Annotated in this window: 209 protein-coding genes, 2 tRNA genes and 2 pseudogenes (2 of these 213 cut by a window edge); 119 read left to right on the top strand and 94 right to left on the bottom strand. The window is 59.5% G+C overall.

The annotated features are described in order from the left end of the window. Positions 1-913: the 3' portion of a glycosyltransferase family 2 protein gene (locus KHO07_RS23435; RefSeq protein ID WP_150732037.1), read on the top strand. It extends 29 nt beyond the left edge of the window; only the last 913 of its 942 coding nucleotides appear in the window; the start codon falls outside the window, past its left edge; the stop codon is at positions 911-913. 1 nt (position 914) lies between these two features. Further along, positions 915-2423, top strand: coding sequence for a glucosyltransferase domain-containing protein (locus KHO07_RS23430; RefSeq protein WP_212625666.1), 1509 nt, complete (start codon positions 915-917; stop codon positions 2421-2423). A gap of 39 nt (positions 2424-2462) precedes the next feature. On the opposite strand, the gene KHO07_RS23425 is transcribed toward KHO07_RS23430, so the two are convergent. Further along, a complete protein-coding gene (locus KHO07_RS23425) occupies positions 2463-4082 on the bottom strand; it encodes an FMN-binding glutamate synthase family protein (protein WP_075946673.1) in 1620 nt (539 codons plus the stop codon). A gap of 198 nt (positions 4083-4280) precedes the next feature. Next, positions 4281-4643 (bottom strand): annotated as a pseudogene (locus KHO07_RS23420) (hypothetical protein); the annotation flags it as partial. Here KHO07_RS23420 and KHO07_RS23415 point away from each other — a divergent pair. Then, positions 4635-4817: pseudogene (locus KHO07_RS23415) on the top strand (carbon-nitrogen hydrolase); the annotation flags it as partial. The pseudogenes KHO07_RS23420 and KHO07_RS23415 overlap by 9 nt on opposite strands. A 111-nt stretch (positions 4818-4928) precedes the next feature. Here KHO07_RS23415 and KHO07_RS23410 read toward each other — a convergent pair. Continuing rightward, a complete protein-coding gene (locus KHO07_RS23410) occupies positions 4929-5399 on the bottom strand; it encodes a hypothetical protein (RefSeq protein ID WP_150732040.1) in 471 nt (156 codons plus the stop codon). Positions 5400-5572: 173 nt separating this feature from the next. Here KHO07_RS23410 and KHO07_RS23405 point away from each other — a divergent pair, with 173 nt between their 5' ends. From KHO07_RS23405 to KHO07_RS23395, 3 genes are read left to right on the top strand one after another with little or no spacing between them, the layout of a single operon-like run. Continuing rightward, entirely contained in the window at positions 5573-6016 is a 444-nt protein-coding gene (locus KHO07_RS23405) for an NUDIX domain-containing protein (RefSeq protein ID WP_212625665.1), read from the top strand. Between the two features lie 23 nt (positions 6017-6039). Further along, entirely contained in the window at positions 6040-6678 is a 639-nt protein-coding gene (locus KHO07_RS23400) for a LysE family translocator (RefSeq protein ID WP_212625664.1), read from the top strand. Positions 6679-6680: 2 nt separating this feature from the next. Then, the gene (locus KHO07_RS23395; protein ID WP_150732043.1) at positions 6681-7178 is read left to right on the top strand and encodes a GNAT family N-acetyltransferase; all 498 of its coding nucleotides are present in this window, start codon (positions 6681-6683) and stop codon (positions 7176-7178) included. A gap of 109 nt (positions 7179-7287) precedes the next feature. On the opposite strand, the gene metR is transcribed toward KHO07_RS23395, so the two are convergent. Continuing rightward, positions 7288-8205 carry a transcriptional regulator MetR gene (gene metR / locus KHO07_RS23390; protein WP_056855241.1) on the bottom strand — a complete coding sequence of 306 codons (918 nt, stop codon included), beginning with the start codon at positions 8203-8205 and terminating at the stop codon, positions 7288-7290. Between the two features lie 110 nt (positions 8206-8315). Between metR and metE the strand changes: the two genes are divergently transcribed. After that, the gene (gene metE / locus KHO07_RS23385) at positions 8316-10628 is read left to right on the top strand and encodes a 5-methyltetrahydropteroyltriglutamate--homocysteine S-methyltransferase (protein ID WP_212625663.1); all 2313 of its coding nucleotides are present in this window, start codon (positions 8316-8318) and stop codon (positions 10626-10628) included. 109 nt (positions 10629-10737) lie between these two features. On the opposite strand, the gene KHO07_RS23380 is transcribed toward metE, so the two are convergent. Next, entirely contained in the window at positions 10738-15969 is a 5232-nt protein-coding gene (locus tag KHO07_RS23380) for a DUF6543 domain-containing protein (protein WP_212625662.1), read from the bottom strand. A 194-nt stretch (positions 15970-16163) separates the two neighbouring features. Between KHO07_RS23380 and KHO07_RS23375 the strand changes: the two genes are divergently transcribed. The 3 genes from KHO07_RS23375 to KHO07_RS23365 all read left to right on the top strand — a co-directional run bounded on the left by KHO07_RS23375 (position 16164) and on the right by KHO07_RS23365 (position 18911). Next, on the top strand, positions 16164-17195 hold the full coding sequence (locus tag KHO07_RS23375) for an alpha/beta hydrolase (RefSeq protein ID WP_212625661.1): 1032 nt from the start codon (positions 16164-16166) through the stop codon (positions 17193-17195). Between the two features lie 115 nt (positions 17196-17310). Then, the gene (locus tag KHO07_RS23370; protein WP_075946681.1) at positions 17311-18006 is read left to right on the top strand and encodes a hypothetical protein; all 696 of its coding nucleotides are present in this window, start codon (positions 17311-17313) and stop codon (positions 18004-18006) included. After that, a complete protein-coding gene (locus KHO07_RS23365) occupies positions 18003-18911 on the top strand; it encodes a hypothetical protein (protein ID WP_212625660.1) in 909 nt (302 codons plus the stop codon). The genes KHO07_RS23370 and KHO07_RS23365 overlap by 4 nt, the downstream gene beginning before the upstream one ends. 105 nt (positions 18912-19016) lie before the next feature. Here KHO07_RS23365 and KHO07_RS23360 read toward each other — a convergent pair whose 3' ends face one another. From KHO07_RS23360 to KHO07_RS23330, 7 genes are all read right to left on the bottom strand, one after another. Further along, positions 19017-20297 (bottom strand): sigma-54 dependent transcriptional regulator, encoded by a 1281-nt coding sequence (locus KHO07_RS23360; protein ID WP_244858322.1) that lies wholly within the window; start codon positions 20295-20297, stop codon positions 19017-19019. A 44-nt stretch (positions 20298-20341) separates the two neighbouring features. After that, positions 20342-22237 carry an ATP-binding protein gene (locus KHO07_RS23355; protein ID WP_212625659.1) on the bottom strand — a complete coding sequence of 632 codons (1896 nt, stop codon included), beginning with the start codon at positions 22235-22237 and terminating at the stop codon, positions 20342-20344. A gap of 158 nt (positions 22238-22395) precedes the next feature. Next, positions 22396-23130: an amino acid ABC transporter ATP-binding protein gene (locus KHO07_RS23350; RefSeq protein ID WP_007975082.1), complete on the bottom strand. Its 735-nt coding sequence runs from the start codon at positions 23128-23130 to the stop codon at positions 22396-22398. After that, positions 23127-23798, bottom strand: coding sequence for an ABC transporter permease subunit (locus KHO07_RS23345; protein WP_150732050.1), 672 nt, complete (start codon positions 23796-23798; stop codon positions 23127-23129). The genes KHO07_RS23350 and KHO07_RS23345 overlap by 4 nt, the downstream gene beginning before the upstream one ends. Further along, positions 23798-24544 (bottom strand): amino acid ABC transporter permease, encoded by a 747-nt coding sequence (locus KHO07_RS23340; protein ID WP_075946686.1) that lies wholly within the window; start codon positions 24542-24544, stop codon positions 23798-23800. Before KHO07_RS23340 ends, KHO07_RS23345 begins: the two co-directional genes overlap by 1 nt. 192 nt (positions 24545-24736) lie before the next feature. After that, positions 24737-25651 carry a glutamate/aspartate ABC transporter substrate-binding protein gene (locus KHO07_RS23335; RefSeq protein ID WP_150732051.1) on the bottom strand — a complete coding sequence of 305 codons (915 nt, stop codon included), beginning with the start codon at positions 25649-25651 and terminating at the stop codon, positions 24737-24739. Positions 25652-25927: 276 nt separating this feature from the next. Next, a complete protein-coding gene (locus KHO07_RS23330) occupies positions 25928-27553 on the bottom strand; it encodes a glucan biosynthesis protein D (protein ID WP_150732052.1) in 1626 nt (541 codons plus the stop codon). Between the two features lie 415 nt (positions 27554-27968). Between KHO07_RS23330 and KHO07_RS23325 the strand changes: the two genes are divergently transcribed. Beyond that, positions 27969-28154 (top strand): hypothetical protein, encoded by a 186-nt coding sequence (locus KHO07_RS23325; RefSeq protein ID WP_075946689.1) that lies wholly within the window; start codon positions 27969-27971, stop codon positions 28152-28154. Between the two features lie 48 nt (positions 28155-28202). Here KHO07_RS23325 and KHO07_RS23320 read toward each other — a convergent pair whose 3' ends face one another. From KHO07_RS23320 to KHO07_RS23285, 8 genes are all read right to left on the bottom strand, one after another. Continuing rightward, a complete protein-coding gene (locus tag KHO07_RS23320) occupies positions 28203-28403 on the bottom strand; it encodes a type II toxin-antitoxin system RelE/ParE family toxin (RefSeq protein ID WP_212625658.1) in 201 nt (66 codons plus the stop codon). A 225-nt stretch (positions 28404-28628) separates the two neighbouring features. Continuing rightward, positions 28629-30053, bottom strand: a complete 1425-nt coding sequence (locus KHO07_RS23315) for a gamma-aminobutyraldehyde dehydrogenase (RefSeq protein WP_150732054.1) — start codon at positions 30051-30053, stop codon at positions 28629-28631. Positions 30054-30221: 168 nt separating this feature from the next. Then, positions 30222-31031, bottom strand: a complete 810-nt coding sequence (locus tag KHO07_RS23310) for an ABC transporter permease (protein ID WP_075946692.1) — start codon at positions 31029-31031, stop codon at positions 30222-30224. Continuing rightward, the gene (locus KHO07_RS23305; protein ID WP_150732055.1) at positions 31021-31968 is read right to left on the bottom strand and encodes an ABC transporter permease; all 948 of its coding nucleotides are present in this window, start codon (positions 31966-31968) and stop codon (positions 31021-31023) included. The genes KHO07_RS23310 and KHO07_RS23305 overlap by 11 nt, the downstream gene beginning before the upstream one ends. Position 31969: 1 nt before the next feature. Next, the gene (locus KHO07_RS23300) at positions 31970-33007 is read right to left on the bottom strand and encodes an ABC transporter ATP-binding protein (RefSeq protein WP_212625657.1); all 1038 of its coding nucleotides are present in this window, start codon (positions 33005-33007) and stop codon (positions 31970-31972) included. Positions 33008-33231: 224 nt separating this feature from the next. Continuing rightward, a complete protein-coding gene (ydcS, locus tag KHO07_RS23295) occupies positions 33232-34383 on the bottom strand; it encodes a putative ABC transporter substrate-binding protein YdcS (RefSeq protein WP_150732057.1) in 1152 nt (383 codons plus the stop codon). Between the two features lie 223 nt (positions 34384-34606). Further along, positions 34607-36094: a gamma-aminobutyraldehyde dehydrogenase gene (locus tag KHO07_RS23290; RefSeq protein WP_212625656.1), complete on the bottom strand. Its 1488-nt coding sequence runs from the start codon at positions 36092-36094 to the stop codon at positions 34607-34609. A 101-nt stretch (positions 36095-36195) separates the two neighbouring features. Next, positions 36196-37110, bottom strand: a complete 915-nt coding sequence (locus KHO07_RS23285) for a LysR family transcriptional regulator (protein ID WP_056856294.1) — start codon at positions 37108-37110, stop codon at positions 36196-36198. Positions 37111-37284: 174 nt separating this feature from the next. Between KHO07_RS23285 and KHO07_RS23280 the strand changes: the two genes are divergently transcribed. The 8 genes from KHO07_RS23280 to KHO07_RS23245 all read left to right on the top strand — a co-directional run bounded on the left by KHO07_RS23280 (position 37285) and on the right by KHO07_RS23245 (position 46719). After that, positions 37285-38007 (top strand): tellurite resistance TerB family protein, encoded by a 723-nt coding sequence (locus tag KHO07_RS23280; protein WP_212625655.1) that lies wholly within the window; start codon positions 37285-37287, stop codon positions 38005-38007. Positions 38008-38276: 269 nt separating this feature from the next. Then, the gene (locus KHO07_RS23275; protein ID WP_212625654.1) at positions 38277-39899 is read left to right on the top strand and encodes a methyl-accepting chemotaxis protein; all 1623 of its coding nucleotides are present in this window, start codon (positions 38277-38279) and stop codon (positions 39897-39899) included. Beyond that, positions 39899-40435 carry a chemotaxis protein CheW gene (locus tag KHO07_RS23270; protein ID WP_212625653.1) on the top strand — a complete coding sequence of 179 codons (537 nt, stop codon included), beginning with the start codon at positions 39899-39901 and terminating at the stop codon, positions 40433-40435. The genes KHO07_RS23275 and KHO07_RS23270 overlap by 1 nt, the downstream gene beginning before the upstream one ends. Continuing rightward, entirely contained in the window at positions 40432-41703 is a 1272-nt protein-coding gene (locus KHO07_RS23265; protein ID WP_212625652.1) for a protein-glutamate O-methyltransferase CheR, read from the top strand. The genes KHO07_RS23270 and KHO07_RS23265 overlap by 4 nt, the downstream gene beginning before the upstream one ends. Continuing rightward, entirely contained in the window at positions 41700-42383 is a 684-nt protein-coding gene (locus KHO07_RS23260) for a chemotaxis protein CheW (protein WP_212625651.1), read from the top strand. The genes KHO07_RS23265 and KHO07_RS23260 overlap by 4 nt, the downstream gene beginning before the upstream one ends. Then, positions 42380-44662 (top strand): hybrid sensor histidine kinase/response regulator, encoded by a 2283-nt coding sequence (locus KHO07_RS23255; RefSeq protein WP_212625650.1) that lies wholly within the window; start codon positions 42380-42382, stop codon positions 44660-44662. The genes KHO07_RS23260 and KHO07_RS23255 overlap by 4 nt, the downstream gene beginning before the upstream one ends. Next, positions 44659-45669, top strand: a complete 1011-nt coding sequence (locus tag KHO07_RS23250; protein WP_150732064.1) for a chemotaxis response regulator protein-glutamate methylesterase — start codon at positions 44659-44661, stop codon at positions 45667-45669. Before KHO07_RS23255 ends, KHO07_RS23250 begins: the two co-directional genes overlap by 4 nt. A 48-nt stretch (positions 45670-45717) precedes the next feature. Then, complete coding sequence (locus tag KHO07_RS23245; RefSeq protein WP_150732065.1) at positions 45718-46719, top strand: PleD family two-component system response regulator; 1002 nt, start codon at positions 45718-45720, stop codon at positions 46717-46719. A 213-nt stretch (positions 46720-46932) separates the two neighbouring features. Here KHO07_RS23245 and KHO07_RS23240 read toward each other — a convergent pair whose 3' ends face one another. The 5 genes from KHO07_RS23240 to KHO07_RS23220 are packed head-to-tail and all read right to left on the bottom strand — an operon-like array spanning position 46933 to position 50307. Continuing rightward, positions 46933-47097 (bottom strand): rubredoxin, encoded by a 165-nt coding sequence (locus tag KHO07_RS23240; RefSeq protein WP_212625649.1) that lies wholly within the window; start codon positions 47095-47097, stop codon positions 46933-46935. 18 nt (positions 47098-47115) lie between these two features. Then, entirely contained in the window at positions 47116-47454 is a 339-nt protein-coding gene (locus tag KHO07_RS23235; protein WP_212627680.1) for a hypothetical protein, read from the bottom strand. 20 nt (positions 47455-47474) lie between these two features. Further along, positions 47475-48182, bottom strand: a complete 708-nt coding sequence (locus KHO07_RS23230) for a hypothetical protein (RefSeq protein WP_244858244.1) — start codon at positions 48180-48182, stop codon at positions 47475-47477. 20 nt (positions 48183-48202) lie between these two features. Beyond that, positions 48203-48937: a ferritin-like domain-containing protein gene (locus tag KHO07_RS23225; protein WP_212625648.1), complete on the bottom strand. Its 735-nt coding sequence runs from the start codon at positions 48935-48937 to the stop codon at positions 48203-48205. A gap of 23 nt (positions 48938-48960) precedes the next feature. After that, complete coding sequence (locus KHO07_RS23220; RefSeq protein ID WP_212625647.1) at positions 48961-50307, bottom strand: saccharopine dehydrogenase C-terminal domain-containing protein; 1347 nt, start codon at positions 50305-50307, stop codon at positions 48961-48963. 726 nt (positions 50308-51033) lie between these two features. Between KHO07_RS23220 and prfB the strand changes: the two genes are divergently transcribed. The 7 genes from prfB to KHO07_RS23185 all read left to right on the top strand — a co-directional run bounded on the left by prfB (position 51034) and on the right by KHO07_RS23185 (position 57856). After that, positions 51034-52129 (top strand): peptide chain release factor 2 gene (gene prfB / locus KHO07_RS23215; RefSeq protein ID WP_139315765.1). Its coding sequence is split into 2 segments (ribosomal slippage): positions 51034-51105 and positions 51107-52129, totalling 1095 coding nucleotides; the frame shifts between segments, so codons are not numbered across the junction. Between the two features lie 95 nt (positions 52130-52224). Next, entirely contained in the window at positions 52225-53727 is a 1503-nt protein-coding gene (lysS, locus tag KHO07_RS23210) for a lysine--tRNA ligase (protein WP_150732066.1), read from the top strand. Between the two features lie 112 nt (positions 53728-53839). After that, complete coding sequence (locus tag KHO07_RS23205) at positions 53840-54544, top strand: TetR family transcriptional regulator (protein ID WP_150732455.1); 705 nt, start codon at positions 53840-53842, stop codon at positions 54542-54544. 71 nt (positions 54545-54615) lie between these two features. Continuing rightward, positions 54616-55170 carry a hypothetical protein gene (locus KHO07_RS23200; RefSeq protein WP_212625646.1) on the top strand — a complete coding sequence of 185 codons (555 nt, stop codon included), beginning with the start codon at positions 54616-54618 and terminating at the stop codon, positions 55168-55170. Positions 55171-55204: 34 nt separating this feature from the next. Then, positions 55205-56482: a flavohemoglobin expression-modulating QEGLA motif protein gene (locus KHO07_RS23195; protein ID WP_150732068.1), complete on the top strand. Its 1278-nt coding sequence runs from the start codon at positions 55205-55207 to the stop codon at positions 56480-56482. Positions 56483-56615: 133 nt separating this feature from the next. Further along, the gene (locus tag KHO07_RS23190) at positions 56616-57530 is read left to right on the top strand and encodes an alpha/beta hydrolase (RefSeq protein ID WP_212625645.1); all 915 of its coding nucleotides are present in this window, start codon (positions 56616-56618) and stop codon (positions 57528-57530) included. Beyond that, entirely contained in the window at positions 57527-57856 is a 330-nt protein-coding gene (locus tag KHO07_RS23185; protein WP_150732070.1) for a hypothetical protein, read from the top strand. Before KHO07_RS23190 ends, KHO07_RS23185 begins: the two co-directional genes overlap by 4 nt. 63 nt (positions 57857-57919) lie before the next feature. Here the strand turns inward: KHO07_RS23185 and KHO07_RS23180 are convergent, their stop codons facing one another. From KHO07_RS23180 to KHO07_RS23165, 4 genes are all read right to left on the bottom strand, one after another. Further along, complete coding sequence (locus tag KHO07_RS23180; RefSeq protein ID WP_212625644.1) at positions 57920-59353, bottom strand: transposase; 1434 nt, start codon at positions 59351-59353, stop codon at positions 57920-57922. Positions 59354-59508: 155 nt separating this feature from the next. After that, positions 59509-60300, bottom strand: coding sequence for an OmpA family protein (locus tag KHO07_RS23175; RefSeq protein ID WP_212625643.1), 792 nt, complete (start codon positions 60298-60300; stop codon positions 59509-59511). 45 nt (positions 60301-60345) lie between these two features. Beyond that, on the bottom strand, positions 60346-60759 hold the full coding sequence (locus tag KHO07_RS23170; protein WP_212625642.1) for a DUF4398 domain-containing protein: 414 nt from the start codon (positions 60757-60759) through the stop codon (positions 60346-60348). A 373-nt stretch (positions 60760-61132) separates the two neighbouring features. Continuing rightward, the gene (locus KHO07_RS23165; protein ID WP_056856277.1) at positions 61133-61477 is read right to left on the bottom strand and encodes a hypothetical protein; all 345 of its coding nucleotides are present in this window, start codon (positions 61475-61477) and stop codon (positions 61133-61135) included. Between the two features lie 202 nt (positions 61478-61679). On the opposite strand from KHO07_RS23165, the gene ppc reads away from it, so the two are divergent. The 7 genes from ppc to KHO07_RS23130 all read left to right on the top strand — a co-directional run bounded on the left by ppc (position 61680) and on the right by KHO07_RS23130 (position 68939). Further along, positions 61680-64310 carry a phosphoenolpyruvate carboxylase gene (gene ppc, locus KHO07_RS23160; protein WP_212625641.1) on the top strand — a complete coding sequence of 877 codons (2631 nt, stop codon included), beginning with the start codon at positions 61680-61682 and terminating at the stop codon, positions 64308-64310. 288 nt (positions 64311-64598) lie between these two features. After that, positions 64599-65246, top strand: coding sequence for an adenylate kinase (gene adk / locus KHO07_RS23155; protein ID WP_212625640.1), 648 nt, complete (start codon positions 64599-64601; stop codon positions 65244-65246). 95 nt (positions 65247-65341) lie between these two features. Continuing rightward, positions 65342-66016: a tRNA (adenosine(37)-N6)-threonylcarbamoyltransferase complex dimerization subunit type 1 TsaB gene (tsaB, locus tag KHO07_RS23150; protein WP_075946716.1), complete on the top strand. Its 675-nt coding sequence runs from the start codon at positions 65342-65344 to the stop codon at positions 66014-66016. Positions 66017-66218: 202 nt separating this feature from the next. Next, positions 66219-66524, top strand: a complete 306-nt coding sequence (locus KHO07_RS23145; protein WP_150732074.1) for a hypothetical protein — start codon at positions 66219-66221, stop codon at positions 66522-66524. Then, positions 66524-67384, top strand: coding sequence for a DUF72 domain-containing protein (locus KHO07_RS23140; protein WP_212625639.1), 861 nt, complete (start codon positions 66524-66526; stop codon positions 67382-67384). The genes KHO07_RS23145 and KHO07_RS23140 overlap by 1 nt, the downstream gene beginning before the upstream one ends. A gap of 35 nt (positions 67385-67419) precedes the next feature. Beyond that, positions 67420-68241, top strand: coding sequence for an isocitrate lyase/phosphoenolpyruvate mutase family protein (locus KHO07_RS23135; RefSeq protein ID WP_212625638.1), 822 nt, complete (start codon positions 67420-67422; stop codon positions 68239-68241). A gap of 2 nt (positions 68242-68243) precedes the next feature. Beyond that, positions 68244-68939, top strand: a complete 696-nt coding sequence (locus KHO07_RS23130) for an extensin family protein (RefSeq protein ID WP_212625637.1) — start codon at positions 68244-68246, stop codon at positions 68937-68939. Between the two features lie 15 nt (positions 68940-68954). On the opposite strand, the gene KHO07_RS23125 is transcribed toward KHO07_RS23130, so the two are convergent. Further along, the gene (locus KHO07_RS23125) at positions 68955-69575 is read right to left on the bottom strand and encodes an energy transducer TonB (protein WP_150732078.1); all 621 of its coding nucleotides are present in this window, start codon (positions 69573-69575) and stop codon (positions 68955-68957) included. Between the two features lie 96 nt (positions 69576-69671). Here KHO07_RS23125 and KHO07_RS23120 point away from each other — a divergent pair, with 96 nt between their 5' ends. Then, complete coding sequence (locus KHO07_RS23120; protein ID WP_212627678.1) at positions 69672-70451, top strand: class I SAM-dependent methyltransferase; 780 nt, start codon at positions 69672-69674, stop codon at positions 70449-70451. A 137-nt stretch (positions 70452-70588) separates the two neighbouring features. On the opposite strand, the gene KHO07_RS23115 is transcribed toward KHO07_RS23120, so the two are convergent. Further along, entirely contained in the window at positions 70589-71227 is a 639-nt protein-coding gene (locus KHO07_RS23115; protein ID WP_150732080.1) for a TetR/AcrR family transcriptional regulator, read from the bottom strand. A gap of 93 nt (positions 71228-71320) precedes the next feature. Here KHO07_RS23115 and KHO07_RS23110 point away from each other — a divergent pair, with 93 nt between their 5' ends. The 3 genes from KHO07_RS23110 to KHO07_RS23100 all read left to right on the top strand — a co-directional run bounded on the left by KHO07_RS23110 (position 71321) and on the right by KHO07_RS23100 (position 76955). Further along, entirely contained in the window at positions 71321-72421 is a 1101-nt protein-coding gene (locus KHO07_RS23110; RefSeq protein WP_212625636.1) for an efflux RND transporter periplasmic adaptor subunit, read from the top strand. A 6-nt stretch (positions 72422-72427) separates the two neighbouring features. Next, the gene (locus KHO07_RS23105) at positions 72428-75493 is read left to right on the top strand and encodes an efflux RND transporter permease subunit (protein WP_212625635.1); all 3066 of its coding nucleotides are present in this window, start codon (positions 72428-72430) and stop codon (positions 75491-75493) included. 115 nt (positions 75494-75608) lie between these two features. Next, positions 75609-76955 (top strand): Fic family protein, encoded by a 1347-nt coding sequence (locus tag KHO07_RS23100; protein ID WP_212625634.1) that lies wholly within the window; start codon positions 75609-75611, stop codon positions 76953-76955. A gap of 43 nt (positions 76956-76998) precedes the next feature. Here the strand turns inward: KHO07_RS23100 and KHO07_RS23095 are convergent, their stop codons facing one another. The 3 genes from KHO07_RS23095 to plsB are packed head-to-tail and all read right to left on the bottom strand — an operon-like array spanning position 76999 to position 80664. Further along, positions 76999-77688: a DUF4197 domain-containing protein gene (locus KHO07_RS23095; protein WP_150732084.1), complete on the bottom strand. Its 690-nt coding sequence runs from the start codon at positions 77686-77688 to the stop codon at positions 76999-77001. Between the two features lie 24 nt (positions 77689-77712). Beyond that, positions 77713-78111: a YbaY family lipoprotein gene (locus tag KHO07_RS23090; RefSeq protein ID WP_212625633.1), complete on the bottom strand. Its 399-nt coding sequence runs from the start codon at positions 78109-78111 to the stop codon at positions 77713-77715. A gap of 51 nt (positions 78112-78162) precedes the next feature. Further along, positions 78163-80664, bottom strand: coding sequence for a glycerol-3-phosphate 1-O-acyltransferase PlsB (gene plsB / locus KHO07_RS23085; RefSeq protein WP_212625632.1), 2502 nt, complete (start codon positions 80662-80664; stop codon positions 78163-78165). A 164-nt stretch (positions 80665-80828) separates the two neighbouring features. On the opposite strand from plsB, the gene KHO07_RS23080 reads away from it, so the two are divergent. After that, complete coding sequence (locus KHO07_RS23080) at positions 80829-81038, top strand: cold-shock protein (protein WP_007964248.1); 210 nt, start codon at positions 80829-80831, stop codon at positions 81036-81038. A 106-nt stretch (positions 81039-81144) separates the two neighbouring features. Here KHO07_RS23080 and KHO07_RS23075 read toward each other — a convergent pair whose 3' ends face one another. From KHO07_RS23075 to KHO07_RS23060, 4 genes are all read right to left on the bottom strand, one after another. Then, positions 81145-81522: a hypothetical protein gene (locus KHO07_RS23075; RefSeq protein ID WP_020799880.1), complete on the bottom strand. Its 378-nt coding sequence runs from the start codon at positions 81520-81522 to the stop codon at positions 81145-81147. A gap of 76 nt (positions 81523-81598) precedes the next feature. Beyond that, positions 81599-82408, bottom strand: a complete 810-nt coding sequence (locus KHO07_RS23070; RefSeq protein ID WP_150732087.1) for a putative RNA methyltransferase — start codon at positions 82406-82408, stop codon at positions 81599-81601. Next, positions 82408-83559: a succinyl-diaminopimelate desuccinylase gene (gene dapE, locus KHO07_RS23065; RefSeq protein ID WP_212625631.1), complete on the bottom strand. Its 1152-nt coding sequence runs from the start codon at positions 83557-83559 to the stop codon at positions 82408-82410. Before dapE ends, KHO07_RS23070 begins: the two co-directional genes overlap by 1 nt. Before the next feature lie 158 nt (positions 83560-83717). Further along, a complete protein-coding gene (locus tag KHO07_RS23060; protein WP_212625630.1) occupies positions 83718-86309 on the bottom strand; it encodes a glycosyltransferase in 2592 nt (863 codons plus the stop codon). Between the two features lie 212 nt (positions 86310-86521). On the opposite strand from KHO07_RS23060, the gene tcdA reads away from it, so the two are divergent. Beyond that, positions 86522-87340, top strand: a complete 819-nt coding sequence (tcdA, locus tag KHO07_RS23055; RefSeq protein ID WP_212625629.1) for a tRNA cyclic N6-threonylcarbamoyladenosine(37) synthase TcdA — start codon at positions 86522-86524, stop codon at positions 87338-87340. Between the two features lie 121 nt (positions 87341-87461). On the opposite strand, the gene KHO07_RS23050 is transcribed toward tcdA, so the two are convergent. The 4 genes from KHO07_RS23050 to KHO07_RS23035 all read right to left on the bottom strand — a co-directional run bounded on the left by KHO07_RS23050 (position 87462) and on the right by KHO07_RS23035 (position 90580). Then, positions 87462-87875: a SufE family protein gene (locus tag KHO07_RS23050; RefSeq protein WP_212625628.1), complete on the bottom strand. Its 414-nt coding sequence runs from the start codon at positions 87873-87875 to the stop codon at positions 87462-87464. After that, on the bottom strand, positions 87872-89077 hold the full coding sequence (locus tag KHO07_RS23045) for a cysteine desulfurase (RefSeq protein ID WP_212625627.1): 1206 nt from the start codon (positions 89075-89077) through the stop codon (positions 87872-87874). The genes KHO07_RS23050 and KHO07_RS23045 overlap by 4 nt, the downstream gene beginning before the upstream one ends. 128 nt (positions 89078-89205) lie before the next feature. Then, positions 89206-90240, bottom strand: coding sequence for a 2,3,4,5-tetrahydropyridine-2,6-dicarboxylate N-succinyltransferase (gene dapD, locus KHO07_RS23040; protein ID WP_150732093.1), 1035 nt, complete (start codon positions 90238-90240; stop codon positions 89206-89208). A 31-nt stretch (positions 90241-90271) separates the two neighbouring features. Further along, the gene (locus KHO07_RS23035) at positions 90272-90580 is read right to left on the bottom strand and encodes an arsenate reductase (RefSeq protein ID WP_244858321.1); all 309 of its coding nucleotides are present in this window, start codon (positions 90578-90580) and stop codon (positions 90272-90274) included. A gap of 237 nt (positions 90581-90817) precedes the next feature. Between KHO07_RS23035 and KHO07_RS23030 the strand changes: the two genes are divergently transcribed. Further along, positions 90818-92449, top strand: a complete 1632-nt coding sequence (locus KHO07_RS23030; protein ID WP_150732094.1) for a Na+/H+ antiporter — start codon at positions 90818-90820, stop codon at positions 92447-92449. 33 nt (positions 92450-92482) lie between these two features. On the opposite strand, the gene KHO07_RS23025 is transcribed toward KHO07_RS23030, so the two are convergent. The 4 genes from KHO07_RS23025 to map all read right to left on the bottom strand — a co-directional run bounded on the left by KHO07_RS23025 (position 92483) and on the right by map (position 98352). Next, positions 92483-93223, bottom strand: a complete 741-nt coding sequence (locus tag KHO07_RS23025) for a M12 family metallopeptidase (protein ID WP_150732095.1) — start codon at positions 93221-93223, stop codon at positions 92483-92485. 219 nt (positions 93224-93442) lie between these two features. After that, positions 93443-94642 (bottom strand): succinyldiaminopimelate transaminase, encoded by a 1200-nt coding sequence (gene dapC, locus KHO07_RS23020; RefSeq protein ID WP_212625625.1) that lies wholly within the window; start codon positions 94640-94642, stop codon positions 93443-93445. Between the two features lie 183 nt (positions 94643-94825). Beyond that, positions 94826-97528, bottom strand: a complete 2703-nt coding sequence (locus tag KHO07_RS23015; protein WP_212625624.1) for a [protein-PII] uridylyltransferase — start codon at positions 97526-97528, stop codon at positions 94826-94828. Between the two features lie 41 nt (positions 97529-97569). Then, on the bottom strand, positions 97570-98352 hold the full coding sequence (map, locus tag KHO07_RS23010) for a type I methionyl aminopeptidase (protein WP_150732098.1): 783 nt from the start codon (positions 98350-98352) through the stop codon (positions 97570-97572). Between the two features lie 371 nt (positions 98353-98723). Between map and rpsB the strand changes: the two genes are divergently transcribed. The 23 genes from rpsB (at position 98724) to ispD (ending at position 124837) form a co-directional block, all read left to right on the top strand. Further along, the gene (gene rpsB / locus KHO07_RS23005; RefSeq protein ID WP_060541028.1) at positions 98724-99461 is read left to right on the top strand and encodes a 30S ribosomal protein S2; all 738 of its coding nucleotides are present in this window, start codon (positions 98724-98726) and stop codon (positions 99459-99461) included. Between the two features lie 192 nt (positions 99462-99653). Further along, on the top strand, positions 99654-100517 hold the full coding sequence (gene tsf, locus KHO07_RS23000) for a translation elongation factor Ts (RefSeq protein ID WP_150732099.1): 864 nt from the start codon (positions 99654-99656) through the stop codon (positions 100515-100517). 211 nt (positions 100518-100728) lie between these two features. Next, a complete protein-coding gene (pyrH, locus tag KHO07_RS22995) occupies positions 100729-101472 on the top strand; it encodes a UMP kinase (RefSeq protein WP_003198235.1) in 744 nt (247 codons plus the stop codon). After that, positions 101469-102026: a ribosome recycling factor gene (gene frr / locus KHO07_RS22990; RefSeq protein WP_075946742.1), complete on the top strand. Its 558-nt coding sequence runs from the start codon at positions 101469-101471 to the stop codon at positions 102024-102026. The genes pyrH and frr overlap by 4 nt, the downstream gene beginning before the upstream one ends. A gap of 13 nt (positions 102027-102039) precedes the next feature. Next, entirely contained in the window at positions 102040-102795 is a 756-nt protein-coding gene (gene uppS / locus KHO07_RS22985; RefSeq protein WP_075946743.1) for a polyprenyl diphosphate synthase, read from the top strand. After that, the gene (locus tag KHO07_RS22980) at positions 102795-103601 is read left to right on the top strand and encodes a phosphatidate cytidylyltransferase (RefSeq protein ID WP_212625623.1); all 807 of its coding nucleotides are present in this window, start codon (positions 102795-102797) and stop codon (positions 103599-103601) included. Before uppS ends, KHO07_RS22980 begins: the two co-directional genes overlap by 1 nt. Then, positions 103598-104788 carry a 1-deoxy-D-xylulose-5-phosphate reductoisomerase gene (ispC, locus tag KHO07_RS22975; protein WP_150732102.1) on the top strand — a complete coding sequence of 397 codons (1191 nt, stop codon included), beginning with the start codon at positions 103598-103600 and terminating at the stop codon, positions 104786-104788. Before KHO07_RS22980 ends, ispC begins: the two co-directional genes overlap by 4 nt. Before the next feature lie 54 nt (positions 104789-104842). Then, complete coding sequence (rseP, locus tag KHO07_RS22970) at positions 104843-106195, top strand: sigma E protease regulator RseP (protein ID WP_212625622.1); 1353 nt, start codon at positions 104843-104845, stop codon at positions 106193-106195. 74 nt (positions 106196-106269) lie between these two features. Continuing rightward, positions 106270-108645 (top strand): outer membrane protein assembly factor BamA, encoded by a 2376-nt coding sequence (bamA, locus tag KHO07_RS22965; RefSeq protein WP_150732104.1) that lies wholly within the window; start codon positions 106270-106272, stop codon positions 108643-108645. A gap of 45 nt (positions 108646-108690) precedes the next feature. Continuing rightward, positions 108691-109194 carry an OmpH family outer membrane protein gene (locus KHO07_RS22960; RefSeq protein WP_007990260.1) on the top strand — a complete coding sequence of 168 codons (504 nt, stop codon included), beginning with the start codon at positions 108691-108693 and terminating at the stop codon, positions 109192-109194. 3 nt (positions 109195-109197) lie between these two features. Beyond that, positions 109198-110253, top strand: a complete 1056-nt coding sequence (gene lpxD / locus KHO07_RS22955; protein ID WP_150732105.1) for a UDP-3-O-(3-hydroxymyristoyl)glucosamine N-acyltransferase — start codon at positions 109198-109200, stop codon at positions 110251-110253. A 108-nt stretch (positions 110254-110361) separates the two neighbouring features. Continuing rightward, a complete protein-coding gene (fabZ, locus tag KHO07_RS22950) occupies positions 110362-110802 on the top strand; it encodes a 3-hydroxyacyl-ACP dehydratase FabZ (protein WP_007907157.1) in 441 nt (146 codons plus the stop codon). Beyond that, a complete protein-coding gene (gene lpxA, locus KHO07_RS22945; protein WP_075946749.1) occupies positions 110799-111575 on the top strand; it encodes an acyl-ACP--UDP-N-acetylglucosamine O-acyltransferase in 777 nt (258 codons plus the stop codon). The genes fabZ and lpxA overlap by 4 nt, the downstream gene beginning before the upstream one ends. A 2-nt stretch (positions 111576-111577) precedes the next feature. Then, the gene (gene lpxB / locus KHO07_RS22940) at positions 111578-112708 is read left to right on the top strand and encodes a lipid-A-disaccharide synthase (RefSeq protein WP_212625621.1); all 1131 of its coding nucleotides are present in this window, start codon (positions 111578-111580) and stop codon (positions 112706-112708) included. 11 nt (positions 112709-112719) lie between these two features. After that, the gene (gene rnhB / locus KHO07_RS22935) at positions 112720-113346 is read left to right on the top strand and encodes a ribonuclease HII (protein WP_139315768.1); all 627 of its coding nucleotides are present in this window, start codon (positions 112720-112722) and stop codon (positions 113344-113346) included. A 76-nt stretch (positions 113347-113422) separates the two neighbouring features. Next, positions 113423-116944: a DNA polymerase III subunit alpha gene (gene dnaE, locus KHO07_RS22930; RefSeq protein WP_212625620.1), complete on the top strand. Its 3522-nt coding sequence runs from the start codon at positions 113423-113425 to the stop codon at positions 116942-116944. 138 nt (positions 116945-117082) lie between these two features. Continuing rightward, entirely contained in the window at positions 117083-118030 is a 948-nt protein-coding gene (locus KHO07_RS22925) for an acetyl-CoA carboxylase carboxyltransferase subunit alpha (RefSeq protein ID WP_150732108.1), read from the top strand. Between the two features lie 132 nt (positions 118031-118162). Then, on the top strand, positions 118163-119491 hold the full coding sequence (gene tilS / locus KHO07_RS22920) for a tRNA lysidine(34) synthetase TilS (RefSeq protein WP_212625619.1): 1329 nt from the start codon (positions 118163-118165) through the stop codon (positions 119489-119491). A 274-nt stretch (positions 119492-119765) separates the two neighbouring features. Further along, the gene (locus KHO07_RS22915) at positions 119766-121397 is read left to right on the top strand and encodes a CTP synthase (RefSeq protein ID WP_150732110.1); all 1632 of its coding nucleotides are present in this window, start codon (positions 119766-119768) and stop codon (positions 121395-121397) included. A 5-nt stretch (positions 121398-121402) separates the two neighbouring features. Beyond that, on the top strand, positions 121403-122248 hold the full coding sequence (gene kdsA / locus KHO07_RS22910; protein ID WP_008057333.1) for a 3-deoxy-8-phosphooctulonate synthase: 846 nt from the start codon (positions 121403-121405) through the stop codon (positions 122246-122248). 145 nt (positions 122249-122393) lie between these two features. Further along, entirely contained in the window at positions 122394-123683 is a 1290-nt protein-coding gene (gene eno / locus KHO07_RS22905; RefSeq protein ID WP_075946755.1) for a phosphopyruvate hydratase, read from the top strand. Between the two features lie 171 nt (positions 123684-123854). Next, positions 123855-124133: a cell division protein FtsB gene (gene ftsB / locus KHO07_RS22900; RefSeq protein ID WP_008057335.1), complete on the top strand. Its 279-nt coding sequence runs from the start codon at positions 123855-123857 to the stop codon at positions 124131-124133. Then, positions 124130-124837, top strand: coding sequence for a 2-C-methyl-D-erythritol 4-phosphate cytidylyltransferase (gene ispD, locus KHO07_RS22895; RefSeq protein ID WP_212625618.1), 708 nt, complete (start codon positions 124130-124132; stop codon positions 124835-124837). Before ftsB ends, ispD begins: the two co-directional genes overlap by 4 nt. On the opposite strand, the gene KHO07_RS22890 is transcribed toward ispD, so the two are convergent. Then, positions 124834-125730 carry a LysR substrate-binding domain-containing protein gene (locus KHO07_RS22890; RefSeq protein WP_212625617.1) on the bottom strand — a complete coding sequence of 299 codons (897 nt, stop codon included), beginning with the start codon at positions 125728-125730 and terminating at the stop codon, positions 124834-124836. The two genes, ispD and KHO07_RS22890, sit on opposite strands and share 4 nt — an antisense overlap. A 107-nt stretch (positions 125731-125837) precedes the next feature. On the opposite strand from KHO07_RS22890, the gene KHO07_RS22885 reads away from it, so the two are divergent. The 8 genes from KHO07_RS22885 to rpoS all read left to right on the top strand — a co-directional run bounded on the left by KHO07_RS22885 (position 125838) and on the right by rpoS (position 133060). Further along, positions 125838-126950, top strand: coding sequence for an S-(hydroxymethyl)glutathione dehydrogenase/class III alcohol dehydrogenase (locus KHO07_RS22885; protein ID WP_047526341.1), 1113 nt, complete (start codon positions 125838-125840; stop codon positions 126948-126950). Between the two features lie 90 nt (positions 126951-127040). Next, on the top strand, positions 127041-127895 hold the full coding sequence (fghA, locus tag KHO07_RS22880) for an S-formylglutathione hydrolase (RefSeq protein ID WP_191635184.1): 855 nt from the start codon (positions 127041-127043) through the stop codon (positions 127893-127895). Between the two features lie 41 nt (positions 127896-127936). Continuing rightward, positions 127937-128410 carry a 2-C-methyl-D-erythritol 2,4-cyclodiphosphate synthase gene (ispF, locus tag KHO07_RS22875; RefSeq protein WP_034149878.1) on the top strand — a complete coding sequence of 158 codons (474 nt, stop codon included), beginning with the start codon at positions 127937-127939 and terminating at the stop codon, positions 128408-128410. Further along, positions 128407-129465, top strand: coding sequence for a tRNA pseudouridine(13) synthase TruD (truD, locus tag KHO07_RS22870; protein ID WP_212625616.1), 1059 nt, complete (start codon positions 128407-128409; stop codon positions 129463-129465). The genes ispF and truD overlap by 4 nt, the downstream gene beginning before the upstream one ends. Then, a complete protein-coding gene (gene surE, locus KHO07_RS22865; protein WP_150732115.1) occupies positions 129453-130202 on the top strand; it encodes a 5'/3'-nucleotidase SurE in 750 nt (249 codons plus the stop codon). Before truD ends, surE begins: the two co-directional genes overlap by 13 nt. 41 nt (positions 130203-130243) lie before the next feature. Next, on the top strand, positions 130244-130879 hold the full coding sequence (locus KHO07_RS22860; protein WP_177336601.1) for a protein-L-isoaspartate(D-aspartate) O-methyltransferase: 636 nt from the start codon (positions 130244-130246) through the stop codon (positions 130877-130879). Positions 130880-131090: 211 nt separating this feature from the next. Then, positions 131091-131948 carry a peptidoglycan DD-metalloendopeptidase family protein gene (locus KHO07_RS22855; RefSeq protein WP_150732456.1) on the top strand — a complete coding sequence of 286 codons (858 nt, stop codon included), beginning with the start codon at positions 131091-131093 and terminating at the stop codon, positions 131946-131948. Between the two features lie 104 nt (positions 131949-132052). Continuing rightward, positions 132053-133060 carry an RNA polymerase sigma factor RpoS gene (rpoS, locus tag KHO07_RS22850; protein WP_056856224.1) on the top strand — a complete coding sequence of 336 codons (1008 nt, stop codon included), beginning with the start codon at positions 132053-132055 and terminating at the stop codon, positions 133058-133060. 484 nt (positions 133061-133544) lie between these two features. Here the strand turns inward: rpoS and fdxA are convergent, their stop codons facing one another. Next, positions 133545-133868 (bottom strand): ferredoxin FdxA, encoded by a 324-nt coding sequence (gene fdxA, locus KHO07_RS22845; RefSeq protein ID WP_150732116.1) that lies wholly within the window; start codon positions 133866-133868, stop codon positions 133545-133547. Between the two features lie 142 nt (positions 133869-134010). After that, positions 134011-136590: a DNA mismatch repair protein MutS gene (gene mutS / locus KHO07_RS22840; protein ID WP_212625615.1), complete on the bottom strand. Its 2580-nt coding sequence runs from the start codon at positions 136588-136590 to the stop codon at positions 134011-134013. A gap of 210 nt (positions 136591-136800) precedes the next feature. Between mutS and KHO07_RS22835 the strand changes: the two genes are divergently transcribed. The 22 genes from KHO07_RS22835 (at position 136801) to recX (ending at position 153320) form a co-directional block, all read left to right on the top strand. Beyond that, positions 136801-137535, top strand: a complete 735-nt coding sequence (locus tag KHO07_RS22835) for an XRE family transcriptional regulator (protein WP_150732457.1) — start codon at positions 136801-136803, stop codon at positions 137533-137535. Positions 137536-138067: 532 nt separating this feature from the next. After that, the gene (locus KHO07_RS22830; protein WP_150704261.1) at positions 138068-138415 is read left to right on the top strand and encodes a phage holin family protein; all 348 of its coding nucleotides are present in this window, start codon (positions 138068-138070) and stop codon (positions 138413-138415) included. A 31-nt stretch (positions 138416-138446) separates the two neighbouring features. Beyond that, a complete protein-coding gene (locus KHO07_RS22825; RefSeq protein ID WP_212625614.1) occupies positions 138447-138971 on the top strand; it encodes a hypothetical protein in 525 nt (174 codons plus the stop codon). A 3-nt stretch (positions 138972-138974) separates the two neighbouring features. Beyond that, positions 138975-139586, top strand: a complete 612-nt coding sequence (locus tag KHO07_RS22820; RefSeq protein WP_212625613.1) for a phage baseplate assembly protein V — start codon at positions 138975-138977, stop codon at positions 139584-139586. 11 nt (positions 139587-139597) lie between these two features. Beyond that, positions 139598-139930, top strand: a complete 333-nt coding sequence (locus KHO07_RS22815) for a phage baseplate protein (protein ID WP_212625612.1) — start codon at positions 139598-139600, stop codon at positions 139928-139930. Further along, positions 139927-140922: a baseplate J/gp47 family protein gene (locus KHO07_RS22810; protein WP_212625611.1), complete on the top strand. Its 996-nt coding sequence runs from the start codon at positions 139927-139929 to the stop codon at positions 140920-140922. Before KHO07_RS22815 ends, KHO07_RS22810 begins: the two co-directional genes overlap by 4 nt. Further along, positions 140919-141554, top strand: a complete 636-nt coding sequence (locus tag KHO07_RS22805) for a phage tail protein I (RefSeq protein WP_075946771.1) — start codon at positions 140919-140921, stop codon at positions 141552-141554. Before KHO07_RS22810 ends, KHO07_RS22805 begins: the two co-directional genes overlap by 4 nt. After that, positions 141555-143441, top strand: coding sequence for a phage tail protein (locus KHO07_RS22800; protein ID WP_212625610.1), 1887 nt, complete (start codon positions 141555-141557; stop codon positions 143439-143441). A gap of 2 nt (positions 143442-143443) precedes the next feature. Beyond that, on the top strand, positions 143444-143866 hold the full coding sequence (locus tag KHO07_RS22795; protein ID WP_212625609.1) for a phage tail assembly chaperone: 423 nt from the start codon (positions 143444-143446) through the stop codon (positions 143864-143866). Between the two features lie 99 nt (positions 143867-143965). Then, positions 143966-144175 carry a hypothetical protein gene (locus KHO07_RS22790; RefSeq protein WP_075946774.1) on the top strand — a complete coding sequence of 70 codons (210 nt, stop codon included), beginning with the start codon at positions 143966-143968 and terminating at the stop codon, positions 144173-144175. A 2-nt stretch (positions 144176-144177) separates the two neighbouring features. Then, positions 144178-145344, top strand: a complete 1167-nt coding sequence (locus KHO07_RS22785; protein ID WP_075946775.1) for a phage tail protein — start codon at positions 144178-144180, stop codon at positions 145342-145344. Further along, positions 145344-145850 carry a phage major tail tube protein gene (locus KHO07_RS22780; RefSeq protein WP_212625608.1) on the top strand — a complete coding sequence of 169 codons (507 nt, stop codon included), beginning with the start codon at positions 145344-145346 and terminating at the stop codon, positions 145848-145850. The genes KHO07_RS22785 and KHO07_RS22780 overlap by 1 nt, the downstream gene beginning before the upstream one ends. Positions 145851-146015: 165 nt before the next feature. Beyond that, positions 146016-146597: a phage tail assembly protein gene (locus tag KHO07_RS22775; protein ID WP_212625607.1), complete on the top strand. Its 582-nt coding sequence runs from the start codon at positions 146016-146018 to the stop codon at positions 146595-146597. 128 nt (positions 146598-146725) lie between these two features. Next, complete coding sequence (locus KHO07_RS22770) at positions 146726-148372, top strand: glycine zipper domain-containing protein (RefSeq protein WP_212625606.1); 1647 nt, start codon at positions 146726-146728, stop codon at positions 148370-148372. Continuing rightward, positions 148372-148755 (top strand): phage tail protein, encoded by a 384-nt coding sequence (locus KHO07_RS22765; protein ID WP_212625605.1) that lies wholly within the window; start codon positions 148372-148374, stop codon positions 148753-148755. Before KHO07_RS22770 ends, KHO07_RS22765 begins: the two co-directional genes overlap by 1 nt. After that, positions 148748-148960, top strand: a complete 213-nt coding sequence (locus KHO07_RS22760; RefSeq protein WP_075946780.1) for a tail protein X — start codon at positions 148748-148750, stop codon at positions 148958-148960. Before KHO07_RS22765 ends, KHO07_RS22760 begins: the two co-directional genes overlap by 8 nt. A 9-nt stretch (positions 148961-148969) precedes the next feature. Further along, positions 148970-149986 carry a contractile injection system protein, VgrG/Pvc8 family gene (locus tag KHO07_RS22755; protein ID WP_212625604.1) on the top strand — a complete coding sequence of 339 codons (1017 nt, stop codon included), beginning with the start codon at positions 148970-148972 and terminating at the stop codon, positions 149984-149986. Between the two features lie 53 nt (positions 149987-150039). Next, the gene (locus tag KHO07_RS22750) at positions 150040-150603 is read left to right on the top strand and encodes a glycoside hydrolase family 19 protein (RefSeq protein WP_075946782.1); all 564 of its coding nucleotides are present in this window, start codon (positions 150040-150042) and stop codon (positions 150601-150603) included. Continuing rightward, on the top strand, positions 150585-151121 hold the full coding sequence (locus tag KHO07_RS22745; protein ID WP_212625603.1) for a lysis system i-spanin subunit Rz: 537 nt from the start codon (positions 150585-150587) through the stop codon (positions 151119-151121). The genes KHO07_RS22750 and KHO07_RS22745 overlap by 19 nt, the downstream gene beginning before the upstream one ends. An 80-nt stretch (positions 151122-151201) precedes the next feature. Beyond that, the gene (locus KHO07_RS22740; protein WP_075946857.1) at positions 151202-151702 is read left to right on the top strand and encodes a CinA family protein; all 501 of its coding nucleotides are present in this window, start codon (positions 151202-151204) and stop codon (positions 151700-151702) included. 83 nt (positions 151703-151785) lie between these two features. After that, a complete protein-coding gene (gene recA / locus KHO07_RS22735; protein WP_053159537.1) occupies positions 151786-152844 on the top strand; it encodes a recombinase RecA in 1059 nt (352 codons plus the stop codon). 8 nt (positions 152845-152852) lie between these two features. After that, positions 152853-153320: a recombination regulator RecX gene (gene recX / locus KHO07_RS22730; RefSeq protein ID WP_130906364.1), complete on the top strand. Its 468-nt coding sequence runs from the start codon at positions 152853-152855 to the stop codon at positions 153318-153320. A 43-nt stretch (positions 153321-153363) separates the two neighbouring features. Here the strand turns inward: recX and KHO07_RS22725 are convergent, their stop codons facing one another. Beyond that, positions 153364-154482, bottom strand: coding sequence for a TIGR00730 family Rossman fold protein (locus KHO07_RS22725; RefSeq protein WP_150732119.1), 1119 nt, complete (start codon positions 154480-154482; stop codon positions 153364-153366). Positions 154483-154966: 484 nt separating this feature from the next. Between KHO07_RS22725 and KHO07_RS22720 the strand changes: the two genes are divergently transcribed. Further along, the gene (locus KHO07_RS22720; RefSeq protein ID WP_075946787.1) at positions 154967-155161 is read left to right on the top strand and encodes a hypothetical protein; all 195 of its coding nucleotides are present in this window, start codon (positions 154967-154969) and stop codon (positions 155159-155161) included. Here KHO07_RS22720 and KHO07_RS22715 read toward each other — a convergent pair whose 3' ends face one another. Next, a complete protein-coding gene (locus KHO07_RS22715; protein ID WP_212625602.1) occupies positions 155162-155584 on the bottom strand; it encodes a PA3611 family quorum-sensing-regulated virulence factor in 423 nt (140 codons plus the stop codon). 189 nt (positions 155585-155773) lie between these two features. On the opposite strand from KHO07_RS22715, the gene KHO07_RS22710 reads away from it, so the two are divergent. From KHO07_RS22710 to KHO07_RS22700, 3 genes are all read left to right on the top strand, one after another. Continuing rightward, positions 155774-156517: a tRNA-uridine aminocarboxypropyltransferase gene (locus KHO07_RS22710; RefSeq protein ID WP_150732120.1), complete on the top strand. Its 744-nt coding sequence runs from the start codon at positions 155774-155776 to the stop codon at positions 156515-156517. A gap of 219 nt (positions 156518-156736) precedes the next feature. Further along, on the top strand, positions 156737-157387 hold the full coding sequence (erdR, locus tag KHO07_RS22705) for a response regulator transcription factor ErdR (protein ID WP_150732121.1): 651 nt from the start codon (positions 156737-156739) through the stop codon (positions 157385-157387). Positions 157388-157462: 75 nt separating this feature from the next. Further along, on the top strand, positions 157463-157825 hold the full coding sequence (locus tag KHO07_RS22700) for a diacylglycerol kinase (protein WP_008060649.1): 363 nt from the start codon (positions 157463-157465) through the stop codon (positions 157823-157825). On the opposite strand, the gene KHO07_RS22695 is transcribed toward KHO07_RS22700, so the two are convergent. Beyond that, the gene (locus KHO07_RS22695) at positions 157822-158748 is read right to left on the bottom strand and encodes a LysR family transcriptional regulator (RefSeq protein ID WP_075946790.1); all 927 of its coding nucleotides are present in this window, start codon (positions 158746-158748) and stop codon (positions 157822-157824) included. The two genes, KHO07_RS22700 and KHO07_RS22695, sit on opposite strands and share 4 nt — an antisense overlap. A gap of 133 nt (positions 158749-158881) precedes the next feature. Between KHO07_RS22695 and fpr the strand changes: the two genes are divergently transcribed. Then, positions 158882-159661, top strand: coding sequence for a ferredoxin-NADP reductase (gene fpr / locus KHO07_RS22690; RefSeq protein ID WP_008054100.1), 780 nt, complete (start codon positions 158882-158884; stop codon positions 159659-159661). A gap of 91 nt (positions 159662-159752) precedes the next feature. Here the strand turns inward: fpr and tsaA are convergent, their stop codons facing one another. From tsaA to rimO, 6 genes are all read right to left on the bottom strand, one after another. Further along, positions 159753-160451, bottom strand: coding sequence for a tRNA (N6-threonylcarbamoyladenosine(37)-N6)-methyltransferase TrmO (gene tsaA, locus KHO07_RS22685; RefSeq protein WP_212625601.1), 699 nt, complete (start codon positions 160449-160451; stop codon positions 159753-159755). A gap of 91 nt (positions 160452-160542) precedes the next feature. Next, on the bottom strand, positions 160543-161313 hold the full coding sequence (locus KHO07_RS22680; protein ID WP_150732123.1) for an SDR family oxidoreductase: 771 nt from the start codon (positions 161311-161313) through the stop codon (positions 160543-160545). Positions 161314-161516: 203 nt separating this feature from the next. Further along, a complete protein-coding gene (locus tag KHO07_RS22675) occupies positions 161517-161987 on the bottom strand; it encodes a DUF1456 family protein (RefSeq protein WP_046816549.1) in 471 nt (156 codons plus the stop codon). A gap of 74 nt (positions 161988-162061) precedes the next feature. Beyond that, on the bottom strand, positions 162062-162772 hold the full coding sequence (locus tag KHO07_RS22670; protein WP_034146799.1) for an rRNA pseudouridine synthase: 711 nt from the start codon (positions 162770-162772) through the stop codon (positions 162062-162064). 189 nt (positions 162773-162961) lie between these two features. Beyond that, positions 162962-163435 carry a GNAT family N-acetyltransferase gene (locus KHO07_RS22665; protein WP_150732124.1) on the bottom strand — a complete coding sequence of 158 codons (474 nt, stop codon included), beginning with the start codon at positions 163433-163435 and terminating at the stop codon, positions 162962-162964. A gap of 123 nt (positions 163436-163558) precedes the next feature. Next, positions 163559-164896 (bottom strand): 30S ribosomal protein S12 methylthiotransferase RimO, encoded by a 1338-nt coding sequence (gene rimO / locus KHO07_RS22660; RefSeq protein WP_024011887.1) that lies wholly within the window; start codon positions 164894-164896, stop codon positions 163559-163561. A 289-nt stretch (positions 164897-165185) separates the two neighbouring features. Here rimO and KHO07_RS22655 point away from each other — a divergent pair, with 289 nt between their 5' ends. Further along, positions 165186-167087 (top strand): potassium transporter Kup, encoded by a 1902-nt coding sequence (locus tag KHO07_RS22655; protein ID WP_212625600.1) that lies wholly within the window; start codon positions 165186-165188, stop codon positions 167085-167087. 325 nt (positions 167088-167412) lie between these two features. Here KHO07_RS22655 and KHO07_RS22650 read toward each other — a convergent pair whose 3' ends face one another. The 4 genes from KHO07_RS22650 to KHO07_RS22635 all read right to left on the bottom strand — a co-directional run bounded on the left by KHO07_RS22650 (position 167413) and on the right by KHO07_RS22635 (position 172016). After that, entirely contained in the window at positions 167413-168711 is a 1299-nt protein-coding gene (locus KHO07_RS22650; protein WP_150732127.1) for an AcvB/VirJ family lysyl-phosphatidylglycerol hydrolase, read from the bottom strand. Further along, the gene (gene mprF / locus KHO07_RS22645; protein ID WP_150732128.1) at positions 168711-171353 is read right to left on the bottom strand and encodes a bifunctional lysylphosphatidylglycerol flippase/synthetase MprF; all 2643 of its coding nucleotides are present in this window, start codon (positions 171351-171353) and stop codon (positions 168711-168713) included. Before mprF ends, KHO07_RS22650 begins: the two co-directional genes overlap by 1 nt. A 278-nt stretch (positions 171354-171631) precedes the next feature. Beyond that, positions 171632-171708, bottom strand: a tRNA-Met gene (locus KHO07_RS22640). A gap of 231 nt (positions 171709-171939) precedes the next feature. Beyond that, positions 171940-172016 (bottom strand) — tRNA-Met (locus KHO07_RS22635). Between the two features lie 300 nt (positions 172017-172316). On the opposite strand from KHO07_RS22635, the gene dinB reads away from it, so the two are divergent. Continuing rightward, positions 172317-173378, top strand: a complete 1062-nt coding sequence (dinB, locus tag KHO07_RS22630) for a DNA polymerase IV (RefSeq protein WP_150732129.1) — start codon at positions 172317-172319, stop codon at positions 173376-173378. Between the two features lie 114 nt (positions 173379-173492). On the opposite strand, the gene KHO07_RS22625 is transcribed toward dinB, so the two are convergent. The 4 genes from KHO07_RS22625 to KHO07_RS22610 all read right to left on the bottom strand — a co-directional run bounded on the left by KHO07_RS22625 (position 173493) and on the right by KHO07_RS22610 (position 178280). Further along, positions 173493-174446, bottom strand: coding sequence for a hypothetical protein (locus tag KHO07_RS22625; RefSeq protein ID WP_150732130.1), 954 nt, complete (start codon positions 174444-174446; stop codon positions 173493-173495). A gap of 17 nt (positions 174447-174463) precedes the next feature. Continuing rightward, a complete protein-coding gene (locus KHO07_RS22620) occupies positions 174464-176179 on the bottom strand; it encodes a proline--tRNA ligase (RefSeq protein ID WP_150732131.1) in 1716 nt (571 codons plus the stop codon). A 143-nt stretch (positions 176180-176322) separates the two neighbouring features. Next, entirely contained in the window at positions 176323-177882 is a 1560-nt protein-coding gene (locus KHO07_RS22615; RefSeq protein ID WP_150732132.1) for an AmpG family muropeptide MFS transporter, read from the bottom strand. 44 nt (positions 177883-177926) lie between these two features. Continuing rightward, the gene (locus KHO07_RS22610; protein WP_150732133.1) at positions 177927-178280 is read right to left on the bottom strand and encodes an MGMT family protein; all 354 of its coding nucleotides are present in this window, start codon (positions 178278-178280) and stop codon (positions 177927-177929) included. A gap of 163 nt (positions 178281-178443) precedes the next feature. Between KHO07_RS22610 and KHO07_RS22605 the strand changes: the two genes are divergently transcribed. Further along, entirely contained in the window at positions 178444-179451 is a 1008-nt protein-coding gene (locus tag KHO07_RS22605) for a DUF481 domain-containing protein (protein WP_212625599.1), read from the top strand. A 152-nt stretch (positions 179452-179603) separates the two neighbouring features. On the opposite strand, the gene KHO07_RS22600 is transcribed toward KHO07_RS22605, so the two are convergent. After that, complete coding sequence (locus tag KHO07_RS22600) at positions 179604-179813, bottom strand: cold-shock protein (RefSeq protein WP_002554837.1); 210 nt, start codon at positions 179811-179813, stop codon at positions 179604-179606. Between the two features lie 354 nt (positions 179814-180167). On the opposite strand from KHO07_RS22600, the gene dcd reads away from it, so the two are divergent. Together dcd and KHO07_RS22590 are read left to right on the top strand one after the other, a co-directional pair. Next, on the top strand, positions 180168-180734 hold the full coding sequence (dcd, locus tag KHO07_RS22595) for a dCTP deaminase (RefSeq protein WP_007940589.1): 567 nt from the start codon (positions 180168-180170) through the stop codon (positions 180732-180734). 107 nt (positions 180735-180841) lie between these two features. Beyond that, entirely contained in the window at positions 180842-181051 is a 210-nt protein-coding gene (locus KHO07_RS22590) for a hypothetical protein (protein ID WP_150732135.1), read from the top strand. 103 nt (positions 181052-181154) lie between these two features. On the opposite strand, the gene pdeM is transcribed toward KHO07_RS22590, so the two are convergent. The 10 genes from pdeM to KHO07_RS22540 all read right to left on the bottom strand — a co-directional run bounded on the left by pdeM (position 181155) and on the right by KHO07_RS22540 (position 194388). Then, the gene (gene pdeM / locus KHO07_RS22585; RefSeq protein WP_212625598.1) at positions 181155-181814 is read right to left on the bottom strand and encodes a ligase-associated DNA damage response endonuclease PdeM; all 660 of its coding nucleotides are present in this window, start codon (positions 181812-181814) and stop codon (positions 181155-181157) included. After that, on the bottom strand, positions 181811-184300 hold the full coding sequence (locus KHO07_RS22580) for a ligase-associated DNA damage response DEXH box helicase (protein ID WP_212625597.1): 2490 nt from the start codon (positions 184298-184300) through the stop codon (positions 181811-181813). The genes pdeM and KHO07_RS22580 overlap by 4 nt, the downstream gene beginning before the upstream one ends. Positions 184301-184475: 175 nt before the next feature. Beyond that, complete coding sequence (locus KHO07_RS22575; RefSeq protein ID WP_056856146.1) at positions 184476-185240, bottom strand: ATP-binding cassette domain-containing protein; 765 nt, start codon at positions 185238-185240, stop codon at positions 184476-184478. A gap of 13 nt (positions 185241-185253) precedes the next feature. Then, positions 185254-186372: a succinylglutamate desuccinylase/aspartoacylase family protein gene (locus KHO07_RS22570; protein WP_212625596.1), complete on the bottom strand. Its 1119-nt coding sequence runs from the start codon at positions 186370-186372 to the stop codon at positions 185254-185256. Positions 186373-186383: 11 nt separating this feature from the next. Further along, a complete protein-coding gene (locus KHO07_RS22565) occupies positions 186384-187094 on the bottom strand; it encodes an ABC transporter permease (RefSeq protein ID WP_150732139.1) in 711 nt (236 codons plus the stop codon). Next, positions 187091-187819 (bottom strand): ABC transporter permease, encoded by a 729-nt coding sequence (locus KHO07_RS22560; protein ID WP_075946811.1) that lies wholly within the window; start codon positions 187817-187819, stop codon positions 187091-187093. Before KHO07_RS22560 ends, KHO07_RS22565 begins: the two co-directional genes overlap by 4 nt. Positions 187820-187875: 56 nt before the next feature. Further along, complete coding sequence (locus tag KHO07_RS22555) at positions 187876-188658, bottom strand: transporter substrate-binding domain-containing protein (RefSeq protein WP_075946812.1); 783 nt, start codon at positions 188656-188658, stop codon at positions 187876-187878. Between the two features lie 427 nt (positions 188659-189085). Continuing rightward, the gene (locus KHO07_RS22550) at positions 189086-190774 is read right to left on the bottom strand and encodes an ATP-dependent DNA ligase (protein WP_212625595.1); all 1689 of its coding nucleotides are present in this window, start codon (positions 190772-190774) and stop codon (positions 189086-189088) included. Continuing rightward, positions 190771-191805, bottom strand: a complete 1035-nt coding sequence (locus KHO07_RS22545; RefSeq protein ID WP_212625594.1) for a ligase-associated DNA damage response exonuclease — start codon at positions 191803-191805, stop codon at positions 190771-190773. Before KHO07_RS22545 ends, KHO07_RS22550 begins: the two co-directional genes overlap by 4 nt. A gap of 132 nt (positions 191806-191937) precedes the next feature. Next, the gene (locus tag KHO07_RS22540) at positions 191938-194388 is read right to left on the bottom strand and encodes a penicillin acylase family protein (protein WP_212625593.1); all 2451 of its coding nucleotides are present in this window, start codon (positions 194386-194388) and stop codon (positions 191938-191940) included. A 176-nt stretch (positions 194389-194564) separates the two neighbouring features. On the opposite strand from KHO07_RS22540, the gene KHO07_RS22535 reads away from it, so the two are divergent. Beyond that, positions 194565-195122 (top strand): cysteine hydrolase family protein, encoded by a 558-nt coding sequence (locus tag KHO07_RS22535; RefSeq protein ID WP_150732458.1) that lies wholly within the window; start codon positions 194565-194567, stop codon positions 195120-195122. Positions 195123-195225: 103 nt separating this feature from the next. On the opposite strand, the gene KHO07_RS22530 is transcribed toward KHO07_RS22535, so the two are convergent. From KHO07_RS22530 to KHO07_RS22515, 4 genes are all read right to left on the bottom strand, one after another. After that, complete coding sequence (locus KHO07_RS22530; protein ID WP_034146774.1) at positions 195226-195426, bottom strand: SEC-C metal-binding domain-containing protein; 201 nt, start codon at positions 195424-195426, stop codon at positions 195226-195228. Between the two features lie 5 nt (positions 195427-195431). Next, complete coding sequence (locus tag KHO07_RS22525) at positions 195432-195917, bottom strand: LEA type 2 family protein (RefSeq protein WP_150732144.1); 486 nt, start codon at positions 195915-195917, stop codon at positions 195432-195434. A gap of 116 nt (positions 195918-196033) precedes the next feature. Continuing rightward, positions 196034-196513, bottom strand: a complete 480-nt coding sequence (locus tag KHO07_RS22520) for a YchJ family protein (RefSeq protein WP_150732145.1) — start codon at positions 196511-196513, stop codon at positions 196034-196036. Between the two features lie 4 nt (positions 196514-196517). Further along, positions 196518-197015, bottom strand: coding sequence for a DUF6231 family protein (locus tag KHO07_RS22515; protein WP_150732146.1), 498 nt, complete (start codon positions 197013-197015; stop codon positions 196518-196520). Between the two features lie 190 nt (positions 197016-197205). Here KHO07_RS22515 and KHO07_RS22510 point away from each other — a divergent pair, with 190 nt between their 5' ends. The 4 genes from KHO07_RS22510 to KHO07_RS22495 all read left to right on the top strand — a co-directional run bounded on the left by KHO07_RS22510 (position 197206) and on the right by KHO07_RS22495 (position 199882). Further along, positions 197206-197901, top strand: a complete 696-nt coding sequence (locus KHO07_RS22510) for an OmpA family protein (protein ID WP_212625592.1) — start codon at positions 197206-197208, stop codon at positions 197899-197901. 90 nt (positions 197902-197991) lie between these two features. After that, positions 197992-198705, top strand: a complete 714-nt coding sequence (locus KHO07_RS22505) for an OmpA family protein (RefSeq protein ID WP_150704509.1) — start codon at positions 197992-197994, stop codon at positions 198703-198705. Between the two features lie 147 nt (positions 198706-198852). After that, positions 198853-199131, top strand: a complete 279-nt coding sequence (locus KHO07_RS22500; RefSeq protein ID WP_150732148.1) for a DUF1145 domain-containing protein — start codon at positions 198853-198855, stop codon at positions 199129-199131. After that, the gene (locus KHO07_RS22495; protein ID WP_212625591.1) at positions 199124-199882 is read left to right on the top strand and encodes a collagen-like protein; all 759 of its coding nucleotides are present in this window, start codon (positions 199124-199126) and stop codon (positions 199880-199882) included. The genes KHO07_RS22500 and KHO07_RS22495 overlap by 8 nt, the downstream gene beginning before the upstream one ends. Before the next feature lie 60 nt (positions 199883-199942). On the opposite strand, the gene KHO07_RS22490 is transcribed toward KHO07_RS22495, so the two are convergent. After that, positions 199943-200407, bottom strand: a complete 465-nt coding sequence (locus tag KHO07_RS22490) for a CopD family protein (RefSeq protein WP_212625590.1) — start codon at positions 200405-200407, stop codon at positions 199943-199945. Between the two features lie 99 nt (positions 200408-200506). Here KHO07_RS22490 and dinG point away from each other — a divergent pair, with 99 nt between their 5' ends. The 5 genes from dinG (at position 200507) to pdxH (ending at position 208394) form a co-directional block, all read left to right on the top strand. Next, positions 200507-202651: an ATP-dependent DNA helicase DinG gene (gene dinG, locus KHO07_RS22485; RefSeq protein WP_212625589.1), complete on the top strand. Its 2145-nt coding sequence runs from the start codon at positions 200507-200509 to the stop codon at positions 202649-202651. A 96-nt stretch (positions 202652-202747) separates the two neighbouring features. Beyond that, a complete protein-coding gene (locus KHO07_RS22480; protein ID WP_212625588.1) occupies positions 202748-205249 on the top strand; it encodes a beta-galactosidase in 2502 nt (833 codons plus the stop codon). Positions 205250-205369: 120 nt separating this feature from the next. Then, positions 205370-206515 carry a serine hydrolase domain-containing protein gene (locus KHO07_RS22475; protein ID WP_212625587.1) on the top strand — a complete coding sequence of 382 codons (1146 nt, stop codon included), beginning with the start codon at positions 205370-205372 and terminating at the stop codon, positions 206513-206515. Between the two features lie 115 nt (positions 206516-206630). Further along, positions 206631-207722 (top strand): OmpA family protein, encoded by a 1092-nt coding sequence (locus KHO07_RS22470; RefSeq protein ID WP_212625586.1) that lies wholly within the window; start codon positions 206631-206633, stop codon positions 207720-207722. Between the two features lie 24 nt (positions 207723-207746). Further along, positions 207747-208394 carry a pyridoxamine 5'-phosphate oxidase gene (pdxH, locus tag KHO07_RS22465; RefSeq protein ID WP_150732155.1) on the top strand — a complete coding sequence of 216 codons (648 nt, stop codon included), beginning with the start codon at positions 207747-207749 and terminating at the stop codon, positions 208392-208394. Positions 208395-208399: 5 nt separating this feature from the next. On the opposite strand, the gene KHO07_RS22460 is transcribed toward pdxH, so the two are convergent. Beyond that, the gene (locus KHO07_RS22460) at positions 208400-208636 is read right to left on the bottom strand and encodes a hypothetical protein (RefSeq protein WP_150732156.1); all 237 of its coding nucleotides are present in this window, start codon (positions 208634-208636) and stop codon (positions 208400-208402) included. A 165-nt stretch (positions 208637-208801) separates the two neighbouring features. Here KHO07_RS22460 and KHO07_RS22455 point away from each other — a divergent pair, with 165 nt between their 5' ends. Beyond that, positions 208802-209266 carry a glycine zipper 2TM domain-containing protein gene (locus tag KHO07_RS22455; RefSeq protein WP_075946830.1) on the top strand — a complete coding sequence of 155 codons (465 nt, stop codon included), beginning with the start codon at positions 208802-208804 and terminating at the stop codon, positions 209264-209266. Between the two features lie 94 nt (positions 209267-209360). Here KHO07_RS22455 and nhaA read toward each other — a convergent pair whose 3' ends face one another. Beyond that, positions 209361-210548, bottom strand: a complete 1188-nt coding sequence (nhaA, locus tag KHO07_RS22450; RefSeq protein ID WP_212625585.1) for a Na+/H+ antiporter NhaA — start codon at positions 210546-210548, stop codon at positions 209361-209363. Between the two features lie 250 nt (positions 210549-210798). Here nhaA and KHO07_RS22445 point away from each other — a divergent pair, with 250 nt between their 5' ends. Beyond that, entirely contained in the window at positions 210799-211893 is a 1095-nt protein-coding gene (locus KHO07_RS22445; RefSeq protein ID WP_212625584.1) for a PLP-dependent cysteine synthase family protein, read from the top strand. Positions 211894-212029: 136 nt separating this feature from the next. On the opposite strand, the gene KHO07_RS22440 is transcribed toward KHO07_RS22445, so the two are convergent. Further along, on the bottom strand, positions 212030-213643 hold the full coding sequence (locus KHO07_RS22440; protein ID WP_212625583.1) for an NAD(P)/FAD-dependent oxidoreductase: 1614 nt from the start codon (positions 213641-213643) through the stop codon (positions 212030-212032). Between the two features lie 95 nt (positions 213644-213738). Further along, positions 213739-214404: a hypothetical protein gene (locus KHO07_RS22435; RefSeq protein ID WP_150732160.1), complete on the bottom strand. Its 666-nt coding sequence runs from the start codon at positions 214402-214404 to the stop codon at positions 213739-213741. 176 nt (positions 214405-214580) lie between these two features. On the opposite strand from KHO07_RS22435, the gene KHO07_RS22430 reads away from it, so the two are divergent. Continuing rightward, positions 214581-214940: a hypothetical protein gene (locus KHO07_RS22430; RefSeq protein WP_212625582.1), complete on the top strand. Its 360-nt coding sequence runs from the start codon at positions 214581-214583 to the stop codon at positions 214938-214940. A gap of 45 nt (positions 214941-214985) precedes the next feature. Here KHO07_RS22430 and KHO07_RS22425 read toward each other — a convergent pair whose 3' ends face one another. Beyond that, positions 214986-215585, bottom strand: a complete 600-nt coding sequence (locus KHO07_RS22425) for a short chain dehydrogenase (RefSeq protein ID WP_150732162.1) — start codon at positions 215583-215585, stop codon at positions 214986-214988. Between the two features lie 106 nt (positions 215586-215691). Between KHO07_RS22425 and KHO07_RS22420 the strand changes: the two genes are divergently transcribed. After that, positions 215692-216600 (top strand): LysR family transcriptional regulator, encoded by a 909-nt coding sequence (locus KHO07_RS22420; RefSeq protein WP_212625581.1) that lies wholly within the window; start codon positions 215692-215694, stop codon positions 216598-216600. Positions 216601-216769: 169 nt separating this feature from the next. Here the strand turns inward: KHO07_RS22420 and KHO07_RS22415 are convergent, their stop codons facing one another. The 5 genes from KHO07_RS22415 to KHO07_RS22395 form a co-directional block, all read right to left on the bottom strand. Continuing rightward, entirely contained in the window at positions 216770-217471 is a 702-nt protein-coding gene (locus KHO07_RS22415; protein ID WP_075946837.1) for an ABC transporter ATP-binding protein, read from the bottom strand. Continuing rightward, the gene (livG, locus tag KHO07_RS22410) at positions 217472-218239 is read right to left on the bottom strand and encodes a high-affinity branched-chain amino acid ABC transporter ATP-binding protein LivG (RefSeq protein WP_150704524.1); all 768 of its coding nucleotides are present in this window, start codon (positions 218237-218239) and stop codon (positions 217472-217474) included. Beyond that, entirely contained in the window at positions 218236-219492 is a 1257-nt protein-coding gene (locus tag KHO07_RS22405; RefSeq protein WP_150732164.1) for a high-affinity branched-chain amino acid ABC transporter permease LivM, read from the bottom strand. The genes livG and KHO07_RS22405 overlap by 4 nt, the downstream gene beginning before the upstream one ends. Then, positions 219489-220412, bottom strand: coding sequence for a high-affinity branched-chain amino acid ABC transporter permease LivH (gene livH, locus KHO07_RS22400; RefSeq protein WP_060541117.1), 924 nt, complete (start codon positions 220410-220412; stop codon positions 219489-219491). The genes KHO07_RS22405 and livH overlap by 4 nt, the downstream gene beginning before the upstream one ends. Before the next feature lie 233 nt (positions 220413-220645). Beyond that, positions 220646-221773 (bottom strand): branched-chain amino acid ABC transporter substrate-binding protein, encoded by a 1128-nt coding sequence (locus tag KHO07_RS22395; protein ID WP_150732165.1) that lies wholly within the window; start codon positions 221771-221773, stop codon positions 220646-220648. A 350-nt stretch (positions 221774-222123) separates the two neighbouring features. Between KHO07_RS22395 and KHO07_RS22390 the strand changes: the two genes are divergently transcribed. Further along, complete coding sequence (locus tag KHO07_RS22390) at positions 222124-222429, top strand: DUF2288 domain-containing protein (RefSeq protein WP_212625580.1); 306 nt, start codon at positions 222124-222126, stop codon at positions 222427-222429. 293 nt (positions 222430-222722) lie between these two features. Here the strand turns inward: KHO07_RS22390 and KHO07_RS22385 are convergent, their stop codons facing one another. Next, positions 222723-224924, bottom strand: coding sequence for a hypothetical protein (locus KHO07_RS22385; protein ID WP_212625579.1), 2202 nt, complete (start codon positions 224922-224924; stop codon positions 222723-222725). Between the two features lie 198 nt (positions 224925-225122). Between KHO07_RS22385 and KHO07_RS22380 the strand changes: the two genes are divergently transcribed. Further along, on the top strand, positions 225123-226019 hold the full coding sequence (locus tag KHO07_RS22380) for an NAD(P)-dependent oxidoreductase (RefSeq protein WP_212625578.1): 897 nt from the start codon (positions 225123-225125) through the stop codon (positions 226017-226019). On the opposite strand, the gene KHO07_RS22375 is transcribed toward KHO07_RS22380, so the two are convergent. Next, positions 225976-227410, bottom strand: partial view of a bifunctional diguanylate cyclase/phosphodiesterase gene (locus KHO07_RS22375; protein WP_212625577.1) — the 3' portion only. Its footprint extends 782 nt past the window's final position; 1435 of the gene's 2217 nt are visible here — the last part of the coding sequence; its start codon lies beyond the right edge, outside the window; the stop codon is at positions 225976-225978. The two genes, KHO07_RS22380 and KHO07_RS22375, sit on opposite strands and share 44 nt — an antisense overlap.

The following is a 227410-nucleotide window of genomic DNA, read 5'->3' as shown; positions in this document are numbered from 1 at the left end:
CAATGAAGAGCAGGCGATCAACCTGTTTTATCAGGCCGTGCGCCGTGAGTTGAAACTGGGCGATATCGAAGTCGAAATCGTGTTCATCAACGATGGCAGTACCGACCGCACCGCTGAGCAGGCCGCGGCCTTGGCGCAGGCGGACGACCAGGTGTTGCTGATCAACTTTTCGCGCAACTTCGGCAAGGAGCCTGCACTGTTCGCCGGCCTGGAGTATGCCAGCGGCGATGCGGTGATCCCGATGGACGTCGACCTGCAGGACCCGATCAGCGTCATCCCGCAGTTGATCGAACAATGGCAGAAGGGCGCCGATGTGGTGCTGGCCAAGCGTCGCAGTCGATCCGCCGACGGTTACCTCAGACGCCACAGTGCGTCGATTTTCTACCATGTGCTCAACCGCATTGCGTACACGCGTATCGAAGAAAACGTCGGCGATTTTCGCCTGATGGATCGCAAGGTCGTGGATGTGATTCGCTCCCTGCCCGAGCATCAGCTCTTCATGAAAGGTGTGCTGTCGTGGGCCGGGTTCAACACCGTGGTGGTGGAATACGAACGGGCCGGACGGGTGGCGGGGAGTAGCAAGTTCAACGGCTGGAAACTGTGGAACCTGGCGCTGGAGGGCGTGACGTCGTTCAGCACCGTGCCGTTGCGGCTGTGGACTTACGTCGGTGGCGCCGTGTCGATCTTCGCCGTGCTGTACGCGGTGTACATGGTGCTGGACAAGGTTTTCTTCGGCAACAGCGTGCCCGGCTATCCGTCGTTGATGACCGCCATTCTGTTCCTCGGCGGCGTGCAGTTGATTGGCATCGGCATCCTCGGTGAATACGTCGGGCGGATTTATATTGAAGCCAAGCATCGGCCTCGATATGTCATCAAGGACATCGTTGGCGGCAAAGACCGGCACGAGCGCTGACATGGGTAGGCTGAGCGACTTTTTCATCAAGGAACTCGGGCGCCGCCAGGTCTGGCTGTTTTTTCTGATCGCGACGTTGCTGTACGTCTTGCCAGTGATCCTCGCGGACTATCCCTATATCGATGACAACTGGCGTTCGCTGTCGGGCGGCATGGCCTGGGCCGAGCAGGGGCGACTGTTCACCGAACTGTTCTACAACGCGCTGACTTTCACCGGCTCCGCGCCGAACATCTTCCCATTGCCGTTGTTGTTGGCCACTCTGGCCATGACCTCGGCGTTGACCAGCCTGACTTTCCACTATTTTCGCCAGCCGACCATCGCCTGTTGCCTGGTGCTGTTGCCGCTCTGGTACAACCCGTTTTTCCTGCAGAACCTGTCCTACCAATATGACGGCGCGCCGATGGTCTTGAGCGTGGTCGCGGTGATTTATGCGATCACCTGGCGTCACCCGCGCCGCAGTCTGCAATGGCTGGTGCCTGCCTTCCTGATCGCGCTGGCGCTGGGCTTGTATCAGGTGAGCCTGAATGTGTTTCTGGGCCTGTGCTGCCTTGAAGTGCTCAGGATCGCCCAAGACAAACAGGCGTGGTCGGCATGGTCGAGTGTGATCGGCTGGAAATGTGCGCAGGTCTTGCTTGGCTGGTTGATCTATTGCGTCAGCGCGTTCCCGTTCATGGGCCACGATCGAACGCTAATGTTGAATCTGTCGGCACAGCCCTGGCTGCAACTGCAAATTAACGTCGAACGTGTGTTGGAGAAGGTCATGCTGCTGTTTCATGGCGGCTTTGCGTGGGTGTTCGCCGGGCTGTTGTTATGCGCCATCGCCGGTGCGGTCCGTCTCGCAATGACCATCAGGCAGCGCGAAGACAGTGGGGCTGCGAAACTACTGGTCGGTCTCTTGTGCGTGTTGGTCGTGCCAGTGGTGGTACTGCTGGTGTCCGGTATTGCGCTGCTGTTTCGCGACTTCAACGAAGGCGCCAGAACCTTGATGGGGTTTGCCGTGTTGCTGGTGCTGCTGTTCTATTTGAGTCATCTGGCGCTGGTGTCGGTGCATGAGCGGTTGCCGCTGTTGCTGGTGGTGCCGCTGTTGGCGATGCTGTCGTTGTCGTTCGCCTATGGCCGGGTGCTGACGGTGCAGAAAACCTTCGCCGCCAGTGCGTTGTTCAGCCTTGAGCACGACATCGCGAGCCGGCAAGGACTGCGTGACGCCAAGCGCCTCTACATGTCGGTGACCTATTCAGACCATTGGCTGGTGGGGGCGGCGGGATCGTTCAAGCGCATGCCCGTGCTGCACTATCTGCTGAACATCGACTTTTACATGCTGGCTGAAAACCTGCCCAAGGTGGGCATTACCAACGTGGTCGCAGAGAAGGAACGGCGTAACGCCACGCGCGTGGGCTACCAGCATTTTCCGGCGCTGGTGGAGAACCAGTACTACCGGATTTATCTGATTGGAGATTACGGTTTTATCGTCTTCAAAGAGCCGGCCCCGATCAAAACGCTGCGTTGGTGAAGATCAAGAGATCGCAGCCTGCGATCTCTTGATCCTTGATCAGGCCGCCGCTACTTCATTGGGTTCAAAACTGTCCGCCCGCGCCATCTGCCACATCCGCGAATAGAACTCGCCATTCACTTCGCCGGTGAGCAACTCGCCGGGTTTGAGGAAGACATGCAGCTGCGAGAACAGCTTGATCTCGGTGGCCGACATGCGTCGTACCAGATGCTTGGCCGACAACTGCGACGGATGTTCGAGACCGGCGGCAGCGAGCATCTCGGCCAGGCCTTTGAGGGTGTTGCGGTGGAAGTTGTAGACGCGCTGAGCCTTGTCTGGCACCACCAGCGCGCGTTGGCGCAGGGTGTCCTGGGTGGCAACGCCGGTCGGGCATTTGTTGGTGTGGCAACTCTGCGACTGGATGCAGCCGATGGCGAACATGAAACCCCGCGCCGAGTTGGCCCAGTCGGCGCCAATGGCCAGCACGCTGGCGATGTCGAAGGCGCTGACGATCTTGCCGCTGGCGCCGAGTTTGATCTTGTCCCGCAGGTTCAGGCCGACCAGGGTGTTGTGCACGAACAGCAGGCCTTCGCGCATCGGCACGCCAATGTGGTCGGTGAACTCCACGGGCGCGGCGCCGGTGCCGCCTTCCTTGCCGTCGACGACGATGAAGTCCGGGAGAATGCCGGTTTCCAGCATCGCCTTGGCGATGCCCATGAACTCCCACGGATGACCGAGGCAGAACTTGAAACCCACCGGTTTGCCGCCGGACAGCTCACGCAATTGCTGGATGAAATGCATCAGTTCGATTGGCGTGGAAAACGCGCTGTGGCGTGACGGCGAAATGCAGTCTTCGCCCATCAGGATGCCGCGGGTGTCGGCGATTTCCCGGGTGACCTTGTGCTTGGGCAGGATGCCGCCATGACCGGGTTTGGCGCCCTGGCTCATCTTGATTTCGATCATCCGCACTTGCGGCGTTTGCGCCTGCGCAGCGAAGCGTTCCGGGTCGAAGCGGCCATCGCTGGTGCGACAACCGAAGTAGCCGCTGCCCAGTTCCCACGTCAGGTCGCCACCGTGTTCGCGGTGATAGGGGCTGATGCTGCCTTCGCCGGTGTCATGGGCGAAGTTGCCGAGTTTGGCACCCTGGTTCAACGCGCGGATGGCGTTGGCGCTGAGTGAGCCAAAACTCATGGCCGAGATGTTGAACACCGACGCGGAATACGGCTGGGTGCACTGCGGGCCACCGACCATTACGCGAAAACCGCTGGGGTCGCTCAACGGCGCCGGGCGCATGGAGTGGCCGATGAATTCGAAGCCCGACTGATACACGTCGATCAGGGTGCCGAACGGTTTGTCGGCGCTTTCATTCTTCGCCCGGGAGTAAACCAGCGAACGCTGGGCGCGGGAGAAGGGCAGGGCGTCGCTGTCGGATTCGAGCAGGTATTGGCGGATTTCCGGGCGAATGCCTTCGACCAGATAGCGGATGTTGCCGAGGATCGGGTAGTTGCGGCGCACCGCATGAGGGCTTTGCAGCAGGTCGAACAAGCCGAGCAGGCTGAGTACGCCGGTGATGGCGGTGATTGGCCAGAGCCAGTCGTGTTCGAGGAAGGGCAGGCTGGCGAGGGTGAAGATCACGCAGACGGCAAAGAAGGCGTAGCGGCTCAGGAGTGACAGGCTCATACGGTTTCCTTGGGTTCGGACTCGATGGTTCGGTGCAGACAGCTTTTGTGGCGCGGGAGCTTGCTCCCGCTCGGCTGAGCAGCAGCCGCAAAACCTGGTGACGGATTTTTTCTTACTGAACGCGGTGTTGGTCGGGGGACCGCTTCGCGGTCCAGCGGGAGCAAGCTCCCTCGCCACAGGTGTCCTGCAATGCACGGGTTATAAGGCATTTTGTGCCTGCAGAAAAATCGAAAACAGCTCCGACTGGGACTTGATCCCCAGCTTGCTGTATAGGTGTTTCTTGTAACAGGCACAACGTGCGGTCGCCTTCGAGCTGACAATTTAACTGGATTTCGTCGGCCACGACATTCACACGAAAGTATCGTTGATAGTACTCGGTGAGTTCGAAATGCTCCGGCGCCACCTCCGACAAACGATACAAACCGGTGCGCGATTGTTCGCGGCAGGCGATGTAGAACGGATCGAGCAGGTACAGGCGCGCAGGTAATCCTTGAACAACGGGTCGGGGCCGCCGTCTTCGCCTGGGCATTCGGCGAATACCTGCGGGTGCTGGTCGGCGCTCTGTTGTTGGAGGCTGGGCGCGAAGAAGGGCAGTTTGCGGTCGAACTGGACCTGAGCCAGTTGACGGCGGCGCGCCAGGATTATCGTTATCTGGATGACCATCGGCTGAAGCTGCCGAGGGAGAAGGTTGAGTATGCGGATGAATTGCGTGAGCTGCTGATTCCTGCGCGCTGATCCACCGATCGTTCCACTCTGCGTGGTAACGATCAAGATCAAAAGATCGCTGCCTGCTGCCGCTCCTACAATGGTCCGCGTTGAGCGAGGACAATCTCGCCTCTTATCGACTCAAGCCTCCACTGAGCTGTCAATCAACGGTTTCTTTCGCTCGTTTTTGTTTTTGTCGCGGGCCAGGGCGTTGATGCAGTAGTTGATGTGATAGAAGGTGAATAGCACCGAAAAGACGCGATTTATACGCGGTTCAAAACCGTGTTTGGTCATGGTGTAGATCCTGAGCGCCCTTCGTACTCGGAAGCACCAAACCACGGCAAGCAACCAAACCGTAACGGCCCACAAAAGACTCAATCCCGGAATTAGAAGGCTGATGAAGAGAGCAGCCACATAAACCCAGGTCACGGTAATCAGATATCCAATCAGAAAACCCTTACTCATTACCTTGATATGCGTCACTTCTTCGATTGCGGTGGAGGCCTTGTATAGCCAGATATACATGTAAGCCCCTGCCGTCACGATCGTCAGGAGGACGAGATAAAAAGTATTGGTATCGATTTTTTCTTTCAGTGTCGATATATCGGACATGCTTGACGTTCCATTGGCAGCGTTTTTGGCGATTGGGCACGCTATCAAACTCGAACGTGGGAAATTTCTGGGCTTGCTGGCGGAGCATTCCGTTTCTATCAGGATTCAATCCTTGGCGGTGCCATTGAGGCATGGGATCCTATGCACCCGTCAGCATGGACCCGTGCCAAACAATGAGTTTTTCCACCGAGGTAGCCCCTAACGATTCGACTCTTATCCACATCGCCGCCGCCCTGCTGATCGGTCCCGACGGCCGTACCCTGCTGGTGCGCAAGCGTGGCACCACGGCATTCATGCAACCGGGTGGCAAGATCGAGCCCCATGAGTTGCCGGTCCACGCCTTGGCACGAGAGCTGGAAGAAGAGTTGGGTCTGGACATTGACCCGGCACAGGCCGTTTACCTCGGTCATTTCTCGGCACCGGCCGCGAACGAGCCGGGCTTTGTCGTACACGCCGAGCTTTTTCAGCTGAGCATTGATTCGGACGTCACCCCGGCGGCGGAGATCGAAGAAGTGCTCTGGATCGATCCGGCCACCGATGGCGATGTCGTTCTGGCGCCATTGACACGGGACCTGATCCTGCCGTTTTATCGAGCATCGCTGACCGCGATTGCCTGATCATCACGCAAGGGACTTCGCCCATGATCCCGATTCAAGACCTGCTGATTTTTGCTGCCGCCGCGTTGCTGATGGTGCTGACGCCGGGGCCGAACATGATCTATCTGATCTCCCGTTCGATCTGCCAGGGGCGCAAGGCGGGTGTGACGTCCTTGCTCGGCGTGGTCGCGGGTTTCTTCGTGCATCTGTTTGCGGCGGCGGCCGGTTTGACCGCGGTGTTCCTGGCGGTGCCGATGGCTTATGAAGTGCTGAAATGGGCGGGCGCTTTGTACCTGTTGTGGCTGGCCTGGCAGGCGGTCAAACCCGGTGCGCGGTCGCCATTCGAAGCCCAGCAGTTGCCGCCGGACTCTGCGCGAAAACTGATCACCATGGGCTTTCTGACCAGCGCCTTGAACCCGAAAATCGCGGTGTTCTATCTCTCGGTCTTTCCGCAGTTCATCACTCCGGAACACGGTTCGGTGTTCACCCAAAGTATTGTGTTGGGCCTGACCCAGATCAGCGTCAGTTTCTGCGTCAACCTGATGATTGCGCTATTCGCGGCGGGCATCGCCTCGTGGTTCGTCAACAACCCGACCTGGCTGGCGATGCAGCGTTACTTCATGGGCTTCGTGCTGGGCGGTCTGGCACTGCGCTTGATGCTTGAGCAGCGCAGGACGGCGTGAACATGTGGATCGAACGACTGGACGCCAGTCACGCCCTGGCTTACCGGGAATTGATGCTGGAAGCCTATGACCGTCACCCGCAGGCGTTCACCTCCAGCGTGCGCGAACGGGCGGCCATGCCATTGCAATGGTGGGAGTCGCGCCTGACCAGCAAGCTCGATGTGGTTTTTGGCGCGTTCGAGGAGGGCAAGTTGGCCGGTATCGTCGGGCTGGCGTTCGAACCTCGGGAAAAGGCTCGACACAAGGCTACGCTGTTTGGCATGTATGTGTCCGCCAATGTGCGTCAGCGTGGGCTCGGTGTTCAATTGGTGGAGGCGGTTCTGGCGCAGGCGCGGGCGCATCAAGGGCTGCGGTTGATCAAGTTGACCGTCACCGCGGGCAATGATGCGGCGTTCAATCTGTACCGGCGCTGCGGCTTCATCCAGTTCGGTCTTGAGCCGATGGCGGTGCGTGTCGGTGAGGAATACTTCGACAAGATCCACATGTGGCGCGAACTCTAAATCCACCACAACCCCTGCAGGCGCCGGCTTGCCGGCGATAGCGGTGTATCAGACAACAACGATGTCGCCTGATACACCGCCATCGCCAGCAAGCCGGCTCCTACAGGATTCAACGAACGGCGCTGACCCCGTCCAGGGTCGAGAACGACGTGTCTTTCGCCGTCAGCAAGAAGTCACGCATGTACGGCGCATCCAGCATGTCCGCCCGAATGGCCGCATATAGCGTCGCGAACAGACCTTTCTCGCCCAGGCGCTTGGCCTTCACATAACCCCGTGAGCTGTATTCGTGCAGCGCCCAATGGGGCATGCCGCATACACCGCGTCCGCTCGCCACCAGTTGCATCATCATCACCGTCAGTTCCGACGTGCGGACCTGGGCCGGTTCGACGTCGGCGGGTTCAAGGAAGCGGGTGAAGATGTCGAGGCGATCCCTTTCCACCGGATAGGTAATCAAGGTTTCCGTCAGCAAATCTTCCGGGACGATGTAGGCCTTGCTCGCCAGTTTGTGCTGGTTGGCCACGGCGAGCATCGCTTCGTAAGTGAACAGCGGCACATAGGTAATGCCAACCAGATCCACCGGATCGGACGTCACCACCAGGTCCAGGTCGCCACGGGCCAAGGCTGGCAAGGGTGCGAAAGAGAAACCCGACGCCAGGTCCAGCTCGACCTCCGGCCAGGCATCGCGGAACTGGTCGATGGTCGGCATCAGCCACTGGAAGCAGCTGTGGCATTCGATGGCCATGTGCAAACGCCCGGCGGTGCCGCCGGCCAGTCGCGCAATGTCGCGCTCGGCGGCGCGCAGCAGCGGCAGGGTGGCGTCGGCCAGTTGCAGCAGGCGCAAACCGGCGCTGGTGAAGCGCACCGGTTTGGTCTTGCGCACGAACAGCGGCATGCCCATGCGCTCTTCCAGCTCCTTGAACTGGTGGGACAGCGCCGATTGGGTCAGGTGCAAGCGGTCGGCTGCATCCACCAGGCTGTCGGCTTCGCGCAAGGCGTGCAGGGTCTTGAGGTGACGGATTTCAAGCACCGTGGGGCTCCATGAGGAAAACTTGTGATCAACACGAAAAGGTTGAGTTTGTCTCATGTTGCCCTGGCTGTCGACAATAGCGCCATCTTTTACACAGGAGCACCTTCGACATGGCCGTGGCCCACACCCTTGGTTTCCCGCGCATCGGCGCCGACCGCGAACTGAAAAAAGCCCTCGAAGCCTACTGGAAGGGTGACATCGATCCGCGCGCACTCAACAGCGTCGGTCGCCAGTTGCGCGCTACCCACTGGCAGTTGCAGAAGGATGCCGGCATCGACCTGCTGCCGGTCGGCGACTTCGCCTGGTACGACCAGGTGCTGACCCACTCCCTGACCTTTGGGGTAATCCCCGAGCGTTTCGACAACACCAAGGATGAGCGCGGCCTGCCGACCCTCGACACGCTGTTCGCCATGGCCCGTGGCGCCACCGCAACCTGCTGCGGCGGTGAACACAGCCAGGCGCAATACGCGCAAGAATTGACCAAATGGTTCGACACCAACTACCACTACCTGGTCCCGGAATTCACGGCACATCAAACATTCAAGCTGAGCTGGGAACAGCTGTTCGACGAGGTCGACGAAGCCAAGGCGCTGGGCCATACCGTCAAACCGGTGATCATCGGCCCTTTGACTTACCTGTGGCTGGGCAAGGCGAAAGGCAACGACTTCGACAAGCTCGACCTGCTGGAACGCCTGTTGCCGATCTACGGCGAGATCCTCGGCCGTCTTGCTGCACAGGGCGTGGAGTGGGTGCAGATCGACGAACCGATCCTGACCCTCGACCTGCCGCAGGAATGGAAAAACGCCTTCGAGCGCGCTTACCACATCCTCCAATATTCACCGCTGAAGAAACTGCTGGCGACCTACTTCAGCGGCCTGCAAGACAACCTCGGCCTGGCCGTCGGCCTGCCGGTGCAAGGCCTGCACATCGATGCGGTGCGTGCGCCCGACCAGTTGCTGCACGTGCTCGATCGCCTGCCGATCTACAAGATTCTTTCGGTAGGGCTGGTTAACGGGCGCAACGTCTGGCGCTGTGAGCTGGAGCCAGTGCTGGCACAACTGCAATTTGCCCAGGAACGTTTTGGCGACAATCTGTGGGTCAGCAGTTCCTGTTCGCTGCTGCACAGCCCGGTGGATCTGGAGCGCGAAGACAAGCTCGACCCGGAACTGAAAAGCTGGCTGGCATTTGCCGTGCAAAAGTGTGGGGAAATCGCGGTACTGCGCGATGCCTTGAACGATCCGCAAGCGCCCAAGGTGCAAGCGGCCCTGGCCGAAAGTCGCGCCATTCAAGTCAGCCGCGCCGAGTCGCCACGCATCCACAAAACTGCAGTGCAGGCACGTATCGCGGCGATTGGCCCCCACCACAGCCAACGTCATTCGCCGTTTGCCAAGCGCATCGAGCAGCAGCGTGCCAGGCTGAAACTGCCGACATTCCCGACCACCACCATCGGCTCGTTTCCGCAGACCGGTTCGATTCGCCTGGCGCGTCAGGCGTACAAGCAAGGCAAGTTGTCGGCCAACGATTACACCGACGCCATGCACCACGAAATCCGCCATGCCGTGCAGATTCAGGAACGCTTGGGGCTGGACGTGCTGGTGCACGGCGAAGCCGAACGCAACGACATGGTCGAGTACTTCGCCGAGCAGCTGGACGGTTATGCCTTCACCCGTTTCGGCTGGGTACAGAGCTACGGTTCGCGCTGCGTGAAACCGGCGATCATCTATGGCGACCTGAGTCGCCCGAAAGCCATGACTGTCGACTGGATCAGCTATGCGCAGGGCCAGACCGACAAGGTCATGAAAGGCATGCTCACCGGTCCCGTGACCATGCTGATGTGGTCGTTCCCGCGTGAAGACGTGTCGCGCAAAGTCCAGGCGCAACAGCTGGCTTTGGCTCTGCGCGACGAAGTGCTGGATCTGGAAGCCGCCGGTATCAAGATCGTACAGATCGACGAAGCTGCATTCCGCGAAGGCCTGCCGCTGCGTCGGGCGCAATGGCAGGAATACCTGGATTGGGCGGTGGAGGCGTTCCGTTTGAGCGCCAGTGGTGTGCGGGACGAAACCCAGATCCACACCCACATGTGCTACAGCGAATTCAACGACGTGATCGAGGCTATCGCGGCGATGGATGCCGACGTCATCACCATCGAAACCTCGCGTTCGGACATGGAGCTGCTGGAAGCTTTCAAGGCGTTCGACTACCCGAACGACATCGGCCCGGGTGTCTACGACATCCACTCGCCACGGGTGCCGGACACGGCCGAGATGGTCAAGTTGATGGTAAAAGCCGTGCAGCGCATTCCGGCCGAGCGCTTGTGGGTCAACCCCGATTGCGGCCTGAAAACCCGCGCCTGGCCAGAGACCGAAGCGGCGTTGGTGAACATGGTGGCGGCGGCGCGGCAGTTGCGCAGTCAACTGGCCTGACCGCCGCTCCACCTGTAGGAGCCGGCTTGCTGGCGTTAGCGCGGGTACAGTCGACACAAATGTCGCCTGACAAAACGCCATCGCCAGCAAGCCGGCTCCTGCAAGGTGTTCAGAGCTCGGAAAAGTGTTTGGTACCCATGGGTTTGCCGATGTCGCCGCGCCAGATCGGCTGCACGTGGGCAGCACTTCCGGCCTGCGCTTGCTGCCACTGCAAACCGAGGTTGCGTTGTTCCGGCAGTTTCAGATGCGCTTTGACGAAGTCGTTGAACCCAGGCTTGGCCGAGGTGTAATGAAAGTGCGCATACCACAAGGTTCGCGCCGGCTCTCGGGTCAGATCGCGCACTTCATATTCCTGCAGAAAGTCCCGGCGTCCATCCGGGCGCTTGCCTATATCCCGCAGTCCGCCTTCCTTGCGAATGTCCACCGCCCGTTGTTCCAGTAGATAGTCCAGATATCCCTCGGTCGGGGTTTTGCTGTTCACGGTCTGGTCTATTCGTAGCGTGCGGCCGGCGCTGGACAGCTCATCGGCACGATTGCGCAATTGCAGCACCACCGGTTCCGAGGACGACAACCGTTCGATGGCCTGGGCACGCATCTTCAATTCCGTGGCTTCGCTGCCCATCATGTGTTCAAGGTCGACCGGCAGCATGTCCTGCCGAGCGTAGCCTTCGACCTTGCTTTTGTAGGCGTCCACCCTGCCGAGCCTGGTCTTGGCCTCCACCAGCAACGGGGTGATATCGGTGGCGAGCTCCGTTGATGCCGTACTCACGGGTTCGCTGAGGTGATATTTACCGCTGGCGGAGCGGGGTAACCAGGTTTCCGTGTGGCCATCGACCCCTTCGATGGTGAAGCGCTTTTGCCGGGTCACGGCATCTGTGCTGGCAACGCCGATGAGCCATTGGTTGTCCTCGGTCTCGAACAGATGTTTCCCGGCGTTTCCCGCTTTTACTGTGGTGGAGGGGCGTGTCTTGATGGCATGGCGAGCGAACTCTTCGATTTTTGCCAGGTCGTCGAGAAACGCGGTCACTTGCTCCAGATCCAGGTGCTGGGGATAACCCAGCGACCAGGCGCCGAGATTGCGGCGAAACTCGGTGTATGTCGCCAGGCAGTCTTCAAGCACTTTGTTGCGTTGGCTAAAAGTGGCGCGCACTTCAGGCAAGTGATGTTGCGTCAGCATGGCGCGTCCGACCTTCATCCGGGCCTGTTTCAACTGTACGTGAAAGTAGACCCAGGACTGGTCGTTGACGGCGCTGTAGTGAGTGATGATCTCCAGTTCATGCGCCGCTTTGAGGTAGTGGTGATTGGCATCGCTGAACTTCTCGTTAACGAGGGTCATGTCTTGGGTCATCTTGGCTTTTTGCGCGCGATTGGTGATTCGGCTATTCCATCGATTGGCGTCTGCGACGTACGTATGAAGCTGGTCAAAGTCCTTGATAAAAGCTTTTCGTATCTCTGTCCGTTGCGCCATCAGTTGCACGTGTGCCGCTGTATCGCTGTAGGGCGTAGCGTCCGATCGGGCAACCAGTTGACCGATACGGTCCATATGCTCTACCAGACGCTCCTTGACCAGGCCGATGCGCCGCACCGTGCGCTGGGCGATGATCCAGGCGCAGCGACTTTGAAAGTCTTCGATCTGCACGCGCTTTCGGCCATGGCTGAACAGCATCAATTCTTCAAGGTTCAGGTATTGGGCCTGTGCAAGGTCGATGTCGTTCACGCAGGCGATGTCTGCGTTGGCTCTAAGGGGCTGGCGCTGGTTGGGTTCGAGGTTGAAATAGTGCTCCAGGGTGGCGTTGGAGCTGCGGGTCTGGCTTTCGAGTCGTCGCAGGTAAGCCTCGGCCGTATTGGTCAAGGTCAATTGCCGGCGCAAGGCCCGATCCGTCCACCAGCGCGGCAGCATTCGCCGAATGGCGGCGGGCCACAGCGGGTCCAGGCCGTCGGCCATGTGCCCGAGCACTGCACCGCCGCCGACACCGCCACCGGCAGTGACCGTGCCGTATACCGCGTAGTGGGTGTTCCAGTGGCCGGCCTCGTCGAGGGCGACAGGTTGTCGGTAAGTTCGTGCGCGCGTTGTGCTTAACCGCCATTGCGGCGGATTCGGGGTCCATTCGATGCGGTAGAGGCGTCCCTGGCTGAGCATGAAGTCGCCGTCGGCGTGTCGATATACGTTGCGATAAATGCCTTCGGTGCCCGGTTGCAGGCCGGCGAGGGAAATCTCGTGTTCGTACTCATAGCCCTTGAAGCGTTCCAGAGTGCGCCGGGCCTGCCGTGGCGTCGAGGTCTGCAAACCGCCCGGGACTTTAGCCGCGCTTTTCAACTGGCGCAGGCGCGTAAGTGAGCGTGCACCGCCGGAAGTGGCGGCGACGGCGGGAAGAATGTCCATCGCCGCATCAATCAAGGACAGCAACACCGCTTCCACTTCGGCCAGGCCATGGCCGACCTCACCGCGCAGAAAAGCAGCGACCGCCAGGTTGGCACTGTTCCAGGCGTCATAGAGCGCAATGGCGCTGCCAACGAAGGGCACCATCCCCAGCGCCATTTTCAGGTAGTTGAACATCGCGCCGGATTGCAACGCGACACCCTCCAGGTACAACGCGTCGTTAGAGCGCGATGTCGTCCTGTGTGCCTCCAGCAATCGGCCCATATGCACATTGAGCAAGTGTGCGGCCAGGGAGGTGGTTGCAGGCCAGGCTGTGCCCGTGCCGATGATCGCGTCGAAATTTTTCAGCAACGCCTGATTGATCCGGCTGACGTGACGGGCGAAATCCCCGGACAAGGCACGTCCGGCCAGGTAGTTGATCATGTTTGTGTGCAGGCACAGGTTGTACAGCGCCTTGCGCGCGTCTTCCAGGTTGTCGTACTGGCGCAGAAACACCCCGTCGGGGCTGTCGGGAAGATAGAGCAGGGTCAAGCCGTTGATCTGCTCCTCGATGAACGTGACGCCGGCCAGGGTGGTCGGCCCCTGATGTTGTGTGTCCTCACCGCCCACGGTCAGGTGTGCGGGCAGTAGCACGATGCGTTTGCCGTTGGCGGTGTAAGCTTCGCGACTGTTGGCGTCGATGGCGATTTCCAGCACTTGCTGGCCGTCAGCTTTGATGTCTCGTTGCAACAGAGCGAACTCGCCTTGCAGTTTGAGCATCAGGCGCCAGGGTTCGCTCAGGCATTCCCGACGGTATGCGCGGCTGAACGCAGGTTCGCCCGGCGGGCCGAGGAACGTCTCGCGGATCAGCGTTTCATATTTCCCGGCCAGGTCCAGCTCGGTGACCCATTTGCGCAGCCAGGTTTCGCTGATGCCGGTTTTCAGGTTTTCGCGTTCTGTTTCATCGCCGCCGCTGACTTCGACCTCCATCAACGACAATCGCCACCACATCGCCTGGTCGATATTGCTTTGCGCCAGTTCGGCGAGCGACAGCTTGCTCCGCTGCGCGCTGGGGATCAGCGTATTACGCTGAGGGGTCCCCGGTGCAGCGCCCTCAATCAGCACTTTGCGCCAGGTCGTGGAGTCGGGGACATCCAGCAGCACCTCGACGTTTTGCGTGAGACTGAATTCCTGGCACAGGCGGGCGTCGATGACCTTTTGGCTGAATGCGCCACGGGGAGGAAGTTCGCGTTCAAGCAACGCGTGGGAGCGCTTCATCGCAGCGATATACGACGTGAACAACGCTTTAATCTGATCGCGATGAGTCTGCGGTAATGAGGCAAGCCAGGCCGGCAATTGACCTGCCAGGGCGCCGCTGTGGTTTTGCTCGACGATGTGCGCGTAAGCCCGTTCTCGGGCCGTGGCGATGGGCACGGTCAGACGGGCGAGGGCTTGTTCGCGCAGGCCGTCCAGTTTCGCCGCGCGTTGGCTGGCATGAGAGGGGACAGGGTTGTCAGTCATCAGCTGCGACACCTCTTGTATACAGGCGTAGAGCTGCATTTGCAGCGATTCTTCGAACGGGTTGCCACTCAGTGCCAAGAGTTGCAGTGCCTGCGTGGTGTCGTTGGCCGCGAGTTTGAACAATGACTGTTCCAGGGCCTGGCGAGAGGCGAACCGTTGCAGGCCGCCGAATTGCCCAGGCCAATAAAGCAACAGGCTGTGGGGCGAGGACTGCAGCAACGTCGATGGATGGGTAAACAGCAACACACCGGCCAGTTCCTGGCTTTGAGTCCGGGTGGTTTGCCCTTCGGTCTCGGTCGCCGACAGCATCACCCGGGCGACGACCACATCGGCCGGGCGGGGCTGGTCGGGAGCATCCAGCACGGACTTGAGCCATTGGTACTCATCACGGCTGATCTGCTTCAGGCTCAATTGCAGTTCGGCCTCCGCGCGCAGACCGGACAGGCGTGCCTGGTAGAGGGCGCGGTAATGCGGGTTCGACTGATGACGCAACTCCAGCATCTGCTGCGCCGTGTTGGTGTGCAGAAGTGCCGTCGCGGCGACGTTGCTGTCTTGCTCGGCGGCGGTGAGTGCGTCGAGTTGCTGTTGCAGTCGTTGCAGGCGCTGATCTTTGTGATCGCCTTGAAAGTCGTGGCCGAGCAGGTCCTCCAGTGCAGATTGTTGTTGCGTCAACGTGCTGAGCCGAATGCCCAGTGGAATGTCGGGGCTCAGTTGGCCGAAGAGCGCAGGACTTTCGAACGCGTCTGTTTCCGGCAGGTCGGGGGGCAAGGCAAAAACCATTTCGTTGCGCCGTCGATCCGCCGGAAGGCTGGACAATCGTGTCAGCAGGGATTCAGCACTCTGCTCCAGCTCAGGAGCGTCAAGCGCGACGAAACCGACGGTGATGGCGTCCGTCGCAAGCCGGGGTTGGCCGAGCAACTGCGGCTGCTGTTCGATGAGCCAGCGTTCCAGATCGTTACGGTTGTCAAAGCTCATCCAGGCGGGCGACGCAGACGGTACGTACAGCAACCGAGCGGCCGGTTGGTCCGCTTTCAGGGTAATGACCAGTGCGCCGGACAATTGTGTATACGCGCCACTGGCGCCTTTGAGTTGCACTTGTTCAACATCAACAGTTTGCTTGCGCGTTGCTGCGGGTACCGGATCGATGAGTGCCTGCAACGCTTGCATCTGTTCTACGTTGAGGCTGCCTTGGGCGAAGGCCAGCTGGCTAGACGCCTCGAAATGCTGTCGATACAGCCGAATGGCTTGTACCTTGCGCGAAACGTCAGTACCACGTGCGCGCGCCTGCCACCCATCCGCCGGGGATGACGACGGCGGGCTCTGTGCCATAAGGGCGAGCCACTGATCGTGGCAGTCATTCCAGCGCGCCGAGGCACTGAGCAAAAGGTTCAGATCCGCAGCGGGTTTCCAAACGTCGGCAAGGCCAAAGTCATCGGGGGTTGATGGACGTGAATCGAGCATGAGATGTATCTCCAATGGGCGGTCGAGCGGCCATTAGAGGTCAGCCGTCAAGAGGGCTGGCGGTACATAGTTATCGTGACGGGAGATGACCGCCCGGCACTCTTCATCAAACTGTCATGGAACTGTGGCAGCGCGCTTGAACAAACTTCATCAGACTCGCGCTCTACTGGGGTTCTGCGTTTCGGTGTTTCTTCATGCGTGTTTTCTTATCAAGCCTTGTATGTTTGGCCGCTATTGTGTTCGGCCTGCCGTCATTGGCGGCGTCTCGCTGCGATGTCAATGTTCCGACCGAACGGGTCGATCTGGATCAGGTGAGCCTGGCGTACCAGAGCATCGGTCGCGCGTCGGACCCGGCATTGCTGCTGGTGATGGGCCTGGGCGGGCAACTGATTCATTGGCCCGACGAGGTGGTGGTAGCGCTGTGTCAGCAGGGTTTTCGGGTGATCCGTTATGACAATCGCGATGTCGGCCTGTCGACCTGGCGGCAGGCGCCGCTTGAGGCCAACCTGACCTTCGAAGTGCTGCGCTACAAACTGGGTTTGCCGGTGTCGGCACCGTATTCGTTGACCGACATGGCGAGCGACGGCCTGGGCCTGATGGACGCGTTGCACATCGAGCAATTCCACGTGCTGGGCGCGAGCATGGGCGGGATGATCGCCCAGCATATGGCGGCCATGGCGCCGCAGCGGGTCGAGAGCCTGACCCTGATCATGACCACGTCCGGTGCCGAAGGTTTGCCGGCGCCAAGTGCGGCGCTGGTGCAATTGCTCTCGCGTCGCGGAGCGCTCAATCGCGAGGTCGCCCTGGAGCAGCAGGCCGACTTGCTGGCGGCGTTGGGCAGTCCGACAGTGACGGATGATCGCGAGGTCCTGCTGCATCAGGCGGCGCTGTCCTATGACCGGGCGTTCAATCCCGAAGGGGTGAAACGGCAGATCATGGCGATCCTCGCCGAGCCGAGTCGCGTGGCGCTGCTTAACCAATTGCGGGTCCCGGCGCTGGTGGTGCATGGCACCGCCGATCCGTTGTTGCCGGTGATGCATGGCGTGCACCTGGCGGCGCATTTGCGCGGCAGTCAGTTGAAGCTGATTCCAGGGCTGGCCCATCGTTTTCAGGAGGCGTTCAAGGCGCCGTTGCTGGCGGCGGTTCTGCCCTATTTGCGCGAACACCGCGAAGACACGTCCCATTGGGCGCAGATCGACCCGGTGGCCGACCACAACCTCCTTTAACGCACCGGCAGTCAGATGACAGGATCCTGTCGTCAAAAATATATCAATGTGCCACTATTGATTGCGCCGTCGCTGCCGATACAGGCAGCGACTTTCAATCATAGGGACTTGATCCATGCCATTCCACGCTCTACGCACCATCGCTGCACTCACATTGCTCGCCTGCCTGACCCTGACCGGCTGCGCCAACGTACAACCTCCCGTACCGCTCGACCAACAATTCTGGGATGCGAAGGAGCCGACCATCGGCGTCGCCATCAGCGAATTGCCGCCGCCGGTACTGGCCTTGACCGGTAATCAGGGGCTTCTCGATTACGCAATCAACGCGGGCGTCAACAGCAAGCTCAGCGACAACGTCAAAACCTGGCAAGTGCGCGATTTCGACACCCTGCCGGATGCCATCGTCGCCAAGTTGCAGGCCAAGGGTTACAAAGCCAAGCGCATCGACGACAAGATCGACCTGAAGGCCTACAAGGAAACCAAGTTCCGCGAAGGCTACACGATCAAAGACCTGACCCCGATGAAAGCCAAATACGGCGTCGATCGCCTGCTGCTGGTGTATGTCACGGCCACCGGTGCGACCCGCAGCTACTACAGCATCGTGCCCACCAGCGTGCCGATGGCGCAGGTCGGCGGGCAGGGCATGGTGGTTGATCTGGCCGACAACAAACTGCTGTGGTTCCAGCCATTTGCCGCGATCCAGGCCGCACAGGGCGAGTGGGACGAGCCGACCTACACCAACCTGTCCAACGCGTTCTACCAGGCTGTGGATAACAGCCGTCAGCAAATGATCACCCCGTTCGCCAAATGAAGCGCTCTATCGTAGCGGCCAGCGCGCTGGCCCTGCTGATGCTGGGTGGCTGCGCGCAGAAACCGGCTCCCGAGGCCGGTTTCAAGGATCAGGGCGCGTTGCCTTACGTTCAGGCACACGGGCTCAAGGTCGATGTGCAGGTGCCGCAAGCTTTCGTCGGGGCCAGCACCGTGATTGATAGCAAAGACGCGCTCAAGGCTGCGTCGTCGAGTCAGGCCTTGTTGCTCAACTCGGGCACCAGTGCCGGGTTGGCGGGCGTGTTGGTGGCCAGTCTGGTCAACACCCAGATGGGCAGCGGCACCTTGCAGCGTGATGCGGAAAAATCCGCCCTCAAGGACTCACGACCCATGGCGGATCTGCTCGCCGGCGTGCCCTTGCAGGAACGCTTGCAGCAACGCTATCAGCACGCCTCGCATGTGGCCGGGCTCAAGCAGGGCGAAGGTCAGGTCACGGCGCGTTTGTTGATCGAGCCGAAACTGATGCTGACCCCGGATCGCGGCAGCTTTGTGCTGGTCAATCAGGTCCAGGTCCAGGACATCGCCGGTTCGGCGCTGTACCGCATGCGCATCGAAGTGACCAGCCAGCCGATCCGTGGTTGCGGCAGCCAATGCATCGATGACGGCAGTCTCGAACTGGCAAAAGTCACTGCGGTGCTCGACGAGTGCATCGACGAATCCATGCGCGTTCTGGCCACGGACCTGATGCAACCGACTCCGCCACCGGCCGCGCAGGAAACCTTGCGTTATGTGATCGATGGTCAGCGTGTGGTCGAGCGTGGCTATCAATTGGCGAACAACGGTAATTACTGGCGTTATCGCAACCTCTATGGCGCGGTGAAGTCGGTGCCGGTGCCGTTTGAGGATGCGCTGACCCAGGCCCAGCTCGAGAACGTCTACGGACGCTAAACCTGCAGGCGCCGGCTTGCTGGCGATGGCGGTGTACCAGTCACATCAATGCTGACTGTGTAGTCGCTATCGCCAGCAAGCCGGCTCCTACAGGGTTTGCACTTCTCAGTGGCTCAACCCGTACTTCTTCACTTTGTCGAACAAGGTGGTCTTGGCCATGCCCAGTTCCTGGCTGGCCTGGGTCAGGTTGCCGCCGCTGCGCTGCAAGGCATCGCTCAACAGGTTGCGTTCGAACGCTTCTACCGCTTCGGCGAATGCCAGGCCTTGCGCACTCACGCCCGCGCCGGTTTTCTTGAACGCCGGCAGGCCGAGGGCAAAGCGCTCGGCGACGTTGCGCAGTTCGCGCACGTTGCCCGGCCAGTCGTGGCTCATCAGGTTCGAGACGGTCTGGTTATCCAGCTCCGGCGCGATCCGGTCAAAGCGCAGGGACGACTGCTGCAAGAAATATTCGAACAGTTGCAGGATGTCTTCGCGGCGTTCGCGCAACGGCGGCAGTTCCAGGGTCACCACGTTGAGGCGGTAATACAGGTCGCTGCGGAATTCGCCGGCCTTGCTCGATTCGACGAGGTCGGATTTAGTCGCCGCGATCACCCGGCAATCCACCGCCACGCTCTGGTTCGAGCCGAGGCGTTCAAGGGTGCGCTCCTGTAAAACCCGCAGCAGTTTGATCTGCAAGGGCAGGGGCATGCTTTCCACTTCGTCGAGGAACAGCGTGCCACCGTCGGCGTGTTCGATCTTGCCGATCCGCCGTTTGCCGGCGCCGGTGAAGGCGTTGGCCTCGTGGCCGAAAATTTCGCTTTCGAACAGATTCTCCGGCAGGCCGCCGCAGTTCAGCGCCACGAATTGCCTGGTGTGACGACGGCTGAAGTCATGCAGGCAGCGGGCGACCAGTTCCTTGCCAGTGCCGGTTTCGCCCTCGATCAGCACGTTGGCTGAAGTGTCGGCGACGTTGGCAATCAGTTCACGCAAGTTTTGCATCGCCGGCGAGCGACCGATGATCCGTCCTTCAAGGGAATCGCGTTCAGCCAGTTGCCGCCGCAACGACGACACTTCCCGCGCCAGGCTGCGTTGCTCCAGTGCGCGACGGGCCACATCCACCAGGCGTTCCGGGGAGAAGGGTTTCTCCATGAAGTCGTAGGCGCCTTTCTGCATCGCGCCGACGGCCATGGAGATGTCGCCGTGGCCGGTGATCAGCACCACCGGCAAACTGCGGTCACGCTCCTTGAGACGGCCCAGCAACTCCAGGCCATCGATGCCCGGCAGGCGAATGTCGCTGATGACGATGCCGGCAAAGTTGTCGCCGACCCGCTCCAGCGCTTCTTCGGCACTGCCCACGCCGATGCACGGAATGTCTTCCAGGGTCAGCGCCTGTTGGCAGCCGAGCAGTACATGGGGGTCGTCTTCGACGATCAATACACTAAGGTCGTTGTTCATATTGGCTCGGCGGGAGTGGGGCTTACCAACGGTAAACTGAGGACGAATGCGGTACCACCGCTGGCGGGGTGCTCAACACCCAAATGACCGCCGGTGGCGGCAGCCAGGCTGGCGGAAAGGGTCAGGCCAAGGCCCAGGCCTTGTTCGCCGGGTTTGGTGGTGAAGAAAGGTTCGAACAAATGCTTGCGCGCTTCGGCGTCGATGCCGTGGCCGTTGTCACGCACCCGCAGTCGATACTTGCCATCGAACGCTTCACCCTCAAGCCAAAGCTCGGGTTGCGGTTGCGCCTGCATCGCGTCGAGGGCGTTGCCGATCAGGTTGACCAGAATCTGTTCGAGGCGGGTCTGGTCGATTTGCACCTGTACCTCTTCGAAAAGGCGATGCAACTGCGTGTTTTTCATGCGTCCATCGAGCAACTGCAACGCCGCCTCCACACCTTTGCCCAGGCACGCCTGGCCCTTGTCGTCACCGCGCCGGGCGAAGGAGCGCAGGCTGGCGGTGATGCGGCCCATGCGGTCGATCAGTTCATTGATGGTTTTGAGGTTGGTACTGGCCACGTCGAGTTGGCCACGCTCCAAAAAGCGCACGGTATTCCCGGACAGCGTGCGCAGCGCCGCCAGTGGCTGGTTCAATTCGTGGGCGATGCTGGTGGACATCTGGCCAATGGCCGCGAGTTTTCCGGCCTGCACCAGTTCATCCTGGGCGTGGCGCAAGGTCTCTTCGGCATGACGTCGTTCGCGGATCTGGCCCTTGAGCCGTTCGTTGCTGGCGCGCAGGTCGACGGTGCGTTCGGTAATCCGACGCTCCAGTTGATTGTTGGCTTCCTGCAAGGCTTCCCGGGCTGCGAGGCGAGTGGCGATCACCTTGCGCCGCTCGTTCCAGGCAATCAACAGGAACGCCACGAGGGCAAACGCCACCGCCACCAGAATCCCCTGATTGATCGTTTCGCGGCGCAAGTCCTGCAGCGGCGTCAACAGGGTGAAGTTCCAGGGGGTATCGCTCAAAGGCCGGGTTTGCGACAGATAACTGATGTTTTCATCGTCGGAGACCAGTTCGCTGTTGGCCGGGAAGGTGAGTTTTTCCACGCCTTCGGACAGGGTTTCCCGGGCCAGCGGTTGCAGTTCGTTCAGCGGGAACCAGTAGTACTGCAGGCTGCGGGCCAGTTTCTCTTTGGTCTCATCACTTAGCGGCACCACGGATTTAAGGCGACGCGCCGGATCGCTGGAGAGAATGATGATGCCGTTCTCGTCGCTGACGAAGGCTTCCAGACGCGCCCGTTGCCAGCGTTCTTCCATGGCCTCGAGGCGAACCTTGACCACCGCGACGCCGATGATCTTGCCGTGTTCTTCCAGGCCATGGGCCAGGTAGTAGCCGGGTTCGCCGTTGGTGCTGCCGATGCCGTAGAAACGCCCGGGCTGACCGCGCACGGCGTTCTGGAAATAGGCGCGGAAGGACAGGTCTTCACCGAGGTAACTGTCGACATCGCGCCAGTTGCTGGTGGCCATGACACGACCGGTGGTGTCCATCACATAAATGGCCCGACTGCGGCTGCGCCGGTTCAGGCCTTCGAGGTAATCGTTGACCGTTTGCCGGTGTTCCGGCGACGGATCGGCCAGCAATCTGGAAACACTGGTCTCGAGTTCCAGCAGGCTGGGCAGGTAGGTGTATTTGCTGATTTCGCTTTCCACTGCACGGGCATGCAGTTCCAGCTGGCGCTGGCCGTTTTCGCTGAGGCTGCGAATGCCGTAATGCTCACTGACCCAGAAGCCGATGTAACCCAGTCCGATCATCAGCGCGATGATCAGCGGCGGCAGGAACAGATGGCGAATCAGACGGGGTTTCACGGCGAGTGATGGCGACGTGGCGCGGTAAAGTTCGGGGTCGCATTTCATCACAGATGCCTTGGGTCAACCACAACACAAATCTGAACTTTGCACCAATCCCTGTAGGAGCCGGCTTGCCGGCGATGGCGGTGTGCCTGACGACTGGGATGTCAGGTTGAGATCGCATCGCTGGCAAGCCAGCTCCTACAAGGGGACGGTGGTGGCTTTTAGTGCTGCAGAATCTTGTTGAGGAAGTGCTGCGTACGCTCGGCGCGGTGGCTGATGTCGCCGAAGAACTCTTCCTTCTTGCAGTCTTCGATGATCTTGCCGGCGTCCATGAAGATCACGCGGTCGGCCACTTTACGGGCGAAGCCCATTTCGTGGGTCACGCACATCATGGTCATCCCTTCGTGGGCCAGTTGCACCATCACGTCCAGCACTTCGTTGACCATTTCCGGGTCCAGCGCCGAGGTCGGTTCGTCGAACAGCATGACGATCGGGTCCATCGCCAGCGCACGGGCAATCGCCACACGCTGTTGCTGACCACCGGACAGTTGGCCCGGGTGCTTGTGGGCATGGGCCGAGAGACCTACACGCTCGAGCAATTGCAGGCCTTTCTTGGTGGCCTCTTCCTTGCTGCGGCCCAACACCTTGATCTGCGCGATGGTCAGGTTTTCGGTGATGGTCAGGTGCGGGAACAGCTCGAAGTGCTGAAACACCATGCCCACGCGCGAACGCAGTTTCGGCAGGTTGGTCTTCGGGTCGGCAATGGAGGTGCCATCAACCACGATGTCGCCTTTCTGGAACGGCTCCAGGGCGTTGACGCACTTGATCAGGGTCGACTTGCCGGAACCCGAGGGCCCGCACACCACGATCACTTCGCCTTTTTTGACCTCGGTGCTGCAGTCAGTCAGTACCTGGAAGTCCCCATACCACTTGTTGATGCTTTTGATAGAGATCATACGGCGAACCTTTTTTGCAGACGCTTGACCAGCAGCGAGGCGGAAAAGCTGATGATGAAGTACACGAGACCTGCGAAGATCAGGAACTCATTGGAGCGGCCAATGATGTCGCCACTGGCGCGCGAAGCATTGAGGAAGTCCACCAGGCCGACGGCGTAAACCAGCGAGGTGTCCTGAAACAGGATGATGCTCTGTTGCAGCAGCAACGGCGTCATCTTGCGGAACGCTTGCGGCAGGATGATCAAACGCATCATCTGGCCGTAAGTCATGCCCAGCGCCTGGGCAGCACCCATCTGGCCCTTGGGAATCGACTGCACACCGGCACGGACGATTTCGCAGAAGTACGCCGCTTCGAACATCATGAACGCCACGATGCATGAGGCGAACGCGCCGATCGGCGTGTCTTCACCGGTGATCCAGCGCAATACGAACGGCACCGCCAGGTAGAACCAGGTGATCACCAGCAGCAACGGGATCGAGCGGAAGTAGTTGACGTAGGCACCGGCAATGTTCGACAGCAGTTTGCTGTGGGACAGACGCATCAACGCCAGGATGGTGCCGAGGATGATCCCGCCGATGACGCCCAGCACCATCAATTGCAAGGTCATGACCATGCCGTTCCACAAACCCGGCAGGGACGGGATGATGCCCGAGAAGTCGAATTCCATCATTTACCCCCTACGGAAATCAGGCCCGGTACGGCGACTTTCTTCTCGACCATACGCATCAGCAACATCAGGCTCATGTTCAGGGTGAAGTAGATCAGCGTGGCCAGGGTGAAAGCTTCGAACAGGTTGGCGGAGAACTCGGCGGTCTGTTTGGTCTGCGCGAGCAATTCCATCAAACCGATCAGCGAGGCCACGGAGGTGTTCTTGAAGACGTTCAGGAATTCCGAGGTGAGCGGCGGAATGATGATCCGGTACGCCTGGGGCAGCAGCACGTTCCAGTAGATCTGCGGCAGCTTGAAACCCATGGCGCGGGCCGCGGATTCCTGGCCTTTTGGCAGGGCCTGGATACCGGTTCGCACTTGTTCGCAAACGCGGGCGGTGGTGAACAGGCCGAGGCAGACGACGACGCTGAGGAAGGCCGAGGTCGTCGGGTTCAGGTCCTGCTTGTACCACTCTTGCAGGTCTGCCGGCAGCAGGTCGGGTACCAGGAAGTACCAGATGAACAGCTGCACCAGCAGCGGCACGTTACGGAAGAGTTCGACGTAGCAGGTGGCGATGCCCGATACGATGCGGTTCGGCACGGTACGCATGACGCCCAGGATCGAGCCCAGTGTCAGGGCGATGATCCAGGCCGCGATGGCGATACCGATGGTCCAGGCCAGACCGGACACGTACCAGTCGAGATAGGTCTCGCTGCCCACGCCGGTGGACTTGAAGAACACGCTCCAGTCCCAGTTGTAATTCATTCGGGTCTCCCCTCAGATCGATCGATGTACAAGTACCCGCTTGGGGGAAGCTCCGTTCCCGCCCGACTTGAGAGTCAGGCACACGCGATCGGCTCGACAGCCACCGGTCCGAGTGTTTCCAAAAATGCCAGCAGGGAGTGACAACCTCCTGAAAGGGCAGCGGCCCTCTCAGGAGATAAGGTTAGTCAGAAATCAGGACTTCTTGTCGTCAGCCGCTTTATCGGTCGGATTGGCGATCAGAGCCTTGAGCTCGTCGCTCATCGGGAAGTTCAGGTTCAGGCCTTTAGGCGGGATTGGCGCCATGAACCATTTTTCGTAGATCTTGTTGATTTCGCCCGATGCGTAGGTGGCCTTGATGGCGTCATCCACAGCCTTTTTGAACGGCGCGTCGCCTTTGCGCACCATGCAGCCGTAGATTTCGTAGGACTGTGGAGTACCGGTTACGGCCCAGTCAGTGGCTTTCTTGGCTTTGGCGGCTTCACCGGCCAGAAGCGCGTCGTCCATCATGAAGGCCACGGCACGGCCGGTTTCCAGCATCTGGAAGGACTCGCCGTGGTCTTTGGCGGAAATGACGTTCATGCCCATTTGCTTGTCGGCGTTCATCGCCTTGAGGATGCGCTCGGACGTGGTGCCTGCGGTGGTCACGACGTTCTTGCCGGCCAGATCAGGGAAATCCTTGTACTTGGAATCTGCCTTGGACAGCAGGCGAGTACCGATTTCGAAGATGCCGACGGAGAAGTCAACTTGCTGCTGACGCTCGACGTTGTTGGTGGTGGAACCGCACTCGAGGTCCACGGTGCCGTTCTGCACCAGCGGGATACGCGTCTGCGAGGTGACCAGGTTGTATTTGACCTGAAGGTTCGGCATGTCCAGGTCTTTTTTCAGCGCTTCGACGACTTTCAGCTGGATGTCGTGGGAGTAGCCGACCGGTTTGCCGGAAGCGTCTGCGATATAGGAGAAAGGAATGGAAGCGTCACGATGCCCGAGGGTGATCACACCGGACTCTTTGATCTTCTTCAGGGTGCCGGTGAGTTCGGCGGCGAAAACTGGCGTGCTGATCAGAGCGGCAGCAATGGCTGCGCCCAGGATATGGGGAACGATGCGCATCAAATTTTCCTCGACATTGTTTTTTTTATGGAGCCAGTTGATCGGCCCTTTTGTGCTGCAAATGCCAGAGCGCTACTGAGAGTGCGCGCAAAGGACATCCGTCGAAGAAGTGTAGAGCATGACTCGTGCCAGACCAGTGCTTATTAGTTAATGTATTGATTTATAAGGGAATTAAACTTTTATTGCGTGAATATTGAAGCTGGAAAATCCGGTTATCCGAACCGACCCGGAGGTCGCGTTCGGAAAACCGAATGGTGGCAGGGTGCTACCTGCTGATCACGGATATTTGCGCTTGTCCGGCGCTGGCGGGAAGTACTGGTACAACCAGGTTTCACTCAGCGTGCGGTCGTTGGTACGGATGAACAGGCGCAGCTCGACGGGGGCGACGCTGTCATTGGTCGGGTACCAGTCGAACAGGATGCGGTAGCCCTTGATGTCATCGAGCTTGAGCACGCTGAAATCCTTGACCTCGCCGTTTGAACACGTGACCACCGGCTCGATACCCGTGCCTTCAGGCAAACGGTCCAGGCCGCCACCATTGAAGTCCACGGCAAAGCGCCGTGCCCAGACGGGCGGATAATGCTCGCCTGGCGCCCAGCCTTCGGTGAAGCCGCCCATGCCCGAACGTGTGGCGTGGACCCGCGCCAACGGCGTGCCCACGGGTGGCAACGCGCTCCAATAAAGCTTGTAGCCGTAGTTCAGCGAGTCGCCGGCGGCCACCGGTTTCTTCGGGGTCCAGAAGGCGACGATGTTGTCCATGGTTTCGCCGGTGGTAGGGATTTCCAGCAGATCGATCGAGCCTTCGCCCCACGACGTGGTCGGTTCGACCCACAGGCTCGGGCGGCGGCTGTACCAGTCGACGGTATCCTGATAGCTGGCGAATTCGTGATCGGTCTGCACCAGGCCGAAGCCTTTAGGGTCGGTGTCGGCGAAGGCGTTGAATTGCAGGGTGGCCGGGTTGTTCAGCGGGCGGCAGATCCACTCGCCGTTGCCGCGCCACATCGCCAGGCGATCGGAGTCGTGGATTTGCGGGTGGATGGTGTCGCACATCCGGCGTTCGTGGGTGCCGCAGCTGAACATGCTGGTCATTGGCGCGATGCCCAGTTGATCGATGGCGGTGCGTGCATTCACGTGGGCGTCGACTTCCATCACCACGCGCTCGGCCTGGCAGTCGATGTCGAAACGGTAGGCGCCGGTGGCGCTCGGCGAGTCGAGCAGGGCGTAGACCACGAAGCGGGTGCTGTCCTTGTTCGGCGTCTCGAACCAGAACTTGGTGAAGTCGGGGAATTCTTCACGCTTCTTGGCGTAGGTGTCGATCGCCAGACCACGGGCCGACAAGCCGTACTGACCGGTAGCGTCCACCGCACGGAAGTAGCTGGCGCCAAGGAAGGACACCACGTCGTGCTTGTCCAGCTCCGGCGCCTTGAACAGCTTGAAGCCGGAGAAACCCAGGTCGCCAGTCAGTTGCTTGGTATCGACCGTAGTGTTTTCGTAGTTGAACAGCGACGGGCGGAAATGCACTTCACGCGCCATGCGGGTCTTCGGATCGACGCTGTACATGCGCACCGGCTGCTTGAAACCCATGCCGACGTGGAAGAACTGCACGTCGAGCTGACCCTTGTTGTCTTTCCACAACGAATGCTCACCGTCGTAGCGGATCGCATTGAAGTTTTGCGGAGTCATGGTTGCCAGGGTCGGCGGCAGCACCTGTTTGGTGTCCTGATAGGGCTTGTTGGCCAACTGCCTGGCCTGCATTTTCAGCGCCTCGAAATCGAAGGCCCTGGCCTCACCGTCGGCGGTCTCAGGTGCAGCCCAGGCACGGGCGGCAAGCAGGCCGGTGGCGGACAAACCGGTGTAGGCCGCGATGGCCATGGAGGCTTTGAGCAAGTTCCTGCGGTGCATAAATACAACCTGTCGTGAACAATCCCGCGCCGTTCCTGGCACGTGCTGGATCAGAAATATCGGTTCGGACATGCCTTCGGCCAAACGCAACGGACTTTTAAACAGATGCCCGCTAGCTTAAACCGTTCGATAGCAGAGCAAAATTGATTGATGGCACCGCGCTAGTTCGGCAATGAAACAAGACATGTCGGGAAACAATTCCGACAGTGCTTTCTGATTTACAGGGCATTTCTGCTTTTTTCGACTAATTACTCTAAAAACCGCTTTTCAGCGCCCGGATTATTTCTATTCTGTGCACATGACCGGTTTATGCCCTTCGGGCCGGTGCGGTTCAGTTGGCACGTGGCGCTGCTGAAAAAGGGTGAGGGCGATGCGGTTTTTGAAGGTTTCTTTGACGTAGAGAAGGACATCGTCCATGTCGAAAGTACAAGGCATCACCGAAATACTGGGAATCTTTCCGTGCCTGGCCAGTGGGCGGCGAAGACGTCGATTGAATTCCGAAGAGATGAAGCTGGTGGAGCGCTATCGGGAACTGTCGGAGAGCGACCGTATTGCGATGAGGTATCTGGTGGATGCGATGAGGAGTGTTTCGCGGTTTTGAAGCAGGCGGGTATTCAGTCGCGGCAAGGTCGTCGCGGCTGAGTGCTTTCTACCCATCTTGCGAGCGCTCCATTCGCTGATGGAGCACTCGTAAAACTTGTATTGTTCCTTGAGAAAATCGGTAAGGAGCAATGAACGGATAACGATCAAGAATCAGCTCTCGTACATCCGGCATGACGGAAGGTCTGCCTGAGCCAGGAAACACTTCCAGCTGTTTGAAGGACTGCAAAATCGTCGAGATGATCTTCATGGCGGCGTCTGCGCCACGGTAGGATCGAAATAGGGAAGAGATGAGCTTTGAGGATGCATTGGCATGGCGTGTTTTCCGTTTTGGCTTGGAAAGTCGCCACCACGGAGTGAAGCCTATCGGTCAGGCGCTCGCGGCGCCAAGTCTGCTTTCCAAGCATCCCCAGCAGGCTGGCTCCCACAGGGAAAAGCATTCCAGACTGCAGGAGCCGGCTTGCTGGCGATGCTTTTAATGTTTGAACATCACATGCCGCACCACGGTGTAATCCTCCAGCCCGTACATCGACATGTCCTTCCCATAACCGGACAGTTTCTGACCGCCGTGAGGCATTTCGCTGACGAGCATGAAGTGCGTGTTGACCCAGGTGCAACCGTACTGCAAGCGCGCCGACAGGCGATGCGCGCGGCCGACGTCGGCGGTCCATACGGATGAAGCGAGGCCGTAGTCCGAATCGTTGGCCCAGCCCAATACCTGCGCTTCATCAGTAAATTTGGTCACCGACACCACTGGCCCGAACACCTCGCGGCGGACGATTTCGTCATCCTGCTGTGCGTCGGCCAACACCGTTGGCTCAAAGAAGAAACCATTGCCCTCGACAGCCTTGCCGCCAGTGATCAGGCGAATGTGCGGCTGCGCCACGGCGCGCTCGACGAAACCGGCCACGCGGTCGCGGTGTTGCGCGGTGATCAGTGGGCCAAGCTCGGTGGAGGGATCATCCTGCAAACCGTACTTGATGCTGCTGACCGCCGCGCCGAGCTTCTCGACGAACTTGTCGTAGATGCCTTCCTGCGCATAGATGCGGCAGGCGGCGGTGCAGTCCTGGCCGGCGTTGTAGAAGCCGAAGGTGCGGATGCCTTCGACGGCGGCGTCGATGTCGGCGTCGTCGAAGATGATCACCGGGGCCTTGCCGCCCAGTTCCATGTGCATGCGTTTGACGGTGTCGGCGGTGCTGGAAATGATGTTCGAACCGGTGGCGATTGAGCCGGTCAGCGACACCATGCGCACTTTCGAATGAGTGACCAATGGGCTGCCGACCGTAGGGCCACGACCGAACACCAGGTTGAGCACGCCGGCCGGGAAGATTTCCGACGCCAATTGCGCCAGGCGCAGGGCGGTCAGCGGGGTTTGTTCCGACGGCTTGAGCACCACGGTGTTGCCAGCGGCGAGGGCTGGGGCGATTTTCCAGGCGACCATCATCAGCGGGTAGTTCCACGGTGCGATGGAAGCGATCACGCCCACCGGGTCGCGGCGGATCATCGACGTGTGGCCGGGCAGGTATTCGCCGCCGGCCGAACCGCTCATGCAACGGCTGGCACCGGCGAAGAAACGGAACACGTCGGCAATTGCCGGGATCTCGTCGTTCAGCGCGGCGCTGTAGGGTTTGCCGCAGTTGTCCGATTCCAGCTTGGCCAGCTCTTCGCCGTGAGCCTCGATGGCGTCGGCGAGCTTGAGCAGCAACAGCGAGCGATCTTTCGGCGGGGTCTGCGACCAACTGTCGAACGCGGCGTCGGCGGCGCGCACGGCGGCATCGACCTGGGCTTCGCTGGCTTCGTTGATTTCCACCAGCACCCGGCCCAGCGCCGGGTTGAACACGGGTTGGGCGGGGCCTTCGCCGTCGAGCAGTTGGCCGTTGATCAGGAGCTTGGTTTGCATGGCATTGTCCTCTTCGAAACTATTGTTGTTCTCTGTGGAAACCAGTCCCTTGCAGGAGCTGGCTTGCCAGCGATGGGGCCATCAGGCTCAACAAAGATGTTGGCTGATCTACCGCAATCGCCAGCAAGCCGGCTCCCACAAGATTCGGTTCCGACAGTGGTTATTCGGTTATTTTCCGCCACTCCCCGCCACGCTCTCACCACCCCGGGTCAGGTAATAAGCGCCAAGAATCGGCAGCATGGTCACCATCATCACCAGCATGGCGACGACGTTGGTCACCGGTACGTCCCGTGGGCGGCTGAGCTGGTTGAGCAGCCACAGCGGCAAGGTGCGTTCATGGCCGGCGGTGAAGGTGGTGACGATGATTTCATCGAACGACAGGGCGAACGCGAGCATGCCGCCGGCCAGCAACGCCGAGCCGAGGTTCGGCAGGACGATGTAGCGGAAGGTCTGCCAGCCGTCGGCGCCGAGGTCCATCGAGGCTTCGATCAGACTGTGCGAGGTGCGGCGCAATCGGGCGATGACGTTGTTGTAGACGATCACCACACAGAAGGTCGCGTGGCCGACGATGATGGTGAACATCCCCGGTTCGATGCCCAGTGTCTTGAAGGTCGCCAGCAGCGCGATCCCGGTGATGATCCCCGGCAGCGCGATCGGCAGGATCAGCATCAGCGAGATGCCCTGCTTGCCGAAGAAATCCCGGCGATAAAGCGCCGCCGACGCCAGCGTGCCGAGCACCATGGCAATCAGCGTGGCAATCGCAGCGATCTGCAACGACAGCTTGATCGCTTCCAGTACGTCGGGTCGCGAGAACGCGACACCGATCCACTTCAGGGTGAAGCCCTTGGGCGGAAAGCTGAACGCCGCATCTTCGGTGTTGAAGGCGTACAGGAAGATGATCAGGATCGGGAAGTGCAGAAACACCAATCCGCCCCAGGCCGCGATTTTCAGGCCTACAGAAGCTTTCTCAGAGTGCATCGAAGGCCCCCAGGCGTTTGACGATGGACAGGTAGATGGCGATCAGCACGATTGGCACCAGGGTGAACGCGGCCGCCATCGGCATGTTGCCGATCGCACCTTGTTGGGCATAAACCATGCTGCCAACGAAGTAGCCCGGCGGGCCGACCAGTTGCGGCACGATGAAGTCGCCCAGGGTCAGCGAGAACGTGAAGATCGACCCGGCGGCAATCCCCGGAATCGACAGCGGCAGAATCACTTGCATGAACGTCTGGCGCGGCTTGGCGCCGAGGTCGGCAGACGCTTGCAGCAGCGATGGCGGCAGGCGTTCCAGCGACGCCTGGATCGGCAGGATCATGAACGGCAGCCAGATGTAGACGAACACCATGAAACGCCCCAGGTGCGAGGTCGACAAGGTGCTGCCGCCAACGCCCGGAATGCCCAGCACGAACTGCAACAGCGGCTCCAGCCCCAGATGCTGCACGAACCACTGCGCCACGCCGCCCTTGGCCAACAGCAAGGTCCAGGCGTAGGCCTTGACGATGTAACTGGCCCACATCGGCATCATCACCGCGATGTAGAAAAACGCCTTGGTCTTACCGGTGGTGTAGCGCGCCATGTAGTAGGCAATCGGAAACGCGACAATGGCGCTGGCGATGGACACGACGATGGCCATGCTCAGGGTGCGCAGGATGATGTCGAAGTTCGAAGGCTGGAACAGCGCGGCGAAGTTGGCCAGGGTCAGGTCGGGGGTGACCGCCATGGTGAAGTCGTCGAAGGTGTAGAAACCTTGCCACAACAAGGTCAGCAACGAGCCCAGATAGATCGCGCCGAACCACAGCAATGGCGGCACCAGGAGCATCGACAGGTACAGGTTCGGCCGGCGGTACAACAGGTTGGAAAACCTGCGCAGCGGCGAGCCCCCCGCCGTGGTTTGAGACATGGCCAAGGTGCTCATCTCACACCCCGCCGACAACGGTGTCGTGCAACTGCACCATGGCTTCCCGCGCCCAGCGTGCGCTGAGGCGTTGCCCGGTCTGGTGTTGCGCGCTGCTGTCGATCCACTGATTGTTGGCCTGGCTGATGTTCAGGGTCTGGCCGTTTTCCAGTTTCAACTCATAGCGAGTGGCGCTGCCCTGGTACTGGATGTCGTGCAGCAGACCACTGACTTCGATCTCATGGCTGGCCAGCGGCCCCTCGGCGAAACGCACGTGTTCCGGGCGAATCGAAAACGGCTGAGGGTTGCCGCTCAATTGCCTGGCCAGATCGCCACGAATCACGTTGGAGGTGCCGACGAATTCTGCGACGAAGGTGGTCGCCGGTTTCATATAGAGGTTGCGCGGCGAGTCGACCTGTTCGATGCGGCCCTTGTTGAACACCGCTACCCGGTCGGACATCGACAGCGCTTCGGTCTGGTCGTGGGTGACAAAAATGAAGGTGATGCCGAGCTGGCGTTGCAGCTTTTTCAGCTCGCCTTGCATTTGCTCGCGCAGTTTCAAATCCAGCGCGCCAAGCGGCTCGTCGAGCAGCAGCACGCGCGGGCGATTGACCAGTGCACGGGCAAGTGCCACACGCTGACGCTGACCGCCGGAGAGTTGCACCGGTTTACGCTCGCCATAGCCGCCAAGGGCGACCATTTCGAGGGCTTCGGCGGCGCGCTTGAGGCGTTCGGCCTTGCCGACGCCTTTGACTTTCAGGCCGTAGGCAACGTTGTCGCGAACGTTCATGTGCGGGAACAGCGCGTAATCCTGGAACACGGTGTTCACGTCACGCTGATAGGGCGGCAGGCCGGCGGCCTCTTCGCCATGAATGCGGATCGAGCCTGCGCTCGGTTGTTCAAAACCGGCGATCAGGCGCAAACAGGTGGTTTTGCCCGAGCCGGAAGGCCCCAGCATGGAAAAAAACTCGCCGTCCTGGATGTCGATGGAAACCCGGTCTACGGCTTTCACTTCGCCGAATAAACGGGAAACGTTGGTGAACTGGACTGCAAGCGTCATGGTGCGGTGCTCCAAAAAGGCGAGGGCCGTCGCAGCGGCCCCGCCTGGACTTCTGAAAAATCTGACTCAAAGTGCAGTTGTGGCGAGGGAGCTTGCTCCCGCTGGAGAGCGAAGCTCTCCCAAAAAGGGCTGATGCGGTTTACCTGGCAGACCGCATTGACTGGTTTTGGGGTGGCTTCGCCACCCAGCGGGAGCAAGCTCCCTCGCCACAGGTGAGCGGTGTGTTAGCGACCGCCCATGATCGCGATGTAGTCCTGGGTCCAGCGGCTGTACGGCACGAATTTGCCGCCTTCAGCCTGCGGGGTTTTCCAGAAGGCGATCTTGTCGAACTGGTCGAAACCGTTGGTCTTGCAGCCTTCAGCACCGAGCAATTCACTGCCCTGGCACGCCGCCGGCACCGCTGGCAGCGAACCGAACCACGCGGCTACGTCGCCCTGGACTTTCGGTTGCAGCGACCAGTCCATCCACTTATAGGCGCAGTTCGGGTGCTTGGCTTCGGCGTGCAGCATGGTGGTGTCGGCCCAACCGGTGGCGCCTTCTTTCGGGATGGTCGAGGCGATCGGCTGTTTCTCGTTGACCAGGCCGTTGACCTGATACGGCCAGGCGCCGGACGCGACCACACCTTCGTTTTTGAAGTCACTCATCTGCACGGTGGTGTCGTGCCAGTAGCGATGGATCAACGGTTGCTGGGCGCGCAACAGGTCGAGCACGGCCTTGTATTGCGCTTCGGTCAGTTCGTAGGGGTTCTGGATGCCCAGCTCCGGCTTGGCAGACTTGAGATACAACGCCGCGTCCGCGATGTAGATCGGGCCGTCATAGGCTTGCACACGGCCCTTGTTCGGCTTGCCGTCCGGCAGGTTTTGCGCATCGAACAGTACGCCCCAGGAGGTAGGCGCGGTCTTGAACACGTTGGTGTTGTACATCAGCACGTTCGGCCCCCACTGATACGGGGTGCCATAGGTCTGGTTGTTGACCACGTACCACGGCGCATCCTTGAGGCGCGGGTCGAGGTTTTTCCAGTTCGGGATCAGCGCGGTGTTGATCGGCTGCACACGCTTGCCGCCGATCAGCCGCAGCGAGGCGTCACCGGACGCGGTCACCAGGTCGTAACCACCCTTGGCCATCAAGCTGACCATTTCATCGGAAGTGGCCGCCGTTTTCACATTGACCTTGCAGCCTGTTTCCTTCTCGAAACCGGTGACCCAGTCGTAGGCCTTGTCGCTTTCGCCACGTTCGATGTAGCCGGGCCACGCCACAATATCCAATTGGCCTTCGCCCGCCCCGACAGCTTTCAGCGGCTCGGCGGCCTGGACACTGGCACTGGCCAGCAGCGCTGTGGTGATTGCACTGAGCAGTGCGGTCTTGTGCACGAACATGGGATTTCCCTCTTCTTTAAATTATGGTCGGGGCAGTTTTGAACGTGGTTTTCAACGTCGAAACAAGATCCTGCAGGAGCCGGCTTGCCGGCGATGAGTCCCTCAAACCTTGCGGTGTCCTGATGGACGCCATCGCTGGCAAGCCAGCTCCCACGAGGGAACCGCTTTGTTCCAACGTTTCTACATCAATGCCTTCACGGCTAATTGTTAGCGTAGTGCTCTTTTATAAATGCTGTCCGTGGCGCGCCATGATGTGCCGCACCACGCTGTAGTCCTGGAGCGAATCGCTGGACAGGTCTTTGCCGTAACCCGAGCGCTTGAGGCCGCCATGGGGCATTTCGCTGACCAGCATGAAATGGCTGTTGATCCAGGTGCAGCCGTACTGCAATCGCGCGGCGACCTGCATCGCCTTGTCGAGGTTTTGCGTCCACACCGAGGACGCCAGGCCGTATTCCGAGTCGTTGGCCCAATCCACCGCTTGTTCGAGTTCATCGAAGCGGGTCACGGTGACCACCGGGCCGAACACTTCGCGCTGGACGATTTCATCGCTCTGTTTGCAACCGGCCAGCAACGTCGGCTGGTAAAAGAATCCGGCCCCGGAATGTACGGCGGCACCGGTCACTCGTTCGATGTGCGGCTGGCCGAGGGCGCGTTCGACAAAACTGGCCACGCGGTCACGCTGGCGGGTGCTGATCAGCGGGCCGATTTCATTGTCGGCGTCACGTTTGCCGGCGAAGCGCAGGCTGCTGACGGCGGCGCCGAGTTCGGCCACCAAACGGTCGTGAATCCCGGCCTGTGCATAAACCCGGCACGCGGCGGTGCAATCCTGGCCGGCGTTGTAATAGCCGTAGGTGCGCACGCCTTCGACCACCGCCTGAATATCCGCATCGTTGCAGACGATCACCGGGGCCTTGCCGCCGAGTTCGAGGTGAGTGCGCTTGAGGGTTTTGGCCGCGGCTTGAAGAATTTTCTGCCCGGTGACGATATCGCCGGTCAGCGACACCATACGGATTTTGGGATGGCTGACCAAATGGCTGCCAACCCCTTCACCGCCACCGCAAACAATATTGATCACGCCGCGCGGCAGGAGGTCGGCCAGCGCTGGCGCCAGGGCCAGGATCGACAGTGGCGTGTGCTCCGATGGCTTGAACACCAGCGTGTTGCCGGCGGCCAGGGCCGGGGCGATTTTCCACGCGGCCATCATGATCGGGTAATTCCACGGCGCGATAGACGCTACGACACCGATAGGATCGCGCCGCACCATGCTGGTGTAGCCCGGCAGGTACTCGCCGCTGAGTTGTCCGGTCTGGCAACGCACGGCCCCGGCGAAAAAACGGAACACGTCGACCGTGGCGCTCAAGTCGTCCTGACGGGCCAGGTGCAGCGGCTTGCCGCAATTCAGCGCCTCGAGACGGGCGAGAAGGTCGGCGTTTTTTTCGATGACGTTGGCGATGTCCAACAGCAGGGCAGAGCGCTGTTGTGGCGTGGTCCGCGACCAACCGGCAAAGGCGCGGTGGGCGGCGAGGATGGCGGCTTCGACTTGTTCGGTGCTGGCTTCGGCGATCTGCGTCAGGATTTCGCCAGTGGCCGGATTGATGATGGGTTCGGCACAGCCTTGCCCGGCGACTAATTCACCATCGATCAACAATGCGGTGAACAACGGGGTCTGCGCGCCAGCCATTTTTCGGGTTCTCTTTTCTTGTGTGGCCATGCTGCTCCCTGTGACTGGGGCCGGCCGTCTTATATAGATGCAGCAAGACTAGTGCGCAGCCCCGAGGTCGACAAATACTAAATACTGAAGGTGGCGTTCGATTAAATAGATGGCTTGCGTCCGCCGTGGGGTTGCTCCCGCGCGACGGTGAGAAACGGGTCGACCAGCGCCGGGCGCGCCGTCCCGCGACGCCATGCGAGGCCGACATCGAGGGTCTGGCTCAGGTCGGCAATGGGCCGCGCTTCAATGATGTCGCCTTCCAGCGACCACGGGCGATAGGTCATGTCTGGCTGGATCGACACGCCCAAGCCTGCGGCCACCAGGCTTCGCACCGCTTCGGTCGAGGCGGTCCGCAATGTAATGCGCGGTTGCAACGAGGCCGCCGTCCACATGCGCTGGGCGTTGCGGTCCATTTCATCGACATTCAGCTGAATCAGCGGCTCGCGGGTCACGTCGGCGAGGTTGATGCTGTCGTGTTCCAGCAGCGGATGCTGGGCTGGCAGCCACAGCCGGTGGGGCGAGTGGGTCAGCACCTCGGTCTGCAAGGCGTGACGGTCTTCGAGGTTGGAGAGGATCAGCACGCCGACATCGATCTCGCCGCTGACCAGCAAATGCTCGATATACGGGCGCTCGTCTTCCATCACGCGAATCTCGACGTTGGGGTAAGCGCGCTGGAATCTTGTCAGCAAATCCGCCAGGTAATAACCGGCCACCAGACTGGTCACCCCGATGATCAACTGCCCGGCCACCTGATCGGTGCTCTGTTGCAGGCTGCGTTTGGCATTGTCGACGGTGGCCAGAATCAAGTGCGCCTGACGCAGGAACTGATGTCCCTGGTGGGTCAAGGTCATGCCCTTGGCGTGGCGATTGAACAGGCTGACGCCGATCTCTTCTTCCAGTTGCTGGATCGCCAGCGTCAGCGTCGATTGGGAAATGAACGCGGTTTGCGCGGCAGCGGAGATCGAGCCCGTCTCGGCCACGGCGATGAAATGACGGATTTGACGCAAGGTCATCATGAAGAAATACCGGTGGGCGGTTTTTTTAGATGGGTTCGAGTGTATATCCATTTTTACGAAAGGCAGGATGACTTCGAGCAACATCTGGAAGCACTCTCGCCGCCAGGCCGCGGGCACTTTCGATCTAGGCTGGTGGCCTCAAGGTTCGGTTAAACCTTTTAGTGGAGGCAAAAAATGAACACCCGTGGATTGCTCGACCAACTCCTCAAGTCCGGCCAGGACATGTTGCAGAACAAGGCGGGCGGGTCGCAGAAACCGTCGTCCGGTGGTGCTCTGGGCGGGTTGCTCGGCGGTAGCGGCGGCTCGGGCGGCCTCGGCAGTCTGCTTTCCGGTGCCGGCGGTGGTGCCTTGGCCGCCGGGGCCATGGGCCTGTTGTTGGGCAACAAGAAGGCGCGCAAGGTCGGCGGCAAAGTGGCAGTTTATGGCGGCCTCGCGGCGTTGGGCGTGATTGCCTACAAGGCCTATGGCAATTGGCAGGCCCAGCAAGGCACGGCACCGAAGACCGAGCCGCAGACCCTTGATCGCTTGCCGCCGGCACAAGTCGAACAGCACAGCCAGGCGATTCTCAAGGCGCTGGTAGCGGCGGCCAAGGCTGATGGGCACATCGACGCCCGGGAGCGCGAGCTGATTGAAGGCGAGTTCACCAAACTCGACAACGATCAGGAACTGCAACACTGGCTGCACGCCGAACTCAACAAACCGCTGGACCCCAGCGACGTCGCCCGCGCCGCCAGCACCCCGGAAATGGCAGCCGAGATGTACATCGCCAGTGTGATGCTGGTGGACGAGGAAAGCTTCATGGAGAAGTCCTACCTCGATGAGCTGGCGCGTCAGCTCAAGCTTGAGCCGGGTTTGAAGGTCGAGCTGGAGAAGCAGGTTCGCCAGGCCTCGATGTAGGCCCTGGAAAGATCGCAGCGGCGATCTTTGATCATTCCCACGCCGAACGTGGGAATGATCTGGCGCAAGGCAATCGCTCAATGTCCATTCCACGGTCCCTTTCTACCGAATCACCCCTAACACCCCACCCCGCAATTAACGGAGAGTCCCTACCCAGAGCCCGTCCCCGTTTTTTGCGCGGGATGCGAAGTGGCGCGCAACCGTCTTATAAATGAAACAGCGCCCTCGGCTATACTCCCCGCATTTCGAAATACCCCCGAGGACTGACTGTGAAGAACTGGACGTTGCGCCAACGCATTTTGGCGAGCTTTGCGGTAATCATCGCCATCATGTTGCTGATGGTGGTCGTCTCGTACTCCCGGCTGCTGAAGATCGAAAGCAACGAGGCCAGCGTGCGTGAGGACGCTTTGCCGGGGCTTTATTACAGCTCCATGATTCGTGGCGCGTGGTCCGACAGCTATGTACACGTTCAGGCCATGCTCGGCCTCGAGCAAGGGCAGGACTTCTCGGCAGAGGAGGCGGCCAGCTTCAAGGGTTACGCTACGCGTTTGACAGAGCAGATGGAGCTCTACCGCAAAACGATTACCGACGAAGAAGACAAGCTCGAGTACGCAGCCTTCGAAAAAATCCATGAGGACTACCACCGGATTCTGGCCGCCGTGATCGAGTTGCATAAGCGCAACCAGAACGCCGAGGCCATCAGCATGTTCAAGGCTGAACTGACCCCGACCTGGACAGCGGGTCGCATGAAGGTCAGTGACATTCTGCGGCATAACAAGGCCGTGGCGGACGCCGACATCGCGGCCATCGATGATGCGGTGCTCACCGCCAAGGTCATCATGGGCATTTCCCTGGTGATCGCGGTGCTGGCCGCCGCCTTTTGTGGCCTGTTGCTGATGCGCGCCATCATGGCGCCAATGAACCGCATCGTGCAGATCCTCGAAATCATGCGCACCGGCGACCTCAGCAGCCGTCTGAATCTGGAGCGCAAGGACGAATTCGGCGCGGTGGAAACCGGCTTCAACGACATGATGACCGAGCTCACCTCGCTGGTATCCCAGGCCCAGCGCTCGTCGGTGCAGGTCACCACATCGGTCACCGAAATCGCCGCCACCTCCAAGCAGCAACAGGCCACCGCCACTGAAACGGCGGCTACCACCACTGAAATCGGCGCGACGTCTCGTGAAATTGCGGCGACTTCCCGTGATCTGGTGCGCACCATGACCGAAGTGTCCACCGCTGCCGATCAGGCATCGGTCGCCGCCGGTTCCGGTCAGCAAGGGCTGGCGCGCATGGAAGAAACCATGCACTCGGTGATGGGCGCGGCGGACCTGGTCAACGCCAAACTGGCGATCCTCAATGAGAAGGCCGGCAACATCAATCAGGTGGTGGTCACCATCGTCAAGGTCGCCGACCAGACCAACCTGTTGTCGCTCAACGCCGCCATCGAGGCCGAAAAGGCCGGTGAGTACGGTCGCGGTTTCGCCGTGGTAGCCACCGAAGTGCGCCGCCTGGCCGACCAGACCGCTGTCGCCACCTACGACATCGAACAAATGGTGCGCGAGATTCAATCGGCGGTATCGGCCGGCGTGATGGGCATGGACAAGTTCTCCGAAGAAGTGCGCCGCGGCATGTCCGAAGTGCAGCAGGTCGGCGAGCAACTGTCGCAGATCATCCATCAGGTGCAGGCGCTCGCGCCGCGGGTGTTGATGGTCAACGAGGGCATGCAGGCCCAGGCCACCGGGGCCGAACAGATCAACCATGCGCTGGTGCAATTGGGCGATGCCAGCAGCCAGACCGTCGAATCCCTGCGCCAGGCCAGTTTCGCCATCGACGAACTGAGCCAGGTGGCCGTCGGGCTGCGCAGCGGCGTCTCGCGATTCAAAGTCTGATGAGCGAACTCACGGCCAAACGCACTGGCGTGAAGCAGGCGTTGCACGCGTTGTTCCTGGTGTTTCGCATCGGCAGTGAGCGCTATGCCTTGCAGGCCATCGAAGTGGTGGAAGTGCTGCCGCGCCTGCCATTGAAACCCATTGCCCACGCGCCGCTCTGGGTCGCCGGGGTGTTTGCCTATCGCGGTGCGGTGGTGCCGGTGATCGACCTCAGCGCGCTGACCTTCGGTACTGCTGCGCAGGTGCGCACCAGTACGCGGCTGGTGCTGGTGCATTACCGAGCGGATAAAAGCGCTCAGGCGCAAATACTCGGGTTGATTCTGGAACAGGCCACCGACACCTTGCGTTGCAACCCGGCGGATTTTCAGCCCTATGGCCTGGATAATGCCCAGGCGCCGTACCTGGGGCCGGTGCGCGAAGATGCGCAAGGCCTGCTGCAATGGGTGCGGGTCGCCGATCTACTGGATGAGCCTGTGCGGGCGCTGCTGTTTCCCACGCCTCCCATGGACCTGACGCTGCTTGAGGACCGGCCATGAGCAGCGACCAGCGTTTTTTCGATTTCCTCAAGGAGCGCATCGGCCTCGACGTAACATCGGTCGGCCCGGCGATCATCGAGCGTGCAGTGCGTCAACGCAGCGTGGCGTCGCAGGCGCTGTCGGCCGACGAATACTGGCGCACGCTGCAAGGATCAAGGGACGAGCAACAAGCGTTGATCGAGGCGGTGATCGTCCCCGAAACCTGGTTTTTCCGTTACCCGGAATCTTTCGCCACCCTGGCGAAACTGGCGAGCAGACGCTTGGCCGAGATCAACAACATGCGCGCCTTGCGGATTCTCAGCCTGCCGTGCTCCACGGGTGAAGAGCCTTACTCGATTGCCATGACGCTGCTGGATGCCGGGTTCCAGCCGCACCAGTTCAAGGTCGAAGGCATGGATGTCAGCCCGCTGTCGGTGGAGAAGGCCCGGCGCGCGTTGTACGGCAAGAACTCGTTTCGCGGCCAGGACATCGCCTTTCGCGACCGGCATTTCACCGCCGAAAACGAAAGCTATCGGCTCAGCCCGCGCGTGCTCGATCAAGTACGCCTGCAGGTGGGCAACCTGCTCGATCCGGCTTTGCTGGCCAACGAGCCGGCCTATGATTTTGTGTTCTGCCGCAACCTGCTGATCTATTTCGATCTGCTCACGCAAAAACAGGTGTTCGAAGTGCTCAAGCGCCTGACCCATGTTGACGGCGTGCTGTTTATCGGCCCGGCCGAAGGCAGTCTGCTGGGGCGTTTGGGCATGCGTTCGATCGGCATCCCGCAGTCCTTCGCCTTCAGCCGTCATAGCGTGGCGGAACCTGTACCGTCGCCAGCGTTCGTCCCCACGCCCTTGCCGGTGCCGCAACCGCTGCGCAATGTGTCGCCGCCAGCGCTCAGCAAGCGTCCATTCACCAGCGTTGCACGCCCTGCGCAAGCGGTGAAACCGGGCAACGCCGACGCGGCCCAGTTGCTGGCGAACATTGCCGCGCTGGCCAATGAAGGTAAAAGTGCCGAGGCGCGTGCCGCGTGTGACCGTTACCTGCGCAGCCACGAACCGGTGGCCCAGGTGTTTTACTGGCTGGGTTTGCTCAGCGATGTCGCCGGCAGTGTTCTGGAAGCCCAAGGGTATTACCGCAAGGCGTTGTACCTTGAACCGCAACATCCCGACGCATTGATGCACCTGGCCGCCTTGCTGCAATCCCAGGGCGATACGGCGGGAGCCAGACGATTGCAGGAACGCGCCGCCCGCAGCGAGCGCGCCGCTGACAGTGAGCGTAAACGATGATCGCCTCCGACACCTTTAGCGTCACCCATGAAGATGCCCAGGCCATCGATGATTGCTGGAACCGCATCGGGATCCACGGCGACAAATCCTGCCCGCTGCTGACCGAACACATACATTGCCGCAACTGCGCGGTGTATTCGGCGGCGGCGACACGCTTGCTGGATCGCTACGCGTTGCAGCAGGAAGACCGTGAACACGCACCCGGTACGCTGCAAAGCGAAGTGAAAACCCGCTCGCTGTTGATGTTCCGTCTCGGCGAAGAATGGCTGGGGCTGGCGACGCGCAGCCTGGTGGAAGTGGCACCGATGCAAGCCATTCACTCCTTGCCACACCAGCGCTCGCGGGCCTTGCTCGGCGTGGCGAACGTACGCGGTGCACTGGTGGCGTGCCTGTCGTTGGTCGAGTTGCTGGGGCTCGACGGCGCCAGCAGCGTGGCGACGGGCGCGCGGGTCATGCCGCGCATGCTGATCATCGCCGCCCACGGTGGGCCGGTGGTGGTGCCGGTGGACGAGGTGGACGGGATTCACGCCATCGACGAGCGCCTGCTCGAGGCCGCGTCGAAATCCGGCAACCAGGCCAATGCCAAGTACACGCAAGGCGTGTTGCAATTCAAAGGTCGCAGCCTGCGATGGCTGGATGAAGAGCAGCTGTTGTCCGCCGTGACCCGGAGCCTCACATGACCCCCGAGCAAATGCGCGACGCCTCTTTGCTGGAACTGTTCAGCCTGGAAGCCGAGGCCCAGACCCAGGTACTGAGCGCAGGTCTGTTGGCGCTGGAGCGTGATCCGACCCTGGCCGATCAGCTTGAATCGTGCATGCGCGCAGCGCACTCGCTCAAGGGGGCTGCGCGCATTGTCGGCGTCGATGCCGGGGTCAGCGTTGCGCACGTCATGGAAGATTGCCTGGTCAGCGCCCAGGAAGGGCGGCTGTACTTGCGCCCCGAACATATCGATGCGTTGCTGCAAGGCACTGATCTGCTGATGCGCATCGCCACCCCGGCGAATGCGCCGGTGCCTGCGGAGATCGACGCCTATGTCGCGTTGATGGCGCACTTGCTCGATCCGGCCGCTGCCGCTGTACCGGTCAAGGCCGCGGCTGATCCAGTAATGGCCGAGCTTCAGTTCGAAGCACCCGTGGCCAGGGTTGAAGTCCCGGAACCGCTGATTGAAGCGTCACCCGCGCCGAAAAAGACCAAGCGCACCACCGAAAGCGGCGAGCGCGTGCTGCGGGTGACCGCCGAGCGCCTGAACAGCTTGCTCGATCTGTCGAGTAAATCCCTGGTGGAAACCCTGCGGCTCAAACCGCACCTGGCCACCATGCAGCGCCTCAAACGCATGCAGAGCAACAGCCTGCGAGCACTGGAAAACCTCAATGTCCATCTCAAGGAACAGGCCCTGAGCCTCGAAGCCAGGGAAGCCCTCGAAGATGCTCGTCGATTGCTGGCGGAATCCCAGCAATTGCTGTCGGAAAAAAACGCCGAGCTGGATGAGTTCGCCTGGCAGGCCAGCCAGCGTGCACAGGTGCTTTACGACACGGCGCTGGCCTGTCGCATGCGGCCGTTCGCGGATGTGCTGACCGGGCAAGTGCGAATGGTTCGAGACTTGGGCCGCAGCCTTGGCAAGCAGGTGCGGCTGGAGATCGAAGGCGAGAAAACCCAGGTCGACCGCGACGTGCTGGAAAAACTCGAGGCGCCACTGACGCACTTGTTGCGCAATGCCGTGGACCACGGAATCGAAACGCCCGAGCAACGGCTGTTGGCCGGCAAGCCGGAAGAAGGCCTGATCCGCCTGCGCGCTTCCCATCAGGCCGGATTGCTGGTGCTGGAACTCAGTGATGACGGCAACGGCGTCGATCTGGAAAAGGTCCGTCGCAGCATCATCGAACGCCAGTTATCCCCGGCCGAAACCGCTGCGCAGTTGAGTGAAGAAGAGCTGCTGACGTTCCTGTTCCTGCCGGGTTTCAGCCTGCGCGACACCGTCACCGAAGTCTCCGGCCGTGGCGTCGGCCTGGACGCCGTGCAGCACATGGTCCGCCAGTTGCGCGGTGCGGTGGTGCTGGAGCAGACGGCGGGCGAGGGCAGTCGTTTTCACCTGGAAGTACCGTTGACCCTGTCGGTGGTGCGCAGCCTGGTGGTGGAAGTCGGTGACGAAGCCTATGCCTTCCCGCTGGCGCATATCGAACGCATGTGCGATCTGGAGCCGACGGACATTGTCCAGGTCGAGGGCCGCCAGCATTTCTGGCATGAAGGCCGGCACGTCGGCCTGGTCGCCGCCAGCCAGTTGTTGCAACGGCCCGCGAGCCAGGGCGGTCAACAGACCCTCAAAGTTGTGGTCATTCGCGAGCGCGACGCCATTTACGGCGTAGCGGTCGAGCGCTTCATCGGCGAGCGCACGCTGGTGGTGTTGCCGCTGGATGAGCGCTTGGGCAAGGTTCAGGACATTTCCGCCGGGGCCTTGCTCGACGACGGCTCGGTGGTGTTGATCGTCGACGTCGAGGACATGCTGCGGTCGGTGGACAAACTGCTCAACACCGGGCGTCTGGAACGTATCGCCCGTCACGGCAACCAGGCGACAGAAACCGCGCGCAAGCGGATTCTGGTGGTCGACGACTCGCTCACCGTGCGCGAACTGCAACGCAAATTGCTGCTCAATCGCGGCTACGACGTCGCGGTGGCGGTGGACGGCATGGATGGCTGGAACGCATTGCGTTCGGAGGATTTCGACCTGCTGATTACCGATATCGACATGCCGCGCATGGACGGCATCGAACTGGTGTCGTTGTTGCGTCGGGACAATCGCCTGCAATCGTTGCCGGTGATGGTGGTGTCCTACAAGGATCGTGAAGAGGATCGCCGTCGTGGACTGGATGCCGGGGCCGACTATTATCTAGCCAAAGCCAGTTTTCATGATGACGCCCTGCTTGACGCAGTGGTTGAGCTCATAGGAGGAGCGCGGGCATGAAGATCGCAATCGTCAACGACATGCCCTTGGCCGTGGAGGCGCTGCGCCGGGCCCTGGCCTTCGAGCCGGCGCACCAGGTGATCTGGGTGGCCGGCAACGGCAAGGAAGCCGTGCGGATGTGCGCCGAACAGACACCGGACCTGATCCTGATGGACTTGATCATGCCGGTGATGGACGGGGTGGAGGCCACCCGCCGGATCATGGCTGAAACGCCGTGCGCCATTGTCATCGTCACCGTGGATCGCCAGCAGAACGTTCATCGGGTGTTCGAAGCCATGGGCCATGGCGCCCTGGACGTGGTCGACACCCCGGCCATCGGTGCCGGCAACGCCCAGGAAGCGGCAGCGCCGTTACTGCGTAAAATCATGAACATCGGCTGGCTGATCGGCGAAAAGGGTAACCGCGAGCGATTGGTGCCGAGCCCGCTGCGCAGTTCCGGTTCGCGTCAGAGCCTTATTGCCATTGGTTCGTCCGCCGGCGGCCCAGCGGCGCTGGAGGTCCTGCTCAAGGGGCTGCCGAGGAATTTTTCCCCGGCCATCGTGCTGGTGCAGCACGTTGACCAGGTATTCGCCGCCGGCATGGCCGAATGGCTCGGCAGCGCCAGCGGGCTCAACGTGCGCCTGGCGCAGGAAGGCGAGGCGCCACAAAGCGGCACGGTGCTGCTGGCCGGCACCAATCACCATATCCGCTTGCTGAAAAACGGCACGCTGGCCTACACCGCCGAACCGGTCAATGAAATCTACCGACCCTCTATCGACGTGTTTTTCGAGAGTGTGGCCAGTTACTGGAACGGTGACGCGGTCGGCGTTTTGCTTACCGGCATGGGGCGTGATGGCGCGCAGGGGCTTAAACTCATGCGCCAGCAGGGGTACCTGACCATCGCACAAGACCAAAACAGCAGTGCGGTGTACGGCATGCCGAAGGCGGCCGCGGCCATCGATGCCGCCGTGGAAATACGCCCGCTGGAAAAGATCGCGCCGCGATTGCTGGAGATTTTTCCAAAATGATTACCTATAGCAGCAGTCCTGGCCCAGGCAGTATTCAGGTGAACGCACATGAATGAATTACAGCTCGACGACTTCAAGACTGACGAAAATGCCGCCATGGTGTTGTTGGTGGACGATCAGGCGATGATCGGCGAGGCGGTAAGGCGCGGTTTGTCGAACGAAGAAAACATCGATTTCCACTTCTGCGCCGACCCGCACCAGGCCATCGCCCATGCGGTGCGCATCAAGCCTACGGTGATCCTGCAGGATCTGGTCATGCCTGGCCTGGACGGCCTCAGCCTGGTGCGTGAATACCGCAATCATCCGGCGACCAAGGACATTCCGATCATCGTCCTGTCTACCAAGGAAGACCCGCTGATCAAGAGCGCAGCGTTCGCCGCCGGGGCCAACGATTATCTGGTCAAGCTGCCGGACAACATCGAACTGGTGGCGCGCATTCGCTATCACTCGCGCTCCTACATGACCCTGTTGCAACGGGATGCGGCTTACCGTGCGTTGCGGGTCAGCCAGCAGCAGTTGCTCGACACCAACCTGGTGCTGCAACGCCTGATGAACTCCGATGGCCTGACAGGGCTGTCGAACCGTCGGCATTTCGATGAGTACATGGAACTTGAATGGCGGCGTTCGCTGCGTGAGCAGAGCCAGTTGTCGTTGCTGATGATCGACGTGGATTACTTCAAAACCTACAACGACAGTTTCGGCCACCTGGAAGGCGATGAAGCCCTGCGCAAGGTTGCTGCGGCGATCCGTGATGCGAGCGCCCGACCGTCGGACCTGCCGGCGCGTTACGGCGGCGAAGAGTTCGCCCTGGTGCTGCCCAATACGTCCCAGGGCGGGGCGCGGCTGGTGGCGGAAAAACTGCGCATGACCGTGGAAGCCTTGAAGATCCCGCACAATTCGCCAACCGAAGGCTCGAGCCTGACCATCAGCATCGGGCTGGCCACTGTCACGCCGACAGCGGGCAGCAACTGCCGGGAACTGATCCTGGCGGCGGACAAGGGGCTGTATCTGGCGAAACACAATGGGCGTAATCAGGTCGGTATCGGGTGACGCAACACTGTGCATGAGATTTGACTAAAGAAACTTGTTGCATGATTTACGAGGTTTTTTGTACGGATAGTCGCTCCATGCAATTGTTGGTTGTTATTTAAGAGTGTTGGCAGGTTTGCTTTCGAGTGTCTGAAGATAATAATTTCAGCTATTCATAAAGCTTTAAGGGTGGTGTCGTGCTAATAAATGAAGCGAATTTCACAATGGGTTTTCTTATTCAAAATCTTCTTTTGGCATCTGACAATCTGGGCATAACCAATCTTCGGGCAGATCGTCCCAAGGCGTGCCTGGTGGTATCCCATTCTCAGGATCGCCCAGAGCGGGATCATATTCATAGCCGCAAATAGTGCAACTCATTATTTTTTCTTTGTTTGACATGGCTTTTCCTGATGGTGGTTAAAGTGTGACGGTGGCGATCAAACCAGTTGCTCCTAAGATGAAACCAATTAGAGCGCCTCTTTCGGGTAACTCCTTTAGCATTGCGTATATTACAATTGGTTCAAGAATAAGAAGGAGCGTCAAGGAAGCAACAGTTACTACCCAGATGTTTCCGGTTGCTTGATATCCTAGCCAGTACGCAAAGACTAGGCTTATACCAGCAAGGCTGATAAGGAAGATAGGTTTTACAAATATTAAAGGGGTTTCCAGTGAACGGTCGGGAAGCTTGGAGGCGTATACTTCGCTATAAATCGTTAGTATCTCACCGAAAATCATCAATACTAAGGAGGCAGCCATGTAGTAGTGGTTTTTCATTTTTAACCTTTAGCTAGTATGGATAAAATGTCATTTACTACAGGGTCTCCGAGTTCGCTTGGTTTTAGCAAAAAGTGAGGGCCGTCGTGATCAAAAAGAAATGTGTTCTGATAGGGCATGTTTTCAAGCTTGGCAATGCTGTGGAGTATGTCTTCGGCTTTATGTAGTTTTGAGGAATGTTTGTGTTTTAGTATTTTTATTGCATTCCCGAAGTGTATGGCCTCGTCCGCAATCAGATTTTTAATCCATGTGTTGAAGTTGTTGTGCCCGAATTCATTGTAGAATGTGTCTTTTTTATATGTTTTGACTGACGTGTATTCGTCGTAAGCCAATAGAAGTAGTAGGTTGAATTCGCTTGTAAATATTTCTTGTAGTTGGTCGAAATTCCCGGTTCTTGTTTTTAGTTGATCTATCAGCTCTTCCTCGGTTGAGCCAAATAAAAGGCGAATAAGCTCAAAAAAACCGTCGGAATGATTTTTTTCATCTGCAAACCACAGGTCGAGATACTGGACGAAGTATGGCGAGAATCCTGCTCTCTGTTGGTGTAAGTTATGATAAAGATTGATGGCGTCATACTCGGAGAATAAGTCTGACATAAAGAAATCCTTGTACTTTAAGTCAATTCCAGGGTTTGTCCATTCGCTACTGGATATTTCATTGAAAAGTTCTCTTGAGCTCCAGTGTCTTTTTTTTAGGAAAGATGGGTTCATTTTTTCTCCTGTAGCCCGGTTTATGAGTTTATTTTTTTTATGATGGTGGGGATTATGGAATCTCTGATTTCTTGTTTTTGAATAGGGAAATCTGGCGTGTTGTGGTCTAGAACAAAGGTTCCAGAGTAGTTTGGTTTTTCGAAGTCTATAGCAAAGATTTCTTCCAGGATTGAAGCGGTTTCATTAATCCTCTCGGGGAATGATTTTTTGGCTTTTTCGATAAAAGAGAAGAAGTGATTGATTTCATCTTTTTTTGTTTTTCTGATCCAGTTCGAAAGTTGTGGAGATTCGAATTTATCGTACTTCTCTATGCTGCGGTGGTAAACATGTGTGGTAATAATTTCGTCGTAGGCCAGCATAATGAGAAGTTTGAATGTGTCATCGGTTATTGAGTCGATTGCACTGAAATCTGGGTTTCTAATTTCGGCCTCCAGAGTAACTTGATCAAGGGAGATGCCTGTGAATGATGAATAGATCAGAGCAAAACCATAGGCATGGTCAATTTCGTCCCTAAGCCAAGGGTTTAGTACTCCAACTAGTGACGGAAAGTAAGTCGGGTATTTGGTCTTTAAATGCCAATAAAGTCGTCGTGCATCGTACTCAGTAATTATTGAGTCGAATAGTATTTCCTTCCATTCAGTGCGTTCGATACTGCTTAATTTTGTATCAGGGAATCGGAAGTTTGCGAGTACCACGGCAGCATCCGGGGTCGAACGGGGGGGGATTCTGGTTTCTATCGTTCTTGTAGTGTTCATAGTGTTTAACTTCCATTGTTCTATCAGTTTTTCTGGTGCACCCTAAAATTATGAAATTGTAGAGTGTCGCTGCAGTTTGGGCGCCAGTCAGTTTCTTGGATAATTATTGGCTGCCAGTACGGCTCTACGAAGTCGTAGATGTATTCCCAATCTAGACTTTCGGATTCTAGAACCCCGGATTCTGAATTTTTCTCGGCCCACTTCATGCCGGCCACAATGCTTGATGTGACTTGTAAGCTCGTCGCACTGTTGTGTTTTGCCATTTTTCTTGCCTTGCCTATTGAAAGATTTGAACCGAGCCAAAGTGATTTGTATTTTTTGCTGATGAGAAAAATGCCGAGCTCGTCGATGCCGGAAACTATATCGTCTTTCATTATTTCCTTTGATTCGATCTGATCTTCACTCCCACTCCAAAGCAAATGCATTGAATCTACTGCTTGGTCGCAAGGATGATATGCGTAGTATACGGTTGGTCGATATTTTGGCGCTGGCGGGGTGTCTGAAGTTAAATATTCGGCGATTGATAGCGATTCATTATGTGTTAGTAGATATGCGTTGAATTCTAAGTAGTTGGGAGACCAGCTTTTTACGATGACATTTCGGCCTTGCTCAATCAGTTCGAGTGAGTATCCGTTGTTCTTGGCGTTCAATGGGGTTTCTACTTCGTGAGATCCCCAGCCCAGCTCCGACGGTTGCAAGCACTCTGTAATCAGTCCGTCCACAGACCACGTGCAGAAAAAGCTATTTGGTGCGCGTTTTTTGGACGAGGTTTGTGTGTCTCGTTCTGATATTTGTATGATCTGTAATTCTAAGCGTTCTGATAGCTTGGCCCACTCAGGTTGTGTTGTTGGTTGTTCATGCATTCCATTTTTTAGTGCCATTTCAAGCATTGCTTTTTTTAGCAATATAGATATAAAACCAGGATTTGCTCCGTGTCCAACAATTGCTGTTGTTTTGCTGGTCTGGGTTTGCGCATATTGCTTCAGGCTTTCCCTTAGCGAGTGATTACTTTTTAAGTTTTTTTTGTTGTTCTGATTTGCGTACTCCCATGGCTCTATGCACGTGTCTAAGTATAGTGTGTTGAATCGCTGGGCTAGACTTATCAGCGCTAAGCTGGAAACAGATACCGCCAGATTCAAGAGGAAGCTGTTGTCGCTTAATAATGGTGACAAAACACCTTGGAAGTTATTTTTGGTTATCAGTTTTTTGTTTAATGTTGCAGAATACTCGCTTGCGATGTTTTTTCGAGTTGTGTCGATTTCTTTGTCGAAGATAATTATTTCTGAGTTGTAATTCTCTGAAAGTAACGGTAGCAAGGCTTGGGCGATACTTCCAAAGCCTATAATTATTATTCTGTCGATTTTTTTCATGGTAGTCCTTTAATTAGTAAGTTGAGGTGACATATCCATGTTTTTCGGTGGTGCTGTAACTTGCTTGGGTTTCTGATGGTTAAGGTTTTCGAAGGTGGTGTTAGTAAAATGTTGGTGGTTTTTTTTGTGTTGCATAGTTATAGGGAAAGCAGGTGCATTGCGCAATTGCCAATTAAGTAGGAATGATCCGTTATTTTTGAGGTCATTTTCCTACAGATCGGTCCAGGTCTTAATCTTGTTGTTGATTAGTACTCTGGGAGATGTTTACGGCATCATCCTCAAGGACGTGTTGTTTACAGCCTTGGCAGTTGCGCGAGCCATACCGCTGCGCGACAGCGGTGCTATAGAGCAAACTGGCTGGTTGTAGATCCAGCAGGCCATCAGAATCACACTGTCGGCGGATTACTGGGTCGTGAATGCTTGTGTGCATGTACAGCCCCGCAACCAAGCCCTCTAATTGGCTTCACCAAGCATTTGCATCTACTCAGAGGCCCCGGCCATGGTTGAGTCTCCAGTCTAGGGCGCCTTTTTGGGAGTCGAGCCGGTCAAAGACGCACAGTGGCATCACTGAAAGGCATGAGCAGGGCGATGGCAGCGTTAATGGTCAGTGTGAGGCAGGAAAAACTGAAACCATTCGCCGGTATACCCGCGATACGGGCTGCCGGGACCGCTTGGTTACGTTATACTCGCCGGCTTTCAAAAGTTCGCCAACGAGTGCTGCCCGTCATGGAAATCAACCCGATCCTTAACACCATCAAGGACCTGTCCGAGCGCTCCGAAACCATTCGGGGGTATCTTTGACTACGATCAAAAGCATGAGCGTCTGACCGAGGTCAATCGCGAGCTTGAAGATCCGAGTGTCTGGAACAAACCTGAGTACGCCCAGGAGCTGGGCCGCGAGCGCTCTGCGCTGGCGCAGATCGTCGAAACCCTCGACGAACTGACTGCCGGCCTGGCCGATTGCCGCGACCTGCTGGACATGGCTGTCGAAGAAAATGACGAAGGCGCGGTCGGTGATGTCGTCGCCGAGCTGGCCCGTCTCGAGGAAAACCTCGCCAAGCTTGAATTCCGCCGCATGTTCAGCCACGAAATGGACCCGAACAACGCCTACCTGGACATCCAGGCCGGCTCCGGCGGCACCGAAGCCCAGGACTGGGCCAACATCCTGTTGCGCATGTACCTGCGCTGGGCTGACAAACGCGGTTTCGACGCGACCATCATGGAACTGTCCGCCGGTGAAGTCGCCGGGATCAAGGGCGCCACCGTGCACATCAAGGGCGAATACGCCTTTGGCTGGCTGCGTACCGAGATCGGTGTACACCGTCTGGTGCGCAAGAGCCCGTTCGACTCCGGCAACCGTCGCCACACGTCTTTCTCGGCGGTGTTCGTTTCCCCCGAGATCGATGACAAGGTGGAAATCGAAATCAACCCGGCAGACCTGCGGATCGACACCTATCGTTCCTCCGGTGCCGGTGGTCAGCACGTAAACACCACCGACTCGGCCGTACGTATTACTCACGTACCGACCAACACCGTGGTCAGCTGCCAGAACGAACGTTCCCAGCACGCCAACAAGGACACCGCCATGAAAATGCTGCGGGCCAAGTTGTATGAGCAGGAAATGCAGAAGCGCAACGCCGCGTCCCAGGCGCTGGAAGACACCAAGTCCGATATCGGCTGGGGTCACCAGATCCGTTCGTACGTGCTGGATGCCTCGCGGATCAAGGATCTGCGTACCAACATCGAACGCAGCGACTGCGACAAGGTGCTCGATGGCGACATCGACGAGTACCTGGAAGCCAGCCTGAAGTCCGGGCTGTAAGCTACTGACTCACCGCGATCCCCTGTAGGAGCCGGCTTGCCGGCGATCCCCGGCCGCAGGCCGGGGGCAACGAACCAGATGGAATATTTAAAGACATGAGCGACCTAGAACTCGACCCGCAAGCCCTGCAACAGGAAGAAAACTCCCTGATCGCCCTGCGCAAGGAAAAGCTTGCTGCCGAGCGCGCCAAGGGCAACGCCTTCCCGAACGACTTCCGCCGCGAAAACTACTGCGATGCCTTGCAGAAACAGTACGCGGACAAGACCAAGGAAGAGCTGGCAGAGGCTGCGATCCCGGTCAAGGTTGCCGGTCGCATCATGCTCAACCGTGGCTCGTTCATGGTGATCCAGGACATGACCGGTCGCATTCAGGTCTACGTCAACCGCAAGACCCTGTCCGAAGAAACCCTGGCCGCGGTGAAAACCTGGGACATGGGCGACATCATTGCCGCCGAAGGCACCCTGGCCCGTTCCGGCAAGGGCGACCTGTACGTTGAAATGACCAGCGTGCGCCTGCTGACCAAATCCCTGCGCCCGCTGCCGGACAAGCACCACGGCCTGACCGACACCGAACAGCGCTATCGCCAGCGTTACGTTGACCTGATCGTCAACGAAGACGTGCGCCAGACCTTCCGCGTGCGTTCGCAAGTTATCGCCCACATCCGCAGCTTCCTGATGAAGCGTGACTTCCTGGAAGTGGAAACGCCGATGCTGCAAACCATCCCGGGCGGCGCGGCAGCCAAGCCGTTCGAAACCCACCACAACGCGCTGGACATGGAAATGTTCCTGCGTATCGCGCCTGAGCTGTACCTCAAGCGCCTCGTTGTCGGCGGCTTCGAGAAAGTGTTCGAGATCAACCGCAACTTCCGTAACGAAGGCGTTTCGACTCGTCACAACCCTGAATTCACCATGTTGGAGTTCTACCAGGCCTACGCCGACTACGAAGACAACATGGACCTGACCGAAGAACTGTTCCGTGAGCTGGCGCAGCTGGTTCTGGGCAGCACCGACGTGCCGTACGGCGACAAGGTGTTCCACTTCGGCGAGCCGTTCGTGCGTCTGTCGGTGTTCGACTCGATCCTCAAGTACAACCCTGAGCTGACCGCTGACGACCTGAACGACATCGACAAGGCCCGTGCCATCGCCAAGAAAGCCGGCGCCAAGGTGCTGGGCTTCGAAGGTTTGGGCAAGCTGCAGGTGATGATTTTCGAAGAGCTGGTCGAGCACAAGCTGGAACAGCCGCATTTCATCACCCAGTACCCGTTCGAAGTGTCGCCGCTGGCCCGTCGCAACGACGACAACCCGAACGTCACCGACCGCTTCGAGTTGTTCATCGGTGGCCGTGAAATCGCCAACGCCTACTCCGAGTTGAACGACGCGGAAGACCAGGCCGAGCGCTTCATGGCGCAGGTGGCCGACAAGGACGCCGGCGACGACGAAGCCATGCACTACGACGCCGACTTCGTTCGTGCGCTGGAGTACGGCATGCCGCCGACCGCGGGTGAAGGCATCGGTATCGACCGTCTGGTGATGTTGCTGACCAATTCCCCGTCGATCCGCGACGTGATCCTGTTCCCGCACATGCGGCCGCAAGCGTAAGTGTTTCAATTAAAAAGCCGCCGTTCAGGCGGCTTTTTATTGCCTGTCTGGTACAAACGTATCAAATGGTTACTTTAGAAGTGAGAGAGGAGTTCCTGCCGTGAACGGTGTAATGGCTCAAGAAGGTGCGGCGGGCATCGCCACTGCGGTCGCTGAAAGCGTTCAGTACCAGGGGCGCAAGGCCAGCCGACAGGGCAGCGAACAGCGTCGACAGGACATTCTCGATGCCGCGATGCGCATTGTCGTGCGTGACGGTGTGCGGGGCGTCAGGCACCGTGCCGTGGCGGCCGAGGCTGGAGTGCCGTTGTCGGCAACCACCTACTATTTCAAGGATATCGATGACCTGCTCACCGATACCTTCGCTCAATACGTGGAACGCAGTGCGGCCTACATGGCCAAGCTGTGGGTGAACAATGAGGGCCTGCTGCGCGAAATGATCGCCCGTGGCGACGGCAGCCCCCAGGCGCGTTCGACACTGGCTGACGACATTGCCCGACTGATGGCGGACTATGTTCACCGGCAATTGATCACCCGTCGTGAGCATTTGATGGCCGAGCAGGCGTTCCGTCAGGAAGCGCTGTTGAACCCGCGCCTGGCGGTGTTGGTGCGCTCGCATCAGCAGATCCTGTTGCAGGGTTCTTGCCAGCTTTTTCAGGTTTTGGGTTCCCGCGAGCCACAACAGGATGCCAAAGTGTTGACGTCTATAATCGGACGGATGGAATATCAGGGCCTGCTCAACGACGCCGAACCGGTCGCCGAAGAGGAAATGCTCGGCATACTGACGCGTTATATGCATTTGGTGCTGGCGTCGGTTTAATCCCGTATGGGTGATGTCCCCACAGGGGCAATGGTCACTTGGGTGGCACGTGTGTCGATAGGGAGTTTTGAATGAAAGCCTGGCGCGTCGTTGTGATCGCCTTGTCGTTCCTGTTGCTCAGTGGCTGTCTGGTGACTTTCAAGGAACCGCTGCCCTCGAGCGAGCCTGCGCCCAAAGGGTTGCTTGGCAAATGGACCAGCACCAACGCCTGGGGTGAGCCGGTCAACCTTGAACTGACGCGCATCGGCGACAATCGCTATCAGGCAGTCAGCTACTTCCGGGCCAAGCCCCGGGAACGCGAAGCCTATCCTTTCACCGTGTCGCGCCACGGCAATCGCTGGTATCTCTCAGGGAAAGTGCCGGCGCAGTTCGGTGGCAACTTCACCATTGCCGGCTTTGAAATCACCGACAAACACGAGTTGGTGGTCTACAACCTCGATCTTGAACAGATCAGGCAGGCACTCCAGCAAAAAGCCTTGAACGGTCAGGTCTTCCAGACTGACGATGGCGATGGCGTGCTGATCGAAAACAGCATGGACCAGGTATCCGCCTATCTTGATGACCCGGCCAACTCCGATGTGTTCGTCGAAGTGGTGCGCTACCAGCGCCAGGCCAAAGCCAAATAAACCCAGCACATAAAGGTTTCTACAGGAGTTTCGGGTGGACGATTACCAGCAGTCGATACGCATTTTGTCCGATCGCATTGTGCTGGCGCAGACGCCGATCCGCGTGCTCGACGCGGTCAAATGGGACGAAAATATTCGCAAGGGTTTCCTCAAGGCCAAAGGCAAGGAAATGCCGGCGGTGGACCGTGACTACTATCTCAACCGGCCGCTCGCCTTCGATTCCAGCAAAGTGAAGCTGGAGTTCCAGAACATCGAGCGCGACATCACCCGCCAGCTCGGTCAGTTCAACCCGGTTGGGCAAATCATGCGCCGCATGTGCAAGGAATACCGCATGGTGGTGCGCATGCTCGAAGCGCGCGGCACCGAGGATTTCGGCCTGATTTCCCAAGAGTTGTACGGCGCCGCGTCCGATGCGTTCCATGCCGGCGACCCGACGCTGTCCGACCTGGGCATGATGTTGTCCGAATACCTGAATAATATCGACGGCCGTGGCGATCTGAAGGATGAGCCTAAGACCCTGACGGCCAAGGACGCCGTCCACCTGCTGCAAACCCGCTTGAACAAAGTGTTTGGCGAAGCCGAGGAAACCATCCGGGTGTTCGAGTCCGACGGCATCGTCGCCGACGCGGCGGCGGGCGCCGACTACATCAAGATCCGCACCGACGCGATGTTCAACGAGCGTGACGTGCGTGCCCTGGAAGTCCATGAAGGCCTGGTGCACGTCGGCACCACGCTCAACGGCTTGAACCAGCCGATCTGCACCTTCCTGGCCAAAGGCCCGCCCTCATCGACGGTGACCCAGGAAGGCCTGGCGATCCTGATGGAAATCATCACCTTCGCCTCCTACCCTAGCCGCCTGCGCAAACTGACCAACCGCACCCGCGCGATCCACATGGTGGAGGAGGGCGCGGACTTCCTGCAGGTGTTCGAGTTCTTCCGCGAGCAAGGCTTCGAAATGGCCGAGAGTTACAGCAACGCCAGCCGCGTTTTCCGTGGCTCGGTGCCGACAGGTCTGCCATTTACCAAAGACTTGTCCTACCTCAAAGGCTTCATCATGATTTACAACTACATTCAGCTGGCGGTGCGCAAAGGCAAGCTGGAGCAGATTCCGTTGTTGTTCTGCGGCAAGACCACGCTGGAAGACATGCGCACGTTGCGCCAATTGGTAGATGAAGGATTGGTGGTGCCGCCCAAGTACTTGCCGGAACAGTTCCGCGACATGAACGCGTTGTCGGCGTGGATGTGCTTCTCGAACTTCCTCAATCACCTGAGCCTGGACCGGATCGAGGCGGATTACTCCAACATTTTGTGAACAACAAGCCCCCTGTGAGAGCGATGGCGTCATGACACTTAACATGGATGTTGGCTGAACCACCGCTATCGCGAGCAAGCTCGCTCCTACAGGGCTATGTGTTCCAACCCCATTTTTCGCGAGGTTTCACCGGATGAGAATCCTCGGCATCCTTTGCCTTCTGCTGGCCCTTGGCGGTTGCAGCTCATTGCTGTTCTACCCCGAACCCGGCCAATTGTTCACCCCGGAAAAAGCCAGGCTCGAATACCGCGAAGTCACCTTGATCACTGCCGACGGCCTCAAGCTGAACGCCTGGTGGCTGCCGGCGAAAGCGGGTGTCGAGGTCAAAGGCACGGTGCTGCACTTGCACGGCAACGGCGGCAATCTGCCGATGCACTTGGGCGGCAGCTATTGGTTGCCGGAGCAGGGCTATCAAGTGCTGTTGATGGACTATCGCGGTTACGGCTTGTCCGAAGGCAAACCGAGCCTGCCGGACATCTACCAGGACATCGACGCCGCGTTCAAATGGCTCGATCAGGCCCCCGAGGTCAAGGGCAAGCCGATGATCCTCCTTGGCCAGAGTCTCGGCGGGTCAATGGCCGTGCACTACCTCGTGCAACATCCCGAACGACAGAAGCAGCTCAAGGCTTTTGTCATGGATGGGGTGCCCGCCAGCTACCGCAGCGTCGGTCAATTTGCGTTGAGTCATTCGTGGGTGTTCTGGACGTTCCAGGTGCCGCTGTCCTGGCTGGTGCCGGACGGTGACAGCGCGATCAACTCCATCGACCAGCTCAATGGTGTACCGAAACTGATCTTCCACAGCATCGACGATCCGATCGTGCCTCTTTCCAACGGCATCCGACTGTATCAAGCTGCGCCGCCGCCCCGGGTCCTGCAACTGACGCGGGGCGGGCATGTGCAGACATTCGCCGACCCGGTCTGGCGCAAAGTCATGCTGCGCTATCTCGAAGACCCGCAGCATTTCAATGGCCTGCGCCGCCTGGCTGAAATTCCCAATTACCCGGCAGCCAAGCCTTCAGAAACCGAACCACCAGAGAGCCCGCAATGAGTGAAGAACGTAACGCCATCCCGCTGATCATCACCGGTATCTGCAGCATCCTCGGCACCGTCGGCGCCCTGTGGTGGTACGGCTACCTGCACTTTGCCAAGCCTGAGGATGCGTTGCTGCTCAACGAATTCACCATGCTCAAGACCGTGCCGGGCGAAGACTACAAAGTCTCCCTGGAACCGGCCGCGCAAGTGGCGCAGTGCATCGATGGCGTGCTGGTGCTGTTCGACACCGAACAGAAAGGCCTGACCGGCGTGTTGATCAACGACCGGAAAAAAGCCGTGCGTTGCATGGGCGAGGAAACGCCGCAGAAGCTGGAGCAGTAAATACAATTTCAGGGCATCCTCCCCTTTTCAAACATGGAAGAGGGGGAGGTCGCCAATTTCATTTCAGGGTGCGATGCCAAAATTACGGAAGCTGGCTAGCGATGCATTATTCCCGATCGTTTGCCATACTTGGCCATTGTAGTTAGCAGGTGGCAAATCCGGTAATTTTGCTTGCCACTTACCTGTGGCATCAGCGACCTCTTTTACATCTTTCCAGTTATTGCCCCCTGCTATTCTGTAAGAAACATTTATCAATGCACCTGGGCGACTCGTACCTGAAAAAGTGATCGGATTTTGAGCGGATGGTGCTCCCGCATCAGGTATTTGAATGGTGGGCGGCGTTAATGGCGCTACGCAATTAGGCAGGGTCTCGCCGTTCATGGCAACGGCAAGCATCGCTCCCGCATCTGCTGTAGTGCACACTTTGATGGTTACCCCTGCCGCTTCATCCTTCAGCGTTTTTTCTGCCATTAGAGTTGGATCACTCGTTGTGGCTGTTTCCGGTGTGCCATCAAGCTGAACGTTACTGACTATTCGGTCCATGGTCGTGTATCTCACCCAGACACCGTTTACTGAATTATCAGAGGCTGAAAAGTTATCGTAAGGAGGAGTAGGTTTGCGGTATTCAATCGAGATTTGCTGCGGGCCGCTGCTTGTTTTACGATCAATCAGATAAAGTTGAGGGCCGCTTCCTCCCAGCACTCCAAGACGATAAAGGCCAGACTGGCTGATAACACTGCTCTGTGAGGCATCCAGCCAGCCGGAATACAGTCGATAGTTTGCGGGGTAAAGAGAAGTAATATCATGTGGCCGTTGAACGGGATTGCCATAATCACCCGCACGGCTCGTGTCACAGTTAGCTGGGGCATTTACAGCATTGTCCACAACCTTGCAATTAATATAACTCCAAAAGCTCCCACCAAATGCTGGCTCATGACTATAGCCCAGGTTGTGCCCGAACTCGTGGGCCCATATATAATTTCGCCCATAGCGAGAAGGCCCCTCGCGAACCACAACTTTATATCCTGGCATTTGGCCTTGAGCGCCACCAATACCATTATCGTGAACGACCCAAAAGTAGTCGTATTGATTCGGCTCATAACCTTGGGCGCGCGCCGCCTCTTGTGCGGCGGCTATTTCACCGTTAAATCCATTCGGGGGCGGAGTCGAGGCGGGGAGGTCAACTTTTATTGTCGTCCCTTTAAGAGTCAGTTTGCCCATTGAGGCTTTTAGTAAATAGTCGCTTAGAGATCCCGGCTGACCAGAAAACGTTCCTTCGGAGAGAGCTTGCATGTTCAATTCGCGGTCGCCTGGCCACCGAGCCGCTACTAGCAATACAGTTTTTTCTCCGACAACTGGCCGTTGGTTGACGCCCACTAACGGCAGGGGTAAATCAGTAGGGATGGCATCATTGTCTAAATCTGAAGTAGGGCTCTGAGCGCATGCGATAAGCGGCGGAGACAAAAAAACTAATAAAATTCGGGCTTTCCATTTCATTATTTTTACTCGCTGTCTGGGAAATTGTCACAAGCCAATGTTCACTCCCATGCAGTGATTTGAATATTGTCATAATTGACAGTGGAGACAGGCGGTCATGAAAAAGCCCCACCTGATTAAGTCGGGCGGGGCTTTTGCGTTGTAGCGGATACTGCTTAGTGCACACTCACCGCCGAACGCGGAATTACCGGCTGGTTATCGTTGGAAATCGTCACTTCCACTCGACGGTTTTGCGCCCGGCCCGAGGTGCTGGTGTTATCTGCCACCGGGTATTCCTTGCCATAACCCTGAGCGACGATGCGGGTCGGGTCGACGCCCATCTTCACCAGCGCCATGCGCACAGAGCTGGCGCGACGTTCCGACAGCGACAGGTTGTGCGCCGCCGTACCGGTGCTGTCGGTGTAGCCCTCGACGATCGCTTTGCGATCGGGATTTTCCTGGAGGTACTGCGCCAGTTTGTTGATGTTCATCAGGCCGTTGGATTTCAGCTCGGCCTTGTCGGTGGCGAACAGCACATCACCGAAAGTCACCAGCGTGCCGCGATCGGTCTGCTTGGCATTGAGGCTGTCCTGCAGCTGTTTGATCTGTTGATCGCGAGCGTCGAGACGGGCCTGGGCACGTTGCGCCGAAGCGTTTTTCAGATTGGCTTCAGCGGTGCGCAGGGCAATGGTCTGCTTGGCGACTTCCACGCGCTGGTTGGTCAGGTAGGCCAGTTGATCGACCTTGGCCTGATCTTCCTTATCCAGATACGCCTTGTCGGCCTTGTCCAGATAGTCGCTCGCTTCCTTGGTTTCCAGTGCCGCGACTTTGCTCGCCTGCGGGTGGGCTTGCAGGCCGGTGTAGTTCGAGCGGGCCTGTTCAAGGTTGGCGTTGGGCGGCGTGGAACATGCAGCCAGGGCAACGCTGGCGGCCAGCAGAGCAGGGATCATCAAATGTTTGGAATTCATGGTGTCGTCCTTTTAGTCGTTTGAGAAGTACGTCATGCCACGCCGTTACTGAACGGTGCGCTGGCTTTCCTGACGCAGTTCCTGAACCCCTTTCTGAGAGTCCTTCACAGACTGTTCGGCTTTCATCGCCTGGGCTTTGCGCTCGGCTACGCGAGCATCCCACTCAGCCTGTTCGGCCAGGACTTTGGCCTGGTCGTACTTTTTGTCGTGCATGGCGATTTCGGCTTGTTTGAGCTTGTCTTGTGCCGCCTTCATTTCCACGGCCGCGAATTCGGTACCGCCCGCGCTGACGGCGCTATTGACCGCAGACTCGGTGACAGCGAATTGTTCGGTCGGTGGATTGCCGGCGCAACCGGCCAGCACAAGGCTGCCACCGATGGCCAGGGCAGCCATTTTCAGGCCATGTAACGGGGTAAACGAGGATTTGCCAGTTCTGGTTTTCATGGTCTTCAACTCCATTGGACTACTTCCTGAACAACGTGAACATCCATCCTGGGCAAGGAGCCGCAACCGTCATTTTCGGGTCGTTTTGAAACGGCCGTCCCAGGCTTGGTTACTTGGGTTGACCCGAGGCGTTTTTTGAAAGTTCAGAGAAATTAGCCAGCTATCGAAAAAAAACGTGATCGAGTCGACAGGGCTTTAGCTCGAAGATTTAAGAAAGGAAGAGCGGCATGCCGGACCTTTTGCAGGCCCAAACGCACGCGCTTTAGAGGTGAAATACAGGCCACTGTGGGAGCGGGCTTGCCCGCGAAAGCGTCGTCTCAGCCAACGCAAATGTTGAATGTAAAATCGCCATCGCGGGCAAGCCCGCTCCCACAGGTTCGGCGAGTATTCAGTGTTTTTGTTTGTCGTTACCGGCCGACAAATCGTGCAGATGGCGCCGCGAAAGGGCGAGAAAACGTGGTGTCGGGCCGATGTCTTCGTACAGCGGATCACCTTCCTCGTCGGTGGCTACCACCGTCGAGCCTTTCACATACGGGAAGCTCTTTTCGAGTTCTTCCAGGGCGGCGCCGATCAGCTCGCCAAGCAATTCTTCGGGATGCCGTTTGGGGTACATCTCGGTAATCGCCGCCAAGCGTGCGGCAGCTTCCACATCCAGGTGAATCGTGTAGCCGGTCTTGGTCAGGCGACCTTTGGCGTTTTCTTCCCAATGCTGGGCGAGTTCACGGATTTTCATAATGACCTCATTGCGCGCCTGCTCGTGGCAGGCCGGGAGAATATCCGGCGTTGGCCGGCGACAGCCTTTGTGCGGCTTACTGTTCAGACTAGCTTCAACGCACAAGGTTTAAAGGTCCTTCGTCGTCTTGCTTGTAAGAAGACCTCTGGAGCGGCACTCTTGGGTTTGCTGGCCGCCCGGATTCTTTGCTGGAGAACTGCTGATGACCGATATCGATGCACGCTTGCGCGAGGACGTTCACCTGTTGGGTGAACTGTTGGGCAACACCATTCGTGAACAGTACGGGGATGGCTTCCTCGACAAGATCGAGCAGATCCGCAAAGGCGCCAAGGCTGACCGTCGCGGCTCCATGGACGCCGAACTGAGCGCGAGCCTCAACCAGTTGACGGAAGATGAGTTGCTGCCGGTGGCGCGGGCGTTCAACCAGTTCCTTAACCTGGCCAACATCGCCGAGCAGTACCAGCTGATTCATCGTCGCGAAGAATCCCGACAGGCGCCGTTCGAGGCTCGGGTGTTGCCGGAGTTGCTCGCGCGATTGCGCGCCGAAGGCCACAGCGCCGAGTCACTGGCCCGGCAACTCGGGCGTCTGGAAATCGAACTGGTGCTGACCGCGCACCCGACCGAAGTCGCGCGCCGCACGCTGATCCAGAAATACGATGCCATCGCCGCGCAACTGGCCGCCCAGGATCACCGAGACCTGACCAGCGCCGAGCGCGAAAAGATCAAGTCGACCTTGCAGCGCCTGATCGCCGAAGCCTGGCACACCGAAGAAATCCGCCGCACGCGCCCGACACCGGTCGATGAAGCCAAGTGGGGTTTCGCGGTGATCGAGCATTCGCTGTGGCAGGCGATTCCCAATTACCTGCGCAAGGCTGACCAGGCACTGCACGCCGCCACCGGCTTGCGCTTGCCCCTGGAAGCCGCGCCGATTCGCTTCGCTTCGTGGATGGGCGGCGACCGTGACGGCAATCCCAACGTGACGGCAGCGGTGACCCGTGAAGTGCTGCTGTTGGCGCGCTGGATGGCCGCCGATTTGTACCTGCGCGATGTCGATCACCTTGCCGCCGAACTGTCGATGCAGCAGGCCAGCGACGAACTGAAGGCCAAGGCCGGTGACAGTGCCGAGCCTTACCGCGCGGTACTCAAGCAGCTGCGCGAACGCCTGCGCGCGACCCGCAATTGGGCGCACACGGCGCTGACCACGGCGACGCCGGCACCGGCCGACGTGCTGCAAAACAACCGCGAACTGCTTGATCCGCTGGAGCTGTGTTACCACTCGCTGCATCAGTGCGGCATGGGCGTGATCGCCGACGGGCCGCTGCTCGATTGCCTGCGCCGGGCAGTGACGTTCGGCCTTTTCCTGGTGCGGCTGGACGTGCGCCAGGACTCGTCGCGACATAGCGCCGCCATGACCGAAATCACCGATTACCTCGGTTTGGGCCGTTACGAGGATTGGAGCGAGGAAGCGCGCATCACCTTCCTGACCCGTGAACTGAACAACCGTCGGCCATTGCTGCCGCCCCACTACAAACCGTCCGCCGACACCGCCGAAGTGCTGGCGACCTGCCGGGAAATCGCCGCCGCTCCGGGTGCATCCCTGGGCTCGTACGTGATCTCCATGGCCGGTGCCGCTTCCGATGTGCTGGCGGTGCAACTGCTGCTCAAAGAGTCCGGCGTGTTGCGGCCGATGCGCGTGGTGCCCCTGTTCGAAACCCTCGCCGACCTCGACAACGCCGGCCCGGTGATTGAAAAACTGTTGCTGCTGCCGGGCTATCGCTCGCGCCTGCACGGACCGCAGGAAGTCATGATCGGTTACTCCGACTCGGCCAAGGACGCCGGCACCACGGCGGCAGCCTGGGCGCAGTATCGGGCGCAAGAGCGTTTGGTGGATATCTGCCGCGAACAACAAGTGGAACTGCTGTTGTTCCACGGTCGCGGCGGCACCGTGGGCCGTGGCGGTGGCCCGGCGCATGCGGCGATTCTGTCGCAGCCACCGGGCTCGGTGGCGGGGCGTTTCCGCACCACCGAGCAAGGGGAAATGATTCGTTTCAAATTCGGCCTGCCGGACATCGCCGAACAAAACCTCAATCTGTACCTGGCGGCGGTGCTCGAAGCGACCTTGCTGCCACCGCCGCCTCCAACGCCCGAATGGCGCCACTTGATGGACGAATTGGCCGCCGATGGGGTCAGCGCCTACCGCGCCGTGGTGCGGGAGAACCCGCAATTCGTCGAGTACTTCCGCCAGTCGACCCCGGAACAGGAATTGGGACGCTTGCCACTGGGCAGTCGTCCGGCCAAGCGCCGCGCCGGCGGGATCGAAAGCCTGCGGGCCATCCCGTGGATCTTCGGCTGGACCCAGACGCGCCTGATGCTGCCGGCCTGGCTCGGCTGGGAAGCGGCGCTAAGCAAGGCGCTGGAGCGAGGCGAGGGCGAGTTGCTGGGGCAGATGCGCGAGCAGTGGCCGTTCTTCCGCACCCGCATCGACATGCTGGAAATGGTCCTGGCCAAGGCCGACGCCGATATCGCGCAATCTTACGACGAGCGATTGGTCGAGCCGGACCTGCTGCCGTTGGGCGCGCACTTACGCGACCTATTGTCGCAGGCGTGCTCGATCGTGCTGGGGCTGACCGGTCAGTCGCAACTACTGGCACATAGCCCAGCCACCCTGGAATTCATCCGCTTGCGCAACACTTACCTCGACCCGCTTCATCTATTGCAGGCCGAGTTGCTGGCGCGTTCACGGCAACAGGATGTGGCGCAGGGCAGCCCGGTGGAGCAAGCGTTGCTGGTGTCTGTGGCGGGGATTGCCGCCGGTTTGCGAAATACCGGCTAAGGTTTTTGTCGTTGGCTGAGGCATCCGGAGCAAGTGCCGGATGCCGCCGCGCGCCGCGGTTAAAAGTGCGGCCAGGCGACAGTTAATGTTGGGGTTGCGACTAGGCAAACCGCGTCCAAAGGTCTCAGCCGAGGCTGGTTTCTCCGACTTTTGGCGGCTTGTGTGGGCGCAGCCTGCTGTGTATCTTGATCAGCCTTTGGCCGTTTGGGCGGTCACGACCCTATTTTTGAGATTGGCCCCACGAGGCGAATCTGACGTTATCTATATAAAAAATTGAGGAGCACATCGATGCGCGTCATTCTGCTGGGAGCTCCCGGGGCCGGTAAAGGTACTCAGGCTAAGTTCATCACCGAAAAATTCGGCATTCCGCAAATCTCCACCGGCGACATGCTGCGTGCTGCGGTCAAGGCCGGCACCGAGCTGGGCATCAAGGCCAAGAGCATCATGGATGCCGGCGGCCTGGTCTCCGACGACCTGATCATCGCACTGGTAAAAGACCGCATCGCCCAGGCTGATTGCGCCAACGGTTTCCTGTTTGACGGTTTCCCGCGCACCATTCCACAGGCTGAAGCCCTGGTGACTGCCGGCGTCGAGCTGGATGCCGTGGTCGAGATCGCCGTTGAAGACGAAGAAATCGTCCAGCGTATCGCCGGTCGCCGTGTTCACGAGGCCAGCGGCCGCGTGTACCACATCATCTACAACCCTCCGAAAATTGCCGGTAAAGACGACATCACCGGTGAAGAGCTGGTACAGCGCAAGGACGACACGGAAGAAACCGTGCGTCATCGCCTGTCGGTCTACCATTCGCAGACCAAGCCGCTGGTGGATTTCTACCAGAAGCTGTCGGCTGCCAATGGCAAGCCGAAGTACAGCCATATCGAAGGCGTCGGTTCGGTTGAAGCGATTACCGCCAAGGTACTTGCAGCCCTGAGCTGAAAAGTCTGATCCGCTGCATCATCCACGGCCCGCTTGCGGGCCGTAGTTGTTTATACTGACGCACTTTTTTCTGACCTCTTGTTACGGAAACATCGATGAGCACCTTGTTGGCCCTGGACACCGCGACTGAAGCTTGCTCCGTTGCCTTGCTGCATGACGGCAAAGTCACGAGCCATTACGAGGTGATCCCGCGCCTGCACGCGCAGAAACTGCTGCCGATGATCCAGCAGTTGCTGGCCGACGCCGGCACCACCCTGCAAGCGGTCGATGCCATCGCTTTCGGCCGCGGCCCGGGCGCCTTCACCGGCGTACGAATTGCCATCGGCGTCGTCCAGGGACTGGCGTTCGCGCTGGATCGCCCGGTGCTGCCAGTGTCGAACCTCGCCGTACTGGCCCAGCGCGCTTACCGCGAACAGGGTGTGAGCCAGGTTGCCGCCGCTATCGATGCACGCATGGACGAGGTGTATTGGGGGTGCTACCGCGAAACGGCAGGGGAGATGCGGCTGGTCGGCGCTGAAGCCGTATTGCCGCCCGAGTCCGCCGCCTTGCCGGCTGATGCCAGCGGCGAATGGTTTGGCGCCGGTACCGGCTGGGGTTATGGCGAGCGCATCGCGGTCAGCCTGAGCGGGCAGGACGCGGGCATGCTGCCCCATGCCGAAGACTTGCTGACCCTGGCGCGGTTTGCCTGGGAACGTGGCGAAGCCATCGTCGCCGATAATGCGCAGCCTGTTTATCTGCGGGACAAAGTGGCGACGCCGAAGGCACGTTAATCCACCAGGTTCGCTGGTGAGGATGCTTTTGTGGCGAGGGAGCTTGCTCCCTCGCCACATCTTGTTCCAATTTCGCCAATCGTCGTTTTCTAACCGTAGCTTTTAAACCTTTTGCCTTTTATGTGTTCTAGTTATCACTCGGCGGTTTGCGAAGTGGGCTATGCGCCACTAAACTGCCATCACTGATACCGAGCATGCACTTATGCGTATAGACGGCATTTCCTCTCAGTCCTACCCCATCAAGCGCAAGCCTCGCAAAGGCCATGTGGTTGAGGACGAGTCCGTCGATCTTGACGGCGATGAGCAATTTCCGTCCGAAGAGCAACTGGCCGCTCGTGCCGCCAAATCCGCTGCGCAACGCCTGAGCAATCTTCCCGCCCGCCAGCAAGACATGCTCTACCACCGCGCGATGAGCAAAAGTGTGGCGATGGCCCTGGCCAGCTACCTGAGCACCGCCGGTTTTGTCGATTGGGATGCGGAAGTGCTGGGTCTCGACCTGTACATCTGATGTTGCTGCCTTACTACCTCGGCTGCCCGTCCTGGAGTGAAAACGCCTGGCGCGACTATCTGTATCCGCCGGACGCCAGGTCCAGCGACTTTCTTGATCTTTATTCCCAAGTATTCAACGCCGTAGAAGGCAATACGACCTTCTACGCGAGCCCGGCTGCCTGTACCGTGCAGCGCTGGGCCGAGACGATGCCCGAGCACTTCCGTTTCACCGCCAAGTTCCCCGGCGACATCAGCCACGGCGGTGACCTGCGTGAACAGCTGACCGCCGCCGAAACCTTCACCCGACTGCTCAGCCCCTTGGGCGAACGGGTATCGCCGCTGTGGCTGCAACTGTCGAAAAGCTTCACCCCGCAACGCTTGCCGGAGCTGGCTGCATTCATCGACGCGCTGGAGCGGCCATTGGCAGTGGAAGTCCGGCACGACGATTTCTTTGCCAAGGGTGATAGCGAACGAATGCTCAATCGCCTCTTGCTGGATCGCGGCGTTGAACGCATCTGTCTCGACCCGCGCGCACTGTTCAGCTGCACATCAACCGATCCGTCGGTGCTTCACGCGCAATCGAAGAAACCGCGTGTGCCTACTCGTCCGGCGGCGTTCACCCAGTTCCCGCAGGTGCGTTTTATCGGTCATCCAGAACTGGAGGCCAATGACCCGTTTCTGCTGCCGTGGGTGGAGAAAGTCGCCCTGTGGATTGAAGAGGGGCGGACGCCTTATATCTTCCTGCACACCGCCGACAACCTGCTGGCGGCGAAACTGGCGCAGCGTTTTCACAGTCGCCTGATGCTGCGTTTGCCTGGCTTGCCAGCTCTGCCTGAGTTATACAGAGAGCCCGCCGCCGAGCAACTTGGCCTGCTCTGAAGGCGGATTCGATCGCCTTTTCCAGGAGCCTGCCAATGGATGCGCAAACCCTTCGAGCCCAAGCGTTCAAAGCCTTGCATGAGCGCAGCGGCGTTTTTGTGATTCCCAATCCGTGGGATGCCGGTTCGGCAAAAATGCTCGCCAGCCTGGGCTTCGAGGCGCTGGCGACCACCAGTGCCGGTTACGCTTTTTCCAAGGCACGCCCTGACGGTGGATTGACCCTGGACGAAACTCTGGACAACGTCCGGGCGATCGTCGCCGCCACCGATTTGCCGGTCGCGGTCGATCTGGAAAACGGTTTTGCCGACGACCCGGCCGATTGCGCAAAAAGCCTATTGCGCGCGGCGGAGGCCGGGGCGGTGGGTGGCTCGATCGAGGATGTCACCGGCCGTGCGGATGCGCCGATCTATTGCTTCGAGCACGCTGTGGCGCGCATCGAGGCCGCCGTCGCTGCCGCCCGCAGCTTGCCTTTCCCTTTCACGCTGACAGCCCGGGCGGAAAATTTCCTGCATGGCAATCCGGACCTCGACGACACGATTCGTCGCCTGCAAGCGTTCGCTGAGGCTGGCGCCGACGTGTTGTATGCGCCGGGGTTGCGCAGTGCCGACGACGTGCTGGCGGTGGTCCGCGCGGTGGCGCCGAAACCGGTCAACGTGTTGATGTCCGGCGGCTTGAAACTGACGGTCGAACAGTTGAGCGAAATGGGCGTCAAGCGCATCAGTGTCGGCTCGGCGCTGGCACTGGCGGCGTTGGGCGAGTTTTACCGCGCCGCTGAAGAAATCCAGACGGCAGGCACTTTCGGATTCACTTCACGAAGCATGCCGTATGCCCAAGCCAATCAATTGTTCAAGGGCTGAGCATGGGCGGCGGGCGTTGGTTCCTGCTGCTGTTGCTGATCATTGGCGGCGCGGTGTTCAGTGTCTGGCGCGGGTGGCTGGACATCCCGCCGCAGTGGAATCCCTGGGCACCGCTGGACGTGAAGGCCACGCCGAACCTGCTGACCCGCTACAAGTTGATGCGCCTGCACGATGAGCCGCAGCTCTGCGTGCAAGCCTTGAGCAGTTCCGGTTTGCGTGTAGCCCCGCAGGCTGACAGCCCCGACGCCAAATGCCCGCTCACCGACGCACTGCGCGTGCAGGGCGGCGATGTGGCCCTGAGCAGCAGCTTCCTCGCCAGTTGCCGCCTGGCCGTGTCATTCGCGCTGTTCGAGCATCACGCCCTGCAACCGGCGGCGCAGAGGGTCTACGGACAAGCGGTCACGCGTGTCGATCACCTCGGCAGCTTTGCCTGTCGCAATGTCTATAACCGGGAGAATGGCCGGCTCAGTCAGCACGCGTCGGCCAATGCGCTGGACATCGCCGGTTTTCGACTGGCGGATGGTCGAACCATCAGCGTGCTCAAGGATTGGCCCAAGGAAAATCAGAATGCGCAGTTTCTAAGGCAAGTCCGCGATGGCGCCTGTGGCCTGTTCAGTGTGGTCTTGAGCCCGGATTACAACGCCGCCCATCGCAATCACTTTCATGTGGATGTCGGGCCTTGGTGGGTCTGTCGCTGAGTCGGTCGTTGAGGCTCAGGCGGCGAGGCGCAGGTTCTGCAGGATGATCGGTCGCGCCCAGCCATTATCGAAATCGAGTTGTTTCTGTTGCTCCACCAATTCCTCAGGCGGGAACGGCGGGAACGGTTTGTCCAGCAGATCGAGTTCGAACTCGGCAATCGGCAGGTGCAGCGGACGCGGTTGCGGGGCGGGGCCGGCTTCTGGCAACGGCTGACCGGCGGTCAACACGATCGGACGCACCCAGCCGCTTTCGAAATCCTGTTGTTTCTGTTGAGCGACGATTTCTTCCGCCGGGAACGGTGGGAACGGCTTGTCAGCCAGGTCCATTTCGAATTCGGCGATCGGCAGGAAGAGGGGCTCGGGCGGGCGAATCTCGTTGTCCTTCACATCGCATTCACGCTGGGAAACGATGTGCGCCAGCAGATCGCTGCCGACGGTGGGTTCAACCGGGCTTTCGATATCGACCGGTGGAAAGTTCAGCGATTCAGGCAGCACTGCACCCGACTGTTCGGCCAGCGCTCGGGCAAAGAAATCCTGCCAGATGTGGCTGACGCCGCTCAGTGCCTGGGTGTTTCGCAGGTTGTAGTCGCCGTAGGGCGAGATAAAACCTGAGATAGTGGGTTGAATGTCTGACATTTCTCTCGGTCGACGCTCAGCTCTGGCAAAATGCTCGATAGTTTTGTTATCGGCCGTTTTTGCCGATCATTAATTTTTTGAGCGTGTTTTCCGATGATTGATCAACCCGCGGCCTGCCGCATCCATGTCGAGGCGTTGAGCGCAGCCTTCGAACTACAAGCCGAGCAATGGGCCGAGCGTCTGGGCCTGCCGATGCAGGTGGATGATGGTGAGTTCGCGTTGCAGGTGGGCGAGCAGGGTTTACAGCTGCAACAGCTGGGGCCGGATGCACCGGGGCCGGTGCGGGTGGACTTCGTCGAGGGTGGCGCGGCGCATCGTCGGTTGTACGGCGGTGGCAGCGGGCAGATGATCGCCAAGGCTGTTGGCGTCGCGCAGGGCGTGCGTCCGCGGGTGCTGGATGCCACGGCAGGGCTGGGCAAGGATGCGTTCGTGCTGGCCAGCCTCGGCTGCGAGATGAGCCTGATCGAACGCCAGCCATTGATTGGCGCCTTGCTCGAGGATGGGCTGGCCCGTGGCGCGGAAGATTTCGAGGTGGCGCCCATCGTGGCGCGGATGCGTTTGCTCAAGGGCAACTCGATCGAGGTGATGCGCAACTGGGAAGGCGAGCCGCCACAGGTGATCTATCTCGACCCAATGTTCCCGCACCGTGAGAAAACCGCGCTGGTGAAGAAGGAAATGCGCCTGTTCCGGCCGTTGGTGGGTGATGACCCGGATGCGCCAGCGTTGCTTGAAGCGGCACTGGCCCTGGCCAGCCACCGGGTGGTGGTCAAGCGCCCACGCAAGGCGCCGTGTATCGAAGGGCCGAAGCCGAGTCACGCGCTGGATGGCAAGTCCAGTCGGTATGACATTTATCCGAAGAAGGCGCTCAAGCTTTAAGACCGAGTCGTCTTCATCGCTGGCAAGCCAGCTCCTACAGGATTTGTGTCGGCCTCGGGTTTACTGAACACCTCCGGCCCTGCAGGCGCTGGCTTGCCAGCGATAGCGCCTGTTCAGACACAACAAGCCCATCCGGCTCACTCAGGCCGATAAGCCCGCATGAACAACGCCACCACTTCCTGCACATGGCTCTCGGCGGCCTCGTCATCCAACGGTTCGCCACAGCCAAACAGCAACCGGAAATTTGCCGCGCCCTTGAGCAGGCAGAAGAAGTGTTCCGCTGCATTGTGCGGTTTATCGATGCTCAGCACGCCACTCTGATCGACCTTGGTCAGCAACCGCTCCATGCCCTGCAACATGCGCTGGGGGCCAGCCTCGAAGAAGATCAGCGACAATTTCGGATCCTGGCTACCCAAGGCCATGATCAGGCGATGCAGGTTCAGCGACTCGTCACTGTTGATCAGATGATGAAAACCGCGGGCGATGTTCAGCAGCACGGTTTCCACCGAAACGCCTTCCGGCAATTCAAAAAACAGCGTCGGCAATTGTTCTTCGCACTTGGCCATTACGGCGGCGGAAAACAGCGTCTCCTTGTCGTTGAAATGGCTGTAGACCGTCAACTTCGACACCCCGGCCTCGGCTGCGACGGCATCCATGCTGGTGTTGGCATAACCCTTACTCAGAAACAGCGTTTTCGCCGCATCGAGAATGGCCTGGCGCTTGACCAAATCCTTGGGTCTGCCTGGGCCATTGGGTGCTGAAGGATTGTTCGGCATATTCGCTTTTATTACTGGACTGGTGAGTTTGGTATTAATAACATACTCGCCAGTATAATTATTCCAAGCACCATTAGCGAAAGGTCCTTCACCATGTTCCGCTATGCCTTGCCCCTCGCATTGCCAGTCAGTCTGGCGTTTTTATTGACTGCGTGTGGTCACGAAGAGGCGCCGCCAGTCAGCGTTCGCCCGGCCATGGTGGTTCAGCCAGAGCCTTCGTCGCAGGCGATGGAAAGCTATCCCGGTGAAGTCCGTGCCCGCTATGAGCCAGATCTGGCGTTCCGCATCGGCGGCAAAGTCAGCCGACGACTGGTCGATGAGGGACAGCGGGTCAAGGCCGATCAACCGCTGGCCGAGCTCGACCCCCAGGACGTACGCCTGCAACTGGAGGCCACTCGCGCCCAGGTCGCTGCCGCCGAAGCCAACCTGAACATGGTGCGCGCCGAGCGTGATCGCTATAAAACGTTGATGGATCGTCAGCTGGTCAGCCGCTCGCAGTACGACAATCACGAAAATCTTTACCGCTCCGGTGAAGCGCGTCTCAAGCAAATCAAAGCCGAATTCAACGTATCGACCAATCAGGCCAGTTACGCGGTGCTGCGTGCGCCGCAGGACGGCGTGGTGGCCAAGCGCGCGGTGGAAGTCGGGCAAGTGGTCGCGGCCGGGCAAACGGTGTTTACCCTGGCCACCGATGGCGAGCGCGAAGTGTTGATCAGCCTGCCGGAACAGAGCTTTGGCCGTTTCAAGGTGGGGCAGCCAGTGTCGGTGGAACTGTGGACGCAACCGGATCAGCGTTTCGCCGGGCGCATTCGTGAACTGTCGCCTGCGGCCGATCCAAAGTCCCGCACCTTCGCGGCTCGCATCGCGTTCACCGGTGGCAAGGTGGCGGCCGAACTTGGCCAGAGCGCCCGGGTGTTCGTGCAGACAGCCGAAGCGGTGCCGTTGTCAGTGCCGCTTTCTGCACTGACGGCGGAAAACGGCGTGACTTATGTCTGGGTCGTCAGCGCCAACAACACCCTTAAGAGGACCCCGGTGCGGGTCGGTGCCTTCGGTGAGAAAACCGTGCCGGTGCTCGAAGGCCTCAACGCCAGCGACTGGGTAGTGGCCGCCGGCGTCCATGTGCTTCTCGACGGGCAACAAGTGCGCCCGGTGGATCGCTCCAACCGCGTGGTCAATCTGGCCGACAAGGAGTAATCCCCGATGGGTTTCAATCTTTCCGCCTGGGCGCTGCGCAACCGCCAGATCGTACTGTTCCTGATGCTCTTGCTGGCGATCGTTGGCGCACTGTCCTACACCAAACTCGGCCAAAGCGAAGACCCGCCGTTCACCTTCAAGGCCATGGTGATCCGCACCAACTGGCCGGGGGCGACCGCGCAGGAAGTCTCGCGCCAGGTCACCGAGCGCATTGAAAAGAAGCTGATGGAAACCGGTGAGTACGACCGCATCGTTTCGTTCTCCCGCCCGGGCGAGTCCCAGGTGACGTTCATTGCCCGCGACTCCATGCACTCGGTGGACATCCCGGAACTCTGGTATCAGGTGCGCAAGAAGGTCAGCGACATCCGCCATACTTTGCCGCCGGGAATTCAAGGGCCGTTTTTCAACGATGAATTCGGCACTACCTTCGGCAACATCTACGCCCTCACCGGCGATGGTTTCGACTACGCCGTGCTCAAGGATTACGCCGACCGCATCCAGATCCAGCTGCAACGGGTCAAGGATGTGGGCAAGGTCGAACTGCTCGGGCTGCAGGACGAAAAGATCTGGATCGAACTCTCCAACGTCAAACTCGCCACCCTCGGCTTGCCGTTGGCGGCGGTGCAGCAGGCGCTTGAAGAACAGAACGCGGTGTCCACCGCTGGCTTCTTCGAAACCAGCAGCGAGCGATTGCAGCTACGAGTCTCGGGGAATTTTCAGACAGTCGATGAGATAAAAAACTTTCCGATACGGGTCGGTGATCGGACCTTCCGCATCTCCGATGTGGCTGACGTGCGCCGTGGGTTCAACGATCCGCCGGCACCGCGCATGCGCTTCATGGCTGAGAACGCCATTGGACTTGCGGTAGCGATGAAGGACGGCGGCGACATCCTTGTGCTGGGCAAGGCACTGGAAGTGGAGTTCGACCGCATCCAGAAAAACCTCCCGGCCGGGATGCAATTGCGCAAGGTGTCCGATCAGCCCGCCGCTGTGAAAACCGGTGTCGGCGAGTTCGTCCAGGTTCTGGTGGAAGCGCTGGCTATCGTGCTGCTGGTGAGCTTCTTCTCCCTTGGTGTGCGCACCGGGATGGTGGTGGCGCTGGCGATTCCGCTGGTGTTGGCGATGACCTTCGCCTGCATGTATTACCTGGGCATCGGTCTGCACAAGATTTCCCTCGGTGCGCTGGTGTTGGCCCTGGGCTTGCTGGTGGACGACGCGATCATCGCCGTGGAAATGATGGCGATCAAAATGGAGCAGGGCTTCGACCGGATCAAAGCCGCGAGCTACGCCTGGACCAGCACTGCGTTCCCGATGCTCACCGGCACGCTGATCACGGCGGCCGGTTTCCTGCCGATTGCCACGGCGCAGTCGGGCACTGGCGAATACACCCGCTCGATCTTCGAGGTGGTGACCATCGCGCTGTTGGCATCGTGGGTGGCGGCGGTATTGTTTGTGCCTTATCTGGGGGAAAAACTGCTGCCGGATCTGGCGAAAATTCACGCCGCCAAACACGGTGCCGGGCAGCCCGATCCCTACGCTACACCGTTTTATCAGCGCGTTCGGCGGCTGGTGGAATGGTGCGTCCGTTGGCGCAAAACCGTGATCACGGCGACCGTTGTGCTGTTCATTGCCTCCATCGTGCTGTTCCGCTTCGTACCGCAACAGTTCTTCCCGGCATCCGGCCGCCTGGAACTGATGGTCGACCTGAAACTGGCCGAAGGCGCTTCTCTGAGCAACACCGCCGATGAGGTCAAGCGCCTTGAAGTACTGCTCAAGGACAAGGCCGGGATCGACAATTACGTCGCTTACGTTGGCACCGGTTCGCCGCGTTTCTACCTGCCGCTGGATCAGCAACTGCCTGCGGCGAGCTTCGCCCAGTTTGTCGTGTTGGCGAAAACCATCGAGGAGCGCGAAAGCCTGCGCACCTGGCTGATCGCAACGCTCAACGAGCAATTCCCGGCCTTGCGCTCACGGGTGACGCGTCTGGAAAACGGCCCGCCGGTTGGCTATCCGGTGCAGTTCCGGGTCACGGGTGAACACATCGAGGAAGTCCGGGCGCTGGCGCGAAAAGTCGCGACGAAGGTTCGCGAGAACCCGCACGTGTCCAACGTCCACCTGGATTGGGAAGAGCCGAGCAAAGTCGTCTACCTGAACATCGATCAGGACCGCGCCCGGGCGCTCGGCGTGAGCACGGCGAACCTGTCGAAGTTCCTGCAAAGCTCGCTGACCGGTTCCAGCGTCAGCCAGTATCGCGAAGACAACGAATTGATCGAGATCCTGCTGCGCGGCACCTTGCATGAGCGCACCGAGTTGTCGTTGCTGCCAAGCCTGGCGGTACCGACCGACAACGGTCGCAGCGTGGCGCTGTCGCAGATTGCGACGCTGGAGTACGGCTTTGAAGAGGGGGTGATCTGGCATCGCAACCGCCTGCCGAACGTCACCGTTCGTGCCGATATTTATGGCAAGGAGCAACCGGCGACGCTGGTGCAGCAGATCATGCCGACACTCGATCCGATTCGTGCTGAATTGCCCGATGGCTACTTGCTGGATGTGGGTGGCACCGTCGAGGATTCGGCCCGTGGGCAGAACTCGGTGAAGGCGGGCGTGCCGTTGTTCATCGTGGTGGTGCTGACCTTGCTGATGCTGCAATTGCGCAGCTTCTCGCGCACGGCGATGGTGTTTCTGACGGCGCCGTTGGGGCTGATCGGGGTGACGCTGTTCTTGATGGTGTTCCGTCAGCCGTTCGGTTTTGTCGCGATGCTCGGGACCATCGCGTTGTCCGGGATGATCATGCGTAACTCAGTGATTCTGGTGGATCAGATCGAGCAGGATATCGCGGCGGGGCTCAAGCCTTGGCAGGCGATTATCGAGGCGACGGTGCGGCGGTTCCGGCCCATCGTGTTGACAGCGCTGGCGGCGGTTTTGGCGATGATTCCGCTGTCGCGCAGCGTGTTTTTCGGGCCGATGGCGGTGGCGATCATGGGGGGGTTGATTGTTGCTACGGCGTTGACGCTGCTGTTTTTGCCGGCGTTGTATGCGGCCTGGTTTCGGGTCAGGAAGGAGTCGGTCTGATCTTTGAGCCGATTTTCACTGTTCCTACATCAATCTCGGACCCGTCTGATATTGAGGCTAAAAAGCTCAGCTGTTGTACTCAGTGCCCGGTTTTGCGCATGTTTGAGACAGCACCATGAAAAACCCACCCACATTGAAAGGCGGCTCAGATCCGGTGTTTGATCGGCTGTTGCGATCACCCCACAAGGAACGCCTTTCGCAATACCTCGCTTTGCTCAAGCCCCTGGATGATCAGGGGCGTTACCTGCCGTTCGATTCATTGCGCTACCGCTGGGCGCCTGGGCTGGATGCGAACCTGTGCTGGGCCTTGGTCAAGAAAGCGCGGACTGCACAGTATTCGAGCCTTTTGCCATTGGGTGAGCCGGCGCGCTGGCTGAAATTCATGCTCACGCCGCTGGCGCAAAAAGCCATTTGCGCAGTGGATCGCCAGGCGACAACCGCCGTGCTGGAGTACATGACCGGCCAGATTGGCGAGCGCGCGCATTTCAGCTATTTGCTAAATGATCTGATCGAAGACGAAGCCATCAGCAGCAGCCAGCTCGAAGGTGCGTCCACCACGACGCGGGTGGCCAAGGACATGCTTAAGCGCCATCGCGCTCCGCGCACGCCGGATGAGCGAATGGTCATCGGCAACTTCAAGATGATGAACTTCGCTTGGGAGCAGCGTTATGAGCCACTGAGCATTGAGCTGATTGCAGCCATGCATCGAGTTGGCGTCGAGGGAATTGACGATTCGCTGTATTCGCCCGGAGCCTTCAGGACCAACGATGATGTCGTCGTTCAGGACGGCGATGGCAACACGGTGCATTCGCCACCACCTGCAACAGGGCTGGTGTCACGCTTGCAGAGGCTGGCGACGTGGTTCAACCAACCCCATGGCAACCCTCATCAGGCGGACTACCTTCATCCATTGATCAAAGCCATCTCGCTGCATTTTGTCTTGGGCTACGAGCATCCTTTTCGTGACGGTAACGGTCGGGTGGCACGGGCGTTGTTCTATTGGTTCATGTTCAAAAATGAATACTCGGCGTTTCGTTACATCGCCATCAGTGTTTTGTTGCGCAATGCGCCGTTGAAGTACGGTCGCTCTTATTTGAATACCGAGGCGGATGATCTGGATCTGTCGTACTTCATCGATTTCCAGTGTTCGGTGGTGTTACGGGCTGTGGACAGTTTCATCGGGACGTATCGCAAAAGGCTGGACGATACGCAGCAATTTGATTGCTGGTTGCGTGAAAGTGGATTTCTCGACCAGCTCACCGAGAAACAGCGGGCATTGTTTCAGGTGGCCAAGAGCGGAATGGCCAAGGAGTTCACGGCGGTCAATGTGAAGGAAAACCTGGGTTGCTCTTACAACACTGCATCAGCCACGCTGAATGGGCTGGTCGCATTGAAGCTGTTCGAGAAACGCAAGATGGGCCGCGAGTGGGTGTTCTTTCTAAGACCCGTATCAGCGGCCTGAACCTGTGGGAGCAAGACTGCTCCCACAGGTTTTGGGGGGCGGCTCAGAGCGTACCAAACACCTTCTTCGCCAAACTGGTCGCTGCAGCCGCCGGGTTCTGGCGGATGGTTTCTTCCTGTTTGCCGATCATTTCGAACAAGCCATTCAACGCCTGTTCGGTGACGTAGCTTTCGATGTTGGCGTTCTTGGTATCGATCACGCCCATGGTTGCGGCTTGCCCGGCGAACGAGTTGTACTGCTTGGCCAGGCCCACCTGGTCGGTGGCCTGCTTGACGATCGGCAGGAACTTGGCGCGGATCTGTTCGCGGCTGGTTTTGTTCAGGTATTGCGTAGCCGAATCGTTGCCGCCGCTGAGGATGCCCTTGGCGTCTTCCACGGACATTTTCTTTACCGCATCCACGAGGATCGGCTGGGCCTGGGTCACAGCGGTTTCCGCCGCTTTGTTCATGCTGGTTTCCAACTGATCGACCTGATCGCCCATGCCGAACTGTTTCATTTTGCTGGCGACCTTGCCCAGCTTGCCCGGCAGTTCGATTTTCACGTCCGGGTTGTTGCTGAAACCGCCCGGGGTGCCGAGTTGTTTCACGGCCAGTTGCGCGCCTTGGGTCAGGGCGTCCTTGAGTCCGCCGGTGGCGTCTTTCTGTGACAGGTCGCCAAGGGACAGCGCCAGGGCGCTGGCGGAGATCATCAAACCTGCACACAGGCCGGCGAAACGGAGGGTAGGGCGGAACATGGCAACTTCCTTTTTCGAAAACACTTAGCGGGCCGGATCGACGCGGACCTTCACGGGTTGTGGGTCGGAACCGTCCAGTCGCACGGCGTGATTTTCGGTGGTAATAAACATCAGTTGGCCGTCGACTTCAATGCGGGCACTCACTGAGTAACGGTGGTCAGGTTCTATCTTCAGCGGGTCGTAGCTGAGATGGAACGCCAATGGTACCTGACCTTTTACCGGGCCTCGTTGTTCGTCGATGACCTTCGCCGGGGCGTCGGCGAGTGAGATGTCCTGCAGGCTGACGCTGAGGGTCGCGTTCGGTGGCAGGGCGATGCGTTGCAGGTAGAACACCTCGCCATCGAGGCTGGCTTTAGGCGCAGGCTGCATGGATTGGCAGGCTCCCAGTAGAGCAGTCATGGCCAATAGCGAAAGTTTTTTCACTGGAGAACTCCTTTCAAAATGGGCGCAGGCTTGCTCCCACATGTTTTTGCGTCAGGGCTCGGGCTGCACGACAGGCTGGTCCGCCGCATCTTCACTGCGATGCAACGCCACCTGCCGGATCGACAAGCGAATCTCCGCTGGCAGTACCCGTTTAGCTGCGCCTTCCGCCAGTTCGCCAAGCAGTTCGTGATAGCTCAGTTTGCCGGCTTCATCGCGCTTGAGCACGTCGAGATCGAGCAGGGTCTGGATGAAGTGGCGGAACAGGCTCTTGTCGAAGAACTCCGGGGCGTTCAAACCATGCAGGATCGACAGGCGCTGGGCCATGACCGTGCACAGGTCTTCCAGCTCTTCGGCGCTGATGCTGTTCTGGCCACTGTTGAGCAGCAGGGACACGGTCATGTAGAAGCGCTGCAAGGTCTGGGCGATGCTTTTCGACAACAGCGTCAGCAACACGAAATGCCGCGAACTCGGTGCCGGACGCAGGTAGACGTTGTTCTCGAAACGCAGCAGGCCTTGCTCGACGAACGCTTCCAGCCATTGATCGATCACCGCGTCGAGCTCATCCAGCGACCAGCGAATGAACAGCTCCGCCTGCAGGTACGGATACAGCGCGCGGGTGTAGCGCAGGATCTGCTCGCGGCTCATGCGCGACGCACTCTGGAAGAAGCTCGCCAGCAGCGCCGGCAGCGCGAAAATGTGCAGCACGTTGTTGCGGTAGTAGGTCATCAGGACGGCGTTCTGCTCATCCAGATACAGAATCTTGCCCAACGCATCGCTCTGCTCGGACAGCAAGTCCATGTCCTTGACGTGCTCGATCAACGCGCGGCCGTCGCCTTCCGGCAACGTGGTGTGCGGTGAGTACGGCACCTTGCGCAACAGCGCCAGATACAGGTCCAGCACCCGCGCCATCGCGCGATCATCCAGGGCCAGGCGGCTGGTGGACAGCAGCGCCAGCGCGACGAGGTTGACCGGGTTGATTGCCGCCGCCTCGTTGAGATGCTGTGCGACTTTCTCGCCAAGGCGGTTGGTGGTTTCGTTGAGCCAGGCCGGTTTGAATTGCGGACCGAGCTCCTGTTGGCGCCAGTCCGGCTGCTCACTGTCGAGGAATTCGGCCAGTTTGATTGGCTCGCCGAAGTTCACCGCCACTTGGCCAAAGCGCTGCTTGAGCGCGCCGATGACTTTGAAGATGTCGAAGATCGATTCTTTCTTCTTGGTCGCACCGCGCAGTTCGCCGAGATACGTCCGGCCCTCCAGCACACGCTCGTAACCGATGTACACCGGCACGAACACAATGGGCATGCGAGACGAACGCAGGAAGCTGCGCAGGGTGATCGCCAGCATCCCGGTTTTCGGTTGCAGCATGCGCCCGGTGCGCGAACGGCCGCCCTCGACGAAGTACTCCACCGGGAAGCCTTTGGTGAACAGGGTATGCAGGTATTCGTTGAACACCGAGGTGTAGAGCGGGTTGCCCTTGAACGTGCGGCGCATGAAGAACGCGCCGCCACGGCGTAGCAGGCTGCCGATCACCGGCATGTTCAGGTTGATCCCGGCGGCGATGTGCGGTGGGGTCAGGCCGTTGCGGAACAGCAGATAGGACAGCAGCAGATAGTCGATGTGGCTGCGGTGGCACGGCACATAGATCACTTCGTGACCCTGGGCGACCTTCTGCACGCCTTCGATGTGGTTGACCTTGATGCCGTCGTAGATCTTGTTCCAGAACCAGCTCAGCACCACTTCGAGGAAACGGATGGCCGTGTAGGTGTAGTCCGAGGCGATCTCGTTGCCATAGCGCAGGGCCTGGGCCTTGGCTTTCTCCGGCGAGATGTTCTCGCGCTCGGCTTCATCGAGGATCGCTTGCTTGACCAATGGCTGATTGAGCAGGCCTTTGACCAGGTTGCGCCGGTGGGAAATGTCCGGGCCAATGACGGCGGCTTTCAGGTTGCGAAAGTGCACCCGCAGGATGCGCTGGGCCATGCGCACGGTGCGCTCGTGGCCCTTGTTGTGCTCGATCAGTTCGCGCAAGTGAATCGGCGCGGAGAACTGCACGCGGGTCTTGCGCCCCAGTACGATGATGCTGAGCAGGCGACGCAAGCGGCCGGTGACGGCCCAGCTGTCGGCGAACAACAGTTTCCACGGACTCGATTCGCTGTCGGGCGACTGGCCCCAGAACACGCTGACCGGAATGATCTGCGCGTCTTCGGCGGCGTTCTGGCTCAAGGCGCTGACCAGCCGGGTCAGGGTCGGCGGTGCGCCGCGCTTGTCCTGACGGCCAAGCCAGTCGGGATCGGGAGTCAGGTAAAAGAACGCGGCCGGTTCCAGCAGATTGCCCACCGATACCGGCAGCACCGGGCGAGGCAGGCCGGCCTTGGTGCATTCGGTGTCGACCACCGCAAGGTCGGTCAGCGAAGGGTTTTGCAGGACGTAGAACACCGGACGACTGCGGTCGAGGTTGAGGGTGAACGACGACTGGTTGATCGTTTCCGAGCGAACCCAGAGATACAACAGTCGGCGCAGGGTGCCAAACACAAGACGGCGGAACGGGGAGCGGGTCATACGGCTTCTGCATGAGTGAATAAAACCGAGCGTTTGCTCGGGAGGGCGATAGTGTGCCGGATTCGTCGAAAATCGGCAAAAAAGCAGTCAACCAATCTGTAGTTGAGAGTTTCTGTACCTGTCATATACTCGGCCGCTCAAAATAAAAACAAGGGGGTACTGACATGGCTACGCGCGAAACCGGCAATGTGAAGTGGTTCAACGACGCCAAGGGCTACGGCTTTATTCAACGCGAGGACGGGGTGGACGTGTTCGTGCATTACCGCGCGATTCGCGGTGAAGGCCACCGTTCGCTGACCGAAGGCCAGCAGGTTGAATATGCGGTGGTAACGGGAGAGAAGGGTTTGCAGGCCGAAGACGTCGTCGGCTTGTAAGAAGACCTTGTAGGAGCTGGCTTGCCAGCGATGACGAAGTGTCAGGCAGACGGCGTCGTCATGATCGCCAGCAAGCCGGCTCCTACAGGTTTGAGTTGCTCTCGGATTACGCGGTTTTCCAGGTGATCTCTTCTTCACCATCGGCGCTGATGCGAATCCAGCGATCCGCCGTCTCTTCACCTTCTTCCTCGACCCAGCTGCCCGGCGCGCAACGCACTTCGACGTTCAGTGCGGCAAACGCAGCGCGGGCGCAGGCGATGTCGTCTTCCCACGGCGTCTGGTCGCTTTCCAGGTACAGGCTGTTCCACTTTCCTACGGCTTTCGGTAACCAGGTCACCGGCACGTTGCCGGCCTTGCATTTGTAGGTCTGGCCTTTCTGGACCCAGTCGGTGCACGGGCCCAATGCGGCACCGAGCCAGGCCGAGATGGCTTTGTGGTCGACGTCGGCGTCTTTCAGGTAAATCTCGATATCGGGTTGGCGCATGGATGTCCTCACTGCGTGTCTGAAAAATCCATTCGCGGATTTAGCCGGCCCCGGGCACGTGCCCGAGGCCAAAGGGTTATTGAAGAACGAAGTAATCGTAGCGCATCGATACGGTGGTCTCGAACGGCTCGGCCTGCTCGATCACCGCCGCACGACGCTCGGCACTGGCGCGCCAGCCGTGGGGTGTCATCGCCAACAGGTTGGCGCGGTCCTGGCCACTGACCAGCGTCAGCTTGAACGTCAGCGTCTCGCTGTGCGCCAGCGTCATGCCTTCCGGCACCAGGTCCAGGTGCTTGTCGTCAATGTATTCACGGACTTCGTCGTACAGCCGCTCACGCAATTCCATCAGGTGGCCGCTGGTCGGTCCAACTTTCATCAGGCCGCCGCCGGGGCTGAGCAGGCGTTTCGCTTCATCCCAGTCCAGCGGGCTGAAGACGCTGGCCAGAAACTGGCAGCTACCGGAAGCCAACGGCACCCGTGCCATGCTGGCGATCAACCAGGTCAGTTTCGGATTGCGTTTGCAGGCGCGTTTGACTGCTTCGCGGGAAATGTCCAGGGCGTAGCCTTCGGCATCCGGCAAGGCATCGGCGATTTGCGCGGTGTAGTAACCCTCGCCACAACCAATGTCGAGCCAGCGTTGCGGCGCATAGCTCGCTGCCAGCTCCGCCAGACGCTTGGCCACCGGCGCGTAGTGCCCGGCGTTCAGGAAGTCACGGCGGGCTTCGACCATCGCCTGGTTATCCCCGGGGTCACGGCTGTTCTTGTGCTGCACTGGCAACAGGTTCAGGTAACCCTGACGCGCGCGGTCGAAACGATGCCCGGCGGGGCAGGCCACGCCGTTGTCCACCGCATTGAGCGGTTCGCTGCAGATCGGACACGCGAGCATCAGGCGAGCAACTTGATCAGGGTCTGATAGTAGATTTCGGTCAGCACATCGAGGTCGGCCGCCAATACCCGCTCGTTGACCTGGTGGATGGTCGCGTTGACCGGCCCCAGTTCAACCACTTGCGTGCCCATCGTCGCAATAAAACGCCCGTCGGAAGTGCCACCGCTGGTAGACGCCTTGGTCTCACGGCCAGTGATGTCCTTGATGCTCGACGACACTGCGTCGAGCAGTGCGCCTGGTTCGGTGAGGAACGGCAGGCCGGACAGCGCCCAGTCGATATGCCAGTCCAGGGCGTGTTTGTCGAGGATGTCGGCGACGCGCTTTTGCAGGCCTTCAACAGTGGACTCGGTGGAAAAGCGGAAGTTGAACACCGCCACCAGGTCACCCGGAATCACGTTGGTCGCGCCGGTCCCGGAATTGACGTTGGAGATCTGGAAACTGGTCGGCGGGAAGAAGTCGTTGCCGTGGTCCCAGTGCTCGGCGGCCAGTTCGGCCAGTGCCGGGGCAGCGAGGTGGATCGGGTTTTTCGCCAGGTGCGGATAGGCCACATGGCCTTGCTTGCCGCGCACGGTCAGCTTGGCGCCGAGGGAGCCGCGACGACCGTTCTTGACCACGTCGCCCACCAGCGTGGTGCTCGACGGTTCGCCGACGATGCACCAGTCCAGACGCTCCTTGCGCGCCGCCAGACGCTCAACCACAGCCTTGGTGCCGTGATGCGCCGGGCCTTCTTCGTCGCTGGTGATCAGGAACGCGACTTTGCCCTTGTGATCCGGGTAGTCCGCGACAAAGCGCTCGGCGGCCACGGTCATCGACGCCAGGCTGCCTTTCATGTCCGCCGCGCCACGGCCGCAGAGCATGCCGTGTTCGTCGATCACCGCGTTGAACGGGTCGATCTGCCAGGCGGCTACCGGACCGGTCGGCACTACGTCGGTGTGACCGGCGAAGCACAGCACCGGGCCGTCGTGTTTGCCGTGGGTGGCCCAGAAGTTATCCACATCTTCGATGCGCATCGGCTCGAGTGCAAAACCGGCATCGCCCAGGCGCTGCATCATCTGCTTCTGGCAATCGGCGTCGACCGGCGTCACGGACGGGCGGCGGATCAGGTCGATGGCGAGTTGGAGGGTCGGCGAAAGGTCGGCGTGGGCCGTCATGGAAAACTCCGGAAATCATGAATGTGGGCGCGGACTAAATGTGGGAGCCAGCAGGCTGGCTTCCACAGGGATGGATATCACGCCAAGCCCCGCAAAATGGCGGTTATCTTAAAGCAAAACGGCGACCATTGGCCGCCGTTTAGTGCATCCGCCCATATTTAGACAGCAGGTGCCGTTTCAGCCCTGGATGCCGGTTTCGGCAGCGACGACAGGAACGCCATGATCAGTGCCGCCACGTACGGCAGCGACTGCACCAGCAACATCGTCACCCAGAAGCGCATGTCATTGCTCGGCAAACCCTGCACCAGGAAAATCCCCAGCGCCGCGCCCCACAACAGCATCATGATGAACATCTCTTCGCGGGCTTCCGAAATCGCCACCCAGAAGCCATGGTTATCGGCATTTTTCGGCGTGCGGAAGAACGGAATGCTGCTGGTGAAAAAGCCGTACAGCACCGCTTTGGCGATGGTGTGCGACAACGCCAACCCCGCCAGTGCCGCGCAGAACGCATCTTTGAGGTTCACGCCCACCGCACGGCGGTAGAGGAAGATGATCTTGCCGACCTTGAACACGAACAGCGCCAACGGTGGGATCGCGAAAATCAGCAGCGGCGGATCGACCCGTTGCGGCACGATGATCATCGCCGCCGACCACAATAGCGCACCGACGGTGAAGAAGATGTTCATGCCGTCCGCCACCCACGGCAACCAGCCCGCGAGGAAGTGGTAGCGCTGGCCACGGGTCAGTTCGGTGTCCTTGCCGCGCAGCAGGCTGGCGGTGTGACGCTTGATGATCTGAATCGCACCGTAGGCCCAGCGGAAGCGCTGTTTCTTGAAGTCGATAAAGGTATCGGGCATCAGGCCCTTGCCGTAGCTGTCGTGGTAATACGCCGCCGACAAGCCTTTTTCGAACACGCGCAGGCCCAGTTCGGCGTCTTCACAGATGCACCAGTCAGCCCAGCCGAGTTCTTCGAGCACTGAGCGACGGGTCATGGTCATGGTGCCGTGCTGGATGATCGCGTCACGGTCGTTGCGGGTGACCATGCCGATGTGGAAGAAGCCTTTGTATTCCGCGTAGCAGAGCTTTTTGAAGGTGCTTTCGTTCTGGTCGCGATAGTCCTGCGGCGACTGCACCACGGCGATTTTCGGATCGGCGAAGTGCGGCACCATGTGCTTGAGCCAGTTCGGGTGAACGCAGTAATCGGAGTCGATCACCGCGATCACTTCGGCATCCTTAGCGGTGTGCGGAATCAGGTAGTTCAACGCGCCGCCCTTGAAACCGGCCAATGGCGCAACGTGGAAGAACTTGAAGCGCGGGCCGAGGGTTTCGCAATAGTCGCGAACCGGTTCCCAGACCGCCGGGTCCTTGGTGTTGTTGTCGATGATCAAGACTTCGAAGTCCGGATAGTCGAGGTTGGCCAAGGCGTTGAGGGTCTGTTTGACCATCTCCGGCGGCTCGTTGTAGCACGGCACATGGATCGAGACTTTCGGGCGGTACGTGGAGTCGCCTTCCACCGGCAGGAACTCGCGCCGGCGTTTGTGCACCCACACGGCTTCTGCCAGTTCATGGGCTTCGGTGAGCAACACGATGAACACCCCGAGCGCACCGAGGGCGAGCAAGAATCCAACCGTCAGGCTGAACCAGGTGCTGTATTGCTGGCTGTAGTCATAACCGATCCACACCAGCACCGAACCGCACAGGAACGCGACAAATGTCAGGAAGGTCCGGCCACGTTGACGCAGGGCCGAACCGTCGATCATCAGCAAGGTCAGCGACAGCAGCGCCAGCACCACGGAGCCGATGGCCAACACGCGCCATTGCGGAATCGCCACTACCGGGCCTTCGAAATTGAATTTCTGCTGGCGCGCGGCGTTGAACACGCCCCAATAGGCGCCCACGGAACCTTCGTCGCTGGCCTTCCAAGGCTGGTCAAACGCTTCGATCACGAAGTAGTTGAAGCCCTGGCGGTTGAGCTTGTTGACCAGCGTACGCAGGTAGATCGCCTGATCCGCCGGCGACGCATCGGCGCCACCGCGCATGCGACCGTTGCTCGGCCAACCCACTTCGGACAGCAGCAGCGGTTTTTTCGGGAACATCTTTTTCAGGTCGCGGGCGCGGTCGAGGACGAACTGCCCGGCCTTGTCCATGGGAACGAACTCCCAGTACGGCAGAACGTGCGCGGCGATCAGGTCGACGTGCTTGGCCAGTTCCGGGTGCTCTTCCCAGACGTGCCACTGCTCGGACGTGGTCACCGGCACTTTCACGGCAGCACGGACGCGGTCCAGCAGAACACTGAGTTCCTGGGCGGTGATTTCCTTGCGGAAGATTGCCTCGTTACCGACCACCACGCGAACCACGCTGCGCGAGGAATTGGCGATTTCGATGGCGCGGGTGATTTCCCGTTCGTTGCGTTCCTGGTCTGGGCTGATCCAGATCCCCAGCGTTACCCGCAGGCCGAACTCTTCCGCCAGTTTGGGGATGTTCTCCAGCGTCCCGTCGACCGAGTAAGTACGGATGTTGTCCGTCAGCTTGCTCATGATCTCCAGGTCGCGACGCATTTGATCGTCGGTCGGATACTGTTCTTTTTGGGGGAATTGGCCTTGCTGGAACGGCGAATACGAGAAGCCGGAGATTTGTTCAGGCCAGTTGGGAGCGGTGACCGGGCGATTGATCAACGCCCAGAAGCCGGTAAACATGGCAGCGATGGCGAGCACCACCACCAGGTTGAGTCCAAATTTACGCGATGACATAGCTATTTCAGGTTCCAAAGACTGTGGAACAAATGAACGGTCGGCGGCCGCAGAAGGGCGCGCATCCTACACTGGCGCTTCACTGAACGTACACCGGACAGGGAAATACCGGACATTGGGCAATGTGCTTTCACATAAGTTCTTACACTTGTAGCGGGAAACTTAAAACTTGGCGCCGCGAAGCCCTATAATGCGCGCCGGTTTTTGGGGTAATGGTCATGAGTACAGAAGATCCGCGGTTTGCTGGCATCGCCCGCTTGTATGGCATCGAAGGCCTGCAGCGCCTGAAAGCCGCCCATGTGGCGATCGTCGGCGTCGGTGGCGTCGGTTCCTGGGCGGCGGAAGCCATGGCCCGATGTGGTGTGGGCGAGATTTCGCTGTTCGACCTCGACGACGTCTGCGTCAGCAACGCCAACCGTCAGTTGCACGCACTGGACAGCACCGTCGGAAAACCAAAAGTAGAGGTGATGGCCGAGCGCTTGCGCGGCATCAACCCGGACTGCACGGTGCACGCCGTGCCGGACTTCGTGACCCGCGACACCATGGCTGAATACATCACGCCGAACATCGATTGCGTGATCGACTGCATCGATAGCGTGAATGCGAAAGCGGCACTGATCGCCTGGTGCAAGCGCCGCAAGATCCAGATCATCACCACCGGCGGCGCGGGCGGGCAGATTGATCCGACGTTGATCCAGGTGTGCGACCTCAACCGTACGTTCAATGACCCGCTGGCCTCGAAAGTGCGCTCCACGCTGCGTCGCGACTATGGCTTCTCGCGCACCGTGACCCGCCATTACAGCGTGCCGTGCGTGTTCTCCACCGAGCAACTGCGCTATCCGAAACCGGACGGCAGCATTTGCTTGCAGAAGAGTTTTGTCGGCGATGGCGTGAAGCTCGACTGCGCCGGTGGCTTTGGCGCGGTGATGATGGTGACGGCGACGTTTGGCATGGTCGCGGCGACCAAGGCTGTGGACAAGATTGTGGCAGGCGTTCGACGGCCGGCGGAGCGGGTCAAACCCCAAGCTTGAACCCTTCCCCTGCATGAGCCGGCTGGCTGGCGATGCGGGCGACACGGTATGCCTGACACACCGCGGCGTCTGGATCGCCAGCAAGCCGGCTCCTACAGGATTGTGTGGCGCCGAACAATCATCATGAAGCCGCGAAGGCTAACTCACGCATCCGCTGCAACACCGCATTCAGGCCATTACTACGCGACTGCGACAACTGCCGCCCCAATCCCAATTGATTGAACCAGTCATGTAGATCCACCTGCTGCAACTCAGTCGCCGACAAGCCATTGACCCGCGCCAGCAGCAACGCCACTAGCCCACGAATCAACCGCGCATCGCTGTTGGCGCTGAATTGCCAATGGCCATCGCGCAATTCGCCCACCAGCCACACCTGGCTTTCACAGCCGTGCACGCGGTTGGCTTCACACATCTGCGCATCGCTCAACGCAGGCAGACGTTCGCCCCACTGCATCAACAACCGTGCCCGCTGTTCCCAACCAGTGGCGGCCTGAAAGGTTTCGAGTGCGGTGACGGCATCGTCAGGCAGGTTCATCGCAATAACTCCAGTGCCTGATCCAGTGCCTCAAAGAAACGCTCCAGATCTTCGGAATCATTGTAGAGCGCCAACGAAACCCGGATCGCTCCGGCCAGTTCGAAGCTTTTGAGTAGCGGCATGGCGCAGTGATGACCGGCGCGCACCGCGATGCCTTGCTCGGTCAGCAAATGCGCCAGATCCGAGTTATGCACACCCTCGATGGTGAAACTGGCCAGCGCCAGTTGCGGCTTGCCGAGCAAGCGAATGCCGTTGCGTGCCTCAAGACCTTTGAGCAAATAGTCATGCAGCGCCGCTTCATGGGCAGACACGGCGTCCTGATCGAGTCCGGCGAGATAATCCAGGGTTGCCCCCAGGCCGATCACACTGGCGATCGGCGGTGTTCCAGCCTCGAAGCCCAATGGGGCCGGGCGAAAGCGGGCGTCGTGGTAGTTAGCGTCCAGCACCATCTCGCCACCGAACTGCCACGGCCGCAACTGTTGCAACGCTTCGTTGCGGCCGAACAGGGCACCGAGGCCGTCGGGACCGTAGAGCTTGTGGCTGGAAAATACATAAAAATCACAGCCCAGCGCCTGCACGTCATGGCGACCATGGACCACGCCTTGTGCGCCATCGATCACGGTCAATGCGTTGTACGCCTTGGCCATCGCCAGCAACTCGGGCAGAGGCTGCCAGGCGCCGATCACGTTGGATAGCTGACTGACCGCCAGCAAGCGCGTGCGAGGGCCGATCAATTGCGCGGCGGCTTTGAGGTCGATTACGCCATCGGCATCCAGTGGCAGAATCACCAGTTTCAGGTCGCGGCGCAGCGCCAGTTGCTGCCACGGCAGCAGGTTGGCGTGATGCTCCAGGGCGCTGATGACAATTTCATCGCCCGGATTGAATGAGTGTTCCAGGCCATAGGCCAGGAGATTCAGCGCGGAAGTGGCGCCGTGGGTAAAGATAATCTGTCCGCGGTCACCGGCATTGAGCCATTGCGCGACTTTGCGGCGGCTGTCCTCAAAGGCCTGGGTAGCGTGCGCGCCGGGCAGGTGTTGCGCCCGATGCACGTTGGCTGCGCCGTTGGCGTAGTAATGCGTCAGGGCATCCAGCAGGGCTTGAGGTTTTTGCGTGGTGGCGGCGTTGTCCAGATAGGTCTGGCCTTGCCGTTGCAGGGCGGCGATGGCCGGAAAGTCGGCGCGCCAGGGAGAGGGAATCATCATGCTATCGGGCCCTGGTGAACATGGGCGGACGTACGCCAGCCCCCTGTGTAGGAGCGAGCTTGCTCGCGATGGCGATTTCGAGAGTGCCATCGCGAGCAAGCTCGCTCCTACAGGAGGTCGTGCGACGCTTAGTTGTGAGCGTGCAGCGCTTCGTTCAGTTCGATCGCCGACTTGTGGGTTTTGCATTCCACGGCACCGGTTTCCGAATTGCGACGGAACAGCAGGTCGGTCTGGCCAGCCAGTTCACGAGCCTTCACCACTTTGACCAGCTTGTTGTTCTCGTCCAGTAGCGCCACTTTGGTACCGGCGGTGACGTACAGGCCAGACTCAACGGTATTGCGGTCGCCCAACGGGATGCCGATACCGGCGTTGGCGCCGATCAGGCAGCCTTCGCCAACCTTGATCACGATGTTGCCGCCGCCCGACAGGGTGCCCATGGTCGAGCAACCGCCGCCCAGGTCGGAGCCCTTGCCGACGAATACGCCAGCGGACACACGGCCTTCGATCATGCCCGGACCTTCGGTGCCGGCGTTGAAGTTGATGAAGCCTTCGTGCATCACGGTGGTGCCTTCGCCCACGTAGGCGCCCAGACGCAGACGCGCGGCGTCAGCGATACGCACGCCGGCCGGAACCACGTAGTCGGTCATTTTCGGGAACTTGTCCACCGAGAACACTTCCAGCAACTCGCCACGCAGGCGGGCTTCCAGTTGATGCTCGGCCAGTTCGGACAGGTCGATCGCGCCCTGGCTGGTCCAGGCCACGTTCGGCAGCAACGGGAAGATGCCGGCCAGGTTCAGGCCGTGCGGCTTGACCAGGCGATGGGACAACAGGTGCAGCTTGAGGTACGCCTCAGGGGTCGAAGACAGTTGGGCGTCTTCAGCCAGCACGGTGGCGACCAGCGGCTTGTGGCTTTCGGCCAGACGGGTCAGCAGGGCGGCCTGTGCAGCGTCGACGCCTTTGACGGCTTCGGCCAGTTGCGAAGCCTGAGCGGTGGTGAAAGTGATGGCCTGGTTGCCTTCGCTGTAGCCCAGGATCGGAGCGATGGCAGCGACCAGTTCCGCCGACGGGTTGAGCAGTGGCTGTGCGTAAAACACTTCCAGCCATGCGCCTTGACGGTTTTGAGTGCCGACACCAAAGGCCAGGCTGAATGGGGTAGTGGACATGTTGATACCTCTAACAAATTGAACGGGCTGCTTACTTGAGTGCGGCCGCGTAGATATCTGGCTTGAAGCCAATCAGGGTTCGGTCACCGAAATCGAGCACCGGGCGCTTGATCATCGAAGGTTGTGCGAGCATCAGTTCAATGGCTTTCGACTGGTCGAGATCGGCTTTGCGTTCGTCGTCGAGCTTGCGAAAGGTCGTGCCTGCACGGTTCAACACCACTTCCCAGCCGTGCTCGTTGCACCATTGGGTCAGGTGTTCGCGGTCGATGCCGACCGCTTTGTAATCATGGAAGTCATAGCTGACAGCGTGTTCATCGAGCCAGGTGCGCGCCTTTTTCATGGTGTCGCAGGCTTTGATGCCGAAAAGGTGCAACGTTTTGCTTGAAACGGTCAAGGAATTGCCCCCTTTACAGGTGCTGGAGAAAAAAGGTGTCGGATTATGCCATGACCGGATGGTTTCGCGGCGCTTGAGGTCGATTTCCCACAAAGGGACTGCGACATAGGTACAACAGCCTGAAGCATCCTAAGCGGCTAATATGGCAGTTCAACGCTGTCGATTGTCTGAGATTTCCGCTTTATGCAAACCGCTTATACCGTCCTGATTCTGTTGATGCTGGTCGGTGTTTCACGCCTGATCGGACGGGTGGTGCCGCTGCCATTGCCGCTGGTGCAGATTGCCGCGGGTGCCTTGCTCGCCTGGCCGACCCTGGGCCTGCATGTCGCCCTCGACCCCGAACTGTTCCTGTTTCTGTTCCTGCCACCGCTGTTGTTCTCCGACGGCTGGCGCATGCCCAAACGTGCATTCTGGCACCTTCGCGGGCCGATCCTGACGCTGGCCGTGGGGCTGGTGCTGTTCACCGTGGTCGGCGCCGGCTATTTCATTCACTGGCTGCTGCCGAGTGTGCCGCTCCCGGTCGCGTTTGCCCTGGCTGCCGTGCTGTCGCCGACGGATGCGGTCGCCGTCTCTGCAATTGCCCGCAATCGCCTGCCGACGCCGTTGATGCACATTTTGCAGGGCGAGGCGTTGATGAACGATGCCTCGGGTCTGGTGACGTTCAAGTTTGCCCTGGCTGCTGCGGTGACCGGCGTGTTTTCGCTGGCCAATGCCAGTGTCACTTTTGTTCTGGTCGCGGTCGGCGGCCTGGCGATCGGTGTTGCCTTGAGCTGGCTGATCGGGCGCCTGCGCGCGTGGATGATCGCCCGCGGCTGGGACGATCCGGCCACGCACGTGGTGTTCATGTTGCTGTTGCCGTTTGCCGCCTACGTGCTGGCCGAACGGGTGGGCGCATCCGGCATTCTGTCAGCGGTGGCGGCGGGGATGATGCAGAGCTGGCTCGATCTGCTGCCGCGCCAGACCAACACCCGTCTGCTCAATCGCAGCGTTTGGTCATTGCTCGAGTTCGCGTTCAACGGGCTGATCTTTCTGCTTCTGGGCTTGCAGTTACCGGATATCGTCAAGGCCGTGGCCAGTCACGAAACCTCGTTGTGGCCGACGTTGCTGTATCGCGGGCTGGACGTGGTGGCGATTTTTCTGGTGCTGCTGGCCCTGCGCTTCGTCTGGGTGCAGAGCATTTGGCGCTTGTCGGTGCTGCTCCGACGTCTGCGAGGCAAGGGTGAAGTGACCCAGGTACCGACCGCGCGATCCTGTTGGTTGTTGACAGTCGGCGGTGTGCGCGGCGCTGTAACGCTGGCCGGTGTGATGTCGGTGCCGATGTTGATGGGCGGTGATGTGTTTCCGGAGCGCGACCTGCTGATCTTCATAGCCGCCGGGGTGATCCTGTTGTCGCTGATCGTTGCATGCATCGCATTGCCGATCTTGCTGCGCGGCATCGAAGCCAGCTCCGATGACAAGCGGCGCAATGAAGTGCGCGATGCCTGGCGCAAAACCGCTGAAGCAGCCATTCATGCGTTGGAAACAGAAGAGGTAATCCCGCAGGACGCCGCCCAGTCAGCGCTGGCCGCAGAACTGAAGGCGCGGATCATGTCCGAGTATCGCCATCAGTTGGAGGTATTTAACGATTCCGCTGAAGCCCAGGCTCTGGCGTTTCAGATGGATTTGCTGGAGCGGCGTCTGCGATTGAAGGCGCTGCGGGCGCAGCGCCTGGCGTTGTATAACCTCAGTCGTCATCACCAGATTGGTGATGACGTGTTACGGGAAGTGTTGGGGGAGCTGGATTTGAGTGAAGCCAATTTGGGTGTGGTGAAATAACGGCGACAGCCTACTCAATCATGCGTGACGTATTTAGGGATAAGCTTTGCGAGCCGCGGCTTTGTCGCCATCACTAAGTTGCAGGTTCTCTGGCTGTTCCCAGTCTCCGATGGTGCAAATGTTCAATACGTTGTAATGCATGATCGAGTAGCGATCATAGGGTTCATAGGTTTGGCTGGCATCGCGTGGAAGAGGGAATACAGCACCGTCAACTTGCGCTCTGGACCACCCATGTTCCAGAGCATATTGCTGATAAGTGAATTCTCTATTCCAGGGAATATTGGCGTCGGGGTGTTGGTGCTCATGGAGAAATCCGAGGGCGTGCCCGAACTCGTGGAGGACAACTGATTCATAACCGGTAGAGGTGTAGTTCGTCCCCAGTTGCATCGTGTGCAAATAAGCAGGCACTGTGAGTGCATCGGTTCCGATGGTTGAATATGCAATTCTATTGGCCAGCTGCGTCAGGTAAATCCGAATGTCGCCCTCGTAAAGTTCATCGTTGTCAGGAAGCTCTATGAATTCAAATTTCAAGTTAACGTAGGGTAGCCATTTTTCAATGGCGTTTTTTACTATGTCGAAACCTCCGTCCTGATAATCGCTTATGGCGATTTTCAACGTTCTTCCTGGCATCCAGTATTTTGTATGGTCACTCACCGACCTTTTATTGCGTCCGGAGTAAGTAGGGCCATTAGCCGGATTTTCGCCGACCGCCGCTTCATAAGACAATTGGTTGTCAGAGGGTGCCTTGATCAGGCAGGGCGTTGCAGTTGTCATAAGTAACTTCCATGTTTGTTGTTTTTAAATAGTGGCGTGTGTGCATCGGATGGTTTTTATATTGAATATATAAGATCTGATCTTTTAGTTTGTTGGCTGGGTGTTGGTTGAATCGTAATTTATGAGTTTGGCTTGTGCCAGGCTAATGCTGTTGCTTGATGTTTAGTCAAGCCCGCTCGGCGTTGCACCGAACAGGCTTAGTTTGAAATTAGATGAGGTTTATTTTCGGCGAATAATGAAGTCTCGAATACGCTCGGCGGCCTCTACACACTCTGCCAGAGGCGCAACCAACGCCATGCGTACGCGCCCGGCCCCTGGGTTGGCGCCTTGGACATCCCTCGACAGGTAGGATCCCGGTACCACCGTCACATGTTCTTCTACGAACAAATCACGGCAGAACGCTTCGTCATCACCTTCAACATTCGGCCACAAGTAAAAACCACCGTCCGGACGCTGGACATCCATCACCGGACTGAGAATCTCCAGCACCGCATCGTATTTCTCTCGATACAACGCACGGTTGGCGCGTACATGCACTTCGTCATTCCACGCGGCAACGCTGGCCAGTTGCGTCTGAACCGGCATCGCGCAGCCGTGGTACGTGCGATAGAGCAGGAAGCCTTTGAGAATGTCCGCATCACCCGCGACAAAGCCCGAACGCAGGCCTGGCAAGTTGGAACGCTTGGACAGGCTATGGAACACCACGCAACGCTTGAAGTCCTTGCGGCCCAGTTCCACGCAGGCGCTGAGCAACCCCGGCGGCGGGGTTTGTTCGTCGAAGTACAGTTCGCTGTAGCACTCGTCGGCAGCGATCACGAAGTCATATTCGTCAGCCAGGGCGATCAGCTTCTTCAGCGTGTCGACGGGAATCAACGCACCGGTCGGATTGCCCGGCGAGCACAGGAACAGGATCTGGCAGCGCTTCCAGATATCTGGCGTGACCGCGTCGAAATCCGGATTGAAGCCGTTCTCGTCCAGGCACGGCAGGTAATGCGGTTTGGCCCCGGCGAGAAACGCGGCGCCTTCGTAGATCTGATAGAACGGGTTCGGGCTGACCACCAAAGCGTCATCGCCACGGTTAACCACAGTCTGGGTGAAGGCGAACAGCGCCTCGCGGGTGCCATTGACCGGCAGCACGTTGCGCGCCGGGTCGAGCCAGCCGCTCGGGACGTTGAATCGACGCTCGCACCAGGCGGCAATGGCCTCACGCAGCTCCGGGATACCAAGGGTAGTCGGGTACACCGCCATCTTTTCCAGATTGCTGGCCAGGGCCTCGGCGACGAAGCTTGGCGAACGATGCTTCGGCTCGCCGATCGACAGCGCGATAGGGCGCTTGTCCGGGGTTGGCGTGACGCTGCCGAGCAGGGCGCGGAGCTTTTCGAACGGGTAAGGCTGGAGCTGGGACAGAGCGTTGTTCATCGGTCGATCTCGTTCGGTGCGGGGTGTGGACAACCCTTTGTTTCCTGTGGGAGCTGGCTTGCCAGCGATGGTCGTTAACGATAACGCGTGCTTGCCGGCTAATCGCGGTGTTACTGAGTCCATCGCTGGCAAGCCAGCTCCTGGAAAGAGCGGGCTCGTTCCCACAGGGGAAAATTTGTTATGTCAGATACTGATGCGCGACAGTTTGATATCGGGTTCGTGGCTGACGCTCAACTGCTCGACGATTGCATCCTGCAGCCGGCTGCACAGCAGCGGATCGGACAGCGGGTGGTTGTTGGCGTCGGTGATAAAGAACACGTCTTCCACGCGCTCGCCGAGGGTGGCGATCTTGGCGTTCTGCAGCGACAGGTCGAACTCCAGGAAGATCGTACCGATTCGCGCCAACAGGCCGGGGCGGTCGGGCGCTGTCAGCTCCAGCACGGTCACCGGGCGCTGAGCATCGTTGTGGATCGTCACCTGCGGCGCAAAGGCGAAATGCTTGAGCTGGCGCGGCACCCGACGCTGGATGATGGTCGGATAGTCGTCAGGATTGCGCAGGGCTTCGGTCAGGCCGTCACGGATCTGTTTGACCCGTGCCGGATTGTCACCGATCGAGTCGCCGTCGGTGTCGAGCACGATGTAGGTGTCGAGGGTGAACTGGCTGCTGGATGTGATGACCCGGGCGTCGTGAATGTTCAGGTTGAGCTGGTCCATCGCGGCCACGGTCACGGCGAAGAAGTCATGCTGGTCCGGCGCATAGATGAAGATCTGCGTACCGCCCTCGAATTCCCGTTGCGTGGTTTCCTTGATCAGCACCAGCGGCCCGCCGTCTGCCGGCTGCTGGAGGATCGCATCGCTGTGCCAGGCGACATCGCCGGCGGTGTGACGCAGGAAATAGTCATCGCCCAATTGTGCCCACAACTGCTCGACGTCATCCGGATCGGTACCGCCGCGCACCAGAATGTCCAGGGCAGCGCTCTGGGTCTGGCGAATCTGCTCTTCGCGATCCACCGGATTCTCCAGGCCGCGACGCAGGGCGCGCTTGGTCTCGGTGTAGAGCTGGCGCAACAGGCTGGCGCGCCAGGAATTCCATAGCGTCGGGTTGGTGGCGTTGATGTCGGCGACGGTCAGCACGTACAAGTAGTCGAGACGGGTTTCATCGCCGACGGTCTGGGCGAAGTCGTGAATCACCTGCGGGTCGGACAAGTCCTTGCGCTGGGCGGTGGTCGACATCGCCAGGTGGTTCTGGACCAGCCAGACGATCAGGCGGCTGTCCCACACCGGCAACTGGTGGCGCTGGCAGAAAGCCTCTGCGTCCACAGCGCCAATTTCCGAGTGATCGCCGTGCCGGCCCTTGCCGATGTCGTGGTACAGCCCCGCCATGTAGATCAACTCGGGCTTGGGCAGCTTGGCCATGAGCTTGGCGGCCAGCGGGAATTTTTCCGACACCTGGGTGTACTGCAACTTACGCAAGTGTTTGATCAGGTTCAGCGTGTGGGCATCGACCGTATAGATGTGAAACAGATCGTGCTGCATCTGTCCGACGATGAAGCCGAACTCCGGCAAATAACGCCCAAGGATGCCGTAGCGATTCATCCGGCGCAGGTTGCGATGGATGCCGATCTTGCACTTGAACAGCTCGATGAACAGGCTGGTGTTGCGGATGTCGTTGCGGAAGTCATCGTCGATCAGGTGACGATTCTCGCGCAGCAGGCGAATGGTGTCGGCACGTACGCCTTTGATTTCCGGCTGTTGGGCCATGAGCACGAAGATCTCGAGCATGGCGAACGGCGTACGGCGGAACACATTGTCGTTGCGCGCCTCGATGTAGCCATCATGCAGCTGGAAGCGCGAGTTGATCGGCTGCGGCGGCGCTTCGTCCTCCGGCGCGAGGATGACTTCCTCGAAGTGCTGGATGATCAGGTCGCTGAGCTGGGCAATGCTCATGACCACGCGGAAATACTGCTGCATGAAGTTTTCGACGGCTTGCTTGGCATCGTCACCTTCAAATCCCAGTAGCCCGGCAATGGCACGCTGGTGATCGAACAGCAGGCGGTCTTCGGAGCGACCGGCAAGCATGTGCAGCGCATAGCGCACCTTCCACAGGAATTCTTGGGAAGAGGCGAGCAGGGCGTTCTCGCTTTCGACCAGGAAACCTTCCCCGGCCAGCGCCCGCAGGTTCAGGGTGCCGTACTCGCGACGGGCGAACCACAGGATCGTCTGGATATCGCGCAACCCGCCGGGCGAGCCTTTGACGTTGGGTTCCAGGTTGTATTCGGTGTCGTTGTACTTGTGGTGGCGGGCTTTCTGCTCGGCGCGCTTGGCCAGGAAGAACTCCTTGCTCGGCCACATGTGTGCGGTGCTGGTGACGTCCAGCATGCGCTGACGCAGATGTTCCGGGCCGGTAATGGTCCGGCTTTCCATGAGGTTGGTCACCACGGTCAGATCGGCGCGGGCCTCGACAGCGCATTCGTCCACCGAGCGAACGCTCTGGCCGACTTCCAGGCCAATGTCCCACAGCAGCGTTAGAAAACGCTCGATGGAGTCACGGAAAACTTCGTGGTCGGCGCTGTCGAGCAAAATCAACAGGTCGATATCGGAATACGGGTGCAGTTCGCCACGACCGTAACCGCCGACCGCAACCAGCGCGATATCGGCGTCTTCACTCCAGTCGAATTGATCCCAGGCCTTTTGCAGGATGTTATCGACGAACCAGGCGCGATCCTCGATCAGTCGACGGATATCCCGGCCACTGCGAAAACGTGCATCGAGCACTTCGCGGGCCTGGCGGATCGCCTTCTTGAAAGCAGCGATAGGGCTTGCCTTCAGGGCCAGTTCAGCCTGGAACTGGCCGCGGTCGAAGAGTTCGGGATCCACCTGCGGCATCGATTGGCTTTCCTTTCTATAGGCTGGGTTCGGTAACGGGATCAGGCCGAGATGCGGGGGATGGTGTCATCGCTGCGCAGGGTAAAGATCTCGTAACCGGTTTCGGTCACCAGCAGGGTGTGTTCCCACTGTGCCGACAGCTTGCGGTCCTTGGTGATCGCGGTCCAGCCGTCGCCCAGCACTTTGGTGTCGGCGCGCCCCTGGTTGATCATCGGCTCGATGGTGAAAGTCATGCCTGCCTTCAGTTCCATGCCGGTGCCAGCGCGGCCGTAGTGCAGGATCTGCGGTTCTTCGTGGAATACCTTGCCGATACCGTGACCACAGAACTCGCGAACCACCGAGAAACCGTTCTTCTCAGCGTGCTTCTGGATCACTTCACCGATATCGCCCAGGCGGCAGCCGGGCTTGACCAGCTCAATGGCCTTGTACATGCATTCCTGAGTCACTTGCGACAGGCGCTCGGCCCAGACCGGCACGCTGCCGACGTGGAACATGCGGCTGGTGTCGCCGTGGTAGCCGTCCTTGATGACCGTCACGTCGATGTTCAGGGTATCGCCATCTTTCAGCGGCTTGTCGTTCGGGATGCCATGGCAGACCACATGGTTGATCGACGTGCAGATCGACTTCGGATAGCCCTTGTAGTTGAGCGGGGCAGGGATCGCTTTCTGCTCATTGACGATGTAGTCGTGGCAGATCTGGTTCAACTGATCGGTGGTAACGCCCGGCTTGACATGTTCGGCAATCATTTCCAGCACATCGGCGGCCAGTTTGCCGGCGATGCGCATTTTTGCGATGTCCTCGGGAGTTTTGAGGGTGACGGTCATACAGGCTCTCTCTGCGCTCGATGGCGCTTTCATAACGAAAAGGGCGTTGCGCAATCGATCTTCGCAGCCCTGAAAAACGCGATTCTATCAGACGATCAACGCAAATCCGCGCTTCTGTGCATCGCTTCTCTCTATAGAATGGTGCATTCTGGGCGGATTCCAAGGGAGGGAGTATTCCGGTCGCCGGGATTTCAGAAACCGGGTTCCGTTTTTCCCTGCCCTGTGATATAAAATGCGCCGCTTTCCGGGGATGCCCCGAAAAGCCTAAATCCACACACGTGTCGACACGATGACCTGGGTGCCTTCAGCTGATGCTGCTGGTTGGTCATTGGGATACGTGGAGGCCAAACCCGACTTATTAAGGAACTATCATGTCCCAAGTCAACATGCGCGATATGCTGAAGGCCGGTGTGCACTTCGGTCACCAGACCCGTTACTGGAACCCGAAAATGGGTAAATACATTTTCGGCGCGCGTAACAAGATCCACATCATCAACCTTGAAAAAACCCTGCCAATGTTCAACGAAGCTCTGACTTTCGTAGAGCGTCTGGCCCAGGGCAAAAACAAGATTCTGTTCGTCGGCACCAAGCGTTCCGCTGGCAAGATCGTTGCTGAAGAAGCAGCACGTTGCGGTTCGCCGTACGTCGATCACCGCTGGTTGGGCGGCATGCTGACCAACTTCAAAACCATCCGTGCTTCCATCAAGCGTCTGCGTGACCTTGAAGTTCAAGCCGAAGACGGTACTTTCGCCAAGCTGACCAAGAAAGAAGCGCTGATGCGCTCCCGTGACCTGGAAAAGCTGGATCGTTCCCTGGGTGGTATCAAGGACATGGGCGGTCTGCCAGACGCTCTGTTCGTTATCGACGTTGATCACGAGCGCATCGCGATCACCGAAGCCAACAAGCTGGGCATCCCGGTTATCGGCGTAGTCGATACCAACAGCAGCCCGGAAGGCGTTGACTACATCATCCCAGGCAACGATGACGCCATCCGCGCTATCCAGCTGTACATGGGTTCGATGGCTGACGCTGTTATCCGTGGTCGCAACAACGTTTCTGGCGGCACCGAAGTTTTCGTTGAAGAAGCTCCGGCAGCTGCAGCTGAGTAATTGACGCCCTGGCGTTGACTCAGTAAGCAAAAAGGGGGCTTGGCCCCCTTTTTGCCACCTCGAAAACCATTTGTCGGCGGCGCAGCTACAGCATTTGTAACGTGCAGCAGCTTACAAGGGTGGTTCGGGAAGAATTGAACGCCCGTTCGATCGGGTGGAATGGTTGATAACCTATCCAAGAGGAATTTTGAAATGGCAGAGATTACTGCAGCGTTGGTCAAAGAACTGCGCGAGCGTACTGGCGAAGGCATGATGGACTGCAAAAAGGCCTTGACCAAGGCTGGCGGCGACATCGAAAAAGCCATTGATGACATGCGTGCTTCGGGCGCCATCAAGGCTGCCAAGAAAGCCGGCAACGTTGCCGCTGAAGGCGCTATCGCCATCAAGGCAGACGACAAGTCGGCCGTACTGCTGGAAGTGAACTCGCAGACCGACTTCCTGGCCCTGCAAGACGACTTCAAAAACTTCGTTGCTGCCTGCGTAGAAAAAGCCTTCGCCGAAAAACTGACCGACGCAGCTCCGCTGATCGCCGCTCAGGAATCGGCTCGTGAAGCCCTGGTGGCCAAGGTTGGCGAAAACGTCAACATCCGTCGCCTGGTTCGCGTTGAAGGTGACGTGGTCGGTACTTACCTGCACGGTAACAAGATCGGTGTTGCTGTTGTTCTCAAAGGCGGCGATGTACAGCTGGCCAAAGAGATCGCCATGCACGTGGCGGCAAGCAACCCTGAGTTCCTGCTGCCATCGCAGGTTTCGCCAGAAGCCATCGAGCGCGAGAAGGGCGTTTTCATGTCCCTGAACGAAGACAAGATGAAAGGCAAGCCTGCTGAAATCGTCGAGAAGATGATTGCTGGCCGTATCACCAAGTTCCTGGCTGAAGCCAGCCTGGTAGAGCAAGCTTTCGTGATGAACCCAGAAGTCACCGTTGGTGCTCTGGCCAAGAAAGCCGGTGCTGAAATCGTTTCCTTCACCTACTTCAAAGTAGGCGAAGGCATCGAGAAGCCAGTGGACAACTTCGCAGAAGAAGTTGCTGCCCAACTGGCTGCTGCCAAGCAATAAGACGGTTTTTTAACTGTCGCCCTGAAGAGGCTGCCCGCTCACGCGCGCAGCCTCTTTTCAGATGGGTTGCCAATTTTTATTTGGTTTCCATTTGGAACTGGCTTACAAAGCCATGTTCCGATGGCGCTGAAGCAGCGCCAAGCTAGAGTGAACGCCAGCTGAAAACAGCTCGCAAAGAATTTTTTAAAATACGCCGCAGGAGAGATTCGCAATGGCTCAGCAGGGCAGTGGTTATCAGGCTCGCTATAAACGCATTCTACTCAAACTTAGCGGCGAGGCCCTGATGGGCTCGGAAGAGTTCGGGATCGATCCGAAAGTTCTGGATCGCATGGCATTGGAAGTCGGCCAGCTGGTTGGCATCGGTGTTCAGGTCGGTCTGGTGATCGGCGGTGGCAACCTGTTCCGCGGTGCGGCGCTGAGCGCGGCCGGCATGGATCGGGTAACGGGCGACCACATGGGCATGCTGGCCACTGTGATGAACGCTCTGGCCATGCGCGACGCGCTTGAACGTGCCAATATCTCCGCCATCGTGATGTCGGCCATTTCCATGGTAGGTGTGACCGATCACTACGATCGCCGCAAAGCCATGCGTCACCTGAACTCCAAGGAAGTCGTGATTTTCGCGGCCGGTACTGGTAACCCGTTCTTCACCACGGACTCGGCTGCCTGCCTGCGCGCAATCGAAATCGATGCTGATGTCGTACTCAAGGCAACCAAGGTCGATGGTGTCTACACCGCTGATCCATTCAAAGACCCGCACGCCGAGAAGTTCGATCATCTGACCTACGATGAAGTGCTGGATCGCAAGCTGGGCGTGATGGATCTGACGGCCATTTGCCTGTGCCGCGATCACAAGATGCCGCTGCGCGTATTTAACATGAACAAACCCGGCGCCCTGCTGAACATCGTGCATGGCGGCGCCGAAGGAACCCTGATCGAGGAAGTTCAACAATGATCAACGAAATCAAGAAAGACGCTCAAGAGCGCATGCAGAAATCCGTGGAGTCGCTGGCACACAACTTCGGCCGTATCCGTACCGGCCAGGCGCACCCAAGCATTCTCGAAGGTGTGATGGTGCCGTACTACGGTTCCGACACTCCGATCAAACAAGTCGCCAACATCACCGTTAAAGACGCCCGTACCCTGCAAGTCGTGGCCTTTGAGCGCAACATGCTCGGTGCCGTCGACAAGGCGATCGGTAGCGCAGGCCTGAACCTGAATCCGACCAACCTGGGTGAGTTACTGCTGATCTCCATGCCGGCCCTGACTGAAGAAACCCGCAAGGGCTTCACCAAGCAGGCTCGCGATGTTGCAGAAGATGCCCGTGTTGCTGTGCGTAACATCCGTCGTGATGCCAACAGCCAGCTCAAGGATCTGGTCAAGGAAAAAGAGATCAGCGAAGACGAAGAGCGTCGTGCGACTGGCGAGATCGACGATCTGACCAAGAAGTACGTGGCTCAAATCGACGCGAACCTGGCGCAGAAAGAAAAAGACCTGATGGCCGTATAAGGGTCGATTTTTCATGGAAAAGACCAAGCAGATTGCGCCCTCCGCGGTGCCGCGCCATGTCGCGATCATCATGGATGGTAATAATCGCTGGGCGAAAAAACGCTTTATGCCGGGTGTCGCCGGGCATAAAGCGGGTGTCGATGCGGTTCGTGCAGTCATCGAAGTGTGTGCTGAGTCAGGGGTTGAGGTATTGACCCTGTTCGCGTTCTCCAGTGAGAACTGGCAGCGCCCGGCCGATGAGGTCAGTGCCTTGATGGATCTGTTCTTCAAGGCATTGCGTCGTGAGGCCAAGCGCCTCAATGACAACAACATCAGCTTGCGAATCATCGGTGATCGTTCGCGGTTTCATCCGGAGCTTCAGGCAGCCATGCGTGAAGCCGAGAACATGACCGCTGGCGCCAACCGTTTCGTCCTGCAGATCGCTGCCAACTACGGTGGCCAGTGGGATATCGCGCAGGCCGCTCAGCGCCTGGCGCGGGAAGTTCAGGCCGGGCACCTGCGTCCGGAAGACATCACCCCGGATTTGCTGCAAACCTGCCTGGCGACCGGCGATCTGCCGTTGCCGGACTTGTGCATCCGCACCGGCGGCGAGCATCGCATCAGCAACTTCCTGCTGTGGCAACTGGCTTACGCCGAGTTGTACTTCTCCGACCTGTTCTGGCCGGACTTCAAACACGATGCCATGCGTAATGCGCTGGCCGATTTCGCATCCCGCCAGCGTCGCTTCGGTAAAACGAGCGAGCAGGTCGAGGCTGGAGCCCGGGTTTAATGCTTAAACAACGAATCATCACCGCGCTGATCCTGTTGCCGATTGCCCTGGGCGGATTTTTCCTGCTGGAAGGCTCCGGTTTTGCGCTGTTCATCGGGCTGGTCGTGACCCTCGGTGCCTGGGAATGGGCGCGTCTGGCGGGCTTCACCGCTCAGCCTGTTCGCGTTGCCTATGCCGCCATCGTCGCGTTGATGCTGTTTATCATGTACATCCTGCCCGGCCTTGCGCCTTGGGTGCTGGGTGCTTCAGTGCTGTGGTGGGCGATTGCAACCTATCTGGTGCTGACGTATCCGCGCTCCAGCGAGCATTGGGCCAGCGCGGTCTGCAAGCTGGTGATCGGTCTGCTGATCCTGCTGCCGGCCTGGCAAGGCCTGGTGCAGATCAAGCAGCAGCCCTTGGGCAACTGGCTGATCATGGCGGTGATGGTGCTGGTCTGGGGTGCCGATATTGGCGCGTACTTTTCCGGTCGGGCTTTCGGCAAGCGCAAGCTGGCGCCGCAGGTCAGTCCTGGCAAGAGCTGGGAAGGTGTTTACGGCGGCTTGGCCCTGAGCCTGGTCATTACCGTAATCGTCGGCTTTGTTCGTGACTGGACCGTTGCCGAACTGTTCAAAGGCCTGATCGGTGCGGCCGTGATTGTGTTTATTTCGGTTGTCGGCGACCTGACCGAAAGCATGTTCAAGCGCCAGTCGGGGATCAAGGACAGCAGCAATCTGCTGCCAGGTCATGGCGGCGTGCTGGATCGCATCGACAGCCTGACCGCCGCCATTCCGGTATTCGCCGTTCTGTTGTGGATGGCCGCACCATGAGCCGTCCCCAGCAGATTACCGTTCTGGGGGCGACCGGCTCGATCGGTTTGAGCACCCTTGATGTCATCGCTCGCCATCCCGAGCGCTATCAGGCCTTTGCATTGAGCGGATTCACTCGATTGAGTGAATTGCTGGCATTGTGCGTGCGTCATACGCCACGCTTTGCTGTCGTGCCGCAAGCCGCGGCTGCGCGCAGCCTGCAGGACGATTTGCGCGCGGCAGGCCTTTCGACTCGTGTGCTGGTGGGCGAGGAAGGTTTGTGTCAGGTCGCTGCCGATCCTGAAGTGGATGCAGTCATGGCGGCCATTGTCGGCGCAGCAGGTCTGCGGCCGACTCTGGCAGCGGTCGAGGCGGGCAAGAAAATCCTCCTCGCCAACAAAGAAGCGCTGGTCATGTCCGGTGCATTGTTCATGCAGGCCGTGCGCAAAAGTGGCTCCGTACTGCTGCCGATCGACAGTGAGCACAACGCAATATTCCAGTGCATGCCGGTGGACTTTGCTCGTGGTCTCAGCTCGGTTGGCGTGCGTCGGATTTTACTGACGGCCTCTGGTGGCCCATTCCGACAGACGCCCATGGCAGAGTTGGCGCATGTTTCACCTGATCAGGCGTGCGCTCACCCTAATTGGTCCATGGGGCGCAAGATTTCGGTCGATTCGGCCAGCATGATGAACAAAGGACTTGAGTTGATCGAGGCCTGCTGGTTGTTCGATGCCAAGCCGTCCCAGGTCGAGGTGGTGATTCACCCGCAAAGCGTGATTCATTCGCTGGTCGACTACATTGATGGCTCGGTTTTGGCCCAGTTGGGTAATCCGGATATGCGTACGCCAATCTCCAATGCACTGGCCTGGCCGGAGCGGATCGATTCGGGTGTGCCGCCGCTGGACCTGTTTGCCATCGCGCGTCTGGACTTCCAGGCACCGGATGAAGAGCGCTTTCCTTGTCTGCGCCTGGCGCGGCAGGCGGCAGAAGCGGGCAACAGTGCTCCCGCCATGCTGAATGCGGCGAATGAAGTGGCTGTGGCCGCGTTTCTCGACGGACGGGTTCGTTACCTGGAAATCGCGAGTATCATCGAGGAAACCTTGAATCTTGAGCCTGTGGTAGCAGTCGATGATCTCGAGGCAGTGTTCACGGCGGATGCGAAAGCGCGTCTGCTGGCCGAACAATGGTTGAGTCGTCACGGGCGGTAAGTTGCTGCAACGCGTTGGCCCATGCAGCACCGGATAGGAATGCGGAGAAAGTAGATGAGCGCGCTCTATATGATTGTCGGCACCCTGGTGGCTTTGGGTGTGCTGGTTACCTTCCACGAGTTCGGCCACTTCTGGGTCGCGCGTCGCTGTGGGGTCAAAGTGCTGCGTTTTTCCGTAGGCTTCGGCATGCCGCTGCTGCGCTGGCACGACAAACAAGGCACCGAGTTCGTGGTGGCTGCCATCCCGCTGGGCGGCTACGTGAAAATGCTCGACGAGCGTGAAGGCGAAGTTCCGGCGGATCAGGCCGATCAATCCTTCAATCGCAAATCCGTTCGTCAGCGTATTGCTATCGTGGCGGCCGGGCCGATTGCCAACTTTCTCTTGGCGTTGGTGTTTTTCTGGGTGTTGGCCATGCTCGGCAGCGAGCAGGTGCGCCCGGTCATTGGTGCCGTGGAATCCGGCAGCATCGCCGCCAAGGCCGGCCTGACGGCGGGTCAAGAGATCATTTCCATCGACGGCGAGCCGACTTCCGGCTGGGCAGCGGTGAATTTGCAGTTGGTCCGTCGCCTCGGCGAGAGCGGTTCACTGCAGGTGCTGGTTCGCGATCAGGGCTCTTCGATGGAGTCGCCCCGTGAGCTGGCGCTGGATGAGTGGTTGAAGGGCGCCGACGAGCCGGATCCGATCCGTTCGCTGGGTATTCGACCATGGCGCCCGGCACTGCCGCCGGTGCTGGCTGAGCTTGATCCGAAAGGTCCGGCGCAAGCTGCCGGGCTGAAGATGGGTGACCGTCTGCTGGCACTGGATGGCAAGGCGCTGGACGACTGGCAGCAGGTGGTCGACACCGTCCGTATGCGTCCTGATACCAAAATCATGCTGCGGGTTGAGCGCGATGGTGCTCAAATCGACGTCCCGGTGACACTGGCTGCCCGTGGCGAGAGCAAGGCGCCCAGCGGATACCTTGGGGCAGGGGTGAAAGCGGTCGACTGGCCACCGGAAATGATCCGCGAGGTCAGCTACGGGCCTTTGGCCGCGATTGGAGAGGGGGCTCGACGCACCTGGACCATGAGCGTGCTGACCCTCGATTCACTGAAGAAAATGTTGTTCGGCGAGCTCTCGGTAAAAAACTTGAGTGGACCGATAACCATTGCTAAAGTGGCGGGCGCTTCGGCCCAGTCGGGTGTTGCTGATTTCCTGAATTTCCTTGCTTATCTGAGTATTAGCCTGGGAGTTCTGAATTTGCTGCCCATTCCTGTGCTGGATGGGGGGCATTTGTTGTTTTATCTGATCGAGTGGGCGCGTGGTCGTCCCTTGTCGGATCGGGTGCAGGGTTGGGGGATACAGATCGGTATCAGTTTGGTGGTCGGAGTGATGTTGCTTGCTCTGGTCAATGATCTGGGACGTCTGTAACACTTCGCTGAATTGCGAATCTGCCGCATTTTGCGGCAGTTTGTTTATTGCCAGTTGGAATAAGAAAGGACTTCATGAAACGTCTGCTGCTAACTGCGGTTCTCACCGTATTGATGATCGCCGAAGTTCACGCCGAGTCCTTCACTATCTCTGATATTCGCGTCAATGGCCTCCAGCGGGTCTCCGCGGGTAGCGTCTTTGGTGCTTTGCCGTTGAACGTCGGTGAACAGGCGGATGATCGTCGCCTGGTGGAATCCACTCGTGCGCTGTTCAAAACCGGGTTCTTTCAAGATATCCAGCTGGGCCGCGATGGCAACGTCCTTGTCATCACGGTAGTCGAGCGTCCGTCGGTTGCCAGTATCGAGATCGAAGGTAACAAGGCGATCTCCACTGAAGACCTGATGAAGGGCCTCAAACAGTCCGGTCTGGCCGAAGGCGAAATCTTCCAGCGCGCCACCCTCGAAGGCGTGCGTAACGAACTGCAGCGCCAGTACGTGGCCCAGGGTCGCTACTCGGCTACCGTCGACACCGAAGTGGTGCCGCAGCCGCGTAACCGCGTCGGCCTGAAGGTCAACATCAACGAAGGCACCGTTGCGGCTATCCAGCACATCAACGTGGTGGGTAACACGGTCTTCCCTGATGACGACCTGATCGACCTGTTCGAACTCAAGACCACCAACTGGCTGTCGTTCTTCAAGAACGATGACAAGTACGCCCGTGAAAAGCTTTCCGGTGACCTGGAGCGTCTGCGTTCCTACTACCTGGACCGTGGCTATATCAACATGGATATCGCTTCGACCCAGGTGTCCATCACCCCGGACAAGAAGCACGTCTACATCACCGTCAACATCAACGAAGGTGACAAGTACACCGTTCGTGACGTGAAGCTGAGCGGTGACCTGAAAGTCCCCGAAGACCAGGTCAAGTCCCTGCTGCTGGTGCAGAAAGGCCAGGTGTTCTCGCGCAAGCTGATGACCACCACTTCCGAACTGATCACCCGTCGCCTGGGTAACGAAGGTTATACCTTCGCCAACGTCAACGGCGTGCCACAGCCGCACGACGATGATCACACCGTAGACATCACTTTCGCGGTCGATCCGGGCAAGCGTGCCTACGTGAACCGAATCAACTTCCGCGGCAACACCAAGTCCGAGGACGAAGTGCTGCGTCGTGAAATGCGTCAGATGGAAGGCGGCTGGGCTTCGACCTACCTGATCGACCAATCCAAGACCCGTCTGGAGCGTCTGGGCTTCTTCAAGGAAGTCAACGTTGAAACGCCAGCGGTGCCAGGTGTCGATGACCAGGTTGACGTCAACTACAGCGTTGAAGAGCAAGCCTCCGGTTCGATTACCGCCAGCGTCGGTTTCGCCCAGAGTGCCGGTCTGATCCTCGGTGGCTCGATCACCCAGAACAACTTCCTCGGTACCGGTAACAAGGTCAGTATCGGCTTGACCCGCAGCGAATACCAGAGCCGCTATAACTTCGGTTATGTCGACCCGTACTGGACCGCTGACGGCGTGAGCCTGGGTTACAACGCCTTCTACCGCACCACCGACTACGATGACCTCGACGTCGACGTAGCCAGCTACTCCGTAGACAGCCTGGGTGCAGGCGTGAGTGTTGGTTACCCGATCAGCGAGACTTCGCGTCTGACCTTCGGTCTGACGGCTCAGCAGGACGAAATCAAGACCGGTGTGTACACCGTTGACGAGATCTTCGACTTTGTTGACAAGGAAGGCGACAAGTACCTGAACTTCAAGGCTTCGGCCGGTTGGTCCGAGTCCACCTTGAACAAGGGCGTGCTCGCGACACGTGGTCATTCCCAGAGCCTCGTGCTGGAAACCACGACGCCGGGCAGCGACCTGTCGTTCTTCAAGCTCGACTACCGGGGCCAGCTGTTCCAGCCATTGAGCGACAACTACACCATGCGCCTGCATACCGAATTGGGTTATGGCGATGGCTACGGTTCGACCGACGGCTTGCCATTCTATGAAAACTACTATGCTGGTGGTTTCAACTCGGTTCGTGGCTTCAAGGACAGCACTCTGGGTCCTCGCAGTACGCCAAGTACCGGCAAGAACCCAGGCACCGCGGTCGATCCGGACCAGGATCCGCTACCGTTCGGTGGTAACGTCCTGATCCAGGGTGGTGTTGAAGTCCTGTTCCCGCTGCCGTTCGTCAAGGATCAGCGTTCCTTGCGTACCTCGGTATTCTGGGATGTGGGTAACGTATTCGACTCATCGTGCTCCGATACTGTGAACGCCGATGGCACGAAGTCCAACACCAAGTGCAACGACATTAGCCTGAGCAACATGGCCAGTTCTGTTGGTGTAGGTGTGACATGGGTCACCGCACTGGGTCCTTTGAGTTTTGCGTTGGCCATGCCAGTCAAGAAACCGGATGACGCTGAAACTCAAGTGTTCCAATTCTCCCTCGGTCAGACGTTCTAAGCGTTTGACCCAAGATAACGACAATGGATTTTGTAGGAGTACATCGTGCGTAAGTTGACTCAATTGGTTCTCCTGGCTTCCGTACTGGTAGCAGGTCCGGCATTTGCCGACATGAAAATCGCCGTTCTGAACTATCAGATGGCCCTGCTGGAATCCGATGCGGCCAAGAAATACGCCGTGGATGCCGAGAAGAAGTTCGGCCCGCAACTGACCAAGCTCAAGACTCTGGAAAGCAGCGCCAAGGGTATTCAGGATCGTCTGATGGCGGGTGGCGACAAAATGCAGCAAGGCGAGCGTGAGCGTCTGGAGCTTGAGTTCAAGCAAAAGGCTCGTGACTTCCAGTTCCAGTCCAAGGAACTGAACGAAGCCAAGGCTGTTGCCGATCGTGAAATGCTGAAGCAGCTCAAGCCGAAACTGGATAGCGCTGTGGAAGAAGTCATCAAGAAAGGTGCTTTTGACCTGGTCTTCGAGCGTGGTGCAGTGATTGATGTCAAGCCTCAGTACGACATCACGCGCCAGGTTATCGAGCGCATGAATCAGCTGAAGTAATCCATGACCGCGACTATAAAGCTCGGCCAATTGGCCGAGTTCCTTGGCGCCACACTGCGTGGCGACCCGGAGAAAGAAATCACTGGGCTAGCCACCTTGCAGGAGGCTGGCCCAGCTCAGTTGAGCTTTCTCGCAAACCCCCAGTATCGTAAATACCTGGCAGGCAGCCAGGCTGCAGCGCTGTTGCTGAAAGCCGCTGACGCCGAAGGTTTTTCCGGTAATACACTGGTGGTGCCTGATCCGTACGCTGCCTACGCGCGTATCTCTCACCTGTTCGATCCCAAACCCAAAGCAGCTGCCGGTATTCACCCGACAGCAGTGATTGCGGCGGATGCGGTGGTTGACCCTGCGGCGAGTATCGGTGCTTTTGCCGTTATCGAAAGCGGCGTGCGTATTGCGGCCGGTACCACCGTTGGCGCGCACTGCTTCATCGGTGCCCGTAGCGTGATCGACGAAGGTGGCTGGCTGGCTCCGCGCGTGACCTTGTATCACGACGTACGTGTCGGCAAGCGGGTAGTGATTCAGTCCGGTGCCGTACTGGGTGGTGAAGGTTTCGGTTTTGCCAACGAGAAAGGCATCTGGCAGAAAATCGCCCAGATTGGTGGGGTCTTGATCGGCGATGACGTGGAGATCGGCGTGAATACCGCCATCGACCGTGGCGCGCTGGCCGATACCATCATCGGTAACGGTGTGAAGCTCGACAATCAGATTCAGATCGCCCACAACGTCCAGGTCGGTGATCACACCGCCATGGCCGCGTGCGTGGGGATTTCCGGCAGCACCAAGATCGGCAAGCACTGCATGCTAGCCGGTGGCGTAGGGCTGGTGGGGCATATCGATATTTGCGACAACGTGTTCATCACCGGGATGACCATGGTGACCCACTCGATCACCGAGCCAGGCGCCTATTCATCCGGCACGGCGATGCAGCCAGCGGCCGAATGGCGCAAAAGCGCGGCACGTCTGCGTCAGCTCGATGACATCGCGCGACGTTTGCGACAGCTGGAAAAGCAAACAGGGGAAGTGACCCCTGGCGGTAATGCTTCATCAGATGGCTGATACCATTTCCATATCAAGTGTGCACAGCCGCTAGACTGCGTCCTTGATTTGCTAGAGGAGTGTGCGTCAGTCGCGCGCTCCCAATCTTTACATAGGCTTCCCCCCGAAATGATGGACATCAACGAGATTCGCGAATACCTGCCTCACCGTTACCCGTTCCTGCTGGTGGACCGGGTCGTGGATCTGGATGTGGAAGGCAAGCGCATTCGCGCCTACAAGAATGTCAGCATCAACGAACCGTTCTTCAATGGTCACTTCCCTGCGCATCCAATCATGCCGGGCGTTCTGATCATCGAAGCGATGGCTCAGGCTGCCGGGATCCTTGGTTTCAAAATGCTCGACGTGAAGCCGGCCGATGGCACGCTTTACTACTTCGTCGGTTCCGACAAGCTGCGTTTCCGCCAGCCAGTGCTGCCGGGCGATCAGTTGATCCTCGAAGCCAAGTTCCTGAGCTGCAAGCGTCAGATCTGGAAATTCGAATGCCAGGCTTCGGTCGATGGCAAGCCGGTCTGCTCTGCTGAAATCATCTGCGCGGAACGCAAACTATGAGTTTGATTGACCCTCGTGCAATCATCGATCCGACGGCTGTTCTGGCCGACGGTGTCGAGGTCGGCCCATGGTCGATCATCGGCGCAGGTGTGGAAATCGGCGAGGGGACAGTGATCGGGCCGCATGTGATTCTCAAGGGCCCGACCCGAATCGGTAAGTACAACCGCATCTACCAGTTTTCCTCGGTAGGTGAGGACACGCCTGACCTGAAATACAAAGGCGAGGAAACCCGCCTGGTGATCGGTGACCACAACGTCATACGCGAAGGCGTGACGATTCACCGTGGGACCATTCAGGATCGTTCGGAAACGACCCTGGGTGATCACAACCTGATCATGGCTTACGCGCACATCGGTCACGACAGCGTCATCGGCAACCATTGCATCCTGGTCAACAACACCGCGCTGGCTGGCCACGTGCACGTTGAAGATTGGGCGATCCTCTCTGGCTTTACCCTGGTCCACCAGTATTGCCACATCGGCGCCCACAGCTTTTCCGGCATGGGCACGGCGATTGGCAAGGACGTTCCTGCATATGTCACGGTGTTCGGCAACCCGGCCGAAGCTCGCAGCATGAACTTCGAAGGCATGCGCCGTCGCGGTTTCAGCGAAGATGCGATCCACGCCCTGCGTCGCGCCTACAAGGTGGTTTACCGCCAGGGCCTGACAGTTGAGCAGGCACTCGCCGAGCTGGCCGAACCCTCGATCCAGTTCCCGGAAGTTGCCGTGTTCCGCGACTCCATCCAGTCTTCGACCCGCGGCATCACTCGCTAATCATGGCCAATCTGCGTATTGCGCTGGTAGCGGGTGAAGCTTCCGGCGACATTCTCGGCGCGGGTCTCATGCGTGCGCTCAAGGCACGTCACCCGGCGGTCGAATTCATCGGTGTCGGTGGTCCGCTGATGCAGGCCGAAGGCCTGAACCCGTATTTCCCGATGGAACGCCTGTCGGTGATGGGCTTGGTGGAAGTGCTGGGCCGGTTGCGCGAGTTACTGGCGCGGCGCAAGAAACTGGTTGCCGACCTGATCGCTGCGAAGCCGGACGTGTTCATCGGTATCGATGCGCCGGACTTCAACCTCAATATCGAACTCAAGTTGCGTCAGGCCGGGATCAAGACCGTGCATTACGTCAGCCCGTCGGTATGGGCCTGGCGGCAGAAGCGGGTACTGAAGATTCGCGAAGGCTGCGATCTGATGCTGACGCTGTTCCCGTTTGAAGCCAGATTCTATGAAGAGAAGGGTGTGCCGGTACGGTTCGTCGGCCACTCCCTGGCTGACGCCATTCCGCTTCAGGCTGATCGTGCCGCCGCTCGTGCCGAGCTGGGCTTGCCTGACGGGCCGCTGGTCGCGCTGATGCCGGGCAGTCGCGGCGGTGAAGTCGGCCGCCTCGGTGCGCTGTTTCTTGATACCGCCCAGCGCCTGCGGGCCTTGCGCCCCGGCGTCAGGTTCGTCATGCCGTGCGCCAGTCCTGAGCGTCGTGCGCAGCTCGAAGAAATGCTCGCCGGCCGCGATCTGCCGCTGACCTTGCTCGATGGCAAATCGCACCTGGCCCTGGCCGCCTGCGATGCGGTATTGATCGCTTCCGGAACGGCGACGCTTGAGGCCTTGCTGTACAAGCGGCCGATGGTGGTGGCTTACCGCCTGGCACCGCTGACGTTCTGGATTCTCAAGCGGATGGTGAAAAGCCCTTACGTGTCCCTGCCGAACCTGCTGGCCCAGCGTCTGCTGGTGCCCGAGTTGCTGCAGGACGATGCGACGGTCGAAGCGCTGGCCCAAACCTTGTCGCCGCTGATCGAGGGTGGCGAAGAGCAAACCCGTGGCTTCGATGAAATTCACCGGACCCTGCGTCTGGATGCCTCCAACCAGGCGGCGGATGCCGTGCTCAACCTGATCGGCGACGTACAATGAGTAAGACAAGCATGCAGATGGGGCTGGATTTCACCTTGGTCGCCGAAGTTGAAGAATTGGTTGCCGGTGTCGACGAAGTCGGTCGGGGTCCGCTCTGTGGCGCGGTGGTCACGGCTGCCGTGATTCTCGATCCGAATCGACCGATCCTCGGTTTGAACGACTCGAAGAAGCTCACCGAAGCCCGGCGCGAGAAGCTTTACGACGAGATCTGCGAAAAAGCCCTGAGCTGGTGCATCGCTCGCGCCGAAGTCGAAGAAATCGATGAACTGAACATCCTGCATGCCACCATGCTGGCCATGCAGCGAGCCGTCGCCGGGCTGCACATCCAGCCGAAACTGGCGATGATCGACGGCAACCGTTGCCCGAAATTGCCGATGCGCGCCGAAGCGGTGGTGCAGGGCGACGGCAAGGTTCCGGCCATCGCTGCGGCGTCGATTCTGGCCAAGGTCAGCCGCGACCGTGAAATGGCCGCGTTTGAATTGATCTATCCGGGTTACGGCATTGGCGGCCATAAAGGCTACCCGACACCCGTTCATCTGGAAGCGCTGTCACGCTTGGGGCCAACCCCGATCCACCGCCGTTCGTTTGCCCCGGTACGCCTCGCTTACGAAGCTCGGGAAAGCCTGATCGAGAGTTAATCTCAAGCTGATTTTTTCTACCAAGGCCCGGTACAATCCGGGCCTTGTTGTTTTCATGACTTAACGCAGGATCACTATGCCGGCTTCATTCGTTCATCTACGCCTGCACACTGAATACTCCCTGGTCGACGGTCTGGTGCGGATCAAACCGCTGGTCAAGACCCTGGTCGGCATGAACATGCCTGCCGTCGCGGTCACCGACCAGAACAACATGTGTTCCCTGGTCAAATTCTATAAAAACGCCATGGGGGCCGGGATCAAGCCGATCTGCGGCGCCGACCTGTGGCTGTCGAACAAGGATCCGGACAATGCCCTGAGCCGGATCAGCCTGCTGGTAATGAACGCCGTCGGCTATCGCAACCTGACCGAGTTGATCTCCCGCGGCTTCATCGATGGCCAGCGCAATGGCTCGATCATCATTGAGCGTGAGTGGGTGGCCGAGGCCAATGAAGGCTTGATCATGCTGTCGGCGGCCAAGGAAGGTGAGATCGGTCAGGCCATTATCAGTGGCAATCCGGACGAAGCCGAAACCCTGGCGCGCGAATGGATGGCGGTTTTTCCGGACCGTTTCTATCTGGAGATTCAGCGGACCAATCGGCCGAATGACGAAGAGCAGTTGCACGGTGCAGTCGCCTTGGCCGAGAAGATCGGCGCGCCACTGGTGGCGACCAACGATGTGCGCTTCATCAAGCAGGAAGACTTCGCTGCCCACGAAACCCGCGTATGTATTGGTGAGGGCCGCGCCCTAGACGATCCGCGGCGTTCGAAGAACTACAGCGATCAGCAATACCTCAAAAGCGCCGAGGAAATGGCCGAGCTGTTCAGCGACATTCCCGAAGCGCTGGAAAACACCGTCGAGATCGCCAAGCGCTGCAACATCGATGTGAAGCTGGGCACGCACTTCCTGCCCAACTTCCCGATCCCCGATGGCATGACCATCGATGAATATTTCCGCAAGGTGTCCTTCGATGGCCTTGAGGAACGGCTTGCTGTCCTGCTGCCCAAGGACACCACCGAAGATTACGAAGCCAAGCGCCAGGTCTATGTCGACCGACTGAATTTCGAGCTGGATATCATTATCCAGATGGGCTTCCCCGGTTACTTCCTGATCGTGATGGACTTTATCCAGTGGGCCAAGAACAACGGCGTGCCGGTAGGTCCTGGCCGTGGGTCGGGTGCCGGCTCTCTGGTGGCCTACGTACAGAAGATCACTGACCTCGACCCGCTGGAATATGACCTGCTGTTCGAACGTTTCCTTAACCCGGAACGGGTTTCGATGCCCGACTTCGACGTCGACTTCTGCATGGACGGTCGTGACCGGGTGATCGACTATGTGGCCGAGAAGTACGGCCGCAACGCCGTGAGCCAGATCATCACCTTTGGTTCCATGGCGGCGAAGGCGGTTGTCCGCGACGTGGCGCGGGTGCAGGGCAAGTCCTATGGCCTGGCGGATCGTCTGTCGAAGATGATTCCGTTCGAAGTCGGCATGACCCTGGAAAAAGCCTACGAACAGGAAGAAATCCTGCGTGACTTCATCAAGGTCGATGAAGAAGCCGCAGAAATCTGGGAGATGGCCCGCAAGCTCGAAGGCGTTGTGCGTAACGTCGGCAAACACGCCGGTGGTGTGGTGATTGCGCCGACCAAGCTGACCGACTTCTCGCCAATCTATTGCGACGAGGCCGGTGATGGCCTGGTAACCCAGTTCGACAAGGACGACGTTGAAGCCGCCGGTCTGGTGAAGTTCGACTTCCTGGGTCTGCGGACCCTGACGATCATCGACTGGGCGCTGAAAACCATTAACCGCGATCGCGCCAAGGTCAACGAACCGCCGCTCGACATCGCGTTCATCCCGCTGGACGACAAACCGACCTACACGCTGCTGCAAAAAGCCGAAACCACGGCGGTGTTCCAGCTTGAATCCCGCGGCATGAAAGAGCTGATCAAAAAGCTCAAGCCCGACTGCCTGGAAGACTTGATCGCACTGGTGGCACTGTTCCGTCCGGGCCCGCTGCAATCGGGCATGGTGGACGACTTCATCAACCGTAAGCACGGTCGCGCCGAACTGGCGTACCCGCACTCGGACTACCAGTACGAAGGCTTGAAGCCGGTATTGGCACCGACTTACGGCATCATCCTGTATCAGGAACAGGTGATGCAGATTGCCCAGGTCATGGCCGGCTACACCCTTGGCGGTGCGGACATGCTGCGTCGAGCCATGGGTAAGAAAAAGCCCGAGGAAATGGCCAAGCAGCGTGGCGGTTTCATTGAAGGTTGCGCCACCAACAATATTGACGCGGACCTGGCCGGTAACATTTTCGACCTGGTAGAAAAATTCGCCGGTTACGGCTTCAACAAATCCCACTCCGCTGCCTATGGCCTGGTGTCGTACCAGACCGCATGGCTGAAAGCGCACTACCCGGCACCGTTCATGGCCGCGGTGCTCTCGGCGGATATGCACAACACCGACAAGGTCGTGACCTTGATCGAAGAAGTGCGCACGATGAAGCTGCGTCTCGACGCGCCGGACGTGAACACTTCGGAATTCAAGTTCACGGTGAACGACGAAGGCCGGATCATTTACGGTCTCGGTGCGATCAAGGGCGTGGGTGAGGGCCCGGTGGAGGCGATCACCGAAGCGCGCCTGAAAGGCCCGTTCAAGGACCTGTTCGATTTCTGCGCCCGGGTCGACCTCAAGCGCATCAACAAGCGTACCCTCGACGGCTTGATCCGCAGCGGTGCGCTGGATCGTCTTGGCCCGTATTTCCATGACGAGCAGAAAGCCTACCAGGCCAACATCGACCGCAATCGCGCGGTGTTGCTGACCGCCATGGAAGAAGCGATCAAGGCCGCCGAACAAACCGCACGCACCCAGGACAGTGGTCACTCCGACCTGTTTGGCGGTTTGTTTGTCGAAGAAGACGCCGACGTCTACGCCAACCATCGCAAGGCCAAGGAACTGACCCTCAAGGAACGCCTGAAAGGGGAGAAAGACACCCTCGGCCTTTACCTGACCGGTCACCCGATCGACGAATACGAGGGTGAAATCCGTCGTTTCGCGCGTCAGCGCATCATCGATTTGAAACCGGCGCGCGACACCCAGACGGTCGCCGGGATGATCATCGCCCTGCGCGTGATGAAGAACAAAAAGGGCGACAAGATGGGGTTCATCACCCTTGACGACCGCTCTGGCCGAATCGAGGCCTCGCTGTTTTCCGAAGCGTTCCATTCCGCGCAATCGCTGTTGCAGACCGACGCGATGGTGGTGGTCGAAGGCGAGGTCAGCAACGACGACTTCTCCGGTGGCCTGAAGCTGCGGGTCAAGCGGGTGATGAGCATGGAAGATGCGCGCACCAACCTGGCCGAGAGCCTGCGTTTGAAACTGCACGCCAAGGATCTCAAGGGCGATCAGCTACGCTGGCTGGGTGAACTGTTGAAGCGTCACCGCGGTGCGTGTCCGATCACCATGGACTACACCAGCCCCGATGCAAAGGCCTTGCTGCAGTTCGGTGAAGGCTGGCGAATCGATCCGGCGGATGCGTTGATTCAAGCCCTGCGTGACCAGTTCGGGCGAGACAACGTCTTCCTCCAATACCGTTGACCGGCAGGTAATATCAGAACGCCTGCCCGCAACCTGAATTTTTAATCTCGACCTCAGCGCGCCTGTCCCTTAAGGTAGGGCGCGAATAGACAACCGGCCGGCCCAAGATCACTTGGACTCGACCCAAGACGGACGCCTATGAACCCGAATTTTCTAGATTTCGAACAGCCGATCGCCGACCTGCAAGCCAAGATCGAAGAGTTGCGCTTGGTCGGTAATGACAATTCGCTGAATATCGGCGATGAGATCTCCCGCCTGCAGGACAAGAGCAAAACGCTGACCGAAGACATTTTCGGCAAGCTGACCAGCTGGCAGATCGCACGTCTGGCGCGCCACCCGAAACGTCCTTACACCCTGGACTACATCGAGCACATCTTCACCGAGTTCGACGAATTGCACGGTGACCGCCACTTCTCCGACGACGCAGCCATTGTTGGCGGTATCGCCCGTCTGGACGACCAGCCGGTGATGATCATCGGTCACCAGAAAGGCCGTGAGGTGCGCGAGAAAGTTCGCCGCAACTTCGGCATGCCGCGTCCGGAAGGCTACCGCAAGGCATGCCGCCTGATGGAAATGGCCGAACGCTTCAAGATGCCGATCCTGACCTTCATCGACACCCCAGGCGCCTACCCGGGCATCGACGCCGAAGAGCGTAACCAGAGCGAAGCGATCGCCTGGAACCTGCGCGTGATGGCGCGCCTGAAAACCCCGATCATCGCCACGGTAATCGGCGAGGGTGGTTCCGGCGGCGCATTGGCCATCGGCGTGTGCGATCAGCTGAACATGCTGCAGTACTCGACCTACGCGGTGATTTCGCCGGAAGGTTGCGCTTCGATCCTGTGGAAAACCGCCGAGAAAGCGCCGGATGCCGCTGAAGCGATGGGCATCACCGCCGAGCGCCTCAAAGGCCTGGGCATCGTCGACAAGGTGATTGGCGAGCCTTTGGGCGGCGCCCACCGTGACCCGGCGGCTGCAGCGGCTTCGATCCGTGCCGAGCTGAGCTCGCAACTGGCGATGCTCAAGAAGCTCGACAACAAGGCGCTGCTGGACCGTCGTTACGAGCGCCTGATGAGCTACGGTCTCTGATCGAACACGCAGTACCCATGTGGGAGCGAGCCTGCTCGCGAACGCGGTATAACAGTCAGCCAATGTGTTGAATGTTAAGCAGCCTTCGCGAGCAGGCTCGCTCCCACATTTGATTTGTGCAAAGAGGCAGAAATGAGTCAGTCCGCGATTGATTTGCCTTCCAGGCTTCTGCTGAACCTGAAGCCCTGTCGCAACGCCACAACCTGGCACATCGCTTTCTCCGGTGGCCTCGACTCCACCGTCCTGCTGCACCTTCTCGCACACCTCGCCAAAACCGAATCCCTGCCGGCCCTCACTGCCATCCATGTCCATCATGGCCTTCAGGCTGTGGCGGACGCGTGGCCGGAACATTGTCGGTCGGTCTGTGACGCATTGGGCGTGCCGCTGCAGGTCGTGCACGTGCAGGTGCAACCCGGCGCCAGCCAGGAGCGTGCGGCACGGGATGCGCGTTACGGCGCATTCATCCAGGCGACTCAAGCCAATGAAGTGCTGCTGACCGCGCAACACCGTGACGATCAGGCGGAAACCCTGTTGTTCCGTCTGTTACGTGGGGCAGGGCTGCGAGGGTTATCGGGGATGCCACGCCAGCGCCCATTGGGTAATGGACATTTGCTGAGGCCTTTGCTCGATATCACCAGGACAGAACTGGAAACCTACGCCAGCGATAACCATTTGAACTGGATCGAGGATCCTTCCAATCAGGATCGGCAGTTCTCGCGCAATTATCTGCGCCATCAGGTGTTCCCGGCGTTGACGGCGCGCTGGCCGCAGGCGATGGCGACCATGGCTCGCAGCGCCGCACATCTGAGTGAGGCGCAGGCATTACTCGATGATCTTGCGCAAATCGACTTGAGTCAGGCGAGCACGCCAAGTGATTTCGATTGGCTGGGCTTGCCGTCTCTGGAACTGGCCGCGCTGGAAAAGCTTTCCATTGCCCGCCAGCGTAACGCGCTCAGCCACTGGCTCGAACCGCGCACACGACTGCCCGACAGCGACCATTGGTCGGGTTGGGATAATTTACGTGATGCAGCCGTGGACGCCCGACCGATCTGGCGGCTGGCGGATGGCGAGTTGCATCGGGCAGGTGGGCGTCTATGGTGGTTGTCGGGTGGTTGGTTGAACCCGGTGCTCGCGGCAGGGGAGTGGCCTGACCCCGCGCTGCCGCGCGCGTTGCCCGGCAATGGGGTACTGACGTTGACGGGGCAAATCCCCGATGGCCCGTTGCAGATCCGCTATCGTGAAGGTGGCGAAATCATGGAGTTGCCGCCGCGCGGCCATCGCGATCTGAAGCGTTTGCTTAACGAGCGGGGAGTGCCGCAGTTCGTGCGCGGCAGATTGCCGCTGCTGTTCAAGGGCGAGCAATTGCTGGCGGTGCCGAACCTTCAGGGGCTGGAGAGTGGTGCGGCGGGAAACTGGAATTTGCATTGGCAGCCGCCGAACGAAGATCAAGGTTTGAGCTGAAAGGGGCTTTCCGGTAGACTACGCTCCCTTCTTGATACAACTTCTGTGGATTCGCCTGAATTGCAGGAGTTGCCGATTACCAAGCAGTCTTTGCTGGGCGATTCCAAAAAATGTGTAGCGAGCAACGTACCGGTGTTTCATCTTCCGGTCTGTCCCAACGCGGCGGTTTTTTTGAAAGGTGCACTGTGATTAATGCAGGTGATCGGGGGCTTCGGCCTTCCTTCGCTTTCCCCGGCGGCTCGGACCGCTTTAACGCAGACTTCTAGGGTTTTTCATGACGCGCTACATATTCGTCACGGGCGGTGTTGTTTCTTCATTGGGGAAAGGCATTGCATCGGCATCATTGGCGGCCATCCTGGAGGCGCGGGGACTTAAGGTCACCATGCTGAAGCTGGACCCGTACATCAACGTCGACCCGGGCACCATGAGCCCGTTCCAGCACGGTGAAGTGTTCGTCACCCACGACGGCGCCGAGACCGACCTGGACCTGGGCCACTACGAGCGGTTCATCCGCACGACCATGACCCAGAACAACAACTTCACCACCGGCCGTGTCTACGAACACGTGCTGCGCAAAGAGCGCCGTGGTGACTACCTGGGCGCAACCATCCAGGTGATTCCGCACATCACCGACGAAATCAAGCGCCGCATCATCAAGGGTGCAGGCGATGCCGACGTGGCAATGGTCGAGATCGGTGGCACCGTAGGTGACATCGAGTCGCAACCGTTCCTCGAAGCCATCCGCCAGCTGCGTTTCGAAGTCGGCGCCAAGCGCGCGATGCTGATGCACCTGACACTGGTGCCCTACATCGCCACTGCCGGCGAAACCAAAACCAAGCCAACCCAGCACTCGGTCAAGGAACTGCGTTCCATCGGCCTGCAACCAGACGTGCTGGTCTGCCGCTCCGACCACCCGATCGATGTGTCCTCGCGTCGCAAGATCGCGCAGTTCACCAACGTTGAAGAACGTGCGGTCATCGCGCTGGAAGACGCCGACACCATCTACAAGATCCCGGGCATCCTGCACTCCCAGGGCCTGGACGATTTCGTCGTCGAGCGTTTCGGCTTGCAGTGTGGCGGTGCCGATCTGTCCGAGTGGGAAGCCGTGGTCGACGCCAAGCTCAATCCTGAGCACGAAGTCACCATCGCCATGGTCGGCAAGTACATGGAACTGCTGGACGCCTACAAGTCGCTGATCGAAGCGATGAGTCATGCCGGCATCAGCAACCGCACCAAGGTCAACCTGCGCTACATCGATTCCGAAGACATCGAAAACCAGGGCACCGCGCTGCTCGAGGGCGTCGATGCGATTCTGGTGCCGGGCGGCTTCGGTCTGCGTGGCGTGGAAGGCAAGATCACTGCCGTCCAATATGCTCGCGAAAACAAGGTTCCCTACCTGGGCATCTGCCTGGGCATGCAAGTGGCTGTCATCGAGTTCGCTCGTAACGTCATGGGCTGGAAAGACGCCAACTCCACCGAGTTCGATCGTGCAAGCGGTCACCCGGTCGTAGGCCTGATCACCGAGTGGGAAGATGCCACCGGTGCCGTCGAAACCCGTACCGAAACCTCCGACCTGGGCGGCACCATGCGCCTCGGCGCGCAGGATTGCCTGCTGGAACCGGGTTCGCTGGTTCACGATTGCTATGGCAAGGACGTGATCGTTGAACGTCACCGTCATCGTTATGAAGTGAACAACAACCTGCTGCCGAAAATCATGGAAGCCGGCCTGAAAATCTCAGGTCGCTCCGGTGATGGTGCGCTGGTTGAAGTGGTTGAAGCACCGGATCATCCATGGTTCGTCGCTTGCCAGTTCCACCCTGAGTTCACCTCGACGCCACGCGACGGTCACCCGTTGTTCAGCGGTTTCGTCAAGGCAGCTTTGGCTCAACACCAGAAGAAGGCGTAAACCTGATGGCGCAGAAGATCATCCGCGTAGGCGATATCGAGATTGCCAACGACAAGCCAATGGTGCTGTTCGGCGGCATGAACGTGCTGGAAAGCCGCGACATGGCGATGCAAGTCTGCGAAGAGTACGTGAAGGTTACCCAGAAACTGGGTATCCCTTACGTGTTCAAGGCCAGCTTCGACAAGGCCAACCGTTCCTCCGTGACCTCTTACCGGGGCCCCGGCCTGGAAGAGGGCATGCGGATTTTCCAGGACATCAAGCAAGCCTTCGGCGTGCCGATCATCACTGACGTCCACGAGCCTGAGCAGGCTGCGGTCGTCGCTGAAGTCTGCGACATCATTCAGCTACCGGCCTTCCTGTCGCGCCAGACCGACCTCGTCGTCGCAATGGCCAAGACCGGCGCGGTGATCAACATCAAGAAAGCCCAGTTCCTCGCGCCTCAGGAAATGAAACATATCCTGAACAAGTGCGTGGAAGCGGGTAACGATCAGTTGATCCTCTGCGAACGTGGTTCGAGCTTCGGCTACAACAACCTGGTCGTCGACATGCTCGGCTTCGGCATCATGAAGCAGTTCGAATACCCGGTGTTCTTCGACGTGACCCACGCGCTGCAAATGCCGGGTGGTCGCGCCGATTCAGCCGGCGGTCGCCGCGCTCAGGTCCTCGATCTGGCGAAAGCCGGCATGAGCCAATCCCTGGCCGGTCTGTTCCTCGAAGCTCACCCTGATCCGGACAACGCCAAATGCGACGGCCCTTGCGCCTTGCGTCTGGACAAACTGGAGCCATTCCTGGCCCAGCTCAAAGCCCTGGACGAACTGGTAAAGAGTTTTCCGACGGTAGAAACCGCGTAGCATCGGAATTCGGTTGTAGGAGCCGGCTTGCTGGCGATAGCGTCCTTACGGGCCCCATCGCCGGCAAGCCGGCTCCTACAAGTGTGACCTACAAGTTATAAATCGATCAGTAAGCGTTTTCGTCAACTTTGGAGTGTTTACAACAATGGCTAAAATCGTCGACATCAAAGGTCGTGAAGTTCTCGACTCCCGTGGCAATCCCACCGTGGAAGCGGACGTGCTTCTCGACAACGGCATCATCGGCAGTGCTTGCGCGCCGTCCGGTGCTTCCACTGGCTCGCGTGAAGCGCTCGAGCTGCGTGATGGCGACAAGAGCCGTTACCTGGGCAAGGGCGTACTCAAAGCCGTAGCCAACATCAACGGTCCGATCCGCGATCTGTTGAAAGGTATGGACCCAAGCGACCAGAAAGCCCTCGATCTGGCGATGATCAAGCTCGACGGTACTGAAAACAAGGCAACCCTGGGCGCCAACGCCATCCTCGCCGTTTCCCTGGCCGCGGCCAAGGCAGCAGCACAGGACCAGGACCTGCCGCTGTACGCTCACATTGCCAACCTGAACGGCACCCCGGGTGTTTACTCGATGCCGGTTCCGATGATGAACATCATCAACGGTGGCGAGCACGCCGATAACAACGTCGACATCCAGGAATTCATGGTTCAGCCGGTTGGCGCCAAGTCTTTCTCGGAAGGTCTGCGCATGGGCACCGAGATTTTCCACCACCTCAAAGCCGTGCTGAAGGCCCGTGGCCTGAGCACTGCCGTCGGTGACGAAGGTGGTTTCGCGCCAAACCTGGCTTCCAACGAAGACGCGCTGAAAGTGATCTCCGAAGCAGTGGCCAACGCTGGCTACAAACTCGGCACTGACGTGACCCTGGCTCTGGATTGCGCGGCCAGCGAATTCTACGAAGACGGCAAGTACAACCTGTCCGGCGAAGGCCAGGTGTTCACCGCTGAAGGTTTCGCTGATTACCTGAAAGGCCTGACCGAGCGTTACCCGATCATCTCCATCGAAGATGGCCTGGACGAGTCCGATTGGGCTGGCTGGAAAATCCTCACCGACAAGATCGGCGAGAAGACTCAGCTGGTAGGCGACGACCTGTTCGTGACCAACACCAAGATCCTGAAAGAAGGCATCGACAAAAAGATCGCCAACTCGATCCTGATCAAGTTCAACCAGATCGGCACCCTGACCGAAACCCTGGAAGCCATCCAGATGGCCAAGGCTGCCGGTTACACCGCCGTGATCTCGCACCGCTCCGGCGAAACCGAAGATTCGACCATTGCCGACCTGGCTGTGGGCACCTCGGCTGGCCAGATCAAGACCGGCTCCCTGTGCCGTTCCGATCGCGTTTCCAAGTACAACCAACTGCTGCGTATCGAAGAGCAGTTGAACGGCAAAGCCAAGTACAACGGCCGCAGCGAATTCCGCGGTTAATCAGTACATGGTAAAAAAGTCAGCGGATTGTGTCGGAAAAATCGCTACAGCGACGTTTTTGCCACTAATCTGATGCCTTATCAGCACAAGCCTGGTTCTTCCAGGCTTCGTGCTATCAGTAGCTTCATGTTTTGGTATGGCTGTCTTTTTTCACTGGATACCTGATATTCGATGCGCAGTCCCAATTGGTTGTTCCTCGTCTTGCTCCTGTTGCTGGCTGGCCTGCAATACCGCCTGTGGGTGGGTAATGGCAGCCTGGCGCAAGTGGCCGAGCTGACTCAGCAGATTGCCGATCAGCAAGCTGAGAACCAGACGTTGCTGGAGCGCAATCGGGTGATGGACGCTGAAGTCAGTGAGTTGAAAAAGGGCATGGAGACCGTCGAAGAGCGGGCTCGCCACGAGTTGGGCATGGTCAAGGACGGTGAAACCCTTTACCAGTTGGCACAATGAACCAGACGTTACCGGCCTTCTGGGCCGTGATTCCCGCCGCGGGCGTTGGCGCCCGTATGGCCGCGGACCGTCCCAAGCAGTATTTGCAATTGGGCGGGCGCACTATTCTCGAACACAGCCTCGGCTGTTTCCTTGATCATCCTTGCCTGAAAGGCCTGGTGGTCAGTCTTGCTGTTGATGATCCTTATTGGCCGAATCTGGCGTGTGCTGTCGATAAACGTATCCACCGCGTTGACGGCGGCGCCGAGCGTTCCGGTTCGGTGCTCAATGCCTTGCTGCACTTGCATGCGTTGGGTGCGGAAGATGAGGATTGGGTGCTGGTGCACGACGCTGCCCGGCCCAACCTGAGCCGCGACGATCTGGACAAGTTGTTGGGCGAACTGGCTGAAGACCCGGTGGGCGGGCTGTTGGCGGTTCCTGCACGGGATACGCTCAAGCGGGTCGATAAACAGGGTCGTGTGGTTGAGACCGTGGATCGCAGTGTGATCTGGCAGGCTTATACGCCGCAGATGTTTCGCCTCGGTGCGTTGCATCGTGCGTTGGCGGACAGTCTGGTGGCGGACGCAGTCATCACCGATGAAGCGTCGGCCATGGAGTGGTCCGGGATGGCGCCGCGCTTGATTGAAGGGCGATCCGATAACCTCAAAGTCACGCGCCCTGAAGACCTGGAATGGTTGCGTCAGCGTTGGGCTAACCGACGTTAACCCTGATACTCCGGCCTTTCGGCCAACCCTTCCTTTAGATATTCGACCAATTTGCGCACCTTCGGCGAAAGATGCCGCTGCTGCGGATACAGTGCCCACACCGCCGTATTGGGCGGTTGATGCGCTTCCAGCAGCGAAATCAACGCGCCGCTCTTCAGATGCTCCAGCACGTAATAATCCGGCAACTGACACAACCCCACGCCTTGCAGTGCCGCGTCCAACACCGCCTGCCCACTATTGCATCGCCAGTTTCCCTGCACCCGTTGCGAATATTCCCGCCCGTTCTGTTCCAGTTGCCACAGGTCCGAACTGCCGATGAGGCAGTTATGGCGGCTCAGTTCCGACAAGCTGTGTGGGCGACCGTACCGCTCAAGGTAAGACGCAGAGGCGCAAAGAAACATGCGCCGTGGCGCGAGGCGGGTGGCGACCAGTCTTGAGTCCTGCAAGCGCCCGAGGCGGATCGCCAGGTCGAGGCCTTCGTGTACCAGGTCGAGTTGCCGATTGCTCAACTCGATGTCGATCCGCAGTTGCGGATACAGCCCCATGAAACGCGTAACCAGGGGCACGATGAAGCGCTCGCCGTAAGCCACGGCGCAGGTCATGCGCAACATGCCTTTGGGTTCGCTGGTCAGGTCGCCGACTGCGCGCAATGCTTCTTCGCGTCCATCCTGCAGACGTTGGCAATGTTGCAGAAAAGTCTGTCCGGCTTCAGTCAGCGTCACGCGGCGCGTACTGCGGTAGAGCAAGCGGGTTTGCAAACGCTCCTCAAGGCGTACGATTTGTCGACTGATATGCGAGGAAGAAACGCCCAAGCGATCGGCGGCAGCAGTGAACTGGCTGCATTCGGCGACGGCGACGAATTCGTCGATGCCTTCCCAGCGGTTATCGGACATAAAAGATTATCCCTGTGTAGCAATAATGTTTTGCTTTTGTCCGGATTATTCACCGTAAGGCGCTGTATTACACTCACTGTCTCGTTTTTATTCACTGGAGAATCACCATGATCAAGTCGCGCGCCGCCGTTGCCTTCGAGGCCAAGAAACCTCTGGAGATCGTTGAAGTGGATGTCGCCATGCCCAAGGCCGGTGAAGTGTTGCTGCGCGTGGTGGCCTCCGGTGTTTGCCATACCGATGCCTACACCTTGTCCGGTGCCGACCCGGAAGGCATCTTCCCGTCTATCCTCGGTCACGAAGGCGGGGCGATTGTCGAAGCGATCGGCGAGGGTGTGACTTCCGTCGCAGTCGGCGATCACGTGATCCCGCTCTACACCCCGGAATGCCGCCAGTGCAAATTCTGCCTGTCGGGAAAAACCAACCTCTGCCAGGCCATTCGCGCCACCCAGGGCAAAGGCCTGATGCCGGACGGCACTTCGCGTTTTTCCTACAAGGGAGAAACGATTTTCCACTACATGGGCACGTCGACGTTCTCCGAGTACACCGTTCTGCCGGAAATCTCGGTCGCCAAAATTGCCAAAGAAGCACCGCTGGAAAAAGTCTGTCTGCTGGGTTGCGGCGTCACCACCGGCATCGGCGCAGTGCTCAACACCGCCAAGGTGAAACCAGGTGACACCGTGGCCATTTTCGGCCTCGGCGGCATCGGTCTTTCCGCTGTCATCGGCGCGGTAAAAGCCAAGGCTGCGCGGATCATTGCCATTGACATCAATCCCGCCAAATTCGAGATCGCCAAACAGTTGGGTGCAACCGATTGTGTAAACCCGAAAGACTTCGATCGTCCGATTCAGGAAGTCATCGTCGACATGACCGATGGCGGCGTCGACTTCTCGTTCGAGTGCATCGGTAATGTGCAACTGATGCGTGCAGCGCTCGAGTGCTGCCACAAGGGCTGGGGCGAGTCGGTGATTATCGGCGTTGCCGGCGCCGGTCAGGAAATCTCCACCCGTCCGTTCCAGCTGGTCACCGGTCGCGTCTGGCGCGGTTCGGCGTTCGGTGGTGTGCGCGGCCGTACCGAGTTGCCAAGCTACGTGGAAATGGCCGAAACCGGCGAAATCCCGCTGGACACGTTCATCACCCACACCATGGGCCTGGAAGATATCAACAAGGCTTTCGACCTGATGCATGAAGGGAAAAGCATCCGCACCGTCATCCATTTCTAAAAGCAGCGGCGAGCTAAGAGCCTCAAGCTACAAGAAGGGAGCACTGCGCCTTTGCTTGCAGCTTCAGGCGTGAAGCTCGCCACTGGGAGAATCCCCATGACTTTGGAAAACATTTCCTGCCAGAAAAGCTTCGGCGGCTGGCACAAGCGCTATCGCCATCGCTCCGAAGTACTCGGCTGCGACATGGTGTTCGCCGTGTACCTGCCGCCGCAAGCGGAGCAGGGCGGCAAGCTGCCGGTGCTGTATTGGCTGTCCGGCCTGACCTGCACTGACGAGAACTTCATGCAGAAGGCCGGCGCCATGCGCATGGCCGCCGAGCTGGGGTTGATCATTGTTGCGCCAGACACCAGCCCTCGCGGTCCTGATGTCCCGGGGGATCCGGAGGGTGCGTGGGACTTTGGCCTCGGTGCCGGGTTCTATCTGAATGCCACGCAGGCACCGTGGTCTCGGCATTATCGGATGCATGACTATGTCGTGCAGGAATTGCCTGACCTGGTTGAAGCCCATTTCCCGGCATCGGACAAGCGCGGTATCAGCGGTCACTCCATGGGTGGCCACGGTGCGCTGGTGTGTGCCTTGCGCAATCCGGGGCGTTATCTGTCGGTGTCGGCGTTCTCGCCGATCAACAATCCGATGGACTGCCCGTGGGGGCAGAAGGCCTTTTCCCGTTACCTGGGTGAAGACCGTTCGAAATGGCGCGAATGGGATGCCTGCGCATTGATTGCCGAGGCCCGCGAGCAGCTGCCGCTGTTGGTCGACCAAGGTGATCGCGACGATTTCCTCGCCAACCAGCTCAAGCCGCAAGCCTTGCAACAGGCGACCAAACTGGCTGGTCATCCGCTGACGTTGCGCCTGCAACCTGGCTACGACCACAGCTATTTCTTCATCGCCAGTTTCATCGAAGATCACTTGCAACATCACGCGCATGCTCTAGGTGCTCAATAGCAGGTAGAATCACGCCCTGACAAAAATCGGGGCGTTTTTTTATGCGTATTGGCCACGGCTATGATGTGCACCGTTTCGCTGAAGGCGATTTCATTACTCTGGGCGGCGTGCGCATTGCACACAGCTTCGGGCTGCTCGCTCATTCCGACGGTGACGTCCTGCTGCACGCCTTGAGCGATGCCTTGCTCGGCGCGGCTGCGCTGGGCGACATCGGCAAGCATTTCCCGGACACCGACCCGCAATTCAAGGGTGCCGACAGCCGAGCGCTGTTGCGTCATGTCGTCGCACTGATCCACGCCAAAGGCTGGAAGGTCGGCAACGTCGATAACACCATCGTCGCCCAGGCGCCGAAAATGGCTCCGCATATCGAATCGATGCGTGCGCTGATTGCCGCGGATCTTCAAGTTGAGTTGGATCAAGTGAATGTAAAAGCTACCACCACCGAAAAGCTTGGCTTTGTCGGTCGCGAAGAAGGCATTGCCGTGCACTCCGTTGCCTTGTTGCTGCGCGCATGAACGAACTGCAACTGCTCGGCCCGCGGGCCTATGGTGAACCCCTCGGCACTGCAGTGCTGAAAGCCATCGCCGAAGATTTCCAGGTCGATGAAGTCCTTGATATTCCCTTGAGTGGCGACGGCGAACATCTGTGGATCTGGGTGGAAAAGCGCGGCCTGAATACTGAAGAAGCAGCGCGACGGATTGCCAAGGCCGCGGGCGTGTCCTTGCGCACGGTCAGCTATGCCGGGCTCAAGGATCGTCAGGCGCTGACGCGTCAGTGGTTCAGTGTGCAACTGCCGGGCAAGGCCGATCCGGATCTGTCGGCAGCCGAAAACGATACGTTGAAAATCCTCAAGACCAGCCGCCACAAACGCAAGCTGCAACGCGGTGCGCACTCGGCCAATGGTTTCACGCTGCGTTTGACCCAGTTCGCCGGCGACAAGGCTGCGATCGAGGCGCGCCTGCAACTGATCGCCAAGCAGGGCATTCCCAATTATTTCGGTGCCCAGCGTTTCGGGCATGATGGCGGCAACGTGGTTGACGCCCGTGCCTGGGCCGCGCGCAAGGCTTTGCCGGAGCAACGCAACGTGCGTTCGCGCCTGCTGTCCACGGCCCGCAGTTTTCTGTTTAACCAGGTATTGGCCGCGCGTGTTGCCGACGGCACCTGGCAGCATGCCCAGGTCGGTGACTTGCTGGCGTTTACCGATAGCCGCAGTTTTTTTCCGGCCGGTGAGGCCGAATGCAGCGACCCGCGCCTGGCGATTCTCGATCTGCACCCGACAGGGCCGCAGTGGGGCGAAGGTGACTCGCCGGCCACGGGCGCTGTCCATGAACTGGAGCAGGCAATCGCCGCGCGCGAAGCAGACCTTCGCGATTGGTTGATTAACGCCGGTATGAGCCACGAACGTCGCATCCTGCGGCTGCCCATTGGCGGGTTGACGTGGCATTATCCCGAGCCTGACATTCTGCAACTGGAATTCGTCCTGCCGGCCGGATGCTTTGCCACCGTATTGGTGCGCGAGCTCGTTGATCTGGTGCCGGTGGGGCAGACGGACAGCCCATGCGTATTCTGATTTCTAACGACGATGGGGTAACCGCACCCGGTCTCGCCGCGCTTTATGCTGCGCTGGCGGATGACAACGAGTGCGTGGTTATCGCCCCGGACCAGGACAAAAGCGGCGCCAGCAGCTCGCTGACGCTCGACCGTCCGTTGCACCCGCACACGCTGGCCAACGGTTTCATCAGCATCAACGGCACACCAACCGATTGCGTGCACCTGGGCCTCAATGGCTTGCTGGAGCGTGACGTGGACATGGTGGTTTCCGGGATCAACCTGGGCGCCAACCTGGGCGACGATGTGCTGTATTCCGGCACCGTGGCGGCGGCTTTGGAAGGGCGTTTCCTGGAGCGTCCCGCGTTCGCCTTTTCGTTGGTCTCACGCCAGGTCGAGAACCTGCCCACAGCGGCGTACTTTGCGCGCAAGCTGGTCGAGGCTCATGCGGATCTCGACCTGCCACCGCGCACGGTACTCAACGTGAACATTCCCAACTTGCCGCTGGAACACATCCGCGGCATCCAGTTGACGCGCCTCGGGCATCGCGCCCGCGCCGCGGCGCCGATCAAAGTAGTCGACCCGCGCGGCAAGGCCGGTTACTGGATCGCGGCGGCCGGGGATGCCGAAGATGGCGGCCCGGGCACCGATTTCCATGCTGTGATGCAGGGTTATGTTTCGATCACCCCGCTGCAGCTGGATCGAACCTTCAATGATGCTTTCAGAAGTCTTGATGGCTGGCTGGAGGGGCTGCGCTGATGACTCGTGGACAAGACGATATGCTGCATCGCGGCATAGGCATGACCTCGCAACGGACCCGCGAGCGACTTATCCAGCGACTGTATGAGGAAGGGGTGTCCAACGCCAAGGTGCTGGAAGTCATCCGTCGCACGCCGCGTCACCTGTTCGTCGACGAGGCGCTGGCACACCGGGCCTACGAAGACACGGCGCTGCCGATCGGGCATAACCAGACCATCTCCCAGCCTTATATGGTGGCTCGCATGAGCGAGTTGCTGCTGGAAGCCGGGCCGTTGGACAAGGTCATGGAAATCGGCACCGGTTCCGGCTATCAGACGGCGGTATTGTCGCAACTGGTGGAGCGGGTGTTTTCCGTCGAGCGCATCAAGGTGCTGCAGGACCGGGCCAAGGAACGTCTGGTCGAGTTGAACCTGCGCAACGTGGTGTTTCGCTGGGGCGATGGCTGGGAGGGCTGGCCGGCGCTGGCACCTTACAATGGCATCATCGTGACCGCGGTGGCCACCGATGTCCCTCAAGCCTTGCTCGATCAATTGGCACCCGGCGGGCGTCTGGTGATTCCGGTGGGGTCCGGTGAGGTTCAACAATTGCTGCTGATCATTCGGGAAGAACAGGGCTTTTCCCGGCGCGTTTTGGGGAACGTTCGCTTCGTTCCTTTGCTCAATGGGCCACTGGCCTGAGCATTTATTCCGACGCGCTGAATTCTCTTCGATTGCCTCTGTCTTACAGCGGCGTCGATTGGTTAAACGGGTTGTTTTGTCGAACAGCAAACGTGTGCGCCCAGCCATATCGCTTCATTAAGGGTAAAGCCTGCACGGCCCGTTATACTGGCGACATAGCATGCCGGATCACGGCAAATCACATTTTCAGCCACCACAAAGGGAGCGGCGGGTGAGTCTCACAGTCATTGCGCAGCGTATGGGTACAACGAGCTTTCAGCGCCTGGTGACTGGCCTTGTCTTGAGCACCTTGCTGGTGGGTTGTTCCAGCACGAAATCCAGCAACGTCGGGGTGGTCGACCGCAACAGTGCCGCGCCCCAGCGCCCGGTCGTGACGACCGGTCAGTATGTGGTTCGACCGAAAGACACCCTGTTCTCGATCGCGTTCCGCTACGGCTGGGACTACAAGGCGCTGGCGGCGCGTAACAACATTCCTGCGCCGTACACGATTCGCCCGGGTCAGACGATTCGCTTTGATGGCCGTACCGGTTCAACGCCGACGGCGGTGGTGAGTTCGTCCAGTTCGTCGCCTTCATCCTCGAGTAAAACCACGGTCATCCGGCGTCCGGTTGACGGTTCTACCCCGACCACGACCACGGTTGTACCGTCCGTCGCCAACAAGCCGGCACCCGCTCCAATGCCTCCCGCCGGCCCGGCCCCGACCGGCTGGGGATGGCCATCCAATGGCATTTTGATTGGAAAATTCTCTTCAAACGGTAGTTTGAATAAAGGAATTGATATCGCCGGAGATTTGGGACAGCCTGTTTTAGCTGCGTCTGATGGGACGGTGGTATACGCCGGGAGTGGCTTAAGGGGCTACGGCGAATTAGTCATCATCAAACACAGCGAAACCTACGTCAGTGCCTACGGACATAACCGCAGGCTGTTGGTTCGGGAGGGGCAGCAGGTCAAGGTCGGACAGACAATTGCCGAAATGGGGTCCACGGGTACAGACCGGGTGAAACTGCATTTTGAGATTCGCCGCCAAGGTAAACCAGTAGATCCGCTGCAGTTCCTGCCACGCCGTTGATCGCTACCAGCCTGTTCCGTCGCGTAGAGGGGACAGGCTCCAGCGTTGCCAAGGATAAAGGCGCCGCTTGAGCTTGAGGTCGAACTCACCAAAGGACTATAACAATGGCTCTCAGTAAAGAAGTGCCGGAGTTTGACATCGACGATGAGGTTCTCCTGATGGAGACCGGCATCGGTACGGATTCGATGTCGAATGATGAAGGGGCGGCTCCACCTTCCGTTCGTGCCAAATCCAAACACTCCGCGTCGTTGAAACAACACAAGTACATTGACTACACGCGTGCACTTGATGCCACGCAGCTGTATCTCAATGAAATCGGCTTTTCCCCTCTGCTGTCCCCCGAAGAAGAAGTTCATTTTGCGCGCTTGTCGCAAAGTGGCGATCCGGCCGGGCGCAAACGCATGATTGAAAGTAACTTGCGACTGGTGGTGAAAATCGCCCGGCGCTATGTCAATCGTGGGTTGTCGCTGCTGGATCTGATCGAAGAGGGCAACCTCGGCCTGATTCGGGCGGTGGAAAAGTTCGACCCTGAGCGCGGCTTCCGCTTTTCGACCTACGCAACCTGGTGGATTCGTCAGACCATCGAGCGCGCGATCATGAATCAGACCCGGACCATCCGGTTGCCGATCCATGTGGTCAAAGAGCTCAATGTGTACCTGCGGGCTGCACGGGAACTGACGCAAAAACTCGACCATGAACCCTCTCCCGAAGAAATCGCCAACCTACTGGAAAAACCGGTAGCGGAGGTCAAGCGCATGCTCGGCCTCAACGAGCGGGTTTCTTCGGTCGACGTCTCGCTGGGTCCGGATTCGGATAAAACCCTGCTGGACACCCTCACCGACGATCGTCCAACCGATCCGTGCGAACTGCTGCAGGATGACGACCTGTCCCAGAGCATCGATCAATGGCTCTCCGAGCTTACTGACAAGCAGCGTGAAGTGGTTGTACGCCGCTTCGGGCTGCGCGGTCACGAGAGCAGCACCCTTGAAGACGTAGGCCTGGAAATCGGCCTGACCCGGGAACGAGTCAGACAGATTCAGGTTGAAGGTCTCAAGCGTCTGCGGGAGATCCTGGAGAAAAACGGCCTGTCCAGCGAGTCGCTGTTTCAATAAGCGATACGTTTGTCGGTCAACAAAAAGCCCCGATCTTCGGGGCTTTTTGCTATCCGGAAACCTGGCGTTCAGTGTGGAGGTTAACACCGCGGGTTTGTCGTCTCACGATGTAAGCCTTTGCTTACTCTTTCGTAAGTGTTCAGTATTTTTACACGGTGGCAGTCGGCCACGATATGCATTAAGGGTCTCTATCGAATTGATAATAAAGGGAATATTTAAAGATTAAGGATGTGTGACAGGCGATTCCGGCGCAGGAGGGCGATTGCTCTTGGCGAGGAACGCTCTAGTATCCGGGGTGTGTCGACGGACAGACACGCCCTTCAAGGATGAGGGGAAAGGAACTCGCAGGACGCGATTCATCAGGACGATGAAAAGGAACACAGGGAATAGGGAAAAAATGTGGGCGGGTCAAACCGCCCCTTTTTTTTGCTCGCAGAAAAGCAAAAAGGCCCTTGTGGGGCCTTTTTTGGGAACGCGGGGGTAATCAGCGTTCGAGGTGTTCGATCTTGCCTGGCTTGCCATCCCACTCAGCGGCGTCTGGCAGCGGCTCTTTGCGTTCTGTGACGTTCGGCCAGATTTCGGCCAATTCCGTGTTCAACGCAATGAAGTTTTCCATACCGGCAGGCACTTCATCTTCAGAGAAGATGGCCACAGCAGGGCATTCAGGTTCGCACAGTGCGCAGTCGATGCACTCATCCGGGTGAATCACCAGGAAATTCGGGCCTTCGTAAAAGCAGTCCACCGGACACACTTCTACGCAGTCGGTGTACTTGCACTTGATGCAGTTGTCGGTGACGACGAAGGTCATTTCTAATTTTCTCCTCAGGCGCGGCTTGCTGCGCCCCTTCACGTGGGGGTCGCAAGGTTTGGGAGCGATAGTCTGCAGGCCAGGCTAATCGCCTGCAGCATCCCAAACCGCGCGAGATTCTAACAGCTTGCAAGCGTATGCGTTAGATCCGTGTCTTTAGTGTATAGAGCATTTCGAGTGCGCGACGGGGTGTCATGTCGTCCAGATCGAGTTTGGCCAGTTCGTCCAGCACTGGATGCGGCAGGCTGGCGAACATGTCGCTCTGTTGCGGCGCGGCCGGTTTGCCCTTGGCAGGCTTCGGCGCTTCATGGGGCAGGGCGGTGTCTTCCAGCCGGCTCAGGTGCTCACGGGCGCGCACGATCACTTCGCTCGGCACGCCGGCCAGTTGTGCCACTGCCAGGCCATAGCTCTGGCTCGCAGGCCCTGGCAATACGTGGTGCAGAAACACGATGCGTTCGTTGTGCTCGGTGGCATTGAGGTGCACGTTGGCCACCAGCGGTTGGGCTTCCGGCAGGACGGTCAGCTCGAAGTAGTGGGTGGCGAACAGCGTGTAGGCACGTAAATGCGCGAGACGCTCGGCGGCCGCCCAGGCCAGGGACAAACCGTCGAAAGTACTGGTGCCGCGTCCGACTTCGTCCATCAGCACCAGGCTGCGCTCGGTGGCGTTATGCAGGATGTTGGCGGTTTCGCTCATTTCGACCATGAAGGTCGAGCGGCCACCGGCCAGGTCATCGCTGGAGCCGATCCGGGTGAAGATGCGGTCAACCAGCGACAATTCGCAACTGGCCGCCGGCACGAAGCTGCCGATGTGCGCCAGCAATACGATCAGCGCGGTCTGACGCATGTAGGTGGATTTACCGCCCATGTTCGGACCGGTGATCACCAGCATGCGCGTGTTGTCGTCAAGGCTCAGGTCGTTGGCCACGAATGGCGTGGTCAAAACCTGTTCGACCACCGGGTGACGACCCTGGGTGATTCGCATGCACGGCTCGCTGACGAAGCGCGGGCAGTTCAGGTCGAGGTTCAGTGCACGCTCGGCCAGGTTGCTCAAAACGTCCAGCTCGGCCAGTGCGCCGGCGGTGTCTTGCAGCGGTGGCAATTGCGAGATCAGGTCTTCGAGCAGTGCTTCGTAGAGCATCTTCTCGCGGGCCAGGGCACGGCTCTTGGCCGACAGTGCCTTGTCCTCGAAAGCCTTGAGTTCCGGGGTGATAAAACGCTCGGCACCCTTGAGGGTCTGGCGCCGGATGTAATCGGCCGGCGCGGATTCGGCCTGCTTGCTCGGCAATTCGATGAAGTAACCGTGGATGCGGTTGTAGCCGACCTTCAGGTGCGACAGGCCGGTGCGGGCCTTCTCGCGGGCTTCGAGGTCGATCAGGAACTGCCCGGCGTTTTCGCTGAGCGATTGCAGTTCGTCGAGTTCGCTGTCGTAACCGGTCTTCAACACACCGCCGTCACGGATCACCGCTGGCGGGTTATCGATAATGGCTTTTTCCAGCAACGCGGCCAGTTCCGGGTAGGTGCTGGTGATTGTCGCCAGTTGCTGGAGGTGTGGAGCTTCAAGTTCGGTCATCGCCACTTGCAGCTCAGGCAGTGCGCCGAGGGCATCACGCAGGCGTGCAAGGTCGCGCGGGCGAGCATTGCGCAGGCCTATCCGCGCGAGAATCCGCTCGATGTCGCCGATTTCCTTGAGTTGCGGTTGCAGCTTTTCGAAACGGTAGCCGTCGAGCAGGCAGGTGATCGAGCTCTGGCGTGCCAGCAAAACGGTAAGGTCGCGCAGCGGGCGGTTCAGCCAGCGGGTCAGCAGGCGACTGCCCATGGCGGTCTGGCAACGATCGACCACCGATTGCAACGTGTTGTCACGGCCGCCGGCGAGGTTGGTGTCCAGTTCCAGGTTGCGACGGCTGGCACCGTCCAGCACCACTGTGTCGTCCAGACGCTCATGGCGCAGGCTGCGCAAGTGGGGCAGGGCGGTGCGCTGGGTTTCTTTGGCGTAGGCCAGCAGGCAACCAGCGGCACCGATGGCCAGGGTCAGGTTCTCGCAACCGAAACCTTTGAGGTCCTGGGTGGAAAACTGCTGGCAAAGACTTTTCAACGCCGAATCGCGTTCGAAATCCCACGGCGCACGACGACGAACCCCACGGCGTTTTTCCGCCGGCAGATCTTTTGGCCAGTCGTCCGGGATCAACAACTCCACCGGATTGACCCGCTCCAGTTCTGCCAGCAAATTCTCCCAGCCCTTGATTTCCAGCACGCTGAAATTGCCGCTGGTGATGTCCAGCACGGCCAGGCCGAACAGGCGCTCATCCCCCAGCACGGCTGCGATCAGGTTGTCGCGGCGCTCGTCCAGCAGCGCTTCGTCACTCACTGTCCCCGGCGTAATGATCCGCACCACCTGACGTTCCACCGGCCCTTTGCTGGTGGCCGGGTCGCCGACCTGCTCGCAGATCACCACCGACTCGCCAAGCTTCACCAGTTTCCCCAGGTAACCTTCGGCGGCATGGTAAGGAATCCCGCACATCGGAATCGCCTGCCCGGCCGATTGCCCGCGAGCGGTCAGGGTGATGTCCAGCAATTTGGCGGCCTTCTTCGCGTCTTCATAGAAGATCTCGTAGAAGTCACCCATGCGGTAAAACATCAACTGGTCGGGGTGCTGGTTTTTCAGGCGCCAGTACTGCTGCATCATCGGCGTGTGGGAGGACAGGTCGGAGAGTGCTTTATTCATTGGGGATCGGAAAACTCGTCGAAAGGTGTGGGGCAAAAGAGGGGCATCGGCCCGGCTTTTCCGCAATGGGCGCAAGATTAACATGGGCGGTCTGCCGGACGCAGGCACGAACGCCACGCGGTCTGTTTCTGCGGGTTTACGCGCTGCTTATGCGTCTTTAATGCAAATCTGCATTTGCCTCCCGTCAAAAGAACAAGCACTATGCGCGTTATGCAAAAACGCAATGTTTCTACCGTATTAAGAGCGCTGCTCGATCAGCACGGGATCTCCCCCACGGAGCTTCACCGTCGTACCGGCGTGCCTCAATCCACTCTCTCGCGGATTCTCAGCGGGAAGATCGTCGACCCTTCGGATAAACACATTTCGAAGATCGCCGAGTACTTCGCCGTGAGCACCGACCAATTGCGTGGCCGCGCCGACGTCGCGCCGGTTGCTGCGGGCGGACGCGCAGAGCTGCATTCGGAACTCAAGGATATAAGTCTGTGGGACGACGATACCCCCGTCGATGACGACGAGGTGTCGGTCCCCTTTCTTCGCGAGGTTGAATTGGCTGCGGGATCAGGAAGATTCGTCATCGAAGAAAGCGAGCGCTCCAGCCTGCGCTTCGGCAAGCGTAGCTTGCGCCATAACGGTGTGCAGTTCGACCAGGCCAAATGCGTGACCGTGCGCGGCAACAGCATGTTGCCGGTGCTGCGCGATGGGGCAACGGTTGGGGTCAATGCCGGCAAATGCGGGATTGGCGACATCATTGATGGCGACCTTTACGCAATCAACCATAACGGCCAGCTGCGGGTGAAACAGCTTTATCGCCTGCCCACCGGAATTCGTCTGCGCAGCTTCAATCGCGATGAGCACCCGGATGAGGACTACAGCTTCCAGGAAATGCAGGAAGAGCAAATCGTGATCCTCGGTCACGTCTTCTGGTGGGGCATGTACGCCCGTTAACCACCTCACTGTCAGATAGAACCCGCCCATTGGCGGGTTTTTTTTCGCCTTCAAAAAGCTGCAGGCGCCTTTGTTTTTGGGATATTCGATGCGCAGGTGCATTTGTTGCGCATAAATAAATGCATTCATGCATTGACTGGCTATGCATTGATGCATATTCTTTGTCTCAAGCCGCTCAACAAAGCGGCTGGCAACGAAGCTCTTTAGATCCACCACAAAAAGGCAGCGATGAACCGGCCTCAACGGTTCAGAGGGTTGGCAACTGACCCGGGTGTGCAGCGTAAAGCACCAGAAGCAGTTATCCGGCGGGCAGGGACCGCGGTCGGAAAAACAATATGAAAGGACCCGTACCGCGCCAGTAGCGCCGAAAGGTCGACTTCATCTCTCACCATCAGACAGATGAAGGCGAAGGACCGCATTACTGAAAAGCCCGGCGACCCCGGGCTTTTTGGAATGCCTACCTGACAGGCACACATGAGATATCGATTGAACCCAACACCTTTTCCTCATCAATCACCCCAGGAGGCGTGACATGACAAACGAGCAACAAGCGTTGCTGGACATGCCGATCTGGCTGGTCATCGTCCTCGCCCTGGTGGGCGGGGTGTCCGGCGAAATGTGGCGTGCCGACAAGGACGGCGCCCGCGGCTGGTCATTGCTGCGACGCCTGGCCTTGCGCTCCGGCGCCTGCATGGTCTGCGGGGTCTCGGCGATCCTGCTGCTGTACGCCGCCGGCGTGTCGATCTGGGCCGCCGGCGCCTTTGGTTGCCTCACGGCCATGGCCGGGGCGGATGTGGCCATCGGGCTTTATGAGCGCTGGGCGGCCAAGCGCATCGGCGTTTGCGAAGTACCGCCCCGGGACAGCCGCCCGGACCAGTAATCCATCCAACGACGCATGAACAGGAAGTCTTATGCCCCCGATCATCGATAAGCCCTCGCAACTGGTGGTTGCCATTGTCGAGGCGTTACGCCGCTCAGTACCCGGTATCAACGTCGGCAGTCGTGCAGACTTTACCGGTGTCGTCGAACAGCCCTGGGTGTTGATTGCCATTGAGCGCGATGCCACGGCCAGTCGTTCCGCTGATGGCCGTATCGCTCATGTTCTGTCTGTCTCGCTGCAAGCAGTGGTGCGCCCCGAATCTGCTGATCCGCAACTTGCGGCCTGCGATCTGATCAGTGCGCTCAAGGACCTTGTCACGGACAACCGATGGGGGCTGCCGGGCGAGCAATGCGATTTGCCGTTGAACCTCGACGCAATTCCTTCGGCCTTCATCAGCGAAACTCGAACGTTCCCCGCCTGGACCCTGTCCTTCACCCAGACGCTTTACTTCGGTACACCGCTACTGGACGACCCGGTCGGCATCGCGAAATACGCCCGCACCTGGGAAGTCTCGAATATTGACGACCCCGACCAATACACCGAACTGGAGGGCTAAGCCATGTTCGATGCCCTTTTACGCCTGCAACTCGGCCCGATCATCGAACGCCTGGCGGAGATGGAGGCGGAGCTCGAAGACCTGCACCGACGTACCGACAGCGTGTGCCGGATAGGTGTGTGCCAAGAGGTCGATGCGGCCAGCAATACCTGCCGCGTCAGCCACGGTGAACTGCTGACGCCGGCCATTCGTTTTTTCAATCCCAGCGCCGGGGCGCAGAGCGAGTCGCGGATTCCCACCGTGGGCGAGCAATGCCTGTTGCTGAACCATGGCGGCGGTGAGGGCGGTGCTCAATCCGTTGCGCTGTTCGGGCTCAACGGCAATCAATTTCCGCCGGTCTCGACCCAGGCTTCGTTGACGCGTCGCCTCTATCGCGACGGCACGCAAAGCGCCTACGACGACGCCAGCCATACGCTGAACTGGAGCAACGGCCCGGCGACATTCAACGGTAATCGCCAGGCGCTCGAGTTAAAGATCGGCCCGGCGCGGCTGGCCATGGCGCCCGAGGCCATCGAACTGCAACTGGGGGCGGTCGGGTTGCGACTCGACGCATCCGGTGTGCACCTGAGCGGCCCGCTGGTGGATCACCAGGGTCGCGTGATCAGTACCGCTTGAAGAGTGCTCCCATGATTGGAATCGATAGAAACACCGGCGCGGCGGTCGACGACTGGCCGCAGTTCGTGCAACGCGCAACCCGGGCGCTGACCACGCCTTTGGGCACACGGCAGAAACGTCCTTTGTATGGTTCGGCCATCCCGCAGTTGTTGGGGCAAAACCTCGGCGACGACCTGTTGATCCTGGCCCAGAGTCACGCGGCCCAGGCGTTCTACAACAGCCAGAACGGCATCGGCGATTTCCTGCCGCGGGTCATTGTTGCCAGTCGACTGGGCGCCGGCTTGTTGCTGCGCTTCGCTGGCACGTGGAAAAACCGAAACCAGACGTTCGAGGTGGTGACATGAGTATGTTGATACCGGGTCAGAATCAGTTGGCCGAGCCTTCGATCGTCACGGTCGAAACGTTCGAAGATCTGTTGGCTGAATTCAAGACCTTCGTCCTCGAATACGTCGGCCCCCGCGCTCCCGAGAGTGCGGTCAAACTCAAGGCCAGCCTGGAAAACGAAAGCGAACTGCTGACCCTGGCCCTCGAAGCTTTTTGTGTGCGCCTGCAATTGCATGAACGCAAATACAACGCTCGCATCAAGCAGATGCTGGCGTGGTGGGCGACGGGCAGCAATCTGGATGCCCGCCTGGCGGACATGGGCCTTGAACGTCAATTGCTCGATCCGGGTGATCCGGCGGCGTTCCCGCCGATTGCGCCGGTCCATGAAAGCGACGACGACGCTCGTCTGCGCTACTACCTGGCCCCCCACGCGCCGGCCGCAGGCTCGCGCATGCAGTATCGCCGTGAGGTCTTCACCCTGGGCGAGCGCCCGGTGGTGAAGGTGGATGCGGCGGCAGCGGGGGAGGTGACGGTCACTTACACCTTTGATCCAGACGGTTTTGCCGCGCAGGTCAAGGATGGCAACGGGCGACGCACCGGCCCCGGCGAAGTGATGGTCACCGTGTTGTCACGGGAAGGCGATGGCACGGCGCCCGAGGCGTTGCTTGACGGGGTGCGCCGGCATTTCGAGCGCCCAGATGTCAGGCCGGAAACCGATCGGGTCACCGTGCAGGGCGCGCACATCAAACAATACAAAATTCGCGTCGTCGTGCGAATCAACGCCGGTCCGGATTCAGGGCTGACGAAACTCGCCGCACAACAGCAACTGCAATCCTATGCAGACAGCTGTCATCGCCTCGAAGGGCGGGTTGATCCGAGCTGGATCGACTACACGTTGCACAGCGCCGGAGCGGTTCAACTTGAGATTCTCGAACCGCTCGAGCCCATCGTGACGACGGCATTCGAAGCGCCTTACTGCACCGGCGTCGAGGTGGAGGTGCTCACGCTATGAGTGACTCACGACCTTATCCAAGCCTGTTACCCGCCAATAGCTCTGCGCTGGAAAAGGCGCTCGACCTGGGGTTCGGCACCTTGCTTGATCGCATTGCGCCGCCGTTTCCCGAGTTGATGAACCCGGCGGCCACGCCCTCGGCGTTCCTGCCCTATCTGGCGGCGGATCGTGGTGTCAGCGAGTGGAGTACGACAGCGGCCGAAGCGGAAAAGCGCTTGACCGTTGAGCTGGCCTGGCCCACGGCGCGTCAGGCCGGCACCCGTCTGGCGCTGGAAAACGCCGCCAAGGGTTTGCGTCTGACACCCGAGGTCCGGGCCTGGTACGAGCAAACACCCATTGGCCAGCCCTACAGCTTTTCCGTCAGGGCGTTCACCGAACAGCCCTACAGCGAAGAGATCGATGCACGTCTCGATCGACGTCTGGCTGATGCCAAAAGCGAGCGTGACACCTTGAAAGTCTCTGTCGGCTTGAGTGCCTTCGGCAGTCACTCCATAGGTGCAGCGACGGTGTGTGGCGAACTGACCACGGTTTATCCCGTGGTCATCGAAGGGCTGGAAACGTCGGGCGTGGCTTTCATGGCTGCCGGGCTCTACAGCGTCGAAACATCCACAATTTATCCTCAGGGGGCCTGAATGGCTGACTATTACACCCTGCTCACGAATGCAGGGATTGCCTACGAAACCGCCTGCAAGGCGGCGGGCGTGCCGATCAAACTGTCGCAGATTTCGGTTGGCGATGGCGGTGGCGCGGTCTACAACCCGGCGGCAACCGCCACCGCGCTTAAGCGCGAAGTGTGGCGCGGCCCGCTCAACGCACTGTTCCAGGACGAGAAGAATCCCAGCTGGCTGCTGGCCGAAGTAACTATCCCGCCAGAGGACGGTGGTTGGTATGTGCGCGAAGCCGGCCTCTGGACAGACACCGGCATCCTGTATGCCATCGTCAAATACCCGGAGTCATTCAAACCGGTGCTGGCCACTTCCGGCTCGGGCAAAGAGTTCTACATCCGCTCGATTTTCGAGACCAGCAACGCGGCGTTGGTGACGCTGCTGATCGACGACACGGTGGTCAAGGCCACGCGAGCCTGGGTGATGAGCTACCTCGCCGAAGAGCTGGCCAAGCTCGATGGCAAGCAATCGGTGCGGGTGGCGGCGACGGGCAACATTGTATTGAGTGGCGCGCAGCAGATTGATGGTGTGGCGGTGGTCGCGGGTGATCGTGTGTTGCTGCCGTCCCAGACGCAGGCCAGGGACAACGGCATCTGGGTCGCGTCCAACAATGGCTGGTCACGCGCTGTCGATGCCAATAGCAGCGCCAAGGTGACGCCTGGCCTGACGGTCATGGTTGAAGAGGGTGCGAGTAACGGTGATTCGCTCTGGCACCTGACCACCAATGGCCCGCTTACGCTGGGAACTACGGCGCTGAGCTTTGAGATGCTCGCGGGCAGGACGGGTATTCAGGCGGGCACTTACAAGAGTTTGACGGTCGACAAATACGGTCGTGCATTGACGGGATCAAACCCGGAAACACTGGCCGGATTCGGTATCAAGGACACTTACACCAAGGCTGAAATCGAAGCGATGATTGCCCAGGCGTCGGCTTTGCCGGTGGGCACGATGGTAGCCTTCCCCGTGAACAAGATTGCGCCAGGATTTCTTGAAATTGATGGCAGTGTGAAGAGCATTGCGATCTACCCGGATCTGGCGGCTTTCCTGGGGACAGCGTTCAACAAAGGGGATGAGGGCGCAGGTAATTTCCGGTTGCCGGAGACCCGTGGGGAGTTCTTGCGTGGTTGGGATCATGGACGTGGTATAGACGCTGGGCGTGGTGTTGGTACCTATCAGGGGGCCTCATACTTCTATGACACACTGGGCCAGCTATCCACGCCGAATCGGTTGGCATCGTCAGTCCAAGATGAGGACCTGTCGGGACGGGTTACGCGAGAGTTGGTGTACTGTCAGCCGAGCAATACGTTGAATACGGCTATTTATACCGACACAGGCCGAGCCGTACGTACGCGCAACTTTTCGGTCATTTGGTGCATCAAGGCATGGAATGCGCCGATCAATCAGGGAAGTATCGACATCGCTGCGCTCGCTGCGATTGTGGCTACGTTTTCCGCCCCGGCAACTGAAATCAATCAGGGTACAGCCAAGGTCGCCACGCACACTCAAGCAGATTCCGGGACCGATGACACGACCTTCATCACGCCTAAAAAAATGCGCTGGGGCATAACAGCCAGTCTTAACGCGAATGGCTACATCATTTTTCCGACGTGGATGTTCAGCTTCATTATCCAGTGGACCACAGTCGGGAGTATTGCAGCCGGGCTATCGGGATCTGTCGCCTGGCCTATCGCTTTCCGCTCGGCCTGTCTGTTTGGAGGGGCTTGCGCTATTGGGAGCACGTCTAACAGCAACTCAGGAAATATCGTGCCCGGTACAATTTCGACTACGGGTGTCAACTTGCACAACTGGGGGGTGATCACCGCACCTTCCCGAGCATGGGCATTTGGAGTGTGATTATGAAGCGTTTTTACAGCCAATCTACCGGTTGCAGCTATCTCCAGGGTTTTCACACGCAAATTCCTGAGGATGCCAACCCCATCGACGATGTGCGCTATCAAGCCGTTTTGGCAAATCCGGTTCCGGGTAAGGTTCGCGGCCATGATGCTGATGGATTGCCGATCCTGATCGATTCGCCGCCCGAGGACCTTGCCGCGACGGAACGATCGTGGCGCGACTGCGAAATTTTGCGGGTGCAATGGATTCGGGACCGTCATCGCGACGAGCAGGAACTGAGTCGACCAACCTCAGTTACGCCGTCCCAGTTCGCACAGTTGCTGGATTACATGCAAGCCCTGCGAGACTGGCCACAACAACCGGACTTTCCCACCGAGCAACTTCGCCCAGTCCAACCCGACTGGATCGCAGAACCGGTTCAGTAAACGCCCCACACTCCCGGGGCGTTTTTTTTGCGCCAAATAAACCCCGCCACACCAACAGCCCCTTCCCCAAGGGGCTTTTTCATTCATGGAGAAACACAAATGGCAGAACGCCAAACCTACACCGTGCTCGTCCCGTTCCCCACCGGAGGGGGTCATTGGTCGAGTGTCGGTCAGCAATTGCAATTGCTCGATGTGGAGGCCAGTGCGTTGCGCAGCGCCGGTCGCCTGGAGCTGAAAAAAACCGAGGCTGCCGAGTCGGCCTCTCCATCCACTGCGGCCAAAAAGGCCGCTGCCAAGAAGGCTGAATAACCATGGCTGAGGTTTTGAACTTCGAGCACAACGGCATTACCGTCAATGCCACCGAATCCCCCGAGGCCATGGGTGGCCTGGGTGACAACGTCATCGGGCTGATCGGCACCGCGCCGAAGGCGGACCCGCTGATTCCACGCAATGCGCCGTTTCGCATCAACAGCTTCACCACCCAGGCGCTGCTGGACCCGACCGGCACCGAAGAAGGCACGCTGTTTCACGCGGTGTTCCAGATTCTGAAAGTGGTCAAGGTGCCGGTCTACGTGGTCATCGTCGAAGAGGGTGCGACCCCGGCCGACACGCTGAACAACGTCATTGGCGGTATCGATCCACTGACCGGTCGCAAGCTCGGTCTCGCCGCGCTGGGCGGTGTTGCCGAAGACCTGACCATCATCGGCGCGCCTGGCTTCACCGGCACTAAAGCAGTGGCCGGCGAATTCGCCTCTTTCGGCAAACGCATCAAGGCCCGTGTGGTGCTCGACGGCAAGGACGCCGCCGTTGCCGATCAGGTGACCTATAGCCAGGAACTGGGCGGCGCGGAGTTGGGCTTCGATCGCTGCCTGCTGGTCCACAACATGCCGTCGGTGTACTCCAAGGCCGCGAAGAAAAACGTGTTCCTGTCGCCATCGAGCCTGGCCATCGCGGCCCTCGCCAAGGTCAAGCAATGGGAAAGTCCTGGCAACCAGGTGACCTTCGCCGAAGACGTTTCGCGGGTGGTGGAATACAACATCCTCGACAACTCCACCGAGGGCGATCTGCTCAACCGCTACGGCATCAGCTACTACGCCCGCACCATCCTCGGCGGCTTTTCGCTGCTGGGAAACCGCTCGATCACCGGCAAGTTCATCAGCTACGTCGGCCTCGAAGATGCGATCAGCCGCAAGCTGGTCAAGGCCGGTCAGAAAGCCATGGCCAAGAACCTCACCAAGTCCTTTATGGACCAGGAGGTCAAGCGCATCAACGACTGGCTGCAAACCCTGGTCGCCGACGAAACCATTCCCGGTGGCAGTGTGTACCTGCACCCGGAACTGAACAGCGTCGAGAAGTACAAGAACGGCACCTGGTACGTGGTCATCGACTATGGCCGCTACGCGCCGAACGAGCACATGGTTTATCAACTCAATGCCCGCGATGAAATCATCGAGCAGTTCCTGGAGGATGTTCTCTAATGTTTACCAACCGCGTAAGACAGGCCATCGCGGCCACCCTGCAAGGCCTGCCATTGTCGGCGACGGTCGAAGAGTTCACCCCGCCGAAGATCGAGTTCGAGATGGACGAGATGCGTGGCGGCCGTTTCATCGGCGAGGAAATGGCCAAGGGCGGCAAAGTCCTCGGCGCCTCGCTCAAGCTGCAAGGCATGGGCCCGGAAATCATGCTGGCACTGGGGGTGAATCTGGGTGATGACATTCTCTTGAGCGTTCGTGAAGGCGGACAGGACCAGGACGGAAACACCTGGTTCACCTATCACACGGTCGGCGGCAAGCTGAAGTCGCTGACTGAAACCGCGCTGAAGATGAACGAGAAACCCACCACCACGCTGGAACTGTCCTGCCGCACCTACAGCCGCCTGGAAAACGGCGTCACGGTGATCGACATCGACGTGCGCACCCAGAAGTTCGTGCTCAGCGGCGTCGACATTCTTGGCGATGCACGCCGGGCGGTATTGCTGCCTTAACCCCCCAGCCATCCACATAATCTGCAGGCGCCGGCCTGCTCGCGATGACGGCGTGCCAGTCGACACTGACATCGCCTGACACACCGCAATCGCCAGCAGGCTGGCTCCCACAAGGATTTTGGCCCTACGCGACATCCCGCCACGCATCAAAAAGGAATTTCCGATATGTCCTGGACACCTCCCACACACGAACTGTTGTCGCCGATCACCGGTGACGACGGATCGCACATCGAGCAGATCCTGCTCAAGCCGCTGTTCTACGCCGCCCAGAAAGAGGCGCTGGCCCGCGCCGGTGATGATGAGGACGATCAGTTCTTTGAGCTGGCGCTGCTGGCCACCGGTTTGTCGGTCAAGGAACTCGACCAACTCAAACGCCCGGACTTCGTCAGCATTGCGCAGTACGTGCACGAAATGTCGACCCGGCCGACCTCGTTCTTTCTACAGCCGCTTGAGCAGGACGATCCGGCCATCGATCCCGATCAAGTGCAACTGCTGCAACCGCTCGCCGTTGCCGGTCGCACGCTGACCGAGTTGACCCTGGAAATGCCGGTGCTGCGTGCCACCAAAGCCATGAAGAAACTCAAGACCGGCAAGGAGCGTGCCGAATTCATCACCGCCCATTGCACTGGCCTGATGCTGCCCGACCTGGCCCAGTTGACCGTGCCTGACTGGACGCAATTGCAGGTGCGCATCGACGATTTTTTAAACCAACCGGCGGCCTTCTTTCGGAACGCGACATCGAAGTGATCCTCGATGTGGTGCCGCTCATTTACCCGGTAAGTGAGACGGAAATTCTGGAGTGGGACGTCGAAAAGGCGTTGCGCCGCTATGACATAGCGATCTCTCGCCTTGGCGTGAAAGAGGAGTAGAGGAGGATGGCAGACAGCAAGTACTCGACGGTCGATGCGAGGCTCAATAGTTTCGAACTACCGACCTTCAATATTGCGTCGGAACCCTTCGGGTTAATTGGTTTCAAGGATGCATTGACGCAGCTCGGCATGGCGTTGAACACGGTCAGCCTCGACATCCGTTTGTTGACGACAGGGCAGGGCAAGCTCGGTGAGGCATTGGCGTCGCTGACGGCAGTGTTGTCCTCTCCTCGTTCGCAACTCAAAGCATTTACGGGTGTGGCGGATGCTCGAAGTGAGTCGCTACCCAGACTCGACGCCGATATTGGCCCGCGCTCATCTTCCGATGCGCCCCGTTTGGTGATGCCAATCAAAGTGCAAAACCAGGCGTGCACCTGTGATTTGAAGTCGCTGATACACGGGCCGACAGAGCATCAAGTTGCATCGCCCTTGGCATTGCCTGCCAAGGATAAGAGCCTTGGCAAAACGCTGGAGACGACTCAAGCCGCCGAAGCTCCGAAGAGCCGCACACCAGCGTCTGCGGATGCTTTGGATGCGAGTCTCGATCGATTGCACGAGGCGGTAACACCGGACTTTTCCAACGGGCTCAGCACACAGGTTGATAAGTTGAGCGCGTTTGCCGAAGAAAACCCCAAATTGGCCACCGGGCTTGCGGCTGTCGCGGTAGGGTTGTATTCCATCGCATCGAAGTTGGTGGAATCGGTGGTTGACGAAGCGTTCACCAATGTTGCTAAAAAAATCCTCAAGCGAGGAGCGCCGCGCCTGCCTTTTGGTTTGGGAAAGCTGTTGGGGGAAGAGGGGGGCGGTAGTGCTCAAGGTGAGATGCCTACCCAAGAGAAAAGCCGCAAAGGCGAAAATCCGCAGCCCAGGGAGGGCGTCGCAGACAAGAAAAAAGAACAGAAGTCACGCGGCAAAAAGAAGAGACTGAGCCCTCTCACGCAACCGGACTATTCCAGGGACTCCAGGGGTTTCGAGAGCTGGAGTAACGTCAGGGAAACCAGGGGTTCCAAGGTTCTTGTCAACGCCACGAATCCGGTGATACGCAACGTCGACGTGCAACCCCGCTCGACGAGACCCGCAATGACCCAGGCCCAGAGCCTGATGACGCTGACTGGCTCCGCGCAGGCCATCCCTCTGCAAGGCAAAGTGGCAGCGGCGGGCTCCTTTCTAGCCAAGAGGGCGCAACCTTTGCGGTTACTCGATGCCGGTATTGGCATCGCTCAGGGCGTTGCGCAAGGTGACAGCAAAGCCGTTGTCTCATCGGCCGGACTGTTGGCCGGGTCCTATGCCGGGGCGACCGCGGGTGCGGCGCTCGGCACGCTGATTCTCCCGGGTGTAGGCACCGCCATCGGCGGTTTGCTGGGAGGTTTTGCCGGGTCTGAGCTCGGCTCGATGCTGGGCGAAAAACTCAGCGTCCTGGTTGATCGTCTTGACGCTCCGGCACAGGTCAGCAAAGACCTGACGAGTACCCGCACGGACAATCAACCCATCACGTTCAACTCAACCATCCAGATCAACGGCCAGGATCTGGCCAGCGCCAAGGAGTTGGCGAATCTGGTAGTGCAGACGACGCTGGGACAATTGGGTCAACTCATGCCGGCCAACGCATTGGCCACACGACGTGACACGGCCCTGACAGATGGAGTGGCTTGATGAAACAGCAGATGATCCTGGGTGATTTCATATTCGGCCTGTCCAGAAACTTCGCCTACAGCACCTTGCAGCGAAAATCGGACGGTGGCTGGGCAAACATCGACATCCTCACCAGCAAACCCAAGTCCAGCCAAACTGGCCAAGGCCTGCAAACCCTGGTCATCGGCGGCAAGTCGATGTACGCACAGGCGATGGGCCGTCTGGATGAATTGCGTGCCTTGCAGGCCTTGCGGGTGCCGTTGCCGTTGGTTGATGGCGTTGGCCGTAACTGGGGGCTGTGGCGAATCAACGACCTGACTGAGAACCAGAGCCTGGTGATTGATGACGGCACAGCGATGGTCATCGACTGGACGGTCGAATTGGCGGAGTACACCAATGCGTAGAGTCAGAAGTATTGCCGGTGATTCGGTGAACCTGTTGCTGTTTCGAGAAACGGGGCGTAGCGATGATGCCGCCGAGGAGGCGCTCTGGCGCCTCAATCCGGCGTTGAGCGAGCAGGCCGCGGTACTCCCGGCCGGCGTGTGGGTGAGCCTGCCGGAAGTGGAACGTCATCCGATGGCCGTCGCGCCGGTTTCAGCCTGGGATTAAGGAGGCGATATGACACTTGGATTCACCCCGGCCGTGGAAATCTACGGGGCCAATGCGGCCCTGCTCAACGAACGATTACTCAGTTGGCAACACATCGATGCGGCGGGTATCGAGTCCGACCAACTGTCCCTGACCATTGATCTGGAAGGCTTGCCCGGGCTGCCGAGCCTGGATGGAAAAATCGGCTTGCTTGTCGGTTATCGTGAGTCGGGACTGGTCGACAAAGGCGAATTTGTCATCACCCGCCGCACACCGACCCTGTTTCCCCTGCGCCTGACGCTGGTGGCCACGGCCGCGCCCTTCAGCGCCAGGGACGAAACCGGCTTCAAGCAGCGGCGCTCTGCCAGTCATGGGCCAACCACCCTCGGCGCACTGTTCCGCCAACTGACCTCGCGACACGGGTTTTCTCCCAGGGTCGCGCCGGATCTGGCGCTGATCAAGATTGATCATGTCGACCAGTCCAATGAAACCGACATGGGCTTTCTGACGCGTCTGGCCCGGACTCACGATGCGGTGGCCAAACCGGTCAACGAGCTGTATGTGTTGGCGCGGCGCGGTCAGGCGAAATCGCTGTCGGGCAAGGTCTTGCCCAACGTGCGCCTGTCGGTGACCACCAACAACCGCCCGGACGATCACGGCTTCATCTCCGCGACCCTCGATGAAACCGCGCGGGCGAAATACCAGGGCTGCAAAATGAGTTGGTGGGACGCCGCCGCTGGCAAGGAACGCATCGTCGAAAGCGGCATCGCACCCTTCAAGACCATGCGCCGACGTTGCCAGAATGCTGAAGAGGCTCGGGCAGCCTGCGAAGGCGAAGTGCGCCGGATGATGCGTGAAATGCTCAAGGTCACCATCAGTTGTCCGGGCGACCCGGCACTGTGTGCAGAAGGGTTGGTGGTACTTGACGACAGTTGGCCTGACTTCATGCGCGGGCATTGGTCGATCGACAAGGTCACCGCCAGCGGCAGCCGTCAGAACAGCTATCGCTGCACCCTCGCAGCGACCTGCCTGGGTTCAACGCAATAACACGCGCAGACAATGCCGGCGGGCGCGCCATTCATCAATCACAGGAGCGAGCGATGCAGTGCACCGAACAACAGCTACTCAAGATCTATCCGAACGCCCGCACCCAAGCGGGCGTTTTCATTTCCGCCCTCAACAGCGCCATGGCCCGGCACAACATCAACACGCCCCTGCGCATTGCCGCCTTTCTGGCTCAGGTCGGCCATGAATCGGGCCAGTTACACTACGTTCGCGAACTGGGCTCTGATCAATACCTGAGCAAATACGATACCGGTGCGCTGGCGGCACGTCTGGGCAACTCGCCGGAGACGGATGGCGACGGCCAACGATATCGCGGACGAGGCCTGATCCAGATCACCGGTCGGCACAATTATCGCCAGTGCAGCCTCGGCTTGTTTGGTGATGAGCGTTTGCTGGCGTCGCCTGAACTGCTGGAGCAGCCGCAATGGGCCGCTGAATCCGCCGCGTGGTTCTGGGCGCGCAACGGCCTCAATGAACTGGCCGATCGCGACCAGTTCAACAGCATCACCCGGCGCATCAACGGTGGCCTGAACGGCTTGCAGGATCGCTTGCAGCTTTGGGCGCGGGCGAGGGCGGTGCTATGCCAGCCTTCGGTCTGATTCCGTTGCCTTACCGGGCCTTTGGCGCTGCCGTGTTGCTGGCCGTATTGGTGGGCAGCTCGGCAGCGATGGCGTGGCGAGTTCAGGATTGGCGATACGGCCGGCAACTGGCAGAGCAGGCCAGGCTGCATGGCGAAACGCTGAACCAGCTGACGCTGGCGGCGGCCACTCGGCAGCAAGCGGTTCATGAGCAGCGATTGCGGCTTGAGCAACAACTGGTCGCCAGCGAGAAAAATCATTACCAGGTGCTAACCGATGTTGAACGTGATCAAGCTCGTCTGCGTGATCGTCTTGCCACTGCTGATGTGCGGCTGTCAGTCCTCCTCGATGTCGCAGACACGCCGTCAATCGGATCAGTGCCTGCCGCCCCCGGCCCCGGCGGCGTGGGTCATGGTGCCGTACGCGCCCGACTTGACCCGACGCATGCTCAACGAATTATCGCCATCACCGACGCCGGCGACCGTGGACTGATCGCCTTGCAGGCCTGTCAGGCGTATGTCAGAGCACTCACCCGTTAACACTTTGATCAGTCCTGTAACTTGCAAGTGCGATGGGCTGGTGTACGGTTAGTCTCATTCCGCCCGATCTGGAGATGACCGTGAAATTAACCACTCAACTGGCCGCTGACCTTGGCAGGCAACTGCAGCTTCTCAATGCCCATGTGTCCACGGCCGAGTCTTGTACCGGTGGCGGGATTGCCGAGGCGATCACCCGGATTCCCGGCAGTTCGGCCTGGTTCGAGGCCGGTTATGTCACCTACTCCAATCTGCAGAAGAACCTGCAATTGAACGTCCCGGTCGAGTTGTTCACCACGGTGGGGGCGGTCAGTCGCGAGGTGGTCGAAGCGATGGCCAAGGGCGCTCAGTATAAAAGCCGGGCGTTTTTTTCCGTGGCGGTCAGTGGCGTGGCCGGGCCGGACGGCGGTTCGCCAAGTAAACCGGTGGGTACCGTTTGGCTGGCCTGGGGCGTTGGCGAACGGGTATTCAGCGAGGTGCAGCACTTCCCCGGTGACCGTGACGAAGTCCGCCGACAAACGGTGAGGGCCGCTCTAGAGGGGCTGCTGCGCTATACCGCGGCAGAAATCTCAAATCAGGGGTAGGCGATCCGTAATCGCTGTGGAATAATACTGGCTACTTATACAGGTGTTGGCCGTCAGGCCTTATTGATTACGTGAGGACTTTAATGGACGACAACAAGAAGAAAGCCTTGGCTGCGGCCCTGGGTCAGATCGAACGTCAATTCGGCAAGGGTGCCGTAATGCGTATGGGCGATCAGGACCGTCAGGCGATCCCGGCTATCTCCACTGGCTCTCTGGGGCTGGACATCGCTCTCGGCATCGGCGGTCTGCCAAAAGGCCGTATTGTTGAAATCTACGGTCCTGAATCTTCCGGTAAAACCACGCTGACCTTGTCCGTGATCGCCCAGGCTCAAAAAGCCGGCGCGACTTGCGCATTCGTCGACGCCGAACACGCCCTCGACCCGGAATACGCCGGCAAGCTGGGCGTCAACGTCGACGACCTGCTGGTTTCCCAGCCGGACACCGGCGAACAGGCCCTGGAAATCACCGACATGCTGGTGCGCTCCAACGCGGTTGACGTGATCATCGTCGACTCCGTGGCGGCCCTGGTACCGAAGGCTGAAATCGAAGGCGAAATGGGCGACATGCACGTGGGCCTGCAAGCCCGCCTGATGTCCCAGGCGCTGCGTAAAATCACCGGTAACATCAAGAACGCCAACTGCCTGGTGATCTTCATCAACCAGATCCGTATGAAAATCGGCGTGATGTTCGGTAGCCCGGAAACCACCACCGGTGGTAACGCGCTGAAGTTCTACGCGTCGGTTCGTCTGGATATCCGCCGTACTGGCGCGGTGAAAGAAGGTGATGAGGTCGTTGGTAGCGAAACCCGCGTCAAGGTTGTGAAGAACAAAGTGGCTTCGCCGTTCCGTCAGGCCGAGTTCCAGATTCTTTACGGCAAGGGCATCTACCTCAACGGCGAGATGATCGACCTCGGCGTTCTGCATGGTTTCGTCGAGAAGTCCGGTGCATGGTATGCCTACAACGGCACCAAGATCGGTCAGGGCAAGGCCAACTCTGCCAAGTACCTGGCGGATAACCCGGACATCGCCGCAACGCTCGAGAAGCAACTGCGCGACAAGCTGCTGTCTCCTTCGTCGGTAGCAGATGCCAAAGCTTCTGCCGTCAAAGAGACTGAAGACGACCTGGCTGACGCTGATATCTGATTGATCCGATGACCGCCGTACTCGATACACTCGTCGCGGTGCGGCGAACCGCAATGGACCTGCTTGCACGACGCGAGCACGGTCGGGTTGAGCTGGCGCGTAAACTGCGCCAGCGCGGCGCACTCCCTGAAATGATCGACACAGCGCTCGATCGATTGACGGAAGAGGGCTTGTTATCCGAATCCCGTTACCTTGAAAGCTTTGTTTCCTACCGTGCCCGTTCCGGTTACGGCCCTTTGCGAATTCGTGAAGAGTTGAGCCAGCGTGGTCTGCAACGCAGCGATATCGAACTGGCCTTGCGCGAGAGCGGCATCGACTGGCAGGAGCAGCTGGCAGATACCTGGCGCCGCAAATTCTCCGGGCAATTGCCGATCGACGCCCGGGAACGTGCCAAGCAAGGCAGGTTCCTGGCGTATCGCGGATTCTCCATGGAGATGATCAGCCGCTTGTTCAGCGGTCGAGGGATGGACGATTAATTGAAGCGGCCCGCTATTTCGATAGCGGGCCGTTTTTTTTGCCTTAGGTAACTTTGGATGGCGTGCGTGTGCGCTGTTGTGCCTGAGGCTGGGAATGCGCCCAGTTGTCCGGCAGGTTGATGTAGTCCACCAGTGCCCGCAATCGACCATGGTCACGTGCGTTGAAGGTGAAGGCCAGCCGCGCCAGGTGGCTGAACTGTGCTTCGTCGTGTTCCTCGCCGCTGTACGCGTGCTGATGAAAGTGATCGCTGAGGCACAGGTCGGCGAAGGCTTCCTGCATGTGTTCGAGGGCGCGCTCACTGAGTTTATGGTTCATGCGAATCACGAACTGATGTTTGAGCCAGCGGCTGGAGTGGAAGTTACTGTAGAACTGGTTGATGTGCTCCACGGCCTCCTCTGCGGTGTAGACCAGATTCACCAGGTTCATGTCGGTAGGCAGGATGTAGCGGTTTTCCACCAGTTGCTGCTGAATGAACCCCAGCGCGCCTTGCCAGAACGTGCCACCCGGCGCGTCGAGCAGTACCACGGGAACCAGCGGGCTTTTGCCGGTCTGGATCAGCGTCAACACTTCCAGCGCTTCATCCAGCGTGCCAAAACCGCCCGGACACAGGACAAGCGCGTCGGCTTCCTTGACGAAGAACAGCTTGCGGGTGAAGAAAAAGTGGAAGGGCAGCAGGTTGGTCGTGCCCTGGACGGTGGGGTTGGCATGCTGTTCGAAGGGCAGGGTGATGTTGAAGCCCAGGCTGTGATCCAGGCCGGCACCTTCGTGAGCCGCGGCCATGATGCCACCACCCGCGCCGGTAATGACCATCATGTCCGAGCGCGCCAGCGCGGCACCGAGTTCGCGGGCGAGGCCGTACAACGGGTGTTCTATCGGGGTGCGGGCAGAGCCAAATACCGTGACTTTACGCCGCCCCTTGAACTGTTCCAGCACCCGAAAGGCTTGCTCCAGTTCGCGCAGGGCTTGCAGGGTGATCTTGGCATTCCAGCGGTTGTGGTCATCCTGGGCCATGCGCAGCACCGTCAGGATCATGTCACGGTAGATCGGGATGTTCGGGCTGTTGGGGGAAACAAGGCTGAGTTGCTCTTCGACCTTGCTGATGAGGTCGTGGCCGCTTTCTTCAAAATGGCGGCTCAGGAGGTCATTCGGTTGGTAAGGCATTCAACTTCTCCTTCTGCACAGAGCCCACGGCTGCGACTACGCAATCGTCGACGCCACGACACTTCATGTGTCGCTGTCTGCCCAGGCCCATGCCTGGGCGATCCACTGGGTCCGAAGAGTCATCGGACCATCCAAACAGGCTCTGTTTATCCCTTGGAATGAAAGAAACGTTCGCACAACACAATACGTAACGGGCGGCCCCTTTCCTGCCCTGACAAGTGAGTGTGGATACGTAGAATCTAGACCCTCGCGGTGATTTGCGCTGCCTTGATCATTGCGCCGCAAAGTCTTTCATGGCAACCGCTTATTGACGATTTGCAAGGTGGTTTCACCGCTCGTCTGAACGCAAGCCGAACGTCCAGCACTCTGATTTACTAAGTTACAGGCGTGACACGACAACTTTGCGTCAACGGCAGGGCGCACGATACAAGCATTTCAAGGATTTATCGCTCAACGCGAGTGAGGAGCAGGGAGGCGGGAAACCATGGCCAGAGTCATTCTGGAGATCGATACGCAGCTGTATCGATTGCTGAAGTCAGCGGCCGAGACCAATCATTTGAGTCTCGAAGAGGAGTGCTGCCGGCGTCTTATGGGCGCGGAGCGGCGTTCACGTTATTTGCAGGCATTGCTGGCAGAATTGCGCGCCGAGGATGAACAGCGGCGCGCCAAATCCCACTGATTACTTCTTCTTCGGCGCCGCTTTCGGGCAGTCCGATTCCTGATAGCTGGCAGAACCCACTGAGCGGTTGGTCTTCACCTCGGTGAAGTCGTAACGCATGACGGCGCCCTTGGCCATCAATTTACGGTAGGCCGGGTTGTTGCACACCGAGGCGCCCAGCTGGAAGTACACGGCTTTGGGGTCGGCGCGCATCTGGTTGGCGTGGCTGCTTTGCACGCTCAAATGGTTGATCAGGACATTGCCTTCGACGGTGTAGCCCTGATCGAGAATGTCTTCGTTGATCGCCCGTGGCGTACCAACGCTGCTTTGTGCGGCGACGTTGCGCAGCTCTCTGTTCAGATTCTGCTCGCTCAAGGATGCAGCCTGAGCGTTGAAGGACGAAGCCAGCAGAATGGCAGCGGTGGGAACGATAAGGCGCAGCATGAAACTCTCCTGGGGCAGTGATGGGTGGTTTGACCCGTCACGTGACTGTGCGTTCAGTGGCGGCGAATTATAGGGGAGGAGGCCTGGACGGTACAGGCTTGGCCCTGTCGGTCTGGTAAACTGCCGGTACTTTTTGCCCTGCCGAGTGTTTTTCGTGTTGACCCCACTGTACTGCCAGCGTTGCCTGCAATGAGCCATGCCCCCAACGCCGTAGCCCGCCTGCGCGATCAGCGCGAAGACGAAGGCATCAAGCCGATTCAGGCCCGTGGCTGGCGCGCCACCCGTTGCCGCGCCTGCCGCGTGATCGAGAGCCACTGCCTGTGCGCCTGGCGCCCGCAGGTCGAGGCCCGCTCCGGGGTGTGCCTGATCATGACCAGCAAGGAAGTGTTCAAGCCGAGCAATACCGGTTGGCTGATCGCCGACGTGGTGCGTGATAACCACGCGTTCATCTGGTCGCGTACCGAAATCGACCCCCGCATGCTGGCGTTGTTGTCCGACCCGCAATGGCAGCCCTATCTGGTGTTTCCGGGGGAATATGTCGCGCCTGAGCGCGTGACCCACAGCGTGGCGGTGGATAGCAGCAAGCGGCCGCTGTTCATTCTGTTGGACGCGACTTGGACCGAAGCCCGGAAGATTTTCCGCAAAAGCCCTTACTTCGACTCGCTGCCGATCCTGAGCCTGCTGCCAGAAAAACTGTCCCGCTACCAATTGCGCCGCTCCACGCGCAGCGAGCACCTGTGCACCGCGGAAGTCGCGGCACTGTGCCTCGATCTGGCGGGTGACGAGCAGGCGGCATCGGCGCTGGACGCTTATTTCGATGTGTTCAGCCAGCATTATCTCGATGCCAAGCGTCAGCTTGAAATGAACGTTGAAACACCGGCACATGCCGAGTTGTTGCCGTTCGTGCAGAACGCCGCCGCGAACATGCGTTGATTGTCACCCATACTGCAAAAGACTGTAGTGGCCTTGTAGCTTGACCACCCCCGTTTCGCTGGGCATGCTTGGCGCCGATCAGGGCGCGGCCGAAGTTTGATTCGCCGTATTCGTAATTGAATAGCGACGTGAATTGCCACGTATTGGCGTTGAACGTGCCCCCAGGTGCAGCTCCGTGGCTGTATCTCGAGTTGTTAGAAGAACAGGATCATTTGAAAAATGGCCACATACGAAATCCTGATTGCCGATGACCACCCGCTTTTCCGCTCTGCCTTGCATCAAGCGCTGACCCTGGGCCTCGGTCCCGATGTGCGCCTGGTGGAAGTGGCAAGCATTGCCGAGCTGGAAATCCGCCTGACTGAAAAAGCCGATTGGGATCTGGTGCTGCTGGACCTGAACATGCCCGGGGCGTACGGTTTTTCCGGCCTGGTTCTGTTGCGTGGACAGTACCCGCAGATTCCGGTGGTCATGGTCTCCGCTCAGGAAGAGGCTACGATCATGGTCAAGTCCCGTGAATTCGGCGCCAGTGGTTTTATTCCAAAATCCAGTGATCTGAGCGTGATCCAGAAAGCCGTGCGTGCGGTACTTGATGGCGACGTGTTCTGGCCGCCGCAGGCGTTCGAGGCCGTCAGCGTTTCCGATGAGGCCAAGGCTGCCAGTGAAGGGCTTGCCAGCCTGACGCCGCAGCAGTTCCGTGTCTTGACGATGGTCTGCGAAGGTTTGCTGAACAAACAGATCGCTTATGAGCTGAGCGTTTCCGAAGCGACCATCAAGGCGCACGTAACGGCTATATTCCGTAAGCTGAATGTGCGGACCCGGACTCAGGCGGCCTTGCTGCTGCAACAACTTGAGTCAATTTCGAGCCACTAAGGGTTGGCATCTTCACGCTTTTTTGACTTTGGTTAATCTAGCTTTCCCACTCCTTTTCGGTCAGTTGCCCACTCTATGTCACCTTTCAAAGGCCAGACCGGCCTTAAACGTATCCTCAATGCTTCCGGCTACTCGCTGGACGGCCTGCGCGCAGCCTTTACCGGGGAAGCCGCCTTTCGCCAGTTGGTCTTGCTCAATGTGATCCTGATCCCGCTGTCGTTCTTCCTGAACGTCAGCCGTGTCGAGCAGGCCTTGCTGATTGCCGTCTGTTTGCTGGCACTGATCGTCGAGTTGCTCAACTCGGCGGTAGAAGCGGCCATCGACCGTATTTCCCTTGAGTTGCACCCACTGTCGAAAAACGCCAAGGACATGGGCAGCGCCGCACAGCTGGTGGCGTTGACCATGATTGCGTTGGTGTGGGCCGTGATTCTGCTTTAAGCGATGGTTGGCAACACGATCTCGTCGCTGCGCTGAACCCCGGCGGTGAAGGCGCGGCACAGATCGAGGAACTCGCGCATCGCCGATGTCTGGTACTTCTGTTTGTGCCAGATGAAGTAGAACTGCCGCGCCAGATCCAGATCCGGCGTTTCCACCGCCACCAGGCTGCCGCGGCGGAAGGCGTCCCGTAGTGCCAAGCGCGATATGCATCCAATCCCCAGGCCGGACTCCACCGCGCGCTTGATCGCTTCGGTGTGCTCGAGCTCCAGGCGGATATTCAGCGCGCTGCGGTGATGACGCATGGCCTGGTCAAACGTCAGGCGCGTGCCGGAACCTTGTTCACGCAAAATCCAGGCTTCGTGGCTTAGTTCATCCATGGTTGCGGTGCCGCGCTTGGCCAAGGGGTGCTGCGGCGCGCAAAACACCACGAGTTCATCTTCCACCCAGCTCTGCACTTCGATGTCCGGGTGGCTGCAATCGCCTTCAATCAGACCCAGATCAATTTCATAGTGCGCCACTTGTTGCACGATATTGGCAGTGTTCTGCACATGCAGCTTTACCTGGCTTTCCGGGTGGCGCTGCATGAAGCTGCCGATCAGCAGGGTGGCCAGATAGTTGCCGATGGTCAGTGTCGCACCCACCGCCAGCGAGCCGAAACCGGACTTGCCGTTGAGCAGGTCTTCGATTTCCTTGGCCTGGTCAAGCAGCGCCACCGCCTGCGGCAACAGCTGTTTGCCCAAGGCGTTGAGGCTCAGTCGTTTGCCGGCACGGTCGAACAATTGGCAGCTGCACTGGCGCTCCAGTTCGGTGATCGAGGTGCTTGCCGCCGATTGCGAGAGGTTGAGCAGTCCCGCAGCACGGGATACGCTTTCCTGCTGGGCGACGGCGACGAAGACTTGAAGTTGACGGAGAGTAAATCGCATATCGATATAACCGATAACCCTTATCTTAATAATCCAGTTAACAGATATTGTCGTCGCTATTAGAATGCGATGCAATTGCGCACCCCGGCTCTGCAAGAGCAAGCGCAGACCAATCTCCAGGAGTCCCACGTACATGAGCAACATGAACCACGAGCGTGTCCTCAGTGTTCATCACTGGAACGACACTCTGTTCAGCTTCAAGTGCACCCGTGATCCGGGTCTGCGCTTCGAGAACGGTCAGTTCGTGATGATCGGCCTGCAACAGCCCAACGGCCGCCCGCTTATGCGCGCTTACTCGATCGCCAGCCCGAACTGGGAAGAGCATCTCGAGTTCTTCAGCATCAAGGTGCCTGATGGTCCGCTGACTTCCCAGTTGCAGCATTTGAAGGAAGGCGACGAGATCATCATCAGCAAGAAGCCTACCGGCACGCTGGTGCTGGATGACTTGAAGCCTGGCAAACATTTGTACCTGCTCAGCACCGGTACCGGCCTGGCGCCGTTCATGAGCGTCATCCAGGACCCGGAAACCTACGAGCGTTTCGAAAAAGTGATCCTGTGCCACGGCGTACGTTACGTCAACGAAGTCGCTTACCGCGAGTTCATCACCGAGCACTTGCCGCAGAACGAGTTCTTCGGCGATGCCCTGCGTGACAAGTTGATCTACTACCCGACCGTGACCCGCGAGCCGTTCGAGAACGAAGGCCGCCTGACCGATCTGATGCGCAGCGGCAAGCTGTTCAGCGACATCGGTCTGCCACCGATCAACCCGCAGGACGACCGCGCCATGCTGTGCGGCAGCCCGAGCATGCTCGACGAGACCAGCGAAGTGTTGAACAGCTTCGGCCTGAAAGTTTCGCCGCGGATGCGCGAGCCGGGTGATTACCTGATCGAGCGTGCGTTCGTCGAGAAGTGACCACAGGTCACCTGCAGGAGCTGGCAAGCCAGCTCCTGCAAAAAGCCCGCGTTACCTGAAAAGGTAGCGCGGGCTTTTTTGTTTCCGGCGTCTACTCGCTTGCGGGGATGACTTCCAGGACGCGAATCTGCTCCGGCGTCGGGTAGTGCCACCGCACATCTACATCCCAGAACTGCGCACCGTATTCCCGCTCCGGCGCGGGCGTTTGATACGCCGGGCGCGGATCCTGCGCCAGGCATTGCTCGATCAGCTCGACCAAAGGCTCTGCAAGGCGCTGAGCATGGCCATGAGCCTGTTGCAATGCGGCATCCGTCCACTCCACGGCAATCAACGGCGGCGCGGCGCTGGCGATGGTATTGGAGGCACCGTCGATGATGTCGGCGTAGGGCACGTAGGGTTTGATGTCGAGGATGGGCGTGCCGTCCAGCAAGTCGATGCCGGATATCCACAGGCGATCGGCTTCAACCTTGTCCAGCTTCACCACGGATTGACCAATGCCGTTGGGACGATGGGTTGCGCGGGTCGCAAATACGCCCATGGATTTGTTGCCGCCGAGGCGCGGAGGGCGGACCTTCAGGCGCGGCTTTTCCTCCAGAGCCTGATGGAACAGGAACAGCAGCCAGACATGGCTGACCTGTTCCAGGCCCTGCACGGCATCACCCTGATCGAACGGCGCCACCAGTTCCAGAACGCCGCGTGCGGCCGGGGCCAGTTGCGGTTGGCGCGGGATGGCGAACTTCTCCTTGAAGCAGGAGCGCACGAAGCCGATGGGGGAAACGCTGTAGGTCATGGTTTGAAGTCGAGGCGCAAAAGAGGCGGGCATGATAACCCATGCGCATTCCGTGGCGAGGGAGCAAGCTCCTTCGCCACAAAAGCGGGTGTCAGAGACTGAACCCACCATCCAGCGGAATGATATTCCCGGTCATATAGGCCCCAGCCGTACTCGCCAGACTGATCGCCAGCGCCGCCATCTCCTCCTCACGCCCCCAACGCTTCATTGGAATCAACGCTGTGTCCTTCGCCAGTGCCTGTTCATCGTTGCCGATGTGCTGAGTCATCTTGCTCGGAAAGCGTCCCGGCGCGATCACGTTGACGTTGATGTGCTGGCTGACCAGCTCCCGGGCCAGGATCCGCGACAATTGATGCAGCGCTGCTTTACTGGGGCCGTAGGCGTAAGCCTGTTCGCCGAAGGAGGAAATGCCAGCCACCGAGCCGATGTTGATGATCCGCGCCGGATTCACCTCGGAACCTGCCTTGCGCAGCAGTGGCAGGAATTGCTGGATGCAGTTGAACACCGAGGTCACGTTGAGCTGCATGACCTTTTCCCAGCCCTTGATCGGGTAGCTTTCCAGTGGCGCACCCCAGGTGGTGCCAGCGTTGTTCACCAGAATATCGAGATGGGTGATCTGCTCGCCCAGGCGCGTGGCCAGTTGTTGCACGCCTTCTTCCGTGGCCAGGTTGGCGGCCACTGCGTGGCAGCGTCCGAGGGCGCCGAGTTCATCAGCCGTCTGCTGGCAGGCCTCGACGTCGCGGGCGCAGACGTACACGGTCGCGCCGGCTTCGACATAGGCCTTGGCGATCATTTTGCCGATTCCACGGGTGCCGCCGGTCACCAGGGCGGTGCGGCCTTGCAGGGAAAAGTAGTGATGCATGGCTAATCCTGAGAACTGAAGGTCTTTACACCCTAGTCGTCAGCCGTCCAAAACGGAGCCATTATTTTTGCGCGGAATGGGGATTCATACAGCCTGGCTTGCGACCACCCCCTGTAGGAGCGGGCTTGCTGGCGATGGCGTCATTGAAATCGCCATCGTCGGAACGCCGTCCGCAGCAAGCCGGCTCGGGGGGAAATGAACGCTTATTGCGGGCGGACGCGCAGGGTCAGGCCCTTGAGAAAGTTGCGCAGCAACTGGTCGCCGCACGGGCGGTAGTTGGTGTGGCCGAACTTGCGGAACAGCGCGCTCAGCTCAGGTTTGGACACCGGAAACTCGGCGGCCTTGAGGATCGCGTGCATGTCGTCTTCCTTCAGTTCGAAGGCCACGCGCAGCTTTTTCAGAATGATGTTATTGGTCACCGGCACTTCGATCGGCTGTGGTGGACGGCTTTCATCCTTGCCGCGCTTGAAGATCACCAAGCCGTCGAGGAAGTGCGCCATGACTTCGTCCGGGCAGCGTACGAAGCCTTCTTCGTCTTCTTCTTTCTTGTCGAGATAGGTCAGCAAGTCTGGCAGGGTGACGTCCATGCCACCGAGCTTGATGATCTCGATGACTTTCTTGTCGCTGATGTCGAGCATGTAGCGCACGCTGCGCAGTACGTCATTGTGAATCATGGTGTGCAGTCCTGATATTCAGCAGTGGGTGCCGCCTAAAAGCAGCACCAAAATGTGTGGCGGCGTCAGAAGTCTTAGAACTTCTCTTTGCCGGACAGGTAGCGCCATTGCCCCACGGGCACTTTGCCGATTGACACGCCGCCGATGCGGATGCGGCGGATGCCCACGACCTTCAGGCCGACGGCCTGGCAGAACAGGGCGATCACGCCCGGTTGCGGATTCTTCATGGCAAAGCGCAGGCGGTTTTCGTTCTGCCAGCTGGCCTTGACTGCCGGCAATTCCTTGCCCTTGTAGGTCAGGCCGTGCTGCAAGCGGTTAAGACCGTGTTCGACCATGTCGCCTTCGACTTCGACCACGTATTCCTGCTCGATCTTGTTGGAGTCGGCCGTGAGCTTGCGCAGGATCTTCCAGTCCTGGGTGAACACCAGCAGACCGCTGGCGTTGGCTTGCAAGTCGGTGCTGGCGGTCAGGCGCTGGAAGTGGCCCTTGAGCGGACGTTTGCCGTAGCGGTGTTCTTCACTCAGCGTCTCGGCGCTGATGGTCGCCATGGCGGTGTCCGCGTCCATGCCGGCAGGCACGTTGAACAGAATGGTGACCGGTTCCGGCGCAGTGGCCTTGGCCTCTGGATCGAGCTCGACTTTCTGGGTGCCGACCTTGAACTGCGGCTCGTCGATGACTTCGCCGTCGACGGTGACCCAGCCGCCCTCGATGAACAGCTCAGCCTCCCGACGGGAACAGCCGACGAGTTCGATGAGGCGTTTGGAGAGACGAATCGGGTCAGTCATGTCAGGGCCGTAACAAAAAAGGGGTGGGCATTGTACCTGCTGGGCGCCGGTTAAGCCCGGTCCCATTTCAATGCCGTTGCATTTCCTGTGGGCGCTGGCTCGCCAGCGATTGCATCACCTTGACGCATCAGGATAGACCGCAGCGTCTGCATCGCTGGCAAGCCAGCTCCCACAGGGTTCAGTGTCAGGTCAGCCGTGCTGTGAAAGTTTGTGATTTTGGCGCATCCGCATATGTAACAAGGGATACGGCTGGCCCATGCCATCAACCTCCGAGCGGCCGATCACCTCGAACCCCTGCTTGAAGTAAAACCCCAACGCTTGTGGGTTCTGTTCGTTGACGTCGAGCTCATCGGCGTTCAGGTGTTCCATGGCATAACGCAACAGCTGTTTGCCCAAGCCCTGGCCGCGATGCGCCGGGTCGATAAAGAGCATTTCAATCTTGCCCGCCGCAACCCCGGCGAACCCGGTGATGCGCTGGCGCGCGTCCCGGGTGCAAATCAGCATCACCGCATCCAGGTAGCGGGTCAGCACCAGGTTCTTCAGCAGATTGATGTAGCTGTCCGGCAGAAAATCATGGGTGGCTCGGACCGAGGCCTCCCAGACCCGGGTCAGTTCTTCATAGTCACTCTGTTTCGGTGTGTGGATGACCGAATGTTGGCGCATGCCCGCCTGCTCCTTCTCTCTGCAACCGGCTGTAAAAGATGAGATTCCGTTCTTCACCAAACGATAGCCGTAAAAAAGCCCCGCATCTCGTCAAGAGAGCGGGGCTTTTCATGTTTTTTGCGTTTAGATCTGTTCAGCCCACAGGTCGTATTCGTCGGCGTCAGTCACTTTGCACCAGACTTTATCGCCCGGTTTCAGGTTGCTGCCGTTGTCGATGAAGACGTTACCGTCGATTTCCGGGGCATCGAAGAAGCAGCGGCCGACCGCGCCTTGCTCGTCGACTTCATCGACCAGCACTTCGATTTCACGGCCGATGCGCATTTGCAGGCGCGCCGAGCTGATGGCCTGCTGGTGCGCCATGAAACGCTCCCAACGATCCTGCTTGACGTCATCCGGCACCACTTCCAGGTCCAGGTCGTTGGCCGGTGCGCCGTCGACCGGCGAGTACTGGAAGCAGCCGACACGGTCGAGCTGGGCTTCGGTCAGCCAGTTCAGCAGGTACTGGAAGTCTTCTTCGGTCTCGCCCGGGAAGCCGACGATGAAGGTCGAGCGGATGATCAGGTCCGGGCAGATTTCGCGCCAGTTCTTGATGCGTGCCAGGGTCTTGTCTTCGAACGCCGGGCGTTTCATCGACTTCAACACTTTCGGGCTGGCGTGCTGGAACGGGATGTCCAGGTACGGCAGGATTTTGCCGGCGGCCATCAGCGGGATCAGTTCATCAACGTGCGGGTACGGGTAAACGTAGTGCAGTCGAACCCAGACGCCGAGGGTGCTGAGGGCTTCGCAGAGTTCGGTCATGCGGGTTTTCACCGGCGCGCCGTTCCAGAAACCGGTGCGGTATTTCACGTCGACGCCGTAGGCGCTGGTGTCTTGAGAGATCACCAACAACTCTTTAACACCGGATTTGACCAAGCGCTGGGCTTCGTCGAGCACATCGCCCACCGGGCGGCTGACCAGTTTGCCGCGCATCGACGGGATGATGCAGAAGCTGCAGCTGTGGTTGCAGCCTTCGGAAATCTTCAGGTACGCGTAGTGGCGCGGGGTCAGTTTGATCCCTTGCGGCGGCACCAGGTCGATCAGCGGGTTGTGATCCTGGCGCGGCGGCACGACTTCGTGCACGGCGTTGACCACTTGCTCGTACTGCTGCGGCCCGGTCACGGCCAGCACGCTCGGGTGCACGTCGCGGATGTTGCCTTCTTCGACGCCCATGCAGCCGGTCACGATAACCTTGCCGTTTTCCTTGATCGCTTCGCCGATCACTTCCAAAGATTCTGCCTTGGCCGAATCGATGAAGCCGCAGGTGTTGACCACCACGACATCGGCGTCCTGATAGGTGGACACGACGTCATAGCCTTCCATGCGCAGCTGGGTAAGGATGCGCTCGGAGTCGACCAGTGCTTTCGGGCAACCCAGGGATACGAAGCCAACCTTTGGATTGGCCGGCGCAGGAGTGGTGGACATGTCTAACCTCGGTGTTTTGTGACGCCTCCAGCCGTGATCGGCAAGGCGACAGACGGACGCTTTATCGCGCCTCTGATCAAAAAGTGCGCAATTCTAGCGATGGTGGACGCACTTGACCAGCTTTATGCAGGGAAATACGACGAGTGCTGCGCTATGCTTCGCGCCGTTGGGCTTTACCGATTTTTTACTGTCAACAAAACGTCTGTAACGTGAAGTAAAACAGCGCATGCTCACGACAAAGCATAGTGCTTCTTCGAAGAAGCCCGGGTCTGGGTAGTAGGAGTGATGGATGGGTCAGGCAAGTAGTCAGGCTGCGGGGGCCGAGCATTCGGCAGCGAAGCCGATCGGCATGCTGGTCGCGGCGGTCGGAGTGGTTTACGGCGATATCGGCACTAGCCCGCTGTACACCCTCAAGGAAGTGTTTTCCGGCGGCTATGGTGTGCCGGTCAATCATGACGGCGTATTGGGGATCCTGGCGCTTATCTTCTGGTCGCTGATCTGGGTCGTGTCGATCAAGTACATGATGTTTGTCCTGCGCGCCGACAACCAGGGCGAGGGCGGGATCATGGCGCTCACTGCGCTGGCGCGGCGGGCGGCGGCAGGGCACGCGAAATTGCGCTCGTTACTGGTGGTTTGCGGGTTGATCGGTGCGGCGCTGTTCTATGGCGACAGCATGATCACACCGGCGATTTCCGTGCTCTCGGCGATTGAAGGCCTGGGGCTGGCATTCGAGGGAATCGACCACTGGGTCGTGCCGCTGTCGCTGGTGGTGTTGGTGGCGCTGTTCCTGATTCAAAGTCACGGCACCGCGCGCATCGGCATCCTGTTCGGGCCGATCATGGTCACCTGGTTTGTGGTGCTCGGGGCGCTGGGTGTCTACGGCATCCTGCAGCACCCTGAAGTGTTGCAAGCGATGAACCCGGCGTGGGGCGTGCGCTTCTTCATCGTGCACCCAGGCATGGGCGTGGCGATCCTTGGCGCGGTGGTGCTGGCGTTGACTGGCGCCGAAGCGCTGTACGCCGACATGGGCCACTTCGGCCGCAAGCCGATTGCCCGTGCGTGGTTCATCCTCGTGCTGCCGGCGCTGATGCTGAACTACTTTGGTCAAGGTGCGCTGCTGCTCGGCGATCCAGAAGCCGCGCGCAACCCGTTCTATCTGCTGGCGCCGAGCTGGGCGTTGATTCCGCTGGTCGGCCTGGCGACGCTGGCCACGGTCATTGCCTCGCAAGCGGTGATCTCCGGTGCGTTCTCGCTGACACGTCAGGCGATCCAGCTCGGATACATTCCGCGCATGCACATTCGACACACGTCCAGCGCTGAGCAGGGCCAGATCTACATCGGTGCAGTGAACTGGGCGCTGATGGTTGGCGTGATTTTGCTGGTGCTGGGTTTCGAATCCTCGGGTGCGCTGGCGTCGGCCTACGGTGTGGCCGTGACCGGGACCATGTTGATGACCACTATTCTGGTGTCGGCGGTGATATTGCTCTTGTGGAAATGGCCTCCGCTCCTCGCCGTGCCGCTGTTGATCGGTTTCCTCCTGGTAGACGGTCTGTACTTCGCTGCCAACGTGCCGAAAATCATTCAGGGTGGTGCTTTTCCAGTCATCGCCGGGCTCGCGCTGTTCGTGCTGATGACCACCTGGAAGCGCGGCAAGCAGCTGCTGGTCGAACGTATCGACGAGGGTGGCCTGCCGCTGGAAATTTTCATCAGCAGTATCGCTGTGCAACCGCCGCATCGCGTGCAGGGCACGGCCGTGTTCCTCACCGCGCGACCGGACGCCGTTCCTCACGCGTTATTGCACAACCTGCTGCATAACCAGGTACTGCACGAGCAAGTGGTGCTGCTGACCGTGGTGTACGAAGACATCCCGCGGGTGCCACCGAACCGACGCTTCGAGGTCGAGTCCTACGGCGAAGGTTTCTTCCGGGTGATCCTGCATTTCGGTTTCACCGATGAACCGGACGTACCGCAGGCGCTGAAGCTGTGCCATCTCGATGAACTGGACTTCAGCCCGATGCGCACCACGTACTTCCTCAGCCGTGAAACGGTCATTGCCTCCAAGCTCGAAGGCATGTCCCGCTGGCGCGAGGCGCTGTTCGCCTTCATGTTGCAGAACGCCAACGGCAACCTGCGCTTCTTCAATCTGCCACTGAACCGGGTGATTGAGTTGGGGACGCAGGTGGAGATGTAGGCCCTTCGCGCAATCCCGGGTCCTGCGGATAATACAAATATCTGTAGGAGCCGGCTTGCTGGCGATGGCGCCTGACGACCGACCATATTCTTCCCACCGAGGCGGCCTGCGGGCCGACTGCCTTTTTGGTGTACGCGTTCCCCCTGTAGGAGCCCGGCTTGCCGGCGATGGTGGTGTGTCGGGCGCGGCGATGTCGACTGGAAGGCCGCCATCGCCAGCAAGCCGGCTCCTACCGATAGAGCATGGCTTTGCGAAGTTTCGTGAAGACCAAAAAAACGCCCCGGCTCTCGCGAGTCGGGGCGTTTTTCGTGGGTGAAACTACAGATCACTCCTGAGCTTCAGTTTCCTTGGCTTGCCGCTTCTCGATCACATCCACCAACCGTTGAGCCAGGGCCGGGTAGTTTTCGTCGAAGTGGTGGCCGCCGGGCAGCTTGATGACTTCGCCTACGGCGGTCTTGTCGGTGCAGCCGCTTTCATCGACTTCTTCTTCACCGTAGATGCACACCACTTTGGCGGCGGGCAGCTTGGCCATTTCCGGGCCGGTGGCGGCTTCTTTGCCAGCGTTGCCGAGCCAGCCTTCGACTTCGATTTCGAAGCTGCCGGTACGGGCGAAGGCCAGCAGGATGATAGCGTCGACGCGCTGTTGTTCTGCTGGCTCCAGACGGTTGTAGATCGCCGGCAGGACATCGGCGCCGAACGAGTAGCCGGTGAGGATGAAGCGCTTGGTGCCCCACTTCTGCCGGTAGTGCTGCATCAGCTCTGCCAGGTCCAGGGCGCTTTGCTCGGGGCTCTTGTGCTGCCAGTAGTAGCGCAGGGTGTCGATGCCAACCACCGGGTAGCCGATCTTCGCCATTTCGCCTGCGACGTCGCGGTCCAGGTCGCGCCAGCCGCCGTCACCGGAGAGGAACAGGGTGACCGTGTCCTTGGCCTGGCCGGCCGGTACTTCAACCACCGGAATCTGCAGGCCGCCGGCGGCTTTGTCGCCGCCGACAAGGAGCTTGCGCAGTTCGTTGTTCAGCACTTGTGGCAGGTTGATGTCGTAGTCGCTGATGCTGGTTTCGGCGTTGGGTTGATCGCGCACGAACCCGGCGCTGGTGTCGTCCGGGTTGTCGTTCCAGGCCACCAGCCAGTGACCGTGGGCGGCGCTTTTCGGCAGCAAGTGCGTGCAGCCACCGGGTTTTTCCAAGGCCAGGTCCACCGACACGGCCTGGGCCTTGTCGTTCTTCTGTTCCGACAACCAGCGCCAGGCCAGCACGGCGCCCGGACCGATGCCGCTGACCAGCGTGGCCGGGCCTTTCAGCTCGCGCAGGCCGGCTTGCAAGGCGCGGCTTTGCAGCAGGCAGTCCTTGGGCAGAATTACCTGGACGATTTGCGCCGAGGCGCTGCGGCTCAGAGTGGTCAGTTGTTTGTCATTGAGCTTCTGGTCGTCAGTGACCGCCACCAGTACTTGGGCCTTCGGCGTGGTGCCGGGGATGACGCGGGTCATGGCCGCGCCATCGGCCGGTGTGAGCTGTTCGAGGGTCGGTTCCGGTGCCGGGCGTTTGAGGTACCAGAAACCGCCACCGAGAATCACGGCCAGCACAATAAGTGCTGCCAGAATGTACTTCAGGGAGCGTTGAATCATCAGCGTTTCACCAATCCAGTCAAGCCGCCCGCGATCAGGGCGGCAGTATCGGCCAGGGCAACCAGCGGATCGAGTCCGGCGGGCACGGCCATATAACGGGGTTCCCAGTCAGGCTGGAACTTGTCTTTGAAGCGGCGCAAGCCTTGGAAGTTGTAGAGCTGCTCACCACGGCGGAAAACCATCGAGCCCAGGCGCTGGGTCAGCGGTGCCCCGCGACGGGGTTGCAACCCCGACAACGGCACCATGCCCAGGCTGAAGCGCGCGTATCCGTGACTCTTATAATGTTGAATCAGGCCGACCATCATGAACTCCATGGTCAGCTTCGGAGCTTCCGGGTGTGCACGCATCAGGTCGAGGCTGGCCAGGTCATGGCTGTAGGTCTCGAGCAGGTTGGCGAATGCCACCGGGCGTCCTTCGAAACGGATCACCGCAATGCGGAAATGCTTGAGGTAATCATCACTGAACCGGCCTAGGGAGAAGCCTTTCTCGCGCACGTTCTTGCCGGTCAGCCAGGCATCAGAAATCACCTTGAGCTCGTCCATCGGCGCCTGGCCCGGCTCATGGATTTCCAGCGACAGGCCATCGCGGGTGCCACGGTTCCAGGTGTAGCGCAGGTCCTTCATCTCCTTGCCCTTGGCTTCGAGATCAAAGCGCTTGAGATCGACCCGGGCTTCTTCACCGAGCTTGATCGCGGTCAGGCCGATGTCCATGTAGTACGGCAGGTTCTCCGCGCGCACTTGATAGAACACAGGGCGGGCGTGGTGGATGTCGCACAGGTCACGGAACTGCCAGATCATTTCCGCTCGTTGCTGGGCTGGGCCGATCGGGTCATACAGCGCCACGAGGCTGCGGCCACGACGGGCATACATCAGGAACGCCTCGTCGTTGGGGTGAAACAGCAGCGCCTTGTCACCGGTCAGGGCCAGGCCGCCGTCCGGTTGCGCGGATGCCATGAGAATCTTGCTGGCGCGCTCCAGTTCATCGGGCGTCGGCAGGTGAATCACCGGCCGGGCAGTGCGCAGCAGCCAGGTCAGGGAGACCACCACCAGCAGCACCGCGGCGCCGAGCAGTGAGCGCAAGCCACGGGGTGCATCGGCGTCGAGGGTGAACTGCCACCAGAGTTGGTGGCTGTAGGGAACGTCCTGATAGGCGAACAACAGCAGCCACATCGAAGCCCCGAGTACGCACAGGCTGGCCACCAGGTATAGCGGTGAGAACGGCAATTCGGTCAGCCGGCTCGGACGATAGAACGAGCGGCGGAAAACCCCCAGCAGGCTTGCAGTCAGCACCATCAGGCTGGCTTCTTCCCAGTCGAAACCCTTGAGCAGCGAGAGCAGGGCACCGACCAGCAACAGAACGGTGGTCAGCATCCATGCCGCCGACAGTCGCCGACGCAGGCCCTGAGCAAGCAGCAGGCACAATACGCCGATCAGGCTGGCGCCAAAGTGCGAGGCGTCCACCAGACGATGGGGAATCAGGAAACCGATATGTTCCAGGCGGGTGTCGATTTCCGGTGTTGCCCCGGAAAACAACAGCACCACGCCGGACAGGAACACCAGCACAGCAAGGATCGGGGCTGCCAGGCCAGATGCGGCGCGCAGCGTCTGACGGGTCTGAAACAGCCGCTGGCCTTCGTTGACCAGCAGCAACAGGCACGCCACCAACATCGGCAGCACCACGTAGATCAGGCGGTAGAGCAGCAGGGCAGCGGCCAGTGGCGCGGCGCCGAGCTTGTCGGAAAAGGCCGCCAGCAAGATCGCTTCGAACACGCCGACGCCACCCGGTACATGACTGAGTACGCCCGCAGCCAGAGCCAGCAGGTACACCAGCAGGAACGCGCCGAAGGGCGGGGCTTGCGGCAGCAGGAGATAAAGCACGGTCGCGGCGGCGGCTACGTCCAGGGCGGTGATGATCAATTGCAGGAAGGTCAGGCGGCGCCCTGGCAGGCGCAGGGTGCGACGACCGATCTTGACCAGCAGGTTGTCGGCGTAAGGTTGTTCCGGCAAGCGGCGACGGTATAGGCCGATGGCGAGCACGCTGAACAACAGCAGCACGGCGGCAGCGATGGCGCCGAGCAAGGTTTCGGAGAGCCCCAGCGCCGCAGAGGCCGCGGGCAGGCTGCTGAGCGTCGCCAGTGCTGCCAGCGGCGGCAGTGCGCAACCGAGCGACAGGCTGGCGAACAGCGTCATGTGCGCGACTTCAGTGGCCCCGAGGCCGTGACGCGCATATAAACGGTAGCGAACCGAACCGCCCGAGAGCATCGAAAGGCCGATGGCATTGCCGATGGCGAAAGCGGTGAAGCCGCCCAGAGCCAGGGTGCGCGGTGCCAGGCTCACGCCGGCGTAGCGACTGGCTGACCATTCGTAGCCGAGCAATATGATGAAGCCTGCCACGGTGGCGCCCAGTGCACCGAGCAATGCCGGTTTTGGTACGTCGAGAATCGAGTCGTGCAGAGCGTCCAGATCAAGTTCGCTCAGCAGGTGACGGCAGGCAATCAGCGCGATCGCGAACAACAGCAGCGTGACCGCAAGGCCGATGGGCTGACGGTATTTACTGACGCGATCAAGCAAGCGCAGCCGCTCGGCCTTGATCGGTTGTGTTGCTGTGACGGTGTCTTGTGGATCAGACGAGTTGGCGCGCATCAATCACCTCTTGGATTGTGCGCGACAGGATGGAGGTATCCAGCCAAGTTACCAATCCCTGTAGAAAAAAATAATTACAAATTTTAATGCTTCGCCCTGGATGATGGGGAGCGCGCGTCATCAGCGTAGAGGGTTCAGTCTGCGATGGAGCATAGTCTGGACTCGGCGCATGGGGGGGGCCCGAACGGCGTGCTACACAGTGACAGATCATTGTTGCGAAAGGACTTTTTCAACAGATACAAAAAAGGCCACTCTTTCGAGTAGCCTTTTTTGATGTTTGGTTGCGGGAGCCGGATTTGAACCGACGACCTTCGGGTTATGAGCCCGACGAGCTACCAGACTGCTCCATCCCGCGTCTGTGTGGCGGCATTCTATAGAGTATCGGCGAGGTGTCAACCGTTAATCCCCGGAAGGGTCAAATAAACGTAAAAGCGCGGCAAACGGTCGCAGGTGCGGCTTAAGTCACAGAATCGCAACGACTTCTCATTTGGGGTCGATTCAGGATTCAGCATCAGTAAGAGGCTTGACCCGATAAAACAGGCACGCACAAAAAAGGCTACTCTTTCGAGTAGCCTTTTTTGATGTTTGGTTGCGGGAGCCGGATTTGAACCGACGACCTTCGGGTTATGAGCCCGACGAGCTACCAGACTGCTCCATCCCGCGTCTGTGTGGCGCATTCTATAGAGAATCGCCGGGGTGTCAACCCGAAGGTTCGACAAAATCCTTTTTGCTTCAATTGCTTAGCTGTCAGACGAGTTCTTTGAAAGGCCTGAGACGCAGGCGGAGCAAGGCTTACAGCTCTATTGGCGTGAGCTTTTCGATTGAGAAAATAAATTCATCGAGAGTTTTCCTACAGCTACAAAAGAACATTCAGCACTACTGGTGCTATATACAGGTGTCGGTGAGATACTGGGTGTCCTACACCTGGTAACGCTAATTCTTCATCATGAACACCGCGTTTATATGACCCAGCGAAAAATCATCCACGTCGATTGTGACTGTTTCTACGCCGCCATCGAGATGCGTGATGACCCGCGTCTGGCCGGCAAGCCCCTGGCGGTAGGGGGCTCAGCGGATCGGCGTGGGGTAATTGCCACCTGCAATTATGAGGCGCGGGCGTATGGGGTGCGTTCGGCCATGTCTTCGGGGCATGCATTGAAGCTGTGTCCGGACCTGACCATCGTCAAGCCGCGTATGGATGCCTATAGAGAAGCATCAAAGGAAATTCATACGATTTTTCGCGATTACACCGACATCATCGAGCCGCTGTCGCTGGATGAGGCTTACCTCGACGTGTCGGACAGCGCTCATTTCGGAGGAAGCGCCACGCGGATCGCTCAGGACATCCGCCGTCGTGTTTCCAATCAGCTGCACATCACGGTGTCGGCCGGTGTGGCACCTAACAAGTTTCTCGCCAAGATCGCCAGTGACTGGAAGAAGCCCAACGGTTTGTTTGTCATCACACCGGATCTGGTCGAAGAGTTTGTCAGCGGCTTGCCGGTCAGCAAGCTGCATGGGGTCGGCAAAGTCACTGCCGAGCGTTTGGGCAAGCTCGGCATCGTCGATTGCTCGCACTTGCGCGAGTGGGACAAGTTGGCGCTGGTGCGTGAGTTTGGCAGCTTTGGTGAGCGACTCTGGAGCCTGGCGCGTGGGATCGATGATCGCCAGGTGCATAACGACAGCCGTCGGCAGTCCATCAGTGTCGAAAACACCTACGACGTTGACCTGCCGGATCTGCGCAGTTGCCTCGACAAGCTGCCGGAACTGCTGGATACCCTCAAAACCCGTATGGAACGAATCGACAGCAGCTATCGGCCGGGCAAGCCGTTCGTCAAAGTGAAGTTCCATGACTTCACCCAGACCACGCTGGAGCAGGCCGGCGCAGGGCGGGATCTGGGCAGTTATCAGTTGTTGCTGACCCAGGCGTTCAATCGCGGCGGTAAACCGGTGCGGTTGCTGGGGGTGGGGGTGCGGCTGGAGGATTTGCGGGGCGGGTTTGAGCAGATGGAGTTGTTTGAGCGGTAGGGGCAGGGTTTTGATGCAGTAGTGAATGTCGGGCAGCCATCGCGGGCAAGCCCGCTTCCACAGGTACCGCATCGTCCTTGTGGGGGAGGGCTTGTCCGCGATGCTTTTCAGGTGTTAATTCGGTCCCGGATCCGCCACCAACCGCCCGGCATCCTTGGTCAGAGACTTCAAAAATTCAGTCTGCAACTCAGGATCATTCCGAGTCAGCTCAATCAGGCTTTGCTCCAGCTCGCTGGCTTCTTCTTCCAGGCCCAGTTCCGACAGACGCTTGACCCGGTGCACCCACTGGCTCACTTCGTCGTCTTCGAGGTCGTCGTAAATCAACCCGTGGGCTTCGAGTAGCTTGCCGCGCAAGGTATGGCTGAGGGCGAGGGACGAGTCGGTGTGCACGTCGTCCTTGGCGTCCTCGACGTTGATCTGCAGCTTGCTCAGATGATTGAGGTCGTGTTCGGCGAACGGGCTGTCCAACAGGTTCAGGCGCAATACGCCGTTTTTGTCGGTGCTCAGCTCGAAGGTTTCCTTGCCGGCCTTGACCTGCACCGGACGCTCGCTCCATGGCAGGCTCGAGTATTCCGTGCGCTTGTCGAGCTGGACTTCATCGATGCCGGCCAGGTTCTGCTGCGCGCGACCGTTCGATTGCACGTTCATGAACGGGTTGAGCCCGGCAAAGCCGTAGCTGAACCAGTCCTTGGTCACGCTATCCGGAAGGTTGCCGAGGGCGAAGACATTGACCACGTTCGCACCAACGCCGCCGACCACCGCCACCGCGCCCAGCGGGATCTCGTAGACCTCCCGCCAGGGTTGGTACGGCGTGTAGCGATCGTAATGGCGCGTGACTTCGAACTCGGTGACTTCGAAGGTCTTTTGCTCGTGGATTTTCACCCGGCGTTGCGGCAGCTCAAGCACCTTGGGCTCACCAACATCAATCTGCAGGCTGTGATCGAGCAATTTGCGCTCGACACGTTCCTCGTGCTCGCTGCGTTGTGACATGTGATTGGCACAGCCGCTGACCAGCAGGGTGCCGCACAGGGCGGCACCACCGAGGCCTAAGGTGTTTCGCTTGAACATGACGTCTCTATCTGGTTTCAGCGGCGGATACGGGCCTGGAGGAAAGGCAGTACGTCGGCGACTGGCAGCGCTTGCGGCTCGGCCTCGGTACGGCTCTTGTATTCCAGGTTGCCTTCGGCAAGACCACGGTCGCTGACCACGATCCGGTGAGGAATGCCGATCAGCTCCATGTCCGCGAACTTGATGCCCGGGCTGGTTTTCTTGTCGCGGTCGTCCAGCAGCACTTCGAAGCCGGCGGCAGTCAGTTCTGCATACAGCTTGTCGGTGGCTTCGCGAACCAGGTCGGTTTCATAGCGCAACGGCACCAGGGCGATCTGGAAAGGCGCGAGGGCGTCGCTCCAGATGATGCCTTTGTCGTCGTTGTTCTGTTCGATGGCCGCCGCAACCACGCGGGATACGCCAATGCCGTAGCAGCCCATTTCCAGGGTCACCGGCTTGCCGTTCTCGCCCAGCACTTCGCACTTCATCGCCTTGCTGTATTTGTTGCCCAGCTGGAAGATGTGCCCGACTTCGATGCCGCGCTTGATTTCCAGGGTGCCCTTGCCGTCCGGGCTTGGGTCGCCGCTGACCACGTTACGCAGGTCGGCAACGGTCGGAACCGGCAGGTCGCGTTCCCAGTTCACGCCGAAGTAGTGCTTGTCGTCGATGTTGGCACCGATGCCGAAGTCGCTCATCAGTTCGACCGAGCGGTCGATGATGATTGGCAGTGGCAGGTTCAGCGGGCCGAGGGAACCAGCGCCGGCGCCAATGGCGTCACGCAGTTCGGCATCGCTGGCCATGACCAGCGGGCTGGCTACGCCTGGCTGGTTCGCAGCCTTGATTTCGTTGAGTTCGTGATCGCCACGGATGATCAGGGCAATCAGCTTGCCTTCTTCCTCGGCATGCACGATCAGGGTCTTGATGGTCTTCTCAATCGGCAGATTGAATTTTTCCACCAGTGCGGCAATGGTCTTGGTATCTGGAGTGTCGACCAGGCGCAGTTCTTCGGTCGCTGCAGCACGCGAGGTCTCGCGAGGCACGGCTTCGGCTTTCTCGATGTTCGCCGCGTAGTCGGAACCGTTGCTGAAAACGATGTCGTCTTCGCCGGACTCGGCCAGTACGTGGAACTCGTGGGAACCGGCGCCACCGATGGAGCCGTTGTCGGCTTCTACAGGGCGGAACTTCAGGCCCAGGCGGGTAAACACGTTGCAGTAAGCCTGGTGCATGCGGTCGTAGGTGACCTGCAGCGAAGGCTGGTCAGCGTGGAACGAATAGGCGTCCTTCATGATGAATTCGCGGCCGCGCATCAAGCCGAAGCGTGGGCGGATTTCGTCACGGAATTTGGTCTGGATCTGGTACAGGTTGATCGGCAGCTGTTTGTAGCTGCTCAGCTCGTTGCGCATCAGATCGGTGATGACTTCTTCGTGGGTCGGGCCCGCGCAGAAATCGCGACCGTGGCGATCCTTGAAGCGCAGCAGCTCAGGGCCGTACTCTTCCCAGCGACCGGATTCCTGCCACAGTTCAGCCGGTTGAGTGCTCGGCATCAACACTTCGAGCGAGCCGGCGGCGTTCATTTCTTCACGAACGACAGCTTCGACCTTGCGCATCACTCGCAAGCCCATCGGCAGCCAGGTGTACAGGCCCGAGGCAAGTTTGCGGATCATGCCGGCGCGCAGCATCAGCTGGTGGCTGATCACGACCGCGTCGGAAGGCGTTTCTTTCTGTGTGGCGAGCAAAAATTGACTGGTGCGCATGGTTGGCCGTTATCGATTGCTGATGACGAGAAATGACGGAGCATTGTACGGGCGAGATCCGCTGTCGTACAGGCGTGCGGTCGGCGGTGTAGCAGGAGGGCGGGAATCGTCGCGCCCTCCGCGTTGTTTCCTGCGGATACTTCCTACGATTCTTCCACTACCTGGGTCGGTACAGGCTCCGGCGTCGGCGTCGGGCCTTCGCGACGGCTCTCCTGGAACCAGTGCAAGGCGATCAGCACCAGGGTCGGAACACCCAGCAGGGCGGTGATCAGGAAGAAATTGTGGTAACCGAATTTCTCCACCATGACCCCGGAGTAGCCGCCGATCAGGCGTGGCAGCAACAGCATGATCGAGCTGAGCAGGGCGTATTGGGTGGCGGAGAACTTGAGGTTGGTCAGGCTCGACAGGTAGGCCACGAACGCCGAGGTCGCAAGGCCCGAGCTGAAGTTGTCCAGCGAGATGGTCACCACCAGCATGTTCAGGTCGGGGCCCATGTCGGCGAGCATCAGGAACAGGATGTTGGTCCCGGCGGAAGCCACTCCGCCGATGAACAGGATCGGCAGGATGCCGAATCGAACGATCAGCAAGCCGCCCATGCCGGCGCCCACCAAGGTCATGATCAGGCCGAAGATTTTGCTGACGCTGGCGATCTGGTCCTTGGTGAAGCCCTGGTCGATGTAAAACACGTTGGCCATCACACCCATGACCGTATCGGACATCCGGTAGGTGGCGATCAGGCCGAGCAGCAACAGCGCTTGCCAGCGGTACCGCAGAATGAAGTCGTTGACCGGGGTCAGCACCGGCGCCAGGCCGCGCCGACCCATGGCTGACAGGCACAGGGCAGTGAGCGTGGTGTAGAGGATCGCCCGCAGGAAGGCGCGGTCCTGCAGCAGCAGGTCGAGAAGGCTCACGCCTTCGAACAGCACGCTGGCGAAATCGGTGTTGTAGAGCTGGGTGAACATGGCCGGCACGGAAACCAGCAACACGATCAGCACGAACACCGAAGCCAATTGATGCACGAAGCTGTAGCGCCCGGCCTGCAGTTGCGTACGCAGTGGTACCGGCGGTTCGCGCATGAAGAGGGTCGTCAGCAACGCCGGGACCATCAGGGCGCCGAAGAGCAGGTAGGTGCCGGCCCAGGCCGAGTGTTTGTAATTGAACCCGGTGGAGCCGAAGCCTTCAGCGAAGAACAACGCGCCGGCCGTGGCCAGCAGCGCCGCGATTCGATAACCGGACATATAGCTGGCGGCCAGGGCGGCTTGTCGATTGTCTTCGGCGATTTCCAGGCGATAGGCGTCAACCGCGATATCTTGCGTCGCCGAGGCGAACGCGACGACCACTGCGATGGCGATCAACCAGGACAGATGTTTTTGCGGGTCGCAGAAGCCCATGCCGATCAGGCCGAGAATCACCAGGGCTTGGGAAAGCACCAACCAGGAGCGTCGTCGACCCAGCTTGCCGAGCAGCGGCAGGCGCCATTGGTCGAGTAGCGGGGACCAGACCCATTTGAAGGCATAGGCCAGTCCAATCAGGCTGGCGTAACCGATGGTCTCGCGCGCCACGCCGGCTTCACGCAGCCAGACTGAAAGCGTCGAGAACACCAGCATGTAGGGCAGGCCGGCGGCGAAACCCAGCAATAACAGTACAAGCGTCGAGGGGCTGGCATAGGCAGCGAGCGCGGCGCGCCAGGTTTTACGGGGCATGGGCTGGAGTCTGCCTCAAGAAATACGGAAACAAAGCGCGCACTCTAACCGCTGTGCTCTACCGGGCGCCACCCATGACGCTGAATATCAACACGATTATTCAGGATACTGATGCCCTCCATACGCAATCGCGCGCGTTGTTCGTCCCCCGATGGACTGCCAGCGGGGAGGCTGATGCGTCCGCCGGCGCCGAGTACCCGGTGCCAGGGTAACTTGCTGTCGCCGGGTAGCTGGCTCAGGGTCCGTCCCACCCAGCGCGCCGCCCGCCCCAGACCGGCCAGCTCCGCCAACTGACCATAGCTCACCACCTTGCCTTCGGGCACTTGCGCCAAGGTCAGATAGAGTGCCGTGCGTCGGATTTGTGCCGCGCTTTCGGGTTCAGCGTTTGTTTCGATCACGTGCGCAGTTCCTGAAGAAATTCACAGTACCGCCCGTAGAGTAAATCCTCGATCAGCAGATGAGAAATGAACTCAATAGTCATAGTCGGGTCAGTCCTTGCTAGGGCCTTATTCCTGCGGATAATGCCGACTTTTTTTCGCGAACCTGAGCCTTTATTTGCTTATGTTGTCCAGAACCCTGCTGTGCCTCGCTGTCGTCAGTGCCTCCACTCCCTTGCTCGCGGACACCGTCTGGTTGAAGAACGGTGACAAGCTGAGCGGCAAGATCATCCTGTTCGATGGCGGCAAGCTGCTGGTTCAAACCGAGTATGCCGGTGCCGTGCCGATTGAATGGAGCAAGGTGAAAACTCTGGAGAGTGATCAACATCTATTGGTCAAGCAGGATGCCTACACCGGTGAGGTGGCCAAGTCGCTGCACGCGGCGGAGGACGGCAAAGTCACCCTGGCCAATGGTGATGCACCCAAGACCGTGGAGTTGGCGAGTATCCAGCAGATGCTCAAGCCCAAGCCGGTCGTCGAGGATCTGGTATGGAAGGGCAACATCGACGCGGCGCTGGATTACCAGCGCGCCGACAAGGACACCGACGATTACGACATCGATTTCAAGACCACTGCGCGTCATGGTCGCTGGCGGCATACGGCGGAAGGTGAATACAACCGCGAATTCCAGGATGACGTGGTGACCACGGATAACTGGCGTGGCGAGTATTCTCTCGACCGCTTCCTGACAGAAAAATGGTTCTGGCAAGGTCGTCTGGTCTACAAACGCGACAAGGTTGAAGACCTGTCCCGTCAGCGCACGGTCGGTACCGGTCCGGGTTACCAGTTCTGGGATGACGAGCTGGGTGCGTTCTCCCTCGGTTCGCTGGTCAACCGCACGGATTACGAGTTCGCCGACGGCAGCAAAGAGAATTTCTATTCCGTGGCCATGAAGTGGGATTACAACCGCTACCTGATTGGCAAGAAGGTCGAGTTCTTCACCAACGGAGAGGTTGGCAAGCCATTGTCCGGCGTGGCGGAGTACGCGCTGGATTCGGAAATCGGCCTGCGCTACAAGGTGACGGACTGGGCATCGCTCAATCTTAAGGCTGAGCGCAACATCATTGAGGGGACAGAAGATGCCGATCTGGACAAGACCCGTTACACCGCAGGGTTTGGCGTAACCTGGTAAGACGCCAAAAGATCGCAGTCTTCGGCGGCGCCTGCATGGCATTACCTGCAGACGCCACCGAAGGCTGCGATCTTTTTTTGCCTGTGAAAAACACACAGGCACAAAAAAGCCCCGCTTTTGAGGGCGGGGCTTTTTACTAAAGCAAGTACAAGTTAGATAACTTGAACTTCTTCAGCTTGCATGCCTTTCTGACCGCGGGTAGCGATGAAAGAAACCTGTTGGCCTTCTTTCAGGCTTTTGAAGCCGTCGGATTGGATAGCTTTGAAGTGAACGAACAGGTCGTCACCGGATTGTGGAGTGATGAAGCCGAAGCCTTTTTCATCGTTGAACCACTTAACGGTACCGGTTTGGCGATTAGACATGGTGTAACTCCTTGAACAAAGATAACTGCGACTCAGGAAGAACCCTGGCCGAGACTGAGTGCAAAGAGCAGGAAAAATTCTTGTAGATGGTTGGATCGAAATTCAACATATCGTGTAGAGATTCTCAGTGACACAAGCAGCACAGTGGCGCCACCTTAACCCTTTTTCCGGAACGTGCCAATGCTTCTTGCGAAGGTTTCTCTGTTTTAAGGATCGACGGTGTGACGGTTCGTCGCCAGCGCGGGGGAATTCCGGCCTGTTCGGCGAGAATTGCAGCGCGGACTTTGAACCCGGCGGCGCGCCCGGTAAGATGCCGGACAGATTTTTTCCACCTCGCTATTCAGGACACCCGCCATGAGCATCAAATCGGACAAGTGGATTCGCCGCATGGCGCAGGAACACGGCATGATCGAGCCGTTCGTAGAGCGCCAGATGCGTGGCAGCGACGACAGCCGTGTGATCTCCTACGGCGTGTCCAGCTACGGCTACGATGTGCGTTGCACCAATCATTTCAAGGTGTTTACCAACATCAATTCGGCGATCGTCGACCCGAAAAACTTCGATGCCGGCAGCTTTGTCGATATCCACAGCGATGTGTGCATCATCCCGCCAAACTCCTTCGCCCTGGCCAGCACCGTCGAATACTTCCGCATTCCGCGCAATGTTTTGACCATCTGCCTGGGTAAAAGCACTTACGCGCGCTGCGGCATCATCGTCAACGTCACGCCGCTCGAGCCGGAATGGGAAGGGCACGTAACCCTGGAATTCTCCAACACCACCAATTTGCCGGCGAAGATCTACGCCAACGAAGGCGTGGCGCAGATGCTGTTCCTCGAATCAGACGAAGAATGTGAAGTGTCGTACAAGGACCGTGGCGGCAAATATCAGGGCCAGCGTGGCGTGACCCTGCCGCGGACCTGAGTCAGCCGTCCGACAGAACGTGGGAATTCCTGAGCGAGCGTACACTCTATGGAGTGTACTGCTCCGATCCGCGCAAGGCGGATCGGGCCATCGCTCAGGAGTGCTTTATGAAGATCGACCCGCAAATAAGTGCCGAACTGGCAAGGCTTGAGCCCAATCAGGTTGGCGTTTTAGCCTGGTCCTTGCTGGCACATCCGTCCATCAGCACGGCAGGGGGCATTCCCGGCCAGCCTGATCCTGATACGCCCAACGAACAACCTACCGAGCCCGGTGAGCCGACCCTTCCGGATGAGCCGCCGCCCGCACCTGTGGCCTGATTCATTACCGGAATTGCTGTAGGAACGAGCCCGCTCGCGAGGATCCTGAAAATACCGGGAAATATCAGGCGCCAAGCGTCGTCGTTGCCGAGCAGGCTCGCTCCTACAGGTTAACCGGCCATATTTGGTTATCGCCGATGACGAAGATCCTGCTGTCGTCGTCCAGACTGACCTGATACCCGCCGGTAAACGCACCGAAGGCCGGAAGAAGGCTCACGTCCTCACCCATCCTGAAACACGCCAGCCGCAAACTCTGACGACCTTTGCCATGCAGCCGATAAACCGGATGCACATGCCCGGCCAGTACGTGGCACCCGGGGTGCGGGGTCGGTTCGTGCTGCAAGGCAAAAGGCCCGAGTAGCATGGGTTCAGGCACCACGCGAATATTCAGCGCCGCTGGCGGATCGCCGGCCCGTTTATCGTGGTTGCCGCGGATCAGGGTCATGTCTATGCCCGCGTGTCGCGCTCGCCATTGGTTCAATGCCGCCAGCGTGGCCACGGCATGGGAGCCGGGCCCATGGAGAAAGTCACCGAGGAAAATCAACTGCCGACAGGGCAGGGCCGACAACAGGGCATCGAGCACTGCAATATTGTGCGTGGTGGTCCCTTGGGGAACCGGTTGGCCAAGGCTTCGATAGGCGGCGGCCTTGCCGAAATGCACATCGGCGATCAGCAGCGTTTGTTGCGCTGGCCAGTAAATGGCTTTCTCCGGCAGCAACCAGAGTTCTTCGCCTGCCAGCCGAACGGGATAGGGCGTGTTCATCGGGATTTCCCGGTGTCGGCGGTTTTTTCCAGATCGCTGACCATGCGTCGGATGCGGTCAGCGAGTTTTTCCGAACTCATGCTTTCGCGCATGCGTTCCACCAGCAGTGGAAACCCGAGGGGCGTCGGGCGTTTGATCTGATGCAGGTCCAGTTTCATCCGGTTGATTCGCTCCAGCGTCTGTTCCAGACGACCAATATCCAATTCTTCCCGCAGCACTTCTTCTCCGGCCTGAGCCAGCAACAGGTTGCCGGCGTCATATTGTTTGAACACTTCGAAAAACAGACCGCTGGAGGCCTGGACTTGCCGCGTGCTTTTCGGCGCACCGGGGTAGCCGGCGAACACCAGTCCGGCAATCCGGGCGATTTCCCGAAAGCGGCGCAGCGCCAGTTCGCCGGCGTTAAGACTGGCCAACACGTCCTTTAACAGATCAGCGGGACTGAACAGTGCGGCATCGAGTTGCTCCACCCAATCGACGGGCGTGGCGCTGAGCAACTCCAGGCCGTAATCGTTGACCGCAATCGAGAAGGTCAGCGGTTGACGCTGACTGGCTCGCCACGCCAGCAGGCTGGCCAGCCCGAGATGCACTTGGCGTCCGGCGAAGGGAAAGAGAAAAAGGTGCCAGCCTTCGCGAGATTTCAGGGCTTCGGCCAGCAATCGGTCTTCGGTCGGTAAGCCTGACCAGTGTTGCTGCACCTGCAATAACGGGCGCACCGCCTGCATTTCCGGGCCTTGGTAATGACCCTGCGCCGCCGCGCTGAATCGGGCGACCACCGCTTGCGCCAGTTCGTTGGAGAGGGGCATGCGTCCGCCATTCCAGCGCGGTACCGCGGCTTTTTTCACCGTGCTGCGTTTGACGTACGCGGTCATGTTTTCCACCCGCACCAGTTCCAGCAAACGACCGGCAAACAGAAAACCATCGCCGGGCTTGAGGCGTGCAATAAAGCCTTCCTCGACGCTGCCCAATTGTTTTCCGCCGCCGCCCTTGCTCCAGAACTTCAACTGGACGGTCGCGTCGCTGACGATGGTGCCGATGCTCATGCGATGCCTGCGGGCCAGTCGCGCATCCGGTACGCGCCAGACACCGTGTTCATCGGGCTCGACCCGGCGGTAATCCGGATAGGCGGTCAGGGAAAGCCCGCCATGGCGTACGAAAGCCAGCGCCCAGGCCCAGTCGGCCAGGTTCAGGTCGCGATAAGCCCAGGCTCCGCGTACTTCTTCGTACAGCTCATCGGGCACAAAACCGCCCCCCAGTGCGATGCTCACCAAGTGCTGCACCAACACATCCAGTGGCTTGACTGGCGATCGCCGCGGTTCGATACAACGTGCCGCCACGGCATCCTGCGCCGCTGCGGCCTCGATCAATTCCAGGCTGTGCGTTGGCACCAATGTGACCCGCGACGCGCGTCCTGGCGCATGGCCGGAGCGCCCGGCACGTTGCATGAGCCGCGCGACGCCTTTGGCGGAACCGATTTGCAGCACCCGTTCCACTGGCAGGAAGTCCACACCCAGATCGAGGCTGGAGGTGCAGACCACCGCCTTGAGTTGGCCGTCCTTGAGGGCGCGTTCGACCCAGTCTCGGGTGTCGCGTGATAACGAACTGTGGTGCAAAGCGATTAACCCGGCCCAGTCCGGCCGCGCCTCGAGCAAGGCCTGATACCAGATCTCCGATTGGGCTCGGGTGTTGGTGAACACCAGGCTGCTGGCGCTGGATTCGAGCTCGCTCACCACTTGCGGCAGCATCTTCAACCCGATGTGCCCGGCCCAGGGAAAGCGCTCGATCGCCGGCGGTAGCAGCGTGTCAATCCGCAGCTCTTTTCTGCTCTGGTCTTGAACGCTGATCCCGCCGCCCTGTGGGATCAGCACCTGCTCGGCGTGCGACTGATTACCCAGGGTTGCAGAAACGCCCCAGACGATCAGGTCGGGATGCCAGCGGCGCAAACGGGCGAGGGCCAGCTGCAACTGCACGCCGCGTTTGTTGCCGAGCAATTCGTGCCATTCATCGACCACCACCATGCGCACGCTCGAAAGTGCTGTTTGCGCGTCGGCACGGGCAAGCATCAGGGTCAGGCTTTCTGGCGTAGTGATCAGCGTGGTCGGTAGTCGTCGACTCTGGCGCGCCCGTTCGCTGCTGCTGGTATCGCCGGTACGCAGGCCGACGCTCCACGGAATCTGCAAGTCCAGCAGCGGCGCTTCAAGTGCGCGGGCGGTGTCGGCGGCCAAGGCGCGCATGGGGGTTATCCACAACACAGTCAGGGGCTCGGCCACGGGTTTGCGTTTGCGGGATGGTTCAACGGGAGAGGAGGCGCGAGCGAAGCGATTGAGTGCGCCGAACCACACCGCGTAGGTTTTGCCGGCGCCGGTGCTGGCATGCAACAGCCCGGATTGTCCTTGTTTCACCGCCGTCCAGACCTGTTTCTGAAAGGCAAACGGCTTCCAGCCGCGAGCGGTGAACCAGCGTTTGGCGAAGTCAGTGGTGGTTCCCATGCCGGCGGATGCGCTCTGAACGTGTTCTTTCAGTGACCGCGGGGCAATAGGACAAGTTTTACTGCGATGACTTGTAGCAGCAAGCTTGCTCGCGATGTCGGTGTGTCAGGCGACGAGGATGTCAGCCGAAAAACCGCTATCGCGAACAAGCTTGCTCCTGCAAGGGAGAGGTGAATTACTTCAGGTTACCGCTCAGGAACTGCTTCAAGCGTTCACTCTTCGGATTGCCCAGCACGTCTTCCGGCGCGCCTTCTTCCTCCACCAGGCCCTGGTGCAGGAACAATACCTGGCTCGATACCTTGCGGGCGAAGCTCATTTCGTGGGTCACCATGATCATGGTCCGGCCTTCTTCGGCCAGGCCCTGGATCACTTTGAGCACTTCACCTACCAGTTCGGGGTCCAATGCCGACGTCGGTTCGTCGAACAGCATGACTTCCGGCTCCATGGCCAATGCCCGGGCAATCGCCACGCGTTGCTGCTGACCGCCGGAAAGGAATGCCGGGTATTGATCGGCCACCCGCGCCGGTAAACCGACCTTGTCCAGGTAGCGGCGGGCACGGTCTTCGGCTTCCTGCTTGCTGCAACCCAGCACCCGGCGTGGCGCCATGGTGATGTTTTCCAGCACGGTCATGTGGCTCCACAGGTTGAAGTGCTGGAACACCATGGCCAGGCGGGTGCGGATCCGTTGCAGCTCATCGGGATCGGCAACGTGCATACCGTGGCGATCCTTGACCATGCGGATGGCCTGGCCGTCCAGGCTCATGGCGCCGTCGTTGGGTTGTTCGAGAAAGTTGATGCAGCGCAGGAAGGTACTTTTGCCCGAGCCGCTGGCGCCGATCAGGCTGATGACGTCGCCGGTGTTGGCCTTGAGCGAAACGCCTTTGAGCACCTCGTGATCGCCATAGCTTTTATGCAGGCCTTCGATGGTCAGTTTGTACATGGAACAAGCATCCTCAAGGCGAAAGTAGGTAGCCGCTGCGATAGGCTTCGGTGCCCGCGACATGGGCGATCACCATGCCGGCAGTGGCCATGCGCCGCAGCGAGCGGGCGTACATCAGGCCGGCGGCGGTGCAATGGACTGGAGTGACGCGATCGGTGATCGGGTCAATGATTTCGGCGATCAGTTGCCCGGCTTCCAGGTACTCGCCTGGCAGTGCGCTGAACACCAGCAAACCGCCGACGGGCGTCGCCACCGGTTCCACGCCGGCCAGCGGCGTAGCCGGGTAGGGCAGCTCTGGCATGGGTGCCGGTTCGCCGGCAATTGCACCGAAGTGAATCAGGTAATCGATCACGGCCTGGCTGTCGAGGCTGGCCAGTGGGTGATTCACATCGCCCTGGCCGCGCAGTTCGACGGTGACCGAGAAACTGCCCGGTGGAATATCGAACTGTTCGCCGAAGCGATCCTTCAACTGCCACCAGAGCAGAGTGAAGCATTCATCGAACGACTGCCCGCCGGAATCAGTGGCCAGCAAGCTGGCTTCGGACCCGATGTAGCGCGCCAGCGGCTCGACCTGCGGCCAGGCTTCGGGCGTGGTGTACAGATGCGCGACGGCTTCGAAATCGCAATGCAGGTCCAGCACCATGTCGGCGTCGCAGGCCAGCCGTTGCAGGGTCAGGCGTTGCGATTGCAGTTGGGTGGTGGCGGTCTGCCGGGTCAGTGCGTTGCGCAGGCTGTGGCGGATCAGTTCGAGATTGCGTTGCGGGTCGCCGCCAAGCTGGCCTTCGATCTCGTTGCCGACCTCTTCGCTCAAATCGACGAACCAGCGGTTGAAGTTCTGCCCGCTTTCCAGCTCGTAGCGACCCAGCGGCACGTCCATCAGCACTTGTTCCAGGCCGACCGGATTGGCCACGGGAACCAGGACGATTTCACTGCGCAGCCGCCCGGCCGCTTCCAGCTCGGTCAGGCGTTGCTTGAGGTGCCAGGCGACCAGCATGCCGGGCATTTCATCGGCATGCAGGGACGACTGGATGTAGATTTTGCCTTTGGCCGGTTGAGGGCCGAAGTGAAAACTGTGGATCTGTCGTGCTGTCCCCGGCAGCGGGGCCAGCAGGTCATGAATCTGGTGGCGCATTGCGAAAAATCCTAGTGGGTCGGCCCAAGGAAGGCCAGCCATCGGCGTTCGGCGAGACGGAACAGGCCGACCAGTGCAAAGGTGATGGTCAGGTAGATCAGCGCGGCGATGCCGAACGACTGGAAGGTCAGGAAGGTCGCCGAGTTGGCGTCCCGAGCGACTTTCAGGATGTCCGGGATGGTTGCGGTGAACGCCACGGTGGTCGAGTGCAGCATCAGGATCACTTCGTTGCTGTAGTAAGGCAACGAGCGGCGCAGGGCCGAAGGCATGATCACGTAGGCATACAGCTTCCAGCCGGTCAGGCCGTAGGCCTTGGCTGCTTCGACTTCACCGTGGGCCATGCTGCGAATCGCCCCGGCGAAAATCTCCGTGGTGTAGGCGCAGGTGTTCAGGGCGAACGCCAGGATGGTGCAGTTCATCGCATCGCGGAAGAAACTGTCGAGCACCGGTTGCGCCCGCACGGCGGCGAGGCTGTAGATCCCGGTGTAGCAGATCAGCAACTGGATATACAACGGCGTGCCACGGAACAGGTAGGTGTAGAACTGCACCGGCCAGCGAATGTAGAAGTGCGGTGAAACCCGGGCGATGGACAGCGGGATCGAGACGATGAAGCCGATGAAAATCGACGCGCTGAGCAGCCACAGGGTCATGGCCAGGCCGGTGATGTTTTGGCCGTCGGTATAGAGGAAGGCTTTCCAGTATTCCTGCAGGAGTTCGATCATCGTACGGCCTCCCGGGTCCCGGCGGCGTAGCGGCGTTCGAGCCAGCGCAGAATGAAGTTGGAGGCACTGGTGATCAGCAGATAGATCAGCGCAGCGAGCACCAGGAAGTAGAACAGTTGATAGGTGCTTTTACCCGCATCCTGGGCAGCCTTGACCAGATCGGCCAAACCGATGATCGACACCAGCGCAGTGGCCTTGAGCATCACCATCCAGTTGTTGCCGATACCCGGCAGGGCGTAGCGCATCATCTGCGGGAACACCACGATACGAAACCGCTGGCCGCGCTTGAGGCCGTAGGCGGTGGCTGCTTCGACCTGGCCGCGCGGCACGGCAAGGATGGCGCCGCGGAACGTCTCGGTGAAGTACGCGCCGTAAATGAAGCCCAGGGTCAGGACCCCGGCGCTGAACGGGTTGATCTCGATGTATTCCCATTCCATGTAGTCGGTGAGCGACGTCAGCCAGGTTTGCAGGCTGTAGAAAATCAACAGCATTAGCACCAGATCCGGCACCCCGCGAATCAGCGTGGTGTAGCACTGGGCAACCAGGCGCAGCAGTTTGACTTTGGACAGTTTGGCACTGGCGCCGAGCAGGCCGAGCAACACGGCCACCAGCAGCGACATCGCCGATAATTTGATGGTCATCCAGGTGCCTTCCATCAGCAAAGGACCGAAGCCCTTCAGACTGAAGGCTGAGAGCCCCAGAGTTTGCAGGAGGTTTTCGAACATAAATCAGCAACCTGATCGGATAAAAAAAGCGCCCATCGCGAGATGGGCGCCGGGCATTATTTGCCGCTGTACAGATTCAGATCGCCAAAGTGTTTCTTCTGAATGGTGGCGTAGGTGCCATCATCGTGTAACGCTTTGATACCTTTATCCAAAAGTGCTTTCAGCTCGGTGTTACCTTTCTTAATACCGACTGCTGTCTTGGCTGGCAGCAGTTCGCTGTCGACCGGCTTGCTGACTTCGTAACCCTCGCCTTTTGGCGACTTCAGGAAGCCCAGTTCAGCTTGCAGCATGTCCTGGATCGCGGCGTCGAGACGGCCGGACGTCAGGTCCGAATACACCTGGTCCTGGTTCTGGTAGGCCTGGGTTTTCACGCCAGCCTTGTCCAGAACGGCTTTGGCGTAGGCTTCCTGGATGGTGCCTTGCTCGTAGCCGACGGTTTTGCCCTTCAGTGAAGCGACGTCTTCGCTCAGGCCGGAACCTTTCTTGAACACGTAGGCGGTTGGGCCGGAGAACAGCTCACTGGAGAAATCGATGACTTTTTCACGGGCCGGGGTGACGGTCATCGAAGAGATCACGCCGTCGAACTTATTGGCCTTGAGGCCAGGAATCATCCCGTCGAAATCGCTTTCGACCCATTTGCACTTGACCTTCAGCTCGGCGCAGATTGCGTTGCCCAGATCGATGTCGAAGCCCACCAGGCTGCCGTCGGCCGCTTTCGACTCGAACGGTGCGTAGGAAGGATCAACGCCAAAACGCAATTCTTTGTATTCCTTTGCCATGGCGGAGCCAGCGGCCATGCACAACGCCAGTGCAGAAAGGGTCAGCAATGCTTTTTTCATTATTTATTCCCTAAAACCAATATGAGCGCTTGTGGCGCAGAATTATTGTTACTGGTAAGCGTAAGACCTAATGAAAGTAGCAATTTCCGAACCAGAGTGCCGAACAAGCGTTTAAAAGGCGCGCGGGAAATTGCCGGAGGGGATTAGTGCACGAAAATGGGCGGCGTGGGAAGCCTGCACCTTTTCGGTTCGAATAGGCATAAGACTCTGTGGCCAGGGAGCTTGCTCCCGCTCGGCTGCGCAGCAGGCTTGAGCAACATCGATCAGGCATCGCGTGAATAGGTTTTGGGGCCGCTTCGCAGCCCAGCGGGAGCAAGCTCCCTCGCCACAGGAGGGGCGGTTCACAGTCTGGCGGGAGCAAGCTCTCTCGCCACAGGAGGGGCGGTTCGCAGTCTGGCGGGAGCAAGCTTGGCCATAGGGGGGCGGATCAGGCAAGCAGGTCCTGCAAGGTGCCGAGATGGTCAGCCTCATCGACGGTTTTGTCCTGGCGCCAGCGCAGCATCCGCGGAAAGCGCACCGCGATTCCGCTTTTGTGCCGCTTGGACAGGGCAATCCCCTCGAAGCCCAGCTCAAACACCAGGCTCGGTTTGACGCTGATTACCGGGCCAAATTTTTCCACGGTGGTTTTGCGCACGATGCTGTCGACCTGACGCATTTCTGCATCGGTCAGCCCCGAATAGGCCTTGGCAAAGGGCACCAGCGTACGTTCGCTGGCGTCGGGTGGACCGTCCCAGACGGCGAAGGTGTAGTCGCTGAAAAGACTGGCCCGGCGGCCATGACCGCGTTGCGCGTAAATCAGGACGGCATCGACGCTGAACGGGTCGACTTTCCATTTCCACCAGACGCCCACGTCCTTGGTTCGCCCCACGCCGTAGAGTGCGTCGCGAGCCTTGAGCATCATGCCTTCGACCCCGAGCCGGCGAGAGGCCTCGCGCTGGCGGGCGAGGTCGAACCAGTCATCGCCGGTCAGCAGCGGCGACGCCAGCAACGCCGGGTGATTGCATCGGCCAATGACCTGCTCCAGTTGCGCACGCCGCTGCGCCTGTGGGTGATTGCGCCAGTCTTCGCCTGCCCATTCCAGCAAGTCGTAGGCGAGGATGACCACGGGGATGTCGTTGAGCATTTTCTTGCTGAGGGTTTTGCGACCGATTCGCTGCTGCAGCAGTGCGAAAGGTTGCACGGCGGGGGCGGTCGGTGAGTGTGGATTGAAGGCGTCGTCGGTATCCGGTTGATCGCTCTTCCAGACTACGATCTCACCGTCGATCACCGTGCCGTCGGGCAGGCCGTGAAGCAGGTTTCCCAGTTCGGGAAAGCGCTCGGTGACCAGCTCTTCACCCCGCGACCAGACCCACAACTGCCCGGCACGCTTGACCACTTGGGCGCGGATGCCATCCCACTTCCATTCCACCTGCCAATCGCTGGCGGGGCCAAGCAATGCGTCGAATTGTTCGACCGGTTGCGACAGGGCGTGGGCGAGAAAAAACGGATAAGGCTGACCGCCTCTCTGGGCATGTTCATCGGCCGATTCGGCGGCGATCAGTTTCAAGTAACTGGCGGCGCTCGGGCGATTCGACAGATCGGTGTAGCCCACCAGCCGTTGCGCCACCCGTTTGCTGTCCAGTTGAGCCATGGACGCGAGCGCGCGGGTGACCAGCAATTTGGAGACACCCACGCGAAAGCTGCCGGTGATCAGCTTGATGCAGACCATCAAACTGGTGCGGTCCAGTTGCGACCAGAGTTCGGGCAGTTGCCGGGTCAGTACATCAGGCGATTCGCCGCGCAATGGCAGGAGTTTGTTTTCGACCCACATGGCCAGCCCGTCGGTGGACACGTGGGGTGCCTCGGGCAGGATCAGCGAAATGGTTTCCGCCAGATCGCCCACGGCCTGATAACTCTCTTCGAACAACCACGGCGACAGCCCCGAATGCGTCACGGCCAGCTCATGCAGAAGACGCACCGGCACCAGTTGCCGGGGGCGTCCACCAGACAGGAAGTACACCGCCCACGCGGCATCTTCCGGTGCGGCTTGCGCAAAGTAGCGTTGCATCGCCGCCAGTTTCGCGTTGCTTGAGGTCGTCGCATCAAGCTCGGCGTACAACTCGGCGAACGCTCTCATGGGCGTGCCTCGACGAGCGCGGGCTCGGCGGCCAGCGGTTCTTCTTCATCGTCGCCGTATTCGGTATCGAAGGCCTGGGCGTCGAGGCCCTGTTCGCACAGGTGCCGCACCAACACCGCGACAGAGCCGTGAGTGACCATCACCCGTTGCGCGCCGCTTTGCTCAATCGCCCAGAGCAAACCGGGCCAGTCCGCGTGATCGGAGAGCACGAAGCCGCGATCCACACCCCGTCGCCGACGGGTGCCGCGCAGACGCATCCAGCCGCTGGCGAAGCCGTCGCTGAAATCGCCAAAGCGGCGCATCCAGGTGCTGCCACCTGCTGACGGCGGGGCGATGACCAGGGCTTTGCGCAGCACCGGATCGTTTTTATTGATGTCGCCGGCGTAGATCGTGGGGGGCAGATGAACCCCCGCTTCCCGGTAAACCCGATTCAGTGGCTCAACCGCGCCATGGGCCACTATGGGGCCGAGGCTGGCATCGATACCGTGGAGAATGCGTTGGGCTTTGCCGAAGGCGTAGCACAGCAGCACGCTGGTTTTGTCTTCGGCCGCGTTGGCTTGCCACCACTGATTGATTTCGTCGAAGACTTGCGCCTGGGGCTGCCAGCGATAAATCGGCAGGCCGAATGTCGACTCGGTGATAAATGTGTGACAGCGCACCGGTTCGAATGGGGCGCAGGTGCCGTCGGGTTCGATTTTGTAATCACCGGAAGCGACCCAGATTTCGCCGCGGTATTCCAGGCGAACCTGTGCCGAACCGAGCACATGGCCGGCGGGGTGAAAACTCACGGTGACGCCGTGATGCAGCAGGCGTTCGCCATAGGCCAGCGTTTGCAGGTTGATGTCCTGCCCCAGGCGTGTACGCAGAATTCCTTCACCGGGCGCGGCTGCCAGGTAATGCTGGTTGCCCGTATGCGCATGATCGCCATGGGCGTGGGTGATGACGGAACGCTCGACCGGCCGCCACGGATCGATATAGAAATCGCCGACGGGACAGTACAAGCCTTCGGGACGCGCGATGACAAGATCCATGGCATTGCCGGGGTGGGGGGACTTGTAAGCTATGAGGCTGGCGCGAGGAAAGAAGTTCTATCGGGGTTTAATGGGTGAGCGACATTGCGAATGTGGGAGCAGGCTCGCTCCCACATTCTTTCGGTGGTGACGTTACTTGCCCGGTGTCAGGGTCAAGCGCTTGGTCCCGTACACCTTGTCAAAGTGCTGCGGTTGCATCGGCAGGCTCTGATACTGACCCTTGAGCCACGGATCGATGCTGTTCAGGTAGCTCGGGCTGGCGGGGTTGCCGGACTGGCCAGTGGCGTTCTGGCCCATCAGCGGTTCGGCCTGGCCGAAGTCGACGATGAAGCGCATGGCCGGTGCCAGCGTGGTGTTGAAGTCCTGGCCCCAGGCGAACGCAGCGGTATTGAGTGTGGTGTGATCGCCGCCGGCCGGCACGGGGCCGCGCACGGTCTGGCCGCTGGCGTTCTTCCATTCGTAGCGGTGCAGTTTGCCCCACTGCCAGGCTTTGTGATCGCCGCCCAACTGGCTGTCGCCGGCGGTAATGGCCGCGGCGAGGCTGCGGGCGAGAATCGCCGGTTTGTCTTCTTTCTGCGCGGTGCGCGCATCATCCCAGAACGGACTGTCTTCGCGGCCCAGCAAGTGATCGGCCTGGGCGGAATAGGACAATTTACCGTTGGCGACGAAGGCTTTCCAGGCCGGGCTGCTTTGCGGCCCCAATTCATCGAGGAAGATCTGTTTCATGCTTTCCTGCAGAAACAGCTCGTAGATCGCCGCGTCGGGGGACGTCGGGGCAAGCTTGCCGTCGAAGGCCATCAAGCGGGTCAACGCCTCGCGCGCCTTGCCGCGATCCGCCACCGGCAGGCCTTCGATCGCCTGTTTGAGCGGCTGAGCCATGCCCGGCGCTTCAAACATTTTCTTCAGTTTGGCGGCGAAGGTGGTGGTCTGGTCGTACTGCATGGCGATCAGGCTGCGGGTGTCATGTTTGCCCACGCCAGCCAGTTCCGCCAGGCGCTCGCCGCGCTCCGGCGCCGACCAGGAATTGGACAGCTGCATGCCATAGCCATGGGGAATGACGCGCTGGTTGGCGGTGCCAAGCCAGCCTTGCGCCGGGTCCTGATCGTACGGGTGCAGCATCGGGTCGGCGTAACCGTCCCAATCGTAACGATCCTCCCAGCCCGGCGAGGGCAGCAGGCCTTCGCCTTCGCGGCGGTTCGGGTAACGGCCGGTGACTTGCCAGCCAATGTTGCTGGCATCGGCAAACACCAGGTTCAGGGCGATGGCGCGGATCTCGCGGCTGGCGTCGGAAGCCTTCTCGACAGTCTGCGCGCGGGACAGGTCGAAAAACGCGTCCAGGGATTTGTCGTCGGTGAAGTTCGGCGTCTGCAAGGCCAGGCCGAAGCCGTTGCCTTGCGCCAGGCCTTGTGCGCTGTTGAGCAGCGGGCCGTGGCGTGTTTCGTACACCGCTTCGCGAATCGGCCGCTGGCCTTTGACGAAGTAGGTTTCGTTGCGCACGATTGCCGGTTGCCATTTGCCGTTGGATTCGTAGGCGAGACCGTTACCCTGGCGGCGGATCTTTTCCAGGAACAGGTCCTGGTTGTCACCCATGACGGTGGTCGTGCTCCACGCCACTTTGCCGTTGAAGCCACCCAGCACCATGGGCAAGCCGGCGATGGTCACGCCGGAAGCCTGATACTTCGGGGCGCGAATCTGCACGTAGCTATAGAGCGACGGCACGCCCATCGGGCCATGGCTGTCGCTGGCCAGCAGGCTTTTGCCGCTGCGGCTGCGCGCTGGGGCAATCGCCCAGTTGTTCGAGGAAATCGCGCCCAGCAGATTCAGGTCTGACAGTTGGCCTGTGGCTTTGCTGATGTCGGCCAACCCCGGTATTTGTCCGTTGAGCTTGATGCCTTGCAGCTTGTCGCTTTCAGCCGATGGCAGTTTTTCGTCGGGAGCGGACGGCGTCAGCCATGGCAGTTTGTCGGTGGTGACGGTTTGCGCGAGTACCAGCGCGGAAATTTCTTCCGGCAGGTTGGCCGACTGACTGAAGTTCAACAGGCAGAAAATCAGCGCTGAATCTTCCGGCTTCCAGTATTCAGGTTTGTAGCCGCTGGCAACCAGGTCGGCCGGCAGCTTGTCGCGGAATCGGAACAGGTAGGCGTTGACCCCGCGGGCATACACTTCAAAGAAGCGTTTAAGGCGCGGCGAAGAGGCTTTGTACAGTTCACCGGCGCTTTTCTTCAGATTGACGGCGCGCATGTAGCGGTCGGCGTCGAGCAAGTCCGCACCGTGCATTTCCGCCAGTCGGCCCTGGGCCAGCAAGCGCAGGGTGACCATTTGCGTGATGCGGTCGCTGGCGTGCACATAACCGAGGGTAAACAGCGCGTCGTGGAATGTGCTGCTTTCGATCAACGGCATGCCCATCGCGTTGCGACGCACCGAAACGTTCTGCGCCAACCCCTTCAGCGGCTGTACGCCGATGGTCGGCGGGAGGGTGTCCTGGGCATTGAAGCTCTGACAACCGGTCAGGCTCAAAACCCCCGCGACTGCTGCGGCAACGCCGAACCGGGGTAGAAAATGTATGAGGGCTGGCGAGGCCATGGCAAAGCTCCTGCGGGGGTAGCGTCAGTAAAGCCGCTACGTTAGTGAGCGGGAGGTGGCCGCGCAAGCGGGGTATCAGGTTATTTCAGGATTTGTCTGGTAACCGCAGCCTTGTAGGCACTGCCGAAGGCTGCGATCTTCTGATCTTTAAATCCAATGGCCTGGAAGAAATTGGTATGCATCTGGAGAAAAACGCCGCACTGATCATCATCGACCAACAAAAAGGCATCCTGCACCCCAGGCTCGGTCGCCGGAACAATCCCCAGGCAGAAGAACGCATAGAGGAACTGTTGGCTCATTGGCGCCGCAGCGGTCGGCCGGTCATTCACGTGCAGCACTTGTCCCGATCGGAAGATTCGGTGTTCTGGCCGCAGCAATCGGGTGTGGAATTTCAGGAGCGTTTTCAGCCGTTGCCTGATGAGCATTTGATTCAGAAACAGGTGCCAGACGCGTTTTGTTCAACGGGACTGGAGCGCTTGTTGCGCGAGGCGGGGATCGGGCAGCTGATCATCGTCGGCGTGGCGACCCATAACTCCGTGGAGTCCACGGCACGCTCGGCAGGCAATCTGGGGTTTGAGACATGGGTGGCGCAGGATGCGTGCTTTACCTTCGACAAGGCTGACTTTTTCGGTAATGCCCGTTCAGCCGAGGAAGTGCATGGGATGTCACTGGGGAATTTGCATGGCGAGTATGCGACGGTGGTCGATACCGCGCAGATTCTCACGGCTGACTGAAAACCTGTGGGAGCCTGCTTGCCAGCGAAACGGTGTGTCTGGCAAACGCGCGTTGCGTTGATCGCCAGCAAGCCGGCTCCTACAGGGGGATGGGGCTAACCCATCAAGCGCCGTGGCACTTCTTGAATTTCTTACCGTTGCCGCATGGGCAAGGGTCGTTGCGGCCAACGTCTTTCAAGGCGTTGCGCACCGGTTCCTGGTGGGCGTGGCCGCAGTTCGGGCCGTGGACATGGCCATGGTCGTGATCATGGTGGTCATGATCGTGGTTGCAGTCAGGGCCATGAACATGGGGTTGCTGGGTCATCAGGGTTACTCCGGAATTAGATCGGCGGGGATTATCACGCCATTACGCGCCAGGTGCACGTAGTGGGCGATGAATAAACCGGTTTCCATTTCACCTTCGAGACGATAAGGAATGCCTTGCTCGGCGTTTTTCAGCTGTTTGACCAGGTCTCTGACCTTGGGCCACAGATTGGTGCGGATCGGCACCTTGTAGGAACGGCTGGCCTTGGGCCCGATGGTGATCCAGTGTTCATGTTCGCCATCGGCCAGCAGGATGTCGCCCAGGTGAATACGATATTCCAGGCCGCGCACGGTCAGTTCGCTTTCGCTGCGGTTGTCGATGCGAAAGTGCAGCACGAAGCGCTGCTCCAGCAGTTTGGCGCGCACCACTTCCACCCGGGTCAGGTGCACTTCGGGGTCCGGCTCATCGCTGCTGAACCAGGACGCACAACCGCCGAGCCCGAGAAACAGGGCCGCCGTGAGCAGATAGAGTGCGATTCGCCGGGTGATCATGGTCGTGGTTCTCCTTGAACCACAGTCTAGCCGTTAAAAGATCGCAGCCTTCGGCAGCGCCTGAAGGCCTGCGCAATCCCCGCATGAGCTGCCGAAAGCTGCGATCTTTTGACGTTCTATCCGCTACCGAAATACCCCGAGCAACACTTCTTGAACTTCTGCCCACTTGCGCAAGGACAGGCATCGTTGCGCCCGATGTCGAGTGCCACGGTGGGGTCGATGAAGTACCAGTGGCCGGCGTTCTGCACGAACGACGAGCGTTCGCGGTGGCTGTGTTCGCCGGTGCCGTCGTGCCAGCGCGCGGTAAAGGTCACGAATGCGTGTTCCGGCTGGCCGCCGAGCACTTCCGAGCTTTCCACCTCAAGGCCCAGCCAGGTGCTTTGGGCACTCCAGTCGCTGATCGATTGCCGATCGAGCCCTGATTGCTGGGCGGGCAGGGTGGTCGCCACCAGATAATCGATCAGGCCCAGCACATAGGCGCTGTAGCGCGAGCGCATCAGGGCTTCGGCGCATGGCGCCGGGTGACCGGCATGGTAATGACCGCAGCAGGCGTCGAGCAGGGTGCCGCTGCCGCAAGGGCAAATGGATGTACTCATTGCGTTACCACCAATATTTCCCGAAGTTTTCCGGATTGGCCCAGAAACGCGAATTGAGCCAGTCGGGGACTTGTTTGTAGTCAAGCAGATCATAGGTGAACAGGGTCAACACCTGATCGTCGCGCTGGAAACGCTCACTGGCTTGCAGGGCCAGGGAGAAAAAATCGGTCTCCTGCCAGCCGCTGGCCGGTAAATCGGCCAGGACAGCGATGCGACTGGCATTGAGGTTGCGGATGCCGCCGAGCAGGTTCAGGCCATCGCGCTTGGGCAAGTGCTCGAGGCAATCGACCACCAGCGCCAGATCAAACCGGCGCGCCGCCAGCTCGGCCGGCAACGCTCCGGGCGCCGCATGCGCCACGCAGCTGTCGGGGTGTGCGAGCTTGAAGGCTTCAAGCGCCGGGAATTCGCTGGCGCCAATCAGCAACAGACGCGCCGGGGCGTAACGATCCAGCAAAGCGGCCAGCGCCTGTTGCGGCGTGCGCGAAGAAATAGCTGCAATCATCGAAGTTCCTCAATCAGATGTGCCAAGACTAGCCTGCCCGCAAGTTCGAGCCTAGAGCGGCTTTTACCGAAAAGTGACGATCTGCCGTGAACACGGGAGAAAACTGCAATGGCCTATTGCTGGCGGAGAATTAAACTCGGGTCTTTACTCCCTGAATCGGTTCTAAGCCGATCCTTAAGGAGAAAACTAGATGAGCATAGTTCGGACAGCATTACCCCTGGTTCTGCTAACCAGTGTGTTAACTGGTTGTGCAGGTTTGCAGAAAACCGACTGGCCGACCTGTGCGGCCGTCGGTGGTGTCGTAGGTGCGGGGCTCGGCGCGACCGAAAGCTCGTCGTGGGCTGGCTGGGGCGCCTTGGTGGTGGGTGGTACGGCGGCAGCCTATTGCTGGGTTCACGGTGATGGCGACGAAGACGGCGATGGCGTGCCGGATAGTCGCGACAAGTGCCCGGGCACGCCTAAAGGCGTTCAGGTCGATGCCGATGGCTGCCCACCACCAGCACCTGCTCCAGTGGTTGAAGAAGCGGTGGTGGTCAAGGAAGAAACCATTGTCATTCGTGATGTCCACTTCCAGTTCGACAAAGCCACGCTGACCCAGTCTGACAAAGCAGTGCTCGACAAGATCGCCACTCGCTTGAAAGGGGAAGCACCCAACGCTCAACTGACGGTAACCGGTCACACCGACAGCGTGGGCAGCGATGCTTACAACCAGAAACTGTCGGATAAACGCGCCCACTCGGTGGTTGAATACCTCATCCAGGAAGGCGTACCACGCAGCAGCTTCGTGTCTGTAACCGGTGCCGGTGAAAGCCAGCCGGTTGCCGAAAACAAAACGGCTGACGGCCGCGCGATGAACCGTCGCACGGAAATCAAAATCAACCGCTAGGTCCCTCGCATCCGCGGCTTGTGCAGTCGCGGATGCGGGTCTTTACTCCTGTGTAACCGGCATCGGCCGGTGACACAGGAGCTTCCAAAAATGAGCAATCTCACACGGACCGTCTTACCGGTTCTGCTGCTGGGCAGCCTGTTAACCGGTTGCGCTACTCACAGCGATGGCACTGCCCCCCTCAATCAACGTACCTGGCCGATCTGCAGCCTCCTTGGCGGACTGGTCGGCGGAGGCCTGGGCGCTATCGAAAGTAGCGGTTGGGCGGCCGGTGGAGCGGCGCTCGGTATTTTGACCGGTGGCTTGATCTGTTACGCCCAGGACGGAGACGAAGACGACGATGGCGTGTTTGACCGCCGCGATCGCTGCCCCGACACCCCGGCCAACACCCCTGTGGAACATCACGGATGCCCGTTGCCGCAATACCCGGCCAGCGTGAAACCGGCCGAACCTGTGGCGCCTGAAGTCATTACGTTGAGCAACGACGTGTTCTTTGGCTTCGATAAGTCGGACCTGACCCCGACCGCGAAAAGCGAACTCGACGCGATCATGGGCAAACTGGAGGACGCCGACGTGGTGAGCATCAAGGTGATCGGTCACACCGACAGCGTCGGTTCGGACAGCTATAACCAGAGTCTGTCGGAGCGTCGCGCCAGCAGCGTTGCGGAGTATCTGTTGGCCCAGGGTGTAGCACCGAACAAACTCACCAGCGAGGGCAAGGGTGAAAGCCAGCCAGTGGCGGATAACGAAACCGAAGAAGGGCGCGCGAAAAACCGTCGCGTGGAATTGCACATCAATCGCTGAGTCGCGGATTAGAGCTGTCGAGCGCGGATTGCCCGCGTTTCGACGGCCATTCGGCGATCTTCATGAAGAATTTTCGCTCACCCTCTGGCTTATCCCGCGTGGAAGCCGTTACTGTGCGCCCAAACAATAATTCTCATCGAGGGGCGTATGAAGGTGATCTGGGGGCTGGGGAAGCTGTTGACCCTGCTGTTCTGGCTGGTGGTGCTGGTCAATCAGCTCATGCCGTTTGTCCATCCGCTGCACCTGTTGGTCGAACTGTCCGGCGGTGTTCTGGCAATCCTCCATCTGCTTGAAGCGCTTTTTTGCAACCGCAGCCTCAAAGGCCGCGCGCACCCTTGGCGTGATCGTCTGAAGATTGTCATTTTCGGCGTTTTCCACCTGCAAACCATCCCCGCTCCCACCGCATCTAAGGCTTCCCATGCGTAAACTCTGTCTGCTCGCCGCACTCATCAGCCCACTGGCCTGCGCTCAGGTGGTGAGTGTCGAAACCAACTCGCTGATGCGCTTGCCCAACACCACCAGCACCTTGCAGCTGGAACGCCTGGAAGTGGCGGACTACGGCACTTTGTTGATTCCGTCGAACGTGACCGAGGTGACCGTCGGCGAATTGCATCTGGGCCGTGATGCACGGATTGCGATCGTACCCAGCGAACAGGCCCTGGAATTGAAAGTCAGCCGTGCCGAGTTGTCCGAGGGCAGCCAGATTACCGCGCGCGGCGCGCCGGGCACTTATCAGAAAGCCGCTCGCTCCGGGCGCAACCTGAATCTGCAGATCAAAACCCTCAATGCCCCGCAATTGTTCGTTGATGCGCGCGGTGGTGCGGGGGCGCCGGGCTTCGTCGGCCTCGACGGCGCCAATGGTCAGGCCCCGGGCTGCACCTGGGGTCAGGCCGGCCGAGGTGCCGATGGCAGCGACGGCAGTGACGGTCAGCCAGGCGCACCGGGAGCACTGGTGAAGCTGGCAGTGCCGCGTGATTACCCGGCAGAACAGATCAAGGTTCAGGTTGCCGGTGGTGCAGGTGGCCTGGCCGGGCCTGGTGGAAAACCGGGGGCAGGCGGCAAGGCCAAGGGTTGCCTGATCTATAAAGCCGATGGCGGCAAGAGCGGCAAGCCGGGTGTTGACGGGCAACCGGGAGTTGCCGGAGCAGCGGGGTCTGTGACAGTACAGCGCTTATAAGAACCACCAACACCCCTGTGGCGAGGGGGCTTGCTCCCTCGCCACAAGTGCCATGTCAGCTCAAAAGATTGGCCTTAGCGCCGCAATCACGACGACCACCAGCCCCACCAGCAAATTGATCCCCACCAACCGACGAATCCGTCCCAGCACCGCCGCTCCTGCCGGCCAATCCTGTGCTTCCACAGCCGTGCGCAGTTCCGGCAGCATCAACGCCTGAATCCGGATAAACAGCGCCGTCATCACGACGTACAAGCCCATCATCACTTGCACATAGCGCGGCGCGTTTTCAAACCCGGTGAAATGCAGGTTCAGCATGATCACACCGCTGACGGGCAACAGCACCACCGCGCCCCAGACCCAGCGGAAAAAACCTTGAAACACTTCCACCCACAGCTTAAGGCGGGCAGGTCCCTCAAGTGCCGTGACCGCCGCGGGGCGCAAGACCATCCAGGCGAAAAACATGCCGCCCACCCACACCAGTGCGGCGAGTACATGCAGGCTATAAACGAGGCTAAAAGCGGTCATTCGGGTACTCCGTTCTGCGCGGGATTCATTAGCGGGGTATGATAGCCGCCGAACCGAACCACTGAAAATTTATCCAGCGTTTTTTGCGCCCGACAAGTCATGATCAGCACTGAACTCAAAACCACGATCCAGGGCGCCTATTCGCGTTTTCTCGAAGCCAAGAGCCTTAAACCGCGCTACGGCCAACGCCTGATGATCGCCGAAATTGCCAAGGTCCTCGGTGACATCGACACCGACGACGAAGGCCGGCGCAGTGGCGACCCCGCGATTGTTGCGGTGGAAGCCGGCACCGGTACCGGCAAGACCGTGGCCTACAGCCTGGCGGCGATCCCGACGGCGAAGGCCGCGGGCAAGCGCCTGGTCATCGCCACGGCCACCGTCGCCCTGCAAGAGCAAATCGTCTACAAGGATTTGCCCGACCTGATGCGCAACAGCGGGCTGAACTTCAGCTTCGCCCTGGCCAAGGGCCGCGGGCGCTACATGTGCCTGTCCAAGCTCGACATGTTGCTCCAGGAAGGTCACGCGCAAACCGCCACGGCGCAGTTGTTCGAAGAAGAAGGCTTCAAGATCGAGGTCGATGAAGCCAGCCAGAAGCTGTTCACCAGCATGATCGAGAAGCTCGCCGGCAATAAATGGGACGGCGACCGCGACAGTTGGTCCACCGCGCTTGAAGACGCCGACTGGGCGCGCCTGACCACCGATCACAGCCAATGCACCAACCGCCATTGCCCTAACTTCGGCCAGTGCGCCTTCTACAAGGCCCGCGAAGGCATGGGCAAGGTCGACGTCATTGTCACCAACCACGACATGGTGCTGGCTGACCTGGCCTTGGGTGGCGGCGCCGTGTTGCCGGACCCGCGCGATACCATCTACGTGTTTGACGAAGGTCACCACCTGCCGGACAAGGCCATCGGCCATTTCGCTCATTACACGCGCCTGCGTTCCACCGCTGACTGGCTGGAAACCACCGCGAAAAACCTCACCAAGCTGCTGGCCCAGCATCCGTTGCCGGGGGACTTGGGCAAGCTCATCGAGCAGGTGCCCGAGCTGGCGCGGGAGATCAAGACCCAGCAGCAGTTCATGTTCACCGCCTGCGAACAGGTTGCCGATTTCAAGCCCGGCGAAGACGTCGAAGGCCGCGAACGCCCGCGTCATCGGTTCGTCGGCGGGGTGATTCCCGAGCACATGCGCGAGATGGGCACCGAATTGAAGAAAGGCTTTGCCCGCCTGACTGACCTGTTCACGCGCCTGACCGAATTGCTCAAGGAAGGCATGGACGGCGAGGTCAACATCGGCATCGCCAGCAACCAGGCCGAAGAGTGGTATCCACTGTTCGGCAGCCTGTTGTCGCGTTCTTCGGGCAACTGGGAGTTGTGGGTCGCATTCACCGCTGAAGACCCGGAAGACAACCCGCCCATGGCCCGTTGGTTGACCCTGGCCGAAAGCGGTTCGCTGTTCGACATCGAGGTCAACGCCAGCCCGATCCTCGCGGCAGAGATGCTGCGACGCAACCTGTGGAACGTGGCCTACGGCGCGCTGGTGACCTCCGCGACCCTGACTGCCCTCGGCACCTTCGACCGCTTTCGCATGCGCGCCGGCCTGCCGAAAAAAGCCGTCACCGCCGTGGTGCCGAGCCCGTTCCATCACGCTGACGCCGGTGTGTTGCGGGTGCCGAACCTCAACGCCGATCCCCGTGATGCGGCCGCGCACACCGCCGCGATCATCCGTGATCTGCCGGATCTGGTCGAAGGCTCGCGCGGTACGCTGGTGCTGTTCTCGTCCCGCAAGCAAATGCAGGACGTGTTCGACGGTCTCGACCGCGACTGGCGCAAACAGGTGTTCATTCAAGGAAACCTGTCGAAACAGGAAACTCTGAACAAGCACAAGGCGCGGGTTGATGGCGGTGATTCCAGCGTGTTGTTCGGCCTGGCAAGCTTTGCCGAAGGGGTCGACTTGCCCGGCGCCTATTGCGAGCACGTGGTCATCGCCAAGATTCCGTTCTCGGTGCCGGATGACCCGGTCGAAGCGGCACTGGCCGAATGGATCGAAGCCCGTGGCGGCAATCCGTTCATGGAAATCTCGGTGCCGGACGCCTCGTTGAAGCTGGTTCAGGCCTGCGGGCGCTTGCTGCGTACCGAAGAAGACCGCGGCACCATCACTTTGCTCGACCGGCGTCTGGTGACCCAGCGCTACGGCAAAGCGATCCTCAATGCGTTGCCTCCTTTCCGACGTGAAATTTCCTGAAACACCGGTGGGCAGTTTTGCCCGCCGCGTTGTCTATCTTTCAGCCATCGCTTTTCCACTGGCCCATTGAAGGTCGTTAGGGAGAATTTCGTTCTCATGATTCGCCGTTCGTTGCCTGCTGTTTTTGCCCTGTTGTTCGCAACGCCCTTGCTGGCCGCTCCCGCCGGGCAGCAGACGCTGTTCAACTTTGTACGCCCCGCCGACGTAGTCCAGGTGGCGACTCAGGACGCCAGCCTGCCGCAATCCAACGCCGAGCAAACCCCCGAAGGCGAAGTGTTGCGCCGGGTGACTTTCAACCCTGTCGCCAAGCCGACCCTGCGCCTGACTCCTCAGACCGGGGCCTGGGACTGGTCGCAATCGGGCGTGATGAGCCTGCGCATCCAGAGCGCGATGAACTGGGCCGTGACCCTGTACGTGACCATCCAGAGCAACGATGGCAAGACACTGGTCAGCCGTGTCGATCTGCCGGCCGGTCCGGCGCAAACCTTGCTGGTGCCGCTGCAGCCGACGTCACCGCTGAGCCAGGGCATGAAAGCCGGCCCGCCGATGCCGATGACCGTCGACGGGCAGCGCATTCTGTTGGCCAGCAGCGCCGGTGAGCTGGATCGCCGCCAGGTGGTGTCGGTGAGCGTCTCGATGGATCAACCGAAAGTTGCCCAGAGCATCTTGCTGGAGCGCTTTGGCGTGCAGGATGGCGAGGCCGTCACCCAAGCCGTTTATGGCGGCCTGGTGGATGCTTACGGCCAATCGACCCGGGCCAAATGGCCTGAGAAAGTCAGTAACGATGAACAACTGAAAAGCGCCGCCGCCAAGGAGCAGCAACAGCTGAAAACCTGGCTGGCCGAGCGCGAGAAGTCTTCACTGGACAAGTTCGGCGGCTGGACCAAAGGCCCGGCATTCAAGGCCAGCGGTTTTTTCCGGACCGAGAAGCGTGACGGCCGCTGGTATCTGGTGACACCGCAAGGGCATCCGTTTTATTCGCTGGGGGTCAACACGGTTGCAGCAGACGTCAACCAGACGTACATCGCTGGCCGCGAGTGGATGTTCGAATCCCTGCCCAAGGCTGAGGAGCCTTTGGCCAGCCATTACGGCGAAGGGGATAACCGCGGCGGCAACGGTGCCGATCAGGGGCGAGGCTTCAGCTTCGGTCGCTGGTACGACTTTTACGGGGCCAACTTGCAGCGCCTGTACGGCGACCCCTGCGCACTGGGCAGCGACACCAAGGCCGGTGTTGCCGCAGCCGCCAAGGCTGACGCGGTAGAGGCAACGGCAGAAAAAGCCGCCGAGCAACCGGTGGTGCCATCGAGTGCCGAATCGGGTGTTGCCGAGGCGGCCAGAACCGATGCCAGCGCCGCGAGCGCCGCTAAAACCGCCGAGCCAGCGCCTGTCGAACCCTGCAAAGTGGCCTTTGACGAAAAACGCTGGACCGGTCATGCCCTCGACCGTCTGCAAGCCTGGGGCTTCAACACCGTGGGCAACTGGAGCGCGCCGGCACTGGCCAATGCTGACCGAGTGCCCTACACGTTACCGCTGTCGATTGTCGGCGATTACGCCAGCATCAGCACCGGCAGCGACTGGTGGGGCGGCATGCCTGACCCGTTCGACCCGCGTTTCGCCATGGCCACCGAGCGCGCCGTGGCCATCGCCGCCCGTGATCATCGCGACGATCCATGGCTGATCGGTTACTACGCCGACAACGAACTGGCCTGGGCCGGTCCCGGCGATGACCCGAAAGCCCGTTATGCCTTGGCGTATGGCACCTTGAAAATGACCACGGACGTGCCGGCCAAGCGTGCGTTCCTCAAGCAGTTGCGCGACAAGTACCGCAATCAGGCGGGCCTTTCCAAGGCCTGGGGCATTGAACTGCCTGCATGGGAATTGATGGAGGACCCGGGTTTCGTGCCACCGCTGCCGAGCGCCGAGCACCCGGAAATCGAGGCAGACTTCAAATACTTCCAGAAGGTTTTCGCCGACACCTACTTCAAGACCATTTCCGACTCGCTCAAGTGGCACGCGCCGAACCAGTTGTTGCTCGGCGGCCGTTTTGCCATCAGCACACCGGAAGCCGTGCAGTCCTGCGCCCAGTATTGCGATGTATTGAGCTTCAATATGTACACCCTGCAACCGCAGGACGGTTATGACTTCGCCAAACTGCGTGCTTTGGACAAACCAGTGTTGATTACCGAGTTCAACTTCGGCTCGACCGATCGCGGCCCATTCTGGGGCGGCGTGACGCAACTGGCGAAGGAAGAAGATCGAGGCACGGCTTATGCGAACTTCCTCAAACAGGCGTTGATCGAGCCGTCTGTCGTCGGGGTGCACTGGTTCCAATACCTCGATCAACCTGTGACCGGGCGTCTGCTGGATGGCGAAAATGGGCATTTTGGTCTGGTGGGGATTACCGATCTGCCGTTTCAGGGTTTTGTCGATAGCGTGCGCAAGAGCAACCTCGCGGCCATTGATCAGTTGGCCAAGGACGCCCAGAAGGCAGCAGCCGAGGCGGGCAAACCCAGCCATGACGCTGAGGGTGGCCGAGAGGCCGATGCCGGCAAAGGCCCGGGGAAGGGGGCTGGTGGGCATTCTGGCAAAGGCCATTAAAGCGGTTGCCGCAGGCTGCCTTCAGTTGACCTGACCGCCCGGCCCGACCCTGTTCCCAAAACCCTCAAGGGCTGGAACAATGCGGGCCACTTTACAGAACGTTTTTCCGGGGAGTTGCGGGTGCAGATTCAGGGTCATTACGAGCTTCAGTTCGAGGCAGTGCGTGAAGCGTTCGCGGCGCTGTTCGACGATCCCCAGGAACGTGGCGCGGCGTTGTGCATCAAAATTGGCGGTGAAACCGTGCTCGACCTCTGGTCCGGCACCGCTGACAAGGATGGTGCCGAGGCCTGGCACAGCGACACCATCGCCAACCTGTTCTCCTGCACCAAGACCTTCACCGCCGTCACCGCCTTGCAGTTGGTGGCCGAAGGCAAGCTGCAACTGGATGCTCCGGTTGCCCGCTACTGGCCTGAGTTTGCCGCCGCTGGCAAAGAATCCGTGACCCTGCGTCAATTGCTCTGCCATCAGGCCGGCCTGCCGGCATTGCGCGAGTTGCTGGCGCCCGAAGCGCTTTACGACTGGCAAACCATGGTTGACGCCCTGGCCGCCGAAGTACCGTGGTGGACACCGGGCGAAGGTCACGGTTATGCGGCCATCACCTACGGTTGGCTGGTTGGCGAATTGCTGCGCCGGGCCGACGGGCGCGGTCCGGGTGAATCTATTGTGGCGCGGGTCGCCAAGCCGTTGGGCCTGGATTTCCACGTCGGTCTGGCCGATGAAGAATTTCACCGCGTGGCGCACATCGCCCGTGGCAAGGGCAACGTCGGCGATGCGGCGGCTCAGCGCCTGCTGCAAGTGACCCTGCGCGAGCCGACGGCCATGACTACCCGTGCGTTCACCAATCCGCCTTCGGTGCTGACTAGCACCAACAAGCCGGAATGGCGGCGCATGCAGCAACCGGCGGCCAACGGCCACGGCAATGCGCGCAGCCTGGCCGGGTTCTACGCCGGTTTGCTCGATGGCAGCCTGCTGGAAAGCGAAATGCTCGACGAACTGACCCGCGAGCACAGCCTCGGCGAGGACAAGACGCTGCTGACCCGTACCCGTTTCGGCCTGGGCTGCATGCTCGATCAACCGGAAGTGCCCAACGCGACATTCGGCCTGGGCCCACGCGCGTTCGGGCATCCGGGCGCCGGTGGCTCCATCGGTTTTGCTGACCCGGAGCACGATGTGGCTTTCGGTTTTGTGACAAATACACTGGGGCCGTACGTCTTGATGGATCCGCGCGCACAAAAGCTTGTGCGGGTACTGGCCACTTGTCTGTAAAACCTGCTGAGGGTTCCGGGAGCTGGAACCCAAAAGCCTTTTCAGTTTCAAAGCGTCTGTTTATGCGGGCCAATCCGGCCTGATTTTTCTATGACTTCATTTTTGTGGATATCCAATGTCAACCAAACCAACCCTCGCCTTGGCACTGTGCTTCGCTATTACCGGTTGCGCACAGAATCCTAAAAATGATGCAGACGGCGGCAGTTGGTGGCCGTTCGGCTCTTCCGACAAAGTTGCCGCGAAGGATTCTGCGCCGGCCCCGCTGAAACCTGCCGCCAGCGCTCCGGTGGCCAAGACTGAAAGCACCAGCCCTTGGTACTGGCCGTTCGGCTCCGATGACGACGCGAGCAAGGCGGCTGCCAAGGCGGAAGTCAAACCTGAAGCCAAACCCGCCGCTGTCGCCAAGGCCGATGCCGAAGCAGGTGGCAAGTGGTGGTGGCCGTTCGGTGGCAAAGAGCAGAGCACCGCCAAAGTCGTGCCGATGCCTGATCCGAAAGTCACCCAGGCCTGGCTCGATGACTACGAGCCGCGCCTGCGTACCGCGATCAAAGACAGCAACCTGCAACTCGAACGCCGTGAAAACGTACTGGTGGTGACGGCGCCGGTCGAAGGCTCGTTCAACCCGGATCGCCCGGCGATGTTGTTGCCGGTAACCCTCGGCCCGTTCACCCGTGTCGCGAAAATCCTTGAAGTCGATCCTAAGACTGCCGTGTTGGTACTGGGCCACAGCGATACCTCGGGCGCGGCCCCAGCCAACGTCAAGTTGAGCCAGGAACGTGCGCAAGCGGTCGCCGCGATTTTCCGTCTCAGCGGTCTGCAGCGTGATCGTCTGATGCTGCGCGGCATGGGCAGTGAAGCGCCGCGTGCGGCCAACGACAGCGTTGAAGGACGCGCCTTGAACCGTCGCGTGGAACTGCTGGTGACCCCGCAGAACACCATGGTCGCCTTGCTGAGCAAGTACAACATGCCGGCCCCGGCGCCAGTCACCCTGGTGGCTGCCCAAGACATCAAACCGGTCGCCAAGCCTGTGACCCCGGCCCCGGCCGCGAAGAAGGCTGCAGTGCCTGCCGCGAAAAAAGCACCGGCCAAGAAAGCCGCCGCCAAGAAGACCCCGGCTAAAACTGCGACTCCGGCGAAAAAGACTGCACCGGCCAAAGCCGCTGCCGACACCAAGAAAGTCGCGGCCGCCGATACCACAAAGAAGTGATTCGTTAACCAAAAGGAATGCGCCATGACCAAGGCCCTGGCTGATATGCGTCGCGACTACACCCGTGATGGCCTGACCGAGGCGCAAGCCCCGGCCGAGCCGTTTGCGCTGTTCCACCAGTGGTTCGCTGATGCGGTGAAAACCGAACAGGCACCGGTGGAAGCGAACGCCATGACCTTGGCCACGGTCGACCCGGACGGTCGGCCGCATTGCCGTATCCTGCTGCTCAAGGGACTGGACGAGAAAGGCTTCACTTTCTTCACCAACTACGACAGCGCCAAGGGCCAGCACCTGGCGGCGAATCCGTTCGGGGCCATGACGTTTTTCTGGCCGACCCTGGAACGCCAGGTTCGGATTGAAGGACGGGTGGTGAAGGTCACGCCTGCAGAGTCCGATGCCTATTATCAGGTTCGTCCGCTGGGCAGCCGCCTGGGCGCCTGGGCATCACCGCAAAGCCGGGTGATCGCCGATCGTGGGGAACTGGAAAAACTGCTCAAGGATACCGAGCAACGTTTCAGCGATACCCAGCCACACTGCCCAGAGCACTGGGGGGGTTACCGCCTGCTGCCGGAGCGCATCGAGTTCTGGCAGGGCCGTTCGAGCCGCCTTCACGACCGCCTGAACTACCGCCTGCAGGGTGCCGACTGGATTCTTGAACGTCTGGCACCCTGAGCAGTCTACCGCTCGAGATAACCTGCCGCAGCGGCCTCCAGCCATTGCGGCAGCTCTCGACGCCTGATCTTCTGCGTCTGGGCAATGGCCAGTTGCTGGAGCATGAACGCTTTTTTCCGTTCGTCATTCCCCGCCAGCGCTAGCGCCAGATCGCGGTCCATCCAGCGTCTGATCCGTACGTACAACCACCCGTGGAAGTACAGACCAGCGACGGTAGTGACGACAATGATAAAGTAATCCATGAAAATCCTCGGCCAGTGGCGCAGATCGCCGAATTGCCGCTACTGTGTGGTGAGTTCGCGCCGGCCCTGTACTGGAACTGAATGAAATCATTTTTATCCGGGCGATGCCGTGACAGGCGTCAAGCTGCGGAGTTTAATGAATACCTGTCCTTTGGAGTTGATGCTATGCGTAAGTCTGTCCTGCTGGTTGCTTCTTTTTCCACGATGGCGATGTTGCTCACTGGTTGCCAATCGAGCCTGACCGGTGACTCGTACTCCCGTGACGAAGCGCGTCGCGTGCAGACGATTCGCATGGGTACCATCGAAGCGCTGCGCCCGGTGAAAATCGAAGGCACCAAAACCCCAATCGGCGGCCTCGCCGGCGCAGCCGTTGGCGGCGTGGGCGGTAGTGCCATTGGTGGCGGTAAAGGCAGCATCGTTGCTGCGGTCATCGGCGCCGTGGCCGGCGGCCTGATTGGCTCGGCCACCGAAGAAGGCCTGACCCGCACCCAGGGCGTCGAAATCACCGTTCGCGAAGACGACGGCAGCATGCGTGCGTACGTGCAACAGGTTCAGGAAAACGAAGTGTTCCGTGTTGGCGAACGTGTGCGTATTGCCACGGTTGATGGCACCAGCCGCGTTTCGCACTAAGCGCAAACGAGTAGTAAACAAAAACCCCGATCAGGTGACTGATCGGGGTTTTTTATTGTTTGTACCGCAGGCTCGGGCCGAAAATTAATTCAGGTTATGCGATACGAGACTCATGCTTACGGCTCGCCATCGCCGTCACCGCATAACCAATCAACGCCGCCAGTATCGAACCGGTCAAAATCCCCATCCGGTCCATCCCCGCGTAGTCGCTGACACCCGGCTCAAAGGCCAGGGAGCCGACAAACAGGCTCATGGTGAAGCCGATGCCGCAGAGAATCGCGACGCCCAATATCTGACCCCAATTGGCGCCTTGGGGCAGGGCGGCGATGCCGATTTTTACGGCCAGCCAGGTCAGGCCGAACACGCCGACGGTCTTGCCCAACAGCAGACCGACCGCGATGCCCATCGGAACGTCGTGGGTGAAGCTGTCGACGGTGACGCCGCTCAGGGACAGGCCGGCGTTGGCGAAGGCGAACAGCGGCAGGATGCCGTAGGCCACCCACGGGTGCAGTGCGTGTTCGAGCGTCAGCAGCGGTGAAGGCTCGGCGTTTTTCGTGCGCAGCGGGATGCAGAAGGCCAGGGTCACACCGGCCAGCGTGGCGTGCACGCCGCTCTTGAGCACGCAGACCCAGAGGATCAGACCAATGATCATGTAAGGCCCGAGCTTGACCACCCCGAGCCGATTCATGCCGATCAGGGCCGCGATGCAGGCTGCCGCCAGCGCCAGGGACACGGTCGACAATGCGCCGGAGTAGAAAATCGCGATGATGATGATCGCGCCCAGGTCGTCGATGATCGCCAGGGTCATCAGGAACAGTTTCAGTGACACCGGAACCCGTTTGCCCAGCAGCGCCAGTACACCCAGCGCAAACGCGATGTCGGTGGCGGTCGGAATGGCCCAGCCGCTCAGGGCCGGCGGGTTGTCGCGGTTGAGGAACCAGTAGATCAGCGCTGGCACGACCATGCCGCCAATTGCCGCCGCGCCGGGCAGGACAATCTGTGACGGCCTGGACAGCTGGCCGTCGAGGACTTCGCGCTTCACTTCCAGACCAATCAGCAGGAAGAACAAGGCCATCAGGCCGTCGTTGATCCACAGCAGCAGCGGCTTGGCGATTTTCAACGCGCCGATCTGGGCCACCACGGGGGTGTCCAGCAGGCCGTTGTAGAGCCACGACAGCGGCGAGTTATTGATGATTAAAGCCAGAACGGCTGCGGCGATCAGTAACAGACCGCTGGCAGCTTCCAACTGAAAGAAACGCGTGAAAGTGCTACGCAGAGGCAAGGTCGCTCTCCATCGAAAAATTTCAAAAGGTGGCACACCCTAACCCGGACAGTTAGTTGTTAAAACAAAAGTTATATTCTTTTTTGTTATATGTCGTTACGACGTGATCCGGTGCCAGGGATCTGAGCCTAGCAGTTGCCGGATGTATTGGAACTCATCTGTATCTGTGCTGAATGTAGGTTTTTTCCTAAGCTTGTTGGTTGAGCCCTGTTACAAGGCCGACTCCTGCCGATTCAATGAGAACATCACCATGAGCGACAACCGACAGTGGGCCCGCGAAGCCATCCGGATCATCGAGGCCGACTTCCAGCGCAGCGCCGACACCCACCTGATTCCGTTGCCGCTTCCGGGTTTTCCGGGCATTGACTTGTATTTCAAGGACGAGTCCAGCCATCCCACCGGCAGCCTCAAGCACCGACTGGCGCGCTCGCTGTTCCTGTATGCGCTGTGTAACGGCTGGCTCAAGCCCGGGGCGCCGGTCATCGAAGCCTCCAGCGGTTCGACGGCCATTTCCGAGGCGTACTTTGCGCGCATGTTGGGCTTGCCGTTCATTGCCGTGATGCCCGCTACCACCTCTAAAGAGAAGATCGCGCAGATCGCGTTCTATGGTGGCCAAAGCCATTTGGTCGATGATCCGACCCGGATTTATGCCGAGTCCGAGCGCTTGGCGCGGGAGCACGACGGGCATTTCATTGACCAGTTCACCTATGCCGAGCGCGCGACCGACTGGCGGGCGAACAACAACATCGCCGAATCGATTTTTCATCAGATGCGTTTTGAACAGCACCCGGAACCGAGCTGGCTGATTTCCAGCCCTGGCACCGGCGGTACCACCGCCACTCTGGGCCGCTACGTGCGCTATCGCCAACATGGCACCCGGGTGCTGTGCGCCGATGCCGAGCGCTCGGTGTTTTTTGATTACTACCAGACCGGCGACTCCAGCCTGCGCCTGGACCACGGCTCGCGGATCGAAGGCATTGGCCGGCCTCGGGTGGAAGCGTCGTTCCTGCCCAAAGTGATCGATGCCATGGTCAAGGTCCCGGACGCGCTGTCGCTGGCGGCGATGCATTACCTGGCTGAGCGGTTGGGACGGCATGTGGGCGGGTCGAGCGGCACCAACCTGATCGGCGCGCTGATAGCTGCGCAGTCTATGAAAGCGGCAGGGGAGAGGGGGTCGATGGTGGCGATTTTGTGTGACGGCGGCGAGCGTTATGCCACGACCTATTACGATCAGGCCTGGCTTAAGGCGCAGGGGTATGAGTTGAGCGGGTTGATGGATGCGGTTGCTGCGACGGTTGAGCGCGGCGAGCCGCTGCCGAACAGCGTGCTGCGAGCCAATATCTGACACGCAGAAGAAACAAAGTGTGGGAGCGAGCCTGCTCGTGAAGCGGCAGACCAGTCAACATCCGTGTTGAATGTCACTCCGTCTTCGCGAGCAGGCTCGCTCCCACAGGGTTTTGCATTTAATCCAGGAATGCAGGTCAGGCCTCGAGGCCGAGGATGTCCCGGGCCACCGCTTCCGCAATGCGAATCCCGTCGACACCCGCCGACAGAATCCCGCCCGCGTAACCCGCGCCTTCACCCGCCGGGAACAAACCCTTGACGTTCAGGCTCTGCATCGACTCGTTACGGGTGATCCGCAGAGGCGACGAAGTGCGGGTCTCGATCCCGGTCAACACTGCGTCATGCAGCGAGTAACCGCGAATCTGCTTCTCGAAGGCCGGCAGTGCTTCGCGGATCGCTTCGATGGCGAAGTCTGGCAAAGCCAGGGCCAAGTCGCCCAAGGCAACGCCTGGTTTGTAGGACGGTTCAACGCTGCCCAATTCAGTGGAAGGCTTGCCCGCAATGAAGTCGCCGACCAGTTGCGCCGGGGCTTCGTAGTTGCTGCCACCGAGCACGAAGGCGTGGGATTCCAGGCGCTCCTGCAGCTCGATACCGGCCAGCGGGCCACCCGGATAATCGACTTCCGGGGTAATGCCGACGACGATCCCGGAGTTGGCGTTGCGTTCGTTACGCGAGTATTGGCTCATGCCGTTGGTGACCACACGATTCGGCTCGGAGGTCGCCGCTACCACGGTGCCGCCCGGGCACATGCAGAAGCTGTAGACCGAACGGCCGTTCTTGGCGTGGTGCACCAGTTTGTAGTCGGCGGCACCGAGTTTCGGGTGGCCGGCGTACTTGCCCAGGCGTGCGCGGTCGATCAGCGACTGCGGGTGCTCGATACGGAAACCCACCGAGAACGGTTTGGCTTCCATGTATACACCACGACCGTGGAGCATGCGGAAGGTGTCACGGGCACTGTGGCCGAGGGCGAGGATCACGTGCCTGGAATGGATCTGCTCGCCGCCATCGAGTTCGACGCCGACCAGTTGGCCGTCTTCGATCAACACGTCGGTGACGCGCTGCTGGAAGCGGACTTCGCCGCCCAGAGCGCGAATCTGTTCACGCATGTTTTCCACCACACCGGTCAGACGGAACGTACCGATGTGCGGCTTGCTGACGTAGAGGATTTCTTCCGGCGCACCGGCCTTGACGAATTCGTGCAGGACTTTGCGGCCAAGGAATTTCGGGTCCTTGATCTGGCTGTAGAGCTTGCCGTCGGAGAATGTCCCCGCGCCGCCTTCGCCGAATTGCACGTTGGACTCCGGGTTGAGCACGCTTTTGCGCCACAGGCCCCAAGTGTCCTTGGTGCGCTGGCGTACTTCGGTGCCGCGTTCGAGGATGATCGGCTTGAAGCCCATTTGTGCGAGCAGCAGCCCGGCGAAAATCCCGCACGGGCCGAAGCCGACGACGATCGGGCGTGCACTCAGGTCGGCCGGCGCCTGGCCAACTTCTTTGTAGCTGACATCCGGTGCCACGTTGACGTTACGGTCATCGGCGAACGTGTGCAGCACCGCCGCCTCATCGCGAACGTTGAGGTCGATGGTGTAGATGAAGCACAGTTCGGAGGATTTTTTGCGCGCATCGTAGCTGCGCTTGAACAAGGTGAAATCGAGCAAATCATCGCTGGCGATGCCCAGGCGCTGCACGATGGCAGGGCGCAGGTCTTCTTCGGGATGGTCGATCGGCAACTTGAGTTCAGTGATTCGTAACATGGCGGGATCCGGTTCGCGGGGCGCACAACTGCGCCAGGGCGTTTGAAGCCGGCGATTATAAGCTTCAAAGGCCCGGTTCCGTGAGGCTTAAACGATCAGTCGTCGCGCGAGCCGCCGAAATACCCGCAACCGCGCTGCACCTGACCATCGATGCGCAGTTCGGCGCTCATGTGCTGGATGCTGCCGCTGCTGCTGTCGACGCAGCGTTGCGGCGCGACCCACAGTTCGATGTGCTGGTTATTGGCGTCGGTGCTGAGGTTGAAGCGGCCATCGCCCAGTTGTTCCTCGACGTAGGGCACGGCCAATGGCGGCTGGCCGGCGCGGTCGATGACCATGCCTTTGCCGCTGACCTTCACGCTCCACTCGGGCGCATGGCCGGCGGCGCGCAGGATCAGCAGTTTGAAATTGGGATCGTCACACGCAGTGCCCGAACGTTCGACGCGGTAGAGCGTTTCCAGGTCGAGCTGGCCGTCGCCATTGCCGGCAACGACTCGCCCACGCACATCGGCGAACAACTTGCCCTGCGCATCGGCCAGACTCGCGGCCTGTTGCAGCACGCTGGTGCCGCCCGTGTCGTTGACCACATAACGACGGGTGTCGCCGCACGGCTGGAACAACAGCTTGCCATCCGCTGCCGTTAACTGGCCTTGCATGCGGGTCTGGCCGACGTGGGCAGCATTTTCACGCGGGCCATCGAACAACTGGCAAGCGGCAAACAGCGGAAGCAGGGCAACAAGGACTAAGGAACGGGCAGCACGCATCTTGGGGTCTCCTGACAAGTGCCGCCACGTTACTCAGCCTGACCGTTCATCACAACCCATGTCTGGCAATTGTCAGGGGCTTGTACCCGGCGCAGGTAATATTTGGCTTTACTTCAGTCCCGGGTAGTTTCATGCCCTGGTGTTTAATCTGTCCCCATCTATTTACGGGAGTTGTTATGAAGGGATTGGCCAAGGCGATACTGGTGACGTTAGGGATGATGGGGGGACTGCAATGTCTGGCGGCCGAAATTGCTTTTTCATCCGCGACGGATTTCAGGGAGATAAGCCTGAACCTCAAGCGCGCAGATGATCCCATCCCGCCCGGTATCAGTCTGCAAGTCAAACTCAGTCCGGATGCGCAATGTCGCATGGCGCAGTTGACGCGGGAGAACCTGTATCAGCCTTTGAAGCTGTTCATCAACGGGGTGCATGTGTCGACTTCGACGATTCAATCAGCTGTCGAAGGCCCCGCGCTGATGATCGCATTACCGGCTGAAACAGCGCGCAATCTGCTGCCGACGTTAGTGGAGCCATAACGCATTGCAAGGCGGCGCGAGGCCCGCGCCGCACATTGAACATGTTCAGCCTACGTGAAAGGTTTGGCCCGTCTGCAAGCCTTCGACACTTTTGGCGTAGGCCAACGCCACATCCGCTGCGGGAACCGGTTTGAAACCGCGGAAGTACGGCGCGTATTTGCCCATGGCTTCGACCAGGACGTTCGGGCTGATCGAGTTCACCCGCAAGCCGCGTGGCAGCTCGATGGCGGCAGCGCGGACGAAGCTGTCCAGCGCACCGTTGACCAGTGCCGCCGAAGCGCCGCTGTAAATCGGGTCATGGCTGAGCACGCCGGTGGTGAAGGTGAACGAAGCGCCGTCGTTGGCGAACTCACGGCCAATCAGCAGCAGGTTGACCTGGCCCATCAGCTTGTCTTTCAGGCCAAGGGCAAAACTTGCGTCTGTCATCTCTGCCAGTGGCGCGAAGGTCACGTTGCCGGCGGCGCAGATCAGCGCATCGAATTTGCCGGTCTGCTCGAACAGTTTGCGAATCGAGGTGCTGTCGCTGATATCCACATGAAAATCACCGCTGCTGCGGCCAATGCGGACGATCTCGTGGCGTTGGGACAGTTCTTTGTCGACTGCCGAACCGATGGTGCCGCCTGCGCCGATCAAAAGAATTTTCATGGGTAGTGATCCTCATGTGGGTTGAATGAGGCTTGAGTTTAGAGTGGTTTTTTCTGCTGATAAGCGTGCTAATAGGCAACCTTTGGTTTTCAAATGGAAACAGTCCATGAGCGAAATGGATGATCTGGCGGCGTTCGCGGTACTGGTCGAAGCGGGCAGTTTTACCTTGGCCGCTCAGCAACTCGGTTGCAGCAAAGGGCAATTGTCCAAGCGCATCAGCCTGCTCGAAGCGCAGTTTTCCGTAGTCCTGTTGCAACGCACCACGCGGCGCTTGAGCCTGACAGCGGCGGGCGCTGCGTTACTGCCGCAGGCGCAAGCCTTGGTGGTTCAGGTGGAAAGGGCGCGTCAGGCGTTGGCGCGGTTGAAGGACGACATGGCCGGTCCGGTGCGGATGACGGTTCCGGTTTCGCTGGGGGAAACCTTCTTCGATGGTTTGTTGCTGGAGTTCTCGAGCCAATACCCCGAAGTGCAGATCGAACTGGACCTGAGCAACCATTATCGCGATTTGTCCCGTGACGGGTTTGACCTGGCGGTTCGCTCTGACGTGGCCAGTGATGAACGCCTGGTCGCTCGGCCGTTGCTGGCGTGGCACGAAATGACCTGCGCCAGCCCTGCTTATCTGGAACAGTTCGGCGAGCCACAGACGCCCCAGGCATTGGCCGAACATCGCTGCCTGCTCAATAGTCATTACAGCGGCCGCGAAGAATGGCTGTACCACCAGCAGCACGAGTTGCTGCGTGTGCGTGTGTCGGGACCGTTCGCCAGCAACCACTACAGCCTGCTCAAAAAAGCCGCACTGTCGGGCGCTGGTATTGCGCGCCTGCCGTCCTACTTGCTGCAAACGGAATTGGCCGACGGCCGTTTGCGTTGGCTCCTGCGTGATTATCAGACGCGTCGCATGCCGATGTATCTGGTGCACCCGTATCAGGGCGGGTTGCCGAAACGTACTCAGGTACTGGCGGATTATTTGATTGGCTGGTTCAAGCGAAGCGGGGAGGCGCTGGACAGGCTATAGACCCTTGTAGGTGCCGGCTTGCTGGCGATGGTGTTGTAACATTCAAAAAGAAATGTTGACTGATAGACCGCTATCGCCAGCAAGCCGGCTCCTACAAGGGAGGTTTCGTTGTTTCTGGCAGGCATAAAAAAACGGCCCGCGAAGGCCGTTTCTTCTTTACCGCAAAGCCTTAGCCACCGAGGTACGCTTCGCGCACTTTCGGATCGGTCAGCAACGATTCGCCGGTGCCTTGCATCACTACCCGGCCGTTCTCCAGAACGTAGGCACGGTCAGCGATTTTCAGCGCCTGGTTGGCGTTCTGCTCCACCAGGAACACCGTCACACCGTCCTTGCGCAGCTGTTCGATGATGTCGAAGATCTGCTGGATGATGATCGGTGCCAGGCCCAGCGATGGCTCGTCGAGCAGCAGCAGCTTGGGCTTGCTCATCAGCGCACGGCCGATGGCGAGCATTTGCTGTTCGCCGCCGGACATGGTGCCGCCACGCTGGCTGAAGCGTTCTTTCAGGCGCGGGAAAAGTCCGAGGACCTTGTCCATCTGTTCCTGATAGTCGCCCTTCGCCGTGAAGAATCCGCCCATGGACAGGTTCTCTTCCACGGTCAGGCGGGAAAACACTCGACGACCTTCCGGCACCACGGCGATGCTCTTGCGCATGATCTGCGAAGAGTCCTGGCCGACCAGTTCCTCACCCATGTAGCGGATGCTGCCGCTGTGGGCGCGCGGCGAACCGCACAGGGTCATCAACAGCGTGGACTTGCCGGCACCGTTGGCACCGATCAGGGTCACGATCTCGCCCTGACGGACTTCGACGTTGACACTGTGCAGCGCCTGGATCTTGCCGTAGAAGGTGGAAACGTTTTCGAACTGCAGCATTTACGCTTCCCCCAGGTAGGCTTTGATCACTTCAGGATTGTCGCGGATCTGTTCCGGCGTACCGTCGGCCAGAGGCGTGCCCTGGTTGATCACGACGATGTGGTCGGAAATGCTCATGACCAGTTTCATGTCGTGTTCGATCAGCAGCACGGTGACGTTGTGCTCTTCACGCAGCACGCTGATCAGCGCCTTGAGGTCTTCGGTTTCCTTCGGGTTCAGGCCGGCGGCCGGTTCGTCGAGCATGAGGATCCGCGGGCGGGTCATCATGCAACGGGCGATTTCCAGGCGACGTTGCTGACCGTAGGCCAGGGTGCCGGCCGGACGGTTGGCGAACTCTTTCAGGTTGACCTTTTCCAGCCAGTACTCGGCAAAGTCCATGGCCTCGCGCTCGCTCTTGCGAAACGCCGGGGTCTTGAACAGGCCGGACAGGAAGTTGGTATTCAGGTGACGGTGCTGGGCGATCAAGAGGTTCTCGACCGCGGTCATGTCCTTGAACAACCGCACGTTCTGGAAGGTACGCACCACGCCTTTGAGGGCGATCTTGTGGCCCGGCAGGCCTTCGATCGGTTCGCCGTCCAGCAGGATGCTGCCGCCGCTCGGCTTGTAGAAACCGGTCAGGCAGTTGAACACCGTGGTCTTGCCGGCGCCGTTCGGGCCGATCAACGCCACCACTTGTTTCTCTTTCACGCTCAAGGCAACGCCGTTGACCGCCAGCAAGCCGCCGAAGCGCATGCTCAGGTTTTCTACTTTAAGGATCTCGCGGCTCATTTGCGCAGCTCCATGTGAGGACGTTGCATGGGCAGCAGACCCTGAGGGCGCCAGATCATCATCAGTACCATCAAGGCACCGAACATCAACATGCGGTACTCACTGAACTCTCGCATCATTTCCGGCAGCAGGATCATCACCACGGCAGCGAGGATCACGCCCAGCTGCGAGCCCATGCCACCCAGCACCACGATGGCGAGGATGATCGCCGACTCGATGAAGGTGAAGGACTCCGGTGTCACCAGGCCCTGACGGGCAGCGAAGAAGCTGCCGGCAAAACCGGCGAATGCCGCGCCGAGGGTAAATGCCGAAAGCTTGATGATGGTCGGGTTCAGGCCCAGCGCTCGGCAAGCGATTTCATCTTCACGCAACGCTTCCCAGGCACGGCCCAGAGGCATGCGCAGCAAACGGTTGATGACGAACAGCGCAGCCAGTGCCAGGAACAGGGCAACGAGGTAAAGGAAAATCACCTTGTTGATCGAGTTGTAGGCCAGGCCGAAGTACTCGTGGAAGGTTTGCATGCCTTCCGCGGCTTTGCGTTCGAAGGTCAGGCCGAAGAACGTTGGTTTCTCGATGTTGCTGATGCCGTTCGGGCCGCCGGTGATATCGGTCAGGTTACGCAGGAACAGACGGATGATTTCACCGAAGCCCAGGGTCACGATCGCCAGGTAGTCACCGCGCAGACGCAACACCGGGAAGCCCAGCAGGAAGCCGAAGGTGGCCGCCATCAGGCCGGCGATTGGCAGGCAGATCCAGAAGCTCAGACCGAAGTAGTGCGACAGCAGCGCGTAGCTGTAGGCGCCGACGGCGTAGAAGCCGACATAACCGAGGTCGAGCAAACCCGCCAGACCGACCACGATGTTCAGGCCAAGGCCGAGCATCACGTAGATCAGCACCAGCGTGGCGATATCCACCGCACCGCGGGAGCCGAAGAACGGCCAGACCAGTGCACCGGCAATCAGCGCAATGATGATCCAGCGCTGAGTGGTCGGCAGGGTCAGGAAGTTGCTGGCCTTGGCCGGAATCAGCGGCATGTTGGGCGAAGAACGCCAGGCCGAACTGATCTGCTGGTCGAACAGTACACGCAGGAACATCAGCACTGAACACACGGCGATGGTGATCAGGGTCGCGGTGCTGGTGCCATGAACTTCGAGGTTGATGCCGACGATGGTCAGCTTCAGACCGAGTACCGGGTAGGCCACGGCCCACACCAGCAAGGCGCTGAACAACGCCTGTTTAAGATTCCTAGTCATACCTTCTCAACCTCCGGACGGCCCAGCAGGCCGGTTGGCCGGAACAACAGCACCAGAACCAGCAGGCCGAACGCCACGACGTCCTTGTACTGGTCGCCGAAGATATCGGCACCAAAGGCTTCCGCCACACCCAATACGAGCCCACCGAGCATGGCGCCCGGAATGCTGCCGATACCGCCCAGTACCGCTGCGGTGAAGGCCTTGAGGCCGACCAGGAAACCGGCGTTCGGGTTGATCACGCCGTATTGCATGCTCAGCAGAACGGCCGCGATGGCCGCCAGCGCAGCACCGATGACGAAGGTCAGGGCGATGATGTTGTTGGTGTTGATACCCAGCAGGTTGGCCATCTTGATGTCTTCGGCGCAGGCGCGGCAGGCGCGGCCCAGGCGAGAGCGGGAGATGAACAGCGTCAGGCCGAGCATGGCGACCAGGGTCACCACGAACACCACGATTTGCATGTAGGAAATCAGCACTTCATGTGCGCCACCTGGCCCAAAGGTAAAGTTACCCGGGATCAGGTTGGGGATGGATTTGTCCTTGGAGTCTTGCGCCAGCAGAACGGTGTTCTGCAGGAAGATCGACATACCGATGGCGGAAATCAGCGGGATCAGACGGTTGCTGCCGCGCAAGGGGCGGTAGGCGATCCGTTCGATGCTGTAACCGTAGGCACTGGTGACCACGATAGTGGCGATGAAAGCGGCGGTCATCAACAGCGGAACACTGTCGAGTCCCATCATGGCCAGCCCGGCGATGGCGATGAACGCCACGTAGGAACCGATCATGTACACCTCGCCGTGGGCGAAGTTGATCATTCCAATGATGCCGTAAACCATCGTATAGCCGATGGCGATCAGGGCATACGTGCTGCCAATGGTCAGGCCATTAACCAGCTGTTGGAAGAAGTGATAGATGTCAGGCATTACAGCGCTCCTAAAAACCTGATACGCATTTCACTGGTGGAGTCATTTTCCCGCCCGAGCCCCGTGGATCTGCATCCACTTCGAATTCGGGGTTTGCCAGCGAACCGCTGATGACGGTTTTGAGATTTTCAGGTGGGGAGACTGGCGGATCACGCCAGCGCGGCCCAGGTACGTTCGTAAAACAAAGCCCACGGCACGCCGTGGGCTTTATTGGCAGTCAGTCAGGCAACGCCTTACTGAGGCTTGGCTTCAGTTTTTGGTTTGCCGAAGTGCCACTCGTAAACCACAAATTTGAAGTCTTTCAGGTCGCCTTTCTCGTCGAAGCTCAGGTCGCCGGTTGGCGTCTTGAAGGTGCCTTTGTGGATGGCTTCAGCCACTTTGGCGGTGTCTTCGGACTTGGCAGCCTTGATACCTTCGGCGATCACTTCCACAGCCGAGTAGGCCGGGAACACGAACGGACCGCTCGGGTCTTCTTTCTTCGCCTTGAACGCGTCAGCCAGGGCAATGTTGGCCGGATCCTGGTCGAAGGATTTCGGCAGGGTCACCAGCAGACCTTCGGAGGCGTCTTTGGCGATCTGCGAAATGGAGTCGTTACCCACGCCTTCCGGACCCATGAACTTGGCTTTCAGGCCTTTTTCCTGGGATTGACGCAGGATCAGGCCCAGCTCCGGGTGGTAGCCGCCGTAGTAAACGAAATCGACGTTGGCTTGCTTGAGCTTGGCAATCATCGAGGAGAAGTCTTTATCGCCGGCGTTGACGCCTTCGAACACGGCGACTTTCACGCCTTTCTTCTCGAGAGTGGTTTTGACCGCGGTGGCGATGCCTTCACCGTATTGCTGTTTGTCGTGCAGGACAGCAACGATTTTCGGTTTGACGAAGTCGGCGATGTAGTTACCGGCGGCAGGGCCCTGGGCGCTGTCCAGACCGATGGTACGGAAGACCATTTTGTAACCACGGGCGGTGATGTCCGGGCTGGTGGCAGCCGGGGTGATCATGATCACGCCTTCGTCTTCGTAGATGTCCGAAGCCGGTTGAGTGGAGCTGGAGCACAGGTGACCCACCACGAACTTGACGCCGTCGTTGACGACTTTGTTCGCTACGGCCACGGCTTGTTTTGGATCACAGGCGTCATCGTATTCGACGGCTTCGAGTTTCTTGCCGTCTACGCCGCCTTTGGCGTTGATCTGTTCGATGGCCATTTTGGCGCCACTGAACTGCATGTCGCCGTATTGGGCTACAGGACCGGTTTTAGGGCCGGCGATGCCGATCTTGATGGTGTCAGCTGCGAACGAATGGCTGGCAACCCCGGCCAGAACCATAGCGGCAAACAGTTTGGAAATCTGCTTAGTAGCCTTAGTCATAGTGCTCCACTCTTACTGTTGTAGTTTTTATAGTCCTGGCGCCGTTGGCAGCAGAACCGGGTCAGATATCTACGACATCCCCCGGAAATGCCCCTCGGCAACTGTACCGGTACAGTGTAGAGCGCCGATTGTCAGCCTGGGAAGCTGGCGCCAGGGGGCAAAACTTGGGGGTGTCGCTATTTTGAAAGAAAAAGACAGAATTGCGGCGGGGCTTTGAAGGGCTTATAGCCAGATTCCGTGCATTCCTTGGCATTCCTGCTCTTTTCGTTCGGTGACACAAATTGCATCTGGGTTTTTCTGCCAGACCACCGACGTTATCATTGCGTCGATTTCTTTTCCGGACCGGACCCATGACTGAAGAACCTAGCACCCTCTATGCCAAACTGCTTGGTGAAACCGCATCTATTACCTGGAAGGAACTGGAGCCGTTCTTTGCCAAGGGTGCCCTATTGTGGGTCGACCCGAGCCTGGATTTGATCGCCGCTGCAGAAGCTGTAGCGACGGATGAAGGCGAGAAAGTGGCTGCCTGGCTGGCCGAAGACAAAGTCGCCAAGCTGTCTGAAACGCGGGCGCTGGATCTTTTCGAACGTGACCCGCAGCTGTGGGCCGTGGTGGTTTCGCCCTGGATAATGATCCAGGAAAGAGCGCAGTCCTGAAGGCTTGCACCTTGTTGGTGCGAGGCGTGACCAGCTGAAAGTGTGTAGCCGAGTAGCGTGATGGCACGTTGCCGTAGAGAAAGGCCACAGCCTCACGGTGACGTAAACGTAACGGGAACAGTTGAGAGAGCAGCCTGAGGGCTGCTTAATTGTTTCTGGATGTTGGAGGGGATGAAATCTCTTGTGGATTTCAGGACCTTATCGCTGGCAAGCCAGCTCCCACAACATACGGCGCGAACGCCACGAATCTGTGGGAGCTGGCTTGCCAGCGATGGGGGCAACCCGGTTCTGGATCAAACCGAGAACGTCTTGCCCGTATGGTTATTCAACGAAATAACCTTGGTCTTGCCGATGCGGTGACGGTAGATCTCGCGCAGATATTTGATCGATTTTTTCACGCAATCGCGCGAAAGGCGGATGTCGTTGATCGAAACGAACTTGTCCTTGTCGTTGATCAGTTCGCGGTACTTTTTCTCGTACATCGGTTTGATCGCGTACCAGTTGGTATCGAGGATCTTCGCCGGGTTCTCGAATTCGTTGAGCAGGTCGTCGATGCGGTCTTCGTCAAAGTGTTCATTGATGATGAAGTCGAGGATCGAGTTGTCCAGCGTCTCGTCGAAGCGGTACGGGTTTTTCGCGAAGCAACGCTTGATGAAGGCCACGATCAGCGTCAGGAAGTCGTCCGACAGGCACGGGCTCTTGGCGATCAGGGTGGTCAGCGACAGGTTGGCCGAGGCGCCGATCACCAGGGCGTAGCGCTTGAGCGTGGTGTTCGGGAACAGGCTGTTGAGGTGCGTCTTCAACCGGTTCAGGTCCATGTACGACAGCTTGTAGTCCTTCGGCAGCGAGACGATCGAGACCACCGACGAGCAGTTCTTGAAGAAGTGCAGGTCGTGCAGCGCGGCCGCGTCGTAGCCCGAATTCTTGTACTGCTCCAGCGATGCGCGATAGCGCTTGGATTCGATCGGCAGCAGGCTGATGCCTTCGATGGCCTGGGTGACCTTGTTGAAGTGCGGCAGGTCGATCGAGCGGAAGAACAGGTCGTCGATGTTCAGGCGCTGCGGTTCTTTCTCGAAGACCTTGAATTTGTCGCTGCTGGGCGGCGGGGTTTCCGGCACCACGGATTCGGCATAGGCAATCGCCACCGGGCCGGCCAGGCTCATGAACAGGTCATTGGCGTCCAGGCGAATGGTTTCGCCGATGTCGATGCCGGCGCGACGGAAATAGTTCTGGTCGTAATCCGTCGTAACCGCCTGGGCCGTCAGAATGTTGAAGATCTGCTGCGAGATGTATTGGTTGGCATGCTTTTCCATGGCATTGACATCAATGTTCTGGATGTTGCCGTCATCGTTTTCTTCGGCGTAACGCATGATGTCGTTGGAGATCAGCATCATGGCGTTCCATGGGCGGATACGGCCCATGACGCTGGCTTCGCTGCTGTCTTCATTGGCGAAGTTGTAGGAGAAGTCCCACTCTTCCGACAGGTATTTACACAGCAGGCGACCGGCGTTGATGTGCAGTGCTTCGGACATTTCGCTGCGGTGGTCGGAAATGTTCGGCAGTACGCAGATGCCGCTGGTGAAGATCGGCTCGAAGACGAATGAATGACCGCTCTTGCCGTCGTGTTCGTCCATCGGCTTGGTGTCGAACGTCTTGTTCATGTACGAGTGTTGCTGGGCCAGGCCGAATTCCGAGGCCATGCCCGAACCCGTACCGCCACCGGCGCTGAAGATCGAAAAATACAGGCGCGACTGGTTGGCCTTGATGCCGCAGCTGTCGATCAGGTACGAGTGAATCATCTTCCAGTCAGGGCTGGAGAAACGCTGGGTGTCCTTGTTCAGGATGATCTTGGCCAGGTACTGGCCGAGGATCGGCGCGTTACCGGCACCACCGGCGTGGACTTCCGACAAGTCCATGATTTTCATTTTGCTGTAATCGCGCAGGAATCCGCTTTTTTCGCCCTTGCGCGAGAAGCGGATGCGACCGGCGATATCCTTGTCCAGGTCGCCGAGCATGACCAGCGGCTCCACCAGAAACACGGGTTTGGTGGCCTTGTTCGGCATCAGGCGCAGGTTGTTGCGAATCCACTGGGCCGGGCTGTAGCCTTTTTCGGCGTAGCGCTTGTCCGGCGACAGGCGATCTTCGTTGTTGAATTCGTTGAGGTAGAACTTGCGGGCGTTGTACACCAGTTCCGCGACGTCCAGCGCAATGTTCGAACCGCAGCGGCCCAGGCCGATCAGGCACACCGACGGGAATTCCTGGTCGCTGTGGTGTTCGCTGTCGCCTTCCAGGTGTGGCGGGCGCGGGAACACCATGTCGCGCAGGCCGTCGAGGTTATCGAGGATGCGGTCGGTGTTGGTTTCGGTGAAGTACAGGTATTGCTGGGTCGCCAGCGGGCGCGACGGCGTCAATGGCTTCGACGGTGCGGGGCTGTTCGCCGCCGGGCTCAGCGTCAGGTCGGGAATCGCGGTGGCCGGGTTATTTTTAGAAGTCATGGTTCGCCATGTACCTGGGCTGGTTGGTCGGGCGACATGCTGTCGTCGAACCGTCACGGAATAAGATCTCGCGTCTTTTATCAGCGCGTATTTGTCCCAAGCGTCAGTGCCATGGCCTGAACGTTTCTCGGGGGAATCCTTTCCTAAGTCATGATAAATCGGCCAGGATTTGGCGATCTTTAATCAAAAGGAGGCAAAATGATGTCAATGCTACCTTCGCTGGGTTTTGCTGGAATTGGCTTGATGGGGCTGCCGATGTGTCGGCGATTGCTCGCGGCGGGTTACCCGCTGACGGTGTGGAACCGCAATCCGGCCAAGTGCGCGCCGCTGGTCGAGGCCGGGGCGCGGCAGGTCACGACGCCGGCCGAACTGTGTCAGCACGCCGATGTGGTGATGCTGTGCCTGGCGGACACGGCGGTGGTGCGCGAGGTGGTGTTTGGCCCTGCAGGTGTTGGCAAGGGGGCGAAAAGCGGCCAGTTGCTGGTGGACTTTTCCAGCCTGGAACCGACGGCAACGCGAGAAATGGCTGCCGAGCTTGTCAGCCAAACCGGCATGGGTTGGCTTGATGCGCCGGTGTCGGGCGGTGTAGTCGGTGCGGAGGCCGGCAACCTGGCGATTATGGTGGGCGGTGAGGCCGCAGCGCTTGAGCGGGTCAAACCGGTGTTGCTCAGCCTAGGTCAGCGCGTGACGCACATGGGCGCGGTCGGAGCGGGGCAGGTGACCAAGGCTTGCAACCAGATGATCGTGGCCTGCAATGCCCTGGTGATTGCCGAGGTGGTGGCCCTGGCAGAGCGCTCGGGGGTCGATGCGAGTTTGATCGCCGAAGCGCTGGCCGGTGGTTTTGCCGATTCAAAACCGCTGCAGATTCTCGCGCCGCAAATGGCCGAAAGCCGTTTCGAACCGGTGAAGTGGCACGTGCGGACGTTGCTCAAGGACCTGGACACCGCGGTGAAATTCTCCCGCGAGCAGGGTTCGGCTACCCCGGTCAGCGGTCTCGCCGCGCAACTGATGCGGCTGCATGGGGCGCAGGGGTATCTGGAAAAAGACCCGTCTACATTAGTGCAGATGTACCGTGAACCAGACTCAGCGTCGTGACCGAGTATGCGTTTTTACGCTGGTTGATTTCTTTCAGCACCGGGTGCAACTCGGCGAGCGGCACCGGCCGGCTGAGCAGGTAGCCCTGAACGTAGTCGCAACCCTGGCTTTCAAGAAACTGGTACTGCTCGAAGGTTTCGACGCCCTCGGTGACCACATCCAGGTGCAGGGTGTGGGCCATGGCGATGATCGCCTGGACAATCTCCATGTCCTGGGTCGAATTCGGGATGTCCTGGATGAATGATCGGTCGATTTTCAGCGTGTTGAGCGGCAGGCGCTTGAGGTAGGCCAGGGACGAATAACCGGTGCCGAAGTCATCGATGGACAGTGACACGCCGAGGGCGCGAATCTGCCGCAGCAACACCAGCGTATCGGCGATGTTGCCCATCAGCGCGTTCTCGGTCACTTCCAGTTCCAGCCGTTGCGGCGCAACCTGGGCATCCAGTAGCGCCTGTTCGATCTCGGCAGCCAGTTCTTCGCGGGCCAGGGTCAGGGGTGAACAATTCACGGCGATCCTGAGCTCCTCGCAACCCTGGCGCGACAGCTCGCCGAGGTCTTCACAGGCCTTGCGCAGCACCCAGTGATCGAGTTCGGTGATCAGGCCGTTGGCTTCGGCGATAGTAATGAAGCGGTCCGGGGCCAGGAAGCCGTGGGTCGGGTGTTGCCAGCGAATCAGCGCTTCGAGTTTGCTGACCTGGCCGGTTTTGAGGTCGTAGATCGGTTGGTAATAAAGCAACAGGCCGGCGTCTTCGCGCAGGGCGTGGCGCAGCTCTTCTTCCAGTTGCAATTCCAGGGTGGCGCGGGCCTTGAGGTTGGCGCTGAAAAAATTCAGGCCGTTGCGTCCGCTGCCCTTGGACTGATACAGCGCCAGGTCGGCGTTTTTCAGCAGCTCTTCACAGGTTTTGCCGTCTTCCGGAAAGACACTGATGCCGATGCTGGTGGTCATCACCATGCGCCGCCCGGCGAGCTCAATGGGCTCTTTCATTTTTTGCATGATGCGCTGGGCCATATGCCGCGCTTCTTCGCGATCATGCAGGTCGATGAGGATGCAGAACTCATCGCCACCGAAACGTGCCACGACATCTTCGTGGCTGCGGATCGAGCCTCTGATGTGCCCGGCGAGGACCTTGAGCAGTTCATCGCCGGCATCGTGGCCAAGGCTGTCGTTGATCCGCTTGAAGTGGTCGATGTCGAGGAACAGCACCGCGAGCATGCCGCCCTCGTTGGTTTTCTGGCTGAGTTTTTCGGCGAAGAGCTGGTTGAAACCGCGACGGTTGATCAGGTTGGTCAAGGGGTCGTAGTGCGCCACCTGTTGCAGGGACATACGCGCCTGGTCCAGTTGGCTGAGCAGCGAATTGACCCGTTGCAGATCGTTTTCCTTGTGCTGCAGC

Source organism: Pseudomonas sp. PP3 (assembly GCF_905336995.1).
Classification (GTDB): domain Bacteria; phylum Pseudomonadota; class Gammaproteobacteria; order Pseudomonadales; family Pseudomonadaceae; genus Aquipseudomonas; species Aquipseudomonas reinekei.
Note: the sequence above shows the minus strand (reverse complement) of the source record. Positions and strands in the feature narration are given on the sequence as shown.

What these genes read in the sequence shown, in the direction of transcription:
- KHO07_RS23430 (WP_212625666.1), top strand. Translation starts at nt 915, where the DNA reads ATGGGTAGGCTGAGCGACTTTTTCATCAAGGAACTCGGGCGCCGCCAG.
- KHO07_RS23425 (WP_075946673.1), bottom strand. Translation starts at nt 4,082, where the DNA reads ATGAGCCTGTCACTCCTGAGCCGCTACGCCTTCTTTGCCGTCTGCGTG.
- KHO07_RS23410 (WP_150732040.1), bottom strand. Translation starts at nt 5,399, where the DNA reads ATGTCCGATATATCGACACTGAAAGAAAAAATCGATACCAATACTTTT.
- KHO07_RS23405 (WP_212625665.1), top strand. Translation starts at nt 5,573, where the DNA reads ATGAGTTTTTCCACCGAGGTAGCCCCTAACGATTCGACTCTTATCCAC.
- KHO07_RS23400 (WP_212625664.1), top strand. Translation starts at nt 6,040, where the DNA reads ATGATCCCGATTCAAGACCTGCTGATTTTTGCTGCCGCCGCGTTGCTG.
- KHO07_RS23395 (WP_150732043.1), top strand. Translation starts at nt 6,681, where the DNA reads ATGTGGATCGAACGACTGGACGCCAGTCACGCCCTGGCTTACCGGGAA.
- metE (WP_212625663.1), top strand. Translation starts at nt 8,316, where the DNA reads ATGGCCGTGGCCCACACCCTTGGTTTCCCGCGCATCGGCGCCGACCGC.
- KHO07_RS23380 (WP_212625662.1), bottom strand. Translation starts at nt 15,969, where the DNA reads ATGCTCGATTCACGTCCATCAACCCCCGATGACTTTGGCCTTGCCGAC.
- KHO07_RS23375 (WP_212625661.1), top strand. Translation starts at nt 16,164, where the DNA reads ATGCGTGTTTTCTTATCAAGCCTTGTATGTTTGGCCGCTATTGTGTTC.
- KHO07_RS23370 (WP_075946681.1), top strand. Translation starts at nt 17,311, where the DNA reads ATGCCATTCCACGCTCTACGCACCATCGCTGCACTCACATTGCTCGCC.
- KHO07_RS23365 (WP_212625660.1), top strand. Translation starts at nt 18,003, where the DNA reads ATGAAGCGCTCTATCGTAGCGGCCAGCGCGCTGGCCCTGCTGATGCTG.
- KHO07_RS23355 (WP_212625659.1), bottom strand. Translation starts at nt 22,237, where the DNA reads ATGAAATGCGACCCCGAACTTTACCGCGCCACGTCGCCATCACTCGCC.
- KHO07_RS23350 (WP_007975082.1), bottom strand. Translation starts at nt 23,130, where the DNA reads ATGATCTCTATCAAAAGCATCAACAAGTGGTATGGGGACTTCCAGGTA.
- KHO07_RS23345 (WP_150732050.1), bottom strand. Translation starts at nt 23,798, where the DNA reads ATGGAATTCGACTTCTCGGGCATCATCCCGTCCCTGCCGGGTTTGTGG.
- KHO07_RS23340 (WP_075946686.1), bottom strand. Translation starts at nt 24,544, where the DNA reads ATGAATTACAACTGGGACTGGAGCGTGTTCTTCAAGTCCACCGGCGTG.
- KHO07_RS23335 (WP_150732051.1), bottom strand. Translation starts at nt 25,651, where the DNA reads ATGCGCATCGTTCCCCATATCCTGGGCGCAGCCATTGCTGCCGCTCTG.
- KHO07_RS23330 (WP_150732052.1), bottom strand. Translation starts at nt 27,553, where the DNA reads ATGCACCGCAGGAACTTGCTCAAAGCCTCCATGGCCATCGCGGCCTAC.
- KHO07_RS23325 (WP_075946689.1), top strand. Translation starts at nt 27,969, where the DNA reads ATGTCGAAAGTACAAGGCATCACCGAAATACTGGGAATCTTTCCGTGC.
- KHO07_RS23320 (WP_212625658.1), bottom strand. Translation starts at nt 28,403, where the DNA reads ATGAAGATCATCTCGACGATTTTGCAGTCCTTCAAACAGCTGGAAGTG.
- KHO07_RS23315 (WP_150732054.1), bottom strand. Translation starts at nt 30,053, where the DNA reads ATGCAAACCAAGCTCCTGATCAACGGCCAACTGCTCGACGGCGAAGGC.
- KHO07_RS23310 (WP_075946692.1), bottom strand. Translation starts at nt 31,031, where the DNA reads ATGCACTCTGAGAAAGCTTCTGTAGGCCTGAAAATCGCGGCCTGGGGC.
- KHO07_RS23305 (WP_150732055.1), bottom strand. Translation starts at nt 31,968, where the DNA reads ATGAGCACCTTGGCCATGTCTCAAACCACGGCGGGGGGCTCGCCGCTG.
- KHO07_RS23300 (WP_212625657.1), bottom strand. Translation starts at nt 33,007, where the DNA reads ATGACGCTTGCAGTCCAGTTCACCAACGTTTCCCGTTTATTCGGCGAA.
- ydcS (WP_150732057.1), bottom strand. Translation starts at nt 34,383, where the DNA reads ATGTTCGTGCACAAGACCGCACTGCTCAGTGCAATCACCACAGCGCTG.
- KHO07_RS23290 (WP_212625656.1), bottom strand. Translation starts at nt 36,094, where the DNA reads ATGGCCACACAAGAAAAGAGAACCCGAAAAATGGCTGGCGCGCAGACC.
- KHO07_RS23285 (WP_056856294.1), bottom strand. Translation starts at nt 37,110, where the DNA reads ATGATGACCTTGCGTCAAATCCGTCATTTCATCGCCGTGGCCGAGACG.
- KHO07_RS23280 (WP_212625655.1), top strand. Translation starts at nt 37,285, where the DNA reads ATGAACACCCGTGGATTGCTCGACCAACTCCTCAAGTCCGGCCAGGAC.
- KHO07_RS23270 (WP_212625653.1), top strand. Translation starts at nt 39,899, where the DNA reads ATGAGCGAACTCACGGCCAAACGCACTGGCGTGAAGCAGGCGTTGCAC.
- KHO07_RS23265 (WP_212625652.1), top strand. Translation starts at nt 40,432, where the DNA reads ATGAGCAGCGACCAGCGTTTTTTCGATTTCCTCAAGGAGCGCATCGGC.
- KHO07_RS23260 (WP_212625651.1), top strand. Translation starts at nt 41,700, where the DNA reads ATGATCGCCTCCGACACCTTTAGCGTCACCCATGAAGATGCCCAGGCC.
- KHO07_RS23255 (WP_212625650.1), top strand. Translation starts at nt 42,380, where the DNA reads ATGACCCCCGAGCAAATGCGCGACGCCTCTTTGCTGGAACTGTTCAGC.
- KHO07_RS23250 (WP_150732064.1), top strand. Translation starts at nt 44,659, where the DNA reads ATGAAGATCGCAATCGTCAACGACATGCCCTTGGCCGTGGAGGCGCTG.
- KHO07_RS23245 (WP_150732065.1), top strand. Translation starts at nt 45,718, where the DNA reads ATGAATGAATTACAGCTCGACGACTTCAAGACTGACGAAAATGCCGCC.
- KHO07_RS23240 (WP_212625649.1), bottom strand. Translation starts at nt 47,097, where the DNA reads ATGTCAAACAAAGAAAAAATAATGAGTTGCACTATTTGCGGCTATGAA.
- KHO07_RS23235 (WP_212627680.1), bottom strand. Translation starts at nt 47,454, where the DNA reads ATGGCTGCCTCCTTAGTATTGATGATTTTCGGTGAGATACTAACGATT.
- KHO07_RS23230 (WP_244858244.1), bottom strand. Translation starts at nt 48,182, where the DNA reads ATGAACCCATCTTTCCTAAAAAAAAGACACTGGAGCTCAAGAGAACTT.
- KHO07_RS23225 (WP_212625648.1), bottom strand. Translation starts at nt 48,937, where the DNA reads ATGAACACTACAAGAACGATAGAAACCAGAATCCCCCCCCGTTCGACC.
- KHO07_RS23220 (WP_212625647.1), bottom strand. Translation starts at nt 50,307, where the DNA reads ATGAAAAAAATCGACAGAATAATAATTATAGGCTTTGGAAGTATCGCC.
- lysS (WP_150732066.1), top strand. Translation starts at nt 52,225, where the DNA reads ATGAGCGACCTAGAACTCGACCCGCAAGCCCTGCAACAGGAAGAAAAC.
- KHO07_RS23205 (WP_150732455.1), top strand. Translation starts at nt 53,840, where the DNA reads ATGGCTCAAGAAGGTGCGGCGGGCATCGCCACTGCGGTCGCTGAAAGC.
- KHO07_RS23200 (WP_212625646.1), top strand. Translation starts at nt 54,616, where the DNA reads ATGAAAGCCTGGCGCGTCGTTGTGATCGCCTTGTCGTTCCTGTTGCTC.
- KHO07_RS23190 (WP_212625645.1), top strand. Translation starts at nt 56,616, where the DNA reads ATGAGAATCCTCGGCATCCTTTGCCTTCTGCTGGCCCTTGGCGGTTGC.
- KHO07_RS23185 (WP_150732070.1), top strand. Translation starts at nt 57,527, where the DNA reads ATGAGTGAAGAACGTAACGCCATCCCGCTGATCATCACCGGTATCTGC.
- KHO07_RS23180 (WP_212625644.1), bottom strand. Translation starts at nt 59,353, where the DNA reads ATGAAATGGAAAGCCCGAATTTTATTAGTTTTTTTGTCTCCGCCGCTT.
- KHO07_RS23175 (WP_212625643.1), bottom strand. Translation starts at nt 60,300, where the DNA reads ATGAATTCCAAACATTTGATGATCCCTGCTCTGCTGGCCGCCAGCGTT.
- KHO07_RS23170 (WP_212625642.1), bottom strand. Translation starts at nt 60,759, where the DNA reads ATGGAGTTGAAGACCATGAAAACCAGAACTGGCAAATCCTCGTTTACC.
- KHO07_RS23165 (WP_056856277.1), bottom strand. Translation starts at nt 61,477, where the DNA reads ATGAAAATCCGTGAACTCGCCCAGCATTGGGAAGAAAACGCCAAAGGT.
- ppc (WP_212625641.1), top strand. Translation starts at nt 61,680, where the DNA reads ATGACCGATATCGATGCACGCTTGCGCGAGGACGTTCACCTGTTGGGT.
- adk (WP_212625640.1), top strand. Translation starts at nt 64,599, where the DNA reads ATGCGCGTCATTCTGCTGGGAGCTCCCGGGGCCGGTAAAGGTACTCAG.
- tsaB (WP_075946716.1), top strand. Translation starts at nt 65,342, where the DNA reads ATGAGCACCTTGTTGGCCCTGGACACCGCGACTGAAGCTTGCTCCGTT.
- KHO07_RS23145 (WP_150732074.1), top strand. Translation starts at nt 66,219, where the DNA reads ATGCGTATAGACGGCATTTCCTCTCAGTCCTACCCCATCAAGCGCAAG.
- KHO07_RS23140 (WP_212625639.1), top strand. Translation starts at nt 66,524, where the DNA reads ATGTTGCTGCCTTACTACCTCGGCTGCCCGTCCTGGAGTGAAAACGCC.
- KHO07_RS23135 (WP_212625638.1), top strand. Translation starts at nt 67,420, where the DNA reads ATGGATGCGCAAACCCTTCGAGCCCAAGCGTTCAAAGCCTTGCATGAG.
- KHO07_RS23130 (WP_212625637.1), top strand. Translation starts at nt 68,244, where the DNA reads ATGGGCGGCGGGCGTTGGTTCCTGCTGCTGTTGCTGATCATTGGCGGC.
- KHO07_RS23125 (WP_150732078.1), bottom strand. Translation starts at nt 69,575, where the DNA reads ATGTCAGACATTCAACCCACTATCTCAGGTTTTATCTCGCCCTACGGC.
- KHO07_RS23115 (WP_150732080.1), bottom strand. Translation starts at nt 71,227, where the DNA reads ATGCCGAACAATCCTTCAGCACCCAATGGCCCAGGCAGACCCAAGGAT.
- KHO07_RS23110 (WP_212625636.1), top strand. Translation starts at nt 71,321, where the DNA reads ATGTTCCGCTATGCCTTGCCCCTCGCATTGCCAGTCAGTCTGGCGTTT.
- KHO07_RS23105 (WP_212625635.1), top strand. Translation starts at nt 72,428, where the DNA reads ATGGGTTTCAATCTTTCCGCCTGGGCGCTGCGCAACCGCCAGATCGTA.
- KHO07_RS23100 (WP_212625634.1), top strand. Translation starts at nt 75,609, where the DNA reads ATGAAAAACCCACCCACATTGAAAGGCGGCTCAGATCCGGTGTTTGAT.
- KHO07_RS23095 (WP_150732084.1), bottom strand. Translation starts at nt 77,688, where the DNA reads ATGTTCCGCCCTACCCTCCGTTTCGCCGGCCTGTGTGCAGGTTTGATG.
- plsB (WP_212625632.1), bottom strand. Translation starts at nt 80,664, where the DNA reads ATGACCCGCTCCCCGTTCCGCCGTCTTGTGTTTGGCACCCTGCGCCGA.
- KHO07_RS23080 (WP_007964248.1), top strand. Translation starts at nt 80,829, where the DNA reads ATGGCTACGCGCGAAACCGGCAATGTGAAGTGGTTCAACGACGCCAAG.
- KHO07_RS23075 (WP_020799880.1), bottom strand. Translation starts at nt 81,522, where the DNA reads ATGCGCCAACCCGATATCGAGATTTACCTGAAAGACGCCGACGTCGAC.
- KHO07_RS23070 (WP_150732087.1), bottom strand. Translation starts at nt 82,408, where the DNA reads ATGCTCGCGTGTCCGATCTGCAGCGAACCGCTCAATGCGGTGGACAAC.
- dapE (WP_212625631.1), bottom strand. Translation starts at nt 83,559, where the DNA reads ATGACGGCCCACGCCGACCTTTCGCCGACCCTCCAACTCGCCATCGAC.
- KHO07_RS23060 (WP_212625630.1), bottom strand. Translation starts at nt 86,309, where the DNA reads ATGTCATCGCGTAAATTTGGACTCAACCTGGTGGTGGTGCTCGCCATC.
- tcdA (WP_212625629.1), top strand. Translation starts at nt 86,522, where the DNA reads ATGGTCATGAGTACAGAAGATCCGCGGTTTGCTGGCATCGCCCGCTTG.
- KHO07_RS23050 (WP_212625628.1), bottom strand. Translation starts at nt 87,875, where the DNA reads ATGAACCTGCCTGACGATGCCGTCACCGCACTCGAAACCTTTCAGGCC.
- KHO07_RS23045 (WP_212625627.1), bottom strand. Translation starts at nt 89,077, where the DNA reads ATGATGATTCCCTCTCCCTGGCGCGCCGACTTTCCGGCCATCGCCGCC.
- dapD (WP_150732093.1), bottom strand. Translation starts at nt 90,240, where the DNA reads ATGTCCACTACCCCATTCAGCCTGGCCTTTGGTGTCGGCACTCAAAAC.
- KHO07_RS23035 (WP_244858321.1), bottom strand. Translation starts at nt 90,580, where the DNA reads ATGAAAAAGGCGCGCACCTGGCTCGATGAACACGCTGTCAGCTATGAC.
- KHO07_RS23030 (WP_150732094.1), top strand. Translation starts at nt 90,818, where the DNA reads ATGCAAACCGCTTATACCGTCCTGATTCTGTTGATGCTGGTCGGTGTT.
- KHO07_RS23025 (WP_150732095.1), bottom strand. Translation starts at nt 93,223, where the DNA reads ATGACAACTGCAACGCCCTGCCTGATCAAGGCACCCTCTGACAACCAA.
- dapC (WP_212625625.1), bottom strand. Translation starts at nt 94,642, where the DNA reads ATGAACAACGCTCTGTCCCAGCTCCAGCCTTACCCGTTCGAAAAGCTC.
- KHO07_RS23015 (WP_212625624.1), bottom strand. Translation starts at nt 97,528, where the DNA reads ATGCCGCAGGTGGATCCCGAACTCTTCGACCGCGGCCAGTTCCAGGCT.
- map (WP_150732098.1), bottom strand. Translation starts at nt 98,352, where the DNA reads ATGACCGTCACCCTCAAAACTCCCGAGGACATCGCAAAAATGCGCATC.
- rpsB (WP_060541028.1), top strand. Translation starts at nt 98,724, where the DNA reads ATGTCCCAAGTCAACATGCGCGATATGCTGAAGGCCGGTGTGCACTTC.
- tsf (WP_150732099.1), top strand. Translation starts at nt 99,654, where the DNA reads ATGGCAGAGATTACTGCAGCGTTGGTCAAAGAACTGCGCGAGCGTACT.
- pyrH (WP_003198235.1), top strand. Translation starts at nt 100,729, where the DNA reads ATGGCTCAGCAGGGCAGTGGTTATCAGGCTCGCTATAAACGCATTCTA.
- frr (WP_075946742.1), top strand. Translation starts at nt 101,469, where the DNA reads ATGATCAACGAAATCAAGAAAGACGCTCAAGAGCGCATGCAGAAATCC.
- uppS (WP_075946743.1), top strand. Translation starts at nt 102,040, where the DNA reads ATGGAAAAGACCAAGCAGATTGCGCCCTCCGCGGTGCCGCGCCATGTC.
- KHO07_RS22980 (WP_212625623.1), top strand. Translation starts at nt 102,795, where the DNA reads ATGCTTAAACAACGAATCATCACCGCGCTGATCCTGTTGCCGATTGCC.
- ispC (WP_150732102.1), top strand. Translation starts at nt 103,598, where the DNA reads ATGAGCCGTCCCCAGCAGATTACCGTTCTGGGGGCGACCGGCTCGATC.
- rseP (WP_212625622.1), top strand. Translation starts at nt 104,843, where the DNA reads ATGAGCGCGCTCTATATGATTGTCGGCACCCTGGTGGCTTTGGGTGTG.
- bamA (WP_150732104.1), top strand. Translation starts at nt 106,270, where the DNA reads ATGAAACGTCTGCTGCTAACTGCGGTTCTCACCGTATTGATGATCGCC.
- lpxD (WP_150732105.1), top strand. Translation starts at nt 109,198, where the DNA reads ATGACCGCGACTATAAAGCTCGGCCAATTGGCCGAGTTCCTTGGCGCC.
- fabZ (WP_007907157.1), top strand. Translation starts at nt 110,362, where the DNA reads ATGATGGACATCAACGAGATTCGCGAATACCTGCCTCACCGTTACCCG.
- lpxA (WP_075946749.1), top strand. Translation starts at nt 110,799, where the DNA reads ATGAGTTTGATTGACCCTCGTGCAATCATCGATCCGACGGCTGTTCTG.
- lpxB (WP_212625621.1), top strand. Translation starts at nt 111,578, where the DNA reads ATGGCCAATCTGCGTATTGCGCTGGTAGCGGGTGAAGCTTCCGGCGAC.
- rnhB (WP_139315768.1), top strand. Translation starts at nt 112,720, where the DNA reads ATGCAGATGGGGCTGGATTTCACCTTGGTCGCCGAAGTTGAAGAATTG.
- dnaE (WP_212625620.1), top strand. Translation starts at nt 113,423, where the DNA reads ATGCCGGCTTCATTCGTTCATCTACGCCTGCACACTGAATACTCCCTG.
- KHO07_RS22925 (WP_150732108.1), top strand. Translation starts at nt 117,083, where the DNA reads ATGAACCCGAATTTTCTAGATTTCGAACAGCCGATCGCCGACCTGCAA.
- tilS (WP_212625619.1), top strand. Translation starts at nt 118,163, where the DNA reads ATGAGTCAGTCCGCGATTGATTTGCCTTCCAGGCTTCTGCTGAACCTG.
- KHO07_RS22915 (WP_150732110.1), top strand. Translation starts at nt 119,766, where the DNA reads ATGACGCGCTACATATTCGTCACGGGCGGTGTTGTTTCTTCATTGGGG.
- kdsA (WP_008057333.1), top strand. Translation starts at nt 121,403, where the DNA reads ATGGCGCAGAAGATCATCCGCGTAGGCGATATCGAGATTGCCAACGAC.
- eno (WP_075946755.1), top strand. Translation starts at nt 122,394, where the DNA reads ATGGCTAAAATCGTCGACATCAAAGGTCGTGAAGTTCTCGACTCCCGT.
- ftsB (WP_008057335.1), top strand. Translation starts at nt 123,855, where the DNA reads ATGCGCAGTCCCAATTGGTTGTTCCTCGTCTTGCTCCTGTTGCTGGCT.
- ispD (WP_212625618.1), top strand. Translation starts at nt 124,130, where the DNA reads ATGAACCAGACGTTACCGGCCTTCTGGGCCGTGATTCCCGCCGCGGGC.
- KHO07_RS22890 (WP_212625617.1), bottom strand. Translation starts at nt 125,730, where the DNA reads ATGTCCGATAACCGCTGGGAAGGCATCGACGAATTCGTCGCCGTCGCC.
- KHO07_RS22885 (WP_047526341.1), top strand. Translation starts at nt 125,838, where the DNA reads ATGATCAAGTCGCGCGCCGCCGTTGCCTTCGAGGCCAAGAAACCTCTG.
- ispF (WP_034149878.1), top strand. Translation starts at nt 127,937, where the DNA reads ATGCGTATTGGCCACGGCTATGATGTGCACCGTTTCGCTGAAGGCGAT.
- truD (WP_212625616.1), top strand. Translation starts at nt 128,407, where the DNA reads ATGAACGAACTGCAACTGCTCGGCCCGCGGGCCTATGGTGAACCCCTC.
- surE (WP_150732115.1), top strand. Translation starts at nt 129,453, where the DNA reads ATGCGTATTCTGATTTCTAACGACGATGGGGTAACCGCACCCGGTCTC.
- KHO07_RS22860 (WP_177336601.1), top strand. Translation starts at nt 130,244, where the DNA reads ATGACCTCGCAACGGACCCGCGAGCGACTTATCCAGCGACTGTATGAG.
- rpoS (WP_056856224.1), top strand. Translation starts at nt 132,053, where the DNA reads ATGGCTCTCAGTAAAGAAGTGCCGGAGTTTGACATCGACGATGAGGTT.
- fdxA (WP_150732116.1), bottom strand. Translation starts at nt 133,868, where the DNA reads ATGACCTTCGTCGTCACCGACAACTGCATCAAGTGCAAGTACACCGAC.
- mutS (WP_212625615.1), bottom strand. Translation starts at nt 136,590, where the DNA reads ATGAATAAAGCACTCTCCGACCTGTCCTCCCACACGCCGATGATGCAG.
- KHO07_RS22835 (WP_150732457.1), top strand. Translation starts at nt 136,801, where the DNA reads ATGCAAAAACGCAATGTTTCTACCGTATTAAGAGCGCTGCTCGATCAG.
- KHO07_RS22830 (WP_150704261.1), top strand. Translation starts at nt 138,068, where the DNA reads ATGACAAACGAGCAACAAGCGTTGCTGGACATGCCGATCTGGCTGGTC.
- KHO07_RS22825 (WP_212625614.1), top strand. Translation starts at nt 138,447, where the DNA reads ATGCCCCCGATCATCGATAAGCCCTCGCAACTGGTGGTTGCCATTGTC.
- KHO07_RS22820 (WP_212625613.1), top strand. Translation starts at nt 138,975, where the DNA reads ATGTTCGATGCCCTTTTACGCCTGCAACTCGGCCCGATCATCGAACGC.
- KHO07_RS22815 (WP_212625612.1), top strand. Translation starts at nt 139,598, where the DNA reads ATGATTGGAATCGATAGAAACACCGGCGCGGCGGTCGACGACTGGCCG.
- KHO07_RS22810 (WP_212625611.1), top strand. Translation starts at nt 139,927, where the DNA reads ATGAGTATGTTGATACCGGGTCAGAATCAGTTGGCCGAGCCTTCGATC.
- KHO07_RS22805 (WP_075946771.1), top strand. Translation starts at nt 140,919, where the DNA reads ATGAGTGACTCACGACCTTATCCAAGCCTGTTACCCGCCAATAGCTCT.
- KHO07_RS22800 (WP_212625610.1), top strand. Translation starts at nt 141,555, where the DNA reads ATGGCTGACTATTACACCCTGCTCACGAATGCAGGGATTGCCTACGAA.
- KHO07_RS22795 (WP_212625609.1), top strand. Translation starts at nt 143,444, where the DNA reads ATGAAGCGTTTTTACAGCCAATCTACCGGTTGCAGCTATCTCCAGGGT.
- KHO07_RS22790 (WP_075946774.1), top strand. Translation starts at nt 143,966, where the DNA reads ATGGCAGAACGCCAAACCTACACCGTGCTCGTCCCGTTCCCCACCGGA.
- KHO07_RS22785 (WP_075946775.1), top strand. Translation starts at nt 144,178, where the DNA reads ATGGCTGAGGTTTTGAACTTCGAGCACAACGGCATTACCGTCAATGCC.
- KHO07_RS22780 (WP_212625608.1), top strand. Translation starts at nt 145,344, where the DNA reads ATGTTTACCAACCGCGTAAGACAGGCCATCGCGGCCACCCTGCAAGGC.
- KHO07_RS22775 (WP_212625607.1), top strand. Translation starts at nt 146,016, where the DNA reads ATGTCCTGGACACCTCCCACACACGAACTGTTGTCGCCGATCACCGGT.
- KHO07_RS22770 (WP_212625606.1), top strand. Translation starts at nt 146,726, where the DNA reads ATGGCAGACAGCAAGTACTCGACGGTCGATGCGAGGCTCAATAGTTTC.
- KHO07_RS22765 (WP_212625605.1), top strand. Translation starts at nt 148,372, where the DNA reads ATGAAACAGCAGATGATCCTGGGTGATTTCATATTCGGCCTGTCCAGA.
- KHO07_RS22760 (WP_075946780.1), top strand. Translation starts at nt 148,748, where the DNA reads ATGCGTAGAGTCAGAAGTATTGCCGGTGATTCGGTGAACCTGTTGCTG.
- KHO07_RS22755 (WP_212625604.1), top strand. Translation starts at nt 148,970, where the DNA reads ATGACACTTGGATTCACCCCGGCCGTGGAAATCTACGGGGCCAATGCG.
- KHO07_RS22750 (WP_075946782.1), top strand. Translation starts at nt 150,040, where the DNA reads ATGCAGTGCACCGAACAACAGCTACTCAAGATCTATCCGAACGCCCGC.
- KHO07_RS22745 (WP_212625603.1), top strand. Translation starts at nt 150,585, where the DNA reads ATGCCAGCCTTCGGTCTGATTCCGTTGCCTTACCGGGCCTTTGGCGCT.
- recA (WP_053159537.1), top strand. Translation starts at nt 151,786, where the DNA reads ATGGACGACAACAAGAAGAAAGCCTTGGCTGCGGCCCTGGGTCAGATC.
- recX (WP_130906364.1), top strand. Translation starts at nt 152,853, where the DNA reads ATGACCGCCGTACTCGATACACTCGTCGCGGTGCGGCGAACCGCAATG.
- KHO07_RS22725 (WP_150732119.1), bottom strand. Translation starts at nt 154,482, where the DNA reads ATGCCTTACCAACCGAATGACCTCCTGAGCCGCCATTTTGAAGAAAGC.
- KHO07_RS22720 (WP_075946787.1), top strand. Translation starts at nt 154,967, where the DNA reads ATGGCCAGAGTCATTCTGGAGATCGATACGCAGCTGTATCGATTGCTG.
- KHO07_RS22715 (WP_212625602.1), bottom strand. Translation starts at nt 155,584, where the DNA reads ATGCTGCGCCTTATCGTTCCCACCGCTGCCATTCTGCTGGCTTCGTCC.
- KHO07_RS22710 (WP_150732120.1), top strand. Translation starts at nt 155,774, where the DNA reads ATGAGCCATGCCCCCAACGCCGTAGCCCGCCTGCGCGATCAGCGCGAA.
- erdR (WP_150732121.1), top strand. Translation starts at nt 156,737, where the DNA reads ATGGCCACATACGAAATCCTGATTGCCGATGACCACCCGCTTTTCCGC.
- KHO07_RS22700 (WP_008060649.1), top strand. Translation starts at nt 157,463, where the DNA reads ATGTCACCTTTCAAAGGCCAGACCGGCCTTAAACGTATCCTCAATGCT.
- KHO07_RS22695 (WP_075946790.1), bottom strand. Translation starts at nt 158,748, where the DNA reads ATGCGATTTACTCTCCGTCAACTTCAAGTCTTCGTCGCCGTCGCCCAG.
- fpr (WP_008054100.1), top strand. Translation starts at nt 158,882, where the DNA reads ATGAGCAACATGAACCACGAGCGTGTCCTCAGTGTTCATCACTGGAAC.
- tsaA (WP_212625601.1), bottom strand. Translation starts at nt 160,451, where the DNA reads ATGACCTACAGCGTTTCCCCCATCGGCTTCGTGCGCTCCTGCTTCAAG.
- KHO07_RS22680 (WP_150732123.1), bottom strand. Translation starts at nt 161,313, where the DNA reads ATGCATCACTACTTTTCCCTGCAAGGCCGCACCGCCCTGGTGACCGGC.
- KHO07_RS22675 (WP_046816549.1), bottom strand. Translation starts at nt 161,987, where the DNA reads ATGATTCACAATGACGTACTGCGCAGCGTGCGCTACATGCTCGACATC.
- KHO07_RS22670 (WP_034146799.1), bottom strand. Translation starts at nt 162,772, where the DNA reads ATGACTGACCCGATTCGTCTCTCCAAACGCCTCATCGAACTCGTCGGC.
- KHO07_RS22665 (WP_150732124.1), bottom strand. Translation starts at nt 163,435, where the DNA reads ATGCGCCAACATTCGGTCATCCACACACCGAAACAGAGTGACTATGAA.
- rimO (WP_024011887.1), bottom strand. Translation starts at nt 164,896, where the DNA reads ATGTCCACCACTCCTGCGCCGGCCAATCCAAAGGTTGGCTTCGTATCC.
- KHO07_RS22655 (WP_212625600.1), top strand. Translation starts at nt 165,186, where the DNA reads ATGGGTCAGGCAAGTAGTCAGGCTGCGGGGGCCGAGCATTCGGCAGCG.
- KHO07_RS22650 (WP_150732127.1), bottom strand. Translation starts at nt 168,711, where the DNA reads ATGATTCAACGCTCCCTGAAGTACATTCTGGCAGCACTTATTGTGCTG.
- mprF (WP_150732128.1), bottom strand. Translation starts at nt 171,353, where the DNA reads ATGCGCGCCAACTCGTCTGATCCACAAGACACCGTCACAGCAACACAA.
- dinB (WP_150732129.1), top strand. Translation starts at nt 172,317, where the DNA reads ATGACCCAGCGAAAAATCATCCACGTCGATTGTGACTGTTTCTACGCC.
- KHO07_RS22625 (WP_150732130.1), bottom strand. Translation starts at nt 174,446, where the DNA reads ATGTTCAAGCGAAACACCTTAGGCCTCGGTGGTGCCGCCCTGTGCGGC.
- KHO07_RS22620 (WP_150732131.1), bottom strand. Translation starts at nt 176,179, where the DNA reads ATGCGCACCAGTCAATTTTTGCTCGCCACACAGAAAGAAACGCCTTCC.
- KHO07_RS22615 (WP_150732132.1), bottom strand. Translation starts at nt 177,882, where the DNA reads ATGCCCCGTAAAACCTGGCGCGCCGCGCTCGCTGCCTATGCCAGCCCC.
- KHO07_RS22605 (WP_212625599.1), top strand. Translation starts at nt 178,444, where the DNA reads ATGTTGTCCAGAACCCTGCTGTGCCTCGCTGTCGTCAGTGCCTCCACT.
- KHO07_RS22600 (WP_002554837.1), bottom strand. Translation starts at nt 179,813, where the DNA reads ATGTCTAATCGCCAAACCGGTACCGTTAAGTGGTTCAACGATGAAAAA.
- dcd (WP_007940589.1), top strand. Translation starts at nt 180,168, where the DNA reads ATGAGCATCAAATCGGACAAGTGGATTCGCCGCATGGCGCAGGAACAC.
- KHO07_RS22590 (WP_150732135.1), top strand. Translation starts at nt 180,842, where the DNA reads ATGAAGATCGACCCGCAAATAAGTGCCGAACTGGCAAGGCTTGAGCCC.
- pdeM (WP_212625598.1), bottom strand. Translation starts at nt 181,814, where the DNA reads ATGAACACGCCCTATCCCGTTCGGCTGGCAGGCGAAGAACTCTGGTTG.
- KHO07_RS22580 (WP_212625597.1), bottom strand. Translation starts at nt 184,300, where the DNA reads ATGGGAACCACCACTGACTTCGCCAAACGCTGGTTCACCGCTCGCGGC.
- KHO07_RS22575 (WP_056856146.1), bottom strand. Translation starts at nt 185,240, where the DNA reads ATGTACAAACTGACCATCGAAGGCCTGCATAAAAGCTATGGCGATCAC.
- KHO07_RS22570 (WP_212625596.1), bottom strand. Translation starts at nt 186,372, where the DNA reads ATGCGCCACCAGATTCATGACCTGCTGGCCCCGCTGCCGGGGACAGCA.
- KHO07_RS22565 (WP_150732139.1), bottom strand. Translation starts at nt 187,094, where the DNA reads ATGATCGAACTCCTGCAGGAATACTGGAAAGCCTTCCTCTATACCGAC.
- KHO07_RS22560 (WP_075946811.1), bottom strand. Translation starts at nt 187,819, where the DNA reads ATGTTCGAAAACCTCCTGCAAACTCTGGGGCTCTCAGCCTTCAGTCTG.
- KHO07_RS22555 (WP_075946812.1), bottom strand. Translation starts at nt 188,658, where the DNA reads ATGAAAAAAGCATTGCTGACCCTTTCTGCACTGGCGTTGTGCATGGCC.
- KHO07_RS22550 (WP_212625595.1), bottom strand. Translation starts at nt 190,774, where the DNA reads ATGAGAGCGTTCGCCGAGTTGTACGCCGAGCTTGATGCGACGACCTCA.
- KHO07_RS22545 (WP_212625594.1), bottom strand. Translation starts at nt 191,805, where the DNA reads ATGGATCTTGTCATCGCGCGTCCCGAAGGCTTGTACTGTCCCGTCGGC.
- KHO07_RS22540 (WP_212625593.1), bottom strand. Translation starts at nt 194,388, where the DNA reads ATGGCCTCGCCAGCCCTCATACATTTTCTACCCCGGTTCGGCGTTGCC.
- KHO07_RS22535 (WP_150732458.1), top strand. Translation starts at nt 194,565, where the DNA reads ATGCATCTGGAGAAAAACGCCGCACTGATCATCATCGACCAACAAAAA.
- KHO07_RS22530 (WP_034146774.1), bottom strand. Translation starts at nt 195,426, where the DNA reads ATGACCCAGCAACCCCATGTTCATGGCCCTGACTGCAACCACGATCAT.
- KHO07_RS22525 (WP_150732144.1), bottom strand. Translation starts at nt 195,917, where the DNA reads ATGATCACCCGGCGAATCGCACTCTATCTGCTCACGGCGGCCCTGTTT.
- KHO07_RS22520 (WP_150732145.1), bottom strand. Translation starts at nt 196,513, where the DNA reads ATGAGTACATCCATTTGCCCTTGCGGCAGCGGCACCCTGCTCGACGCC.
- KHO07_RS22515 (WP_150732146.1), bottom strand. Translation starts at nt 197,015, where the DNA reads ATGATTGCAGCTATTTCTTCGCGCACGCCGCAACAGGCGCTGGCCGCT.
- KHO07_RS22510 (WP_212625592.1), top strand. Translation starts at nt 197,206, where the DNA reads ATGAGCATAGTTCGGACAGCATTACCCCTGGTTCTGCTAACCAGTGTG.
- KHO07_RS22505 (WP_150704509.1), top strand. Translation starts at nt 197,992, where the DNA reads ATGAGCAATCTCACACGGACCGTCTTACCGGTTCTGCTGCTGGGCAGC.
- KHO07_RS22500 (WP_150732148.1), top strand. Translation starts at nt 198,853, where the DNA reads ATGAAGGTGATCTGGGGGCTGGGGAAGCTGTTGACCCTGCTGTTCTGG.
- KHO07_RS22495 (WP_212625591.1), top strand. Translation starts at nt 199,124, where the DNA reads ATGCGTAAACTCTGTCTGCTCGCCGCACTCATCAGCCCACTGGCCTGC.
- KHO07_RS22490 (WP_212625590.1), bottom strand. Translation starts at nt 200,407, where the DNA reads ATGACCGCTTTTAGCCTCGTTTATAGCCTGCATGTACTCGCCGCACTG.
- dinG (WP_212625589.1), top strand. Translation starts at nt 200,507, where the DNA reads ATGATCAGCACTGAACTCAAAACCACGATCCAGGGCGCCTATTCGCGT.
- KHO07_RS22480 (WP_212625588.1), top strand. Translation starts at nt 202,748, where the DNA reads ATGATTCGCCGTTCGTTGCCTGCTGTTTTTGCCCTGTTGTTCGCAACG.
- KHO07_RS22470 (WP_212625586.1), top strand. Translation starts at nt 206,631, where the DNA reads ATGTCAACCAAACCAACCCTCGCCTTGGCACTGTGCTTCGCTATTACC.
- pdxH (WP_150732155.1), top strand. Translation starts at nt 207,747, where the DNA reads ATGACCAAGGCCCTGGCTGATATGCGTCGCGACTACACCCGTGATGGC.
- KHO07_RS22460 (WP_150732156.1), bottom strand. Translation starts at nt 208,636, where the DNA reads ATGGATTACTTTATCATTGTCGTCACTACCGTCGCTGGTCTGTACTTC.
- KHO07_RS22455 (WP_075946830.1), top strand. Translation starts at nt 208,802, where the DNA reads ATGCGTAAGTCTGTCCTGCTGGTTGCTTCTTTTTCCACGATGGCGATG.
- KHO07_RS22445 (WP_212625584.1), top strand. Translation starts at nt 210,799, where the DNA reads ATGAGCGACAACCGACAGTGGGCCCGCGAAGCCATCCGGATCATCGAG.
- KHO07_RS22440 (WP_212625583.1), bottom strand. Translation starts at nt 213,643, where the DNA reads ATGTTACGAATCACTGAACTCAAGTTGCCGATCGACCATCCCGAAGAA.
- KHO07_RS22435 (WP_150732160.1), bottom strand. Translation starts at nt 214,404, where the DNA reads ATGCGTGCTGCCCGTTCCTTAGTCCTTGTTGCCCTGCTTCCGCTGTTT.
- KHO07_RS22430 (WP_212625582.1), top strand. Translation starts at nt 214,581, where the DNA reads ATGAAGGGATTGGCCAAGGCGATACTGGTGACGTTAGGGATGATGGGG.
- KHO07_RS22425 (WP_150732162.1), bottom strand. Translation starts at nt 215,585, where the DNA reads ATGAAAATTCTTTTGATCGGCGCAGGCGGCACCATCGGTTCGGCAGTC.
- KHO07_RS22420 (WP_212625581.1), top strand. Translation starts at nt 215,692, where the DNA reads ATGAGCGAAATGGATGATCTGGCGGCGTTCGCGGTACTGGTCGAAGCG.
- KHO07_RS22415 (WP_075946837.1), bottom strand. Translation starts at nt 217,471, where the DNA reads ATGCTGCAGTTCGAAAACGTTTCCACCTTCTACGGCAAGATCCAGGCG.
- livG (WP_150704524.1), bottom strand. Translation starts at nt 218,239, where the DNA reads ATGAGCCGCGAGATCCTTAAAGTAGAAAACCTGAGCATGCGCTTCGGC.
- KHO07_RS22405 (WP_150732164.1), bottom strand. Translation starts at nt 219,492, where the DNA reads ATGACTAGGAATCTTAAACAGGCGTTGTTCAGCGCCTTGCTGGTGTGG.
- livH (WP_060541117.1), bottom strand. Translation starts at nt 220,412, where the DNA reads ATGCCTGACATCTATCACTTCTTCCAACAGCTGGTTAATGGCCTGACC.
- KHO07_RS22395 (WP_150732165.1), bottom strand. Translation starts at nt 221,773, where the DNA reads ATGACTAAGGCTACTAAGCAGATTTCCAAACTGTTTGCCGCTATGGTT.
- KHO07_RS22390 (WP_212625580.1), top strand. Translation starts at nt 222,124, where the DNA reads ATGACTGAAGAACCTAGCACCCTCTATGCCAAACTGCTTGGTGAAACC.
- KHO07_RS22385 (WP_212625579.1), bottom strand. Translation starts at nt 224,924, where the DNA reads ATGACTTCTAAAAATAACCCGGCCACCGCGATTCCCGACCTGACGCTG.
- KHO07_RS22380 (WP_212625578.1), top strand. Translation starts at nt 225,123, where the DNA reads ATGATGTCAATGCTACCTTCGCTGGGTTTTGCTGGAATTGGCTTGATG.